The sequence below is a fragment of the Xanthomonas sp. MLO165 genome, from assembly GCF_018831305.1.
Classification (GTDB): domain Bacteria; phylum Pseudomonadota; class Gammaproteobacteria; order Xanthomonadales; family Xanthomonadaceae; genus Xanthomonas; species Xanthomonas arboricola.
The window spans coordinates 515072-745757 of record NZ_CP029263.1; the positions used below are offsets into that span (position 1 = coordinate 515072).

Annotated in this window: 192 protein-coding genes, 2 tRNA genes, 2 other RNA genes and 1 pseudogene (1 of these 197 only partly in view); 110 read left to right on the forward strand and 87 right to left on the reverse strand. The window is 66.1% G+C overall.

Features of this window, described 5'->3' with window-relative positions:
- The first annotated feature begins 146 nt into the window (after positions 1-146).
- Positions 147-1460, forward strand: coding sequence for a homogentisate 1,2-dioxygenase (gene hmgA, locus DGN21_RS02220; protein WP_126965272.1), 1314 nt, complete (start codon positions 147-149; stop codon positions 1458-1460).
- Between the two features lie 86 nt (positions 1461-1546).
- Here hmgA and DGN21_RS02225 read toward each other — a convergent pair whose 3' ends face one another.
- The gene (locus tag DGN21_RS02225; protein WP_126965271.1) at positions 1547-2095 is read right to left on the reverse strand and encodes a hypothetical protein; all 549 of its coding nucleotides are present in this window, start codon (positions 2093-2095) and stop codon (positions 1547-1549) included.
- 165 nt (positions 2096-2260) lie between these two features.
- Here DGN21_RS02225 and DGN21_RS02230 point away from each other — a divergent pair, with 165 nt between their 5' ends.
- Positions 2261-2878 carry a lectin gene (locus tag DGN21_RS02230; RefSeq protein WP_160954869.1) on the forward strand — a complete coding sequence of 206 codons (618 nt, stop codon included), beginning with the start codon at positions 2261-2263 and terminating at the stop codon, positions 2876-2878.
- A gap of 145 nt (positions 2879-3023) precedes the next feature.
- On the opposite strand, the gene DGN21_RS02235 is transcribed toward DGN21_RS02230, so the two are convergent.
- From DGN21_RS02235 to DGN21_RS02260, 6 genes are read right to left on the reverse strand one after another with little or no spacing between them, the layout of a single operon-like run.
- Positions 3024-3449: a Na+/H+ antiporter subunit G gene (locus DGN21_RS02235; protein ID WP_126965270.1), complete on the reverse strand. Its 426-nt coding sequence runs from the start codon at positions 3447-3449 to the stop codon at positions 3024-3026.
- The gene (locus DGN21_RS02240) at positions 3446-3730 is read right to left on the reverse strand and encodes a K+/H+ antiporter subunit F (RefSeq protein ID WP_046345450.1); all 285 of its coding nucleotides are present in this window, start codon (positions 3728-3730) and stop codon (positions 3446-3448) included. Before DGN21_RS02240 ends, DGN21_RS02235 begins: the two co-directional genes overlap by 4 nt.
- A complete protein-coding gene (locus DGN21_RS02245) occupies positions 3727-4233 on the reverse strand; it encodes a Na+/H+ antiporter subunit E (RefSeq protein WP_047127937.1) in 507 nt (168 codons plus the stop codon). Before DGN21_RS02245 ends, DGN21_RS02240 begins: the two co-directional genes overlap by 4 nt.
- Positions 4230-5774, reverse strand: a complete 1545-nt coding sequence (locus DGN21_RS02250) for a monovalent cation/H+ antiporter subunit D (protein ID WP_126965269.1) — start codon at positions 5772-5774, stop codon at positions 4230-4232. The genes DGN21_RS02245 and DGN21_RS02250 overlap by 4 nt, the downstream gene beginning before the upstream one ends.
- A complete protein-coding gene (locus DGN21_RS02255; RefSeq protein ID WP_016901335.1) occupies positions 5771-6145 on the reverse strand; it encodes a Na+/H+ antiporter subunit C in 375 nt (124 codons plus the stop codon). Before DGN21_RS02255 ends, DGN21_RS02250 begins: the two co-directional genes overlap by 4 nt.
- The gene (locus tag DGN21_RS02260; protein WP_215825105.1) at positions 6145-8973 is read right to left on the reverse strand and encodes a monovalent cation/H+ antiporter subunit A; all 2829 of its coding nucleotides are present in this window, start codon (positions 8971-8973) and stop codon (positions 6145-6147) included. Before DGN21_RS02260 ends, DGN21_RS02255 begins: the two co-directional genes overlap by 1 nt.
- A 166-nt stretch (positions 8974-9139) precedes the next feature.
- Here DGN21_RS02260 and DGN21_RS02265 point away from each other — a divergent pair, with 166 nt between their 5' ends.
- Positions 9140-10042, forward strand: coding sequence for an NAD-dependent epimerase/dehydratase family protein (locus tag DGN21_RS02265; RefSeq protein ID WP_024938210.1), 903 nt, complete (start codon positions 9140-9142; stop codon positions 10040-10042).
- A 171-nt stretch (positions 10043-10213) separates the two neighbouring features.
- Here the strand turns inward: DGN21_RS02265 and DGN21_RS02270 are convergent, their stop codons facing one another.
- From DGN21_RS02270 to DGN21_RS02295, 7 genes and pseudogenes are all read right to left on the reverse strand, one after another.
- Positions 10214-10699, reverse strand: coding sequence for an Mpo1-like protein (locus tag DGN21_RS02270; protein WP_024938209.1), 486 nt, complete (start codon positions 10697-10699; stop codon positions 10214-10216).
- Between the two features lie 99 nt (positions 10700-10798).
- Positions 10799-12394, reverse strand: coding sequence for a M4 family metallopeptidase (locus DGN21_RS02275; RefSeq protein WP_126965268.1), 1596 nt, complete (start codon positions 12392-12394; stop codon positions 10799-10801).
- Between the two features lie 427 nt (positions 12395-12821).
- Positions 12822-14573, reverse strand: a complete 1752-nt coding sequence (locus tag DGN21_RS02280; protein WP_104577300.1) for a peptidoglycan-binding protein — start codon at positions 14571-14573, stop codon at positions 12822-12824.
- 73 nt (positions 14574-14646) lie between these two features.
- Positions 14647-15183: a hypothetical protein gene (locus DGN21_RS02285; protein WP_104554499.1), complete on the reverse strand. Its 537-nt coding sequence runs from the start codon at positions 15181-15183 to the stop codon at positions 14647-14649.
- Between the two features lie 233 nt (positions 15184-15416).
- On the reverse strand, positions 15417-15923 hold the full coding sequence (locus tag DGN21_RS02290) for a hypothetical protein (RefSeq protein WP_126965282.1): 507 nt from the start codon (positions 15921-15923) through the stop codon (positions 15417-15419).
- A 290-nt stretch (positions 15924-16213) separates the two neighbouring features.
- Positions 16214-16435: pseudogene (locus tag DGN21_RS20135) on the reverse strand (hypothetical protein); the annotation flags it as partial.
- A 157-nt stretch (positions 16436-16592) separates the two neighbouring features.
- On the reverse strand, positions 16593-17519 hold the full coding sequence (locus DGN21_RS02295; protein ID WP_046345459.1) for a phosphoribosylaminoimidazolesuccinocarboxamide synthase: 927 nt from the start codon (positions 17517-17519) through the stop codon (positions 16593-16595).
- 208 nt (positions 17520-17727) lie between these two features.
- Here DGN21_RS02295 and DGN21_RS02300 point away from each other — a divergent pair, with 208 nt between their 5' ends.
- Positions 17728-18057, forward strand: a complete 330-nt coding sequence (locus tag DGN21_RS02300) for a DnaJ domain-containing protein (RefSeq protein WP_016901358.1) — start codon at positions 17728-17730, stop codon at positions 18055-18057.
- A gap of 115 nt (positions 18058-18172) precedes the next feature.
- Here DGN21_RS02300 and DGN21_RS02305 read toward each other — a convergent pair whose 3' ends face one another.
- Positions 18173-19012: an outer membrane beta-barrel protein gene (locus tag DGN21_RS02305; protein WP_039511280.1), complete on the reverse strand. Its 840-nt coding sequence runs from the start codon at positions 19010-19012 to the stop codon at positions 18173-18175.
- 123 nt (positions 19013-19135) lie between these two features.
- Between DGN21_RS02305 and rpe the strand changes: the two genes are divergently transcribed.
- From rpe to DGN21_RS02360, 11 genes are all read left to right on the forward strand, one after another.
- On the forward strand, positions 19136-19807 hold the full coding sequence (gene rpe / locus DGN21_RS02310; RefSeq protein WP_016901363.1) for a ribulose-phosphate 3-epimerase: 672 nt from the start codon (positions 19136-19138) through the stop codon (positions 19805-19807).
- Complete coding sequence (locus tag DGN21_RS02315) at positions 19804-20295, forward strand: GNAT family N-acetyltransferase (RefSeq protein ID WP_054592402.1); 492 nt, start codon at positions 19804-19806, stop codon at positions 20293-20295. Before rpe ends, DGN21_RS02315 begins: the two co-directional genes overlap by 4 nt.
- A 232-nt stretch (positions 20296-20527) precedes the next feature.
- Positions 20528-21457 carry a lipid kinase YegS gene (gene yegS, locus DGN21_RS02320; RefSeq protein WP_126965267.1) on the forward strand — a complete coding sequence of 310 codons (930 nt, stop codon included), beginning with the start codon at positions 20528-20530 and terminating at the stop codon, positions 21455-21457.
- A 255-nt stretch (positions 21458-21712) separates the two neighbouring features.
- Entirely contained in the window at positions 21713-23188 is a 1476-nt protein-coding gene (gene trpE, locus DGN21_RS02325; RefSeq protein WP_046345463.1) for an anthranilate synthase component I, read from the forward strand.
- Positions 23188-24249: an aminotransferase class I/II-fold pyridoxal phosphate-dependent enzyme gene (locus DGN21_RS02330; RefSeq protein ID WP_126965266.1), complete on the forward strand. Its 1062-nt coding sequence runs from the start codon at positions 23188-23190 to the stop codon at positions 24247-24249. Before trpE ends, DGN21_RS02330 begins: the two co-directional genes overlap by 1 nt.
- A 27-nt stretch (positions 24250-24276) precedes the next feature.
- Positions 24277-24438 (forward strand): hypothetical protein, encoded by a 162-nt coding sequence (locus tag DGN21_RS02335; protein WP_164738848.1) that lies wholly within the window; start codon positions 24277-24279, stop codon positions 24436-24438.
- A gap of 10 nt (positions 24439-24448) precedes the next feature.
- Positions 24449-25027 (forward strand): aminodeoxychorismate/anthranilate synthase component II, encoded by a 579-nt coding sequence (locus DGN21_RS02340; protein WP_024938197.1) that lies wholly within the window; start codon positions 24449-24451, stop codon positions 25025-25027.
- A 175-nt stretch (positions 25028-25202) separates the two neighbouring features.
- Positions 25203-25835, forward strand: coding sequence for a flavin reductase family protein (locus DGN21_RS02345; RefSeq protein ID WP_215825106.1), 633 nt, complete (start codon positions 25203-25205; stop codon positions 25833-25835).
- A 116-nt stretch (positions 25836-25951) separates the two neighbouring features.
- Positions 25952-26989 carry an anthranilate phosphoribosyltransferase gene (trpD, locus tag DGN21_RS02350; protein ID WP_046345540.1) on the forward strand — a complete coding sequence of 346 codons (1038 nt, stop codon included), beginning with the start codon at positions 25952-25954 and terminating at the stop codon, positions 26987-26989.
- Positions 26990-27118: 129 nt separating this feature from the next.
- Positions 27119-27916, forward strand: coding sequence for an indole-3-glycerol phosphate synthase TrpC (trpC, locus tag DGN21_RS02355; RefSeq protein ID WP_184551355.1), 798 nt, complete (start codon positions 27119-27121; stop codon positions 27914-27916).
- The gene (locus tag DGN21_RS02360; protein WP_016902427.1) at positions 27909-28625 is read left to right on the forward strand and encodes a haloacid dehalogenase-like hydrolase; all 717 of its coding nucleotides are present in this window, start codon (positions 27909-27911) and stop codon (positions 28623-28625) included. The genes trpC and DGN21_RS02360 overlap by 8 nt, the downstream gene beginning before the upstream one ends.
- A 280-nt stretch (positions 28626-28905) precedes the next feature.
- On the opposite strand, the gene crp is transcribed toward DGN21_RS02360, so the two are convergent.
- A complete protein-coding gene (gene crp, locus DGN21_RS02365) occupies positions 28906-29598 on the reverse strand; it encodes a cAMP-activated global transcriptional regulator CRP (RefSeq protein ID WP_024938194.1) in 693 nt (230 codons plus the stop codon).
- Between the two features lie 137 nt (positions 29599-29735).
- Between crp and speD the strand changes: the two genes are divergently transcribed.
- Positions 29736-30530, forward strand: coding sequence for an adenosylmethionine decarboxylase (gene speD / locus DGN21_RS02370; protein ID WP_005990692.1), 795 nt, complete (start codon positions 29736-29738; stop codon positions 30528-30530).
- Between the two features lie 164 nt (positions 30531-30694).
- Positions 30695-31009, forward strand: a complete 315-nt coding sequence (locus DGN21_RS02375) for a multidrug efflux SMR transporter (RefSeq protein ID WP_003483069.1) — start codon at positions 30695-30697, stop codon at positions 31007-31009.
- A 343-nt stretch (positions 31010-31352) separates the two neighbouring features.
- Here DGN21_RS02375 and coq7 read toward each other — a convergent pair whose 3' ends face one another.
- Positions 31353-32006, reverse strand: coding sequence for a 2-polyprenyl-3-methyl-6-methoxy-1,4-benzoquinone monooxygenase (coq7, locus tag DGN21_RS02380; protein WP_054592429.1), 654 nt, complete (start codon positions 32004-32006; stop codon positions 31353-31355).
- Between the two features lie 181 nt (positions 32007-32187).
- On the opposite strand from coq7, the gene rplM reads away from it, so the two are divergent.
- A complete protein-coding gene (gene rplM / locus DGN21_RS02385) occupies positions 32188-32616 on the forward strand; it encodes a 50S ribosomal protein L13 (protein WP_003483082.1) in 429 nt (142 codons plus the stop codon).
- Between the two features lie 2 nt (positions 32617-32618).
- Positions 32619-33011 carry a 30S ribosomal protein S9 gene (rpsI, locus tag DGN21_RS02390; protein WP_016902423.1) on the forward strand — a complete coding sequence of 131 codons (393 nt, stop codon included), beginning with the start codon at positions 32619-32621 and terminating at the stop codon, positions 33009-33011.
- Between the two features lie 414 nt (positions 33012-33425).
- Here the strand turns inward: rpsI and DGN21_RS02395 are convergent.
- A tRNA-Gln gene (locus tag DGN21_RS02395) sits at positions 33426-33500 on the reverse strand.
- A gap of 52 nt (positions 33501-33552) precedes the next feature.
- Positions 33553-33629, reverse strand: a tRNA-Met gene (locus tag DGN21_RS02400).
- Positions 33630-33747: 118 nt separating this feature from the next.
- On the opposite strand from DGN21_RS02400, the gene DGN21_RS02405 reads away from it, so the two are divergent.
- From DGN21_RS02405 to bfr, 3 genes are all read left to right on the forward strand, one after another.
- Entirely contained in the window at positions 33748-34365 is a 618-nt protein-coding gene (locus DGN21_RS02405) for an RNA pyrophosphohydrolase (protein WP_024938192.1), read from the forward strand.
- Positions 34366-34445: 80 nt separating this feature from the next.
- A complete protein-coding gene (locus DGN21_RS02410) occupies positions 34446-34655 on the forward strand; it encodes a (2Fe-2S)-binding protein (RefSeq protein WP_024938191.1) in 210 nt (69 codons plus the stop codon).
- 340 nt (positions 34656-34995) lie between these two features.
- A complete protein-coding gene (gene bfr, locus DGN21_RS02415; RefSeq protein WP_005990707.1) occupies positions 34996-35466 on the forward strand; it encodes a bacterioferritin in 471 nt (156 codons plus the stop codon).
- 323 nt (positions 35467-35789) lie between these two features.
- Here bfr and DGN21_RS02420 read toward each other — a convergent pair whose 3' ends face one another.
- The 3 genes from DGN21_RS02420 to DGN21_RS02430 are packed head-to-tail and all read right to left on the reverse strand — an operon-like array spanning position 35790 to position 40717.
- Entirely contained in the window at positions 35790-38054 is a 2265-nt protein-coding gene (locus DGN21_RS02420; RefSeq protein ID WP_184551485.1) for an ATP-binding protein, read from the reverse strand.
- Positions 38055-38093: 39 nt separating this feature from the next.
- Complete coding sequence (locus DGN21_RS02425) at positions 38094-40052, reverse strand: EAL domain-containing response regulator (RefSeq protein ID WP_184551356.1); 1959 nt, start codon at positions 40050-40052, stop codon at positions 38094-38096.
- 38 nt (positions 40053-40090) lie between these two features.
- Positions 40091-40717: a DUF4126 domain-containing protein gene (locus DGN21_RS02430; RefSeq protein ID WP_024938188.1), complete on the reverse strand. Its 627-nt coding sequence runs from the start codon at positions 40715-40717 to the stop codon at positions 40091-40093.
- 144 nt (positions 40718-40861) lie between these two features.
- Here DGN21_RS02430 and DGN21_RS02435 point away from each other — a divergent pair, with 144 nt between their 5' ends.
- The 6 genes from DGN21_RS02435 (at position 40862) to DGN21_RS02460 (ending at position 46608) form a co-directional block, all read left to right on the forward strand.
- Entirely contained in the window at positions 40862-41599 is a 738-nt protein-coding gene (locus DGN21_RS02435) for a DUF6776 family protein (RefSeq protein WP_102255545.1), read from the forward strand.
- Positions 41600-41602: 3 nt separating this feature from the next.
- The gene (locus DGN21_RS02440) at positions 41603-42052 is read left to right on the forward strand and encodes a polymer-forming cytoskeletal protein (protein ID WP_039513525.1); all 450 of its coding nucleotides are present in this window, start codon (positions 41603-41605) and stop codon (positions 42050-42052) included.
- Positions 42053-42134: 82 nt separating this feature from the next.
- Positions 42135-42521: an iron-sulfur cluster insertion protein ErpA gene (gene erpA, locus DGN21_RS02445; RefSeq protein ID WP_184457368.1), complete on the forward strand. Its 387-nt coding sequence runs from the start codon at positions 42135-42137 to the stop codon at positions 42519-42521.
- 646 nt (positions 42522-43167) lie between these two features.
- Positions 43168-44430, forward strand: coding sequence for a lipase family protein (locus DGN21_RS02450; RefSeq protein ID WP_024938185.1), 1263 nt, complete (start codon positions 43168-43170; stop codon positions 44428-44430).
- A 314-nt stretch (positions 44431-44744) separates the two neighbouring features.
- Positions 44745-45635 carry an NAD(+) diphosphatase gene (nudC, locus tag DGN21_RS02455; protein ID WP_039531650.1) on the forward strand — a complete coding sequence of 297 codons (891 nt, stop codon included), beginning with the start codon at positions 44745-44747 and terminating at the stop codon, positions 45633-45635.
- A gap of 79 nt (positions 45636-45714) precedes the next feature.
- Positions 45715-46608, forward strand: a complete 894-nt coding sequence (locus tag DGN21_RS02460; protein ID WP_184551359.1) for a hypothetical protein — start codon at positions 45715-45717, stop codon at positions 46606-46608.
- A 41-nt stretch (positions 46609-46649) separates the two neighbouring features.
- Here the strand turns inward: DGN21_RS02460 and DGN21_RS02465 are convergent, their stop codons facing one another.
- From DGN21_RS02465 to DGN21_RS02480, 4 genes are all read right to left on the reverse strand, one after another.
- The gene (locus DGN21_RS02465) at positions 46650-47060 is read right to left on the reverse strand and encodes a DUF2752 domain-containing protein (protein ID WP_104576671.1); all 411 of its coding nucleotides are present in this window, start codon (positions 47058-47060) and stop codon (positions 46650-46652) included.
- Positions 47060-47404, reverse strand: coding sequence for a CD225/dispanin family protein (locus tag DGN21_RS02470; protein ID WP_016902410.1), 345 nt, complete (start codon positions 47402-47404; stop codon positions 47060-47062). Before DGN21_RS02470 ends, DGN21_RS02465 begins: the two co-directional genes overlap by 1 nt.
- 242 nt (positions 47405-47646) lie before the next feature.
- Positions 47647-49569, reverse strand: a complete 1923-nt coding sequence (locus DGN21_RS02475; RefSeq protein WP_215825107.1) for an MFS transporter — start codon at positions 49567-49569, stop codon at positions 47647-47649.
- Between the two features lie 67 nt (positions 49570-49636).
- Entirely contained in the window at positions 49637-50539 is a 903-nt protein-coding gene (locus DGN21_RS02480) for a LysR family transcriptional regulator (RefSeq protein ID WP_215825108.1), read from the reverse strand.
- 97 nt (positions 50540-50636) lie between these two features.
- On the opposite strand from DGN21_RS02480, the gene DGN21_RS02485 reads away from it, so the two are divergent.
- Positions 50637-51827: an MFS transporter gene (locus tag DGN21_RS02485; RefSeq protein ID WP_215825109.1), complete on the forward strand. Its 1191-nt coding sequence runs from the start codon at positions 50637-50639 to the stop codon at positions 51825-51827.
- Between the two features lie 144 nt (positions 51828-51971).
- Here DGN21_RS02485 and yccS read toward each other — a convergent pair whose 3' ends face one another.
- From yccS to purH, 3 genes are all read right to left on the reverse strand, one after another.
- Positions 51972-54185, reverse strand: a complete 2214-nt coding sequence (gene yccS, locus DGN21_RS02490) for a YccS family putative transporter (RefSeq protein WP_039811554.1) — start codon at positions 54183-54185, stop codon at positions 51972-51974.
- A 116-nt stretch (positions 54186-54301) separates the two neighbouring features.
- Positions 54302-55597, reverse strand: coding sequence for a phosphoribosylamine--glycine ligase (gene purD, locus DGN21_RS02495; RefSeq protein ID WP_215825110.1), 1296 nt, complete (start codon positions 55595-55597; stop codon positions 54302-54304).
- A 120-nt stretch (positions 55598-55717) separates the two neighbouring features.
- Positions 55718-57301: a bifunctional phosphoribosylaminoimidazolecarboxamide formyltransferase/IMP cyclohydrolase gene (gene purH / locus DGN21_RS02500; RefSeq protein ID WP_215825111.1), complete on the reverse strand. Its 1584-nt coding sequence runs from the start codon at positions 57299-57301 to the stop codon at positions 55718-55720.
- Between the two features lie 74 nt (positions 57302-57375).
- On the opposite strand from purH, the gene DGN21_RS02505 reads away from it, so the two are divergent.
- The 3 genes from DGN21_RS02505 to DGN21_RS02515 all read left to right on the forward strand — a co-directional run bounded on the left by DGN21_RS02505 (position 57376) and on the right by DGN21_RS02515 (position 62381).
- On the forward strand, positions 57376-57627 hold the full coding sequence (locus DGN21_RS02505; protein WP_215825112.1) for a hypothetical protein: 252 nt from the start codon (positions 57376-57378) through the stop codon (positions 57625-57627).
- Positions 57624-57938, forward strand: coding sequence for a hypothetical protein (locus DGN21_RS02510; protein ID WP_215825113.1), 315 nt, complete (start codon positions 57624-57626; stop codon positions 57936-57938). The genes DGN21_RS02505 and DGN21_RS02510 overlap by 4 nt, the downstream gene beginning before the upstream one ends.
- A 144-nt stretch (positions 57939-58082) precedes the next feature.
- Entirely contained in the window at positions 58083-62381 is a 4299-nt protein-coding gene (locus tag DGN21_RS02515) for an Ice nucleation protein (protein ID WP_215825114.1), read from the forward strand.
- A 323-nt stretch (positions 62382-62704) separates the two neighbouring features.
- On the opposite strand, the gene fis is transcribed toward DGN21_RS02515, so the two are convergent.
- The 3 genes from fis to DGN21_RS02530 all read right to left on the reverse strand — a co-directional run bounded on the left by fis (position 62705) and on the right by DGN21_RS02530 (position 65012).
- On the reverse strand, positions 62705-62977 hold the full coding sequence (fis, locus tag DGN21_RS02520; RefSeq protein ID WP_002804983.1) for a DNA-binding transcriptional regulator Fis: 273 nt from the start codon (positions 62975-62977) through the stop codon (positions 62705-62707).
- A 116-nt stretch (positions 62978-63093) separates the two neighbouring features.
- Positions 63094-64239 (reverse strand): DUF3426 domain-containing protein, encoded by a 1146-nt coding sequence (locus DGN21_RS02525; protein WP_184551365.1) that lies wholly within the window; start codon positions 64237-64239, stop codon positions 63094-63096.
- A 395-nt stretch (positions 64240-64634) separates the two neighbouring features.
- A complete protein-coding gene (locus tag DGN21_RS02530; protein ID WP_039523154.1) occupies positions 64635-65012 on the reverse strand; it encodes a helix-turn-helix transcriptional regulator in 378 nt (125 codons plus the stop codon).
- Between the two features lie 147 nt (positions 65013-65159).
- Here DGN21_RS02530 and DGN21_RS02535 point away from each other — a divergent pair, with 147 nt between their 5' ends.
- Positions 65160-65663 (forward strand): hypothetical protein, encoded by a 504-nt coding sequence (locus DGN21_RS02535; protein WP_184551367.1) that lies wholly within the window; start codon positions 65160-65162, stop codon positions 65661-65663.
- Between the two features lie 12 nt (positions 65664-65675).
- On the opposite strand, the gene prmA is transcribed toward DGN21_RS02535, so the two are convergent.
- Positions 65676-66596 carry a 50S ribosomal protein L11 methyltransferase gene (gene prmA, locus DGN21_RS02540; RefSeq protein ID WP_039509979.1) on the reverse strand — a complete coding sequence of 307 codons (921 nt, stop codon included), beginning with the start codon at positions 66594-66596 and terminating at the stop codon, positions 65676-65678.
- Positions 66597-66963: 367 nt separating this feature from the next.
- On the opposite strand from prmA, the gene DGN21_RS02545 reads away from it, so the two are divergent.
- Together DGN21_RS02545 and DGN21_RS02550 are read left to right on the forward strand one after the other, a co-directional pair.
- The gene (locus DGN21_RS02545; protein WP_054591308.1) at positions 66964-67890 is read left to right on the forward strand and encodes a hypothetical protein; all 927 of its coding nucleotides are present in this window, start codon (positions 66964-66966) and stop codon (positions 67888-67890) included.
- On the forward strand, positions 67887-68252 hold the full coding sequence (locus tag DGN21_RS02550) for a hypothetical protein (protein WP_016903365.1): 366 nt from the start codon (positions 67887-67889) through the stop codon (positions 68250-68252). Before DGN21_RS02545 ends, DGN21_RS02550 begins: the two co-directional genes overlap by 4 nt.
- Positions 68253-68424: 172 nt before the next feature.
- On the opposite strand, the gene accC is transcribed toward DGN21_RS02550, so the two are convergent.
- The 7 genes from accC to DGN21_RS02585 all read right to left on the reverse strand — a co-directional run bounded on the left by accC (position 68425) and on the right by DGN21_RS02585 (position 76444).
- Entirely contained in the window at positions 68425-69792 is a 1368-nt protein-coding gene (gene accC, locus DGN21_RS02555; RefSeq protein WP_016903366.1) for an acetyl-CoA carboxylase biotin carboxylase subunit, read from the reverse strand.
- On the reverse strand, positions 69782-70237 hold the full coding sequence (locus DGN21_RS02560) for a four helix bundle protein (RefSeq protein WP_126965247.1): 456 nt from the start codon (positions 70235-70237) through the stop codon (positions 69782-69784). Before DGN21_RS02560 ends, accC begins: the two co-directional genes overlap by 11 nt.
- Positions 70238-70260: 23 nt before the next feature.
- Positions 70261-70746, reverse strand: coding sequence for an acetyl-CoA carboxylase biotin carboxyl carrier protein (gene accB / locus DGN21_RS02565; protein WP_016903367.1), 486 nt, complete (start codon positions 70744-70746; stop codon positions 70261-70263).
- A gap of 97 nt (positions 70747-70843) precedes the next feature.
- Positions 70844-71290, reverse strand: a complete 447-nt coding sequence (gene aroQ / locus DGN21_RS02570) for a type II 3-dehydroquinate dehydratase (RefSeq protein ID WP_039811529.1) — start codon at positions 71288-71290, stop codon at positions 70844-70846.
- A 449-nt stretch (positions 71291-71739) separates the two neighbouring features.
- Positions 71740-74064 (reverse strand): protein-disulfide reductase DsbD, encoded by a 2325-nt coding sequence (locus DGN21_RS02575; RefSeq protein ID WP_104593776.1) that lies wholly within the window; start codon positions 74062-74064, stop codon positions 71740-71742.
- Between the two features lie 5 nt (positions 74065-74069).
- Positions 74070-74402 (reverse strand): divalent-cation tolerance protein CutA, encoded by a 333-nt coding sequence (cutA, locus tag DGN21_RS02580; RefSeq protein WP_024940554.1) that lies wholly within the window; start codon positions 74400-74402, stop codon positions 74070-74072.
- Between the two features lie 230 nt (positions 74403-74632).
- Positions 74633-76444, reverse strand: coding sequence for an endonuclease (locus tag DGN21_RS02585; protein ID WP_126965246.1), 1812 nt, complete (start codon positions 76442-76444; stop codon positions 74633-74635).
- A gap of 442 nt (positions 76445-76886) precedes the next feature.
- On the opposite strand from DGN21_RS02585, the gene DGN21_RS02590 reads away from it, so the two are divergent.
- From DGN21_RS02590 to DGN21_RS02610, 5 genes are all read left to right on the forward strand, one after another.
- On the forward strand, positions 76887-77174 hold the full coding sequence (locus tag DGN21_RS02590) for a co-chaperone GroES (protein WP_003483210.1): 288 nt from the start codon (positions 76887-76889) through the stop codon (positions 77172-77174).
- A 136-nt stretch (positions 77175-77310) separates the two neighbouring features.
- Complete coding sequence (gene groL / locus DGN21_RS02595) at positions 77311-78951, forward strand: chaperonin GroEL (protein WP_011035771.1); 1641 nt, start codon at positions 77311-77313, stop codon at positions 78949-78951.
- 776 nt (positions 78952-79727) lie between these two features.
- Complete coding sequence (locus DGN21_RS02600) at positions 79728-82625, forward strand: TonB-dependent receptor (protein ID WP_126965245.1); 2898 nt, start codon at positions 79728-79730, stop codon at positions 82623-82625.
- A gap of 224 nt (positions 82626-82849) precedes the next feature.
- A complete protein-coding gene (locus DGN21_RS02605; RefSeq protein ID WP_126750501.1) occupies positions 82850-83059 on the forward strand; it encodes a hypothetical protein in 210 nt (69 codons plus the stop codon).
- Positions 83060-83086: 27 nt separating this feature from the next.
- Complete coding sequence (locus DGN21_RS02610; protein ID WP_126965244.1) at positions 83087-84160, forward strand: 3-deoxy-7-phosphoheptulonate synthase; 1074 nt, start codon at positions 83087-83089, stop codon at positions 84158-84160.
- 452 nt (positions 84161-84612) lie between these two features.
- Here the strand turns inward: DGN21_RS02610 and DGN21_RS02615 are convergent, their stop codons facing one another.
- Positions 84613-86127: an acetyl-CoA hydrolase/transferase family protein gene (locus DGN21_RS02615; RefSeq protein ID WP_039523179.1), complete on the reverse strand. Its 1515-nt coding sequence runs from the start codon at positions 86125-86127 to the stop codon at positions 84613-84615.
- Between the two features lie 385 nt (positions 86128-86512).
- On the opposite strand from DGN21_RS02615, the gene DGN21_RS02620 reads away from it, so the two are divergent.
- The 9 genes from DGN21_RS02620 to glnE all read left to right on the forward strand — a co-directional run bounded on the left by DGN21_RS02620 (position 86513) and on the right by glnE (position 102066).
- Positions 86513-88690 (forward strand): hypothetical protein, encoded by a 2178-nt coding sequence (locus DGN21_RS02620; protein WP_215825115.1) that lies wholly within the window; start codon positions 86513-86515, stop codon positions 88688-88690.
- A gap of 204 nt (positions 88691-88894) precedes the next feature.
- Complete coding sequence (locus DGN21_RS02625) at positions 88895-91309, forward strand: hypothetical protein (protein ID WP_126965242.1); 2415 nt, start codon at positions 88895-88897, stop codon at positions 91307-91309.
- A gap of 419 nt (positions 91310-91728) precedes the next feature.
- Positions 91729-92238, forward strand: coding sequence for a sigma-70 family RNA polymerase sigma factor (locus tag DGN21_RS02630; RefSeq protein ID WP_016902856.1), 510 nt, complete (start codon positions 91729-91731; stop codon positions 92236-92238).
- Between the two features lie 9 nt (positions 92239-92247).
- Entirely contained in the window at positions 92248-93297 is a 1050-nt protein-coding gene (locus DGN21_RS02635) for a FecR domain-containing protein (protein ID WP_126965241.1), read from the forward strand.
- A 116-nt stretch (positions 93298-93413) separates the two neighbouring features.
- Positions 93414-95945 (forward strand): TonB-dependent siderophore receptor, encoded by a 2532-nt coding sequence (locus DGN21_RS02640; protein ID WP_215825116.1) that lies wholly within the window; start codon positions 93414-93416, stop codon positions 95943-95945.
- 64 nt (positions 95946-96009) lie between these two features.
- Complete coding sequence (locus DGN21_RS02645; RefSeq protein WP_237474926.1) at positions 96010-97608, forward strand: PepSY-associated TM helix domain-containing protein; 1599 nt, start codon at positions 96010-96012, stop codon at positions 97606-97608.
- Positions 97605-97928: a hypothetical protein gene (locus DGN21_RS02650; protein WP_104646867.1), complete on the forward strand. Its 324-nt coding sequence runs from the start codon at positions 97605-97607 to the stop codon at positions 97926-97928. The genes DGN21_RS02645 and DGN21_RS02650 overlap by 4 nt, the downstream gene beginning before the upstream one ends.
- Positions 97916-98266 (forward strand): DUF3325 domain-containing protein, encoded by a 351-nt coding sequence (locus tag DGN21_RS02655; protein ID WP_126965239.1) that lies wholly within the window; start codon positions 97916-97918, stop codon positions 98264-98266. Before DGN21_RS02650 ends, DGN21_RS02655 begins: the two co-directional genes overlap by 13 nt.
- 968 nt (positions 98267-99234) lie before the next feature.
- Positions 99235-102066 (forward strand): bifunctional [glutamate--ammonia ligase]-adenylyl-L-tyrosine phosphorylase/[glutamate--ammonia-ligase] adenylyltransferase, encoded by a 2832-nt coding sequence (glnE, locus tag DGN21_RS02660; RefSeq protein ID WP_126965237.1) that lies wholly within the window; start codon positions 99235-99237, stop codon positions 102064-102066.
- 131 nt (positions 102067-102197) lie between these two features.
- Here the strand turns inward: glnE and DGN21_RS02665 are convergent, their stop codons facing one another.
- From DGN21_RS02665 to DGN21_RS02680, 4 genes are all read right to left on the reverse strand, one after another.
- Positions 102198-102755, reverse strand: coding sequence for a VUT family protein (locus DGN21_RS02665; protein WP_065032193.1), 558 nt, complete (start codon positions 102753-102755; stop codon positions 102198-102200).
- Between the two features lie 510 nt (positions 102756-103265).
- A complete protein-coding gene (locus DGN21_RS02670) occupies positions 103266-103769 on the reverse strand; it encodes a hypothetical protein (RefSeq protein WP_126965236.1) in 504 nt (167 codons plus the stop codon).
- Positions 103766-104629, reverse strand: a complete 864-nt coding sequence (locus DGN21_RS02675) for a DUF2145 domain-containing protein (protein WP_126965235.1) — start codon at positions 104627-104629, stop codon at positions 103766-103768. The genes DGN21_RS02670 and DGN21_RS02675 overlap by 4 nt, the downstream gene beginning before the upstream one ends.
- A 50-nt stretch (positions 104630-104679) precedes the next feature.
- Positions 104680-105627, reverse strand: coding sequence for an ELM1/GtrOC1 family putative glycosyltransferase (locus DGN21_RS02680; protein ID WP_126965234.1), 948 nt, complete (start codon positions 105625-105627; stop codon positions 104680-104682).
- A 136-nt stretch (positions 105628-105763) separates the two neighbouring features.
- Between DGN21_RS02680 and DGN21_RS02685 the strand changes: the two genes are divergently transcribed.
- The gene (locus DGN21_RS02685; RefSeq protein WP_104569158.1) at positions 105764-106354 is read left to right on the forward strand and encodes a malonic semialdehyde reductase; all 591 of its coding nucleotides are present in this window, start codon (positions 105764-105766) and stop codon (positions 106352-106354) included.
- A gap of 229 nt (positions 106355-106583) precedes the next feature.
- Positions 106584-107315 carry a YceI family protein gene (locus DGN21_RS02690; RefSeq protein ID WP_080716308.1) on the forward strand — a complete coding sequence of 244 codons (732 nt, stop codon included), beginning with the start codon at positions 106584-106586 and terminating at the stop codon, positions 107313-107315.
- A 169-nt stretch (positions 107316-107484) separates the two neighbouring features.
- Here the strand turns inward: DGN21_RS02690 and DGN21_RS02695 are convergent, their stop codons facing one another.
- Entirely contained in the window at positions 107485-108273 is a 789-nt protein-coding gene (locus DGN21_RS02695) for a siderophore-interacting protein (RefSeq protein WP_046345572.1), read from the reverse strand.
- A gap of 358 nt (positions 108274-108631) precedes the next feature.
- Positions 108632-109174, reverse strand: coding sequence for a PadR family transcriptional regulator (locus DGN21_RS02700; RefSeq protein WP_184578221.1), 543 nt, complete (start codon positions 109172-109174; stop codon positions 108632-108634).
- A gap of 193 nt (positions 109175-109367) precedes the next feature.
- Between DGN21_RS02700 and mdcA the strand changes: the two genes are divergently transcribed.
- The 9 genes from mdcA (at position 109368) to DGN21_RS02745 (ending at position 118211) form a co-directional block, all read left to right on the forward strand.
- A complete protein-coding gene (gene mdcA / locus DGN21_RS02705) occupies positions 109368-111014 on the forward strand; it encodes a malonate decarboxylase subunit alpha (protein ID WP_024937871.1) in 1647 nt (548 codons plus the stop codon).
- A 9-nt stretch (positions 111015-111023) separates the two neighbouring features.
- On the forward strand, positions 111024-111341 hold the full coding sequence (mdcC, locus tag DGN21_RS02710) for a malonate decarboxylase acyl carrier protein (protein ID WP_047126154.1): 318 nt from the start codon (positions 111024-111026) through the stop codon (positions 111339-111341).
- Between the two features lie 124 nt (positions 111342-111465).
- Positions 111466-112368, forward strand: a complete 903-nt coding sequence (locus DGN21_RS02715) for a biotin-independent malonate decarboxylase subunit beta (RefSeq protein WP_172454366.1) — start codon at positions 111466-111468, stop codon at positions 112366-112368.
- Entirely contained in the window at positions 112359-113063 is a 705-nt protein-coding gene (mdcE, locus tag DGN21_RS02720; RefSeq protein ID WP_215825117.1) for a biotin-independent malonate decarboxylase subunit gamma, read from the forward strand. Before DGN21_RS02715 ends, mdcE begins: the two co-directional genes overlap by 10 nt.
- Before the next feature lie 2 nt (positions 113064-113065).
- Entirely contained in the window at positions 113066-113707 is a 642-nt protein-coding gene (gene mdcG / locus DGN21_RS02725) for a malonate decarboxylase holo-[acyl-carrier-protein] synthase (protein ID WP_047128013.1), read from the forward strand.
- 350 nt (positions 113708-114057) lie between these two features.
- Positions 114058-114870 carry a triphosphoribosyl-dephospho-CoA synthase MdcB gene (gene mdcB / locus DGN21_RS02730; RefSeq protein ID WP_184578218.1) on the forward strand — a complete coding sequence of 271 codons (813 nt, stop codon included), beginning with the start codon at positions 114058-114060 and terminating at the stop codon, positions 114868-114870.
- A gap of 178 nt (positions 114871-115048) precedes the next feature.
- Entirely contained in the window at positions 115049-115969 is a 921-nt protein-coding gene (mdcH, locus tag DGN21_RS02735; RefSeq protein ID WP_160954860.1) for a malonate decarboxylase subunit epsilon, read from the forward strand.
- An 87-nt stretch (positions 115970-116056) separates the two neighbouring features.
- A complete protein-coding gene (locus DGN21_RS02740; RefSeq protein ID WP_024937865.1) occupies positions 116057-117412 on the forward strand; it encodes an SLC13 family permease in 1356 nt (451 codons plus the stop codon).
- A gap of 79 nt (positions 117413-117491) precedes the next feature.
- Positions 117492-118211, forward strand: a complete 720-nt coding sequence (locus DGN21_RS02745) for a GntR family transcriptional regulator (RefSeq protein ID WP_065032179.1) — start codon at positions 117492-117494, stop codon at positions 118209-118211.
- A 152-nt stretch (positions 118212-118363) separates the two neighbouring features.
- Here the strand turns inward: DGN21_RS02745 and DGN21_RS02750 are convergent, their stop codons facing one another.
- Positions 118364-118987 carry an HAD hydrolase-like protein gene (locus DGN21_RS02750; protein ID WP_160954859.1) on the reverse strand — a complete coding sequence of 208 codons (624 nt, stop codon included), beginning with the start codon at positions 118985-118987 and terminating at the stop codon, positions 118364-118366.
- A gap of 161 nt (positions 118988-119148) precedes the next feature.
- Here DGN21_RS02750 and DGN21_RS02755 point away from each other — a divergent pair.
- A non-coding RNA gene (locus DGN21_RS02755) (sX9 sRNA) lies at positions 119149-119223 on the forward strand.
- 4 nt (positions 119224-119227) lie between these two features.
- Here the strand turns inward: DGN21_RS02755 and DGN21_RS02760 are convergent.
- Genes DGN21_RS02760 through DGN21_RS02770 form a run of 3 tightly spaced genes read right to left on the reverse strand, consistent with a single transcriptional unit; the run spans position 119228 to position 122024 of the window.
- Positions 119228-119647, reverse strand: a complete 420-nt coding sequence (locus DGN21_RS02760; RefSeq protein WP_005923815.1) for an STAS domain-containing protein — start codon at positions 119645-119647, stop codon at positions 119228-119230.
- Complete coding sequence (locus DGN21_RS02765) at positions 119644-120075, reverse strand: ATP-binding protein (protein WP_039523217.1); 432 nt, start codon at positions 120073-120075, stop codon at positions 119644-119646. The genes DGN21_RS02760 and DGN21_RS02765 overlap by 4 nt, the downstream gene beginning before the upstream one ends.
- Complete coding sequence (locus tag DGN21_RS02770) at positions 120075-122024, reverse strand: SpoIIE family protein phosphatase (RefSeq protein WP_202397483.1); 1950 nt, start codon at positions 122022-122024, stop codon at positions 120075-120077. The genes DGN21_RS02765 and DGN21_RS02770 overlap by 1 nt, the downstream gene beginning before the upstream one ends.
- 296 nt (positions 122025-122320) lie before the next feature.
- Here DGN21_RS02770 and DGN21_RS02775 point away from each other — a divergent pair, with 296 nt between their 5' ends.
- The 5 genes from DGN21_RS02775 to aceE all read left to right on the forward strand — a co-directional run bounded on the left by DGN21_RS02775 (position 122321) and on the right by aceE (position 129260).
- The gene (locus DGN21_RS02775) at positions 122321-122920 is read left to right on the forward strand and encodes a hypothetical protein (RefSeq protein WP_047126145.1); all 600 of its coding nucleotides are present in this window, start codon (positions 122321-122323) and stop codon (positions 122918-122920) included.
- Positions 122917-124239: an XVIPCD domain-containing protein gene (locus tag DGN21_RS02780; protein WP_102250910.1), complete on the forward strand. Its 1323-nt coding sequence runs from the start codon at positions 122917-122919 to the stop codon at positions 124237-124239. Before DGN21_RS02775 ends, DGN21_RS02780 begins: the two co-directional genes overlap by 4 nt.
- Positions 124240-124325: 86 nt before the next feature.
- Positions 124326-124401: non-coding RNA, sX9 sRNA (locus DGN21_RS02785), on the forward strand.
- Between the two features lie 848 nt (positions 124402-125249).
- On the forward strand, positions 125250-126251 hold the full coding sequence (locus DGN21_RS02790; protein ID WP_126965227.1) for an arabinogalactan endo-1,4-beta-galactosidase: 1002 nt from the start codon (positions 125250-125252) through the stop codon (positions 126249-126251).
- 321 nt (positions 126252-126572) lie between these two features.
- The gene (gene aceE / locus DGN21_RS02795; protein WP_024937855.1) at positions 126573-129260 is read left to right on the forward strand and encodes a pyruvate dehydrogenase (acetyl-transferring), homodimeric type; all 2688 of its coding nucleotides are present in this window, start codon (positions 126573-126575) and stop codon (positions 129258-129260) included.
- Between the two features lie 112 nt (positions 129261-129372).
- Here the strand turns inward: aceE and DGN21_RS02800 are convergent, their stop codons facing one another.
- Positions 129373-130371 (reverse strand): DNA cytosine methyltransferase, encoded by a 999-nt coding sequence (locus tag DGN21_RS02800; protein WP_160954858.1) that lies wholly within the window; start codon positions 130369-130371, stop codon positions 129373-129375.
- A 74-nt stretch (positions 130372-130445) separates the two neighbouring features.
- Here DGN21_RS02800 and DGN21_RS02805 point away from each other — a divergent pair, with 74 nt between their 5' ends.
- Positions 130446-132626 (forward strand): sensor histidine kinase, encoded by a 2181-nt coding sequence (locus DGN21_RS02805; protein ID WP_160954857.1) that lies wholly within the window; start codon positions 130446-130448, stop codon positions 132624-132626.
- 10 nt (positions 132627-132636) lie between these two features.
- On the forward strand, positions 132637-133677 hold the full coding sequence (locus tag DGN21_RS02810; RefSeq protein ID WP_160954856.1) for a histidine kinase: 1041 nt from the start codon (positions 132637-132639) through the stop codon (positions 133675-133677).
- A gap of 35 nt (positions 133678-133712) precedes the next feature.
- Here the strand turns inward: DGN21_RS02810 and DGN21_RS02815 are convergent, their stop codons facing one another.
- Together DGN21_RS02815 and DGN21_RS02820 are read right to left on the reverse strand one after the other, a co-directional pair.
- Positions 133713-134180, reverse strand: a complete 468-nt coding sequence (locus tag DGN21_RS02815; protein WP_160954855.1) for a very short patch repair endonuclease — start codon at positions 134178-134180, stop codon at positions 133713-133715.
- 12 nt (positions 134181-134192) lie between these two features.
- Positions 134193-134507 (reverse strand): hypothetical protein, encoded by a 315-nt coding sequence (locus DGN21_RS02820; protein ID WP_160954854.1) that lies wholly within the window; start codon positions 134505-134507, stop codon positions 134193-134195.
- Between the two features lie 727 nt (positions 134508-135234).
- On the opposite strand from DGN21_RS02820, the gene DGN21_RS02825 reads away from it, so the two are divergent.
- From DGN21_RS02825 to DGN21_RS02845, 5 genes are all read left to right on the forward strand, one after another.
- A complete protein-coding gene (locus tag DGN21_RS02825; RefSeq protein WP_184428946.1) occupies positions 135235-135651 on the forward strand; it encodes a SymE family type I addiction module toxin in 417 nt (138 codons plus the stop codon).
- A 338-nt stretch (positions 135652-135989) separates the two neighbouring features.
- Positions 135990-136397: a hypothetical protein gene (locus tag DGN21_RS02830; RefSeq protein WP_049818005.1), complete on the forward strand. Its 408-nt coding sequence runs from the start codon at positions 135990-135992 to the stop codon at positions 136395-136397.
- A 34-nt stretch (positions 136398-136431) separates the two neighbouring features.
- Positions 136432-137586 (forward strand): XVIPCD domain-containing protein, encoded by a 1155-nt coding sequence (locus tag DGN21_RS02835; protein WP_237475033.1) that lies wholly within the window; start codon positions 136432-136434, stop codon positions 137584-137586.
- Positions 137587-137645: 59 nt separating this feature from the next.
- Positions 137646-138131, forward strand: coding sequence for a hypothetical protein (locus DGN21_RS02840; protein WP_241235221.1), 486 nt, complete (start codon positions 137646-137648; stop codon positions 138129-138131).
- Positions 138132-138348: 217 nt separating this feature from the next.
- The gene (locus tag DGN21_RS02845; protein ID WP_241235220.1) at positions 138349-138768 is read left to right on the forward strand and encodes a hypothetical protein; all 420 of its coding nucleotides are present in this window, start codon (positions 138349-138351) and stop codon (positions 138766-138768) included.
- A gap of 43 nt (positions 138769-138811) precedes the next feature.
- Here the strand turns inward: DGN21_RS02845 and DGN21_RS02850 are convergent, their stop codons facing one another.
- Together DGN21_RS02850 and DGN21_RS02855 are read right to left on the reverse strand one after the other, a co-directional pair.
- Positions 138812-139612, reverse strand: a complete 801-nt coding sequence (locus DGN21_RS02850) for a hypothetical protein (protein ID WP_237475035.1) — start codon at positions 139610-139612, stop codon at positions 138812-138814.
- A 63-nt stretch (positions 139613-139675) separates the two neighbouring features.
- A complete protein-coding gene (locus DGN21_RS02855; protein WP_126965219.1) occupies positions 139676-141805 on the reverse strand; it encodes an ankyrin repeat domain-containing protein in 2130 nt (709 codons plus the stop codon).
- Positions 141806-142089: 284 nt separating this feature from the next.
- On the opposite strand from DGN21_RS02855, the gene DGN21_RS02860 reads away from it, so the two are divergent.
- Positions 142090-143010, forward strand: a complete 921-nt coding sequence (locus DGN21_RS02860) for a hypothetical protein (RefSeq protein ID WP_126965218.1) — start codon at positions 142090-142092, stop codon at positions 143008-143010.
- A 175-nt stretch (positions 143011-143185) separates the two neighbouring features.
- On the opposite strand, the gene DGN21_RS02865 is transcribed toward DGN21_RS02860, so the two are convergent.
- The 4 genes from DGN21_RS02865 to DGN21_RS02880 all read right to left on the reverse strand — a co-directional run bounded on the left by DGN21_RS02865 (position 143186) and on the right by DGN21_RS02880 (position 146560).
- Complete coding sequence (locus DGN21_RS02865) at positions 143186-144682, reverse strand: hypothetical protein (RefSeq protein WP_126965217.1); 1497 nt, start codon at positions 144680-144682, stop codon at positions 143186-143188.
- Positions 144683-144848: 166 nt separating this feature from the next.
- Positions 144849-145259, reverse strand: a complete 411-nt coding sequence (locus tag DGN21_RS02870; RefSeq protein ID WP_237475037.1) for a transposase — start codon at positions 145257-145259, stop codon at positions 144849-144851.
- A gap of 102 nt (positions 145260-145361) precedes the next feature.
- Complete coding sequence (locus DGN21_RS02875) at positions 145362-145565, reverse strand: hypothetical protein (protein WP_126965216.1); 204 nt, start codon at positions 145563-145565, stop codon at positions 145362-145364.
- 62 nt (positions 145566-145627) lie between these two features.
- Entirely contained in the window at positions 145628-146560 is a 933-nt protein-coding gene (locus DGN21_RS02880) for an AraC family transcriptional regulator (protein ID WP_065032165.1), read from the reverse strand.
- A 90-nt stretch (positions 146561-146650) separates the two neighbouring features.
- Here DGN21_RS02880 and DGN21_RS02885 point away from each other — a divergent pair, with 90 nt between their 5' ends.
- From DGN21_RS02885 to DGN21_RS02910, 6 genes are all read left to right on the forward strand, one after another.
- On the forward strand, positions 146651-147484 hold the full coding sequence (locus DGN21_RS02885; protein WP_160955265.1) for an oxidoreductase: 834 nt from the start codon (positions 146651-146653) through the stop codon (positions 147482-147484).
- A gap of 137 nt (positions 147485-147621) precedes the next feature.
- Positions 147622-147852 (forward strand): hypothetical protein, encoded by a 231-nt coding sequence (locus DGN21_RS02890; RefSeq protein WP_126965214.1) that lies wholly within the window; start codon positions 147622-147624, stop codon positions 147850-147852.
- 322 nt (positions 147853-148174) lie between these two features.
- Entirely contained in the window at positions 148175-148747 is a 573-nt protein-coding gene (locus DGN21_RS02895; RefSeq protein WP_226426886.1) for an RNA polymerase sigma factor, read from the forward strand.
- A gap of 93 nt (positions 148748-148840) precedes the next feature.
- The gene (locus tag DGN21_RS02900; protein WP_160955266.1) at positions 148841-149164 is read left to right on the forward strand and encodes a DUF4880 domain-containing protein; all 324 of its coding nucleotides are present in this window, start codon (positions 148841-148843) and stop codon (positions 149162-149164) included.
- Between the two features lie 681 nt (positions 149165-149845).
- Entirely contained in the window at positions 149846-152293 is a 2448-nt protein-coding gene (locus tag DGN21_RS02905) for a TonB-dependent receptor (protein WP_184577123.1), read from the forward strand.
- Between the two features lie 69 nt (positions 152294-152362).
- The gene (locus tag DGN21_RS02910) at positions 152363-154438 is read left to right on the forward strand and encodes an Atxe2 family lasso peptide isopeptidase (protein WP_252374683.1); all 2076 of its coding nucleotides are present in this window, start codon (positions 152363-152365) and stop codon (positions 154436-154438) included.
- A 70-nt stretch (positions 154439-154508) separates the two neighbouring features.
- On the opposite strand, the gene DGN21_RS02915 is transcribed toward DGN21_RS02910, so the two are convergent.
- From DGN21_RS02915 to DGN21_RS02945, 7 genes are all read right to left on the reverse strand, one after another.
- A complete protein-coding gene (locus DGN21_RS02915; protein WP_126965211.1) occupies positions 154509-156242 on the reverse strand; it encodes a lasso peptide isopeptide bond-forming cyclase in 1734 nt (577 codons plus the stop codon).
- On the reverse strand, positions 156242-156916 hold the full coding sequence (locus tag DGN21_RS02920) for a lasso peptide biosynthesis B2 protein (protein WP_126965210.1): 675 nt from the start codon (positions 156914-156916) through the stop codon (positions 156242-156244). The genes DGN21_RS02915 and DGN21_RS02920 overlap by 1 nt, the downstream gene beginning before the upstream one ends.
- A gap of 112 nt (positions 156917-157028) precedes the next feature.
- Entirely contained in the window at positions 157029-157175 is a 147-nt protein-coding gene (locus DGN21_RS02925; RefSeq protein ID WP_016903880.1) for a benenodin family lasso peptide, read from the reverse strand.
- Positions 157176-157223: 48 nt separating this feature from the next.
- A complete protein-coding gene (locus DGN21_RS02930) occupies positions 157224-157364 on the reverse strand; it encodes a lasso peptide xanthomonin 1 (protein WP_104538648.1) in 141 nt (46 codons plus the stop codon).
- A gap of 243 nt (positions 157365-157607) precedes the next feature.
- On the reverse strand, positions 157608-158249 hold the full coding sequence (locus DGN21_RS02935; RefSeq protein WP_184428950.1) for a GntR family transcriptional regulator: 642 nt from the start codon (positions 158247-158249) through the stop codon (positions 157608-157610).
- Between the two features lie 286 nt (positions 158250-158535).
- Positions 158536-159561, reverse strand: a complete 1026-nt coding sequence (locus DGN21_RS02940; protein ID WP_126965209.1) for an alpha/beta hydrolase — start codon at positions 159559-159561, stop codon at positions 158536-158538.
- Between the two features lie 135 nt (positions 159562-159696).
- Positions 159697-161283, reverse strand: a complete 1587-nt coding sequence (locus DGN21_RS02945; protein WP_126965208.1) for an SDR family oxidoreductase — start codon at positions 161281-161283, stop codon at positions 159697-159699.
- Positions 161284-161702: 419 nt separating this feature from the next.
- On the opposite strand from DGN21_RS02945, the gene DGN21_RS02950 reads away from it, so the two are divergent.
- From DGN21_RS02950 to DGN21_RS02960, 3 genes are all read left to right on the forward strand, one after another.
- Positions 161703-162482 carry an SPFH domain-containing protein gene (locus tag DGN21_RS02950; RefSeq protein ID WP_046345603.1) on the forward strand — a complete coding sequence of 260 codons (780 nt, stop codon included), beginning with the start codon at positions 161703-161705 and terminating at the stop codon, positions 162480-162482.
- A gap of 173 nt (positions 162483-162655) precedes the next feature.
- Positions 162656-163630, forward strand: a complete 975-nt coding sequence (locus tag DGN21_RS02955) for a glutathione S-transferase family protein (protein ID WP_126965207.1) — start codon at positions 162656-162658, stop codon at positions 163628-163630.
- A gap of 79 nt (positions 163631-163709) precedes the next feature.
- A complete protein-coding gene (locus DGN21_RS02960; RefSeq protein WP_126965206.1) occupies positions 163710-164105 on the forward strand; it encodes a VOC family protein in 396 nt (131 codons plus the stop codon).
- Positions 164106-164245: 140 nt separating this feature from the next.
- Here DGN21_RS02960 and DGN21_RS02965 read toward each other — a convergent pair whose 3' ends face one another.
- The 3 genes from DGN21_RS02965 to DGN21_RS02975 all read right to left on the reverse strand — a co-directional run bounded on the left by DGN21_RS02965 (position 164246) and on the right by DGN21_RS02975 (position 166542).
- A complete protein-coding gene (locus DGN21_RS02965; RefSeq protein WP_024937826.1) occupies positions 164246-164707 on the reverse strand; it encodes a membrane protein in 462 nt (153 codons plus the stop codon).
- Positions 164708-164923: 216 nt separating this feature from the next.
- Positions 164924-165832 (reverse strand): alpha/beta hydrolase-fold protein, encoded by a 909-nt coding sequence (locus tag DGN21_RS02970; RefSeq protein ID WP_241235224.1) that lies wholly within the window; start codon positions 165830-165832, stop codon positions 164924-164926.
- Between the two features lie 86 nt (positions 165833-165918).
- Positions 165919-166542: a YiiX/YebB-like N1pC/P60 family cysteine hydrolase gene (locus DGN21_RS02975; protein ID WP_039531073.1), complete on the reverse strand. Its 624-nt coding sequence runs from the start codon at positions 166540-166542 to the stop codon at positions 165919-165921.
- A 149-nt stretch (positions 166543-166691) separates the two neighbouring features.
- On the opposite strand from DGN21_RS02975, the gene DGN21_RS02980 reads away from it, so the two are divergent.
- Both DGN21_RS02980 and DGN21_RS02985 read left to right on the forward strand, forming a co-directional pair.
- Complete coding sequence (locus tag DGN21_RS02980) at positions 166692-167027, forward strand: DUF3817 domain-containing protein (protein ID WP_024937823.1); 336 nt, start codon at positions 166692-166694, stop codon at positions 167025-167027.
- A 168-nt stretch (positions 167028-167195) separates the two neighbouring features.
- Positions 167196-169127, forward strand: coding sequence for a S9 family peptidase (locus DGN21_RS02985; protein ID WP_237475022.1), 1932 nt, complete (start codon positions 167196-167198; stop codon positions 169125-169127).
- Between the two features lie 136 nt (positions 169128-169263).
- Here DGN21_RS02985 and DGN21_RS02990 read toward each other — a convergent pair whose 3' ends face one another.
- Positions 169264-171588, reverse strand: a complete 2325-nt coding sequence (locus DGN21_RS02990; protein ID WP_160955225.1) for a S9 family peptidase — start codon at positions 171586-171588, stop codon at positions 169264-169266.
- 403 nt (positions 171589-171991) lie between these two features.
- On the opposite strand from DGN21_RS02990, the gene DGN21_RS02995 reads away from it, so the two are divergent.
- Complete coding sequence (locus DGN21_RS02995; protein ID WP_065032153.1) at positions 171992-173425, forward strand: GAD-like domain-containing protein; 1434 nt, start codon at positions 171992-171994, stop codon at positions 173423-173425.
- Positions 173426-173475: 50 nt separating this feature from the next.
- Here the strand turns inward: DGN21_RS02995 and DGN21_RS03000 are convergent, their stop codons facing one another.
- Entirely contained in the window at positions 173476-174567 is a 1092-nt protein-coding gene (locus DGN21_RS03000) for a DUF1615 domain-containing protein (protein ID WP_046345610.1), read from the reverse strand.
- A 440-nt stretch (positions 174568-175007) separates the two neighbouring features.
- On the opposite strand from DGN21_RS03000, the gene DGN21_RS03005 reads away from it, so the two are divergent.
- The 3 genes from DGN21_RS03005 (at position 175008) to DGN21_RS03015 (ending at position 178794) form a co-directional block, all read left to right on the forward strand.
- Entirely contained in the window at positions 175008-176882 is a 1875-nt protein-coding gene (locus tag DGN21_RS03005) for a GGDEF domain-containing protein (RefSeq protein ID WP_102255609.1), read from the forward strand.
- Positions 176883-177022: 140 nt separating this feature from the next.
- A complete protein-coding gene (locus DGN21_RS03010) occupies positions 177023-177463 on the forward strand; it encodes an Rrf2 family transcriptional regulator (protein WP_221202421.1) in 441 nt (146 codons plus the stop codon).
- Between the two features lie 431 nt (positions 177464-177894).
- A complete protein-coding gene (locus DGN21_RS03015) occupies positions 177895-178794 on the forward strand; it encodes an NAD(P)/FAD-dependent oxidoreductase (RefSeq protein ID WP_160955223.1) in 900 nt (299 codons plus the stop codon).
- 64 nt (positions 178795-178858) lie between these two features.
- Here the strand turns inward: DGN21_RS03015 and DGN21_RS03020 are convergent, their stop codons facing one another.
- Positions 178859-179404 carry a hypothetical protein gene (locus DGN21_RS03020; RefSeq protein WP_160955222.1) on the reverse strand — a complete coding sequence of 182 codons (546 nt, stop codon included), beginning with the start codon at positions 179402-179404 and terminating at the stop codon, positions 178859-178861.
- 419 nt (positions 179405-179823) lie between these two features.
- Between DGN21_RS03020 and DGN21_RS03025 the strand changes: the two genes are divergently transcribed.
- Complete coding sequence (locus DGN21_RS03025) at positions 179824-180036, forward strand: hypothetical protein (RefSeq protein ID WP_016902961.1); 213 nt, start codon at positions 179824-179826, stop codon at positions 180034-180036.
- A gap of 168 nt (positions 180037-180204) precedes the next feature.
- On the opposite strand, the gene DGN21_RS03030 is transcribed toward DGN21_RS03025, so the two are convergent.
- Complete coding sequence (locus DGN21_RS03030; RefSeq protein WP_237475020.1) at positions 180205-180759, reverse strand: hypothetical protein; 555 nt, start codon at positions 180757-180759, stop codon at positions 180205-180207.
- Between the two features lie 206 nt (positions 180760-180965).
- The gene (locus DGN21_RS03035; protein ID WP_160955221.1) at positions 180966-181817 is read right to left on the reverse strand and encodes an SAM-dependent methyltransferase; all 852 of its coding nucleotides are present in this window, start codon (positions 181815-181817) and stop codon (positions 180966-180968) included.
- A 302-nt stretch (positions 181818-182119) separates the two neighbouring features.
- On the opposite strand from DGN21_RS03035, the gene DGN21_RS03040 reads away from it, so the two are divergent.
- A complete protein-coding gene (locus tag DGN21_RS03040; RefSeq protein ID WP_046345616.1) occupies positions 182120-182995 on the forward strand; it encodes a DMT family transporter in 876 nt (291 codons plus the stop codon).
- 118 nt (positions 182996-183113) lie between these two features.
- Here DGN21_RS03040 and DGN21_RS03045 read toward each other — a convergent pair whose 3' ends face one another.
- Positions 183114-183914 carry a transporter substrate-binding domain-containing protein gene (locus tag DGN21_RS03045; RefSeq protein ID WP_160955220.1) on the reverse strand — a complete coding sequence of 267 codons (801 nt, stop codon included), beginning with the start codon at positions 183912-183914 and terminating at the stop codon, positions 183114-183116.
- A 155-nt stretch (positions 183915-184069) separates the two neighbouring features.
- On the opposite strand from DGN21_RS03045, the gene DGN21_RS03050 reads away from it, so the two are divergent.
- Positions 184070-184285: a hypothetical protein gene (locus DGN21_RS03050; RefSeq protein WP_024937810.1), complete on the forward strand. Its 216-nt coding sequence runs from the start codon at positions 184070-184072 to the stop codon at positions 184283-184285.
- A 124-nt stretch (positions 184286-184409) separates the two neighbouring features.
- Here DGN21_RS03050 and DGN21_RS03055 read toward each other — a convergent pair whose 3' ends face one another.
- Positions 184410-186182: an expansin EXLX1 family cellulose-binding protein gene (locus DGN21_RS03055; RefSeq protein ID WP_160955219.1), complete on the reverse strand. Its 1773-nt coding sequence runs from the start codon at positions 186180-186182 to the stop codon at positions 184410-184412.
- Positions 186183-186749: 567 nt separating this feature from the next.
- Between DGN21_RS03055 and cycA the strand changes: the two genes are divergently transcribed.
- Positions 186750-188126 carry a D-serine/D-alanine/glycine transporter gene (cycA, locus tag DGN21_RS03060; protein ID WP_039523314.1) on the forward strand — a complete coding sequence of 459 codons (1377 nt, stop codon included), beginning with the start codon at positions 186750-186752 and terminating at the stop codon, positions 188124-188126.
- A gap of 186 nt (positions 188127-188312) precedes the next feature.
- On the forward strand, positions 188313-189224 hold the full coding sequence (locus tag DGN21_RS03065) for a CorA family divalent cation transporter (protein ID WP_046345619.1): 912 nt from the start codon (positions 188313-188315) through the stop codon (positions 189222-189224).
- Between the two features lie 990 nt (positions 189225-190214).
- On the opposite strand, the gene DGN21_RS03070 is transcribed toward DGN21_RS03065, so the two are convergent.
- Positions 190215-190910, reverse strand: a complete 696-nt coding sequence (locus tag DGN21_RS03070) for an AIM24 family protein (protein ID WP_039523320.1) — start codon at positions 190908-190910, stop codon at positions 190215-190217.
- A 535-nt stretch (positions 190911-191445) separates the two neighbouring features.
- On the opposite strand from DGN21_RS03070, the gene DGN21_RS03075 reads away from it, so the two are divergent.
- Positions 191446-192405, forward strand: coding sequence for an arabinan endo-1,5-alpha-L-arabinosidase (locus DGN21_RS03075; protein WP_179464529.1), 960 nt, complete (start codon positions 191446-191448; stop codon positions 192403-192405).
- Between the two features lie 146 nt (positions 192406-192551).
- On the opposite strand, the gene treA is transcribed toward DGN21_RS03075, so the two are convergent.
- Positions 192552-194225 carry an alpha,alpha-trehalase TreA gene (gene treA / locus DGN21_RS03080; protein WP_102583366.1) on the reverse strand — a complete coding sequence of 558 codons (1674 nt, stop codon included), beginning with the start codon at positions 194223-194225 and terminating at the stop codon, positions 192552-192554.
- Positions 194226-194634: 409 nt separating this feature from the next.
- Complete coding sequence (locus DGN21_RS03085) at positions 194635-195417, reverse strand: DUF72 domain-containing protein (protein ID WP_160955216.1); 783 nt, start codon at positions 195415-195417, stop codon at positions 194635-194637.
- Positions 195418-195524: 107 nt separating this feature from the next.
- Here DGN21_RS03085 and DGN21_RS03090 point away from each other — a divergent pair, with 107 nt between their 5' ends.
- Positions 195525-196277 carry a DNA-formamidopyrimidine glycosylase family protein gene (locus DGN21_RS03090; RefSeq protein ID WP_104541886.1) on the forward strand — a complete coding sequence of 251 codons (753 nt, stop codon included), beginning with the start codon at positions 195525-195527 and terminating at the stop codon, positions 196275-196277.
- Positions 196278-196552: 275 nt separating this feature from the next.
- Positions 196553-197572, forward strand: a complete 1020-nt coding sequence (locus DGN21_RS03095) for a hypothetical protein (RefSeq protein WP_160955215.1) — start codon at positions 196553-196555, stop codon at positions 197570-197572.
- A gap of 617 nt (positions 197573-198189) precedes the next feature.
- Here the strand turns inward: DGN21_RS03095 and DGN21_RS03100 are convergent.
- Positions 198190-199125 (reverse strand): GAF domain-containing protein, encoded by a 936-nt coding sequence (locus tag DGN21_RS03100; RefSeq protein ID WP_160955214.1) that lies wholly within the window; start codon positions 199123-199125, stop codon positions 198190-198192.
- A gap of 309 nt (positions 199126-199434) precedes the next feature.
- On the reverse strand, positions 199435-202314 hold the full coding sequence (locus tag DGN21_RS03105) for a pitrilysin family protein (RefSeq protein WP_016902980.1): 2880 nt from the start codon (positions 202312-202314) through the stop codon (positions 199435-199437).
- Positions 202315-202497: 183 nt separating this feature from the next.
- Here DGN21_RS03105 and DGN21_RS03110 point away from each other — a divergent pair, with 183 nt between their 5' ends.
- Entirely contained in the window at positions 202498-205155 is a 2658-nt protein-coding gene (locus DGN21_RS03110; RefSeq protein WP_160955212.1) for a PAS domain S-box protein, read from the forward strand.
- A 647-nt stretch (positions 205156-205802) separates the two neighbouring features.
- Here the strand turns inward: DGN21_RS03110 and DGN21_RS03115 are convergent.
- Both DGN21_RS03115 and DGN21_RS03120 read right to left on the reverse strand, forming a co-directional pair.
- The gene (locus tag DGN21_RS03115; protein WP_184429019.1) at positions 205803-207935 is read right to left on the reverse strand and encodes a methyl-accepting chemotaxis protein; all 2133 of its coding nucleotides are present in this window, start codon (positions 207933-207935) and stop codon (positions 205803-205805) included.
- A 307-nt stretch (positions 207936-208242) separates the two neighbouring features.
- Positions 208243-209685: a glycoside hydrolase family 5 protein gene (locus DGN21_RS03120; protein ID WP_047126099.1), complete on the reverse strand. Its 1443-nt coding sequence runs from the start codon at positions 209683-209685 to the stop codon at positions 208243-208245.
- Positions 209686-209896: 211 nt separating this feature from the next.
- On the opposite strand from DGN21_RS03120, the gene DGN21_RS03125 reads away from it, so the two are divergent.
- The 8 genes from DGN21_RS03125 (at position 209897) to hemC (ending at position 221063) form a co-directional block, all read left to right on the forward strand.
- Entirely contained in the window at positions 209897-211384 is a 1488-nt protein-coding gene (locus tag DGN21_RS03125; protein WP_065032137.1) for a SulP family inorganic anion transporter, read from the forward strand.
- Between the two features lie 225 nt (positions 211385-211609).
- Positions 211610-212590, forward strand: coding sequence for a GGDEF domain-containing protein (locus DGN21_RS03130; protein WP_160955209.1), 981 nt, complete (start codon positions 211610-211612; stop codon positions 212588-212590).
- A gap of 148 nt (positions 212591-212738) precedes the next feature.
- Positions 212739-214367, forward strand: coding sequence for a M28 family metallopeptidase (locus DGN21_RS03135; RefSeq protein WP_154833129.1), 1629 nt, complete (start codon positions 212739-212741; stop codon positions 214365-214367).
- A gap of 1068 nt (positions 214368-215435) precedes the next feature.
- Positions 215436-217373 carry a glucans biosynthesis glucosyltransferase MdoH gene (gene mdoH / locus DGN21_RS03140; RefSeq protein WP_046345694.1) on the forward strand — a complete coding sequence of 646 codons (1938 nt, stop codon included), beginning with the start codon at positions 215436-215438 and terminating at the stop codon, positions 217371-217373.
- 176 nt (positions 217374-217549) lie between these two features.
- Positions 217550-218215, forward strand: coding sequence for an alpha/beta hydrolase (locus DGN21_RS03145; protein WP_126965505.1), 666 nt, complete (start codon positions 217550-217552; stop codon positions 218213-218215).
- A gap of 4 nt (positions 218216-218219) precedes the next feature.
- Positions 218220-219272 carry a sensor histidine kinase gene (locus DGN21_RS03150; protein WP_024937790.1) on the forward strand — a complete coding sequence of 351 codons (1053 nt, stop codon included), beginning with the start codon at positions 218220-218222 and terminating at the stop codon, positions 219270-219272.
- A gap of 32 nt (positions 219273-219304) precedes the next feature.
- A complete protein-coding gene (locus tag DGN21_RS03155; RefSeq protein ID WP_016903806.1) occupies positions 219305-220036 on the forward strand; it encodes a LytTR family DNA-binding domain-containing protein in 732 nt (243 codons plus the stop codon).
- Positions 220037-220148: 112 nt separating this feature from the next.
- Positions 220149-221063: a hydroxymethylbilane synthase gene (gene hemC, locus DGN21_RS03160; protein WP_065032133.1), complete on the forward strand. Its 915-nt coding sequence runs from the start codon at positions 220149-220151 to the stop codon at positions 221061-221063.
- Positions 221064-221838: 775 nt separating this feature from the next.
- Here hemC and DGN21_RS03165 read toward each other — a convergent pair.
- Positions 221839-222639 carry a DUF481 domain-containing protein gene (locus DGN21_RS03165; protein ID WP_024940220.1) on the reverse strand — a complete coding sequence of 267 codons (801 nt, stop codon included), beginning with the start codon at positions 222637-222639 and terminating at the stop codon, positions 221839-221841.
- A 284-nt stretch (positions 222640-222923) separates the two neighbouring features.
- On the opposite strand from DGN21_RS03165, the gene DGN21_RS03170 reads away from it, so the two are divergent.
- Positions 222924-223889 (forward strand): YafY family protein, encoded by a 966-nt coding sequence (locus DGN21_RS03170; RefSeq protein ID WP_102252855.1) that lies wholly within the window; start codon positions 222924-222926, stop codon positions 223887-223889.
- A 285-nt stretch (positions 223890-224174) separates the two neighbouring features.
- Here DGN21_RS03170 and DGN21_RS03175 read toward each other — a convergent pair whose 3' ends face one another.
- Complete coding sequence (locus DGN21_RS03175) at positions 224175-224744, reverse strand: lipocalin family protein (RefSeq protein WP_016903639.1); 570 nt, start codon at positions 224742-224744, stop codon at positions 224175-224177.
- A 288-nt stretch (positions 224745-225032) separates the two neighbouring features.
- Here DGN21_RS03175 and DGN21_RS03180 point away from each other — a divergent pair, with 288 nt between their 5' ends.
- Positions 225033-225344: a hypothetical protein gene (locus tag DGN21_RS03180; RefSeq protein ID WP_102254872.1), complete on the forward strand. Its 312-nt coding sequence runs from the start codon at positions 225033-225035 to the stop codon at positions 225342-225344.
- A 67-nt stretch (positions 225345-225411) separates the two neighbouring features.
- Positions 225412-227505: a prolyl oligopeptidase family serine peptidase gene (locus DGN21_RS03185; RefSeq protein WP_126965504.1), complete on the forward strand. Its 2094-nt coding sequence runs from the start codon at positions 225412-225414 to the stop codon at positions 227503-227505.
- 357 nt (positions 227506-227862) lie between these two features.
- Here DGN21_RS03185 and DGN21_RS03190 read toward each other — a convergent pair whose 3' ends face one another.
- Positions 227863-229047, reverse strand: coding sequence for a pyridoxal phosphate-dependent aminotransferase (locus tag DGN21_RS03190; RefSeq protein WP_126965503.1), 1185 nt, complete (start codon positions 229045-229047; stop codon positions 227863-227865).
- A 109-nt stretch (positions 229048-229156) separates the two neighbouring features.
- On the opposite strand from DGN21_RS03190, the gene DGN21_RS03195 reads away from it, so the two are divergent.
- On the forward strand, positions 229157-230686 hold the 5' portion of the coding sequence (locus tag DGN21_RS03195; protein WP_160955228.1) for a S9 family peptidase. The gene runs 585 nt beyond the window's last position; 1530 of the gene's 2115 nt are visible here — the first part of the coding sequence; the start codon lies at positions 229157-229159; its stop codon lies beyond the right edge, outside the window.

The following is a 230686-nucleotide window of genomic DNA, read 5'->3' on the forward strand; positions in this document are numbered from 1 at the left end:
ACGCACGTCGTTAAGGCCCCTCTCCCCGCGAGGAGAGGGGCTTAATCCGCCAGGCTTAGCTCTTCTACGGTAGGAAAGCGGCCTGATTCAACTCAATCCCAACCTTCTGCATCCGGGAAGGGAGGGCCAAGATCCGGACGCATGCCATGCATAACAACCAGCACTACATGACCGGTTTCGGCAACGCGTTTGCGACCGAGGCGGTGGCCGGTACCTTGCCGGTGGGGCAGAACTCGCCGCAGCGTGTGGCGCACGGGTTGTATGCCGAACAGTTGTCCGGCACCGCGTTCACCGCGCCACGCAGCGAGAACCGGCGCAGCTGGCTGTACCGCATCCGCCCGGCGGCCGTGCATGGCAGTTTTTCCCTGGTCGAACAGTCGCAGCTCCACAACGATTTCGGGCGCGGCCCGGTGCCGCCGGATCAACTGCGCTGGAGCCCATTGCCGCTGCCGTCCACGCCAACCGATTTCGTCGACGGTCTGTACACCATGGCCGGCAACGGCGGGCCGGAGGCGATGTCCGGTGTCGCCGTGCATCTGTATGCGGCCAACGCATCGATGCACGATCGCTTCTTTTACGATGCCGATGGCGAGCTGTTGCTGGTGCCGCAACTGGGCCGCCTGCGCATCCATAGCGAGCTCGGTGTGCTGGAGCTGGAGCCGCAGCAGATCGGGGTGATACCGCGCGGTGTGCGCTTCCGTGTCGAGCTGCCCGATGGCGAGGCGCGCGGCTATGTCTGCGAAAACTTCGGCGCAGTGCTGCGGCTGCCAGACCTGGGGCCGATCGGCTCCAACGGGCTGGCCAATGCGCGCGACTTCGAAACGCCGCATGCGGCCTATGAACAGCGCGAAGGTGCGTTCGAGCTGGTGGCCAAATTCCAGGGCCATTTATGGCGTGCGGACATCGGCCACTCGCCGCTGGACGTGGTGGCCTGGCATGGCAACTACGCGCCGTATCGCTACGATCTGCGCCGCTTCAACACCATCGGCTCGATCAGCTTCGATCATCCGGATCCGAGCATCTTCACCGTGCTGACCTCGCCCAGCGACACGCATGGCACGGCGAACATGGATTTTGCGATCTTCCCGCCGCGCTGGTTGGTGGCGCAGCACACCTTCCGCCCGCCGTGGTTCCATCGCAACGTGGCCAGCGAGTTCATGGGGCTGGTGCACGGCGTCTACGACGCCAAGGCCGACGGCTTCGCGCCGGGCGGTGCCTCGCTGCACAACTGCATGAGCGGGCATGGCCCGGATGCGGCGACCTTCGACAAGGCCTCGCATGCGGACCTGACGCGCCCGGATGTGATCGCCGACACCATGGCCTTCATGTTCGAAACGCGTGCGGTGCTGCGCCCCACCCAGCAGGCCTTGCAGGCCGCGCACCGGCAGGGCGACTATCAGCAGTGCTGGTCCGGATTGCGCGCGGCGTTTCAGGCGCCCAGCTCAGAGGGTGCGCAGTAACTCAGGCAGTTGGGCGAATGTGCTGATCAGGCGCTACGGCAGCCAGGGGGGGCGCAGGTGCCGGATCGAGGGTTCCAGTTGTCCGCTCAAGCCGCCTGCAGCGCATCCGGCAACAGCTCGCCAATCCGGGCACGTACGCGCTCGGCGTAGCTTGCCGAGGTGATCTGCGGCAACGCGCGCAGCGCGTCGGCAATGGCGGCGCCGATGGCGTCCTCGGCGCGTGCGGCCTGCAGCTGCCGATGCAGCGCGGCGGCCGCCGGGTCGCGTTGCAGTTGCAGGATGTCGAGCAGGTACAGCCGCGCGTTGGTGGCCGCGCGACGGCGCTGGCGCTGCAGGTCTTCTTCGCTCGGTGGTGCCGCTGGCGGCGTCACGTGGGTACCGGGCACGCCTGCCGGCGAGGAATCAGACGCCGTGTCAGTGCGTGTCGCACTCCCTGCCTGCGTGCCGAACTCCAGATAGCCCATCGCGCAGAGCGCATGTACCAGCGCGGCGCCGTCGCCGCCCAGCAGCACGGCCAGCGTTGCCAGATCGCGCTGGCCGTCGGCCAGGATCAGCGCGCGTCGCTGCAGCAAGGTGAGTGGACTGCGGTGCGATTGCAGCGCGGTAAGGGCGAGCTCGGTCTTGCGTGGGGTCATGGCGGCGGTCCTGCGAGGCACCCAGCTTGCCCGCCGCCAATGAAGCGCCGATGACATCGGCACGAGACAACGCCAGCGCGTTCTGCACATCGTCGCGATGTGGGCTGTGTACGCTGTGGCGGACCCATAAGGAATGCATGCATGACCACCAGATTGCTCGGTTTGATGGGCGCATTGCTGTTGCTGACCGGCTGCAACCGTGCCGAGGACGCCACCACGGCCGCGCCCGACGCGGCACCCGCACCGGTGGCAGCCGCCAACGACCAGCCAGCCGGGGAGGTTCCGCCGGCCACTGCGCCGGCCGGCACGTTTCCGCCGCAACTGCGCCAGCAGCCGGCTGCGCTCGCGCGCCTGGATGGGTACGGCGATCTGCGCCTGGGCATGGACGCAGCGCAGGCGCGCGCTGCCTGGGGCGGCGACCTGCGCGGCGAACCGGCGACCGACGGCGGCTGCTATCTGCTACGGCCGCAGTGGGCCGACGATGCGCGCCGCTTCGGTTTCATGTTCGAAGGCGATCGCCTTGTGCGTTATCAGACCAACGAACCCAAGGAGCTCGCCCCGGGCGGCGGCAGGGTCGGCATGACGCTGGCGCAGCTGCGCGCGCTGTATCCGGCAGGTCTGACCGAACAGCCGCACAAATACGTCCCCGGCGCGTTCACCCTGCGCATGGCCGATGCGGCCACCCGGTCCGCATTGGTGTTCGAGACCGATGCCGACGGCAAGGTCACCAGCTGGCGGGTCGGGCAGCCGCCGCAAGTGGATTATGTGGAAGGCTGCGGCTGATCCGTCACGGCCGCCACTGCGCCGCATCGGCGGCGCAAGCGGCTTCCGGCAGCGCAGCGTGCGCGCGCATAGTCGACTGGTAGCATGCGCGTAGAACAATGTGTCGAGACCATCCGGGCAGGGGGTCTCGAAGCAGCTGCGCAGCTCAGCGCGGATCCTTGTCCGGCTCGGCGTGCTGCTTGGCGGTTTCCGCGTTTTCGCCAATATCGCCTTGCGTCTGCGGCGTGGGCAGGCCTTCCTGCTTCATCTCGCCGTGGTTGGGCACTTCCGGGCGGTTTTCCATCATCAGCGACAGCGCGGCCTTGGCCATCAGATGGGCGCTGATCGGTGCGGTGATGAACAGGAACACGGTGATCAGCAACTCGCGCGGTTGCGGGTCCACACCCAGGAACAGGTGATAGCCGACCGATGCCAGCAGCACGCAGCCCACCCCCAGGGTGCTGGCCTTGGTCGGCGCATGCAGGCGCTTGAAAAAATCCGACAGCTTCACCAGGCCGAGCGCGCCGATCAGGATGAAGAAGGTGCCGACCAGCAGCAGCGCGCTGAGCAGATATTCGGTCAGCGCAATCATTCGACGATGTCCCGACGCAACACGAACTTGCTGAGCACCACGGTGCTGCCGAAGCCCAGCATCGCGATCACCAGCGCGGCCTCGAAGTAGATCGGCGAGTCCAGGTACATGCCCAGCAGCATCAGCTCGGCGATGGCGGTGATGGACAGGGTGTCCAGCGCCAGGATGCGATCGGGCACGCTCGGGCCGCGCAGCAGGCGCCACAGCGCCATCAGCATGGCCAGGCCCACCGTGTGCATGCAGATGACGATGGTCGATTCGATGAACATGTGGCCGGTCACGGAAAGATCTCCATCAGGGGCTTCTCGTAGCGGGTCTTGATCTCGGCGATCAAGGCGTCCGGGTCGTCCAGGTGCAGCACGTGTACCAGCAGATACTTGCGGTCGTCCGAAAGCGCCGCCGACACCGTGCCGGGAGTGAGCGTGATCATGCTGGTCAGCGCGGCGATGCCGTGGATGTTGGCGATATCCAGCGGCACCCAGATGAAACCGGGGTGGATGCGCGACTCCGGGCCGAGCACCTGGCCGGCCACCTTGATGTTGGAGCGCACGATATCGCCGGCGGCCACCAGCAACATGCGCGGCACCGAACGCAGCGAGCCGATGCGGGCGAACTCGCGGTCCAGGCGCGCCGCAAAGATCGGCACCACCCAGCCGAGCAACAAGCCCAGCACCCATTGCTGCGGCCCGAAGCTGTCGCTGAGCAACAGCCAGAAAATGAAGACCGTCACGCTCAGCGACGGCGAGGGCAGCAGCCGGCTGCGCAGCGGCAGGCGCGTGCTCATGGCTGCCTCCGTTGCGGCGTGGTGGCGCGGACCTGCTCGACGTAGGCGCCGGGGTCGCGCAGCTGCACGCCAGCCGCGTCGGTGTAGCGCATCAACGGGCCGGCACCGGCCGTCATCGCCACCACCCCGCCCAGCAATAGCAGCGTGGCGGCGGTTTCCACAGGGCGCATGCGTGCACGCCGTTGCGGCTGCAGCTCGGGAACGTCCTGCACCGCTTCGGGCACGCGCCAGAACAGGCGCACGCCGGCACGCGTCAGGCCGATCACCACCAGCAGGCTGCTGCCCAGGATGGCGAACCACACTGGCCCGACCAGGCCCTCGGGCACGTGCTGCAGCAACGCGGCCTTGGCCAGGAAGCCGGACAACGGCGGCAGCCCGGCGACCGCCACCGCGGCGACCATGAACATCGCGCCGGGGATCCCGCGCCGCGGCAGCGGCGCGACCACTTCCTTGCGGTCGCTGGCGCTGCCACGGCGACGCCGGATCAGGTCCGACACCATGAACAACGCCGCGGCCACGAAGCTGCTATGCGGCAGGTAGTACAGGCCTGCACCCAACGCGCCGGCATCGTCCAGCGAGAAGGCGATGAACAATGTCGCCGCCGAGAACACCACCAGATACGACACCATCACCCGTAGCCGCGATGCGGCCATCACCCCGAAGGCGGCCATCAGCAGCGTGGCGATGCCCAGCCACAGCAATGCGTGGCGGCCGAAGCCCTGCAGCGCGCCGGCACTGGTGCCGAACCACAGCGCCGACACCCGCAGGGTCGCGTACAGCCCGACCTTGGTCATGATCGCAAACAACGCCGCCACCGCCGCCGGCGCGCGCGAATAGGTCTCCGGCAGCCACAGGTACAGCGGCAGCAACGCGGCCTTGCTGCAGAACACCAGCAGCAACAGGCCCAGGCTGGCCTTGGCCAGCGGCAGGTCCTGCGCCGGCAACGCGGCGATGCGTTGCGACAGCTCGGCCATGTTCAAGGTGCCGAACACGCCGAACAACAGGCCCAGCGCGATCAGGAACAGGGTCGACGCGCACACGTTGAACACCACGTAATGCAGGCCCACACGCATCTGCAGCCCGCGCCCGCCGCTGAGCAGCAGACCGTAGGAGGCGATCAGCATCACTTCGAAGAACACGAACAGGTTGAAGATGTCGCCGGTCAGGAACGCACCGTTCAAGCCCATCAGCTGGAACTGGAACAGTGCATGGAAATGCGGCGCGCGCCGGTCCCAGCCGGCGCAGGCATGCAGCAGGCAGGCCGCGCCCAGGATCAGGGTGGTCAACAGCATCCACGCCGACAGGCGGTCGCCCATCAGCACGATGCCGATGCGCGCCGGCCAGTCGCCGAGCAGGTACACCAGCACCTGGCCTTCGGCGGCGCGCGCGAACAAGGCGATGACCGCTGCGGCCAGCAAGGCCATGCTCGCCCATGCCACCGTGCGCTGCACGCGCGGCCCATAGCGTCGGTGTTCGACGAACAGCGACGCCGACGCGCCCAGCATCGGGATCAGGATCGGCAGGATCAGCAGATGGTTCATCGCCGGGCCTCGCGCGTATCCACGCCGGTGGTGGCGTCTTCATGCGCATCCACATGATCGCTGCCGTTGTCGCTGCGGCTGCGGATCGCCAGCACCAGGCTCACCGCGGTCATCGCGAAGGCGATCACGATCGCGGTCAGCACCAGCGCCTGCGGCAACGGGTCGGTGTAGTGCATCAGGTCGGCCGGCACGCCCTCGCGCAGCACCGGCGCCTGGCCGCTGCGCAGCCGCCCACCGGCGAAGATCAGCAGGTTGGTCGCGTACGACAGGAAGGTCATCCCCAGGATCACGTCGAAGCTGCGTGCGCGCAGCAACAGGTAGATCGCCAATGCGGTGAGAACGCCGATCGCGCTTGCCACTGCCAGTTCCATCAATGCTGCTCCGCGGTGCGTGTCGAACGTTGGGTGGGGTCGATCTCGCCGCGCTGCGAGCTGCGCGTGCGCGAGGGTTTGATCGTGCCCATCATCGACAGCATCAGCATCGCCGCACCGAACACCACCAGATACACGCCGACATCGAAGCCCAGCGCGCTGGCCAGTTCCAGGTCGCCCAGCAGCGGCAACGGAATCTCCAGATGCCCGCTGCTCAGGAACGGCATGCCGAACACCAGCGCACCGGCGCCGCTGACCAGCGCGCACAGCAGGCCGATGCCGATCAGGCGGATGTAGTCGAAGCCGAAGCGCGATTCCACCGACGCGGCACCCTGGATCACGTACTGCATCAGCAACGGCACCGCCAGCACCAGCCCGGCGATGAAGCCGCCACCGGGCGCGTTATGGCCGCGCAGGAACAGGAACAAGGACACCGTCAGCGTCAGCGGGAACATGATCTGCGCCAGATCGGCCGGCACCGGCAACTTGATCGGCGGGCCGGGCATGCTGCGCTCCGGCGCCATCCGCGAGCGCCGCAGCAGCGCGTGCACTACCAGCCCGGCGATCGCGAACACGGTGATCTCGCCGAAGGTATCGAAGCCGCGGAAATCCACCAGGATCACGTTGACCACGTTGCGCCCGTAGGCTTCCGGCAGCGCACGCTGCAGCAGCTCGCCGGCAACCGTGTGGCTGGGCTGGGTCATCAAGGTATAGGCCAATGCGGCAAGCCCGGCACCACCGACGACGGCGATGCCGGCATCGCGGAGCTTGCGCAGGCGCGCGGGCTCGGGCAACGAGCGCTCGGGCAGGTAATTCATCGCCAGCAGCATCAGCACCAGCGTCACCATCTCCACCAGCAACTGGGTCAACGCAAGATCCGGTGCCGACAGGAACACGAAGGTCATGCTGACCGCCAGGCCGGTGCCACCCAGCACCAGCACCGCGAGCAGGCGCTGCTTGTACAGGAACAGGCTGCCCAGGGCGCAGGCGATCATCAGCAGCCAGATCGTCCAGCCCAGCAGCGGCAGCGGGGTGGGCGCCGGCCAGGCCGGCAATGCACCGCCCTGCAGGAACGGCACCAGCGCCACTACGACAGCGCTCAGCACCAGCAGCATCAGCATGCGTTGCAGGTTGCCGTTGGTGACCGCATCGGTCATGCGCACGGTGCCGGCGAACAGCGCGCGCAGGTTCCAGTTGAACAGCGCCTTGCCGGGTGAGCGGTTCTGGATCGCGTACATGTCCAGCGTGCGGCGCAGCGCCATGTACAACAGGGTGCCGCCCACCATGCCGGCGATGCTCATCGCCAGCGGCCAGTTCCAGCCATGCCACAGCGCCAGGCTGTAGTCGGGCAGGCGCGCGCCCAGGATGGCGCTGGCACCGGCGCGCAGCACCGGCGCGATGGTCCAGGCCGGCACGATGCCCACGGCCACGCAGATCAGCACCAGCACATCCACCGGAATCCGCATCCAGCGCGGCGGCTCGTGCGGAGTGGTGTCCAGATCGCGTGGGCCCTGGCCGAAGAAGGTGTCGTGCACGAAGCGCAGGCTGTAGGCCACGCCGAGCAGGCCGGCCAGCAGTGCGGCGATGCTGGCCAATACCCGCATCGTCTGCGGCGCATCGGTTTCCAGCGCCACGGCAAAGAACATTTCCTTGGACAAAAAGCCGTTGAGCAGCGGAACGCCGGCCATCGCCAGCGAGGCGGTGATCGCCAGCACGCTGGTGACCGGCATCAGGCGGCGCAGGTTGCCCAGCTTGCGCATGTCGCGCGTGCCGGTCTCGTGGTCGATGATGCCGGCGGCCATGAACAACGAGGCCTTGAACACCGCATGGTTGAGGATGTGGAACACGCCGGCCACCACCGCCATCGGCGTGGACAGGCCGAACAGCATGGTGATCAGGCCCAGATGCGAGATGGTCGAGTACGCCAGCACGCCCTTGAGATCGTGCTGGAAGATCGCGTGCCATGCGCCGAGCAACAGCGTGATCGCACCGATGCTGGTGACCGTGTAGAAGAACAGGTCGGTGCCGGCCAGGGCAGGATGCAGGCGCGCCAGCAGGAACACGCCGGCCTTCACCATCGTGGCCGAATGCAGGTACGCCGACACCGGTGTCGGCGCCGCCATCGCGTGCGGCAACCAGAAGTGGAACGGGAACTGCGCGCTCTTGGTGAAGATGCCCAGCAGCACCAACCCCAGTGCATACGGATACAACGGACTGGCGCGAATCAGATCGCCGGCCGCCAGCACCGCATCCAGCTGGAAACTGCCGACGATGCGGCCGATCATCAGGATGCCGCCGAGCAGGGCCAGGCCGCCACCGGCCGTCAGCACGAAGGCCATGCGCGCGCCTTCGCGCGCATCCTTGCGGTGCGACCAGAAGCCGATCAACAGGAACGAACTGATGCTGGTGAGTTCCCAGAACACCATCAGCAACAGCAGATTGCCCGACAGCACCATGCCGAGCATCGCGCCCATGAACAGCATGAGATAGGCGAAGAAACGCGATGCGCTGTCGCGTGCACTCAGGTAGTAATGCGCATACATCACCACCAGCGCACCGATGCCCAGCACCAGTAACGCGAACATCCACGCCAGGCCATCGAGCCGCAACGAGAACATCAGGCCGATCTGCGGCAACCATGGGTACTGGCTGCCGATCACCTCACCGCGCAATACGGCCGGTGTGAGCGTCGCCAGGATGACCAGCCCGCCCAACGGCGCGGCCGCAGCCAACCACGCAGTGATCGAACGGGAGGTGCGCCAGAGCAGCGCAGTGGCGGCCGCCATCACAAATGGCAGCGCAAGCAGGATTTCCAGCGAGAAAGGCATGCAGGGAACACAAGATTCGCGAGCAGGCCAGAGAGCTTAACAAATCGTTGACTGACGCCAGCGTCAACGCCGTGGCTGCGCGCCTGCGCAAATCGCGGCCGGATCGGCGTCGCGCCGCTGCCTGTCACTCGCTATGCTGGGATCACCCAGACTGCATCCGAGCCCTGTGACTGCTGCCGATCCCGCTCCGTCCACTGCCGTTTCTGCGCCGCGCGCCCTGGTGTTCGGCGGCAGCGGTCAGATCGGCGAACGCCTGCTGACGCGGCTGCTCGGCCGCGGTTGGCAGGTGACGGCCTGGTCGCGCCAGCCACGTGCCGCGCGTGCCGGGCTGATCTGGCGGCAGGGCGATCTGGCCATGCCGGCTGCCGCGGGCGAGGCATTCGAGGTGATCTTCAGCTGCGGTCCGCTGGACCATTTCGCGCGTTGGTATGTCGAAAATCCGGTGCGTGCTCCGCGCATCGTGGCGTTCGGTTCCACCAGCCTGGAGGTCAAGGAACACTCGATCGACGCGGCCGAGCGCGATGTCGCACAGCGCCTGGCAAATGCCGAACAGGCGCTGTTTTCCGCAGCCCAGGCGCGTGGCGCTGCGGCGACGGTACTGCGCCCGACCCTGGTCTACGGTGCCGGGCGCGACCGCACGCTCACCCAGATCGCCGGGCTGGCGCAGCGCACCGGCGCCTTCGTGCTGCCGGCCAACGCGACAGGGCTGCGCCAGCCGGTGCATGTGGACGATCTGGCCAGCGCCGCACTGGCGGTGGTCACCCAGCCGGCGACACAGCAGCGCAGCTATGCCGTCGGCGGCGGCGAAGTGCTGGCCTATACGCAGATGGTGGAGCGCGTGCTGGCAGCACTGCCACGACCGGCGCGGCTGTATCAGGTGCCGCCCGGACTGTTCGGCCTTGCCCTCACCGCTGCGCAGCGGCTGGGGCGCCTGCGTGGCATCAATGCGGCCGCATTGCAGCGCATGCGCGATGACCTGGTGTTTGACCTGGAACCGGCGCGTCGCGACTTCGGTTATGCGCCGCGCGCCTTTCGTCCCCTGCCCGAAGAACTCGGCATCGGCGAGTGAGGCTCGTCTGGGCGGATGTGCTTCGAAGACCTGCATGGCGCGCGGTCCGCTAGCTCTGCTGCGCAGGGCGATGCGGCATGACCGTTAGCCGCTGCAGCGCTTCGGCGTAATCCGCTGCTTTCAGGTCATGACCCCGCCGGCGACCGGCTATGTTCTGGCTGTCACTCGCGCTCAGTACCGCCAACCCAGCTGACGATAGAGCTTGGCCAGTACCCAGATCGGCCCGATCAGCAGATAGGTCAGGTCGGTCAGGAAGCTCGGCTTGCGGCCTTCGATCCGGTGGCCGACGAATTGCGCGACCCAGGCCAGCACGAACACCGTCAGCGCCGTGGCGAACAGCCCGGTGAGCCCGAGTCTGCCTTCGAGCAACCGGCACAGGCAGCCGAAGAAAAAGAAGATCCCCAGCATGCCCAGCCCGAGCGGACGCGATAGGCGGTTGTAGTACGACCAAGCCGCGAACATCGACAACGCCGCCCACACGCCGCTGCTGAACCAGGTGCCGCCAACCGGGATGCACCACAGCAGGGCCACCACGGACCACAGGATCGCCGGCACCGCCAGCACGTGGATCTGCTGATTGGTGGTGTTGCGGTGATCGTCGGCGTAGCTGGCGAAATAGCGGTCGATCGGTCGCGCGGTCTTGGTGCGTTCGGTCATGTTCCCTCCCAGGAATGACCCAAGCATACGCGCGCGGATGGCGCTGTGGCAGCCGTACTCTCTGCCACGCACAGTGCGCGTGGCAGGGGCCGGTGTGCATCAGTTGACCGACACGGCGCTCCACGCTGCAGCAACCGCGCGGTACTGCGTGGAGCTACTGCCATACAGATCGGTGGCCGCGCTCAACGTGGCCCTGCGTGCGGCCGCGTAGTTGGTCGAGGAGGTCATGTAGACCGTCAACGCGCGGTACCAGATGCGGCTGGCCGCCGCCCGGCCGATCGCCGTCAATGCCGTATTGCCGTTGCAGACCAGCCCGGCCGGCGTCACGTTCCAGCTGGTGCCCGACCCGAAGCCGCTCGGCACTACCGCGCCTTCGGCCAGCAGATAGTAGAAATGGTTGGCCACGCCCGAGCTGTAATGCACATTGAGCGAGCCCAGGCTGCTGCTGTAGCAATCGGGCGAATCGCCATCCAGGCTGGGCTTGAACATGTAGCGCAGGGCCAGCGTCCCGCTGCTGTTGCCCGGGATGATCTTCTCGCCGATCAGGTAATTGCCCGGCTGCGCGCTGTTGTTGGCGGAGTACTCCACCATCGCGCCCATGATGTCGGACGTGGCTTCGTTCAGGCCGCCCGACTCGCCCGAATACACCAGGCGCGCGGTGCGGCTAGTCACGCCGTGGGTCATCTCGTGGCCGGCCACATCCACCGACACCAGCGGCGTGAACGTGCTGCCGTCGCCATCGCCGAAGGTCATGCAGAAGCAGCTGTCCTGCCAGAACGCGTTGTTGTAGCGGCTACCGTAATGCACGCGGCTGCGCGCACCGATACCATCGTTGGCGATGCCGCTGCGCGCATGGGTGGTGCGGAAATAGTCCCAGGTCAACGCCACGCCGTAATGCGCATCCACTGCCGCGGTCACCGTATCGCTGTTGGCGCCGCTGCCCCAGGCGTTGTCGGCATCGGTGACCAGCGTGCCGTTGCCAGAGGTGCTGTTGCGCATGTTGTAGGTGGCGCCGCTGCCGCGGCTCAGATCGGTCAACTCGTAACCGCTGCTGCAACGCGTCGTTGCCAACGCCACGCTGCCTGCATACAGCGAACGCCCGGTGCCGGCCGCATTGGTGCCACCCGCGCAGGCGGTGTGCACCGTGTCCCAGGATTCGAGAATGCGTTGATTGATTGCGTCGACGATGTAATGCATTTCGGTCGGCGTCTGATCGGGCTTGATGCCGCTGTAGATCACTTCATAGACCAGCCGCGGTGCGCCCTGACGCGCATACAAGGCCAGGCTTGCGCGCGGCGCGGCATCGGGTGCCAGATCGAACTGCGCACCGGCCGCGCGCACTGCCGTGTCGGCATCGATGCCGGGCACGATGCTCGGGCGCACGCTGGTGTCCATGCTCTGGCTCAACTGACGCATCACTCCGCGCCGCGAATGCACCACCACATCGCCGCCGATCACCGGCAGGCCCTGATACGTACGATCGAAGCGCGCATGCTCGCTGCCGTCGGCATCGACAATGCTGTCGCGCGCGACAAACGCATCGGCCGTTGCACGATTGGCCAGCGCCGCAGCGTGATTGCCCAACAAGGATTGCGCGCGCGACACCGCGGCATCCGCGGAAAGATCCGCAGCAGTGGCGACAGCAGACAACGATAGCGCGCAGCAGATCGCTGCGCCCAGGACATGAACTCGCATGACGACTCTCTCCCCGAAAACGTGCAATGCAAAGATCGGCGGCGATACGCATCACGGCCGATCGCGACTGGCAACAGGTGCCGGCAGATAAATTTGCACAGTCCACGACAGCACAGTAGTAAAAGTTACAGCTGTGTTGCGTTCTGTGCGCCGCGCCACTTTGCGGTGTGGAGGGCATCGCAGAGCAGCAGGAGTGTCGCTGCGTGTGCAACATCACCAGCGCGGCAGGCACGCCGTATTGTCGCAATCTGGAGGGTGCACCAACCTCCAGCGACGCACAATCCGCTGGCAACAACAGGCAATCCGCGCAGGTGTGTGCAGTCAGACGCGGCCGCAGCGACGCTCTCGGCGCTACTGTCGAAAGCAGACAGGCACAAAAAAACCGGCCAGACATCTGGCCGGTTTTTCGTGCTGCGGCGTTGAACCGTCAGCGGCCGCCGATCGCGACCCGCTGCTGCTCATCCTGCGCACGCTGCTGCGAAGCCTGGCCAGCCAGCAATTGCGCATTGGTCTGTTCCAGCGGGGGAGCTGGCTGGTTCAGATCCACCGCCGCACGGAAGCCCGGCGTGGTGCCCATGACAAATGCCTTGCCATCCTGCACGGTGACGTTCTGCAGTTTGTCTGCCGAATCGATACCGTTCTGCTTGGCCTGCAGGGTGACGTGGGCCGCGGTCTCGTTGGAGATCATGCTGGGCAGCTTGCTGCGGATCGCGTTGTGCAAGGCATGGTCCGGATGCGAGGCATCGTCGAGCGACGGCCCCTTGGGCGCAGCAACCGGCGTCTGCGCTGCCTGTGCCTGGGCCGGTTGTGCGGACAACGCGGCCTGCGTGTTGCGCCCCACCACGCCATCGGGCTGCAGCCCGTGCTGCTTCTGGAACGCAATCACCGCCTCACGCGTGTTGTCGCCAAAGCGGCCATCCTCGGCAAGCCGGTTGCCCTGCGCATCGCGCACGCCGAGACGGTTGAGGTCCTGCTGCAGCTTGCCGACATCACTGCCTTGCTCGCCATGCCGCAGCGTGCCATTGCCACCCGCTGTCGCCGGCTGGGGGTGGCGCGCGCCGGACTCCTGCTGATGGCCCTGATTCCAGAATGTCTCCGGACTGGTCAGCTTGCCGTTGGCATCGCGCAGCTGGTAATGCACGTGCTGCGCGTACTGGCTGTTACCGTTCGGGCCGCGTCCACCCATTGTGCCGATGGCATCGCCTGCAGACAGCGTCTGACCTTCCTTCACCTTGAGCGCGTCCAGGTGCAGGATCTCGTGCGAGTTGCCCTGTGCATCGCGAATCTTGACGGTGCCGTAGTTGCCGCCCGCGAAGGTGACGGTTCCGGCGACCGGCGAATGCACCGTCGGGTGCTGCATGTTGCGGCCTGTCTGGCCACCCTGGTAGTTGAAGTCGGTACCGCCGTGATCACGGGCACTGCGATGCTCGCCGTAATGGCCGGTGATGTGCGGTGCCGTCCCGTTCTGCGGTGGGAGCATCCGTTCCATCGTCTGCTGAAACGAGCTGGATCCACCATGCTGTGGCTGCACAGGTGCTGGTGCAGTGTGCTGCACCGGCTGTCCGAGCTGGCCATGGGCCAGGTTGTTCATCAGTTCTGGAGTGATATCGCGCTGCCAGCGGGCAAACCGGTTCTCGCGGTCGGCCAATCCATTTGGCGGATCGCCGCCGTTGATCGCAACACCTGCCGCATGCGCGTCCTGCCTGGCGGCCTGCGGCACGTTGTTTTGCCAGTACCAAGTGGCGATGCGGGATGCGTTTTCAGGTTGTGCCGCCAGATCGGGGTGTGCCACCAGATCCAGGTTCAACGCTTCGCCCGCCGCACGATATTGGTCCTTGCCGGTGAGCTGCATATAACCGCGGCCACGGTACAAGTAGCCGTCGCCGGGCTCGTTATTGCCCATGCGTCCGCCATACATCAATTCGGCCAGTTTTTCCGGTTGCCCCCGCAGGGCATCCAGACGTGCCTGCTCCAGGGCTTCGGGGCCCTCACGCAGTGCGGAGCGCACCTTCGAACTCACCTGTGAGGATCCGTGCGTATAGCGGAACCCTTCTTCCAGGCGGTTGAGGCCCATCGATTCATGACCCACCTGGGCCATGAAGTTTGCCAGCTCCTTCGGCTGGGTAATGCCTGCAGCATAGGCTGATTGGAGCAGCCCTGTTTCACGATCGGTTGCCATGGTGTAACTCCTCATTTCTCAGCAACATGAAATAACGGACTCCTTCCTTGTCCGTGCAAACCATTACGTCCCTTTAATTCGCCTTCTCGGCTGCGGCGTCGTCCAATGCCGCAGCTTTCTTCAATGTGGATGGATCAAACTCCTGAAACGCCACCGTGCCGAAGTCTTTGGCGGTCAATTCCAGGGTGTTGTGCTGCTCGGTCTCGGTATCGGACAGGTCACGCACCACCTTGTCCAGCAACCAGGTCTGCTTGTCTGCCGAATACTTAAACGTGAAGTCGTCTGCCCAGCGCTCGCGCGATCCGCCGGAAATGGAAATGGTGAATTGCCCGGTCTGGATGCGCGAAAACGCGTAAGGGTCGCCTGCCAGACCGCCGCAACGGGCGCATGGCACGATCTTGCTATTTTCTGAGGCCTTCTGCATCGCACCGTCGGCGGTCTGCGTCAGCAGCAGAACCGTACGCGGTTGTCCCTCGCCAAGTTTTTCGGCGCCGGTGCTGGATGGGGAAATCACCACCAACGCATCGGAGCGGCCCGCGCCAGTCAGATCGCCACGGATGGTCTCCAGAGCCTTCGATCCCGCCGGAATGAAGGAGTCTATCGTGCCCATAGGTACAGTCCCTTGTGTCGGTGTTGCGGGGGTTGGTGCGGCAGGTGCGGACGGCTGCGTCGCCGCGGTACCGGCAGCGGCGTTCGACTGCTCGGCCGCACCACCAGCTTGAGGTCCGTTACAGGCCGCGAGTGCAACTGCCAATGCAGGGCCAATCAGTCGGAAAGGACGCAAGGTTATCTCCTGAAACGTTGGCGGATGCGCCATTACCAGTGTCGCCACTAGCGCGCTGATTAAAGGGACTGGTCGTCCACCTTAACCAGCATCCAGCAGGGGCGCTGGGCGAAGTGGTAGACCTGCTGATCGCCAGTGTCCGGCGTGCGGACCAGTACCTGGCGGCCATCGGCCTCTTCGGAAATCGTGACCTCGCGGCCGCCGTTGCGGGCTGCCTCCAGGTTGGGAATGACAGGCCATTCGACCTTGGCCAGCGGAACCGTGCGGGTGACCGGTGTGGGCTCGGGCTGCGCGTCCGGGTCGAGTTGGATCATCGTCAGCGGATCGGCGGTGGCCTTTTCCTGTACCGCAATGTCTGCACTGAAGCTTTTCAGAAATGCAGAGAAGTCGGCGCTGGGGCAGGTTGTCGCCTGCGCAGGCGTTGCCGGAGCGGTGGCAGGTGCCGGGGCTGCGGGTGCTGCATTCGCAGCAGGCGTCGCAGCGCCGGCGGGCTCAGCTTGCGGCTTGCAGGCGACCAACGCCAGGCTCAGTGCGAAAGCGTGCAGGGACGTTCGAAAAAGGGCCAAGGGATCCTCCTGATCATTGCGGGGCAACTGGAACGCGGGCGGGATGGTATACGCGCGCTGCTTGCCAATGTGTGAAGGCTGGCAGAGTCGTGGCTTGCGCAAACTGGCCGGCATGCGGCAGGCCAATACCCTCGCAGAACAAGCAGCCTGACGGTGGCCCCGGTGCTCGGGTGAGTCCACGGCCATTGATTGCGGTCAGCAACGCCGGGCTATCTCGATCGATCCTGCGCAAAAGTCATGATGATTTGATCATGGTTTGGCCGGGGATTTATCCGGTATGGCGCGGCTGACTATATCCCGTTTGAAAATACATCGGGTGCATCCGCACCCACCCATCCCTGCGCGCAGTCGCCGACATACTGGCCCGGCGCGGCAACATTTCAGCTCTCGCCAGTGGCGGTCTTCGAGCGTTGGATCGGCCTGTCGCCATATGTTCCGCATGCCGGGTTGTTCTTGCATCCGGCGACGCTGTCTGCAGGAATCGCAATGACGCGGTAATACGGAGGTTTCTGTCCGACGCGGCTGCGGAATGAAAAGTATGAGAGCGCCATTGCGACTTTTCTGGGCAACAGACCGCGTCAGGTGCGTCCTTCAGCGCTCAATAAAGAGCGCTGCCCGCCATTGTTGCTTTACTACAGCCTCAAAGCCCCGGACGCGGGGCCTTGGAGATCAATCGACCGAAATACCCGCCAACCGCTGCAATGCTTCGGCATATTTTGCGCGCGTGCGTTCGATCACTTCTGCCGGCAGGCTGGGGCCGGGTGCGGTCTTGCCCCAGTCCAGGGTTTCCAGATAATCGCGCACGAACTGCTTGTCGTAGCTGGGCGGGCTGGTGCCGAGTTCGTACTGGTCGGCCGGCCAGTAACGCGACGAGTCCGGGGTCAGCATCTCGTCCATGATGTACAGGCGGCCATCGGCATCGGTGCCGAATTCGAACTTGGTGTCGGCCAGCAGAATGCCGCGCTCGGCGGCAAAGTCGGCGGCGAAACGGTAGATGCGCAAGGTGGCATCGCGGACGCGTTCGGCAAGCTCGGCGCCGACGGTCATGACCATCGCATCGAAGTCGATGTTTTCGTCATGGTCGCCGACCGCGGCCTTGGTCGACGGGGTAAAGATCGGCTCGGGCAGTTTCTCGGCCTGGCGCAGGCCGTCGGGAAGTTCGATGCCGCTGATCTTGCCGGTACGCTGGTAATCCTTCCAGCCGCTGCCGATCAGATAGCCGCGTGCGATCGCTTCCACCGGCACCGGCTTGAGCTTGCGCGTGACCACGGCGCGCTTGGCATACAGCGCCGGGTCTACGCCCTCGGGCAAGACCTGCTCCACGGTGATGTCGACCAGATGGTTGGGCATCAGGTGTTCGGTCTTGTGGAACCAGAAGTTGGAGACCTGGCACAGCATCTCGCCCTTGCCGGGGATCGGGTCGGGCAGCACCACGTCGAACGCGGACAGGCGGTCGGTCGCCACCATCAACAGATAATCGCCCGGGGGCGCATCGGCGGGCAGGCGCTCGCGGGGAATGTCGAAGACATCGCGGACCTTGCCACGGTGACGCAACGGCAGGCCGGGCAGATCGGATTGCAACAGCGTGGTCGACACAGGCACTCCTAAGGACGTCGCAATGACGCTGTCCCCGGGACCCGGCGGGCCCGCGGGTGGGCAGCGGGCCGCGTAGTGTACGGCGCTTCGGCGCGCGCCGCTGGATTTATTGGGGCCGCCCCGGTGGGCGGCGTGCATGCCGCGTCAGCCAGGCCGGGCGGGCGTTCGGGTAAGATCGCCAGCCCGCCATCCCGCCCCCCGATCGCCCATGTCCTGGTACGGAAAACTGCTCGGCGCACTGGCCGGCGCCCTGCTGTTCCGCGGCGCGCCGGTACTCGGGCTGATGATCGGCCTGGCGATCGGGCATGCGGTGGACGCCGGCTGGTTCAAGCGCCGCGCCGACAACCCGTACGAAGCGCTGGGACTGGAGCCGGACGCCACCACCGCCGAGATCGACCTGGCCTACCGTCGGCTGATGTCGCGCTACCACCCCGACAAGGTGGCCAACGCCGAGCCGGAAGCACGCCGCCAGGCGGAGAAGAAGGCCAGCCAGATCAATGCGGCCTACGATCGGATCCAGCGCCTGCGCAAACGCTGATCCAGCCTACGCTGCAATATCGCTGCCAGGCACCCACACAGGGTCGGCATGGGCGCCAAAAATGAAAACGCCCGACCCATGACAGGTCAGGCGCGGTCACTCAGGCGCCGAACACTCAGAAGCGATAGGTCGCCGTCAGGCGCACCGCATTCGACGAAAAGTCGGTATCGCTGCGGCGCAGGTCGGTGCCGGCCGGATTGACGCGCAGGAACGGGTTGGTCGCCGGCGCAGTGCCCGGCCCGACCCGCACGCGGGTGTCTTCGTCCTGCAGGCGGGTGAACAGGTATTCCACACCGACCGAGACGTTGTCGCTCAGGCGGCGCTGCAGGCCCAGGCCGGCCTGGTAGCCGTCGGCGCTGTCGCCGCCGCTGCTGGTGAAGCTGTTGGCGGTGTTGCTGCTGGAGAAGCTGTGATCGAACTCGCCGCGTGCCACGCCAGCGGTGAAATAGGCCAGAAAGTCGCCCTGCGCGCCAAAGGCATAACCGATACGGCCGCGCAGTGCGGCGGTGCGGTTGAGCTGGCGGGTGAAGGTGTAGAACGCCGGGGTGGTGCTGAAGGCGCTGACGCTGTCGCGCAGGTCGTTGCGGGTGTACTCGGCAACGACGCCGTAGACCCAGTTGCCGGCCTGCCAGTCGTAACCCAGCCGCGCACCGTATTCGGCGCCGCCCTTGTCCTTGCTGCAGCCGCTGGCCGGGGTGCGCCCGGCCGCCGCGCCGCCGCAGAACCCGGGCGAGAAGGCATCGGCGCCGGTCGGGGTGCTGACCTGGTCGCCGTCGCGGCCATCCAGGTTGGTGTCAAAGCCGAAGCGGCCGCCGGAAACGCCACTGACGTCGGCACCGCCGACATTGGCGCCGATCGAGAAACCTGACCAGTCGGCCGGGCCGGTCTGGGCCCAGGCGGAGGGGGCGAGGGCCATCAAAACGAGCGCAGCGGAGGCGAGCGGGGTGGTCTTCATGCGGTGTCCTTGGCGAAAGGGCGCGGTGCGCCGGTTCAGGTGCATACGCAGCCTGGACCGCTGCGGATGCACTGGCTTTGCGCGCCTGCGACAATGTGTTTTCCGTTCCTTGACGAGCTGCCCATGCAACCGACGGCGATTGCCCCGTCCATCCTGTCCGCCGATTTCGCCCGTCTGGGCGAGGAAGTGAACAACGTCCTGAAGGCCGGCGCCGACTGGGTGCACTTCGACGTGATGGACAACCATTACGTGCCCAACCTCACCATCGGCCCGATGGTGTGCCAGGCGCTGCGCAAGCACGGCATCACCGCGCCGATCGACGTGCACCTGATGGTCGAGCCGGTGGACCGCATCGTGCCGGACTTCGCCGAGGCCGGCGCCACCACCATCAGCTTCCATCCCGAAGCCAGCCGCCATGTGCACCGCACGATCCAGCTGATCAAGTCGCACGGCTGCCAGGCCGGCCTGGTGCTCAACCCGGCCACCCCGGTGGACATTCTGGACTGGGTGCTGCCCGAGCTGGACCTGGTGCTGGTGATGTCGGTCAATCCCGGCTTCGGCGGGCAGGCCTTCATTCCCTCGGCGCTGGACAAGCTGCGTGCCATCCGCAGCAGGATCGACGCCCTGGGCAAGCCGATCCGGCTGGAGATCGATGGCGGGGTCAAGGCCGACAACATCGGCGCGATCGCTGCCGCCGGTGCCGACACCTTCGTTGCCGGCTCGGCGATCTTCAATGCGCCCGACTATGCACAGGTGATCGCGCAGATGCGCGCGGCGGTGGATGCGGTGCGATGAGCGCGCCCGCGCTGCAGATCCGCGCCGCCACGCCTGACGATGTGGCGCTGCTGCATGAGCTGATCACTGCACTGGCGGTGTACGAACGCGAGCCCGATGCGGTCAAGGCCAGCCCGCAGGACCTGCGCGCCAGCCTGTTCGGCGAGGGCGCCACCGCGCATGCGCTGATCTGCGAGCAGGACGGCCAGGCCCTGGGATTTGCGGTGTATTTCTTCAATTACTCGACCTGGCTCGGCCGCAACGGCCTGTATCTGGAAGACCTGTTCGTGCGCCCGCAGGCGCGCGGGCAGGGTGCCGGTCTGGCCTTGCTGCGGCACCTGGCCCGGTTGGCCGTGCAGCGTGGCTGCGGGCGTTTCGAATGGTCGGTGCTGGACTGGAACCAGCCGGCCATCGACTTCTATCAGGCGGCCGGTGCGCGCCCGATGGACGGCTGGACCGTCTACCGGCTCGACGGCGAGCGCCTGGCCGCGTTCGCCGCCGGCGCCTGAGCGCGCCCTGCGCGCCGCCGCGGCACGCAAAGAGAAGGCCGCTCCCCTTGGAGCGGCCTTCGAGAAAATTGGAGGCTGATCCTGCCTCCGCCCGTCGTCCCTGCTATGGCCTTCCACTCTCCGGGTTCTCGGTGACATGCCGATGACAGCCCGACGACATTGCGTATTCACGATGCGCGCAGCGGGCCGCTGCTAGCCTGCGTCCACCACCCCCACAGCATTGGCAGCGTGCATGGCCGCGTCCCACTGGCGTCTGATCCTCAACGGCAAGTCCACCGACAATCTGGACCTGCGTGAGGCGGTGGGAGCGCTGCGCAAGCGTGGCATCCAGCTCGAGGTGCGGGTCACCTGGGAAGACGGCGATGCCGAGCGCTATGTCGGCGAAGCGGTTGCCGACGGCGCCCACACCGTGATCGCGGCCGGCGGTGACGGCACCTTGAGCGAAGTGGCCGCGGCGCTGGCGCATCACACCGCCGATGCCGCCACGCTGCCATCGCTGGGCCTGGTGCCGCTGGGCACCGCCAACGACTTCGCCACCGCCGCCAACCTGCCGATCGAACCGCTCGCTGCGCTAACGCTGATTGCCGAGCGCCCTGCCGAGCCGATCGATCTGCTGCGCATCGATGCCGAGCACGGCCCGCACTGGTGCGCCAACGTCGCCAGTGGCGGGTTCGGCACCCAGGTCACCGTCGAAACCGACGAAGGCCTGAAGAAGATGCTCGGTGGCCTGGCGTATCTGATCACCGGCATGTCGCGGCTGGGCCGCATCGACCCGATCAGCGCCCGCTTCAGCGGCCCGGATTTCAACTGGGAAGGCGAGTTCATCGCGCTTGGCCTGGGCAACGGGCGCCAGGCCGGCGGCGGCCAGGCGCTGTGCCCGGAGGCCCTGATCGACGATGGCCTGCTCGACGTCACCATCGTGCCCGCGCTCAACGGCGAAGTGGCCGCCACCCTCGGCACCCTGGTCACCGGCGGCAAACAGGCCGCGCTGGAACGTGTGGCCGTGCGCGCGCGGCTGCCGTGGCTGGAGATCGTCGCCCATCAGCCGCTGACCTTGAACCTGGATGGCGAGCCGGAGACCTCGCTGCATTTCCGCATCGAATGCGTGCCGGCGCGGTTGCGGATGCATTTGCCTGTGGAGTGCCCGTTGCGGAGCGCTTGAGGGTGGGGAATCGGGAATCGGGATTGGGGAATCGGTAGAGCGGGGCTGGTTGTGCGGCGCCAGGCCGGTCTGCCCGGCTTCGCAATTTGCTTGGCTTTCGCCTCGGGCCTGCTGCCCTGGCGCGGCAGTTGCGCTACAGTAGGGACGTGTCCCGCTTGACGACTCCACGCTCCTTCTCTTCCGCTCGCCGCTGGTGGCGATGGTGGCCCGTTGCCGTCGTCCGCCCCGCCACAGAGTCCCGGAAGGAAAGTCGTCTTGATCACTGCAGAGCAGTTCCAGCGCCAGGCCGCTGAAGGTCACACCCGTATTCCCGTCGTCCGCGAAGTGCTGTCCGACCTGGACACGCCGCTGTCGGTCTATCTGAAGCTCGCCGACGGCCCCTACACCTATCTGTTCGAATCGGTCGAAGGTGGCGAACGCTTCGGGCGCTATTCCATCATCGGCCTGCCGGCGCGGCGCGTGTACAGCTTCCGCGGGCATACGCTGGAAATCAGCGAGCACGGCGAAGTGCTGGAAACCCGCGAGGTCGCCGACCCGCTGGCCGAAGTGGACGCCTTGCGCGCCGAGCATTCGGTGCCGCAGCTCGACGGCCTGCCCGGCTTCACTGGCGGCCTGGTCGGCTGGTTCGGCTTCGAGTGCATCCAGTACATCGAACCGCGCCTGGGCAGCGGCGACAAACCCGATGAGCTGGGCACGCCGGACATCTTGCTGATGCTGTCCGAAGAGCTGGCGGTGTTCGACAACCTCAAGGATCGGCTGTACCTGATCGTGCACGCCGACCCGCGCCAGCCGCAGGCCTATGTGCGCGCCAACCGGCGCCTGGACGAACTGGCGCACCGGCTGCGTCAGGGCGGTGCCGGGTATCCGCAGGCGCAGGTTTCCGATGCGATCGACGAGTCGGACTTCCACTCCTCGTTTACCCGCGAGGAATATCACGCGGTGGTGCGCAAGGCGCAGGAATACGTGCGCGCCGGCGACATCTTCCAGGTGGTGCCGTCGCAGCGCTTGCGCGTGCCGTTCCGTGCGCGTCCGGTGGATGTGTATCGCGCGCTGCGCGCGCTCAATCCCTCGCCGTACATGTATTTTCTCGATGTGGGCGGCACGCAGGTGGTGGGCTCCTCGCCGGAAATCCTGGCGCGCCTGCGCGATGGGGTGGTCACCGTGCGGCCGATCGCCGGCACCCGCCCGCGTGGTGCCACGCCCGAGCAGGACAAGGCGCTGGAAGTCGAATTGCTGGCCGACCCGAAAGAGCGCGCCGAGCACGTGATGCTGATCGATCTCGGTCGTAACGATGTCGGCCGCGTGGCCGAACCGGGCACGGTCAAGGTGGGCGAGCAGTTCGTGATCGAACGCTATAGCCACGTCATGCACATCGTCAGCGAGGTCACCGGCACGCTCAAGGCCGGCCTGAATTACAGCGACGTGCTGCGTGCGACCTTCCCGGCCGGCACCGTCAGCGGCGCGCCGAAGATCCGCGCGCTGGAGATCATCCGCGAACTGGAGCCGGTCAAGCGCAACGTCTATTCCGGCGCGGTCGGTTACATCGGCTGGCACGGCGATGCCGACACCGCCATCGCGATCCGCACGGCGGTGATCCAGGATGGGTATCTGTACGTGCAGGCCGGCGGCGGCGTGGTCTACGACTCCGACCCGGATCTGGAATGGCAGGAGACCATGAACAAGGGTCGCGCGCTGTTCCGTGCGGTCGCGCAGGCGGCCAAGGGGCTGTGATGGACGGGCAGGGCAACGCTGCGCGCATCAGCTTCCGCAACGATTACAGCGAGGGCGCGCACCCGCGCCTGCTGCAGGCCTTGGCGCAGGCCAGCGCCGAGCAGAACGCCGGCTACGGCACCGATCGGCATACCGCGCGTGCGGTTGCGTTGATCCGCAGCGCAGTCGCGCAGGCGCAGGCCGAGGTGCATTTGCTGGTCGGCGGTACCCAGACCAACCTGACCGCGATCGCGGCGTTCCTGCGCCCGCATCAGGCGGTGATCGCGGTGGAAGCGGGGCACATCGCCACGCACGAAACCGGCGCCATCGAAGCGACCGGCCACAAGGTGCTGACCGTACCCGCGTTGCACGACAAGCTGACCCCGGCGCTGATCCAGCCATTGCTGGATGTGCACGGCAACGAGCACATGGTGCAACCGCGCCTGGTCTACATCTCCAACAGCACCGAGAGTGGCACCATCTACAGCCGTGCCGAGCTCGAGGCGCTGTCGCGTTTCTGTCGCGCGCACGATCTGCTGCTGTATCTGGATGGCGCACGCCTGGGCGCCGCGCTGACCGCCGAGGGCAACGATCTGGATCTGCCCACGATCGCCGCGCTGACCGATGCGTTCTACATCGGCGGCACCAAGAACGGCGCATTGCTCGGCGAAGCGCTGGTCATCGTCACTCCTGCCTTGCAGGCCGACTTCCGCTACCTGATCAAGCAACGCGGCGCGCTGCTGGCCAAGGGCATGCTGCTGGGATCGCAGTTTGCCACTCTGTTCGAAGATGGCCTGTTCTTCGAGCTGGCCGCACACGCCAATGCGATGGCCCAGCGCCTGCGCGCGGGATTGCTGGCCGCTGGCGCGCAGTTCACCAGCGATTCGCCGACCAACCAGCAGTTCATCGCCGTCAGCGCGCAGCAGGCCGCGCAGCTGGCGCAAGGCTACGACTTCGAGCGCTGGGAAGTGCGCGCCGATGGCAGTCAGGTGATCCGCTTCGTGACCTCGTGGGCGACCACGGCCGCGTCGGTCGACCGGCTCTGCGCGGATGTTGCCGCGCTTCATCCCGGTGTGCCATGAGCATGCGCACCAGATGGAGCGAAACAGATGAAGCAACTCGAACGCCGAAATGTTGCCTGTCCCGGTTCGCTCGATGCTGGTCAGGTGCGTGGCAGTCATGACGCGCCATCGCCGATCGCAGAGTCACCTGACGCCGGCAGCCTGACCTTCACCCAAAATATCTATGCGGTCTTCCTGATCGCGCAATGAGTCCCCTGCCATGCTGCTGATGCTCGACAACTACGACAGCTTCACCTACAACCTCGTGCAGTACCTGCAGGCGTTGGGCGCCGAGGTCACGGTGGTGCGCAACGACGCGATGAGCGTGGATCAGATCGCCGCGCTCAGGCCCGAGCGCATCGTGATCTCGCCCGGCCCGTGCACCCCGAACGAGGCCGGTATCTCGCTGCAGCTGATCGAGCAACTGGGCCAGACCACGCCGATCCTGGGCGTGTGCCTGGGCCATCAAAGCATCGGGCAGGTCTACGGCGGCGATGTGATCCGCGCCGACACCATCATGCATGGCAAGACCTCGCCGATCCGCCACCAGGGCAAGGGCGTGTTCGCCGGCCTGCCGGACAGCTACGAGGCAACCCGTTACCACTCGCTGGTGGTGGACAAGACCACCTTGCCCGACGCGTTGGAAGTCACCGCCTGGACCGAGAATCCGGATGGCTCGATCGAGGAGATCATGGGCCTGCGTCATCGCCAGTTTCCGGTCGAAGGCGTGCAGTTCCACCCCGAGTCGATCCTGACCCAGCACGGTCATGCCTTGCTGAAAAACTTCCTGCAGCGCTGATCGAAATGCACAGCACGCACGTCGCAATGGCTGCCGCAACCTTTGTCGGTCTCGATGCAGTCTTCGGCGCCATCGATGCACCAGCGATCGATGCGCGCAATGCCTGCAATGACCTACGCGATAGCATGCGGCCGGCTTCCCACTTCGCTTCGTTCACACCTGCATCCGGATCACGATGAGCACCGCCAGCGACAGCTTCCACTTCTACGAACCAGGCCAGGGCCACGGGCTGCCGCACGATCCGTTCAATGCCATCGTCGGTCCGCGGCCGATCGGCTGGATCGGCTCGCGCAGCGCCGAGGGCATCGCCAATCTGGCCCCTTACAGCTTCTTCAATGCGTTCAACTACGTGCCGCCGATCGTCGGCTTCGCCAGCATCGGCCGCAAGGACAGCCTGCGCAATATCGAAGCCACCGGCGAGTTCAGCTGGAACCTGGCCACGCGCCCGTTGGCCGAGGCAATGAACGCCAGTGCGGCGATGGTGCCGGCGGAGGTCGACGAGTTCGTATTGGCCGAGCTGCAGGTGGCGCCATCGCGGCTGATCGGTGCCCCGCGCGTGGCAGCCAGTCCGGTCAGTTTCGAATGCCGGCTCAGCCAGCTATTGCCGCTGCAGAGCGCAGCCGGGCAGGCCATCGAAACCTGGCTGGTCCTGGGCGAAGTGGTCGGCGTGCATCTGGCGCACGCGGCGTTGCAGGACGGCATCTACGATCCCGCAGCTGTGCAGACGATTCTGCGCGCCGGCGGCGCCGCCGACTATTTCGAAGTGCAGGCGCAGGCACGCTTCCGCATGCGGCGCCCGGGCCAGTGAGCGCTGCGCGCCGCGTCGCTGCATGGCATTGCCGCCATGCACGACTGCAGCGCCAGCATTGATCGATCAAGCTCGCTGCCGCCTATCTTTCTCACGTTTTGCCACGGTCCTCGTCCATGCCCATCACCCCGCAAGAAGCCCTGCAACGCACCATCGAACACCGCGAAATCTTCCACGACGAAATGGTCGAGCTGATGCGCCAGATCATGCGCGGCGAGGTCTCGGACATGATGGTCGCGGCCATCCTCACCGGGCTGCGGGTCAAGAAGGAAACCATCGGCGAGATCGCCGGCGCAGCCACGGTGATGCGCGAGTTCTCGCGTCGCGTGGAAGTGAGTGATCGCCGGCATATGGTCGACATCGTCGGCACCGGCGGCGATGGCTCGCATACCTTCAACATCTCCACCTGCGCCATGTTCGTGGCCGCCGCCGGCGGTGCCAAGGTCGCCAAGCACGGCAACCGCAGCGTCTCGTCCAAGTCCGGCAGTGCCGACGCGCTGGAGGCGCTGGGCGCGGCGATCGAGCTGCAGCCCGAGCAGGTCGCCGCCTCGCTGGCGCAGACCGGTATCGGCTTCATGTATGCGCCGGTGCATCATCCGGCCATGAAGGTGGTGGCGCCGGTGCGCCGTGAAATGGGCGTGCGCACTATCTTCAACATCCTCGGCCCGCTGACCAACCCGGCCGGTTCGCCGAACATCCTGATGGGCGTGTTCCATCCGGACTTGGTCGGCATCCAGGCGCGCGTGCTGCAGGAACTCGGTGCCGAGCGCGCGCTGGTGGTGTGGGGCCGCGATGGCATGGACGAGCTTTCGCTGGGGGCTGGCACCCTGGTCGGCGAGCTGCGCGATGGCCAGGTGCGCGAATACGAAGTGCATCCGGAGGATTTCGGCATTGCGATGTCGGCCAGCCGCAACCTCAAGGTGGCCGATGCCGCGCAGTCGCGCACGATGCTGCTGCAGGTGCTGGACAATGTGCCCGGCCCGGCGCTGGACATCGTCGCGCTCAACGCCGGTGCGGCGCTGTACGTGGCAGGCGTGTCCGACAGCATCGCCGAGGGCGTCGTGCGTGCGCGTGCGGTCCTGGCCGATGGCTCGGCACGTGCAAGACTGGACGCCTATGTCGCCTTCACCCGGCAGATTGCCTCGCAGGCCTGACCCCTCCCACTGCACCGGCAGGCATGCGGCGGCATCCTGATCATGACCGCTGGCATGCTGGGGGCTGGCGCGTGGCGGCCGGTTGCGGCCGTCTTGACCGATAATGCCCGACCGCCAGGACCCGATACGATGAGCGATATCCTCAACACCATCCTTGCCCGCAAGGCCGAAGAAATCGCCGAGCGCAGTGCGCGCGTGCCGCTGGCCGAGCTGATCGCGCGCAGCGCCGACCTGCCGCTCACGCGCGGGTTTGCCGCCGCCATGCAGGCCAGCATCGCCGCCGGCGAGCCGGCGGTGATCGCCGAGGTGAAGAAGGCCAGCCCGTCCAAGGGCGTGATCCGGCCCGACTTCCACCCGGCCGACATTGCGGTCAGCTATGAATTCGGCGGCGCCAGCTGCCTGTCGGTGTTGACCGATGTGGACTTCTTCCAGGGCGCCGATGCCTATCTGCGCCAGGCGCGCGAGGCCTGCACGCTGCCGGTGCTGCGCAAGGACTTCACTGTCGACCCCTACCAGGTCTACGAGGCGCGCGTGCTCGGCGCCGATTGCATCCTGCTGATCGTCTCGGCACTGGACGATGGGCAACTGGCCGAGCTCTCCGGCCTGGCCATGCAACTGGGCCTGGACGTGCTGGTGGAAGTGCACGACATCGACGAGCTGGAGCGCGCGGTGCAGGTGCCGGTGCCGCTGGTGGGCATCAACAACCGCAATCTGCGCACCTTCGAGGTGACGCTGCAGACCACGCTGGACATGCGCGCCGCCGTGCCGCGCGACCGCATCCTGGTCACCGAAAGCGGCATCGTCACTCCGGCCGACGTGCAGGTGATGCGCAGCCACGGCGTGAACGCGTTTCTGGTCGGCGAGACCTTCATGCGCGCGGCCGAACCCGGCGAGTCGCTGCGTCAGCTATTCTTTGCGCATGACTGAGGCGTATCCCGTACCGCGCGACGACGCACCGCTGGTGGTCTTCGATTTCGACCACACGCTGTATGACGGCGACTCCGGCAGCCATCTGTTCGCCTGGCTGATCAAGCGCAACCCCTTGCGTCTGCTGGTGGCGCTGTTGGCCTCGCCAATCCTCGGCCCGATGGTGGCGATGCTGCCGACCCGCCGCCGCGGCGTGTCCGGGTATGTGTGGATCGCCACCTTTGGCCTGCACCGCACGCGCGAGTTCAACCGCTTCATCGATGCGTACGTGCTCAAGCATGAAGCGCAGATCCGGCAGCGCCTGTTGCCGCACGCCTTGAAGGTGTTCACCGACCACCGCGCTGCCGGCGACCGCGTGGTGGTGGCCACCGGCGCGCCGCCGGAACTGGCGCGCGCCATTCTCGGCTTTGTCGCCCATCAGGACGTGCCGGTGATCGGCAGCCTGGTCGGTCCGCGTCTGGGCGCGGTCACCGCGCGACGTCACTGCCACAACGAAGAGAAGATGCGCATGCTGCGCGAGCGCGGCTATGCCGACATCGCCATTGCCTATTCGGACAGCACCGCGGATCTGCCGCTGTTGAAGGCCGCGCGCGCGCCGGTGGTGGTCAATCCGAAGGCCAATCGCGAAGCGCTGTTCCGGCAGGTGCTGCCGGCCGGCACGCCGATCCTCAACTGGGGGTGTCGCGATCGTGGTGGCAAGGCGCTGTAGCGCCTGGCGCCGGTAGCGGCGCGCAGCCTGGCGGGCACGGCAGGTATTCGAACTCGGCAGCTACCGCACAGACGCACGGATTGATTCGCGCGCATCCAGTGGCTGTTCACCAAGATTTACTGGTCACGCCAAGCCCGCCGGAGCAGCAGGGAAGGGTAAGCAGCTAGTAATGCATAGCACGCGGCGGCGCCGCGCGCCGACTGCATCAGTCCGCATGCCGTGCGGCATGCGGTTCAAGTTGCGGCCGGTGCAGTGCTGCACCAGCCGCGACCACAACCGGTCAGCGGGTGCCGTAGAGCACGACGGTCTTGCCGCGTGCATGCAGCAGGCCGTCGGCCTGCAGCTTCTTGAGTACGCGCCCGGCCATCTCGCGCGAACAGCCCACCAGACGTGCCAGTTCCTGCCGCGATACGCGCAGCTGGGTGCCCTGCGGATGACTCATCGCTTCCGGCTCCTTGGACAGGTCGTGCAGGGTGCGCACGATGCGGTCGGTCACGTCCAGGAACGCCAGGCGGCTGGCTTTCCTTGTGGTATCGAGCAACCGCTTGGACAGCTGAACGCCAATCGCGTACAGGATGCGGGGTGCATCCGGCGACAGACTGGTCTGGAACAGCTGCTGCAGCCGCTCGTAGCTGATCTCGGCCAGCTCGCACTGGGTGCGGGTGCGCAAGATCACCTCGCGGGTATCGGATTCGATGAACAACCCCATCTCGCCGACGAACTCGCCGCTACCGAAGTAGCCCAGCACCAACTCACGATCGTCATCTTCCTCGGCAATGATGCTCACCGAGCCACTGATCACGTAATAGAGGGTGCCAGCCGGGTCTCCCGGCCGGAACACATCGGTCCGGGTCGGATAGCGCCTGCGATGGCTGTGCGCCAGGAAACGCTCGATCGTGCCCGCGTCCAGCGCCAGAGAAGGGGTAGCGTTACGTACCGTCGTAGTCACAACCGTCGTGTTTCCTGGGCTCATGGTAGTTCCGCGTGTAATTCCTGAAGCTTAACGGCATGAGTCATGCAAGGTAAACCATTCTTAACGTCGGCATTTCGTTGCTGGGATCTTTGGCTCATAATTGTTTCCTTTCCCGCCTTCCATAAGGACAGACCGACGTGGTCAAGCCGTTGCCTCGCCTGAGGCTACAGGGGTTCAACAACCTCACCAAGGCGTTGAGCTTCAACATCTACGACGTCTGTTACGCGCGTACCGAAGAGGAGCGTCAGCGCTACATCGAATATATCGATGAGCAGTACGACGCCGATCGTCTGACGCAGATCCTGACCGATGTTGCCGAGATCATTGGCGCCAACATCCTCAATATCGCACGACAGGACTACGATCCGCAGGGCGCATCGGTCACGATCCTGATCTCGGAAGAGCCCGTCATCGACAAGAAGCAGGCCGGCAAGGAGCTGATCTCCGATGCCGTGGTCGCTCATATGGACAAAAGCCATATCACTGTCCATACATACCCCGAGACGCATCCGCAGGAAGGCATTGCCACGTTCCGCGCCGATATCGACGTCGCCACCTGCGGCGTGATCTCGCCGTTGAAGGCGCTGAACTACCTGATCGAGAGTCTGGAGTCGGACATCGTGATCATGGATTACCGCGTCCGTGGCTTCACCCGCGATGTGAAGGGCAAGAAGCACTACATCGATCACAAGATCAACTCGATCCAGCACTTCCTCGCCAAGAACGTGAAGTCGCGCTACGAGATGTTCGATGTCAACGTCTATCAGGAAAACATCTTCCATACCAAGATGCACCTGAAGGACTTCGACCTGGACCAGTACCTGTTCGAGGAGCGCGCCAAGAATCTCTCGTTCAAGGAGCGCATGAAGATCGAAACGCTGCTCAAGCGCGAGATCGAAGAACTGTTCCACGGGCGCAACCTGAGCGAGTAAGCGCAGCGAGCGAGCTGTTGCGCGACCTGCCTGCAGGCGCGCGAAAGAACCAAGGCGGGACGGCCCGCCACGCGATGACCTCGCGTTCCACAGCCGACGGCGGCCCAGTGTGCAAACACTGGGCCGCTTTTTTTTTGTGCGTTTTTCAAGTGAGGAGTAATGCGATGCCCTGGATCTATCTGCTGCTGGCCGGCCTGTTCGAAATCGGTTTTGCCATGGGCCTGAAGTACAGCGACGGCTTCACCCGCCTGTGGCCGACCGTGCTGACGATCGGTCTGGCGGGCATCAGCCTGTGGTTCCTGACCCAGGCACTGAAGACCATTCCCGTCGGCACCGGTTACGCGATCTGGACTGGGATCGGCGCGCTGGGCGTGACCATCGCCGGCATCGCGTTGTTCGGCGACAGCGCGTCGTGGTCGCGTCTGGCCTGCATCGGCCTGATCGTGGCCGGGGTGATCGGGCTGAAGCTGGTGGGGTAGTCGTGGTCAGCCCTGCGTGGTCAGCCCCACTGCGTGGGCCTGACCCCCCAAGGTTTGCTGTGCAAACCTTGGGCCCCACGCGTAGTCAGTCCCACTGCGTGGGCCTGCCTCCCAAGATTTGCTGTGCAAACCTTGGGCCCCACTTCGTAGCAGCCTATCCCCCCGCCTTCGGCGCGCCCCCTTAACAAAGGGGGCTCTGCTCCAGTGGGGTGTTGCGAGGTGTGGGGCATGGTTTGCTGGGCGCCGTCAGCCGTCAGCCGTCAGCCGTCAGCCGTCAGCCGTCAGCCGCCAATCCCCAATCCCCAATCCCCAATCCCCAATCCCCAATCCCCAATCCCCCCGGCTACAGCCGGTACGCCACCGCTTTCATCAGCTTGGAGGCCAGGGCCATGGCGCTGGGGATCGGGGGTGGGAGAGTGCGCGCGCCGGCCTGCTCGGCCTGGTCGGCGTGGCGGGCCTCGTCGATCTTCATCACGCGCAGGATCGCGCGGCTGCGCTGGTCGCCCTCGGGGAGGGTTTCCAGGTGTTCGTCCAGATGGGCCTCGACCTGGCGCTCGGTTTCGACCACGAAGCCTAGGCTCCAGTCGTCGCCGCGCAATCCGGCCAGGGCGCCGAGCGCGTAGCTGCCGGCGTACCAGAGCGGGTTGAACAGGCTGGGGCGGCTGTCCAGCTCGTGCAGGCGGTCGGCGCACCAGGCCAGATGGTCGGTTTCTTCCTGCGCCGCCTCCAGCAGATGATGCTGGGTGTGGGCATCGCGGGCGACCGCGGCCTGGCCGAAATACAGGCCTTGCGCGCAGACTTCGCCGACGTGGTTGATCCGCATCAAGCCGGCGGCGTGGCGACGCTGGTCCGGTTCCAGTGCGACGTCGGGCGTGTCGGCGGCCGGGTTGGGCCGCTCGGCGGGCGGATTGCCGAATACCGTGTCCAGCGCGCGCTGGGCTTCGACCAGCAGCCGGTCGAGCGGGCCATGCAGTCGGAAAGAGGAGATCTGGGTCATGCGCCGATTCTGGCCCCGGACCGAGCCGCTGCCAACCGCCAGCGCTCCAGCCGGCCGGCGACTTGCGTGGCCTTGTATCGTCCCGTACAATCCCGCCTCTTCTGTTTCGCCTTCACAACGCGTGGCAAAGTTCCAGCGGTCATTGCCGCTGCAATCCGCCCGACCACTCAAGAGTTTTCTCATGACTACGTTCACCGCCAAGTCCGAGACCGTCCAGCGCGACTGGTATCTCGTTGACGCCGCCGGCAAGACGCTCGGCCGTCTGTCCACCGAACTGGCCCGCCGTCTGCGCGGCAAGCACAAGCCGGTTTATACCCCGCACGTCGATACCGGCGATTACCTCGTGGTGATCAATGCCGAAAAGATCGTGGTCACGGGCAACAAGCTGAAAGACAAGAAATATCACCGCTTCACCGGCTACATCGGTAACCTCAAGACCGAGAGCCTGGAGCAGGCGCTGCAGCGCCACCCGGAGCGCGTGATCGAAATCGCCGTCAAGGGCATGCTGCCGAAGGGCCCCCTGGGCCGCACCATGTACCGCAAGCTCAAGGTCTATTCGGGTGCCGAGCATCCGCACGCCGCCCAGCAGCCGCAAGTTCTGGATATCTAATCATGGCTATCACGCAAAACTACGGCACTGGCCGCCGCAAGTCCTCCACCGCTCGCGTGTTCCTGCGCAAGGGTACCGGCAACATCACCGTCAACGACCGTCCGCTGGACGAGTTCTTTGGCCGTGAGACTGCACGCATGATCGTGCGTCAGCCGCTGGAACTCACCAAGAACACCGAAAGCTTCGACATCCTGGTCACCGCCTCCGGCGGCGGCACCACCGGCCAGGCCGGTGCGATCCGCCTGGGCATCGCCCGTGCGCTGGTCGAGTACGACGAAACCCTGAAGTCCGAGCTGCGCAAGGCCGGCTTCATGACCCGTGACGCCCGTGAAGTCGAGCGTAAGAAGGTCGGTCTGCACAAGGCCCGTCGCGCGACCCAGTTCTCCAAGCGCTGATCCATTGCGTTTGTTGCGTCCCGGTTCGCCGGGGCGCCTGCTTCAAAAGCCCGGCCATGCCGGGCTTTTGTCGTTTTGGGGTCTGCGCAGTGGGCGCCTGCAGTCGGTGGCCTGCTATGTCGAGGCAGATTTTTCCTTGCCCAGGTCTGGTGACTTTCGCAAACGCTGGCTGGTCATCTCGTGTGTACCGGCCGCTGCGCCTGCGCACGGCGGCATGGGGTGATGCCGCGGTGGCCGGGCTCTGTGCCTGACTATTGGTGCCTGTCTGACCCGGGATCCATTTTCGACCAGGGTGGGTGTCGCCTTCGGTGATCGCTGTTCGGCCTTGGTGCGGGAATGCCTGCTGCACGAATGCCGGCAAGCAGTAATCGAGCAACAAAAAAGGCCCGATCGTCAGATCGGACCTTTCGTGTTTGGCTGCCCCGGATGGATTCGAACCACCGAATGCCTGAGTCAGAGTCAGGTGCCTTACCGCTTGGCGACGGGGCAATAAAACGTGTTGAACCAAGAGTATTGCATGCCCAGGTGGGCCTGAAAACCTTGGTGGCTATGGGTGGACTCGAACCACCGACCCCAGCATTATGAGTGCTGTGCTCTAACCGGCTGAGCTACATAGCCTAGGGAGCCGGCAATTCTTACCAAGCGCCCGCGTGTTGTCAAGCATTTCGTTTTCAGCTTGTGAGCCGGCCGTCGCCGTGGCAGAGTCGGTGACAGTAGATTTTCAGGAGTCCGCATCGTGATCGATCCGGACGGTTTCCGGCCAAACGTCGGCATCGTGCTGATGCGAGAGGATGGTCAGGTGTTCTGGGCACGACGTGTGCGCAGGGACGGCTGGCAGTTCCCGCAAGGTGGCATGAATACCGATGAGACACCCGTGGAAGCCATGTACCGCGAGTTGCGCGAAGAAACCGGGTTGTTGCCCGAGCATGTCGAATTGCTCGGTGCCACCCCCGGATGGCTGCGCTATCGCCTGCCGAGCCGGGCAGTGCGGCGCAATGAGCGTCAGGTCTGCATCGGCCAGAAGCAGGTCTGGTTCCTGCTGCAGTTCACCGGCCACGAATCCCATCTCAAGCTCGACCACACCGACACGCCGGAGTTCGACCACTGGCGCTGGGTGGATTTCTGGTATCCGGTCGAGCATGTGGTGATGTTCAAGCGTGGGGTCTATGCGCGCGCGCTGCGTCATCTGGCTCCGCTGGCGCAGACCATCGCGGGTTCTGCGGCGGTCGGGGTGATGCCCGAGCGCGCGCTGGAGGCCTGGTTGCCGGGCAGCAGCGCGGCCGGGCACGACAGCCCGCGCAAGCGTCCACGCAAGCGGGGCGGGCCTCGTGCGGTACGGATTAATAATGATTAACGTTTGGAATTGACACCTATTCTCGTTTGCGGTGCAATCAGCGCCGGTCCTCTCCGGATCGCCAGCACCCGACCGATACCGTGTACGTCTGCATCTGTAATGGGGTCACCGACCACCAGATCCGCGAAGCGGCCGAGAATGGCTGCGCCAGCCTGGCCGAGCTGACCATGCGCACCGGCTGTGGTTCGAACTGTGGGTCGTGCCTGGAAATGGCGGGCGACGTGCTGAGCCAGGCCCATGCGAGCCGTGCGCTGCCGTTACCCATGCTGGGGCTTGCCAGCGCTGCCTGAGCGCCTTCCGCTGTGCTTGCGCACTGTCGGTAACGGACTGCTGCGAGCAGGTTGCCGGTCTGGCTCGCTCTACAGTCATTCTGTCGCGCCGCCAAGGCGCGATCGATAGGTCGCCTTCCTGGCTGACCATCATGCGGTCAGGTCGTAACCCTGCGGTTACCGTTTGATCGACAGCGCGCGATCGTTCGGCGAATGATCGATGCGCACGTTGCGTGCAACAGGCCATCTGCCGGCCACCTGCGGGCGGGCAGGCGTCGCGCAACTGATCACGATTCGCGTTCCTTCATGCGCCTCAGCAACGCGCTACAGTGCGGCCGGCTCACTGTCTCGGAGACATCGCATGAAGGGCGATACCAAGGTCATCGAGTACCTCAACAAGGTGCTCTACAACGAACTCACTGCGATCAACCAGTACTTTCTGCACGCCAAGATGCTGAAGAACTGGGGCCTGAAAGAACTGGCCGAGCATGAGTACAAGGAATCCATCGACGAGATGAAGCATGCGGACAAGCTGTCCGACCGCATCCTGTTTCTCGAAGGACTTCCGAATTTCCAGGCGCTGGGCAAGCTGCGCATCGGCGAGAACCCCACCGAGATGTTCCGCTGCGATCTGGCGCTGGAGCGTGAGGCAGTTGCCGTGCTGCGCGAGGCCGTGGCCTATGCGGAGACCGTCAACGACTACGTGAGCCGCCAGCTGCTGGTGGACATCCTGGAATCGGAAGAAGAGCACATCGACTGGCTGGAAACGCAGCTGGATCTGGTGGCGCGCATCGGCGAGCCGAATTACCTGCTGACCAAGCTGGACGACTGAGGGCGCTCAGCGCGGTGCTGGTCGGCGTTGTGTCGGGATCAGCGCAAGAGGGTCTGAGTCAGTAAGCGCCTGCACTGCTGGGGAGCATGCGGGCGCTGCATGGGTGTCGCGCTGTCGCTGTGATTGGCCGCATGTGGCTTCGCGCGCTACCTAAGCCGCGCCGCGGCCCGCGTTTGCGGCGCTGGCGCTCCAGGGCACGCATGCCAGTGGCGCGCAAACCCTGCCTTCTCGCCGCGGCGCGAGAGGGGCGAGATTTTTCTTCGCAGGATGTCTGCGACTGCGTTGCTTGGCCGGTTCTGTCTTCGGCTGCAGGCTTGCGCGGTTCAGCCGGCTGTGCGGGCCTTGGCCTGCAGGCGAGCGACCTGGCCGAGCAGCGCCAGACGGGCGCGTGCGTATTCGGCGATGACCAGCGCCACCATCACCGAGGGGCGTTCGATGGTGCCAGTGCGCGCGGCCAGTTCGATCCGGCGCGCGGCATTGGCCAGCGCCTGGGCGCCGACATTGGCGCTGGAGGATTTGAGCGTATGCGCCAGATCGCGCAGCTGCATGCTGTCGCGGTTGGTGGCTGCGGTTTCCAGGCGCTCGATGATGCCCGGTGCGTCTTCCAGGAACAGCTGCAGGATGGTGATGGTGTCCGCGCCCGCCACCTCGTACAGCTCATCGATCGCGCTGTTGTCCAGGATCGGCAGGGCGCGCGCCTGCGTGGCGCTGACGCTTTCGTGATCGCCTGCTGCCTGGCTGCCGATGGCCGGGCCAGGCAGCAGCGGTTGGCGCGGCAGCCAGCGCTGCAGGCAGGCGTCGAGCTGCTCGCGGGCAACCGGTTTGGACAGATAGTCGTCCATGCCGGCGGCCAGGCAGCGTTCGCGATCGCCGGCCATGGCGTTGGCGGTCATCGCCACGATCGGGATCGGGCGGCCGCCGCTTTCGGTTTCCATCGCGCGCCAGCGGCGGGTGGCGGCATAGCCATCCAGCACCGGCATCTGGCAATCCATGAAGACCATGTCGTAGCGGGTGGACTCCATGCTGCTCAGCGCGGCTTCGCCATCGGTGGCGGTATCCGCGTCGAAGCCGAGCACGGCCAGCAGCTTCTGCGCGACCAGCAGGTTCACCGGGTTGTCTTCCACCAGCAGGATGCGTACATCGCGCGCGTTGGCCAGCGCCGGCGCCATCGGCTCGGGAATCATCGCCGCGGCCAGCGTGGCCGCGTGGGCCGGCCTCGGCTCGGGCGGCAGCACCAGCGAGCGCAGGGTCTCGTCCGGGCTCTGGCGCGGCACCAGGGTGGCATTGTCCTGCAGCTCGGACGGCACCGGCTCGTCGCCGTACAGCCAGATCAGGCGTGCGCCGCTGAGGTCGTCCGGGCGCGCGAGTGCGCGATGCACGGCGCGTGCGCTGTAGCGCAGCGTGTCGTGGTCGGCGATGACGCAGCGGAAGCCTTCGCTGTCGCTGTGGCGACGCACCCGCTCCAGCGCTTCCTGGGTGGTTTCCATCAGCACGTGCGATACGCCCCAGCTGTCCAGCAGGCGCTTGAGGCGCTGCAACAGGCGGGTGTCGGAGCTGATCACCATCACTCGCGCGGCATCGGCGCCGGCGTTCTGCTGCAGGTCGCCGATGACCTTGAGCAGCGGGATTTCGAACCAGAACGTGGCGCCGCGCCCGGGCTCGGATTCCACGCCGATGCGGCCGCCCATCAGGTCGATGATGCGCTTGCAGATCGCCAGTCCCAGGCCGGTGCCGCCGTACAGGCGCGTGGTGGAGGCGTCGGCCTGGGCGAAGGAGCGGAACAGGCGTGCCTGCTGATCCGGGGCGATGCCGATGCCGGTGTCGCGCACCTGGAAGCGCAGCAGATGCTGGGCGCGGGTCTCGCCCAGGCGACGCAGCTGGATGTCGACGCTGCCGCGCTCGGTGAACTTGATCGCATTGCCGATCAGGTTGCCCAGCACCTGGCGCAGGCGGATCGGGTCGCCGCGCACCAGCAGGCGCACCGACGGCTCGATATCCAGTCCCACGCGCAGCTGCTTGCCTTCGGCGGTGCGCTGCAGCAGCTGCACGACGCCGTCGAGCAGCTCGCGCAGGTTGAAGGTGGTGATCTCCAGTTCGAGCTTGTTGGCTTCGAGTTTGGAGTAGTCGAGGATGTCGTCGACGATGCGCAGCAGTTGCAGCGAGCTGCCGGTGGCGGTCTGCAGCATGTCGCGCTGGTCCAGGCTGAGCTGGCCGCTGGAGATCAGTTCCAGCATTGGAATGATGCCGTTGAGCGGGGTGCGGATTTCGTGGCTCATGGTGGCCAGGAATTCGCCCTTGGCCAGCGTGGCGGCCTCGGCGGCCTGCTTGGCGCGCAACAGTTCCTGTTCGAGCGCGCCGTGACGCTGCAGTTCCTGTTGCAGGCGCTCACGCGCAAGGTCGGCTTCTTCCAGGCGTTGCAACAGGGCGCGCTGCGCGCGCGCGCTGCGGTAGCCGGCAACGGCAGCGCCCAGACCGAATACCACCGCCAGGGCTGCAGAGAGCGCCGTCACTGCGCGCCATGGCCCGTCGATGGACGACCACTGCAGGCCCGCACCCAGCGCAGCGACCAGCGCGGTCAGCGTGGCCAGGCTGCTCCAGGCGCGGAGGCCTCCTGCCCGCGCTGTCACTCAGAGCACCGCGTTCGTGAAGTCGAAGTCCAGTTCCTTGCCGACCGTCTGCACCAGGTTGCCCTGGATGAAGTCCACGCCGCTCATCCACATCGCCGCGGCCGCCTGCGGATCTTCGATGCGTTGGCCAATGATCAGCAGGCCGCGCTGATGGGCGATATTGATCACGCTGCGCAGTTCGTCGCGGACTGCCGCGTTGCCGTGGGCATCGGCGAAGCGGTTGGCCATGCGCACGAAGCTCAGCGGCAACTGGTCCAGCAGCGCGTTGGCCTCGTCGCCGGGCTCGAACTGGCTCAGACAGAACTGCACGCCGGCCGGCATCAATTTGGCGCAGAACTGCTGCACGGTGACCGCGTGGATCAGGGCATCGTCCAGGCGCAGGTCGACGATCAACGATTGCCCGGCCACGCCGCGCTCGACCAGCGCCTTGAGCAGCCAGTCGGCAAAGGCATCGCGTGCCAGCGTGCGCGGCGACTGCGACACGAACAGCCGCAGCGGCGGGTGCGCGTGCTGGTACAGATGCAGCAGGCCGAGCGCGTGATCCATGACCTGCTGGTCGAGATCGGCGATGCGTCCGGCCGCTTCGGCTGCGGGAATCACCTGGCCGGCCGACAGCAGCGTGCCGTCGGCCTGGCGCAGCCGCAGCAGCACCTGGTACTGCGCGGTGTCGCCGCCGGCCACCGCCACGATCGGTTGATAGGCCAGTTCGAGCTGGCCTTCCACCAGGCGCAGTTGCTCCTGCTGTTCGGCCTGACTGGGTGCCAGATAGGCCTGCACGCCGTCGCTGCGCAGGCGTGCCTGCAGCGCGGTGCGCTCGACCGCTTCCAGCGCGCTGCCGGTGTCGTCGAAGCCCAGGCCCAGCGGTGCCACGCCGATGGCACAGCGCACGTGCACCGATTCCTCCTCGCGCACCGGGAAGGCATGCGCCGACAGCCGCTGGCGGATCTCCAGCGCGTGCTGTTCCAGGCTGGATTCGGGCATGTCCACGCCCAGCAGCAGGAAGCTGTTGTCGTTCAAGCGCGCCAGTGGATACGGGTGCGCGGCGCTGGCCAGGCGATGCCCGGCCTGGGTCATCAGGCGCTCGTAGGCGGCATAGCCGTAGCGCTCGCGCAGGCCGAGCGCGCTGGCGATTTCGATGAAGAACAGCCCGCCGGCCTGCTTGCGCGCCAGCGCATTGGCCAGCAGTTCCATCACATGGCCGCGCGTCGGCAGGCCGGTTTCCGGATTGCTGCGCACGCTGACCGGTTCGCCGGCCTGCTGCAACGCCTGCTGGCGGGCGCGGCGGATGCGGTTGGACACCGCGGCGATCAGGTGGCGTGGGCGGATCGGCTTGGTCAGGAAATCGTCGGCGCCGCTGTCGAGCACTTCGAACTGACGCTCCGGATCGGGGTCGCCGGTCAAGAACACGATCGGCAGTAACTGCTGGCCCGGCTGCTGGCGGATCAGGGTGGTCAGGCGGATGCCGTCCAGCTCGGGCATGTGCAGGTCCATCAGGATTAGATCCGGGTGGTAGTCCTGGATCGCCTGCGGCACGCTGGCGGCGGTCATTTCCACCTGCGCATGCATGCCGGCACCGTGCAGCACGCTCTGCGCAAACAGCGCCTGCGAGCGGTCGTCCTCGACGATCAGCACGCGGTACGGCGCGTCGGCGGCGGCGTTGTCATCGCCCTCGCGCGGGGTTGAGGCGGTCGTTGGCGTCGGCGCTGCGGCCGTCGCGTGCGCGCTGCTGCCTTGCGCAGCGGACTGCGCTGGCGCCATCGGCAGGATCATTGCGGGTGCGGCAGCGAGCGCCGGCGCCGGAATGATGGCCGCGCTCACCGGCTCGGCAACGGTGGACGCCGCCGCGGTCTCGTCGGCCCAGCGGCGCCAATAGTCGGCCGGCGGCGTTTCTGCGCGCAGTGGACGATTGCGCGTGGCGGTGTCGTCACGGGTGAAAGGAACCGGATCTCGGGCGGCCATCGATACTCCCTGCAGTCGCGATGATTATGCGATGAACTTCACGATAGCGGGGAGCGACGTGCAGCCGGCGTGGTGGTGGAACGCATCGGCGCGACCAGCCGGCGCATGCCCCGCCACAGCAGGCGCCACACCCACCACACCACCAGCGTGGCCAGCACGCTGGAACCCACGGCAACACTGAGTGCCAGCCACGGGTGCGCCAGTGCCAGCGCCAGCGCGGTGGTGGTGATGGTGTCTTCGGCCAGCGAGGCGACCCAGTTGCTGGCCGGTTCCGGCGAGGTGTTGAGCAGGGCGCGGGTGCCGGCCTTGAGGGTATGGCTGGTCAGCGCCACGCCGGCGCCGGCGGCCAGCACGCCGGTGCTCAGGTCACCGTCCGGCGACAGCGTGGCCGCGGCCAGGAAGGCGCCGGCCGGCACGCGTGCCAGGGTCTGCAGCAGATCCCAGCCCGAATCCACGCCGGGAATCTTGTCGGCGAAGAATTCGGCCACCGCCAGTGCACCGGAGGTGCCTAGCACCCACCACGATTGCGCCGGGTGCAGGGCGGGCGGCAGCTCGATCCAGCCGAGCAGGCCGGCCAGGCCGACACCGAACACGGTGAGATAGACACGGATGCCGGCCAGCCAGGCCAGCAGGATGCCGATCACGAACAGATGGGCTTCGCTCATGGCGTCGTCGATCCCTGCAAACAATTGCAGAACTATCGCAGAACTTTCGGATAACCGCCGGTCCAGCGCCAGCACGACGGTCAGTGGCGCTCTGGCACACTACGCCGCCCAATGACTGCGCCGGCCCGTCCGGACCCGATGCCCATGCGACCAGCCGCACGCGTTCAGATCGTCCAACGTGACTCCGGCGGTGGCCGTTCCCGCGGCCGCTGGTTGTGGCTGGTGATCGCACTGGTGTGGCTGGCGTCGCTGGGCGGGGCGTGGTGGATGGCCAGCCGCACTGCCGCGCCGCGTCTGGTCCAGGCCGAGGCGGCGCTGCAGCAGGCGCAGCGCAACCAGGCCCAGCAGCGTCGGCAGATCGCGCAGCTGCAGCAGCGCCAGGTCAACCTGGCGATGTCCGACAAGATCAGCCGCGCCGCCAATACCGAGGTGCAGGCCTCGCTGGCCGAGCGCGACGAGCAGATCGCCGCACTGCGCGCGGATGTGGCGTTCTACGAGCGCCTGGTGGGCTCCACCGCGCAGCGCAAAGGGCTGAACGCGCACTCGGTGCAATTCACCGCCGAGGCCGGCGGCACCTGGAACTACAGCGTGGTGCTGACCCAGAACCTCAACCGCGGCGCGATCAGCCAGGGCCAGCTGCGCTTTGCGGTGGAAGGCGTGCGCGCCGGCAAGCTGGTCACGGTGAGCTGGAACGAGCTGCACCAGAAGCCGGATGCGGCCGGGCAGCCGTACTCGTTCCGCTATTTCCAGCAATTGGACGGCAGCGTGATCCTGCCGAAGGATTTCACTCCGCAACGTGTCAAAATCTCCCTGAGCGGCGATGGGGCGCCGGTCAATCAGACATTCGACTGGAAAGTCGCCGGGAATGGCGCGGGGGAGTAGCTGATGTTCGGAAACAAATCCAACCGTGGTGCGCAGACCGTGGTCGACACCTTGATCGGGCCGCAGGTGGTCATCCGCGGCGACCTGATGTTCAGCGGCGGGCTGTATGTGGAAGGCCGCATTCTGGGCAAGGTGATTGCCGAAGACGGCGCCAGCGCCACCTTGACGGTGGCCGAGCAGGGCAGCATCGAGGGCGAGGTGCGCGCGCCGGTGGTGATCATCAATGGCCAGCTGACCGGCGACGTGCATGCCGCCGAGCGGGTCGAACTGGCCGCCAACGCGCGGGTGCAGGGCAATGTGCATTACCAGGTGGTGGAGATGAGCGCCGGCGCGCAGCTCACCGGCCGCCTGATCCATGCCGCCACCGCCGGCGCGACCGCCGCGTTGCCGGCGCCGGAGGCCGGCCGCGTCGAGCCGGTCAAGGCCTTGCAGGCCGAGACTGCCGACGCCTGAGGGTGTGGCCTGCAGCTGAAGCGGGCGCCGGATTTGGCAAGCAGCGCTTGAAGTGGGGCCGCCTGGCCCCCATGCTGACGCCATGAGCACGCTCGTTTCGCTACCCACCGCCGCCCCGGCCCCGGACTATCAGTCCATCGACCGGCCGCTGAACTTTTCCGTGGCCGCTGCCAGCAAGGTGCGCGAGCTGATCCAGGAAGAAGGCAACGCCGAGCTGGCGTTGCGTGTCTACATCCAGGGTGGCGGCTGTTCCGGCTTCCAGTACGGCTTCGAGTTCGACGAGAACCGCGCCGAGGACGACCTGGCCGTGGATACCGACGGGGTGACGCTGCTGGTGGACCCGCTGAGCCTGCAGTACCTGATGGGCGCCGAAGTGGACTACACCGAAAGCCTGACCGGGGCGCAGTTCGTGATCCGCAATCCGAACGCCAAGACCACCTGTGGGTGCGGTAGCAGCTTCAGCGTCTGAATCGACGCGGTTGCTGGTGCCTGGTTGTTCGTGTGTGATGTTGCGGTCGAGTCGCGGGCAACCTGCTGCCTGCGACGTTTTCAGGTCTGACATGGTGCAGTGATAACGGCAGTCGCGTGAGTGTGTCGATACGGCCTCACGCTGTGCGTCGCTTGCGCGCGCTGTATGACTTTTGGTGCGACGCGTGTTGCGGGTCAACGACACCGCAGCCGGGCGGATTTTCAAACGCCGATCTATGTGATCCATGCACTGCGCAGATGCTCGCCGATGCACTGGCGAAGCGCCACGCGCTATCGATGTACATGTCCAACGCGCTGTGAACATTCGCCTGCTGCGGGGTTCGCCATGCGCGCGCAAGCTTCGTGCGCGCGAGCTGGGCCGCGTGCGGCGATGGCGATACTGCACGCATGCCCAGCGCTGGTGCCAGCACATGCCGATTTTGATTCATGCATCGCGTCTTGCGTTGCGTGACGCGCGCGGGCGGTCGCCACTGCGCTGACCGAGCGTACCGCGCACCGCGCCGATTCCATCCCATGGCGCAGTCACCGCGCCGCCCAGCCCGCGGACGTTGATCGCGCAACGGATCTCGATCCTTCGACACGCCAGTCCCCTGCCCATTGCAGTCATCCACGAGAGAAGCCTCACCATGTTGCAGATCAGATCCCGTTCGACGCTGGGCCTGCTGGCCATGCTTGGTATCGCCAGCGCAGTGCTTGCACCCAGCGCGCAGGCATCGCCCGCACGCGGCAGCTTGCTCAGCAGCAACTTCCTGACCAGCTACACCCGTGATGCGATTGCCGCGTTGCTCACCTCCGAGCCGCAGGCCGAACAGCCCAGATGCAACGTGCGCGTGGCCGAGTTCACCTATGCCACCGTCGGTGTCGATGGCGAGCCGGCCACTGCGTCGGGCGTGGTGCTGATTCCAGGCGGCGAGCGTTGCAGCGGGCCGTATCCGTTGCTGGGCTGGGGGCGGTCGACAGCGACGATCCGCAATGAGGAACAGGCCAAGGACATCCGTGACGCCAAGGGCGACGACCCGCTGGTCACACGGCTGGCCAGTCAGGGCTATGTGGTGGTCAGCAGCGATTATCTGGGGCTCGGTCAATCCAGCTATGGCTTCCATCCCTACCTGCATAGCGCGACCGAGGCCAGTGCGACGATCGATGCCCTGCGCGCGGCACGCAGCGTGTTGCAGCGCTTGAAGACGCCGTTATCCGGCAAGGTCATGCTGTCGGGGTATTCGCAAGGCGGCCATGCCGCACTGGCAACCCAGCGGGAAATCGAAGCGCATCTGTCCAGCGAGTTTCATCTGGTTGCCAGCGCGCCGATCTCCGGGCCCTACGCGCTGGAGCAGACCTTCGTGGACAGCTGGAGCGGGAGCAACGCGGTTGGCGAAAGCAGCTTCGGCATCATCCTGGGCAGCTACGCGATCGTCGCGATGCAGCACACGTATCGCAATATCTATCTGGCGGCCGGACAGGTGTTTCAGGATCCGTGGGCGGCCCGAGTCGAGGCGCTGTTCCCCGGCAAGCTGGGCCTGACCGATCTGGTCCTGGGCGATACGCTGCCCGGGATCGACCAGCTCAAGGCGTACTTCCAGCCCGGGTTCTATCGCGATTTTGCCAATAATCCCGCCAATCCGTTCCGCAAGGATCTGGCACGCAACGACCTGCTGGACTGGGCGCCGCAGACGCCGACGCTGCTATGCGGTTCGTCCAACGACGCCACCATTCCGCTGAAGAATGCGGTGACCGCGATTGCCGCTTTCAAGCATCGCGGCAGCACCCAGGCAGCATTGGTCGATATCGGCAGTGGCGACCCCAACGACAACTCGGCGTTCGTGCATCTGACCACCAACGAACCGTGCATCGTCGCCGTGCGGCATCAGCTGCTGGACAAGCAGCGCTGAGGCCGGGAGGGCGTGTCGCTGACAGCGCTGGATGGTCGTCGCGTCCGGCATCTGCGCTGCACGCCTCACCCTGCGATGGAGCCTTGTCGCTGTCACCGGCGACAAGGCTGAAGATGCCGGGATTCGGACCCGGATGGCTGCAACACATGTCGATCGCACATAGCCTGCTCTGCGATGTGGCGCGCAATGTGACGCGCTCATGACCGCCCGGCGGGCGCCAGGTGGTGTCGACGTCTGAACGCGCGCCGCCGGGCGGGCCTGCATCTGTGGTGCGCTGCTTGCGGGCGATGCCGATTATCGGCAGGCTTGCGCCGATGTCAGAGTCTTCTTTTTCAACCTCCGGTTTTGCCTTCACCCATGCGCCGCTGGATCGTGGCGATCTGTTGCGTGACGATCCCGCTGCGCTGGCGCGTCTGTGGCCGCAAGGCCGCGTGCTGCTGCTCGATGCCAAGGGCACTGCGCTGGCCGATGCGGATGGCCAGCCGCTGCTGATGGACGGTGCCGCGCTTGGCGACGGGCCGGACGGGGCGATCTTTCTTGGGCTGCGCGATGACGTCGGTTGGTTCTGCCTGCCATCCGATGTGCTCGGTGTGGAAGCGCCGCAGCGCATCGACCTGCGCCAGGCCGCCGCCGACTGGCCGGCAGACATATCCACTGCTTTTGCCTATGCGCGCGCGATGCTGCACTGGCAGTCGCGCACGCGCTTCTGCGGCGTCTGCGGCGGGGCGATCGCGTTCCGCCGTGCCGGCTTCATCGCCCATTGCACGCAATGTCAGACCGAGCATTACCCACGCGTGGACCCGGCGATCATCGTGGCGGTCAGCGATGGCGCGCGCTTGCTGTTGGGGCGGCAGGCAAGCTGGGCGCCGGGGCGTTATTCGGTGATTGCCGGCTTTGTCGAACCCGGCGAGTCGCTGGAGCAGACCGTGGCGCGCGAGGTGTTCGAGGAAACCCGCGTGCAGGTGCAGGACTGCCGCTACCTGGGCGCGCAACCGTGGCCGTTCCCGGGTGCGCTGATGCTGGGCTTCACCGCGCGCGCTGCGGCAAGCGAGGTGCCGCAGGTCACCGGTGAACTGGAAGACGCGCGCTGGGTCAGCCATGCCGAGGTCACCGCGGCATTGGCCGGCGAAGGCCAGATCGGGCTGCCGCCCCGCATTTCCATCGCGCGGGCGCTGATCGAGCATTGGCATCGCGCGCATGGCTGAGCCGGGGCGGGCGCTGCAGCGCAGGCGGATCGGGTGCGCCTGCATCGGCTCGGCTAGACTCGGCTGAGGAGGCCCACCCATGTTCACCACCCTGGTTGCTGTCGTCGTCGCACTTGCGTTGGGCCACCTGGCGCCTGCCCAGGTAGCGCGGCTGCGGCGTTTCGAATGGTTCGGCCAGTGGCTGCGCCGGCTGGACAGCCATGCCGCCGGGCGCGGTGCGTGGCAGGGGCGCTATGGCGTGGTGCTGGCGCTGTTGCCGGCCTTGCTGGTGGTCGTGCTGCTGCAATGGCTGCTGGACGATGTCTGGCGCGGGTTCTGGGCCTTGCTGTTCGGCGTGGCGGTGCTGGCCTGGACCTGGGGGCCGCGCGATCTGGACCGCGATGTGGAAGCGGTGATCGATGCCGACGCGCCGGGCGCGCGCCGCGATGCGATCGCGCAGCTGCAGGCCGCCGGCGGCAGCGTGCACGAGGATGCGCCGTCGCTGGTGGAAGCGGTGGTGGTCAATGGATTGCGGCGCTGGTTCGCGGTGCTGTGGTGGTTTTTGCTGCTGGGGCCGTTCGGCGCGGTGCTGTATCGGCTGACGGCGCTGGCGGTGGAAAGCCCGCTCTCGGTGCTGCTGCCGCCGCGCAACCTGGCCGGCGCGCGCTGGCTGCTGGCCGCGCTGGAATGGCCGGTGGCGCAGTTGATCACCGTGTCGATGGCGCTGGTGGGCAATTTCGACACGGTGTTCCGTGCCTGGCGGCAGGCGCATGGCAACCGCTGGTCGCTGGAGCCGCATTTTCTCGGTGCGGTGGCGCGTGCCAGCGTCAGCGCCGAGCTGCGCGAGGAGGCGCACGACTACACCGATTCGGGGCTGGTGCCGGTCTGGCGCCGGCTGCCGGAGGTGCGCGATGCGATGAGCCTGGTCTGGCGCGTGCTGCTGCTGTGGATGGTGGTGCTGGCGTTGCTTGTGATTGCCGGCTGGGTGCGGTAGGCGCGCAGCCTGATTTCGATCGCGCGGCTGTTCGCGACCTGCTAACCCGGTGCCAGCAAGGTAAACGGGTACCAAGGCAAATTCCTGGCAACCCAATACGTCGGCAACGCCCATAACCAGAACTTCGGCTCGGACATCACTGCCACCACCGGTGCGAACCAGCGCGAGCGCCAGCCGGCTTTCCAGGCAATCAGGCCGGGCAGGGTGAACAGGCCGAGCACGGCGGCCGGGTTCATGGCGAAGGCGCCGGGGAGATCGAAGTGCACCAGCGCATACAGCGCGCGGGTCATGCCGCAACCGGGGCAGTAGCAGCCGGTCACGGCACGGAACACGCAGGGCGGGAACGGGCTGTTGCTCGCGTTCGGATCGAAGCGATACAGCAACGACACACCGAAAGCGGCCACGCTGGTGGCCGCCCCGAGTCCAAGCCAGTGGCGTGGACGCAGTTCCATTACTGCATGTGCTGCAACTGCTGCATGTAGTCCATGTAGCCCTGCATGCCGCCGGTGGCGACCATGCCGATGTTGATCAGCAGGCCGATGACGGCCAGCACGCTGGTCACGATGCACCAGGTCTTGGCGGTGTTGGAGGCACGCCGTGCGCCGTCGATGTCGCCCTGGTTGAGCAGGCCGTTGACCTTGCTGGAGAACACGATCGCCACGATGCCGGTGATCAGGGCCGGGCAGCACAGGCAGAAGCCGAGTACGGTGGAGACGATCGCCCAGATCAGGTGATTGGGAATCGGGCCCGGTGCGGCGCTGGGCGAGGGATGGATCGGCGGTGGGATGGCACTCATGGTGAAGCTCCTTGGGTGGTAAACAACAGCGAGATGTTGCAGCGCGTGGGGAAGGCAGCGATGGGCCGCGCAGGCAGCGTCCACCGATCACGGCGAACGCGTCTGACACGGTGATGTGGCGTACGACGACTTCCCCCCGGTCCTTCTTGTCGCGCCCGCTAGGCGAGCGCGGCGGCAATGCGTGCAATGGCGCACAGGCTACTCGCGGCACGCGGCGGACGCAAAGCCCGCGCTGGCCGCAGTCACGGTTGATCCTGGCGCAGTGCACGGACCTGCTGTTCGAGCAGCGCGGCGGTCGCCGCGTCGCCGGGAACCGCTAGGCCGGCGGCCACTTCGATATGCGCGCGGATCCGGCGCGGCACGCGCATGCGGCCCAGGCGGGTGTCGCGGCGGCTCCACATGCTCGACCACATGCCACGCAGTGCCATCGGAATCACCGGCACCGGGCGGCGTTGCAGGATCTTCTCCACGCCCGACTTGAACGGTGCAATCTCGCCATCCCGGGTCAATGCGCCTTCGGGGAAGATGCACACCAGCTCGCCGTCGGCCAGCGCCGCATCGATACGGTCGAAAGCCTGCTGCATCAGCGCGGGGTCTTCGCGTGCACCGGCGATCGGGATCGCCTTGGCGGTGCGGAAGATCCAGCGCATCACCGGGATGCGGAAGATCTTGTAGTACATGACAAAGCGCACCGGGCGCGGAATCACCGCCGACAGGATCAGCGCGTCCATGTAGCTGACGTGGTTGCAGACCAGCAACGCGGCGCCTTCGTCGGGCACATGGCGGTCGATGTCGCGCGTGCGCAGCCGGTACAGCACGCTCACCAGCACCCAGCTGAGAAAGCGCATCAGGAACTCGGGCACCAGGGTGAAGATCCACAGCGCCACCAGCGTATTGGCCAGCGCCAGGGCCAGGAACACCTGCGGAATGCTCAGGCCCGGCAGCGGGATGCGCACGCCGAACAGCACCAGCTGCGGCAGCTGCAGCGCAATGCCGATGATGGCGGCGGTGACGATGAACAACGAATTCTGGATGTTGAGCCCGGCGATCACGCGCGAGAGTTCGGCCTTGGGCGTGCGGCTCTGGATCAGCGCAAACAACGGCACCACGAACAGACCGGTGAACAGGCCGATGCCGACCAGGTCCACAATCAGGCGCACGCTGCCGGCCTGCTGCACGAACTGGCCGATCGACAGATCGGTGGCCGGTGCAGCACCGGGACGCGCGAAGTACAGGTCCAGCAAAAATGCGCTGATGCCGAACGCGCCCAGCGGCACCAGGCCGATTTCCACGGTGCGTCCGGACAGCCGCTCGCACAGCAGCGAGCCGACACCGGTGCCGATCGAAAACAGCGCCAGCGCGAACACGTACAGATCCTGCTGGCCGCCAAGATTGACCTGCGCGTAGGTGGGCAACTGCGCGGTCAGCACGGTGCCGACGAACCAGAACCACGACACCCCGAGCACGGCGTTGCGCACCGCCGGCGTACGCCGGGTCAGGCGCATGATGGCGCGCGATTCGGGGATGGGGTTCCAGTTGATCTTCAGCTCGGGCGCGCCGGCATCGACCTTGGGCACCAGCCGCGCGACCAGGTTGCCGGTGACGGCAATCGCGATCACCGCGGTAGCTGCGGCAATCGGCCCGTGGCTGCCGGCGATCTGGAAGATCAGCCCGCCGAAGATCATGCCGCACAGGATCGAGATCGAGGTGCCCATCTCGACCAGGCCGTTGCCGCCGGTGAGTTCCTCCGGTTTCAGCACCGAGGGCAGGATCGAATATTTCACCGGCCCGAACAGCGTGGACTGCAGACCGGTGCAGAACAGCGCGACCAGCAGGATCACCATGTTCTCGGTGACAAACCCCACCGCCGCCAGCGACATGATCGCAATCTCCATCGTGGTGGTGATCACGATGAGTTTCTGCTTCTCCAGCTTCTCGGCGATCTGCCCGGCCAGCGCGGAGAACAGGAAGTACGGCAGGATGAACAGTGCCGGCGCCAGATTGGTGTACAGCGTGCGCTGCGCCGCATCGATGCCCAGGTAGAACAACAGGCCGATGATGGCCTGCCGATAGACGTTGTCGTTGAACGCGCCCAACGCCTGCACGGCGAAGAACGGCAAGAAGCGGCGCTGCCTGAGCAGGGCGAACTGACTGTGACCGGACATGCAGTTTCCTTTGCGAACGCGCGCAGCCTAGCAGGCTTCCACGGCGCGCTGGTGCATGCCGATGCGCTCAGCGCGGCGCGCGTGCCGATGACGCACGTCGCGCGGCCTGGGCGCGCAGCAGCGCCATGAAGGCCCGTGCGGCCGGGGTGGGATCGGGCCGCCACACCGCATAGGTCAGAAAGCCGAAGCGCTCCTTCAGCGCAACCGTCACCACCCCGCGCATGGCCGTGGCCATGGTCTGCGGCACGATGCCCACGCCCAGGTCGGTGGCGACCAGTTCGCGCATCAGATCGGCATGGGTGACCTCGTACTGCTGGCGCTGCCGCAGGCCGGCCTGCGCGAAGGCCGCATCGACGATGCCGCGCACGCCGGCGCCGGCGATCAGCCCGGCCATCGGTTCGTCGTCCAGCTCGGCCAGCGCCACCCGCTTGCGCGTGGCGAAGCGATGGCTGGGCGCCACGATCAAGGCCAGGGCTTCCTCGTGCAGCAGCAGCCGCTGTTCCGGCACCGCGACCTGCGGGCCGACGCCGACCAGGGCCACATCCAGCCGGCCTTCGCCCAGGTCGTGCAGCAGGGCCTCGCTCATGGCGGTGCGCAGGTGCACGTCTACCCGCGCATGCGCGCTGCGAAAGGCGCGCAGCAGCGTCGGCAGCTGCACGGTGGTGAGCGAGGAGATCTGCCCCAGCGTGAGCCGGCCGCGCACCGTGCCCAGGGCCTGGGCCATTTCCTCGTGCAGGCGTTCGGCCGCGCGCAAGGTGGCGCGGGCGTTGTGCAGAAACACCTCGCCGGCTGCGGTGGGCCGCACCTGACGGGTGCCGCGCTCGAACAGGCGCGCACCGAGGGATTCCTCGATCTTGGCGACCTGGTGGCTGAGCGCCGATTGCACGGTGTTGCACCGGCGTGCGGCGGCGGTAAAGCCGCCTTCCTCGGCCACGGCCACGGCAAACTCCAGCTGGCGCAGGGTCAGCATGCGATCTCCAAACGCGATGGACACGGTGAAAACAATACATTGGAAAGATGCCGCATCGCTGCCCACACTGCGCCCATTCCTACAGCAGGCACCTGCCATGACCGTCGAACCGATTGCCCACCCGTCATTGCCGCGCCGACTGGTGCTGCTGATGGCCGCCGCCACCGGGCTGGCGGTGGCAAGCAACTACTACGCCCAGCCCTTGCTGGAGACGCTGGCGCAGGCGTTCGGGATCCAGGTGCGCAGTGCCGGGGCGGTGGTGACCGCCGCGCAGCTGGCCTACGCGGCGGGGCTGCTGTTGCTGGTGCCGCTGGGCGACCGGCTGGAGCGGCGCGGGCTGATCGTCGGCCTGTTCGTGCTCAGTGCGCTGGGGCTGCTGGTGAGCGCCGCCTCGCATAGCTTCGGCATGTTGCTGGCCGGCACGATCGTCACCGGTGCCAGCTCGGTGGCGGCGCAGATCCTGGTGCCGTTTGCCGCGACCCTGGCCGCCCCGCACGAGCGCGGGCGGGTGATCGGCACGGTGATGAGCGGCCTGTTGCTGGGCATCCTGCTGGCGCGCACCGCGGCCGGGGTGCTGGCCGGCGTTGGCGGCTGGCATACGGTGTACTGGATCGCCTCGGGCCTGTTGCTGGTCACCGCCTTGCTGCTGTGGCGCGGACTGCCGCGGCACCCGGGCAATGCGCAGCTGTCGTATCCGCAGCTGGTGGGTTCGGTGCTGACGCTGCTGCGCGACGATGCGGTGCTGCGCTCGCGTGCGGTGCTGGGCGGGCTGATCTTTGCCGGCTTCAGCATGTTCTGGACCACGCTGGCGTTCCTGTTGTCCGGGCCTGCGTATGGCTATGGCACGGCGGTGATCGGGCTGTTCGGCCTGATCGGTGCGGCCGGCGCGCTGGCGGCCAACCGTTCCGGTCACTGGTCCGATCACGGCCATGGCGACCGCGTCAGCTGGGGCGGGCTGGTGATGCTGCTGCTGTCGTGGGGATTGCTGGCGTTCGCGCCGCAGTCGATCGCGCTGTTGATCGTCGGCGTGCTGCTGCTGGATATCGCGGTGCAAGGCGTGCACATCGCCAACCAGAGCGTGATCTACCAGCGTAATCCGAACGCGCGCAATCGCATCACCTCGGCCTACATCACCTGCTACTTCATCGGCGGTGCGGTGGGTTCCACGCTGGGCACGGCGGCATATGCGCAGGCCGGCTGGAACGGTGTGGTGATCGGTGGGGCGGTGCTGGCGGTGGCGGCACTGGGCTGGGTGGGACTGAGCGTGGCGCGCAAGCACTGGAAGTAGGTGCGGCTGCCGGAACGGCGCCGCGGCCACCGGATCAAGTGGCCTGCGCGCGCATCGCGGTGCGTCGGCATCGCCGCCCACATCGATGCGGCAGTGGCTGCGCGGCGTGCATGCGCACCGTGCACGCGCACCGCCGACGACGCACTAGGCCTTGCTGGTTGCCAGGCGCGGTGCGCCCTCTGCCGGCGCGGTGGTGACCGCCACGGCAGCGGCACGCAGTTTGGGCAGCAGCCGCAGGGTCAGTGCCAGCTGGTCGCGCACCAGGCGCTGCTTGGGCGGCAGTTGCACGGCATGCTGCTCCAGCGCTTCGGCGGTGGCGATTTCCTGGCTTTCGTCGTGCGCCGGCAGCGGCTGGCGTTCGCGCAAGGCGGTGGCGATTTCGCCCAGCGCGCGCTGCAGGTAGTCGCCGGCCTGCGCGATGGCAGGATCGTGTTCGCCATCGAGCGCGGCGCGGTGCGCGCCGAGCGCAGACAGATAGCCGAGCAAGGTGTTGGACAGCGCCAGGAAGCGGAAACCGGCATCCAGGTTGCGCCGATAGCGGCCCGGTTCGCGCAGCATGTTGGACAGCGCCACCGACAACGCGGCATCGGCGTTGTGCATGTCGCGGCGCGCGATGCGGTAGGGCAGGTCGTCGCGCATGCCGCTGGCGTATTGCTCCAGCACCTGGGCCAGATAACGCGCGCAGCTGGCCAGCACCGTGGCCATCACCTGATTGAGGCGGCGGCCCTGCCAGTCCGGCAGGATCAGGAACGAGGCGGCCGCGGCGATCGCGCAACCGATCAGCGTGTCGATCAGGCGTGGCCAGATCAGCACGAAACCATCGCCAAGCAGGTTGAAGCAGAACAGCGCCATCACGGTGATGCCGGCGGTGGCCAGCATGTAGCGATCGGTGCGGGTGATGAAGAAGATCAGCGCGGCGGCCAGCGCCAGCAGCAGCTGCACTTCGGTGCCGGGGAACAGCTGCATCAGCGCCCAGGTAGCGACCAGGCCGATCAGGGTGCCGGCGATGCGCTGTACCAGCCGCAGGCGGGTGGCGCCGTAATTGGGCCGGCACACGAAAGCGGTGGTGAGCAGGATCCAGTAGCCGTTGTCGGCATGGATGGACTGCATGATGGCGTAGCCGACCACCAGCGCGATGGCCATGCGCAGGCCGTGGCGGAACAGCACCGAGCCGGGCGTGAGTTGCTGCATCAGACGCGCGGCCATTTCGCGCAGGGTGTGCGGCGAGGAGTCGCGCAGGCGGGTGTCGAGGTTGTCGCTGGTGGAATCGGATTGCGCCGCTTCCGACAGCTTGCGCTCGATGCTTTGCAGGTTGGTCACCAGCAATTCCAGCGCGCCGAGCAGGCGCGCCAGTGCGGGGTCGGCACGCGCGTGCAGGTAGTCCAGCGATTGCCGCAGGTCTTCGGTGGCCAGGCGGCTGTTGTCGCCGTAATCGAACGGATGGCGCAGGCGGATCGCCTCGCCCAACGCGGCGCAGGCCTTGCCCTGCAGCGCGAGCAGGCGCTGGCAGCGGTACAGCACGTCGCTGTGGAAGAACGCGTCGGTCAGCGCTTCGTAGGGATAGTGCGAGGAGCTGGCGCGCTCGTGGAATTCCTGCGCCATGTAGTACAGGCGGAAATACAGGCCCGATTGCACGCCCGGCCGCCCCGAGCGGCCGAAGCGGCTCATGATCGCGGTCTTGGCGGCGTTGAGCGCGCCGACCACCTTGGCGTTCTGTTCGGCGAGCGCGAGCCGGCGTGCGTGCAGGTCGCTCTGCCGCACCGGTTCGAACAGGTCGGCCTTGAGCTTGAGATAACGGCCCAGCTCGAAGAACAGCCGCGACAGCCGCTCGCGCACCGGGCGATTGGCGAACAGCAGGGTCCACAGGATCGACAGCACGCCGTACCAGGTGGCGCCGATCAGCAGCAGCATCGCGCCATGCCAGGCGATCGACGGATCGTGGCTGCCGTGCTGGTCCATGCCGATCATGGCGTAGATCGACAAGGCCACGGTGGCCTGCGCGATCGAGGCGTAGCGCTCGCCCAGCGCGCCGAGCAGGGTCAGCGAGAAGGTCGCCACCGCCATGCCGGTCACGAACGCCAGCGGATACGGAAACAGCAGCACCACCGACGCGGCGGCGGCGGCGAAACACAGCAGCGACAGCAGCACCGACTTGATGCGGCCCAGCCAGTTGTCATCGGTCTCGGCGATGGCGCTGGCGATCGCGCCCAGGAACAGCGCCGGCACCGCGGTGAGCTGCTGCCAGTGCCAGCACACGCCCATTGCCACCGCCAGCGCGATGAACACACGCAGGCCATAGCTGGCCTTTTCATGGGCCCACAGGCGGCTCAGGCGGGTTTCGAAGGAAGTGGTGGCCACAGTCTCTGCAAGGCAAGGTGCCCGGGCATTATTGCCGCAGGCACACGCCATCGGGGTGGAGGGCGGCTAGTTCTTTGTCAGTAGCCGCGTTGTCGCAAGTGCCGGGGGCAACACGCTCAGGCCTGTGCGCCCTGCTCGCGGGCGATCGCACGCCAGCCGATGTCGCTGCGCTGGAAGGCGCTGGCCCAGTGGATCGGCTGCAGACCGGCATAGGCATTGCGCTGCGCTTCCAGCACGCTATCGCCCAGCGCGGCCACGCACAGCACGCGGCCACCGGCACTGACCACCTCACCGTTTGCATTCAATGCGGTGCCGGCATGGAAGACCTTGGCGGTGGCCGGCACCGCGTCCAGGCCGCTGATGACCTCGCCGGTGATCGGGGCTTCGGGATACGGCTTGGCGGCAATGACCACGCCCAGCGATGGGCGCGGGTCCCACTGCGCCTGCGCGGTGTCGAGCTTGCCGTCGATGGCGGCGTCCAGCAGGTCCACCAGGTCCGACTGCAGGCGCAGCATCACCGGCTGGGTTTCCGGGTCGCCGAAGCGCACGTTGAACTCGATCACCTTGGGCGCGCCATGCGCATCGATCATCAGCCCGGCGTACAGGAAGCCGGTGAACGGCACGCCGTCGGCGATCATGCCTTGCACGGTCGGCTCGACCACCTCGCGCATCACCCGCGCGTGCACCTCGGGCGTGACCACCGGGGCAGGCGAGTACGCGCCCATGCCGCCGGTATTGGGGCCGGTGTCGCCATCGCCGACACGCTTGTGGTCCTGGCTGGTGGCCATCGGCAAGGCGTGGGTGCCGTCGACCATCGAGATGAAGCTGGCTTCTTCGCCATCGAGGAATTCCTCGATCACCACGCGCGCGCCGGCATCGCCGAACGCGTTGCCCGAGAGCATGTCGCGGACCGCGTCTTCGGCCTCGCTCAGCGTCATCGCCACGATCACGCCCTTGCCGGCGGCCAGGCCGTCGGCCTTGACCACGATCGGTGCGCCTTTCTCACGCACGTAGGCCAGCGCGGCGTCCACCTCGGTGTGCACCGCGTAATACGCGGTGGGGATGCCATGACGCGCGAGAAAATCCTTGGCGAAGGCCTTGCTGCCCTCCAGCTGCGCGGCCTTGGCGGTTGGCCCGAAGATGCGCAGGCCCAGCGCGTGGAAACGGTCGACCACGCCCAGCACCAGCGGCACTTCCGGGCCGACCACCGTGAGCGCCACGGCTTCGCGCTGCGCCAGCGCCAGCAGGCCATCCAGGTCGTCGACCTTGATCGCCACGTTGCGGCATTTGGCTTCGGTCGCGGTGCCGGCATTGCCGGGTGCCACCAGCACCTCGCTCACCTGCGCAGACTGCGCGATCTTCCAGGCCAGGGCATGTTCACGGCCGCCGGAGCCGATGACGAGGATTTTCATTTGAGTGCCGAGATTGGGGAGTCGTGATTGGGGATTGGTTGAAGCAAGGCAGAGACCGGAAACAGGAGAGACCAGAGCGACGTTGCCACTCCCGAATCCCCACTCCCGAATCCCGGCACGTCAGTGCCTGAAATGCCGCACACCGGTGAACACCATCGCGATGCCGTGTTCGTCGGCGGCGGCGATCACTTCGCCATCGCGCATCGAGCCGCCGGGCTGGATCACCGCCTTGATGCCGGCCGCAGCGGCGGCATCGATGCCGTCGCGGAACGGGAAGAACGCATCCGACGCCATCACCGAGCCGGCCACCGTGAGCTTGGCTTCCTCGGCCTTGAGCGCGGCGATCTTGGCGCTGACCACGCGGCTCATCTGCCCGGCGCCCACACCGATGGTGCGGTGGTCCTTGGCGTAGACAATCGCGTTGGATTTGACGTACTTGGCCACGCGCCAGGCGAACAGCAGGTCGCCCAGTTCGGCCTCGCTGGGCGCGCGCTGGGTGACCACGCTCAGTTCACCCAGCGACATGCCGCGGTTGTCGGACGACTGCATCAGCAGGCCCGAGCCGATCCGCTTGGTGTCGTAGTTGTTGAGGCCGTTGCCGTGCGGGATCTTGAGCACGCGCACGTTGGCTTTCTTGGTCGCGTAGTCGAGCGCGCCCGGCTCATAGTCCGGCGCGATCAGCACTTCGACGAACTGGCGATCCAGAATCGCTTTCGCAGTCGCCGCATCCAGGGTCTTGTTGAAGGCCAGGATGCCGCCGAAGGCGCTGGTCGGGTCGGTGGCGTAGGCCAGCTCGTAGGCATCGCCGCAGCCTACGCCCACCGCCACACCGCAGGGGTTGGCGTGCTTGACGATCACGCAGGCCGGCGCATCGAACTGGCGCACGCATTCCCACGCCGCGTCGGCATCGGCCAGGTTGTTGTAGCTCAGTTCCTTGCCCTGCAATTGCTGGAAGGTGGCCAGCGTGCCCGGCACCGGATACAGGTCGCGGTAGAACGCGCCAGCCTGGTGCGGGTTCTCGCCGTAGCGCAGGTCCATCACCTTGACGAAGTTGGAATTGATCTGTGCCGGGAACGGGCTGCGCGTGGGCACGTTTTCGGTGCTGTCGGCCACCGCCGACAGATAGTTGCTGATCGCCGCGTCGTACTGCGCCACGCGGTTGAACGCGGCCACCGACAGCGCAAAGCGCCTGGCCGCCGACAGCTGGCCGTCGTTGGCGTCGAGTTCGGCCAGCAGCTCGGCGTACTGCGCCGGGTCGGTGGCCACCGCCACGCGGGCGAAGTTCTTCGCCGCGCTGCGCAGCATCGCCGGGCCGCCGATATCGATGTTTTCCACCGCATCGGCCAGCGTGCAGTCGGCCTTGGCGGTCACCGATTCGAACGGATACAGGTTCAGCACCAGCAGGTCGATCGGCACGATGCCGTGTTCGGCCATCACCGCTTCGTCGATGCCGGCGCGGCCGAGCAGGCCGCCGTGCACCAGCGGGTGCAGGGTCTTGACGCGGCCGTCCATCATCTCCGGGAAACCGGTCAGCTCGGCGACGTCGGTGACCGGCAGGCCCGCCTCGCGGATCGCCTTGGCGGTGCCGCCGGTGGACAGCAGCGCGACGTTGCGCGCTGCCAGCGCGCGGGCCAGATCGATCAGGCCGGTCTTGTCGGAAACGGAGAGCAGGGCCCGGCGCACGGGCAGGAGATCAGAGGCCATCGGTGGGGGATATCAAAGCGGAGCAGCCCATATTGTAGGCCGCGCCGGCGCTTGAATGGACCCAAGCGCCCGCAATGGCGTCGATCCATGCGCCGAAAAGGCGTTGCCAGGCGCTGCTGCAGTCTATGGCGGGCGCGCTGTCGCGCGGCGGCATCAGCGCCGACCGGGCGTTCGCAGCAGCGGTGGCGTTGCTGGTGGCCGCCGCGGCATCCGCTGTGGCCGGGCATGAACGTGTGCCACCGCGACGGGATTCGATGATTGCGCAAAACTCTTCTTGGTTCCGGTCGTGCACTGACGAACACAATCCGGAGCCGGTCGCAGATTGATCAAAAAGACCTGTCTTCGGGCGTGGAATGCATGCCTGTTCTTTGGTAATGCGCACCTGTCTTCTGCTACGGCGACAGTTGCCAGCGCCGGGCTGACCGACGATCTATGCTCGCTGATCGATTCACTCAACCGGTTCACCAGCAACGACGCTTTCGGCGAGGCGTCCCGTCGCTACTTGCTGCAACGGCTGTCGCGCAGGAGCCAGCCTTGCCATCACTCCCCGCTGCGTCTTGCCGTCACGGCCGTCCATGACCCTGCGATTCAAGCAAGACACCGCAGCGCGCGTGCGCCTTGTGGCGTTCGTCGATGACCAACCGTCGCAGTGCCGGTACTGCCCTTGCCAATGGGCCGATCCGTCTCGCCCTCACGGCAGGACGCTCCGCACCCGTTCGTCGGCCAGGGCATGCATGCCGGTTTGCGCAGCTGCTCGGAACATTCCTATGAGATCACCCTTATGAATCGCGAAAAAGTCCTGGCATTACGCACCTGCACCAACAACATGTCCGATCACTGCGGGCTGATCTGGCCGCAGTCGGGCAGTGTCGAATGCCGGCATTGGCAACCCAGCATCAAGCAGGAAAACGGCCTGACCGGCCTGTTATGGGGACAGGGAACCAATGCGCATCTGAACATGCATGCCGATGCGCACTGGGTGGTCTGCATGGTCGATACCGCCGACATCATCTGGCTGGGCGAGGAGGGCATGATCAAGTTTCCCCGGGCCGAGGTGGTCTACGCCGGCAGCCGTGCCGGTGCCATGCAGTGCATTGCCGCGGGCATTGCGCAGCACGCGCCGCCCCAGCCGGAGCCGCCGGCAACGCCGGTCATTGCCGCGGATTTCATTCCCAAGGCAGCGCAGGCGCAATTCACCGCACCGCTCGTCGAAAGCGCTGCGCATTCCACCGCGCCAATGCCGGTTGCGACCCACGGCATCGATCCACAAACCGCACAGGCTACAGCTGCGATCCTGCGCACACGCGAAATCGCCACCTACGGCAGCACGCTCACCGGCGCCGATCAGAGCCAGCTGATCGCAGGCTATGGAAGTACCGAAACCGCAGGTAACGGCAGCGAGTTGATCGCCGGCTATGGCAGCACCGGCGTGGCCGGATCCGACAGCACCATCGTCGCCGGCTACGGCAGTTCCCAGACCGCAGGCGGGGGCAGCACACTGACGGCCGGCTATGGCAGCACCCAGACCGCGCGCCATGGCAGCGATCTGACCGCAGGTTACGGCAGCACGGAAACCGCGGGTGCAGACAGCTCGCTGATCGCCGGCTATGGCAGCACGCAAACTTCCGGCGGCGACAGCTCGTTGACTGCCGGTTACGGCAGCACCCAGACCGCACAGAACGGCAGCGACCTCACCGCAGGCTACGGCAGCACCAGCACCGCAGGCACCGACAGCTCGTTGATTGCCGGCTATGGCAGCACCCAGACTTCGGGCGGAGAAAGCTCGCTGACCGCCGGCTATGGCAGCACGCAGACCGCGCAGGACGGCAGTGACCTCACTGCCGGCTACGGCAGCACCGGCACCGCAGGTGCCGACAGCTCCCTGATTGCCGGTTATGGCAGCACGCAGACCTCGGGTAACGACAGCTCGCTGACTGCAGGCTACGGCAGCACGCAAACCGCCCGCACCGGCAGCGACCTCACCGCCGGTTACGGCAGTACCTCCACCGCCGGTGCGGACAGCACGCTGATCGCCGGTTATGGCAGTACCCAGACCTCCGGCGGCGACAGCTCGCTCACGGCCGGCTATGGCAGCACGCAGACCGCGCGCAAAGGCAGCGATCTGACCGCCGGCTACGGCAGCACCGCAACCGCCGGTGCGGACAGCACGCTGATCGCCGGTTATGGCAGTACCCAGACCTCCGGTGGCGACAGCTCGCTCACTGCCGGCTACGGCAGCACGCAGACCGCGCGCAAAGGCAGCGATCTGACCGCCGGCTACGGCAGCACCGCAACCGCCGGTGCAGACAGCACGCTGATCGCCGGCTATGGCAGTACGCAGACCTCTGGCGGCGAAAGCTCACTCACTGCCGGCTACGGCAGTACGCAGACCGCGCGCAAAGGCAGCGACCTGACCGCCGGCTATGGCAGCACCTCGACGGCCGGTGGCGACAGCACCTTGATTGCAGGGTACGGCAGCACGCAAACCTCTGGCGGTGACAGCTCACTCACCGCTGGCTATGGCAGTACGCAGACCGCGCGCAGCGGCAGCGACCTGACCACCGGTTACGGCAGTACCTCCACCGCCGGCGCCGACAGCACGCTGGTCGCGGGCTATGGCAGCACGCAGACTTCCGGTGGTGATAGCTCGCTCACCGCCGGTTACGGCAGCACGCAAACGGCGCGCAGCGGCAGCGACCTGACCACCGGCTACGGTAGTACCTCCACCGCTGGCGCCGATAGCACGCTGATCGCCGGTTACGGCAGCACCCAGACCTCCGGCGGTGACAGTTCGCTCACTGCGGGCTACGGCAGCACGCAAACGGCGCGCAAGGGCAGCGACCTGACCACCGGCTACGGCAGTACGTCCACGGCCGGTGGCGACAGCACCTTGATTGCAGGGTACGGCAGCACGCAAACCTCTGGCGGTGACAGCTCACTCACCGCTGGCTACGGCAGTACGCAGACCGCGCGCAGCGGTAGCGACCTGACCACCGGCTACGGCAGTACCTCCACCGCTGGCGCCGACAGCACCTTGATTGCAGGGTATGGCAGCACGCAAACCTCTGGCGGTGACAGTTCGCTCACCGCCGGCTATGGCAGCACGCAGACCGCGCGCAAGGGCAGCGACCTCACCACCGGTTACGGCAGCACGTCGACGGCTGGTGCCGACAGCACGCTGATTGCCGGTTATGGCAGTACGCAAACCTCCGGTGGCGACAGTTCCCTGACGGCGGGATACGGCAGCACGCAGACCGCGCGCAAAGGCAGCGATCTGACCGCCGGCTACGGCAGCACCTCCACCGCCGGTTCGGACAGTTCATTGATCGCCGGCTACGGCAGCACGCAGACGGCCGGCTTCAAGAGCATCCTGACCACCGGCTATGGCAGCACCCAGACCGCGCAAGAGGGCAGCATGCTCACTGCCGGCTATGGCAGTTCTTCCACCGCGGGCTCGGACAGCTCGTTGATCGCCGGCTACGGCAGCACCCAGACGGCCGGCTTCAAGAGCATCCTCACCGCCGGCTACGGCAGCACGCAAACCGCGCAGGAACGCAGCACGCTCACCACCGGTTACGGCAGCACCTCGACAGCAGGGCATGACAGTACGCTGATTGCCGGCTACGGCAGTACGCAGACGGCCGGCTACAAGAGCATTCTCACCACCGGCTATGGCAGTACCCAGACCGCGCAGGAAAGCAGCTCGCTGATCGCCGGCTACGGCAGTTCCTCCATGGCCGGCCCGGACAGCTCGCTGATCGCAGGGTATGGCAGTACCCAGACCGCCGGTTACGGCAGCACCCAGACCGCGCAGAGCAGCAGCTGGCTGATCACCGGTTATGGCAGTACCTCCACCGCCAGCTTCCAAAGCTCGTTGATTGCCGGCTATGGCAGCACGCAGACGGCCGGTTACGAAAGCACGCTGACCGCCGGATACGGCAGCACCCAGACCGCGCAGGAAATCAGCTGGCTCACCACCGGTTACGGCAGTACGCAAACCGCCGGCCATGGCAGCATCCTGACTGCCGGTTACGGCAGCAATTCCACCGCCGGCTACGAAAGTACCCTGATTTCCGGCTATGGCAGCACGCAGACCGCCGGTTACGAAAGCACCCTGACGGCCGGTTACGGCAGCACGCTGACCGCGCTGGAAAACAGCTCGCTCACCGCCGGCTACGGCAGTACCGAAATCGCCGGGTTTTCCAGCATCCTGATCGCCGGTTACGGCAGCAGCCAGACCGCCGGTGGCGACAGCACGCTGACTGCCGGCTATGGCAGCACCCTGACCGCGCAGGACAACAGCTCGTTGACCGCAGGCTACGGCAGCACCGAAATCGCCGGGCAGGACAGTTCGCTGATTGCCGGCTATGGCAGCAGCTTGACCAGTGGCGTGCGCAGCTATCTGACCGCCGGCTACGGCAGCAACCAGATCGCCAGCTATGGCAGCAACCAGATCGCCAGCTATGGCAGCTCGCTGATCGCAGGACACGAAAGTACCCAGATTGCCGGTCACCGCAGCATGCTGATTGCCGGCAAGCTGAGTTCGCAGACGGCCGGTTCGCGCAGCACGCTGATCGCCGGCATGGGCAGCGTGCAGACCGCGGGTGACCGCAGCAAGCTGATCGCTGGCGCCGACAGCACCCAGATCGCTGGCGATCGCAGCAAGTTGCTGGCCGGCAGCAACAGCTTCCTCACCGCCGGGGACCGCAGCAGGCTCACCGCCGGCGATGACTGCACGCTGATGGCGGGCGACCGCAGCAAGTTGACCGCCGGAAAGAACAGCATCCTGACGGCGGGCGCCAACAGCAGATTGATCGGCAGCCTGGGCTCCACCCTGACCGGTGGCGAAGACTCGGTGCTGATCTTCCGCTGCTGGGACGGCAAGCGCTACACCAACATCATCGCCAAGACCGGGGAAGAGGGCGTCGAGGCCGACACCGCCTATCAGATCGACGACGACAAGAACGTGGTGGAGAAGTTCGACGATCCGTTCGACACGCTCGCCACCATCGTGCCGGACCATGGCAGCGGCCCGGCCCCGGCAGCGGATCAAGCAGCGGTGACGCAATTGCCGAACTGAGCAGGCAACTCGCCCAGGCAATCGGCATCGCCGATCCAGCACTGCAGCCAACCGCCGGATCCCCGGCGGTTGGCCCGATCAGATGAAGAGCGCGCGAGAGCAGGGCACGCTGGGCGCGACAGAAGTATTGCGCCGACGCGTGGGATCAAGAGCGAACACTTTGGGCAGCCCGCCCCGACATCAACATGCTGCGCATTCCACAACACGCAACGAGATCGTCCATCGGCCGCGTCATCACCAAGCGTGCCAGCGCAGCGCATTACCAGCCCGCAGCACACCCCAACGCTCTAACGAATCCCCAATCCCGATTCCCGATTCCCGTCCTACGTCAGCCCGTACTCTTTCAGCTTCTTGCGCAGCGTGGCACGGTGAATGCCCAGCATCGCCGCCGCGCGGCTCTGGTTGCCTTCGCAGTGGTTGAGCACTTCCACGAACAACGGGATCTCCATCTCGCGCAGCACGATTTCGTACACGTCGTCGGCGTCGCTGCCGTCCAGGTCGCGCAGGTAACGGCGGACGGACTGGGCCACGTGTTCGCGCAGCGGCGACTTCGGGGCGCCACGACTGGTGTCAGGACGAGAGGGGGCTGCGTTCAAAGGAGGTTTCCCAGTGTCACGAAGCCGGGACGCGTGGCCGGCGAGGGGGAGTGAGTCTAGCGCGTGACCTCCCCGCTCGCCACGCCCGTGTGGCGGTGGGCGCAGGTCGGGTCCGCTCAGCGGAAGTCGAAACTGAAGGCCGCCGTGCTCGCGGCCGGTTCGCGCACGCGAAACGCAACCTGCACCGCCTGGCCCGGCGCGAGCGTGTCCTGCGCGGCCGGCGGCTGGCCCAGATACTCCTGCGGCGCCAGCACGCGCGTGCCGATCACCCGCCCGTCGGCGTCGGACAGCGACAGCTGCAGCCACGGCCAGGCCTGCGCCCAGCGTGCCTCGTTGCGGAAGCTGGCCTGGATCTGCAGCACGCCCGGCACCCCGGGCAGCGGGCGCACCTCGCGATTGAGCAAGGTCAGTGCGGCCGGCTCGCGCCAGGCCGGCAGGGTGCAGCGCGCCACCGTGCAGGCGGCGCTGACCAGCGGGCGCCAGCGTGCATCGGCGGCCAGCTGCGCACGGTCGGCGATGACGATCTGCAAGGCCAGCAGGCCGACCAGCCCGACCAGCAACGCCCATTGGCGGCCGCTGGCGCGCAGCCGTGGCCGGCTCAGCCCGCGGCGTGCGAATGCAGGCGCGGCCTGGGCCGGCAGCGGCTGGAACTGGGCGGGCGCTGCTGCGTCGGCAGCGCCCGCGTCGTTGCCGCCTGGCTCGGCGTCCGTGTCCGGAGCGGTGCCGGGTGCCGGCGGGGCGGCCAGGTCGGAGGCGGGAGCAGACGCGTTGCCGTGCTCACGCTGCCGGTCTGTGCCTGCCATGCCGCCTGCTGCCACGCCGCGCGGATGCGCGGTGGTCGGCTGTGCAGGGGCAGTGCCGGCGAGCGCGCTGGGGATGTCGCCGGGACCGGCCGCTGTGTCTTCGGCAGGATCGTCGGGCAGCTGGCGCGTGGTCGCCGTGGTCCACGCCAACCGGTCCGGCTCGGCGGCATCTGCCGCGGCCTGGCCGGCATCGCCGGGTGGCAGCGCGACGTCCACCGGAACCGAATCGCTGCGCGGCGCGGCCGCCGGTGGCGCAGACGGTGGCGGGACGAGCGGCGCCGCCGGGGCGGCCACCGGCTCCGCCGACGGCGCCGACACCAGTGCGCCGGCCGGCACCGGCGGCGCGTGCAGCGGCGCTTCGGCCGCAGGCACCACCGGGGTCGGGATCAGCGACGGGGCAGCCGGCGTCGCACGCAGGAACGTGGCCAGGGGGCGGCGCGGTGGCGGGGTCTCGGACATCGGCAGGCGTGCAGCGGGAAGAACCCTATTCAACCACGCGCACGCCAATGGGCGAACCCGGGCGCGTCATGCGTGCGGCACGCAGCCGCAAGCGCAGATGCCGCTTCCATCGACTGCGGGGTACGCATCCCGTTGACTGGCCAACCGTCGCGCCGCTGTGACCACCCCGCCGCAGCCCAAGGCCGCATTCCAGCGCAGACCGCACTTCAGCCAACGAGCAAACGCAACAACCGGCGCACGTCATCCACATCCGACTGAGCCAGCTACCAACACCGAGCTTGCCTCACAAACGAAGCCCCCAGCAGCCTGCCCCCGATTCCCGATTCCCGATTCCCGATTCCCGATTCCCGATTCCCGAATCCCGAATCCCGAATCCCGAATCCCGAATCCCCAACTCAACGCCGACGCCGCGTCTTGCCCTCGGCCAGCAACAGATCGAGCAGGCCGCTGCGCTGACGCGGCGCCAACGTGTCGAAGCGGTTCAGCAGCACGCGTTGCTGCTCGTCCAGATGGCGGTACTGCGCGGGTTCTTCGGCGATCGTCGGCACCGGTGGGCCGAAGGTGCGCTCACCGCGGCCGGTGGCCAGGTATTCGAACGCCATGCCGCTGCGCCTGGCCAGGCCGATCAGGTTGTCCACCGAAGGCGCGGTGCCTTCGGCCATCTCCCACTGCGCCACCGCGCTACGGGTTACGCCCAGCTCGCCGGCCAGGCCTTCCTGGGTCAGCTTGGTCAGGGCGCGGGCTTCGCGGACGCGTTCGTACAACTTGCTCACACGGCACCGTGAGTGGGGAACGGGCCGGGAGATATAGCCCTAGCAGCAATCAGGGATAGTTCGTATACCTTTCATATGCCGATATGTTTGCGATACTGTCCTGGCGTCAATGATGACGGGATCACAGCGAACTCAAGGAGGACATCCATGGTCGAGCCAGCCGCTCCCAAATCCGCCCGTTCCACCACGCCTTCAACGCGGCCCGCCGCGCCACCGCCCGCGGCATGGCCGGCACATTCGCCGCTGGATCCGGCGATCACCCGCTTTCGGGGCGCGCCGTGTTACCAGGTCTGGCAGCGCCAGGACGCGTGGACCGCGGTGGCCGACGGCACGCAGTGGTCGGCCGGGCTGGCGCCGCGGTGGTGGGCGCTGCGCCAGCGGCACTGGCGGCTGCTGGCGCTCAGTGTGGGTTTGCTGGCGCTGGCCGGCGGCCTGGCCAGCCTGGGCCCGCGCACGTGGTCGCTGCCGGCCTGGGCGGCCTTGCTGCTGGCCGAGCTGGGCCTGCGCGTGCAGCTGGCCCGGCAGGCCGGGCCGTGGCGCAACGCGGCGCTGCGGCGTGCCGGCTGGCAGGCGGTGACCCGCCTGCGCGCCATCAGTGTGGCCGATGCGGTGACCACCGCGCAGATCCGCGCCGGCCGGCCACACCGCTGACCCGAGGCGGCGTCAGTGGCGGCGCACGCCGTCGATGCGCATCCAGTCTTCGTCGCGTTCGCAACGCAGTTGCTCGAACCAGGGCGCGTAGCGCTGCAGCAGTTCCTCTTCCTGACCATGCAGGATGCCCGACAGCGCAATCCGCCCGCCCGGTGCCACGCGTGCGGACAAGGTGTCGGCCAGCGCATCCAGCGCCGAGGCCAGTATGTTCGCAACCACCACCGGATAGGTCTGCACCGGTTCGTCCTGCGGCAGGTACACCGCCAGCTGCGCCTGCAAGGCGTTGCGCTCGGCATTGTCGGCAGTGGCCAGCAGCGCCTGCGGGTCGTTGTCCACGCCCACCGCGCTGGCCGCGCCCAGCTTCAGCGCGGCGACGGCGAGAATGCCCGAGCCGCAGCCGAAATCCAGCACGCTGCGGCCCTGCAGCTCGCCACTGCCGGCCAGGCTGTCCAGCCAGCGCAGGCACAGCGCGGTGGTCTGGTGCGTGCCCGAGCCGAACGCCAGGCCCGGATCCAGACGGATCACTGCGGCGTCGGGCGCTTGCGCGGCCTCGGGCAGCGCGTGATTCCACGGCACGATGAAGGTGCGCGCGCCGAACTGCATCGGCTTGAACTGATCCATCCAGGCGCGTTCCCAGTCGCTGTCGTCAACCGTGCGGAACGCCACCTGGCTCCAGTCCAGCCCGGGGTCGAACGCTTCCAGCGCGGCGAGCAGCACCAGCGCATCGCTGTCGCCGTCGAACAGGGCGTTCAGCACCATGGTGTTCCACAGCGGCGTTTCGCCGACGCCGGGCTCGAGAATGGCGCGCTCGTTGCTGGTGTCGGCATTGGCGTCGAGCAGCGTCACCGCCAGCGCGCCGATGTCGTCCAGCGCATTCTGGTAACGGGGCTGGGTGGCGTCGGAGCAGGGCAGGGTCAGTTCAAGAAACGGCATCGTGGCGGTCGGGCAATTCGAAAGCGTGCATCGTAGACCATTCATGCAGGCGGACTCCTGCGCGACGGGCGCCGGATAGGCAGGCGCACCGCGTGCGTGATACCGCGGATGCCGTCGCCTGATCGGTGCAATCCGCACATGCGGCGCGGTGGCGCCGGCCGCTGCCGGCGCAGCACGCGGGCGCGCCGGCAACCAGACGCCCGCTGCGCGCCACGCACGCCACACCCGCGCAGATCACCGTCCTCATGCAATGCACCGTCCGCCGTTCGCTTCGGCAGCGTCCGCTTGCGCGCCAGCGTGCGCGGGCGCGGGTGCTAGACTCCGCGCCGTCGCTGCGGGGCTTTCCGCAGCAGGGTCGCCGCTGTCCATGCCGCTTGCTCGTGCCCGCCATCTCTGGCTGTTGCTGGCTCCCGTCGCGCTCGCGGCGGCGGCCTGGTGGCATGTGCGCGCGCAACCGGGCGATTCGCCCACCGCCGCGCTGCCGGCGGTTGCCAGCAATGCCCGTGCCGGCGCGCCGGCAGCGCGGGCGCACGCGCCCGCCGAACGCGGCACTGCCCTGCAACTGCCCTACCGCGATGCGGTGGACGCGCAGCCAGACCTGTACCGCTATGCGCAGCAATTGCAGCAGCAGGTGCGGGCCGGCAATGCGCAGGCGGGCTGGCGCCTGAGCCGCGTCTACGATTACTGCGCGCCGTATGCGTCCAGCCCGGCCGGTTACGCCGCCGACAGCGCCTGGATCGCCGCGCAACACACACCCGGCGTGGCGGCGATGCACGCGGCGCGCACGCGCGTGGCGCAACGCTGCGCCGGCTTTGCGCCCAGCGATGGCCTGGGCCCGCGGCTGGTGGCGCAGCAGCGGCAGGCAGCCGCGCATGCAGGCAACCTGGCTGCCGAGGCGGCGTTGCTGGCGCTGGGCGAGCCGCTGCAGCGCTCGCCCAGCTACAAGCGCGCGCTGGTGCAACGCGTGCTGACCTCGCGCGACCCGGAGGCCTACCTGGCGCTGGCGCCGGCGATGGGCGCGCGCGCCAGTGGCGATGACAGCCTCGACGGCTACGTGGCCGGCGATCAGTTCGCCGAGCTGGCCTGGCAGGTGGCTGCATGCCGGCTGGGACTGGATTGCAGCGCTGACAGCACCCTGGTCACCAGTTATTGCGCCAATGCGGGCATCTGCTCGCGCAACAGCGCACAGGATTTCGTGTCGTTCGTATTCGATGCCGCGGTGCCGCGGCAGGGAGCAGACAGAGTGGATGAGATGGTCGATAGCTTGGTCTCCGAGCCGGGAGCGCAGTCATGAATTACCGTCGCCTGGCGCATGGCGCCAAGTTCTGGTTCTGGGTCGCGTTGTTCGTGGCGTATTCGGCCGCGGCCGTGGGCATCGTGATGATCGACACCGCCGATCACCGCTACCAGCCGCTGTCGGTCAAGTCGACCACGGTCGCCGCTGACGAACAGCAGCGACGGCATGGCGCCAGCCAGGTGGCCGCGGTGTACCGCGCCAGCAGCGCGATGCCGTTTTCGACACTGCCGGCCGGCTCCACCTTCCAGGTGGTGTGGCCGGATGGCTCCACCGAAACCATGACCGTGGTCGACCCGGCCTCCTCCAGCGGCATCGTGCCGGTGCCGGGCAGCCAGCAGCCGGCGCCGCGGATCCGCTAGCACCCAGGATCCCGTAGGAGCGCACCTGGGCGCGACGAGGTTCCACCGATAAAGCGCGGTCGCGCCCGGGTGCGCTCCTACGCACAGGTCGGCTGGCCTGCGCAATGCACCGGGCAACAACGCAACAAGCCCGGTTTCCCGGGCTTGTTGCGCGGTGCACTGGCCGGTGCGATCAGACCAGCGCGATCGACTTGTTCTTGCGCTCGGCCAGGCGCTTTTCCAGATAGTGGATGTTCTGCCCACCGGCCTGGAAGCCCTTGTCGCGCATGATGCGCTGCTGCAGCGGGATGTTGGTCTTGATGCCGTCCACCACCATCTCGCTCAGCGCCACGCGCATGCGTGCGATCGCGGTCTCGCGATCGGGGCCATGCACGATCAGCTTGCCGATCATCGAGTCGTAGTTCGGCGGCACCTTGTAGCCGGCGTAGATGTGCGTATCCACACGCACGCCCGGGCCGCCGGGCGGATGGAACGCGGTGATCAGGCCAGGATTGGGCATGAAGGTTTCCGGGTCCTCGGCATTGATGCGGCACTCGATCGCATGGCCGCGCAGCACGATGTCGCTCTGCTTGATGGTCAGCTTGCGGCCGGCGGCGATGCGCAGCTGCTCGCAGACCAGGTCGATGCCGGTGATGCGCTCGGTGACCGGATGCTCCACCTGGATGCGCGTGTTCATTTCGATGAAGTAGAAACGCCCGTCTTCGAACAGGAACTCGAAGGTACCCGCGCCGCGATAGCCGATGCGGATGCAGGCATCCACGCAGACCTTGCCGATCTCGTTGCGCAGTTCTTCGGTGATGCCCGGGGCCGGCGCTTCTTCCACCACCTTCTGGTGGCGGCGCTGCATCGAGCAATCGCGTTCGCCCAGATGGATCGCACCGCCCTGGCCGTCGGCCAGCACCTGGATTTCCACGTGGCGCGGATTTTCCAGGAACTTCTCCATGTAGACCTGATCGTTGCTGAAGGCGGCCTTGGCTTCGGACTTGGTGGTTTCGATGGCGGCCTTCAACGCCGCCTCCGAATGCACCACGCGCATGCCGCGTCCGCCGCCGCCGCCGGCGGCCTTGATGATCACCGGGTAACCGATCTCGCGCGCCACCTTGGTGTTGGCGACGATGTCGTCGCCCAGCGGGCCGCCCGAACCGGGCACGCACGGCACGCCGGCGGCCTTCATCGCGCGGATCGCCTCCACCTTGTCGCCCATCAGGCGGATGGTGTCGGCCTTGGGGCCGATGAAGATGAAGCCGGATTCTTCCACGCGCTCGGCAAAGTCGGCGTTTTCCGACAGGAAGCCGTAGCCGGGATGGATGGCCTGCGCATCGGTCACCTCGGCCGCGGCGATCAACGCCGGGATGTTGAGGTAACTGTCGCTGGAGGCGGCCGGGCCGATACACACCGACTCGTCGGCCATGGCCACGTGCTTGAGGTTGCGGTCGACCGTGGAATGCACCGCGACCGTGCGGATGCCGAGCGTGTGGCACGCGCGCAGGATGCGCAGCGCGATTTCACCTCGGTTGGCGATGACGACTTTATCTAGCATGGGATTGGGGATTCGAGAGTGGTGATTCGTAGAGGGCGCCGGGCTCGCGCAGATGGCGCGATTCGTCCAGCGTGCGGATCAATGCATTGAGCCTGGCAAACGTGCGATTCAAAAGATCCAGGGTTGCCGTATCGGGCGAACCGAACTGCAGCCGTGCGGCAATCTGCAGTTGCGTATCCAGTTCCGCCAGCGAACCCCGCGCCATCGACAGATAACGCAGGTACTCGGCAGTGGAACGCCGCGCGGCGCCTTCGGCGATATTGGAAGGCACGCTGATCGCAGCGCGCCGCATCTGTGCCGTTAGTCCGAAACGTTCGGAATCAGGAAAGTCGTGGCTCAGGCGGTAGATCGCTTCGACAAGCGACATCGCATCGCGCCAGGCCATCAGGCGCTCATGCGGCCGCTCTTGCGAATCCCGGCTTTTCCACAGCCGTATGGCTGTCATCACGACTCTCCCATCCCCGCCGCTCAGCCAATCACAAACAACGGCTGATCGAATTCCACTGGCTGGCCGGTTTCGCCGAGGATGGCCACGATGGTGCCGGAGACGTCGGCTTCGATCGGGTTGAACATCTTCATCGCCTCGATGATCGCCAGCGTTTCGCCGGCCTTGACCTGCTGGCCGACGGTGACGAAGGCCGGCTTGTCCGGCGAGGGCGAGGTGTAGAAGGTGCCGACCATCGGCGCGCGCAGCACGTGGCCTTCCGGCAGGGCGGCAGCCTGCTTGGCGCCGCCGGTGGAGGCCTCGGTGGGCGACTGCATCGGCATGCTGGGGGCGGCCGGGGCCTGCGCGGGCGGGGCAGGTGCGTACTGCTGCACCGGCGCGCTCATCACGGTGGTGCCCTTGGGCACGCGTGCCAGGCGCACGCTTTCTTCGCCTTCCTTGATCTCGATTTCGGCGAGATTGGATTCTTCGAGCAGGTCGATCAGTTTCTTGATTTTGCGGAGATCCATACGGGCCTCATGAGGTGAATCGGTGGAGGTTGCCGGCGGCTGCCGGCGGAAGGGGGTCAGGCCGTCGGCGCGGGCGCCGGCGTGGGTGAGCGGGATGTCATGCGTCGCGTTCCAGCCGCGCGATCACCGCTTCCAGCGCCAGCCGGTAGCTGTCGGCGCCAAAGCCGCAGATCACGCCGTCGGCCTTGTCGCTGAGATAGCTGTGGTGACGGAACGGCTCGCGCGCATGCGGGTTGGACAGATGGATTTCCACGAACGGCAATCCCACTCCCAGCAGCGCGTCGCGCAGCGCCACCGAGGTGTGGGTGAAGGCGGCCGGGTTGATCAGGATGTAGGCGGTGCCGTCCTCGCGCGCGGCGTGGATGCGCTCCACCAGCACGTGCTCGGCATTGGACTGCAGGCAGGCCAGCGCATGCCCGGCGGCCTGCGCCCGGTCCACCAGGGCCGCATCGATCTGCGCCAGCGTGGTGCGCCCGTAGACATCCGGCTCGCGGGTGCCAAGCAGGTTGAGGTTGGGGCCGTGCAACAGCAGCAGGTGGGCCATGACATCCGGGAGAGCGGAAAGGCCGGAAGTCTGCGCGATGTCGCCGATGCTGTCCAGATAGGCGAAGTTAGGTCTGTTTTAAACGGTTGTTTTAATTTCGTGGTGGCACGCTGCTGCGTTGGTGTGCCAGGCCCTGTGGGGCTGCGGTTTCGCGGCAGGCGCCCAGCCTTGCCGGTCTGTCGATCGCATGCCGACCATCTGCTGAATCGCCATGGTGCGTAGTGCAGCGCGTCCATTCGCGGAAGCGGTGCGTTCGCTGCCGTGCGTCCCGGCCCCTGCTATCTGTCGTGCTGTCGAGCGGCGTGCTCGGCAACGCCGGCTGGTGTTCGCCGGCATCCAGCCACTTCAGCGCCGATCGGCGCTCGTTCCCTTCATCATCGACCCATGCCGTCCATGCATCGGGCCGCCGTTCGAGCCGGCGTGCCGGCCCGCGGGTCTGACCGACCGGCTCACCTAGCCGCGCGCAGCAACGCATCCTCGGTGATCGCGTTGGTCAGCACGGTCGGCAGCACCGCAGGCGGCGCGCCGGGGCCGTAGACCACGTACAGCGGCACGCCGACGGCCTGGTGCTGGTCGAGGAAGGCGCTGATCCTGGGGTCGACATTGGTCCAGTCGCCTTTCATGTAGACCGCGTCGACGCGGCGCAGTGCGTCGCGGAAGTCGGCGCTGCTCAGCACGTTCTTCTCGTTGGCCTTGCAGGTCACGCACCAGTCGGCGGTCATGTTGACGAACACCACGCGGTTGTCGGCGCGCAGGCGGTCCAGCAACTGCGGCGAGAACGCCACTACGCCTTCGGCGGCAGTGGCGGCCGGCAGGCGCAGGCGGGTGACCCCGACCACCGGCACGATCGCCAGCACCAGCATCACCGCGGCCAGGCCCATGCCGATGCGATGGCTCTTCCAGCGGCTGCGCTCGAAGCAGAACAGGCCCAGCGCCAGCAGCGTGGCGCCAACCAGCATCAGCGCCAGCGCGTCCACGCCGCGCTGCTTGCCCAGCACCCACAGCAGCCAGATCGCAGTGAGATACATCGGGAACGCCAGCACCTGCTTGAGCGTTTCCATCCACGCGCCGGGCGTGGGCAGGCGCCGCGCCAGCGAGGGAATGAAGCCGATCAGCAGGAACGGCAGCGCCAGGCCCAGGCCCAGCGCCAGGAACACCAGCATCGCCAGCAGCGCCGGGGCGGTGAAGGCATACGCCAGTGCGGTGCCCATGAACGGGGCGATGCAGGGGCTGGCCACCACGCAGGCCAGCACGCCGGTGAAGAAATCACCCAGCGGGCCATTGCGCGCTGCCAGCGACTGGCCGATGCCGCCCAGATTGCTGCCCAGCGTGAACACGCCCGACAGGCTCAGGCCCACCGCAAACATCAGATAGGCCAGCGCCGCGACGAACCACGGCTGCTGCAGCTGGAAGCCCCAGCCGGCCGCCTGCCCGGCCGCGCGCAGGCCGATCACCAGCGCGCCGATCGCCGCAAACGACACCAGCACGCCCAGCGAATACCAGATCGCGTGGCTGCGCGCGTGGCTGCGGCTCTCGCCGCTGTGGGCCAGGCCCAGCACCTTCAGCGACAGGATCGGCAGCACGCAGGGCATCAGGTTCAGCACCAGCCCGCCGAGCAGGGCCAGCACCAGCATGGCCAGCAAGCCCTTGTCGGCGTGCGGCGGCTGGGTGCGCTGCGGATTGTCGGCCGAGGCATCTGCGGCCGGCGCTGCAGTCGCTGCGGGCGTCGGTGCCGGCGCCGGTTCCGCAGGCAGCTGCCCGGCCGGCAGCGGCGAGATCATCAGCGGCGCTGCCTGCGCCTGGTTCTGCGGCGACACCGTGCCGGCAGGCAACTCCAGCGCTACCCGGCGGGTCATCGGCGGGTAGCAGATACCGTCGGTCTGGCAGCCCTGGAAGGTCGCCACCAGGGTCGCCTTGACCGGTTCGGCGTGCTCGCGCAGCAGCGGCAAGGTGACTTCGGCCTGGTCGAAATACACCACCACATCGCCGAAGTGCTCATCGCGGTGCGCCTTGCCCTGCGGCCAGCGCGGCAGCCCGGGACGCACGCCGCCGGCGCCTTCCAGCGCCAGCGAGGTGCGGTCGCGGTAGATGTAATAGCCGGGCGCGGGGGTGAAGCGCAGCAGCAGGCTGTTGCCGTCGCCGACGATGGCTTCGAAGGTGAAGGCCTGCTCGGCCGGCAGCGGCAGTGCGTCCACGCCGGCGGCCTGGCCGGTGCTGCCGAACAGCCGCGGGCCTGCCGGTGCGCGCGGCACCAGTGCGCCCAGGTTTTCGCGCGGGGTGGCGGGTGTCGCGGCGGGAGCCGAGGCATCGGGCAGGCGCACGCGCAGCTCGCGGCGTTGCGGCGGGTAGCACACGCCGGCGTCGGCGCAGCCCTGGTATTGCACCTGCAGCACGGCGGTCTGCAACCCGGCATCGGCCTTGCCGGCCAGCCTGGCCTGCAGCTGCTTGCGGTAGGTCTGCACCTGGCCGAAGAACTCGTCGTGCTTGCTCTCGCCTTCCGGCAGCGCCAGCTCGCCGGCGGCAAAGCCTTGCCCGGATTTGACGCTGATGCGGTGGCGATACAGGTAATAGCCCGGCGCGATCTTCCAGTGCAGCGCGATGCTGTCGCGGCTATCGGCGGTGGCGCTCAGGGTGAAGGCCTGATCCACCGGCAGCAGGTCGGCCTCGGTGACCGCAGCTTGCGCGGGCAGGGGCGCCACCAGCGCCAGCGGCGCGGCGAGCAAGGGTACGGCCAGCAATGCGCAGCGGGCGATCCAGCGGGACAGGGACTTCATGGACGTCAGGATTCCTTGCGGGTTTCGGCCCGGACCCAATCGAGATACGCCGGCAGCCCGGCGCTGGCTTGGACCGCGATCGCCTCCGGCAGTTCATACGGATGCAGCGCCTGCAGCCGCGCGATGGCGTCCGGCAGGCGGTCTTCCCAGGTCTTGATCAACAGCTGCACTTCCTGGCTGCGCTCGATCGCCCCGTTCCAGCGGTACAGCGACTGCACGCCGGGCAACTGGGTGACGCAGGCGGCCAGACGCTCGTCCAGCAGCACGCGCGCAATGCGCTCGGCGCTGTCGGCATCCGGGCAGGTGCTGAACAACAGATGGAGGGAAGAGGCGCTCATGTGACCGCGCAGTGTAATCCCCTGTTTGCGGGGGATCGACCGCAGATTCCGGAACAGGGCGTCAAGTTCGCTGGGCCTGGCGGCTGGCCGGCGATACCGGTCCTGCGCCTGCCCGCTGATGTTGAATGACGCAGGCCGACGGCTCGCGCGCCTGCTGCGCGGTCGGGCATGTGGATTGCCGCTGCAGGCCGTCTCCCGGCCCGGCGCCTGGGGCGCCGGGCCGGGCCGGATCAATTGGCCAGCTGGCAGCTGGCCGGCTTGGCCGAGGTGAACAGGCTCGAGGTCGCCCATTCGGGGTGATCCACGAACGGGTTGCGGTTGCCCTGGAAGCTGAAGATCACCTGGTTGCGCGCCCGCTCGGCATCGTCCGGCGGGTCGGCCTGGTGCCAGGCCAGCAGCGTGGACAACAGGCCCATGTAGGCCGGCGAAGCCGAGGTCTGCACGATCTTGCTGCGGTCGTCGGTGAGTTCCAGGTCCGGCTCGGACTGCCCGGTGGCCGCGTCGGTGCCGCCTTCATAGCGGATCGCCATGTACATCACCGCACGCGCCATGTCGCCCTTGCGCTTGCCCCACACCTCGAAGGTACCGCCGTTGCCATCCGGGGTGCGCACCCAGTTGGAATTGCCCGGATAGCGCCCGCTGCCGCCGCCACTGCCGTCATTGACCTCGGTGACCCGCTCGCCGCAGCTGCTGGTGCAGGCCGCGTACGGCTTGTTGCCGCGGTCGGCGTTGAAGGCGGTGTCGGTGAGATACAGCATGTGGGTGTCGGTGTAGGGCGCATACGGCAGCCCCTTGTCGCCGCTGGCGCTGCCGAAGCCCAGCGAGTTGGGCCAGGTGTGCTCGCGGTTGTAGGTCAGCCCGCTCCCGGTGCCGGCACGGTCGCTGCCCTTGGCGTAGCTGCGGTTGCGGTAGGCGTCCAGGATCCGGCCGCTGTTGTTGGGATCTTCGTCGGCCATCTCCAGGATGGTCCAGGTGCTGGTGCCCGAGCCGCTGTACGGATAGACCGTGTGGCCCTTGATCACGGTGTGCAGCGAACAGCGCAACTGGCTGGCATTGGCGGTGTTGACCCGCGAGTAGTAACCGGTGCCGCCGCCGCTGGCGGTGGCCACGGTGAAGGCGATCGACTGGTTGGCGGCCGGGCTCAGCCCGCTGGCATCGCGGATGGCGCTGGCGGTGATCGCCAGAGTGCAGCGCTCGCCACCGACCAAGGCGGTGTTGGTGGACAGGCTGAAGCGGGTGCCGCTGGTCGGGTAGCTCAGCGCCACCGTGCCGGAGCTGGCGCAGCTCAGTGCGAAGGCGCCGCTGCTCAGCGTCACCGCCTCGCTGAAGCCCACGCTCAGGTCGCCGGCGGCGGGAAAGCCGGTCGCGCCCTGGGTCGGGGTGGTGCTGGTGATCGTCGGTGCCGCGCCGGTCTCGCCGCCACCGCCGCTGCCGTTGAAGCTCTGGCCGCGGTTGCACGCGCCAAAGGTCTGCGCCGACGAGCCGGCCCAGCTGAAGTTGGCCGCGCTGCTGCCGGTGCCGGTCAGTTGCAGCGAGCTGCCGACCGCGCTGCTGTTGCTCTCGCTGACCGGCAGGTTCTGGCTGGTGATGCCGGCGGCAGGGCCGCCGCTGGCGGTGATGGCGCCTTCGTAACTGAGGAACTGCACCAGCTGCCCGTTGGGGTCGACCAGCGCCACCCCGTCGTTGGGCCCGTTCTGCACGCCATTGCTGGCGTAGCCGACCGTGGCCACGCGCACCTGGCTGCCGCAGCTGACCAGGCTGCCGGCCGGCACCGCCGTATTGGCGTAAACCGTGGCCGCGCCCGGTGTGCTGCCGTTGTACAGATAGATGCGGTAGCCGCTCAGCGATTCGCCGGCGGTGGCCACCACTTCCACGCCTTCGCCGCTGTCGCCGGAGGCGCCTGCGTCGTCGTAATGCAGTTCGTTGATGAACACCGCCGCGTGGGCGGTGGGGACGGCCAGTACGAGCGCACAGGCCAGGGGAAGCGTGCAGCTGGGGGACCAGCGCAAGGGGAAAGCACGGGCAGGGGAAGGCAACCTCATCGACAGCTCCTTGTGATCGGGGAATGCGTGGCCGACTGTAAAACGTGCGCATGACAATCGGTGGAACCTGGTTCCATTTTTAGAGCGGCTGCTCCGGCGACTGCTCGGTGCGCACCGTCCGGCGTGCCAGTGGCTCGGTAGCCGGTCTCAGGCGCAGCTGGCGATCGCGCAGCCCGGTTCCCACCACGGTTCCCACCCGGCTGACCGTCGCCAGCGGGCAATGCGCGCCAGGTCGTGTCGGCCGCTTCGCGGTCCTGGCACGGAACTGCCCGGCGAAAATTTTTTGCCCCCAGCCCTTGAAAGCTGGCCACACAGCACAATCTCTGGCCCGCACCCGCTCTGTCGGGTTTTTTCCGCGCGCTGTGCTGGCAGTCGTCACATACGAGTGCTAACATCGCCGATAATTTCCAGACCAATCAATCACTTAAGAGGGTCTTTCTCTATGAGCATCAAGCCGCTTCACGACCGCGTTGTAGTCAAGCCGATCGAAGCCGACGAAGTTTCCGCCGGCGGCATCGTGATCCCGGACTCCGCCAAGGAAAAGTCCACCAAGGGTGAAGTCGTCGCCATCGGCGCCGGCAAGCCCCTGGACAACGGCAGCCTGCGCGCGCCGGTGGTCAAGGTTGGCGACAAGGTCATCTACGGCCAGTACGCCGGCAGCAGCTACAAGTCCGAAGGCGTCGAGTACAAGGTGCTGCGCGAAGACGACATCCTGGCGGTCATCGGCTGATAGCCGTTGACGGCGGGATTCGGGAGTGGGGATTCGGGATTGGCCACTGCGCTTGGCGCAGCTGATCCCGCATCTCCCCCGAACCCCGCTTTAGCCAATCCCCAATCCCCAATCTCAAATTCCGGAGTTACAACAAATGGCTGCTAAAGACATTCGTTTCGGTGAAGACGCACGTACCCGTATGGTTCGTGGCGTCAACGTGCTTGCCAATGCCGTCAAGGCCACCCTGGGCCCGAAGGGCCGCAACGTCGTGCTCGAGAAGAGCTTCGGCGCGCCGACCATCACCAAGGACGGCGTTTCCGTCGCCAAGGAAATCGAACTGGCTGACAAGTTCGAGAACATGGGCGCGCAGATGGTCAAGGAAGTCGCTTCCAAGACCAACGACAACGCTGGCGACGGCACCACCACTGCCACCGTGCTGGCCCAGGCCCTGATCCGCGAAGGCGCCAAGGCTGTGGCCGCCGGCATGAACCCGATGGACCTCAAGCGCGGTATCGACCAGGCCGTCAAGGCCGCCGTCATCGAGCTGAAGAACATCTCCAAGCCCACCACCGACGACAAGGCAATTGCCCAGGTCGGCACCATCTCGGCCAACTCGGACGAATCGATCGGCAACATCATTGCCGAAGCGATGCAGAAGGTCGGCAAGGAAGGCGTGATCACCGTTGAAGAAGGCTCGGGCCTGGAAAACGAGCTGGACGTGGTCGAGGGCATGCAGTTCGATCGCGGCTACCTCTCCCCGTACTTCATCAACAACCAGCAGAGCCAGTCGGCCGACCTGGACGACCCGTTCATCCTGCTGCACGACAAGAAGATCTCCAACGTGCGCGACCTGCTGCCCGTGCTGGAAGGCGTGGCCAAGGCCGGCAAGCCGTTGCTGATCGTCGCTGAAGAAGTCGAAGGCGAAGCGCTGGCCACCCTGGTGGTCAACACCATCCGTGGCATCGTCAAGGTCGTGGCCGTCAAGGCACCGGGCTTCGGCGACCGTCGCAAGGCGATGCTGGAAGACATGGCCGTGCTGACCGGCGGCACCGTGATCTCCGAGGAAGTGGGTCTGGCGCTGGAGAAGGCCACGATCAAGGACCTGGGCCGCGCGAAGAAGGTGCAGGTCTCCAAGGAGAACACCACCATCATCGACGGCGCCGGCGACTCGGCCACGATCGAAGCCCGCGTTGGCCAGATCAAGACCCAGATCGAAGACACCTCGTCCGATTACGACCGCGAGAAGCTGCAGGAGCGCGTGGCCAAGCTGGCCGGTGGCGTTGCAGTGATCAAGGTCGGCGCGTCGACCGAAATCGAAATGAAGGAAAAGAAGGCCCGCGTCGAAGACGCCCTGCACGCCACCCGTGCAGCCGTCGAAGAAGGCGTGGTCCCGGGCGGCGGTGTGGCCCTGGTGCGTGCGCTGGTGGCCGTCGGTAACCTGACCGGTGCCAACGAAGACCAGACCCACGGCATCCAGATCGCCCTGCGCGCGATGGAAGCCCCGCTGCGCGAAATCGTGGCCAATGCCGGCGAAGAGCCGTCCGTGATCCTGAACAAGGTCAAGGAAGGCACCGGCAACTACGGCTACAACGCGGCCAACGGCGAGTTCGGCGACATGGTCGAGTTCGGCATCCTGGATCCGACCAAGGTCACCCGCTCGGCGCTGCAGAACGCAGCCTCGATCGCCGGCCTGATGATCACCACCGAAGCCATGGTGGCCGATGCACCGAAGAAGGACGAGCCGGCGATGCCGGCCGGCGGTGGCATGGGCGGCATGGGCGGCATGGATTTCTGATCCACGCCACTCGGCTGTTGCAGCACAAAGGACCCCGCCGAAAGGCGGGGTTTTTTTGTGGGCGATGAGATGGATGCCGCAAGAGGTCGTGCGTGGCCACGCAGACCCCATCATGACCCGTAGGAGCGCCCCTGGGCGCGAAGAGGCTTTATCGGGAACGCCCCAATCGCGCCCGGGTGCGCTCCTACGCGGCGCAGATGCCACCGGTTCGCGCAATCGGTTCGCGGCCCCAACCGTGTCGAACCCGGCGCTTGCATGGCCACGCAAACCCCATGACCCCGTAGGAGCGCCCCAGGGCGCGAAGGGGCTTCACCGGGAATGCCCCAGTCGCGCCCGGGTGCGCTCCTACGCAGGGGCGATGCCATTGGCTTGCGCAATCGGTTCGCGGCCTCGACCGTGTCGAACTCGGCGCTTGCATGGCCACGCAAACCCCATGACCCCGTAGGAGCGCCCCAGGGCGCGAAGGGGCTTCACCGGGAATGCCCCAATCGCGCCCGGGTGCGCTCCTACGCGGGGCCGATGCCATTGGCTTGCGCAATCGGTTCGCGGCCCCAACCGTGTCGACGTGCGTGCCATCGCGTGGATCGCGAACCCCATCACACTTGCATGACAGTGTGTTGACATCGATGTCAGCGCCAACCTAGCGTCGCTGGGCAGGCGCTTGCGCCGAACGGTCGGGGGGCCATCGGACAGGGGGCGGCGATGCGGTGCATCGCTCGCAGGCGTCGTTGCAGTGGAACGCCACGCCGGCCATGCCGGCCTCTCCCGGGGATCTTATGAACTGCCGCAGTCATCGCCTTGCCTTGTCGATTTCCTTGTCCCTCGCCCTGACCGCCGCCATCGCACCGTCGGCGGCGGCGGCGGCCCAGCAGGCCGAGCCGGAGCAACCGCGCGCCACCTCCACCCTGGACGCGGTCAGCGTCACCGGCTCGCGCATCAAGCGCGCGCAGGTCGAGGGCGCGCAACCGGTGGTCACCATCTCTGCGCAGCAGATCCAGCAGGAGGGATTCGCCACCGTCTACGACGTGCTCAACAGCATGAACCAGCAGGGCTCGGTTGAGGCCGACACGCAATGGGGCTCGCATACGCCCAACGCCTCGCCGATCAACCTGCGCGACCTGGGCCCGGGCCGCACCCTGCTGCTGGTCAACGGCCACCGCGTGGCCGACTACCCGCTGCCGTACGGCGGCGAGAGCAACTTTTCCAACTACAGCAACATCCCGTCTGCGGCGGTGGAGCGCATCGACATCCTGACCGGCGGCGCCTCGGCGATCTACGGCTCGGACGCGGTGGCCGGCGTGGTCAACGTGATCCTCAAGCGCGATTACCAGGGCGACCAGGTGCGGCTGCGCGGCGGCACTGCCACCGAAGGCGGCCGCGACAGCTTCGACGTGTCCTGGGCCGGCGGGCGCACCGGCGAGAACTGGAGCCTGACCTACGCGCTGCAGGCCACCCGGCGCGATCCGCTGAGCGGGCGCGATCGCCCCGAGATGGACGATTCCGACGACATGGCCTATTCCAACTGGACCGGGCAGAACCGCCGCTACGGCTTCAACCCGTTCACCGGCCTGAGCCTGGTCGATGCCAACACCAACGAACGCCTCGCACCGCCCGCCGGCACCTGCGCGCGCTTCGGCGGCGAGTTCATCAACGGGCAGCGGCTGAGCTACAACCAGAACACCGGGGTGGTCACCAACGCCGGCGACTACTGCGGCGTGGCGCGCGACTACGGCGACTGGGGGCTGGTCACCGGCAGCGAGGACTATTCGGCCTATCTCTACGGCACCTGGAAGTTCGGCGAGCACACCGAAGCCTGGGCCACGCTGTCGGCCAACCGCAGCATCGGCCGTTGGACCTACGACCCGCCGTACGTGTATCTGGGTCCGTTCCAGGACGCCGACACCGGCCGCTCGCTGTATGCGATCCGGCAGCTCACCCGGCGCGAGGCCGGCGGTTGGGACCGGCTGGCCAACTACAACAAGGAGCAGTCCTGGGACCTGAGCGCCGGCTTGCGTGGCGTGTGGGCCGACCGCTTCGACTGGGAGCTGAGCGTGGGCCGCTCGCGCTACACGGTGGACGAATACGTACGCACCGTGGACACCGCCCGCGCCACCGATTATTTCCTCGGCAGCCCCACCGGCAGCGCCGCCGACGGCACGCCGATCTATGCGATCAACCAGGCGCGCCTGTATGCACCGCTGTCCTCGAGCGAGTACGACGAGCTGGTCGCCAAATCGCATAACTCGGCGTATTCGTGGGTGAACCAGGCCAGCTTCAGCCTGAGCGGCGATCTGGTGCAGGGCTGGGCCGGGCCGATCCGCTTCGCCACCGTGGCCGAAGTCGCCAAGCAGGGCTACCAGCTGTCGCCCGACCCCTGCGCCAACGAGTGCTATCCGGTCGATGTGGTGGACAGTGGCGGCGGCGAGCGCATGCGCAGTTCGGCCGGGCTGGAATTGCAGATTCCGCTGCTGTCGACGCTGAGCGCCAATGTCGCCGGCCGCTACGATCGCTACGGCAGTTACCGTTCTTCGGCGGCGATTCCGACCGATGTCGGCACCCAAAGCGACACCACCTGGAGCGCGGGTCTGGAGTGGCGCCCGGTCGAGAGCCTGTTGGTGCGCAGCACGCTGGCCACCAGCTTCCGCGCGCCGGACATGCATTACGTGCTCGGCGAACCCAGCTCCACCAACCAGACCGTGATCGACCAGTACCGCTGCATCGCCACCGGCGCGTATCTCACCGGCGGCTGCAACGACGAGAACAGCAACATCTACTACACCGTGGACGTGAACCGTCGCGGCACGCCGGATCTGCGCTCGGAAACCGGCCGCTCGTTCACCGGCGGGGTGGTGTGGGACATCGTGCAGGGCCTGTCGCTGAGCGTGGATTACTACCGCATCGAGCTGGAGGAAATGATCAAGGATCTGGACCGCGACGAGATCCTGTCGGCCGAAGCCGGCTGCCGCACCGGCACCACCATCAGCGGCGGCGCCTGGAACAATCCCGGCGGCGCCGGCTATTGCGACACCATCACCTCGCGCGTGTTGCGCAATGCCGACGGCACCATTGCCAGCATCGAGCGCGGCCCGATCAACCTGGCGCAGATGGAAACCTCCGGCATCGATGCCTCGCTGAAATACCGGCTTGCCGCGGCGGGTTGGGGCAACTTCCAGTTGTCGCTGGACTACAACAATCTGCTGGCCTATCGCGAGCAGATCTACCGCACCGACAGCGACGAAAACCGCCGCGACGAACGCGTGCGCAGCCGTGTGCGGGGCAGCGTGCATTGGGACAACGGCGGCGCCTGGGACTGGACGGTGTACTTCCGCCGGCTCGGCTCCATGCGCGCGGTCAACTGGGGCACCTGCGAGCGCTTCGACGACGGCTACCAACCCAGTGCCTCGGACGCATGCGTGGTCACCGACACCGCCAACGTGCATCTGGGCGAGAGCAGCAAGCGCTACTTCGGCCGCGTCGGCCCGGCGATCTACTGGAATCTCAGCACCGGCTACAGGATCACCGACCACGCCAAGGTCAACTTCTACGTCAACAACGTGTTCAACGAAGTGGGCTACGAGAACAAGGAGCGCTTCTACGGTTACGGCTTCTACAACACCACCTTGTTCAACCCGATCGGCCGCGAAGTGGCGGCGGAATATGTGTTTACGTTCTGATTGAAGGTGCTGGCCGCATCGCACGCCGCGGCAGAGCGCCGTGGCGTGCGATGCATCGTCGATGCCATCTGCGCAGGCAAGCCGTGCTCGATCCCGGCCTGCCAACGCGCGCGTGGTAATGCCGCGCATCGGTTCGCCCAGCTTGTCGTGCGCCGCGGTGGTCGGCGCGACACATGCGGCTTGCAGGCACCCCGCGGGAGCACCGCTGCAACGTTCCGTTGCCGATGAAACAGTGGCAACGGCCAAACGTGCGTGGTATCAATGCACTCAATGAACGCACCCCGCAGCCAGTTTTACTTTTGGTACTACGGTTTTCCGATGCCGCTGGCGGAGGACGGATTGCGCTCACCCTGAAGAAATCTTCAGCAGCATTCCCGAAAAGCCGCCAGCGCACACTGGCGGCTTTTTTGTTGCCGCCGCGCCTGGCTCCCTGATGCAACACCGCCCACCGAGACACTGTTATGCCGCCTGTGACCGATGACCTGCGTATCCGCAAGATCGAAGCCCTTGCCCCGCCCTCGCAGCTGCTGTCGCTGCTGCCCTGCGACGAGCGAGCCTCCGAGACCGTGACCAATTCGCGTGCCGCGCTGCACGAGATCCTGCATGGCCGTGACGACCGCCTGGCGGTGGTGATCGGGCCCTGCTCGATCCACGATCCGGTCGCGGCGATGGACTACGCGCACCGCCTGCGCCCGCTGCGCGAGCAATTCGGCGACGCGCTGGAGATCGTGATGCGGGTGTACTTCGAAAAGCCGCGCACCACCATCGGCTGGAAGGGCCTGATCAACGATCCGGATCTGGATGGCAGCTTCCAGATCAACAAGGGCCTGCGGGTGGCGCGCGGTCTGCTGCGCGACATCAACAACCTCGGCCTGCCGGCCGGTGTGGAATTCCTCGACATCATCTCGCCGCAGTACATCGCTGACCTGGTGGCCTGGGGCGCGATTGGCGCGCGCACCACCGAAAGCCAGGTGCATCGCGAAATGGCCTCGGGCCTGTCGTGCCCGGTGGGCTTCAAGAACGGCACCGGCGGCGACGTCAAGATTGCGGTGGACGCGGTGGGTGCGGCCTCGCACCCGCATCATTTCTTGGCCGTGACCAAGGACGGCCACACTGCGGTGGCCGCGACCGCAGGCAACCCGGATTGCCACGTGATCCTGCGCGGCGGCAAGCAGCCCAACTTCGACGCGGCCAATGTGGAAGCGGCCAGCCAGGTGCTCACCACGTCCGGCTTGCCGGCGCGGCTGATGATCGACGCCAGCCACGCCAACAGCGGCAAGAATCCCGAGAACCAGCCCAAGGTCATCGACGATATCGCCACGCAACTGGAAGGCGGCGAGACCCGCATCGTCGGCGTCATGGTGGAAAGCCACCTGGTCGGCGGACGCCAGGAACTGGTGCCCGGCTGCGCACTGACCTACGGCCAGAGCATCACCGACGGCTGCCTGGGGTGGGACGCCTCGGTGCAGGTGCTCGAGCGCCTGGCGACGGCCGTGCGCGCACGTCGCGCAAGGCGGGTTGCCGAAGCTGCGTGATCGTTGATGCGGTGGGGCGAGAACACGAGGCTTCTCGCGTACCCTCATCCTGCGCTACGCGCCACCTTCTCCCGCCGGGAGAAGGGAGAAGGGAGAAGGGAGAAGCCCCTCTCGAGCAGCCTGGCAATGAACACAAGCGCACGCGTGCTGATGGCCGCTCCAGAACGAGAACGCCGGGCCGGCGCAGGGAGCCGGCCCGACGGATTGGACACCACCCAGTGGTGACCCGTCGCGCCCAGCGGCAGGAGGGGGAGAGAGCCATCCTGCCGCCGAATGCGAGCGGGCAGGAACGTTATCCGCCACATCCGTGACATCGCGATGTCGCAGCATGTCGATGCCAGCAATGAAGTTCGCGAAGCGTTAAACACTGGCACGACGACCGTGCTCCGATCTTTCTAGCAACACCGTCACGCTGCGCTACAAGCGCCGATTCCCGATTCCCGAATCCCGGCTCACCCCAACATATCCCCCGTCTCCAACCAGCGCTGATGCCACGACAAGGCCTCGGTCAGCAGATGCGGGGTGTGCTTGCCATAGCTGTCGCGATTGGCGCGCGCCACATAATCTTCCAGCGCATCGCGGTAGCGCGGGTGTACGCAGTGATCGAGCAACTGGCGTGCGCGTTGCTTGGGTGTGAGGCCGCGCAGATCGGCCAGGCCTTGTTCGGTGACGATCACCGAGACATCGTGTTCGGTGTGATCGACATGGCTGACCATCGGCACGATCGACGAGATGCTGCCAGCCTTGGCGATGCTGGGGCTCAGGAAGATCGACAGGAAGCCGTTGCGCGCAAAGTCGCCGGAACCGCCGATGCCGTTCATGATGCGGCTACCCATCACGTGGGTGGAATTGACGTTGCCGTACAGGTCGGCCTCGATCATGCCGTTCATGCCGATGCAGCCAAGCCGGCGCACCAGCTCCGGATGATTGGAAATCTCCTGCGTGCGCATGATGATGCGTTGCCGGTAGAAATCGATATTGCGCTTGAACTCCTCGTTGCCTTCCGGGCTGAGCGCAAAACCGGTGCACGAGGCATAGCGCAGCACGCCATCGCGCAGCAGCGCGAGCATGCCGTCCTGGATCACTTCGGTGAACGCTTCCAGGTCGCGGAAGCCGCTGCGTGCAAGCCCCGCCAGCACCGCATTGGGAATATTGCCCACGCCCGATTGCAGCGGCAGCAGGCTGGCCGGCAGCCGGCCCTTGTCCACTTCATGGCGCAGGAACGCGATCAGGTGCTCGGCGATGCGTTCGCTGCTGTCGTCGGCGGCAGCGAACGGGCTGTTGCGATCCGGGCCATGCGTGCGCACCACTGCCACGATCTTGTCCGGATCGCAGCGCAGGCTGGGCTCGCCGATGCGGTCGTCGCCGTGGATCAACGGGATCGGCTTGCGTTGCGGCGGCAGCGCAGTGCCGTAGTACACGTCGTGCATGCCATCCAGGCCGGCCGGCTGCCAGTCGTTGACCTCGATGATCACCTTGCTGGCCAGGTCCAGCCAGGTCTTGTTGTTGCCGATCGAGGTGGACGGCACCAGGCTGCCGTCGGCGCGGATCGCCGAGACTTCCACCACGGCGGTGTCGATCTGCCCGTAGAAGCCGAACCACACGTGCTGGGCGACGTGGCTGAGATGGATGTCGATATAGTCCAGCGTGCCGGCGTTGATGCGTTGGCGCGCGTCCGGGTCGGACTGGAACGGCATGCGCATGGCGATGCCGTCGGCCTTGGCCAGCGCGCCGTCCAGTTCCGGCGCGGTGGACGCGCCGGTCATCAGCTTGATCTGGAATGGCTGGCCCTGCAGATGCGCCGCTTCGATACGCTGTGCCAACGCCATCGGCACCGCCTTGGGGTAACCGGAGCCGGTGAAGCCGCTCATCGCCACGGTCTCGCCGGGCTGGATCAATGCGGCAGCGGCCTCGGCAGAAACCAGGCGCTCGCGCAGCGGCGCGTACAGGATGCGTTCGTCGGACATGGCGGCACAGCGGGACAGGGGACTGCCATTATCGCCGCTGCATGCGCTGGCGGCGCTGCGACCATGGTGCAATGCACCGGTGCAGATGGCCGCAACTGCGTGCGAAGCGGACTGTTGCGTGCCAGGTCGGTTGGGGCAACACATCGACGCTGCGTCCGCTTTCGTTGCCGCATCTGCAACCTGTCGTCGGCGTTGCCGCCGGCAGGCCTGTGGTCGCCTGGTGAGCGCAGGCCGGCAAGCCCTGTGCACTGCTGCGCTGTAGTACATCGTCAACGCATCCCCAGCTGCCGTGCAGCGGATGCGGTGATGCGCTACCGGCTATGTTCACGCCTCGCCGCCAGCGCAACCGCGATAGTGGCGGCAGACTCGACTTCTGCCTGCGCCCATGTCCTCTCTTCGCGACCGCTTCCAGCGCTGGCCCCGGCCAGGGCGCATCGCAGTGGTCGTGCTGGTGGCGCTGTATGCGCTGTATCTGCTGGCCGGCAACCTGTTTCTCAACACGCCGCTGTTCGATGCCGTCACCAACCGGCAGCCGCATAAATTCACCATGCAGACCGGCCCGGCACTGACCGTGTTTCCGGGGCAGGTGATGGCCTGGAACGTGCGCATGCGTGGGCAGGCCAACCGCACCGTGTACGTGTTTCACGCCGACCGCGCCAATGCGCGCGTGGCCTTGCTTGCACTGTTGCGGCGCGAGGTGCGCCTGCCCTGGCTGCATGCCACCGGCCTGGAAGCGGAAGTGGAAACCTCCGACACGCCCATTCCGCCACCGCCGCGCGGCGATCAGGGCTGGACGCTGCGCTTCGATGCGATCACCAGCAACAGCATCCGCAGTGCGCGCCTGGGCAAGCTGCTGATCGCCGGGCAGGGCCACGGCAGCGTCGGCTTCCTCAAGCAGCTCAAGGGCGGCCCGTCGGAGCTGTTTCCCTCCGAAGCGAGCTTTCGCGATGCGGTGGTCAGCTATGACGGGGTGCAGGTGTTTAATGGCGCGCAGCTGGATGCGCAATTCCAGTTTCCGCGCCATTACCGCGACCAGGCGCCGGGCCTGCGCAAGCTCGGCATTACCCATGCGCGCCTGCAGCTGAAGGCGGCGACCGTGGCGTTGAAGATCGACACCGGCGCGCCGCATGTGGACATCCGCAGCGGGCCGTCCGCGGCGCGGGTGGAGGCCGACATCACGCTGGATCGCGGCACCCTGCAGGAGGGCAGCCATGCGGTCTGGCGTCTGCCGTTGATGGCCGGCGTCGGCGCGACCGACCGCGGCATGCTGGCGCTGCAGCTGGACGTGGCGCGCGACATCCGTGTGCAGGCACGCCTGCCGCGCGACGAGAAGACGGGCAGCGAACTGCAGGCCGATCTGCGCATCGCCGGGCGCAGCATTCCCTTCCAGGATCCTGCGCAGGTGCTGCCGCGCCTGTCCGGGCAGGTGCGTGGGCGCTGGCAGTTCGAATCGCTGAACTGGATCGCCGAGCTGTTCGTGCGCAAGCCCTGGTTCCAGCTCGCAGGCGGCGGCCTGGTCGAGGCCGATCTGTGCTTGGCGCAAGGGCGGCTCGCCAGCGGCAGCAGCCTGGAGATTCCACGTGTGGAGGCGGTGGCGCAGGTGTTCGACACGCGGCTGGCCGGTATCGCCAAGGCGCATGGGCGCATCGACGATGCCGCCACGCCGCAGGCGCATCTGGAGGTGAGCATCCCCACCTTCAAGGCCGCACCGCGCGATGCGCCCAGGCAGGTCCTGCTGGACGGCCGCGATCTGCAGCTGGCCATGCATGGCGATGCCGAACTGGCGCGCCTACGCGACACGCTCAAGGCACAGCTGCGTTTCAGCGATGCGCGCGTTCCCGATCTCACCGTCTACAACCGTTACCTGCCCGGCAAGAACGTGCGCCTGCTCGGCGGCAGCGGCAGCCTGACCGGCGATGTGGCGCTCAATGCCGCCGGCGATGTGGGCAGCGGCCACGCCAACCTGCGCGGGCAGGGCGCGCACCTGGCGCTGGCCGGCGTGCAGATGCGTGGCGATGCCGAATTGCAGGCGCAGCTGCAGCGTGCCGATTTCAAGAACAAGTTCTTCGACCTCAGCGGCACGCGCGTGCGCCTGCGCAATATGCGTGTGGGCGACGACAGCAGCGACGCCAACTGGTGGGGGCAGATGCAGGTCGGTGCCGGCACCATCCAGGCCAGCGCACCGTTCCAGGTGGATGCCGATGCGGCGATCCGCATGCGCGATGTCGCGCCGCTGCTGTCGGTGTTTGCGCAACGTGCCGATTATCCGCGCTGGGTACTGGGCTTGCTGGATTCGGGCGAGCTCGACGCCACCGGCAGGGTACGTTGGCGCAAGCAGCAGTTGCTGATCGACGACCTGCATGCGGAGAATGCGCGGCTGTCGCTGCGTGCAAGGCTGGCCTTGAACGACGAGCAGCGGCGCGGCGATCTGTATCTGCGCTGGGGCGTGCTGGGCGCCGGGATCGAACTCGATGGCAAGCAGCGCCAGTGGCATCTGGCCGGCGCGCGCGAGTGGTACGACGCGCAGCCGGGGTTGTTGCCGGCGGTATCGAAGGCGAAGTAAGCGGCTCGTGGTTTGAGGCTTGCGTAATGCGGCCAGCTTTGCCGTCTTCGACGAGGCGTGCGCACACTGCCGGGCGTGTAGGACATCCACTGCACACAGGGCAGCCTGCCGGTGCCCAGCCGCAATCGCCGCTGCGCACCGCGCTCACGGTTTCCTTGGCACACTGCGCCACGCCGCGTGCGCGGTCTTCAGGAGCCTGCCGTCATGACGATGCCTGTTCGCGCCCGCTGGCAAAGGTTGCCCCGCCTGGTGCGTTGGCCGTTGCTGGCGTTACTGGTGGTGTACGCAAGCTATCTGCTGCTCGGCAACCTGTTGCTCAACACGCCACTCGGGCCGGCCGCGCTCAATCGCAAGCCGGACCGGTTCACCATGCACTGGGGCCCGGCAGTGACCTGGTGGCCGGGCCGGCTGACGCTGTGGAAGGTGGAGTTGCAAGGCCGCTCCACACGCACCCGCTGGAACGTCAGCGCGCAGCGCATGAGCGGGCAGGTGCGGCTATTGCCGTTGCTGCATCGGCAGTTGCTGGTGCCGGAGCTGCATGCGCACGGGGTGCGCGGCGGAATGCAGGCGGCTGTACCCACAGCCGGTACCGTGGCGACGCCAGCACCGGCGACAGCGCCGAACACGCAAGTCGCTGCCGCAGCGCCGGCTGACGCAGCCGGTACGCCGCAGCCAACGACCGCGCAGGACAAGCCACCCACACGCACCCCAGACCTCGCGGCGAGCACGCCGCCGCCCGCACGGACGACCGGCGCAGCCGCCCGCGTGCCGCCATCCTCTGGGGTCGCCAATACCGCTGGCGCACCCGCAGGTCCCGCATCGACCGCTCCGGCCTGGACCCTGCAGTTCGACCGCATCGTCGCCGATCAGGTGCAGGCAGTGACGCTGCGTCAGCTGCGGATCGAAGGCGATGGTCAGCTGCAGCTCGGTCTGTTCAAGCAGTTGCGTGGCGGGCCGATGGAAGTGTTTCCCTCGCGGGCGCGCTTCGACAACGCACGCATGCGCTGGGGTGACAGCGAAGTGCTGCGCAACGGCCAGCTGCGCATCGAAGCCAGCATCGCGCGGCATGCGCCGGAGCAGGCACGTGGGCTGGCCATGCTGCAGCTTGCCGATGCACAGGTGAGCGTGCATGGCGACACCGTGGCACTGGATGTCGTACGTAATGCGCAGGGGCGCCATACGCTCGCCACACGCGCCGGCACGGGGCGTGCGGATGGGCAGTTGCGCTGGATACGTGGCGCCTTGCAGCCCGGCAGCCAGCTGCAATGGCGCGCACCCCTGCACGACAGCACGCGCACGCCGGCCGCCCTGCTGGGCGAGCTTGCAGCGCAACTGCAGGTGGATCAGGACATGCGCCTGCAGGTGAGCATGCCCGAGCCGGCCGATGCCGGGCTGACCCTGGATGCGGATCTGCGCGTGCTGGGCCGGCAGCTGCCGCTGCAATCGATGCGCAGCCTGCTGCCGCGCACCTCCGGGCATGCGCGCCTGCATTGGCAGCTGTCTTCGCTGAGCTGGATTCCGGCGCTGTTCCCGGACGTGGACTGGCTGACGCTGGAAGGCGACGGACTGGTGGATGCGGATCTGCGCATCGATCACGGCCAGCTCGGTGCCGGCAGTCGCCTGCAGGTGCCGCACGTGCGTGCGCATGTCGGCGTGATGGGGCATGCGATCGATGGGCAGGCCAGTGCCGACCTGCGGGTGAGCGCCGATGCGAACGGACAGCTGCTGCCGGCACTTGCCTTGCAGATGCAGCAGTTCTCCATTGCGCACAGCGATGCGCCCACGCGCCCGTTCGTGCAGGGCCGCGACCTGCGTCTGGACCTGCAGACGCGCGCCGATGCACGCAACCTGGCCACGCTGCGCGACGCCACGCGCGCGCATCTGGTGTTCGCCAATGCGCGCGTGCCGGATCTGCGTGCCTACAACCGCTATCTGCCGCAGCAGCAACTGCGTTTCGATGGCGGCAACGGTGTGCTCAGTGGCGATCTGCAGATCGAACCCGGTGGGCGTATCGGCAAGGGTGGCTTGCGCATCGGTGCGCGTGCGGCGCGGCTGCAGTTTGCCGGCCTGGCACTGCGTGGCGATGTGGATGCGGATCTGCGCTTGCAACGCGGCGATCTGCGTGCGGAAAACTTTCGCCTCGACGCCAGCACCATCCAGCTGCGCAATATCGGATTCACCGGGCCGGATGGTCAGCGCCGCGATGGCTGGTGGGCGCGCATCGTGCTGGAGGACACCCGCATGCAATGGCACCAGCCGGTCGGCGTGGATGGTCGCGTGCGCATCCAGGTGCGCGATCTGGCGTTCCTGATGGCGCTGTACGCGCGCGACCGTTCGATTCCGAACTGGATGCTGCGGCTGGTGGATGCAGGCCAGGCGCAGGTGACCGGGCGCGTGCATTGGCAGGGCGACACCGTCATCGTCGATCGCTTGCAGGCGCGCAACCAACGCTTCCAGGTGGATGCGCGCCTGCGTTTGCAGGGCAGCCAACGCAGCGGCAGTCTGCTCGCGCGCTGGGGCATGTTGAGCGCGGCGGTGGGGTTGCGCGGCCAGACCCCGGAATGGCATCTGCTGCGTGCACCGGAGTGGTATCAGGCCCAGCCCGATCTGCTGCGCTGAGGTCGCCGCGCGCCAGTGCGGTGTGAAGGAAAAAGCGCCAGTTCTGTACTGCCTGGTGTTGTTTTGCAGTGCAGCGTGCAAGTGGCGTTCGGGGCGCGCACTATGATCCTGCATCCCGACGTGGGGGAGGGAGCAAAGCCCGCTGGCAGTTCGCTGCAAGCGGGCTTTTTTATTGCCTGAAGCTTGGCCAGTCAAGCCACTTGGCCTCCGCTCAGCGCGCGAAACGCCTAGTTGTTGAAGGCTTGCCCAGGCCACTGCCGGGTCACTTTGAGCATCAACCGCCTACATGTTCTCGATCCGCGTGATGGGGTGGCCAGCGGCCGCGCCTGCATACGTCGCCGGCTTCCGCTAGAATGAGATCAATTCTCATTTATCGCCGGGCGCCTTGCCGCCTGGGTCCAGCCGTCCAGGAGGTCATCGTGTCGGTCACGCAAGGCGCGCTTCATCAACAGGTGGAGCGCCTGTACACCGACCACCATGGCTGGCTGCAGGGCTGGCTGCGGCGCAAGCTGGGCGATGCGTTCGTGGCTGCCGACCTGGCGCAGGACACCTTCATCAGCGTGATCAGCGCGGGCGCCGCCGACGAGATCCGCGAGCCGCGCCCGTTCCTGGCCACCATCGCGCGCCGGCTGATGGCGCACCGGCAGCGGCGCAAGTTGCTGGAAACCAGCTACCTGGAACTGCTGGCTGCGCTGCCGGAGGAATTGGCGCCGTCGCCGGAGCTGCAACTGCTGGCGCTGGAAGCGGTGCAGCAGGTGGACCAGGCGCTGGATGGCCTGCCGCCCAAGGTGAAGGAAGCCTTTTTGCTGGCGCATCTGCAGGAGCTGAGTTACGCGCAGATCGCGCAGCGGCTGGGCGTGTCCAGCAGCTCGGTCAAGCAATACCTCACGCGTGCCAACCGGCACTGCCTGTTCGCCCTGTCGGCGTGAGCTGCACGGATGGCTGATGCCGCCTCACCTCGTGCGCGCACCGCTGCCGGCCAGCGCGCGCCGCTGGCCGGCGGGCAACCGATCAGCGCCGAGGTCGCCGACCAGGCCGCGCAATGGCTGACGGTGCTGATGTCCGGCACCGCGAGCGAGGCGCAGCTGCAGCGCTGGCAACAGTGGCGCGATGCGCATCCGGACCACGCGCGGGCGTGGACGCATATCGAAGCGGTGACCGGGCGGCTGAAGACGCTGACCCCGCAGGCGGCCTATCGCAGCCTGTCGCCGTATGCGGGTAGCAACGGCCAGGCATCGCCTGGCCGGCGCAAGGCGCTGAATCTGCTGCTGTGGGGCGGGGTGGCCGGGGCCACCGGCGTGCTGGCCTCGCGCACCGAACGCTGGCAGCGCGCCACCGCCGATTACGCCACCACGACCGGCCAGCGCCGCGAGGTGCAGTTGCAGGACGGCAGCCGCATCACCCTCAACACGCGCAGCGCCATCGACGTGCGGTTCGACGCGCAGCAGCGGCTGCTGGAGTTGCTGGCCGGCGAGATCATGGTGACCACCGCGCATGCGCTGGGCGCGGATCACGACGCGCGCCCGCTGCTGGTGCGCACCGCGCAGGGCGATATCCGTGCATTGGGCACGCGCTTTTGCGTGCGCCAGGACGAACACGACACCCGGCTGAGCGTGCTGGAAAGCGCGGTGGAGGTGCGGCCACATGCGGCCGCGCAGGCCGTCGGGCGCGTGCAGGCAGGGGAGCAGTGTCGGTTTACCGCCGAGGCGCTCGGCGCCATCGCGCCGGTCGATGCACAGGCCGCGGCCTGGGTACGCGGGCAGCTGGTCGCCGACGAGTGGCGCCTGGATGTCTTTCTCGCCGAACTCGACCGTTATCGCGCCGGGCTGCTGCGCTGCGACCCGCAGGTGGGCAGCCTGCGCGTCTCGGGCGTGTTCCCGCTGGACGACACCGACCGCATCCTGGCAATGCTGCCCAGCGTGCTGCCGGTGCGGGTGAGCCGGCGCAGCCGCTACTGGGTGACGGTGCAGGCGGCCGGGCAGGGCTGAGGCGCCGCCAGCCGGCCGTCGCCGAAAAAAGTTTGCATCCGGGCTGCCCGATCGCCGCAGTTGTGGCACCTCCCCAATGACGGTGTCAGTGCGACACCAACCTTTGTGGGAACAGCATGTCGATCACTGCCCGCCGCCGCGGCCAACTTTCCTCTTCGTCGTTGCAGCGCAACGCCCTGGTGCGGGCCGTGCAGCGGCCGCTCGGCACCGCCGTGGCGGTTGCGCTCTGCAGCCTGGGCGTGTGTGCGGGCATGCCCGATGCCATCGCCCAGACCGCGCCTGCCACGCAGGATGCACGCCAGGCTTATCGCATCCCCGCCGGCCCGTTGGCGCCGGCGCTGCGTGAACTGGCCGGTTCGGCCAATCTGTTGCTGAGCTTCACCGCCGCGCAGACCGACGGCAAGACCACCGCCGGGCTGGATGGCAGCTACACCGCACCGGCCGCCCTGGCTGCGCTGCTGGCAGGCAGCGGCTTGCAGGCCGTGCCGTTGCAGACCGGCGGCTACGTGTTGCGCGCCGCGCCGCAGCTGGGCGCGAGCAGCAGCCAGGTGGACGCGTGGCTGCTGCCCACCGTCAAGGTGACCGCGCAGGCCAACCGCAGTGCGACCACCAGCGGCACCGGCAGCTACACCGCGCGCGCGGTCAGCATCGGCCGCGGCGAGCAGGCGCTCAAGGACATCCCGCAGTCGATCAGCGTGGTCACCCGTCAGTTGATGGACGAGCAGAACATCACCTCGGTCTACGACGCGCTGGCCAGCACCACCGGCATCACCATCGTGCAGAGCCCGCAGGGCGGCAAGTACATCTATTCGCGCGGGTTCGACATCACCACCGTGCAGTACGACGGCGTGCCGCTCAATCGCGGCATGTACGGCCGCGCAAGCAACTACAGCGCCAACATGGGCATCTACGATCGCGCCGAAGTGCTGCGCGGTGCGGCCGGCCTGCTGCAGGGCGCGGGCAATCCCGGTGGCGCGGTGAACCTGGTGCGCAAGCGCCCGCTGGATGTGCCGGGCGTCAGCGTGATGGTGCAGGGCGGCAGCTGGGATCGCTACGGCGCCCTGATCGATGGCAGCGCCAACCTCAGCGCCGATGGCGCATTGCGCGCGCGCGGGGTGATCGATTACCAGGAGCAGCGCTCGTTCGTCGATGGGGTCACGCGCCGCACGCCCACCTATTACGGCACGCTCGACTACACGTTCTCGCCGCAGACCCAGCTCAGCCTGGGCGTGAGCTACGAACAGGTGGAAGGCCGGCCGTTCTTCGGCGGTCTGCCCAGTTTCAGCGATGGCCGCGATATCGGCCTGCCACGTCAGACCAATCTGGGTGCGGCATGGAACCGGCAGTCCTCGTCCAATCGCGGGCTGTATCTGGACCTGGACCATCGCTTCAATGCCGACTGGGTGTTCAAGCTCAGCGCGGTGCAGGTGCGCGAGCTGCACGATCTGAAATATGCCAGCTCCAGCCGCGCGATCAATCCGGCCAACGGCACCGGCGCGCTGCTGGCCGCGCGCACCATTTCCGATGCGGACGCCTTTGGCTTCGATGCCAATGTGATCGGGCAGTTCAATGCACTGGGGCGCAGGCACGAGTTGGTGATCGGCAGCAACTTCGCCGAGACCACCGTGGATACGGTCTACGGCAACAAGAACAACTTCCAGACCTTCAACGTGTTCAATCTGCAGCGCAATGTGCGGGCGATCAGCGATGCGGAAATCTTCGCCAATGCACGCGAGGCCCGGCATGGCACCTCGCGCGAATTCGGCCTGTACGGCGCACTGCGCTGGCAGCTGACGGATCCGTTGAGGGCCATCGTCGGCACCCGCGTGAGCTGGCACGACACCCTGTGGAACACCACCACCACCGGGCTGTCGCCGTCGCAATCGATCGAGCACACCCGCGAGACCGGGCAGGTCACACCGTATGCCGGCCTGTTGTACGCATTGAGCCCGACCTGGTCGGCCTACGCCAGTTATGCGGACATCTTCCAGCCGCAGAACGCGCAGACCGAAGCCGGCGAGATGCTCAAGCCGATGACCGGTGCCAACTACGAGCTGGGCATCAAGGGGGAGTGGCTGGACGGGCACATCAATAGCGCGTTTGCGCTGTTCCAGATCGAGCAGAAAAACCGTGCCCAGGCCGACCTGACCACCAGCCCCACCTGCCGCAACAACGATTTCTGCTACATCGACAGCGGCAAGGTGCGCAGCCGCGGATTCGATGCCGAAGTCAGCGGCGAGGTACTGCGCGACTGGAACGTGTTTGCCGGTTACACCTTCAACCGCACCACCTACCTGCAGGATGTCAGCAGCCAGGGCCAGACCTTCAACAGCTACACGCCCAAGCATTTGCTGCGGGTATGGACCACCTACCGTCTGCCGGGCGTGCTGCAGGACGTCACCGTTGGTGGCGGTGTCAGCGCGCAGAGCGCGGCGTATCGGCAGATCGGCACCGCCACCGCGCCGATCCAGGGGCGTGCGGTCTGGAATGCATTGGCGCGGTACCAGGTCAACCGGCAATGGTCGGTGGCGGTCAATCTCAACAACGTGTTCGACAAGCACTACTACAACACCTTGTCGAGCTTCGTTAACGGGCGCTATTACGGCGAGCCGCGCAATGTGATGGTGACCCTGCGCGGCGCGCTGTGATGCGGGCACAAGCGCTGCGGTGGCGCATGGCGCGTGCCGGATGAAAGAAGGTTTTCGCCAAAGCATGGCCTGGCTGCACACCTGGTGCGGCCTGAGCTGTGGCTGGTTGCTGTGCGCAATCTTCCTGACTGGCACGCTCAGCGTATTCCGCGATCCGATCACCAGCTGGATGCAGGGCACACCGGCCTTGCCGAGTGCGAGCACGCAGACGGTCCTGTCGGAAGCAGCGCTGGTGCCGCGTGCACTGGCGCAGTTGCATCAGCTTGCGCCACAGGCACGCCTGTGGCGGATCACCTTGCCCGCGCAGCTGGGTGAGGCGCTCACGCTGTCCTGGCGGACACCAGAGGGCCAGGATCAGGCAGCGCTGGACCCCGGGAGCGGCGAGCTGCTGCCGTCTCCGTGGGGCCGGCAGACCGAAGGCGGCCGGCATTTCATGAGCTTCCACTACACCTTGCATGGCGGCATTCCCGGCTATTGGCTGGTGGGCTGGGTGTCGCTGTGCGGGCTGATCGCGCTGGTATCCGGGGTGATCGTGCACAAGCGGATCTTTCTGGATTTCTTCACCTTCCGCCCGGGCAAGGGACAGCGCTCGTGGCTGGACGCGCACAACGCCACGGCGGTGCTGACGCTGCCCTTCCTGCTGATGATCGTCTACACCGGCCTGGCGTATTTCTACACCAGCTACATGCCCGCGCCATTGCACGCACTGTATGGCAGCGACGAGGACGCCTACACGCGTTACGCCGATGCTCTGTCGCCGGCAGTGCCTGCGGCCAGCACAGACGAAGCAGCAGTCAACAACGTGCCTGCCTATCTGCCGGAGCTGGTGCAGCGAGCAGACTCGCTCAACGCTGCGCCTGCGCAAACGCTGGTGATCGAGCGGCCCGATCAACCCGGCAGCAAGCTGCGCGTGATCGCGCGCGTGGCCGCGACCGGCAGCTCGCGGCGCCTGCTCAACCCAGCCAACAGCGTGGTATTCGACGCGAACAGTGGCGCGCTGCTGGAGCGGCACGCGGATGCCGCACGCACTGACCTGCACGCGCAGGATGTGGAAGAGGTCATCAAGACCCTGCACGTGGCCGGGTTCGGCGGCTGGACCAGTAAATGGCTGTATTTCATCTGCGGCCTGGCCGGCACCTTGATGATGGCCACCGGTACCTTGCTGTTTTCGATCAAGCGGCGTCGGCGTAGCGAGCAGGAGTTCGGCGCGGCCACCGCCGGCATCTATCGGGTAGTGGAAGCGCTCAATGCCGCCGCGCTTGCGGGAACCGCCTTGGCGAGCATTGCGTATTTCTACGCCAACCGCCTGGTGCCGATCGCGCAGGCCGGCCGCAGCCAGATCGAGATCCACGCATTCCTGTGGGTCTGGGCGGTCACGCTGCTGCATGCGCTGCTGCGCCCGCCCGCGCGCGCATGGGTGGAGCAACTGGCGATGACGGCGCTGCTATGTGTCGGCTTGCCGCTGCTCAATGCGGTCACCACCGGGCAACATCTGGGCGTGTACCTGGCTGCCGGCGACCTGCAGCGCGCCGGGGTCGAGCTGGTCTCGCTCGTCTTCGGCATTGCATTTGCTTACGCGGCATATCGGGCTCATCGCAGCGCAGTGCGACCGGTGCCGACACGCGCCAGGCGCGGCGCCACTGCCGGGATGGACGTGTTGTGAAGCCTGCTTCGAGCACCGCGTCGGTGACGCGCTACCGCTGGTCGGTTGCCGGTCGCGTGCTCGCTGCCAGCGTCGGCGGCTATGCGCTGACGTCCACCGGTTGCAGCGTGCTGGCGCAGCTGCTGTCGCGGTTTGCCGGCGTGTCACCTGCGGTCTCGGTGCTGAGCATGACATTGCTGAGTTTCGCCATCTACACCGTCGTCGTGCTGTGGATGTTTCGTGCGCGCAGTGCATTGCGCATGTGGGGCTGGCTGGGCGTGGGCATCGCCGTGCTGGGCGGTGCGAGCTGGTTGCTGGGACATCCGCCATGGATGGGCTGATCACCGCGCTGCTGGGCACCGCGCTCTGCCATGCCGCACTGATGGCCCTGGCCGTGGCGATGCATCGCCATTACGAGCAGCTCACCGGCCGCCGCACTGCGCCGGTCATGCAGCGATGGTTGCTGCGTGCGATGGCTGTCTGTCTGTTGATCGCCGCGCTGGTGCTGTGCGTGCTCGCTTGGGGCGGAGCGGTGGGCACCTTGTTGTGGCTGGGGTTTGCCAGCGTGGCCGCGCTGTGGGTGGCGCTGGGCCTGGCGTACGCGCCGCGCTGGAGTGCGTGGCTGGCAGTGCTGCTGGGCTGCGTCGCATGCGGGGTGGTGGGTTGGCGTGTGCTGTAGTTTGCTGTTGTTTGAAGGCCACACACACCGACCAGTTTGACTGGTCCTTGCCCGCCCACCGTCGCGTAAGCGCCTACATGGGCGTACTTGCGGCGTGTCCTGCGATGGTGGGCGGGCAAGGGCTCTGCACCAAGTCCATGGACCAATCGCTCCGCAACCGATCTATCCGCATTGCCAAGCGCGCAAGAAGCAACGCCTAAAGCAATCGAGATTTAGAACGGTGGCCTCTTTAACTGCGATCAAATGCCCGAGTCAAAAGCTCAGCTCGTCGAGTGCGCGGCGGCCTCACCGCTTGCGGGACACGCCGTGAACCCATCCCTGGGGGCTCGGTGGCGGCATCCATGCCGCCACACGGTCCCGCAACCGGCGAGGCCACCGCACCAGACAGTTGGTCGGCTGCTTTCCTGAAAGCGTATGACTCGGACTGCGTCGCAGACGTGACATTTGCAGGTTGCGTGTTGGAGGTTTGTCTGCCGCTCGGCTTGCGATGGAGAAATGATAAAAGTTGGGCGAACGCCGAGTGATCCAACCAGCGCACGTCGTGCACTGCATGCACCGTTTGCAACCATGCACACCGACCATCTCGCCAGGTCCTTGCCCGCTCACCGTCGCGGGACCTTACGCGGCATGGATGCCGCGTAAGAGCCTACACGGACGTACTTGCGGCGTGTCCTGCGATGGTGGGCGGGCAAGGACCCTGCAGCCAAGTCGCACATCAACCGCTCTGCAACTAATCTATCCACACTGCCGAGTCCCCTTCAGACACAACGCCCAAAAAATCGAGACGTCGAACAAGCCGCCAAGGAGCCCGCCACCAGTGAGGACATCACGCCCGCCGACATGACCGCATGCCGATGGGGCCACACGCAGTGCGGCAGTAAACCCGGTAGTTGCATTGCTGCCTCTAGACACCGCGGGATCAACCGTAGACACGTGCCGCCATCGCGCAGGGATGCCAGAATCGGCGCATGTCGCTGCCTAACTCATCCGTGTCTCCTGCGCTCACCGCCCTGATCGAGCGGGCTGTGGCGCGTGTCCGTCATGCCGTGCCGGCCGACCAGCCCTGGCCGGGCGATGACTTCGCTCGGCAGCTCGAACAGGTCGCGCTCGCCAGCGAGTTTGCGCTCGATACCTTGGCGCGTCAGCCGGCATTGCTGCAGCACCTGGCGCAGCCGGATCCACCGCCGTTGCCACTGCCGGTGCTCGACCCCGCGCAGCCACAGTCCTGGCCGACGCAGTTGCGACGTTACCGCAGTGGCGAATCCACGCGCCTGGTCTGGCGCGACGTGCTCGATCTGGACAGCGTCGATGCCACCCTGGCCGGTGCCACCCGCCTGGCCGAAACCTGCCTGCAATGTGGGCTGCAGGCGTTGGAGCAGCAATTCCGCGACCGCCACGGCCAGGTGATTGCCGAAGACGGCAGCGTGCAGCGGCTGGTGGTGTTCGGGCTGGGCAAGCTCGGTGGTGGCGAGCTGAATTTTTCCTCGGATGTGGATCTGGTTTATGCGTATCCGCAGGGCGGCCAGTCCGATGGTGCCCGCCCGTTGGCAGCGGAGGAATATTTTGCGCGGCTTGGCCAGCAGTTGGCCAAGCTGCTCGACGAAACCACCGCCGATGGATTCAGCCATCGCGTGGATCTGCGTCTGCGCCCGTTCGGTACCGCCGGGCGCGTGGCCTTGTCGTTCACCGGCATGGACCAGTACTTCCAGCGCGAAGGACGCGACTGGGAGCGCTATGCCTGGCTCAAGGCGCGCGCGGTGGCCGGCGATATCGATGCCGGCGAAGCCTGGCTGGAGACGCTGCGCCCCTTCGTCTACCGGCGCTATCTGGACTTCACCGCACTGGACGGCCTGCGCGAGATGAAGGCGGCGATCACTGCCGAAGTCGCCCGCCACGATCGTCTGGACGACATCAAGCGCGGGCCGGGCGGCATCCGCGAGATCGAGTTCCTGGCGCAATCGCTGCAGCTGATTCGCGGTGGGCGCGAGCCGAGCCTGCGCGAGCGTCGCCTGTTGCCTGCCTTGCAGGCGCTGGTGGAGGCCGGCCAGATCGATGCGGACAACGGGCATGCATTGACCGAGGCGTATCGCTTCTTGCGCCGGCTCGAAAATCGTCTGCAGATGTTGCGCGATGCACAGACCCATGCCTTGCCGCAGGCCCCGCTGGATCGCGAACGCATCGCGCTGGGCCTGGGTTATGCGGATTGGCCGGCACTGCTGCAGGCACTCACTCCGCAACGTGCGCGCGTTGCCGCCGAATTCGCCGAGCTGCTGGCACCGCGCGTGCGCGCCACCGCCCCCGACGCGCTTGCCGACTACTGGCGCGCACTGCCGGAAGGCGATGCCGCGCCGCTGGCCGGCATCGGATTGCACGATCCAGCCGGCGCACATCAGGTGCTGGCCGATTTTGCGCAGTCCTCCGGCGTGCGTGCGCTCTCCGATACCGCAAGCGCGCGGCTGGACCGCGTCATGCCGGCGCTGCTGCATGCGGCCACCCGCGCCAGCCAGCCGGATGCCGCCGTGCGCCGCGTGCTCGGCCTGCTGCAATCCACCTTGCGCCGCACCAGTTACCTGGCCTTGCTGGACGAACAACCCAGCGCGCTCGCACGCCTGGTCGATGTGCTCTCGCGCAGCGCCTTGCTGGCCGAGCGCCTGGCTGCGCATCCGCTGTTGCTGGACGAATTGCTCGACACCCGCATCAGCGGTCCGTTGCCCGACCGCGACGCGTTGCACGCTGCATGCCTGGACACCTTGCAGATCGAGGACACCGAAGCGGCGCTGCGCGAACTCAACGAACGCCGGCTCGCCTTGAGCTTCCGCATCGCACTGGCCACGCTCGATGGCCGCCAGCAGGCAGTGGACAGCACCCAGCAACTGGCCTGGTTGGCTGAAGCGGTGGTGCAGACGGTGCTGCAGCTGGCGCGCCGCGAACTGATCGCCGCGCACGGGCAGGTGCCGGGCGGGGCATTCGCCATCATCGGCTACGGCAGCCTGGGCGGCCTGGAACTGGGCTTCGGCTCGGACCTGGATCTGGTGTTCCTCTACGACCATCCACGCGAGGTGGAAGCCTCCGATGGCAAGCGAGCGCTGGAAGCCGGGCGCTGGTTTGCGCGGCTGGCGCAGAAGGTGATGACACTGCTGGCCGCCGAAACCGGCGCCGGCCGTCTCTACGAGATCGATGTGCGGCTGCGCCCGGATGGTGGCAAGGGCGCGTTGGTGTCATCGCTGGCCAGCTACCGCGACTACCAGCGCGAGCGCGCCTGGACCTGGGAGCATCAGGCGCTGGTGCGTGCACGTGCGGTGGCCGGCGATGCGGCGCTGTGCGCGGCCTTCGCGCAGGTGCGTGCCGACACGCTGACACGTGTGCGCGATACCGCCGTGCTGCACGAGGACGTGCGCAAGATGCGCGCGCGCATGCGCAGCGAACTGGATCGCAGCGATGCGGGGCGGCTGGATCTCAAGCAGGGCGCCGGCGGCCTGGTCGATCTGGAATTCGTGCTGCAGGCCGGCGTGCTCGGCCAGGCCGCACAGCATCCGGCGCTGCTGCTGGCCTGCGCCACGCCCGCCTTGATCGATGCGCTGTTAAAGGCGCAATGGCTGCCGGCCGAGCGTGCCGCACCGCTGCACCAGGCGCATGCCACCTTGGTGGAAGCGGGCCTGAGTTGCACCCTGGATCGCCGGCCGCGGCTGATCCCGCCAACGCCCGCGATCGAGCAGGCACGGCACAGCATCTTCACTACTGCGCACGCGCAAGGGCTGGAGTTTCCGCTTGGCAAGGACGTGGCAACGCTACCGCCTTGAGTGGCCGGTAGCTGGCGTTGCAAGGTGAGACGAGTGCAGCGCGCAGGGTCGGCAGAAACGCAGGTGCGTTGCAGTGGCATCCCTCCACCGCGCCTGGTGTTGGCCTGATTGCCGGTGCGCAGGCGAGCCGGTCAGCCCTGCGGGCGCGGCGTACTGCGCCACAGCAGTGCGCGGAACGGGCCGAGCAGGAACACGCCCATGCCCAGCTTCACCGCCAGGTCGCCGGCCGCCCAGCTGATCCATGGCAGGCCAGCGCCCGCAAAGGCGATGCTCCAGAAGATCGTCGTATCCAGCGTGGCGCTGCAGGTGGTGGCCACGATCGGCGCACGCCACCAATTGCCACTGCGCAGCCGGTCGAACACGCTGATATCCAGCAGCTGCGCAGCGATGAAGGCGGTGCACGAGGCCGCCGCGATGCGCGGGGTGGCCAGCCAGAGCGACAACACCACCGCCAGCGCAAACCCGCACCAGGCGACCTTGCGCGCCGCGCGCGGGCCAAAGCGGCGATTGATCAGGTTGCTCACCAGAAACGCCAGCGGATACGAGAACGCACCCCAGGTCAGCCAATCGTTGATCGGGTACTGCACCAGGATGTTGGACAACAGCACCACCGCGCCCATGGCCAGCACTGCCCACGCCAATGCGCGCGCGGTGAGTGGGGTGAACGGCGTCGGCGCGGTGCTGGACATGAGGGTGCGGTAGTGACAGAACAGAGCGGATTATCCGCGTGTTGGCGTATGTGGGCCAGTGCACCAACGCGTATGCACGACACGGCCGCGAGCTGCTGGTTCAACCAGTGTGCCGGTCAACGCATGGCCGCCAGCATTGGTGAGTGACGCGGTGCGGATCGCTCGTGCTCGCGTAATCGCGCGATGCGTGAGCGCCGCGCTGCCGTTCGAGCGCATGCCGGCGGGTCATCAGGCAATCTGCGTGTACAGCGTTGCCGATTACGGCGCGATCAGCACGCTGGCAATTACCTGCGTGCGTGCCACGCATCGGTGCGCCAAGGCTCTGCATCGGCACGTGGCAGTACGCGTCGGTGATCAACAAACCATCGCGCAGGCAGTTAGGCAGACAGTGGAAGATGCCTCTGCGCGCACCGCAGGTACTGCACGCACCGCACGTAGCGCCGTATCCGCAAACGGTGCGTCAGTGACGCGCCATCCTGGCCGACAGCGTCTGCACGCGGCTTTCCTGCATCACCAGGTGGTGCTGCTGTTCTGCGCGGCGGATTCTGCGGTCGGCACGAATGCCAGCGCCTGGCCTTGTGGCGATTGCACCGTCCAGCCGGCACCAGCCGGGCTCGGCTGGAAGGTCACCGTCTCGCCAACGCGAAAGCCCGCAGTCGGGTCGTCCTGGCGGGCCGGCCAGCGCAGCAAGGCGGTGTTCTCGGCGTTTGCCGGATCCTGCAACTGCACCTGGCAGCCGCCGTCAGTCTTTTTTTCCACCGACTTCACCCGCATTGGCGGCAACGGCCCGGCCGAGGCCTTGTGCGATGCGTCGCTCAAGGCTTCCGAGCCTGCGATCGCACTATGGCCCAGCGCCAACGACACAAAGTACGGCGCGGAGATCACCAGGATCGCCGACATCGCCGAGGCATCGCCACGGGTGATCGTGGTCAGGCCCGCACGGGCCTGCATCGGCTGGCCAAACGAGATGGCCAGCAGCAGCCCGAGGCCGGCAGATCGAAGAGGGATGTTCATGGAGATGCTCCGTGCGTGGCAACGCTGTGTGGAATGGCTTGGTCCTGCTGCAGCATGTGTTGCTGCTGCAGGAAATCGAACACCGACTCGACCGTGATCACCGAATAGTTGCCGGAGATGCGCTCGCCGGCGGGATGGTCGGTCACTGCGGCATTGGCGACGAAGAAACGTGCGCCGATGCGCTTGCTCAGATCCAGATGCAGGCGCGTAGGTTGGTAGCCATTGCGTTTGAGCCAGGCTTGCGCGCTGCGTCGATCGCTCACCGGTGCAGCTGTCGCCTCTGCTGCGTTGGTCGCCGCCAATGCCGCCGCCAGTACTTCGAGCACCCACTGGTTGGAATTCTGATAATCGGTGGAGAACGGGTAGGCGATCATGCTGTAGCGCGCCTCGTGCAGCGCATGTGCCAGCGTGGCCGGATCCTGCAGCAACGTGCGCAGTTGCTGCTGCAGCGCCGGTGCCGGCACGCCGACGCGCAGATCGGCAGTGAGGGCAGTTTCGCCGATGAAGTTGCTCAAACCTTCGTGATACAGCGCGGAGTTGTCCGACTTGCATTGATTGAGTAGGTGTTTCACCCGCCAGGTGCCGTCGTCCTCGCGCAGCGCGAAGGCCAGATGGCTGTGTTTCAAGCCATAGCGGCTCAGATCCTGGCCGCCGCGTGCCAGCAGCACGACCTGCGCACCGTCCACTGCATCCAGCGCCTGTTGGGTGGACCTGGCCATGTCGAACATCGCCGCTAGCGTGGCGGGCGTTGGATAATGCGGAGTGCACACCGGCGCGGCAAAGGCGGGGAGTGCGCACGTCAGGGAGACGAGCAACAGCGCCGTTGCAGGCCAGCCGCGCCGTTTGTGTGCAAGTTGCATGGGGGGTGCAGCGTCCTTGTGTCTGCCCCGTGGCATCGGCGGCGGCACCATCATACGTGCAGGCGCGCACGCACCAGTGCAGCGATGCGCTGGGTTTCGCGCAATGGGTGAAGTTGCGGCGGCGTTGCGAAAACATCGCCGGCATCGCATAGACGTCCACGTGCCTGCAGTGCCCGCACATACGTCGCCACCCGGCCCTGCGCCTGTTCGGCAAACGCCGCTGCCACCGGCACCCGCGTGGCGCAGGCTTCGGAGAGCAGGTTGACCGAGTCGGCACTGGCCACGATCGCATCGGCCCAGCCCAGCAGGCCGGCGTACGGATTGGGCCCGTCGCGCTCGTCGCACCACAGCAGGCCTGGCAGGCCTGCATGCAGTTTGCGCAGCGTTGCGATCGCCTCGGGCGGCGTGCGTCGTGAGGTGGTGACCAGCAGGCTGCCGCCGGCGGCGAGCACCTGCGCGCGCAGGTGCGTGCACAGCGCCGCAAGCGCTTCGGTGGTCCAGGGCAGCTGCGCGGTGGGGCCACCGATCAACAGCGCCACGCGCGGGCCGGGCAGCGCGCCGAGCGCGGCGAAGGCGGTGCGCCCGGCGGCCAGCCAGGCATCGTCCACCGGGTGCAGGCTGCCGAGCAGGGTGAGCACGTTGGCGCCACGCAGCGCATCGTGCTCGGGCACGACCAGCAGATCCCAGTGGCGCGGGTCCAGGCGCGGATCCAGCAGTTGCACCACCTGGCTGCCGCGTACGCGCAGCAGCCGGGTGGCCAGCGCGGCCTGGCGCCCGCAGCCGATCGCCAGCGCCGGCGGCTGCTGCAATTGCCGGGCAAAGCCGGATCCAAACGCCGCCTGCGCGCCCGGCAACAGGCGCGGTGCGGCCCAACGCCACGGCGCGCGGGCCTGCAGATGCAGCGCCGTGACCGGTGCGGAGTGCAGCGCCTGCGCCAAGGCCTCGGCCTGGCGTGCATTGCCGGCGCGGCCGTCGCTGACCGCCCAGGTCAGCGCCATCGTTTCAGATCCGACATAGATTTGTTTCAGATTGAGCGTGTGTTGCCGCAATCGCGTCACTCTACACTGCGGGTCTTCACGCTGGCGCCGGTGCTGCACCCTACTGTCGCCCATTCCCTTGCTTCCCGGAGTCTCCATGTCCGACTTGCTCGACGCTGCCGCGCTGGATCAGCTGTTTCGCACCGCCCGCACGCAAAACGCCTTTCTCGACAAGCCGGTGAGCGAGGCGCAGCTGCGCGAGCTCTACGATCTGCTGAAGTGGGGCCCGACCGCCGCCAACGGGTCGCCGGCGCGTTTCGTGTTCGTGACCACGCCGGAGGGCAAGCAGAAGCTCAAGCCGGCACTGTCCGAGGCCAATGCCACCAAGACGCTGGCCGCGCCGGTCACGGTAATCATCGGCTCCGATGAGCAATTCCACGAAAAACTGCCGTACCTGTTCCCGCATGCCGATGCCAAGAGCTGGTTCGAAGACTCGCGCGAGATGCGCGTATCCGGCGCGTTCCGTAACAGCTCGCTGCAGGGCGCCTACCTGATCCTGGCCGCGCGTGCGCTGGGTCTGGATGCCGGCCCGATGTCCGGCTTCGACAATGACAAGGTGGACGCGGCGTTCTTTGCCGGCACGCCGATCAAGTCCAACTTCCTGGTCAATCTGGGCTATGGCGATCCGGCCGGGCTGTTCCCGCGGCTACCGCGGCTGAGCTTCGACGAAGCCGCACGCATCGAGTAACAGCGGCTGGCACCGCGGCTGCGCGCACCGTCGGGCGGGCGCAGCCGGCGCTCCGGCAGGCAGGAGCCACGTACACTCCGGCTTCGGGGCGCGCCACCCGCACCACCTGACGACCGCGCCTTGTGCAACCCGCCCCGGGCGCCCGTTTCGATTTTCCTGCAGTCCTCGTCCGTCTGCGTCTGTTCCATCCGCGTTGATCCAATGCGGTCCCTCATCTCAAGGAGTTTCAATGAAGACCACCCACAAACTGTTGCTGCCGCTCGCCCTGACCCTGGCCATCGCCGCCTGCTCCAAGCCGGCCGACAACGCCGCCGCGCCGGCCGCTGAAACCCCGGCCGCCACCGCACCGGCCGATGCCGCTGCCACCACCCCGGCCCCGGCTGCTGCGCCGGCCGCCTCGACCGCGCCGGCCGTGGAAGTGGCCTCCGGCACCTACACGCTGGATCCGAGCCACACCGACGTGATCGCGCAGTGGAGCCACTTCGGCTTCTCCAACCCGAGCGCGCATTTCGGCAATGTCGACGGCACCCTGGTGTACGACGCGGCCGACGTGACCAAGTCCACCGTGCAGGTCACCCTGCCGCTGTCGGGCCTGAACAGCTTCACCGCCAAGTTCGACGAGCACCTGAAGAGCGGTGACTTCTTCGACGCGGCCAAGTTCCCGACCGCCACCTTCAAGAGCACCAAGGTCGAAGCGGCCGGCCCCAACAAGCTGACCGTCACCGGCGATCTGACCATCAAGGATCAGACCAAGCCGGTCGTGCTGGACGTCACCCTCAACGGTGCCGGCGAGCACCCGATGAAGAAGGTGCCGGCAGCCGGTTTCGACGCCACCACCACCATCAAGCGCACCGACTTCGGCGTGGGCCAGTACGCCCCGAACGTCAGCGACGAAGTGAAGATCCGCATCACCACCGAAGCCCTGCAGGCCAAGGCCGGTGACGCTGCTGCTGCCAAGTAAGTCGCAGCGCAGTCGATGCATCGGTGCGAGCGATCGCACCGATGTGCGGAACGCAAAAGCCCGCCAATCGGCGGGCTTTTGCTTGAGCGTAACCGCCCGGCTTTTGTAGGAGCGGCCCAGGCCGCGACAGCTCCACCCTCCGCCCCGCCACAAGGCGCACGCCAACGCCTCACTCTGCAGCAGGGTTCGCCTTCCAGTAGCCCTTCGCGCGCACCGAGTCCTTGTCCACGCCCATGTGCTCTTCCAGAAACTTGCGCATCGCACGCGCGCGCATGGATTCGGTACCGATCCAGTAGAACGTGTCGCCGTCGTGCGGCTCGTAATCGCGCAGGCTGTCTTCCAGCAACGTGCTGCTGGCGGCATCGAAGCCGTTGCGTTCCAGCCAATACACCTCCACCTCGGCGGCGCTGAGCAGCTCCTGGCGCTCGGCCGCATCGGCAATTTCGATAAAGACCTCTGCATGCATGTCGGCGGGCATCGCTTCCAGCCAGCGGCCGATCGCGGGCAGCGCGGTTTCATCGCCGATCAGTACGTAGTGGTCGTAGTCGTCGGCAACCAGGAACGAGCCGCGCGGGCCGCCGATCTTCAGCGTGTCGCCGGGCTGTGCCTGCGCCGCCCAGCTGGAGGCCACGCCGTCGCCGTGCAGCACGAAGTCGATGCTCAGCTCGCCGCTTTGCGGATCGAATGCACGCGGGGTGTAATCGCGGCCGGGCGAGGGCAGCGCGCCTTCGGCGTAGCGCGGGCCGTCCGGCGTCATCGTCGGCAGCACGAAGGCGCCATCGGCATTGGGGAAGAACAGCTTGACGTGATCGTCCGGTGCCTCGCTCTGAAAGCCGGCAAGCTCGCTGCCGCCAAACACGATGCGACGCATCTGCGGCGTCAGCGATTCGCAGCGCACCACCTGCACGGAGCGCAGGCGCGGATCGCGGCGGAGTTGGGTGTGGGTGTGGATGGCCATGTAGTGCGATTCCTGGATGTGACGCGCAGATGCGCGGCGGGGGAGTGACTGCAAACGGTGATGCGACGATCTGGCCAGCGAGCTGGCAAAGAACAGCGGGTGTTGCTCACCCTTCTCCCATCGGAAGAAGGTGCCCCGCAGCGGCGGATGCCGGTACGGGCGAAGCCGCGTGCATCTGCCAACCAAGCAAGGTCGATGCCGTGCAGCGATACGCTGATCAAATCGCAGAACAGCGCAGGGACAGCAATGCATGCATGCCACTGAGGCCGCGCAACGCAACCACCGCGATGACGCGTCACTGCCGCAAGTCGCATTCAAACCGGTATCGGTTGGCTTCGGATCACGGCGATAGACGTACTCAGCCGTCGTCGCGCTCCATGCCGTCAGCGGCGGCGTTGAGTAGCGCGGCAATGCGTGTGGTTTCTGCATCCGTCCATTGCCCGTGCCGCGCAAACAGGCCGTGCTTGATGCGGTGAATGGCCTCGCGAATCGGCGCCGGGGTCTGTGCCTTGATCAGCTCGCGCGCGCGGCGGTGGGTGCGGGCCAGTGCCGCATCCAGCGCGTCACGGTGCTGCGCCGCATACGTACGGCCAGAGGCGGTGACCTGATAGCGCTTGCGTCCTTCGTCCAGCGCGGCCTGCACCCAGCCATCGGCTTCGAGCTGCGCCAGTGCCGGATAGATGGCGCCCGCACTGGGCGTGTACAGGCCTTTGAACAGCGCAGTGATCTGCCGCATCAATTCGTAGCCATGGCGCGGCTGTTGCTCGATCAGCGCCAGCAGCAGCAAGCGCAGGTCGCCATGTTCCAGAGGCCGTGCGCGCCCGGCGCCACCGCGACGCGTCGCACTGGGCGCTGCGGATGGATCGAGCTCGCTCGGCAGGTCGTCGTGGTGGGAGCGCATCGTCATTCGATATATCGAAGTATGGCGAAAAGATATATCGAAGTGTACTGGTCCGCAAGCGCCTGCCTGTCGCCCGGCTGACCGGCCTGGCTATCCCTGCCGACCATGCTGCAACGCGGCTAGACACAGCCGGTCTCCATAATTACGATGTAATTACTTCGACATTACGGGCCCGGCCCGGTGAGGCAGACGCATGAGTCGACAGTGGGACACCCAGGCCGAAAGCCGGCGCCAGCGCCTGCAGCGCGCCGCAGCCCTGGCGCCGCAGGGGCGCGTGGTGGCCGCTGACGACGTGGTGGCGCTGCTGGAGGCGGTGATCGAACCCGGCGACCGCGTCTGCCTGGAAGGCAACAATCAGAAGCAGGCCGACTTCCTGGCGCGCTGCCTCACCGAGGTGGACCCGGCGCGCGTGCACGACCTGCACATGGTGCAATCGGTGTTGTCGCTGCCCGCGCATCTGGACGTGTTCGAGCGCGGCATCGCCAAGCGGCTGGACTTCTCGTTCTCCGGCCCGCAGGCCGCGCGCCTGGCCGGGCTGGTCGGCGAGGGCCGCATCGAGATCGGCGCCATCCACACCTACCTGGAATTGTTCGGCCGTTACTTCATCGACCTGACCCCGCGCATCGCGCTGGTCACCGCGCAGGCCGCCGACCGCCACGGCAATCTCTACACCGGCCCGAATACCGAAGACACCCCGGTGATCGTGGAGGCCACCGCGTTCAAGGGCGGCATCGTGATTGCGCAGGTCAACGAGATCGTCGACACGCTGCCGCGCGTGGACATCCCGGCCGACTGGGTGGACTTCGTCACCCAGGCGCCCAGGCCCAACTACATCGAACCGCTGTTCACCCGCGACCCGGCGCAGATCTCCGAGATCCAGGTGCTGATGGCGATGATGGCGATCAAGGGCATCTACGCCGAATACGGCGTGGACCGGCTCAACCACGGCATCGGCTTCGACACCGCCGCGATCGAATTGCTGCTGCCCACCTATGCCGAATCGCTGGGGCTGAAGGGCAAGATCTGCCGGCACTGGGCGCTCAATCCGCATCCGGCGCTGATCCCGGCGATCGAATCGGGCTTCGTGCACTCGGTGCATTCGTTCGGTTCGGAACTGGGCATGGAGGCCTACATCGCCGCGCGCCCGGACATCTTCTTTACCGGCGCCGACGGCAGCATGCGCTCCAATCGCGCGCTGTCGCAGACCGCCGGCTTGTATGCCTGCGACATGTTCATCGGCTCCACCCTGCAGATCGATCTGCAGGGCAACAGCTCCACCGCCACGCGCGACCGCATCGCCGGTTTCGGCGGCGCGCCCAATATGGGTTCGGACGCGCGCGGCCGCCGGCATGCCAGCGACGCCTGGCTCAAGGCCGGGCGCGAGGCGGCGCGCCCCGGCGAGATGCCGCGCGGACGCAAGCTGGTGGTGCAGATGGTGGAAACCTTCCGCGAACACATGGCGCCGGCCTTCGTCGACAGGCTCGATGCCTGGGAGCTGGCCGAGCGCGCCAACATGCCGCTGCCGCCGGTGATGATCTACGGCGACGACGTCAGCCACGTGCTGACCGAAGAAGGCATCGCCAACTTGTTGCTGTGCCGCAGCGCCGAAGAGCGCGAACAGGCCATCCGTGGCGTGTCCGGCTATACCGCCGTCGGCCTGGGCCGCGACAAGCGCGCGGTGGAAAACCTGCGCGATCGCGGCGTCATCAAGCGGCCGGAAGACTTGGGCATCCGGCCACGCGATGCCACGCGCGACCTGCTCGCCGCGCGCACGGTCAAGGACCTGGTGCGCTGGTCCGGTGGGTTGTACGACCCGCCGAAACGTTTTCGCAACTGGTAGGGGCACAGCATGGAAACCCTGCGGTATCGCTTCGATGGCCAGCATGGCGCACGCGCCGGGCTGGACCATGCGCTGGTCGGCGTGGTCGCCTCCGGCAACCTGGAAGTGCTGGTCGAGCGCGTGCCGCTGGACGGCGCGATGGAGATCGAGATCCTCACCGCCGCGCGCGGGTTCGGCACCATCTGGCAGGCGGTGCTGGACGATTTCGCCGCGCGCCATCCGCTGCGCGATGTGCGCATCAGCATCAACGATGTCGGCGCCACGCCGGCGGTGGTGAGCCTGCGCCTGGAGCAGGCGCTGGACGTCCTGCAGGGAGCCGCCACATGAGCCACCCCTCTCACCCCGTAGGAGCGCACCCGAGCGCGACGGGCGTTCCCGGTAACGCTGCAGTCGCGCCCGGGTGCGCTCCTACGCATGTCGTTGGGAGATACGTATGAGCACCACCATTCCCATGGCCGAGCGCAGCTATTACGAGGCCGATGCGCGCGAGCGCATCGATGGCGTGCTGGATGCCGGCAGCTTCCGCGAATTCGTCGGTCCGCGCCGTCGCCTGATCAGCCCGCACCTGGCCCAGCTGGACACGCCCGGCGCCTTCGATGACGGCATCGTCGTCGGTGAAGGCACGCTGCGTGGGCGCAACGTGCTGATCGCCGCGCAACAAGGCGCCTTCATGGGCGGCGGCGTCGGCGAGGTGCACGGTGCCAAGCTCACCGGCCTGCTCGAACGCGCCACCGCCACGCAGCCGGCGGCGGTGCTGTTGCTGCTCGACACCGGCGGCGTGCGCCTGCACGAAGCCAACGCCGGCCTGATCGCCATCTCCGAAATCATGCGCGCCACCTTGAACACGCGCGCCGCCGGCGTGCCGGTGCTGGCCTTGATCGGCAGCGGTAACGGCGCCTTCGGCGGCATGGGTATCGTGGCGCGCTGCTGCAGCGCGGTGATCATGTCCGAAGAAGGCCGCCTGTCGCTGTCCGGCCCGGACGTGATCGAAACCGTGCGCGGTGTGGAGGAGTTCGACGCGCGCGACCGTGCCCTGGTGTGGCGCGTCACCGGCGGCAAGCACCGCTATCTGCTGGGCGAGGCGCAGACGCTGGTGGCCGACCGCATCGCCGCATTCGCCGAGGCCGCCGTGCAGGCGCTGGACACGCTGACCGAGCCGGAAGGCGAGGCCGCATTGCAGGCGCTGGAACTTGCACAGCAGCAGTTGGCCACGCGCATCGCCGCCTACGGCGATTGCCGCGACGGCCTGGAGATCTGGCAGCGGCAGGGCATTGTCGATGCACAGCGCTTGCCGCTGCTGGACACCGACGCCTTCCTCGCCGCCACCGCCGACCGGAGCACGCCATGGAACTGAGCCAACTGCTGGACCAGCTGTTTCCGCTCGGCCACGCCATCGTCCGCACCGATGATGTGCTTACCGGCAGTGCCACCACGGCCGCGGGCGAGGTCACCGTGATCGGCACCGCCAACAAGCTGGAAGTCGGTGTGGACCACGCGCTTGCACTGGCGGCGACCGTGTTGGCGAGCACGCGCGCGCATCCGCAGCGGCCGATCGTGATGCTGGCCGATACCGCCGGGCAACGGCTGGCGCGCCGCGACGAACTACTCGGCATCAATGGCTATTTCGCGCATCTGGCACGCACGCTGGATCTGGCGCGCAAGCGCGGCGCGCGGCTGGTCACGCTGGTGTATGGCGAATCGGTCAGCGGCGGCTTTCTGTCGTTCGGTCTGATGGCCGACCATATCCACGCATTGCCGGATGCGCAGATCCGCGTGATGGATCTGCGCGCGATGGCGCGCGTCACCAAGCAGAGCGTGGACACCTTGCAGGCGCTGAGCAAGAGCTCGCCGGTGTTTGCGCCCGGCGTGGAGAACTATGTGCGCATGGGCGCGGTGGAGTCGCTCTGGGACGGCGATCTGGCGCAGGCGCTGGGCGATGCCCTGGCCGCGCCCAGCGATGGCGATCAACGCCGGGCACGTGGCGCGCAGCGTGGCGGGCGCACCCTGGCGCGCGATGTCGCTGCGGCAGTGGCCGCGGGCGAGGCCTGAGCATGCCCGGCCGCCACGCACTGGTGTGGTTGCATCCCGGCGCGCGCTGGCAAGCGCTGACGCCGGGTGCGCAGCCACGGCTGCAGCAGTGGTTTGCCGCGGGTCTGCCGGCAGTGGTGGCGCGTGGCGATGGCAGCGAGGCGCCTGGCAGCCTGCGGCTGGGCGTGCCGTTGCCGCCAGACGAAGGCAAGCAACGCCTGGCCTTGAGCGCCGGCCTGGACGAGGTTGCGCGCAGCACCGCGCCGTTGGCGCTGGACGCGGTGATCGCAGCCGCACCCGCCGCAACGCAGCCTGCACTGCAGGCCTTGCTGACCCAGTGCAATGCCAACGCCCTGCAGCCGCGCGTCTTCGGCAGCTTTGCATGGCAGGCCCTGACCGGGCTTGCGTATGTGCATGCGCAATCGGATCTGGACCTGCTGTGGTCCATCGCCACACCCGAGCAGGCGCAGGCCGTGGTGACAGTGCTGCAGCGCTGGGAACAGCGCCACGGGCTGCGCGCAGACGGCGAACTGCTGCTGCCCGACGACACCGCGGTGAACTGGCGCGAGTACGCCGGCAGCGCGCAACAGGTCTTGGTGAAGTCCACCAACGGCTGCCGCTTGCTGCCGCGCAGCGCGCTGTTTCCGGTATGGAGCGCGGCATGAGCACGCTGGTTGAACGCACTGCCGATGCCAGGCGCTCCGTGACGCCTGGCAACGCGGTGGAGCGGCAGCGGCCAGTGACAGGAGCCAAACAAACGGGCATCGCACCATCCCTGGTTGATGCGACCAGCCAGTCGACGCACCTGATTCGTGCCGATCACGAATCGACGCTCGCACCGACACCGGCAGCAGCGCACGACGTACCGCCGCAGCCGCTACTGCACCTTGCCCCCGCAGGCGCTGGTTCGAACCGCGTGCATGCGCCATCGCGCGTTGCATGCACGCATGGCGAGCTGCAAGACAGTGCAGCCCGGCAACACGCATCGCATCCTGAAGCCGGCACCGCCAGCGCGCTGGCGCATCGGCTGGGGCGGCTGGCGGTCGCCGCCCTGCATGCGGAACTCGGCTGCGCGCCCAAGCCCGGCCTGGTCACGCCGTTCGACAGCGGCAGCCATGCCGATATGGACGCGTCGACATTCCTGCGCAGCCTGTTCGCCCTGCGCGGCTACTTCGTCGCGATTGCACAGGCCGGTATCGACAACGCGCCGTTCGAGCAATTGCGCCAGCTCGGCATCGCGGCCGAAGCGGCGATGCTGCGCAGCACCGGCGGCATCAATACCCACCGCGGTGCAATTTTCAGCCTGGGCCTGCTCACTGCGCAGGCGGCGCGCTTGCGTGCCGTGCATGGGCATGCCCCTGCCGGCGAAGCAGTCTGCAGCGCGGTGCAGGTCTGGCGCGATGCATTGCGGGCCGCGCCGCTGGATCCACACAGCAATGGCCAGCGCGTGCGCGCGGCGTTTCGGATCAGTGGCGTGCGCGAACAGGCCGCGGCCGGGTATCCATTGCTGCGCGAGATTGCACTGCCGTCACTGCGCAGTGCATTGCGCAGCGACGCCACGCGCGAGGCCGCACTGGCGCAGACCCTGATGCGCCTGATTGCCGAGGTCGACGATCTCAACCTGCTGCATCGCGGCGGGCAAGACGGGCTGGCTTACGCAAAGGCGCAGGCGCATGCGTTTCTGGCCGATGGCGGCATCGCGCAGCCGCAGTGGCGCGCATGCCTGCACGCGATCGGCGCGCAATTTGTCGCGCGTCGCCTGAGCCCGGGCGGCAGCGCCGATCTGCTGGCCTGCGCCTGGTTCCTGCACTGTCAGGAGATGGCATGAGCCTGTGTCGACCACTGGCAGCTGCGAAGGCAACGTTCATGCAGGCGTGTGGCGGCGCGGCCCTTCGCACTGTCTCAGTGAACGGCGTGCTTGTCCTGGTCACGGAACAAAATGCCCGCAGCGCGAATGAGGGTCACGCTCGCACAAGGCACAGCATGTTCTGCAAGCAGGCCACCGCATGACCCTGGCCGTGCTCTGTCCCGGCCAGGGTGGGCAGCACGCCGCGATGTTCGCGCGGGTTGCCGATGCGCCTGTCGCGGCCGAGGTAATCGCTGCTGCGAGCAAGGTGCTTGGCGCCTCGGCGCAAACGCTGGCCGCAGACAACTCCCGCTACACCAATGCCATTGCACAGCCGCTGGTCTGCGCCGGCACCCTGGCGCACTGGCAGGTGCTGCGTGCGCAGCTGCCCACGCCGGTGTTGGTGCTGGGCTACAGCGTCGGCGAGCTGGCCGCGCATGCGGTTGCCGGCAGCATGGAGATCGCCACCTGCTTGCAGCTGGCTGCCACCCGCGCGCGCCTGATGGATGCGGCCAGCCCGGACCATGCCGGCTTGATGGCGGTGCTCGGCCTGCCGCTGCGCACGCTGGAGACGCTGTGCCAGACGCATGGCGCGGCCATCGCCATCGTCAACGGCGACGACCACGCCGTGCTCGGTGGCCCGCAGGCGGCGCTGCAGGCACTGGGCGATGCAGCGCAGGCGCAGGGCGCACGCGTCACGCCGTTGCCGGTGAGCGTGCCGGCACATACGCCATGGTTGCGTACGGCCGCCGACGCCTTCGCCATCGAATTGAACAGCGCGGCGGTGCACGCGCCCAGGCTGCGCGTGCTCGCCGGCATCGATGCACGTGCCGTCACCACGCAGGCCCTGGTGGTGGACACGCTGGCCGCACAGATCGCGCAGACCGTGCGCTGGTCCGAGGTGCTGGTGCAGGCCGCCGAGCGCGGCGCGCGGGTGTTTCTCGAACTGGGGCCCGGTGGCGCACTGGCGCGCATGGCGCGCGAGCGCGTGCCGGGCTGCGAAGCGCGATCGGTCGACGAATTTCAGAGTACCCACGGTGTGGTCGAGTGGGTCAACGCCGCATGCGAGCGCGCGGCATGACGATTGAGCAGGTGCTGCACACGGCGTGACCCTTGGGTGGCGGGTGGCCATCCGTGCTGTACGCGTATCAGGTGTCTGGGAGGGCGCATGACCCCGCAAATTGCAACGATTCTTGGCTTGGTGATCATGTTCATCGTCGCCACCGCATTGCCCATCAACATGGGCGCGGTGGCCTTCGCGCTGGCCTTCATCATCGGCGGCGTGTGGGTGGGTCTGGACGGCAAGGAGGTGCTGGCCGGCTTTCCGGGCGACCTGTTCCTGACCCTGGTCGGCATCACCTATCTGTTCGCCATCGCGCAGAAGAACGGCACCATCGATCTGCTGGTGCACTGGGCGGTGCGCGCGGTGCGCGGGCGCATCGTCGCCATTCCCTGGGTGATGTTCGTCATCACCGGCCTGCTCACCGCCTTCGGTGCGCTCGGGCCGGCGGCGGTGGCCATCATCGGCCCGGTGGCGCTGCGCTTTGCCAAGCAGTACCGCATCAATCCCTTGATGATGGGCCTGCTGGTGATCCATGGCGCGCAGGGCGGCGGCTTTTCGCCGATCAGCGTGTATGGCGGCATCACCAACAAGGTGGTGGAAAAGGCTGGGCTGGACGTCACCGAGATGGCGGTGTTCCTCACCAGCCTGGGCTTCAACCTGATGATGGCGATCATCTGCTTCTGCGCCTTCGGCGGGCTCAAGCTGATGCGCCGGCAGGAGGTCTCGCTGGCCGATGCGCAGTATGTGGCGGTGGCCGACGACCAGGCCTCCAAGCGCCCGTTCGCGATCGAAGGGCATGGCTCGCTGGTGGCTGCCGGTGGCGGCACCCTGTCGACCAATCCGCTGGCGCTGGAGGCGGTCGCCATCACGCGCGATCGGGTGATCACGCTGGTCGGCCTGCTCGGCCTGGGCATCGCCGCGCTGGTCTACAACCTCAACGTCGGCCTGGTCTCGATCACCGTGGCGGTGGCATTGGCGCTGATCTCGCCCAGCGCGCAGAAGGGCGCGGTGGACGGCATCAGCTGGTCCACGGTGCTGTTGATCAGCGGCGTGGTCACCTATGTGGCGGTGCTGGAAAAGGCCGGTGCGGTGGACTACATCGGCACCGGCGTGTCGCATATCGGCATGCCGTTGCTGGGGGCGCTGCTGGTCTGCTACGTCGGCGGCATCGTTTCCGCATTCGCCTCGTCGGCGGCGGTGCTGGGCGCCACCATTCCGCTGGCGGTGCCGTTCCTGATGCAGGGCCAGCTTGGTGCGGCCGGGGTGATCTGCGCGCTGGCGGTATCGTCCACCATCGTCGATGTCAGCCCGTTCTCCACCAACGGTGCGTTGGTGGTGGCCTCGGCCGCCAAGGAAGAACGCGACGCGCTGTTCCGCCGTTTCCTGGTCTACAGCGGGCTGGTGGTGTTGCTGGGGCCGCTGGTGGCCTGGCTGCTGTTCGTGGTGCCGGGCTGGCTGTGATGCGGCCCGTGTCCGGCAGGGTGTCGGGGCGCCCCGGTAGAATGGGCGCCCCCACGCCAGCATCGACGACCCGCCTGCCATGACCCTCGCCCCTGATTCGCGCAACGCCAAGAAGCGCGTACCGCTGTACGAGGAAGTGGCCGAGCGCCTGCGCCAGAAAATCTACGACTACGCGCTGCCGCCGGGCGAATGGATCGACGAGCCGGCGCTGGCCGAGGAACTCGGCATCAGCCGCACCCCGCTGCGCGAGAGCCTCAAGCTGCTCGCCGCCGAAGGCCTGGTGCAGCTGGACGCCGGCCGCGGCAGCCGGGTCACGCGGCTGACCCTGGAAGACCTCAATCAGTTGTTCCCGGTGATGGCGATGCTGGAAGGCCGCTGCGCGCACGATGCGGTCAAGCGCATCGACGTGGCCGGCGTGCAACGCCTGGAAGAGCTGCACGCGGCAATGGAAGCTGCCGCCACCGCTGGCGACCTGGCCGAGTACTACCGCAACAATTACCTGATCCACGAGACCGTGCAGCAGTACGCCGGCAATCCGTGGTTGATCCGCGTCACCCACGATCTGCACCGCATCCTCAAGATGCACCGCGGCCGGCAGCTGTTGACGCCCGGACGCATGGCGCAGTCGCTGGCCGAGCACCGCGAGCTGATGGCCTGCGTGCGCCGCGGCGACGCCGAAGGCGCAGAGCGCACGATGCACGGGCATCTGCTAAGCCAGGGCCAGGCCTTGGCGGCGTACGTGGCAGCGGGTGGCATGTTGAACGTGCCGGCGCCCTTGCCGAGGGTGGGTGGGGTCTAGCAGTCGGCGCTGTCCGGGCGCATCACCCCGCGCACCGAGATCGCACCTTCCTTCTCCCACCGGGAGAAGGTGCCCGAAGGGCGGATGAGGGCACGCACGCAGCACCGGAAAGCTTCTCGCTCCTGCGAATCTCCAATCCCCAATCCCGCCGCCTACTCCCCGCCCAACGCAAGCAAGTCATCCACGCGTTCGATCACCCGCGTCTCAGCCAAGCCGGCAAACACGTCCGGATGCGCATAGCCCCACGCAACTGCAGCAAACGATAAGCCCACCGCTTGCGCCGCCTCCCAGTCGGCGACCTGATCGCCCACGTACACCGCCTGCGCTGCGGTATGCCCGGTGCTGCGCAACACGCGACGCAAGGCGCGCTGTTTGCCCAGCAGATGCGCACCGCCGTCGATCACTGCGAACTTCGCGCTCAGCTCCTCGCCCAGCGCGCGCTGCACATTCTCCACCGAGTTGGACGACACCAGGGCCAGGCAGGTGCCGCGGGCGTGAAGGGCCTGCAGCACCCCGGCAATGCCGTCGAACAAGGCCATCGGTGGGGCGGCACGCATCAGGCGGATGAAGTCGGCAGCCACCAGCGGGATGCGCCAGCTGCTCAGGCCCGATTGCTTGAGCAACTGGCGGGTGCTCAGGCGGCGTGCGGCGTCCACTTCATGTGCTTGCGCGGCGCGGAAGCCGTGCCGCTCGGCCAGTACGCGCTGCGTGCTCAGAAAGAAACCGAACGAGTCGGCCAGGGTGCCGTCGAAATCGAAGATGATCAGCTTGGGCATCGCAACGCAGGGATCAGGGCGTCATAGCCTAACCACTGCCGCGCACGCGCCATACGCAGACAGGCTCACCGATGTGCGCGCAGGCGAGGCGACACCGCAAAGCGATCGGCACAACCACTGCAATCATCGCCAGACGGCGCGCGTCCGATGCCGGGGTCGGCATGCACCTCTCGTATCCTTCTGCCGCGCGCGCCGTCTACATCCAGCCGGCGCCTGTTCGCTATGCGGCGCTGGCCGCGCTCAGGCCTCGGCGAAATGCGGCACGATCGGCGTATCGCCTTGCGCATGCTGTTCGATGACCTTGCGCTGCATCGCCGCCAGGTAGGCATCCAGCTCTTCGGTGGAGGCGAAGACATCGCTCAGCGGCACTGCCTTGACCATGTCGAAGACCTTGCGGATCTGCGGCTGCGGGTTGGTCACCAGCACCTTGCCCTGGCGCGTGGCCAGGGCCTTGCGCGCCTTGAAGATGCAGCGGATGCCGGCGCTGGAGATGTATTCCAGCGCGGTCAGGTCCAGCACCAGCGTGGTGATCAGGGTGCCCAGCAGCGGCGACAGCGCCGCGTCCAGATCCTGGTAGGTGTGGGTGTCCAGGCGCCCGGTCAGGATGACGCGTTGACGGGTGTCCTGCGGCGGGTCGATCTGAATGGCGAGCGTGGTCATGACAGTGCCTCGGGGACGGGGGCGTACGGGTGGAGCAGGGTGACGCGCACCACGTTGTATGCACCATCGCGGCGGTAGTCGATGTGATCGGCGAACTGATGCACCAGGAACAGCCCCAGCCCACCGATCGCGCGCTCGTCGAGCTCGGCACTCAGGTCCGGCATCGCGGCGGTGCTGGGGTCGAAGGCGCTGCCGGGGTCGTGCATCTCCAGCACCAGCGCCTGCGGATCCAGCTGCAGTTGCAGGCGCAGCGGCTGCTCGGCGCACTGGCCGTGGGTGAGCGCATTGCAGCCGAGCTCTTCCACGATCAGCCGCACCTGGCCGATGCGCTCGGCGTGCAGTCCTTCCAGCGTGAGCGAGTGTTCCAGCGCGTCGTTGGCGCCGGCTAGCTGGGCCAGCGAGGGCGCGATGGCCAGGTCGAGCTTCATCAGGTCGTTGCCTTTCCGGGTGCGTCCCGGCCAGCGTCTGCGACCCGCCCAGCATGCTCCTGGCGCAGCCGGATCGCCAGCAGGGTGATGTCGTCGTACGGGTCGGCCTGGCCGGTGAAGTGGGCGATGTTGGCGATCACCGCCTTGCACTGCGCCGCCGCGCTGCGGCGTGGCCGCAAGGCGCCGAGCAGGCGCTCCAGCCCGTAGCTAGCGCCCTGCTCGTCCATCGCCTCGGTCACCCCGTCGGTATAGCCCAGCAGCGTCTGCCCCGCGCTCATGCGGCCTTGCAGCACCGGGTAGGCCACCTGCGGCTCGATTCCCAGCGGCGCGCCGGTGTCCAGCGGCAACGGCCGCGCGCTGCCGTCGATGTCGATCAGCACCGGCGGCTCGTGGCCGGCACTGGCCAGCCAGTAGTCGCCGCTCACCACGTTGATCACCCCGCATAGCACCGTGGCGAACATGCAGGTGTCGTTGTTTTCCGCCAGCCGCGTGGAGGCGGCGATCAGGATGCTGTCCGGGCGCGTATGCCGGCGCGCGGCGATTTCCAGCACGCTCACCGCGCGCGCCATGAACAGGGCGGCCGGCACGCCCTTGTCGGACACATCGCCCACCACAAACCACAGCAGCCCCGGCTCGGTCTCGACGAAGTGGTAGAAGTCGCCGCCCACCGCCTTGGCCGGCTCCAGCCAGGCGCAGGTTTCCAGATGCGAACTGGCGCGGTCGAAGGTGCGCCCGGAGGGCAGCATCGCCTGCTGGATCTCGCGCGCAATCTGCAGCTCGCTGTGCATGCGCTCGCGCGCGGCGGTCATCTCGCCGATCTGCGCGATGTGGTCGCGGATCGCATCGCGCGCGCTGTCGAACGCACGCGCCATCACGCCCACCTCGTCGCGGCGTTCGATGTGCTGCAGCGGGTATGCGAATTCGCCACGGCGAAAGTGCTCGGCGGTATCGGTCAATTCCTCGATCGGGCGCGTCAGCTTGCGCGTGATCCGCCCCATCAGCCACCACCACACCACCGCGCCCAGCAACGCCGCCAGCGCCACCCACGCGGCCAGCCAGTTCAGGCCCGCCAGCACATAGCCTTCCGAGGCGGACAGCACAAAGGTCCAGCCGCTGCGCCCCACCGCCGCGCTATGGGTCAAAAAGCGCTCGCCATCCGGCGCGGTGTGCGCAAACGAGATCGGCTGGCCCGCCGCCACCGCGCGCTGCAACGGCAGCAGGTCGGGCCGCGAATGCGCCACGTAACGCTCCAGCGTGTAACGCAGGTTGAGCGCCGGGTCGGGGCTGAACACCAGCATGCCTTCGGGCGACAGCAGCATCGGCTGGATGCCGATGTCGCGCGGCAGCTGGTCGATGATCTCGCGCAGGTGCTGCAGCGGCAGGTCCACGCTGACCATGCCCACCGGTGCGGCATCCACCGCATCGCCCGGGCGGCGCAACGGCAGGTTGTAGCTGGTGTACAGCGCGTTGCCGCCATTGGCGTTGAGATACGGCTCGGACCACCACGCGCGGCCTTCGCGCTGGGTGCGCAGATACCACGGCATCGCGCGGTAGTCGTAGCCCAGGTCCTGCACCGATTTCTCTAGCACGCGCGTGCCGTCGCGATGCACGTACCAGACAAACCCGGTGTCGCGCGCCTTCTGCGTGCGCGGCTCGATGATCAACCGCGCCGCACCGATATCCGGGTCGCCGCTGAGCGTGGCCAGCAGCAGCGCGCGCAGATTGAACGGCTGCAGCCCCACCGCGCTGCTGCTGGCCGCCAGCGTGCGGCCGCTCACCTGCACCGAGTCCAGCATCGCCGCCAGGCTGCGTGCGGTCTGCTCGGTCAGGCCATCCACCTCGGTGCGCGCCGCCTCCACCAGCTCGGCGCGTGCGCCCAGGTAGAACACCGTGCCCAGCAACGCCAGCAACACCACCAGCACCGCGGTGGCGGCCAGCAACACGCGCATGCGCAGGCTGTGCCGCCAGTGCACCCGCGGGGTGACGGCCACGCTGTCGGCTGGCGATGTGGGACCCGTGGCGATGGCGCGCTTCCGTGGCGGCGGATGGCCCGATCATGGCAGTTTTGCGGGCGCCGGCAACCGGCTCACGGCCGCCTCATCCTCAGCTGCCGTAAATTGACCCCGGCGGGTCAAGCAAACTAGATTGACTCCCCCTATCGCCATGGAGGCCGGCCTTGCGCCAGATTCTGACCCCGAGCCTGCTGGCCCTTTTGCTTACGGCCTGTAACGCCCCGGAGACCAGCATGACCCAGACCCAATCCCCCGCAACCGAGGCCGCCGCAGAAGCCGACGTCGAGGCCGGTGGCCGCGGCCTTGCCAAGTTGAATCCCAACCCGCGCAAGGCCTACGAGGTCACGCTGACCCTGGACAAGGCGCCCGGCGCCTTCGGCCTGGTGCAGGGCGCGGCGCAGTACGACGTCAGCAACGAAGCCGAATGCGGCAAGATCCAGCCCGAAACCGGCACCGCCGGGCGCATCACCAGCCAGGAAGACTTCGCACTCAAGAAGATCTCCGACACCGAGTACCGCGGCACCGTCTATCTGGACCTGATGCAGGACGAGGACTATTACGGTCGCGGCGTCTGCCATTGGGAATTCAGCGGTGCCAGCGTGCTGCTGAAGGCCACCGGTGCAGAGGAAGAGACCCGCTTCCTGTCGTTTATCGAAGGCAAGACGGTGACTGCGCAGCAGCCACAGACGAAGTACTACTGGAAGGAAGGGTATCCGCGCTCGGAGTCCAAGAGCTTTCCGGACACCGGTGAGCTGAGCCCGGACAAATTCAAGCCGGAAATCCGCGACAATCTCTTCACCATCACATTGGCTGCCAAGGAAGTTGCGCCATGAGCATCCCATCGCCGCACTATGCGGGCTTGTCGGAAGATGTCTACAAGGATCGCGCCGTCGGCCGGCGCGCGCCAGGTCAGGAAGAAATCGTCGTGGTCGAGGGGCAGCGTTATGCGGTTCTCGACCACGTCAACAACAAGGCCACCGGCTATCAAGGCACCATCTACCGGCGTGAAGGCAGCGGCGACATCGTGGTCGCCCATCGCGGCACCGAGGGCGCGGTCAAGGACATTCTCACCGATGCGACCATGGTCACCTCGCGGACCAATCCGCAGGCAGCCGACGCGCTCGCGCTGACCAAAAACGCGATGGACATTGCCAAGGACGTCGGCAAGCGAACCGGGCACCAACCCGAAGTCACCGTCACCGGCCACTCCCTGGGCGGTGCGCTTGCGCAGGTCTCCGCGCACCACTACGACCTCAAGGGCGAAACCTTCAACGCCTACGGTGCAGCCAGCCTGAGTTACCGCATTCCCGAAGGCGGCAACAGCGTGATCAACCACGTGATGGCATCGGACCCGGTCAGCGCAGCCTCGCCGCATTTCGGGCAGGTGCGCATCTACGCCAAGCCGGATGAAATCGCTACGTTGAGCGGCGCCGGCTACAGCAACAGCAAGGCCAATTTCCTGATTCCCGACTACCCGCTGGTGGCGGCCGGCGGTTCGCTGGGCGCGCACAAGCTGGGCAACTTCCTGGGCGAGCATTCGGCGCTTACAGATCCCAACGCGCGTCCGCTTGCCGAAAAGAACGCGCGCATGATCGACGAATACCGCAGCGATGTGGACGGGCTGCGCACCGGCACCACCATCTTGACGCGCAGCGCGCGCGGCCTCGGCCAGGACGCCATCGACGCCATCCGCGGCCCGCTCGCTCCGGGCGAGCCTGCCAAGCGCGACGCACGCGAGCACGGCAACGAGCACACCTCGCTGCGTATCGACCAACCGGGGCATGTGGGCAATGCCCTGTTCCAGGACGCGCAGCGTGGCGTGCACGCACAGGACGCACGTGCAGGGCGCGCGCCCGACCAGCAAAGCGCCCAGTTGTCCGGCTCGCTCGCCTCGGAAATGCACGCCGCCGGCGGCCAGCGCATCGACGCGGTGATGATGAGCCCCGATGCCGCACGCACCTTCGCCGTGCAGGGCCGCGTGGACGACCCCGCGCAGCTGCGTGTCAGCGTGGAGACCATGACCGCGATGAACACCCCGCTGGAGCAGAGCAGCCAGCGCGTGGCCGACAACGCCGCACGCCAAGCGGTGGCGCTGGAGCAGCAGCAAACCCAGACCCAGCAACAACAGCAGGGCGCACGCGCGCTGGGCTGAGTGCGCTCATGCATGCATGGGCGTGGAGCGGCCGACAAAACGGCTGCGCAGCCGTCAGGTGGGCGCGGCCGTTGCCCGGAATCGGCATGGACCAATGGTTCACTGCAATGCCGGGCGCGCCATCCGCACCATCTGACGGCCGCTCGCTACGCGCTGGGAGCCGCGCTTGATGCGGTGACTGCGCCCGACCCGCAGTGCTGACGCGGCGGCGCTTCGATCTGCCAACTGCCGCCATCGCGTGGTGCACAGAAAAAACGCCGGCTTGCCCGGCGTTTTTCGTTTCGGTCGCTGCCGAGCCATGGACGCGAGCGTGTCGAGTGCGCCGAGCGGGCAGGGTAGCTGGAAGCCGGGCGGTCTTCACCCGTCGGGCTGCTGCTGCTGTCGAGCTGGAATCGCACTTTGCCGCGCAGCGCCGGTGACGGTGATCGAGCCAGGGGTGTCCTTACAGAATCAGCTGTCAGCCACAGCCACAGCCACAGCCACAGCCGCAGCCGCAGCCGCAGCCGCAGCCGCAGTCACGCAGCCGCAGTCACAGCACGGCCGCTGCGCGCGGTGAGCGGTGAGCGGCGTACGTACGGCGAGGGTGTGCGCTTCCAGCAACGCGCCCCGGTGCCGGGAAGTCGGCAGCACGTCGCCGCATCGCATCGAGCCCAGGTCTGCTTGTGCTGCCCTAACAGTCGACCACGCCTGTCACCTCAGCGACCGATCGCCAGTAACAGACCCGCTGCGCACTATCGCGCCGGTTTTCTGTTGCACCCGCACAACAATGCGCTGGCGAAAATATCGCCAGTTCGCTGGCGCAAGGTGTTTGCCGCCGCGAGATATGCCGCAACCACGCAGCAGCTATAGCGAGCGCGACCGCATTACGCCGCCGTGCTGCAATCGCCACCGTTTCGCGGCGTGTCTGGCCGCTGCGGGCAGCGCCGTATCGCCACAGGCATGCGGCGAATTCAGGGGGATCAGGCAGGGCGCCATGCGGCGCGACATCCATCGATCAAGGGAGAGGGTTCATGCACGTTTTTCGCAAGGGGTACCACCGTTTGCTGCTGGTGCTGTTGCTGGGTGGCATTAGCGCCGGCGCCGGCGCGCAGGGCATCGCCAAGGGCGCCGATGTCAGCTGGCTCAACCAGCAGGCCGCGGCCAACCCGCCGCAGGTGTTTCGCGATGCGGCCGGCAACACCACCGACTTCATCAAGCTGTTCAAGAATGTGGGCGGCAACGCCATCCGTCTGCGCGTGTGGGTCAACCCGTCCGGCGGCTGGAACGATGGCCGCGACACCCTGGACAAGGCCAAGCGCGCCGCCGCGCAGGGCATGCGCATCATGATCGACTTCCACTACAGCGACAGCTGGGCCGACCCCGGCAAGCAGACCAAGCCGGCCGCCTGGGCGGGCCACTCCGTCGCCCAGCTCAATACCGATGTCTACAGCCACACCCAGGGCATCCTCAAATACCTCAAGGACAACGGCATTACCGTCAGCTGGGTGCAGGTGGGCAACGAGATCAACAGCGGCATGCTGTGGAACGAGGGCAAGACGCCCAACTTCGCCACGCTGGGCCAGTTCATCAACAGCGGCTACAACGCCACCAAGGCGGTGTATCCCAACGCCAAGGTCATCGTGCACCTGGCCAACGGCTACGACAACGCCAACTTCCGCTGGTTCTTCGACAACCTGCGCTCGGCCGGCGGCAAGTGGGATGTCATCGGCATGTCGCATTACCCGCCGGTCGGCAGCTGGCAGGACTACAACAACCGCCTGGACACCAACATGCGCGACATGATCTCCCGCTACGGCAGCGACGTGATCGTGGCCGAGGTCGGCATGGACTGGCAGCAGGCCGCCACCACCCGCGCCATGCTCACCAACCTGCTCAGCCGCAGCAGCGCCATCGGATCGCGCGTGCTCGGCATCTTCTACTGGGAGCCCAACGCCTACCCCGGCTGGCAGGGCTACACCATGGGCGCGGTCAACAACAACGGCCAGCTGACCGAAGCGCTACAAGCCTTCTGACCACCACCCCCACCGCCGTAGGAGCGCACCCGGGCGCGACGGGCTTTACCGGTAACGCCCCTCGCGCCCTGGTGCGCTCCTACGGGGTATGCGTGTCGGTCCATTCCGGCCAATGGCCCTTATCCTTTGGTCGTATACCGGCAGCGCCCGCTGCACCAGATCGTCGTCCCAAGCGGCATCGGTGCACCACCCACGCACAACACCGTCCCATTCCATACGCACCCGTAGCGAGGAATGGCAACAGGTGCGTGCGGTACACTTGGGGGTTCACGAATTCACGATGTCGACACACCCGCGGGGTGTGTCCCCCCGGGAGCGCTAATGAACTGGTTGAACGAAGTGCTGCACAACGATCCGAACCCGCTTGAGACGCAGGAGTGGCTCGAATCGATCAAGGCCGTCATCGACGTCGAAGGCCCGGAGCGCGCCCATCAGCTGCTGGAAGGCATGGTCGAACAGACCCGCCGCGCCGGCGCTTACCTGCCGTTCTCGCCCACCACCGAGTACGTCAACACCATCGCACCGGCCAACGAGGCCAAGAACCCCGGCGACTCCGCGCTGGAGTGGAAGATCCGCTCGATCATCCGCTGGAACGCCATGGCCACCGTCGTGCGGGCCAACCGCAAGCCGGGCGACCTGGGCGGCCACATCGCCTCGTTCGCCTCCAGCGCCACGCTGTACGACGTGGGCTTCAACCACTTCTGGCGCGCGCCCAGCGACCAGCACCCGGGCGATCTGCTGTTCATCCAGGGCCATAGCGCCCCGGGCGTCTACGCCCGCGCCTTCCTGGAAGGCCGCATCAGCGAAGCCCAGCTGGACAACTTCCGCATGGAAGTGGACGGCCAGGGCATCTCCTCCTACCCGCACCCGTGGCTGATGCCCGAGTTCTGGCAGACCCCCACCGTGTCGATGGGCCTGGGCCCGCTGGCCGCCATCTACCAGGCGCAGTTCATGCGCTACCTGGAAAACCGCGGCCTGATCGAGAAGTCCGACCGCAAGGTGTGGTGCTTCATCGGCGACGGCGAGAGCGACGAGCCGGAAACCCTCGGCGCCATCGCGCTGGCCGGACGCGAAGGCCTGGACAACCTGATCTTCGTGGTCAACTGCAACCTGCAGCGCCTGGACGGCCCGGTGCGCGGCAACGGCAAGATCATCCAGGAGCTGGAAGGCGTGTTCCGTGGCGGCGGCTGGAACGTCATCAAGCTGCTCTGGGGCGGCTACTGGGACGCGCTGCTGGCCAAGGACACCGACGGTGTGCTGCGCAAGCTGATGATGGAAACCGTCGACGGCGAATACCAGAACTGCAAGGCCTTCGGCGGCGCCTACACGCGCGCCAACTTCTTCGGCAAGTACCCGGAGACCGCGGCCATGGTCGCCGGCCTGTCCGACGACGACATCTGGCGCCTGAACCGTGGCGGCCACGACCCGCACAAGGTGTACGCCGCCTACCACCAGGCCGTGAACACCAAGGGCATGCCCACCGTGATCCTGGCCAAGACGGTCAAGGGCTACGGCATGGGCTCGGCCGGTGAGGCGCTCAACCCCACCCACCAGACCAAGAAGCTGGACGACGCGGCGGTCAAGCACTTCCGCGACCGCTTCAACATCCCGGTGACCGACGCCCAGCTGGAAGACGGCCAGGTGCCGTTCTACCACCCCGGCGAAGATTCCCCGGAAGTGCAGTACCTGAAGGAGCGCCGCAACGTGCTGGGCGGCTTCCTGCCCTCGCGCCGTCCCAAGGCCAGCAAGTCGTTCGTGGCGCCCACGCTCGACAAGTTCGAGCGCCTGCTCAAGGACAGCGGCGAGCGCAGCTATTCCACCACCATGTCCTTCGTGCAGAGCCTCAACATCGCCCTGCGCGACAAGGAACTGGGCCCGCGCATCGTGCCGATCGTGGCCGATGAGGCGCGCACCTTCGGCATGGAAGGCATGTTCCGCCAGATCGGCATCTATGCCCCGTTCGGCCAGAAGTACAAGCCGGTCGACGCCGACCAGCTGATGTACTACCGCGAAGACCAGACCGGCCAGGTGCTGCAGCAGGGCATCAGCGAGCCGGGCGCCATCGCCTCGTGGATGGCCGCCGGCACCAGCTACTCGGTCTCCGACGTGCCGATGCTGCCGTTCTACATCTACTACTCCATGTTCGGCTTCCAGCGCGTGGGCGACATCGCCTGGCAGGCAGCGGACATGCGCACGCGTGGCTTCCTGCTCGGCGGCACCGCCGGCCGCACCACGCTCAACGGCGAAGGCCTGCAGCACGAAGACGGCTTCAGCCAGGTCATCGCCGGCTCCATCCCGAACGTGCGTAGCTACGACCCGACCTTCGGCTTCGAAGTCACCGTCATCATGCAGCACGGCATGAAGGCGATGATGGAAGACCAGATCGACGAGTACTACTACATCACCCTGATGAACGAGAACTACGCCCACCCCGGCATGCCGGACGGCGCAGCCGAGGGCATCATCAAGGGCATGTACCTGTTGAAGGACGCCGGCAAGCCCAAGAAGGGCGAGCTGCGCGTGCAGCTGCTGGGCAGCGGCACCATCCTGCGCGAGGCCATTGCCGCCGCCGAGCTGCTGGACAAGGACTTCGGCGTCACCGCCGACATCTGGTCCTGCCCCAGCCTCAACGAAGTGCGCCGCGACGGCTACGCCGTGGAACGCTGGAACCGCCTGCACCCGGAGGCCGAACAGCGCAAGCCCTATGTCACCCAGCTGCTGGAAGGACGCCAGGGCCCGGCCATCGCTGCCACCGACTACGTGCGCGCCTTCGCCGACCAGATCCGCGCCTTCGTCCCGATGACCTACACCGTGCTCGGCACGGATGGGTTCGGTCGTTCGGATACGCGTGCCAACCTGCGCCGGTTCTTCGAAGTGGACCGCTACTACATCGCGCATGCGGCGATTGCCGCGCTGGCGAAGGATGGCAAGATGACGGGCAAGGACGTGGCCCGGGCGATCAAGCAGTACAAGATTGATCCTGAGAAGGCGAATCCGGTTGGGGTTTGAGGTTGTTAACTCACCGGGAAAATAAAAGGGCGGCCGAAAGGCCGCCTTTTTACTAAAAAATTTCGTTAATATTTTAGAGTCAATGTGTCGATTTTCGTTGGGCCCATAAAATCTAGAAATTTTCTTCCATTACTTTAGCTTTAGTGCAAATTGGATCCGATTCGCTAATCGCACTAAGTTGTTCAACTATTCGCTTCATTACCACTGCGCAAACACCATTTCCGCATACACGTACTTTTTCGCGGCGTGTGCCAATCATAAGGCGATGTTCCTCCGGAAGTGACATGGCCCTGGCTAGCTCTGAAGGCTGTAGCATTCTCATTTGCCAGCGATTACTTTGCTTCTTGACATACGCAAATCGGTCAATCGTGGTGATTGTTCGTAAAGGTGTGTCTAGTGATTGCCATGATTTGTCGCCACCTGAGCCATAATAAACTACCAAAAATTCGCTGTTTGGTCCTAATGTAGAAATGGCATCTTTTACCCGTTTTTTTGTGGCATCAGCCCGTCCCTCCACAAAAACAGGTTTCATCGTCCAAGTTCCGGGAGGGTCGAGTATGTCACGCACAGTTTTTCGCTGTACCCTATCGGGCGGAGAGATTTTTGGGGGCGTTTTTTCTAAGCCACCAACCAAAAATAGCCTGACTCTGCTTTGAGCAGCGCCATAATCGGCTGAGTTAATAAGATTCTCTGATATCTCATATCCAATATTTTTTAATTTTTGGAGGAGTTCGGAGTATCTGTGCCAGGATTTCATCTCCTTGACATTTTCTATGACGAACCAGCTTGGTTTTAGTGACTGGATCCAGTCAACCGTATGCATTGCAGTTTCTTTGCTGGATTCATCTCTCGGCGCAGAGCCCTTAGCTACAGAGTGATTGGTGCATTCCGGAGAGGCAATCAATAAGTCGAGAGATCTAGCATCGCAATAGTCAAGTGGATTAACTCGCTCTATTCGATCATTGATTACGATAGCGTCTGGAAAATTGTCACGGTACGTGCGGCAGGCTATGTCCCATAGGTCTACCGCCACAAGCGGCCTCAGCCCTGCTTGCACCGCCCCACGAGCTCCGAGGCCCCCGCCACAAAAAAGATCGACAAATGTATTCATAGAAGGAATGATAGCTTAAGATCTAATGCTGGAAGCTACTGTTTGTAATAAAAAGCCATGTAGGGGAGAGGGAAGTGGCAAAGCTAAGACCGCGAGCAAGGATTGTACGCACGATTGGTGACCAGCTAATAAGTGGTCCGGAAGCGGCACTAATTGAGCTGGTTAAGAATGCATTTGATGCGGATTCGCCTTGGGTAAAGATTAAAATCATACCTCGCTCCGATAGCTCCCTTGAGACGACTGGGATTATTTATGTTGCGGATGCAGGGCATGGAATGTCTGCGGATGATCTCATAAGTAAATGGCTAGAGCCTGCTACAACAGATAAAGTGGAGCGTAAAAGTAGTCCGGGAAATCGTCGTCTTCTTGGAGCGAAAGGGGTCGGGAGATTTGCGACCGCGCGTCTTGGGCGTTTCCTTAGCTTAACTTGCGCTAAGAAATCTTCTGATGCTCTTGAAGTGAGTGAGATAAATATTGATTGGAATGAATTCGAAGAAAACAAGTACCTTGATGAAATAAATATTGACGTTCAGACACGGGTCGGACAAGCGGGTGGAACGCCTGGGGTATGGTTGAAAATTTCTGGCCTCAGAGATGATTGGACAAAAGCCCAGCTTGAGTTACTTGTCCGCGAGCTACGAAGGCTGGCATCTCCCGACGAAGCACGTCATCGCGGATTCAAAATATTTCTAGATATATCCGAATTTTCAAAAGACGGGCATGGATTCGACGGGCCTTCCCTCCTTGGCGGTTTGTTTAAGACTGAAGATGAGTTCGATGCTGACGATATCTCAGAGATCAAGCCATTCTCCATAGGTGATGTTTACCATTATCGCCTTGAGGGCAGCTTTGATAAGTCTGGTGCTTTTGATGGGGCTTTTATAAATCAGCGCGCCGATGGGCAAAAAAGAAATATTTCGATTCCAGCTTCTGCTCTTGCTGAGGATGAAAGAACATGCGGGCCTGTGTCGATAGCGCTGAATATATATGATCGCGAGGGCGATGCGATCGTAGATTTACTCAAAAAGCTTGGGCTTGGCTCTGTAGGGCGAATGGACGCGAGAAAAATACTTGATGAGAATATCGGTGTTGGAATTTATAGGAATGGCTTCAGAATTAGGCCTTACGGAGATGCGGACTCGGATTGGCTAGAGCTCGAGAGAAAACGTGTTCAGAATCCCTCCCAGAAGCTAGGACTTAACCAACTTTGGGGTGTTATTAGCATCTGTGATGAGCAAATTTCAGGCCTCGTTGAAAGAAGTAGCCGTGAAGGGTTGGAGCATAATGGGTCTTTCCTTCGGCTTCGTAATTTGATAGCTGATGTCATGACTCGTGTGGAAGCATTTAGAGTTGAGTTTAGGGAGATGGTCGGGATCAGCCGGCGGCCTGATGGAGATACCGGCGGAATACGGACTCAAGCAACCCTCCAAGCGACTACTAAAGCGATCGCTTCACTCCCACCCCAGTACAGAGATCGTATCCAAAGAGCTCTTAAGCAAGAAAGTGCAGCACTTCGAAATTCACTTGAGGAGCTAGAGGCTTATCAGCATAAACTTGCTGCTCAATCAAGTCTCGGGCTAGTGGTCTCGCAGATGCTACATGATGGTCGTCGTTTTCTGGGGGACATAAATACACGTTCTAAATTACTTGCTGATGGAGCGCCGCGGCTGCTCGAAGAAAGTGCTTTCGGTATTACTTTCCGCGACTCATTTGGCAAAAATGCACGACTAATAAATGATTCTGCGGGTCATTTAACCAAGCTGTTCAAGGCCCTAGACCCGTTGGCGAGTCGCAAGAGAGGTAGGCCAAAGTCACTTAATCCAATGGATGTAGTCGATAGGTGTCTTGGCTTTTTCTCAGATTCGATGCTAGAGCATAAAATTGAAGTGAAAAAAGATCCGCGAAACGATCTGTTAGAAGCGACGGTCTATGAAGCTGACCTGATGGCAGCTATATTAAATATATTGGATAATGCGGTGCATTGGCTTAGTGTGAGCCCCGTTTCCCCTAGGCAAATAAAAATTCAAATTGGCTCCTCAAAAAAATTTATTAGAGTGGCTGTCTCAAACAATGGCCCGCCTATAGATTCAAACTTGGCGTTGAATTTGTTTAAGCCTGGATTTACCTTGAAGTCGGAGGGGTCTGGGCTGGGCCTTGCTATAGCTCGGGAGGCTATGTCCGCAAGCAAAGGCAAGGTTGAATACGATATGGATGCGGATTTAACAACTTTTGTTGTGCAAATTCAAAAAAGTTAAAATTGGGGGTATGAAGATGCCAGTTCTGCAAGTATTATTGGTTGAAGACCAAGACTCAAATATTGATTCTTGGATGGATAGGGCTGAATTTTATAACGCTGATGCGGATAAGCGTGGATTTAGTGTGGCTACATTGACCGCAAAATCTGTATTTGAAGCGAAGTCATGCTTGGCAAATAATAAAATTGATGCAGTTGTTGTTGATTTGAGGCTTCAGCCAAATGCACAAGATCAGCCTAATGATCATGGTAACTCTTTAGTGAGGTACGCCTATCAAACACATCCAGTTGCTATTGCCATTTATACAGGTCAGGGGCAGGAGGCAGAAACTGAACAATATCCGCAGGTGGAGGTATTTGATCGCGGTGACGGGGTAGATCAAGTATTTGAATGGCTAGACCGTCAACGACCTATGCTCATGAAGTTGCAATCGACTCGGGAAGCGATTGAGCGAGAAACCGCGCGCGTTTTTTTTAAGGCTATTTGGCCTCGCTGGACCCACTGGGCGGCGAATGATCCAGACATATTTTCACCAATGCTGGCTAGGCATGTAGTAGCTCATATTCATGATGCTCTTCTCGACGCCGATGGCGGATGTGCACATCCGGAAGAGACTTATTTTCTTCCTCCGATAAAAGATCGGCTGGATACCGGTGACCTGATTAAAAAGGCAGACGGGCTTTGGATTGTAGTGACCCCGCGCTGCGATCTTGCAAGCCCTAACAAAGTTACTTCTGTATTAGTTGCAAAGTGTCTCGATATCTCAGATCGTTGGAGAGCTGCAAAGCCAAAAGAGAAAAATAAAGTTGCTCAACATGATGGGTCTGCTAAATTGCATTTTCTGCCACAGTTGTTAGATGCCGCCGGACTTCCTCTAGGTCCATGGTTCGCTCAATTCAATGAGCTTAAAGCAATTCCAATTGCTGAAGTGCCAACTGAGCTTTCAAACCATAGGTGGGCTTCCCTCACTCCTCAATTTGTGCCCTCTTTAGTAGAGCGTTTTGGAGCATACTTCGGAAGAATTGGAACGCCAAATTTCTCTTCAGAATAGTGCCGTTAACAGAATTGGTTAGAGCGTAGGTATCTCTATTGGATTGAAATTTGGGGGGGCTGATTCCATCGAATGTCTTTTAGACACTCTTTTCCCTGCAGGAAATTAATGAGCTCGAGTAGTGCTTGAGGTGCTACTCTTCTTAGAGCACATTCCCAAATTATAGCGACTCGCCAGCCAAGATTTTGTAGGTCGCTTACTGCGACAACGTCGCGCTCTATGTTGGAAAGAATTTTCTTTGTCCAGAACTCAGTTCTAGTACCGGGAATTTTAAAATAGGGGCAGTTCTCGTGGGCATGCCAGAAGCAACCGTTCACAAATATGGCGGTGTTATATCTGGCAAGGACAATGTCTGGGCAACCGGGAAGATTCCTTCGATTTAGTCGATAGCGGTAACCGCGTTGATGGAGGAATTTCCTGACTAATATTTCTGGCTTGGTGTTCCTGCCTTTGATGCCGGACATCATTTTTGAGCGCTGAGCAGGTGTGACGATGTCGGTCATGTGAAGAATCCTTTATTGGTCGCTATGGCGGCTTGTTAGCCATAAATTTATAGCTTTCTCGGCATCCTGTCGGCTTGTAAATTTCTCAGTGTCATAAATGTAATACGCGTAACCGGCTTGTGGGTGATTGAGGTAGCCAGGTAGCAGGCTGCCTTCGAAGCCTTCTTGCTCAAGTGCGTCTTGAATGGCTGAGAAATGAACATTGATAGTTTCGCGATAAGGAGCGAAACTATGCTCATCCGTAACAAAGCCCGTTTCAGCTAATTCTCTAAGTGTTGCCGCGAGAAAATCGGCGGTTAGTACGGTATCAATAGGCTGATGGGCCACAATGTTTTCCAGTAATTAAAAATTGCTTTACGGCATTTGGTAGGAATTAATTTTCGTGATGCCCGCACGGACGGTATGTTTTTACGATGATGCGATTTTAATCTATTAAATAAGTAATTTATAGCGCTGCTCTTATTTTGGATCACAGGTCGACGCGATGTGCTTTCGGAGACTCTTCGCTCAATCATACTGTACAGAGGTTGACATTGCCGCGAATTCGCTGCAGCCTTCGGATTAAGGAGCGTCGAAACTCCGTACATAGCGGCACCCACCTCCGTCAAACCGGTGGGTTTTTTGTGCCTGCATCCTGTGCAGGTACAAGCCGACGCAATGCCTGCGTCGGGAGGGCGGCTAATACAACACCCGCAAGGGGAATATGCCCGCCGACTATGTACGGTTTCGAACCTCCCGACATCCCGTCGCCGTTGGCGGCGGTTCTTGGGTTGTTCCAGGAGGGCATTGCCATGTCTACCGCACCATCCATGCCGGCATCTGTACCGGTTGATCTGTTGCCAGCTTCCGCTCACCGCCTGCGTTGGGATGTGGGCGAGGTGCTGCGCCGGCGCGTCGCACGCGCAGCTGTTGAGCAGGCGAGCGCCCATTCCGCGCATCCGCCGGGTTGCCAGCTCGCTGTGTTACCGCACACCTCGCGCCACACGTTCGCACGCAGAGCCGTGGTGTTGCAGCAGTGCGTTGTCGCATCCACCAACCACCAGCCGGAGGCGCCATGACACGCCGCCGCCCACCTACGGCATCTGCCAGCGCACGGCCCATCCGCACGCATACGCGCCCCACGCCGCCCAAGCGGGTGCAGTGGGTTGTTGTGGAACCCGACCGCACCAAGCTGCCACCGATGCTGCCGCCCGACCCGGACGCCTCCCCGCAAGGCCCCGGCACGCTACGCGCACCCCGCCGCGCCCGCCGCCCGCGCCAATGCACCGTCAGCTACACCCATTACCCCGGCGCCCACGACCACGCCGGCGACCAGCACGTGCCCCACGTCCGCCTCAGCGGCCTATGGCTGGAGCAACTGGGCTTTGCCATCGGGACCAAGCTGCGCATCACCGCCAGCGAAGGGCAGCTGCTGATGGAGGTGTTGCCGCCGGTGGAGGTGCCTGCAAAGCAGCTTAGGGCGCGTCGGTGAGCGCCGCCCGCCGCATTGAGCTGAATCCGTCGGCCGCTAGCCGATCTTGCGAACGCAGAACCACGTGAAGTACTTGCTGCCGCCGCCTGATTTGAGGTCATTGACGTGTTAAATTTCAGCGACACTCTTAGCGCAGGATCAGAGAGATGGCTCCTCACCTTGGGAAATCCCATGGCCGGCAAGTTAACCAAGGACGTAATGCCTTCCCTCAGGTAACGTTGTTACCAATTGCACTGCTGGCACTATGCACCTTTCATGCGGGATGTGCCCCCAGCACTCCACGCGATCAATCGGCCGTAGCGGCTGCAAAGCCCTCCGTTGAAACCAGGAGCAAAGACGTGACGGAACGCCTCAAGCAAGATGTAGATCGTTTGATCGCAACTGACTTCCAAGACAGCGCTGCCATCAGTGCTCAACTTCACACTCAACTCGGACCACCCCAGTTGGACGGGGAAAGAGAGTTGCGTGTCAGCGAGAGTGGTGTACTGGCAGGTGAGAAATTGCAGCGCGTTGAATTCAGTAATGCAACAGATGATCCATCGCGTGGAAAGTTGTTGATCGATTTTTCTCCGCCTGGTCCAACCTTTGTGCATGCCCCCTGGGCAGATGCTATGCCCTATCCACCACGTCCGGATGCACCCGATTCGAGAGCATATTGGGTGATGACGGTTGACCGTACAAAAGTCACGTTTGGTCTGACTGAAGACCAGGCGCACCTAAGTTATATCTCGATCAATAAAATGTGACTAAAGGCTTAGTTGCTCAAGCAAAGGAAATGCGATGGAAGGCAATGAAGAATCAAAAATTCCGCAACCTAAGCAGGTGGGTGCATCATCTGCCGGCGCACCGCCCACCTCTCCGCTGAAAGACCCCGCACTTACTCCATTTCTTGCTCAGTCACCTACGCTACAAGCAGGCTTATCTCAGCTCAAGCGTGATGGCATAGGCGTTGTGTGGGGTAATGCAGGCGGGGGCACTTACATAGTGCCTGACAAGGAGATCGTGATTGACCAGAATGCGATCGGCAAGGGCGGGCGACTCGCCGCATCGCTCTCGCATGAGATTGGTCATCATCGGTTCGCCGAGCCTCCTGATTATTCGTCCAAACAAGCTTATGTGAGTAACATGCTCCGCGGCGAAGCTGCAGCAACGCTCAGTAACGCACTGGTTCGGCGTGAGATTTTGAATAATCAAGGGCCAGATATTGGTATCGCTGGTAGCGGAAATAGGCCGCAGCAGTACGAAGCAATTGCCGATCAACAAATGGCAGGCCGCATCACTCGCAATGCGGCGTTGAATCAGATCGCCCAGATATTCAAGACGGAACAACCTTCGGTTGGGCCAAGTAAGACATACGAGCAATATTATGGCGATTACTACGACAAACACATTGTCCCCTGGAAGGTTAAACAAGGGCGGCCGGAGCCCGGAGCCGTTAGTGATATCGCTTCTTCTGATGTGAAGCAGGGTGGACTTGGCCCTGAATCACCCTTGACACTACCGAAGACCCCGTTGTTGCCCTCACAGCCAGGCCATGCGGACCACACGCTGTACCAGCAGATCAAAAGTGGTGTGTTGCAGCTCGACGCCCAGCACGGCAAAGAGTGGGACGGGGCAAGCCAGCGTATGACCGCCAGCCTGCTTGCGTTGGCCAAAGAGGAAGGGTTGTCGCGGGTGGATCATGTAGTGCTCAACAACCCAACAGGTCAGCTGGCCGGCGGCGAGAAGGTCTTTGTCGTCCAGGGCGCCCTCAACGACCCGGCACACCAGCGCACACACATGCCGACGGTGGACGCCGTGCAGGCACCAGAGACCCAGTCGTTCGATCGCGTGCAGGCAATCAACCAGACTCAGGCCCAGGCACGTGAACAGCAGCAGGCGCTGGAGCAGTCGCAGCAAGCCGTTACCCAGACAGGACCATCAATAGCGCGCTGAGATATTCCATGTCGTCGGTACCGGCTGTCACTGAGTGCGACGAAGGCTGAGAGGTGCCTGTGAAAAATTCGCTGATCTACGTCGTGTTCTGTTTTCTCGTTACAACGGGTTGCACCTGGAGATTCGCTCAATATGGGATGGATAAGCCCTCCGGCCCCTCACTCTGTGCAGAGGTTCTGGATTGGGAGAGCACAAGCACACCTCAGGCGCTGCGAATGACGCCGCAGATCGTCGAGGACGAGAACGGCCGGTCTTATCATTTTGATCTCGGTGGACGAAAGGGGCTGCGCTATCTGGATGCGAGTTGTGGAATCGGTGTTTATGCTGAATGCAGCTTTGACGCAACTTATTCGAATGGGCATGTCCTTCGATTTTCTGAGCTGTCGACATTTAGCCTCTGGAAAAGTCGAGAGGAGTTCTATCTCGTCTATCATGTCGTTGCCCCTGAGGGGGAGTTGGAGAAGGGATTGCGAAGAGTCGTCAAGGTGGATGATCCGCCCTCAGAGATCTGCAATCAGATCGGTGACTACTCAAATTTAATGTAGTTGCCCGATCAGGATGTCAACGACTTGCTTAGTTGCCTGGGTCCGGAATTTATCAGGAGGGCAAATCGCTACTCCTGCCAAGATGCGCGTGCATTGCGCTTCTGGTTAAACATCGCTCTACCGCAGGAAGGGGCCGCGCCGTATGTCATTCGTTATCTTCCGTTCTTACGTTTCGGCATCGGTCGCAGTGGTCGTTGCCGCCTTGGCAGGATGTGCCATGACCGAGCCACCGATCTCAAAGAAACAGTTTTCCGAACATGTTGTGACGCTGCTGGCCGGCAAGGACTCGGCGGTGGTCGAAGCCGGCAAGCTGACCGATTTCCCTTGGAAGACGCTGTGCTTCGAGCGCGATGACAGTCTGTTGCTGAAGTTCGATCGCGACGGAGAGACATCCGTGCTGCCGTTGCCCTATGAAGAGTTCTTCGTGGATGAGGCACATGTGAGCAATTCCCTTGAGGACAGCTGTGTCACGCCATCCGATCGCATCCTGATCAAGAAGAAGTCTCCGGGCTATCAAGGGCCTGTCGAGTTTCAGCGGGTAGCGCGCGCAGTTGGGTTGAGCCGCGGTCGAATCTGGGGGTCTGTGCAAGCCAGGTATGCGGTTGCGCAGGAGTATGTGGGCATCGGGACAAGCTGAGCCGCGCACCACGTGTGGCTGGTCGAATTTGATAGTGAATGCTCTAGTTCTTTTGCCTGGCCAGCGCTTTCCTGCATAACGCAAGATTGGTTCGTGCTGCGCGTACGATTGCCAGATAGCGGTCCGCAAGGACCGGTGGCCAGTTCTCCATCACTGCGTCGTCGTCTGTCGCTGCATCTTCGGCATAGGCATTCAACGTTTCCAGACACTGCGCATAAAGCGCGTTCTTGTACTGGGTGATCGCCAGATCATTGCGGATCTCTCCCTCTTCTTCCCAGTCCAGTGTCGGCCCGCATTGCGCCAGGACCGGGGACAGGGTGGTCAATGCCGTCCTGTAGTCCTTGCGGTCGTAGTGCTGCTGAAATGCCGCGCGCGTGCGGGCAAGGGCGTTGCGGCTGCAACCATCCTTGGCCCGCAGGTAAGGTGCTTCGAAACCGCCGTTGTAGCCGCACAAGGATTTGCACTCGACCGGCGTGGTGGTGGTCACGTTGACACCTTCGGCGGTGTTCGCGAATTGCACTTGGCAATCCGTGAGGCCGGTCTCGCTTGTGGCAATGCCTTGTCTTCCATCAATCACGCCTTCCAGGAAGCACATGGCTTGGCCAGTGGTGCTTTCCAAAGAGAATCGTAGCGATTGCTTGTGCCTAGTCAGTAGTAGATGCCCCCATCCCTTTTCGGTGATGTATTCGCCGGGCACCAGGGCGACGCTTGCTGCGGGGTCGTCCAAGGTTGGTGCGAATTCGGGCGCGCCGGCAGGCGGCTGCGCGAGGCATGGCGTGGTGGCAAGTGCCATAGATGCCAGACAGGCCAGCGTCAGAAGGGGGATTTTTGTTTTCCTGTCCATGCGTCTGCTGTGGTGTCCCGGAGGTGATGGAGCGATGGACATCGACATCACCCTTGATGCACATCACCGCAATGCCGCCCGCACAGTCTGCAACGAGGCGGCAAACAGGTCGACGGCGCGCTTGCCATCGTTGTCCTTGATGGTTTTGTCGGCACCCCGGGCCAGGACGAGGGCGTAGTTGGGCGCGCTCTCATCGTTGCTTTCCTGTTCGGCGGCGTAGTGCAGCAGGGTGCGGCCCCTGGCGTCGCGCGCGTTGATGTCGATCCCCAGGCTCAGCAGAAAATCGAGAAAGGCCACTTCCTTCGGGAACGTGTGGCGCGGGAGCCAGTGACGGGCGGTGAGGTTATGCAGCAGGGTTTGCTGGCCCGGTTGCAGGGCCAGCGGGTCCAGCCCCTTGCTCATGATCAGGCGCACCAGGTCCGGCTGGAAGCAATAGGCCAGCGACGAACGGCCATCGGCGTCGGTGCGGGTGGCGTCCGCGCCCAGTTCCAGCAGCGCGGTGATGGGGCTGTCGCCATCGAGCGTGTGGGAGAGCAGCGCCGACTGCAGCGGTGTGTAGTGCTGCGAGTCGTCGGTGTTCTGTGCGATGGCCTGCGCGTTGATGTCGGCGCCGCCGGCGACCAGCACGCGCACCTTTTCGCCGGTGCTGGCGGTGTGCAGCGGCGTGGTGCCGTGGATGTCGCGTGCGTTGGGATCGGCGCCGTGTGCCAGCAGCACGCGTGCGGTGGCCACGCCGCCCCAGCCGAGCATGGTGGTGCCGTTGTCCCAGCGTGCGTCCGGGTCGGCGCCGGCGTCCAGCAGCGCTTCCAGCATGTCCAGATAGTCCTGCAGGCTGAGGTGGTTGTGCAGCTTGCTGTCGACGTCTTTCACCGCCTCCTCGCTGGCCTGCTGCAGGGCGCGCTTGGCGGCGCGATAGCGCGCGCGGGTCTGTGCGTCCTTGGCTTGGGCGATCATTCCATCCAGTGAGTCGAGGCTGCCGATGCTGATGCTGTCGATCAGGTGCTGGCGGTAGTGCGCGCGCGTCATTGCGGCGATCGGCCCGCGGGTGACCACCAGGTCGTGCAGCGGCCAGTACCGCTGATTGGCCCAGCCGTTGACGCGTGCGCCGTGCGCGATGAGCCAGCGCACGGTGGCTAGCGTGCCGTGTTTGACCGCGGTATTGAGCGGCAGCAGCCGTGTATTGAGCGTTGCGCCGGCCTTGAGCAGGCGCTCGATCATCGCCGTGTTGTCGTGCCGGGTGGCGTAATGGATGGCGGTGGAAAACTCCTGGTCGGATGTGGTGTGTTCCATCAGCCAATCGCTGTCCGGCGTGCAGTCGGGGACGGCGCCTGCCAGCAATGCGGCCTCGACGCCGACGAGTGAATTGGCGCGTGCGGCGTCCAGCAATGCGCGATCGGCAGCGCTGCGCTCCACGATCGGCAGCGGCGGCGTATCGGGGTCGGGTTGCGCCGGGTCGCGTTGCAGCCAGGCCAGCCACGCCTTTGAGCCCTGGTTGCCGGCATCCAGGTAGAAGGTGTCGTCTCTCTGGCCGTTGCCGAAGCGCATCCACGAGGCCCATTCGGTGCCGGCCATGCCTAGCGCCGACATCTGGGTGATGAAGCTGAAGAAGTCCGGCGCCAGCGCCAGGCCGTGCAGCATCTCCAGTTCGTGCGAGAAATAGCGTACCGGTTGCCTGGCCGGATCCGCATGCGTGGTGTCGATGGTCAGCCAGTCGCCGTTGATGAGGTTGTAGAAAGCGAACTGGTGTTCCCACAGTGCAGGACTGTTGGGTGCCTCGGACAGATCGCGCGTGGCCAGCTCCTGCTTCCAGTCCAGGAAGACGGGCAGGGCCATCGTATCGATGTGCGTCAGGCTCCACACCGTGTCGCGATTGCAGCTCATCGACGGCAGGTCTTGCTGTTCCATCGCGCGCAGATGCGAGGGCACGTACCAGCCGAAGCTCACCTCCGCCGACAGCTCGCGCAGGACGCGACGCAGTTGGGCGGGGATCGGCAGGCGGTGACGGCGTTCGAGCGATAGCAGCTGGCGTTCTGTCGCAGGCGGGGCGATCCGTAGCGGCGTCACCTGCCAACGGCGCTTGCGGGCGATGGCTTCCATCCAGCGCCATTTTGCCTGCCACTGGCTCCAGCGCGTGTGCAGGGCGCTGTCCTGCTTGGCGCAGGCACCGAGCAGCGTTGAGGTGGTCAGAGCCATGAGGCCGGCATCGAGAAACTGGCGGCGGGAGAGCGTGATCAGAAGCGGTTCCTTGCGTCTGGCGACGGGACGAGGCGTCTGCGGGCAAGCATGCACGTAGGAGCGCTAAACGCGCGACAAGGTCTTGCCGCATCAGCCGCCGACGCGGGTTGGGATGTCGGCCAGGCCGCTGACTGCAGGTGCTGCGTTGCGCTGAAATCCTAGGCGATCACTGGCCGCGTGTGGGGCAGGGGCGGCGCAGGTGTCGTACGGTTGCGTAGGATAGGGCGCACGGAGGCACTCGCATGGACCCGATATCCCATCGCCAGGAACCCCTGGTTTCAGCCACACGGCTGTATGTCCTGCTGGCGCGGGACGCACGCACCGGGGTGATCTTCCGGCGTGGGCCCAGCAAGCAGGTACAGCTGATCCGCTGGGACTTGCGCACGGATACGTTCGAGCACGGGCAGTGGTTCAAGGGCCGCATCTACGAGCGGCGTTGCGATCTGTCGCCGTCGGGGCGGCTGTTGGTGTATTTCGCGGCCAAGCACAAGGGCGATTTCGGAACCTGGACAGCGCTGTCGCGCCCACCGTTCTTCACCGCGCTGGCGCTCTGGCCCAAGGGGGATGCGTGGGGTGGCGGTGGTGCGTTTGAGGACGAGCAGACGCTGCTGTTGAATCATCAGCCGCAGGCAGGCCGCGAGCCGTTTCCGCTTCCGACCGGCTTCGGTCTGAAGCACGGGATGACGGTGCGGCCGTTCGGGCAATGGTCCGGCGGTGGCGAAGACGAGCCGATCGACAGCATGCTGCGGCAGCGCGCTGGCTGGCGAACGCTCGACGGCGGTGAGGGCGAACGCGGCGGTTTGCGAAGCGGCGTGCTCTACGGCTTCACGCGCCCACGCGTGTGGGAGAAGGACGGCAGTGGCGGGCGTCGGCTGCAATCGCTGTTGCGTGCCGTGGGGCGCCAGAACGATGCCTGGTATGCGCTGGATCATCGCGTGCTGGATCGCGACGGCGCCGTGCTGGTGGACCTGCCCGGCACCGACTGGGCCGATTGGGATGGCGGCGACCTGGTGTTCGCGCGCGGCGGCTGCCTGTATCGATTGTGCAAAAGCGATTTCCGGCGCTATTCCGAGCAGGGTGAGCAGGCGGCTCGGCTGCTGCATGACTTCAGCAAGGCGCGGTTTGAGCCGGTGGCACCCACAGCGGAGGCGCTACGCTATTGAGGGGCTGTGCGCGATGCCTGTGCGCTGCCGGCATTGCAAGCGGACAAGGCCTCGGAATGCGGCGCCGCGTTGCCTGCGCGGCGCCGCGGCTTGCGGCAGCAAGATGTCGACCTGCAAGGCCTCCGTACACACGCCTGAGTCGTGCCAGCCGCGTATCGGCGGCGTGGTGCGGCAATCAGGCGCCATCGTTTGCGCGCAGGTGATCGAGCAGCAGCGGGTGCAGCAGCGGTGGCATGGGCGCAGTGCCTGCCCCGTGCTCCCACTGCTGCAGGAATGGCGCCAGCCATTGGCGATGCCAGACAGTTGGACGAGCGCGTGCGGCCAGCCGCTGGCGCAACTGTTCGACATGTGCGTTGGCACGTGTCTGTTCGCCGCACTCCAGGTGGAAGAACACGAATACCAGCAGCACGCTGTCCGGGCTGGCGAATATCACCTCGGGCGGCACCACGCCGTTGTCGTCGCCGTGTTCCAGCAGCTGCAGCCAGGTGTCGGCGGAGCGTTGGAACCAGGGGCCGGCCAGCTGATCGGTGATGCGGCTGAAGAAGTGCACATCCAGTGCGGGCAGTGCCGTCGCCAGACGGGCCAGGGTAGCGCTCAGCACGGCGTCGCTGTGGGCTGGATTCAGTACCCAGCCGCCGTAGTGGCCCACGTCGGCGCTGTCCATGACCTGCCTGCCCAGGAAGGTGGCCGCATCAGCCACGCAATGCAGGTCATGCAGCTGCGTGGTCGCCGCGCGCTGCTGCCAGGCCAGCAGGCGGGCATGCTGCAGCCCCGCCTGGACCATCAGCTCGCCCAGGGTCGGGTCATAGCTGGCCCACAAACACTGACGGCTGCCGTCGTGGTCGCGGATCCATTGCCAACGATGGCTCGCTTCAACCGTGACAGCAGACCAGCCAGCAGCGCGCAGCGATGTGCCCAGGTGTTGCTCCACCAGTTGCGGGAGCAGCTCGCGCAGACGCACCCGCTGACGTGTGGCCTTGTCACGCGCAGTGCGTAACGCCGCAGGCGTGCGCTTGGGCTGCAGGAAAAACCGCAGACCCATCTCGCGCTCGATCTCACCGGAGGTGCCGCTGTCGGCCAGCCGCGGCACGGCCAGGTCCTCGGGTGCGCCACGGCGAGGCTTGAGCGCGCGGAGTGCGGCCAGCGCACGGATGGCGCGCAAGGTGTCGGAAGCGAGCAGGCCGTCCAGGGTGGGCGCGATACCGTCGGCAGCGTCGAAGGTATCGTCCAGCCAGCCGTTGACCAACAGGCCGTAGCAATCGGTGAACAACGCGCTGTCATCGGCCTGGTGGGCGAGGTTGAGAACGTCCCCGAATACTTCTGCCAGCGGTAGCGTGTGGCCGGTGTCTGGTTGGCGGTAGACCACGCGTGCCTGGTCTTGCCATTGCAGATAGACCTCGCCCTGTGCATCCTCCAGCCAACCCGGCGCTTCGGCGGCCAGGGCCTGCGCGCGCAGGGTCGCATCGTCGATCTCCTCGACCGCCGTACGCACCAGCACGCCATTGCGCAGTAGCTCGGTGTGCACGCGGAACCAGGTCAGGCCGGTGTCGTAACGCGCCTGCAGCCCAAGCAGGCTACGCATGAGCGCTGCCTTGTGCGTGCGACTCAAGCTGCCGCGATCGACCAGCTGGACGCAGCGTTCGATGAACTCCTCGATAGCGTGTTGTGACATCCGTGCCTCCTGTACGTCAGTGGTCAACGTGCGGGCATCATCATGCCAGTGGTCCGGGCGACCGCGTGAGCGGGAAAGGTCGCGGGCGGGAGCCGTGCCGCCCGGCGCGGATCCGCTGCCTGTTCGTGCGCTGCTGCGCGCTTTTCATCTCAAGCCAATAACGGAGTCAGGTTAACTTATCAGTCGGCGGTGTTCGGTCTGTGTGGGCGATGAGCGGGCCTGACGCCCGCAAAGCGGTGGGTCTTGGTTTCGACCATTGCGCGGAAGGCGTCGTGGCCCAGGGCTCGCTGCTGCTGCTGCTGCAAATGAAGACGAATGCTGCGACGTAGTTTCGTCCAAGCCGCTGGATCAGTTGCCCGATCCGTCCCGCATCAGGTGGCGTGACTAGCAAGTGCACATGGTTGTCCATCAAGACGTAAGCGTGCAACTGGCAGCCTGTCGCGTGCAGGGCCTCATGCATCAGGTGCAGATAGCGCAATCGATCGCCATCATCCAGAAAGCAGGGCAAGCGGTTGTTCCCGCGTTGCACGATGTGCTGCGGGATGCCGGGAAAGTCGATGCATGGAAGTCTGGCCATGGCACAAGACTCGCAGCCCGGCGTTGGTACTGATAACGAGGAAACCCTCACGAAAACTGAGGCCGTAGCCTGAAATTTGGCTAGGAAGTGAACCTGACCCCGTTAGCGCAGCGTTTCCAGGCATGGCGCGTACTGGGCAGTCTTGTCTTGGACGATTGCCACGTCGTTGCGCATATTTCCCTCCTCGTCCCATCCCGGCGTCTGCCCGCACTGCGTCAGGACGGGAGACAGTGTAGAGAACGCTGCTTGATAGTCCTTGCGGTCGTAGCGCTGCTGAAATACCGCGCGTGCGCAGGCCGGCAACATGCGGTCTCCGCGCTCCTCCAAGCGGAAAGAGCCATGCGGTTTAATTGCCTCGGTTCCCTTAGCTAGTGCGAAGAGACGTACACCGCATCCGCAAATGCCTCGGGAATTGCAAACGTCTCCCGCATCCTCCGCGCCTCGGCCGCCGGCGTGGCACCAAACAACCGCCGGAACTCACGACTGAACTGCGATGGGCTGGTGTACCCCACCGCATGACTCGCCGCTTCCGCCGTCAGCGATTGCCGCACCATCAACAACCGCGCCTGGTGCAGCCGCGTCGACTTCACGTACTGCATGGGCGAGACCTGCGTGATCGCCTTGAAGTGGCTCTGGAAGCTGGGCGCGCTCATGCCTGCTTCGCTCGCCAGTCGCGCCACGTCCAGGGGCTGCGGATATGAGGCGTGAATCAAACGTAGCGCCTGGCTGATGCGACCGAACTGGCCGCGCATGGCCAGTGCACTACGCATGGCGCTGCCCTGCGCGCCCGTCAATACGCGGAAATAGAGCTCGCGTAGCAGTCCCGGGCCGAGGACGGCGGCATCCAGTGGCTTCTGCATGGCCTCGAGGAAGCGCAGGACCGAATCGCGCATGGCGTCGTCCACGGGCGTGGACATCATGCTCTGCGGTGGCTGCAGAGTGTCGGCCTGGCCTTTGCGGTCGATCTGTTCCGCCACTTCCGCGGCGAGCGGGAAGTCGAGATGGAGGTAGAGGGCCAGCAGGGGGTGGGCCGGCGTGGCGTCCGTTTCCATCGTGAAAGGCACGGGCACCGAGACGGCGAGGTACTGGTCCGCGTCGTAAAGGTAGAGCTGGTCGCCGAAGTAGCCACGTTTGCGGCCCTGGCACACGATGACGATGCCAGGGTCGTAAAGCACGGGCGTGCGGGCAAGCGCCCGGTCGGAGCGGAGGATGCGGACGCTCGGCACCGCCGTGAGGTTATAGCCCTCGTCGGGTGCCAGTTCGCGCAGAAGTTTGAGCGTGCGAGCCTTCGGAGCATCCATAGGAATAGGCAAGAATAAAAGCCAATTGTGACTTATCGACCTGGCAATGGTGGCGGATTATGCATTCCAAGACCAACCAACGGAGCACCCATGGGCAACCCGAAGACCCTCCTCATCACCGGTGTCAGTAGCGGTTTGGGCCGTGCCCTGGCCCGGCAAGCCGTCGCCCAGGGCCACGTGGTCATCGGTACCGTTCGCAACGCGGCGGCGAAACGCGTCTTTGAAGACCTCGCTCCCGGGAAGGTTCATGGCCGCCTCCTCGACGTCACCGACTTCGCCGCCATCGACGGCGTCATCGCCGAAGTGGAGGAGAATGTCGGCCCGGTCGACGTCCTCGTAAACAACGCTGGCTACGGCCACGAAGGCATCATGGAGGAGTCGCCTCTCAAGGAGATGCGCCGCCAGTTCGATGTCAACGTATTCGGCGCCGTCGCCATGATGAAGGCCGTGTTGCCGTACATGCGCCAGCGCCGCCGCGGCCACATCCTCAACATCACCTCGATGGGCGGCCACATCACCATGCCCGGCATCGGATACTACTGCGGCAGCAAATTCGCGCTGGAAGGCATCTCCGAGACGCTGGGCAAGGAAGTTGGTCCGCTAGGCATCGCGGTGACAGCGGTGGCGCCGGGTTCGTTTCGCACCGATTGGGCGGGGCGTTCGATGCAGCGGGCGCCGCGATCCATCGCGGATTACGACGCCATCTTTGATCCCATCCGCCAGGCCCGCGCGGAAAAGAGTGGCAAGCAGCCAGGCGACCCGGTGAAGGCAGCACGCGCGATGCTGAAGGTGATTGCCGCGGAAAATCCGCCGGCGCATTTGCTTCTGGGGAGCGATGCGTTGACGCTGGTGCGAGCCAAGCTGGCTGCGTTCGCAGCGTCCATCGCCGATTGGGAAAAGGTGACCATTTCAACCGACGGCTGAAGATGCGTCTCTGGTGCAGCGCACTTGCTAGCGAGGAGGGGGAGCGCGATGAGTCTTATCGCGAGCACCGATCGGCGCCCCTACAACACGGGGTAGCGGGGGTGGCACCGGGCAGGTAGTTCAGTTCATGAAGGGCAATGAACACCGATTCCGCGCTTCTGGCCCGTTTGCCAAAGGATGGAGTGACGGCTTTGGTGTTGATGAAACCAGACTTGGCGGACGATGCGTCGTACGAGTGCCGAACGACGTCGGTAGCAATCGGCCTTGTTGCTTACAAACCTCACGTCTGGATCGTGTCCGCCACGTCGGATCTCGCACCAGCTGGAAGAACGGATGACCCGTATCTGGAAAGGGCAAGCATCTGGTGATTTCTGACGGCGAATCGGTCATGCAGTATCGCCGGTGCAAGTGACAGGGTTGAGGTGTGCAGCACGTGTGTGTTGATGTGGACGGAGGCTGACTGACGCGCAAAACGTAGGGGGTTAGCATCGCTTGCCGTCATAGAGGAAGAGGTGGGGCTGCGGTTCGGGGTGCGGCGCCCACCACCCACTCTCCATCTTTCGGCTGCACTGCTCATGTTCAGATCCACTTGCATGACCCTCGCGCGCGCGTTGCGCTGGTGCGTCGTGTCGCAGGATGCGTGGGGAAGTTGGTGGGCAGCGGCACTTGGCCGAAGGCGCGGCGATCACGATGAGCTCGCGTGACGGGCCGCCCATGGCGCGCGGGCAGCCGTCGCTCGCCGAGAGGGACCGTCTCCGCGCCGAGTTCGACCAGGCACTGGCCGCACTGCATGCCGAGCTGTTGGTGTACCTGCGCCGCCGTACGCGCGATGCCGAGACCGCGGCAGACCTGGCGCAGGAGACCTTCTCGCGGATGATGGTGTACCGCGATGCGCCCAACATCGGCGACCGCCGGCTGCTGATGTACCGCATCGCGCACAACCTGGTGATCGAGCAGCGGCGCTCGCGTCAGCGGCGGCTGGCGGCGCAGCACGTGTCGCTGGACCAGGTTGCGCCGATCAGCGCCGACGAGGCCGGCGTGGACGAGATTGCCGATGCGCGCCAGACACTCGATGTGCTGCTCAAGCGCACCTTGCTCGAGCTGCCGCCGAAGTGCCGGCTTGCGTTCAAGCTCAGCCGGTTCGACGGGCTCACCTATCCGCAGATCGCCGCGAAGATGGGGATCTCCACCAAGATGGTGGAGAAGCACATCAGCCGTGCGCTGCTGGCGTGCCGCGCGGCGGTGGGGGAATTGCCGCAGTAACCGGGCTGCAAGACGGCTGGCTGGCGCCGCCGGAAGATGCTGGTAGCATCGTGCGCGAGGGCGCAGCAGACGGCCCGTCGGGAGTCACCAGCCATGCGTGCAGAGTCCGGGCGCATCCACGCGCAGGCGGCCGCCTATCTCGTTCGACGCGGCAGCGAGACTGCTGCCGAGCGCGCTGCGCGCGAGGCGTGGCTGGCTGCCGATCCGCGCCATCGTGCGGCCTACCAGCAGTTGCTCGACGTGGACGAACACGCGTCGGCAGTGCTGGATGATCCCGAGTTGCAGGCCGCCACTGCACGCGATCTGGAACTGCTGACGCCGGCCTCCGGCCGGCGTCGTCGCTGGCCCTGGCTGTTGCTGGCAGCGATGCTGGTTGCCGCGATCGGCTACGCGGTGCATCACCTGCTGGTGCAGTAGCGCGCACTCAGCGCTCGGCACTCAGCAAACCGCACTGCGTGTTGCGGAAACCGTTGAATGTGCGCTCTGTTGCAGCGCTGCCTGCATATTGCACACGTTGCTGGTAGGGCATTGCGCTTGCGCAACATCACTTGTTGTCGGGGGACGCAATGGCGATGGTGCCGCGCCCAGGACGCGAAGGATGCACATGCAAGCACGACGGGCAGTATCGGGGAGCGGTGTCGGTTTTGATCATGCACGCAGCAGACTGGCCTTGGCGGTGGTCTCGCTGCTGTCGCTGCACAACCTTGCGGCGCAGGAACGCACTGCTGTGCAACGCGTGCAAACCCCAGCGGTGGAAGCGGATGCGCAGCGCGGTGATGCGCCTGTGCACGTAGCCACGGCCGGCGTGCTCTGGTGATGGCGATGCAGGCGTAGTGGACGCGTAGCAGGTAGTGGGGAAAGGGCAATTGCATACACAGCGATGACGTGTCGGGCCCGGATGGGTGCCGAGCCATTTTGCGTGCGCAATGATTGCTCGAAAATCAAACAGTTAGTGATACTGGTCGCTGCCCGCCGCGCTGCGGTGCCCGCGTTTCAGCAGTCGGGTGCAGGACCGATCTTGCTCAGCTGGCGATGCGCGCCGGGTCGACCCGGAGTGCGCCGTCGGCGGGCCAACCCAGGCAAGCCAAAGGACGCAGCATGAAGACACGCACGTTACGCAACGCCATTTCCATCGCCCTGCTAGCCGTGGCGAGCGGGGCGGCAGGTGCGGTGGGGGCACGGGCAGCGACAGCGCAGGGGGCGACGCAAGCTCCGGCAGCGGCGCAGAAAACGCCGGCAGCCGTGGCACCGAACGCAGGCGAGCCGCCCAGGCCCGGCTCGCCGGAGACTGCGATTGCGGCGACCGCGCCGGCGCAAACCGCCGCGACCGAGTTGGAGTCCATCGAAGTCACCGGCACGCGCATCAAGGGCGGTGCAGTTCCGTCGCCGGTGATTTCGATCAGCGCGGCGCACATCCAGGAAGAGGATTTCAGCGATCTGGGCGAGGTGATCCGCAGCGTGCCGCAGAACTTCTCCGGTGGGCAGAACCCGGGCGTGCTGAGCGGCAATCTGGCCGGGGCCGGCAATGCGAACCAGAACATGACCGGCGGCGCGAGCCTCAACCTGCGCGGGTTGGGCGCCGATGCCACGCTCACCCTGCTCAATGGGCGCCGGCTGGCCTATGGTGGATTCACCCAGGCGGTGGACCTCAGCGCGATCCCGGTGGAGGCAGTGGAGCGGCTGGAGATCGTGGCCGACGGTGCGTCGGCAATCTATGGGTCGGACGCGGTGGGTGGCGTCGGTAATGTGATCCTCAAGCGCGACTACGACGGGGTGAGCGTTGGCACGCGCTTCGGGCGGGCCACGCAAGGCGGGCTCACCTCGCGGCAATACAGCGTTACGGCCGGCACCACCTGGCGCAGTGGTGGAGTGATCGCGACCTATCAGGACGCGTCCGCAGACCCCATCTACAGCCGTCAGCGTAGTTACACCACTCAACTCACCGACCCGTCCACGCTGTATCCGGGCAGCGACCTGCGCAGCGGGCTGCTGAGTGCTTACCAGGCGCTGGGCGACAACGCCGAATTGCGCCTGGATGCGTTACGCACTGAACGCGACCAACTGCATTTTTACGCTGTCAGTGGCCGCAACAGCCGGGTCACTCCGACCACCACCAGCCTGCTGCTGTCACCGAGCCTTGTGGTGTGGTTGCCCAACGACTGGACGCTGACATTGGGCGCCACCGACGGCAACAGCAAGCACGATCAATACCGCCAGGAGACGGCGCTGGCTAGCGGTGCGGTGAGCGTGACCGACCTGTGCTATTGCAACGACAGCCGCAGTTACGAGCTGGGCGCCGAAGGGCCGCTGTTCGCGCTGCCGGCAGGCGATGCGCGCCTGGCCACCGGGGTGGGGTATCGCAGCAACACGTTCCGTAACGTCAACCACGTCAGTGGCGTGGAGACGATCGACGGCAGCGAAAGCGCGCGCTTTGCCTATGCGGAGCTGAATCTGCCGGTGGTGGGCCCGGCGCAGGGCGTGCCCGGTGTGCAGCGACTGACGCTGACAGCGGCGGTGCGCGGGGAGGACTACAGCAGCTTCGGCGGGGTGACGACGCCCAAGTTCGGTGTGCTGTATGCGCCTGGCAGCGATGTGACGCTCAAGGCCTCGTGGGGCAAGTCGTTCAAGGCGCCCACGCTGTTCGAGCGCAACTACGCGCAGGAGGCGTGGCTGTTCCAGCCGGGCGCGTTCGGCGGGGTAGGCTTTCCCGCCGGGACGACGGTGCTGGTGGCCGATGGCGGCAACCAGGATCTGCAGCCGGAGCGCGCCATCACCCGCTCGGTCTCGCTGGCCTGGCACCCCGAGGCGCTGGATGGCCTGGAGGCGGAGCTGACCTGGTTCGGGGTGGACTACAGCAACCGCGTGTTGCAGCCGATCGCCAATGCCAGCCAGGCGTTGCGCAATCCGATCTACGCGCCCTTCGTGGACCGCACGCCGACGCCGCAGGCGCAGGCCGATGTGATCGCACTCGCCAGCCGGTTCTCCAACTTTGCCGGCGTCGCCTACGACCCGAGCCGGGTGGCGGCAATCATCTACACGCAGTACGCCAACGTGGCGCAGCAGGACATCGAGGGTCTGGACCTGAGCGGTAGCTACCAGGTGGCGTTGGCGCGCGGCACGCTGACCTTGCGCGGCTCGGCGAGCTGGCTGGACAGCACGCAGCAGACGTTGCCCGCGCAACCGACGTTCGATCTGTCCGGCACGCTGTTCAACCCGCCCAAGCTGAGCAGCCGCGTGGGCGCGGTGTGGAAGCAGGGCGGGCTTACCGCCTCGCTGTTCGGCAACTACCGCGGCGGGGTGCGCAACCGCGCCGACGGGGTGGAGTCGGCATCGTTCACCACATTCGATATGGCGTTGCGCTACGCCACCGGCGCACGCGGCGATGCGTGGGCGGGGCTGGAGTTCGGTGCGTCGGTGGACAACGCCTTCGATCGCGATCCGCCGTTGTATCGGGTGACCTCGCCGCTGTACGTGGCGCCGTACGACTCCACCAACTATTCGGCGATTGGCCGCTTCGTGAGCGTGTCGGTGTCCAAGCACTGGTGATGCGTGGGCTGCCTGCTGCAGCCGATGTATTGGCGATGGTCCTTGAGCGTTGCTGAGAGGAGTGTGTGCGTGAGGAATCACAAACCATGGCGCCTGCTGCTTGCAGGCGTGCTGATGGCGGCAGGTGCATGCGTGGGACATGCGCAAACGGTATCGTCCCAGCGATTGCTGGAGGTGGTGGATATCGGCAGCCCCACGCTGTCGCCGGATGGCCGCAGCGTGGCCTTTCGCACCGAGCAGGCAGCGGTGCAGCGCAATACCTACGACAGCGTCTGGTACGTGCAGGGCCTGCAGGACGCTGCGCCCAGACGCATTGCCGATGGCGGCGTGCCCTTGCGCGATTCGGCAGGCGGGTCCTTGCCTGCAAAGGTGCTGTGGTCGCCGGATGGGCGCTGGCTGTACTACCGCGCGTTGATCGATGACGTGATTGCGGTGTGGCGCGCGGCGGCGGACGGTTCCGGCGCGCAAGCGGTGACCCACGATGCGGCCGACGTGCAGGAGTTTTCGCTGGACGCGGATGGGCGGGTGCTGCGTTACCGCGTCGGCGCCACGCGCGCGCAGGTCATGGCGGCCGAACAGGACGAGTATGCGCAAGGCATCCGGATCGACGAGACGGTACCGCTCGGGCAGGGCCTGTTCCGCTCGGGCAATGTGCAAGGACGCCTGGCGACGCAGCGCTTCGGCACGGTGTGGTTCGATCGTACCGGCTTGTCGGCGGATGTGCCGGAGCATTGGGTGGCGCTGGACCTGGCGACGGCAACCACGCGGCCACTCGCGGATGCGCCGGTGCCTGCGGAGGAATCGCCCATCAGTACGCACGGTGTCGACGGTGACGTGTGGCAGTCCGTGCCTGCGCCCGGTGGTGCGGTGGCGGTGTTGTCGCGTGTGGGTGATGGCAAGGGCCAGCTATTCCGTCCGCAGGTGGCGCTGTCAGTCCTGCCCGGTGCACACGCCCGCAAGGCCGTGCGCTGCACCGCGGCGGCCTGCGTGGACAAGGCAATCAGTGCAGTGCAGTGGCGCCCGGGGAATGCGGAGGTGCTCTTCACCATCACCGATCCTGCATTGGGCCTGGCGCAATCCATCCAGCGCTGGAATCCGGCCACCGGGCAGGTGCGGTTGGTGGTGCAGGGGCGCGGTTTGATCAATGGCGGGCGTGACCCGGCGGCACGCTGCGGTGCCTCGGCCGTTGCGCTGGTGTGCGTGACAGCCGAAGCCGATCGCCCGCCGCGTCTGGAACGTATCGGCCTGGACGATGGCACGCGGCAGGTGCTGTTCGATCCAAACGCGGAGCTTGCAGCGGACATGGCGCGTGCAACGCCTGCACGGCTGTTGCAGTGGAGCGATGCACGTGGGCGGCGATACAGCGGGCAGTTCTTCGCGGCACACGGTACCGGCGCGGGCAAGCCGCCGTTGTTCGTCACCTACTACAGCTGCCCTGGCTTCCTACGCGGTGGCGTGGGCGATGAGTGGCCGCTCGCCGCGTTGGCGCAGGTCGGCATCGCAGCGCTGTGCATCAATCAGCTGCCCGGCTACACCATGGATGCGGTGGAACGGCACGGCGAAGGGCTGGCGGCGGTGGAAAGCGCGGTGGCGTTGTTGTCGTCACAGGCCGGCATCGATCGCACGCGGGTGGGCATGGGCGGGCTGAGCTTCGGCGGTGCGGTGACCCTGTGGACGGCCACCGAGTCGAACCTGCTGGCCGCCGCTTCGGTGGCCAACCCGGTGGTGTCGCCGTCGTACTACCTGTTCGGCAGCATGAAGGGCGAGCCCTTCCTCAAGGGGCTGCGCGACATGTGGGGCCTGGGTGCACCGGAGCAGACACCCGAGCGGTGGAAGGTGTTGTCGCCGGCGTTCAAGCTGGAGCGGATTCGTGCGCCCATCCTGTTCCAGCATTCCGAGCAGGAGTATCTGTACGCGCTGGATTACCTGATTCCCCTGCTGCGTGCGCAACGCGCCGAGCTGTACGTGTTTGCGAACGAGCCGCACCAGAAGTTCCAGCCGCAGCACAAGTTGGCCGTGTATGCGCGCAACGTCGATTGGTTCCGCTTCTGGTTGCAGGACTACCAGGACCCTGCGCCGGAAAAGGCCGCGCAGTATGTGCGCTGGCGTGCAATCAAGGCGGCACTGCCGGCGCGTGGGGACTAGCGTGTGTGGCGCAGCTGACGCGTGGCACGTTGGCATGCGGGCGCCACGCACCTACACAGTGCAGGCAACCTCAGCGCTGATGACGGACCCAGTTCTCGACCGCACACAGGTCAAAGATGCGCATGACGCTGTGGTCGCCGTCGGCCACTGTGTGGTCGAAATGGTGGCGCAGGGCATCGGCGTCCAGCAGCCCCTGGCCTGCAAGCCGACCCTGCAGCAGATAATCGCGGATCTGCTGCCTGCCCCGACGATAGACCGCGCCGGAGTAGTTCATGAAGGTGCCTTTGCTGCGGCGATGCAGAATCTGCGCAGGCAGCACATCCGCAAACGCATCGCGTGCGACGGCGCGATTGCGGCCGCCAGCGATCCACATCCAGCTCGGCACTGTCAGGCAGGCCTCCACCACCGGTTGCGAGAGCAGCGGCATGCGCAGGTGCCAAGATGCACTGCGCGCCAGTCCATCACGGAACACCTGGGTGCCGGCCAGATCGACGATACGTTCGCGGTCGCCGGGCAGGCTGTCGGGTGGGGCATTGAACCAGGGATGCGATTGCAATGGAATCTCAGCCTGCGTGCCTGGCAGGAACGATCGCTCCGGCTTGCGTGGAGGTCCGGCCTTGGCGAGGAGTTTCTTGATCGTCAACCTGCCTGCTTTCCACAGCGTGCATTGGTGCAGTTCGGCAAGTGCATGGACTGCGCTGAAGCCGGCGCGCAGGCCGCCTGCACGGAAGGCGTCTGCGGCGGGCGCGGCGGTTCTGGTGTTGCAGAACACGGTGTCGCCACCGCCGCCGGAAAAGAAACTGGTGATGGCCAGCTGCGTGCCGATCGCTTCTTTCAGCGCATTGGAGGCATGCTGCAGAAACCAGGTGCTGGGCGCGACCGCATGTGCCGGCGGTGCGAAATCGACTGGTGCAGCGTCGAACCCCAGCGTGCGCACGATCAGCTCGGTGCCCAATAGATCGCTCATCTGCCGGGCATAGTGCCGCTCGTCGGCGCCAGGCACCGGCGTGACCAGATTGCAGCACGCCACGCGCGCGGTGGTGTCTTTCAGGCATGCGGCGAGGATGGAGGAGTCCAGGCCGCCAGAGAGTTCCAGCAGCACGGACGCATCGGTCCGCGCCCAACACGTGACGCTGGAGGCCACCGTCTGACGCAGCTGTGCCTGTGCGTCGAGTGGGTCGTGCCGGCGCCGAGAGGCTGCGACGAAATCCCAGGGGTTCCAGACTTGCTCGACACGGCTGTGGTTGGACTGTAGACACAGCTGGCTGCCCGGCAGCAATTCGCGTACGCCGACAAGCCCGGTGCGCTCGGTCTTGAGGTGCGGGTAGTGCAGATGATGGGCGATGGAGTCCCAGTCGATCTCACGCGTGTACACACCGGCATGCGTGGCGATCGAAATATCTGAAGTGATGAAGCCATGCTGTAGCGCGTAAACGCATGCCACGCCGCCGGAAGGCTCGCGCATCACGGTGATGGCGCTCGGGTCCGCGCGCGGTGCATGCAACAGCAGGTACTCGCCCCAGTGCGTCTCGATCACGTGCCGTGTCCGTTGTGCTGCGGACAACGCATGCAGCGATGCGCCGTCCAGCAAGGGGGCGTTGTCGCGCTGCGAAAAGACATGGCCGATCAGTGCGCCACCACCAGGCAGGTCGAGCACGGGCGTGTCGTCTGAGGCATACAGGTCGATGTGCCCAGCGCGTTGCCGTAGCTGTAACCCGATCTGGCGCAACGACGCATCGACGCCGGCGCGTTCGCCATCGCGGTGCACCTGCGCATGGTTGAACAAGGCGATGTAGCGGTACATCACACCACCCGGATGGGGGTATGCGCGTGGACGTTGCCGACCGTGTCGTTCAGGACCAGATCGCCTGTCTGTACCCAGCAATGGGCCGAAAACGGATCGAGTGCGACTCCGAAGACAAGCTGGGCGTCGAGCTGGCGCCTACGCAGGAATCTTGCCAATGCGACTGAATCGAGCAGGCAGCGCATCTCGACCGGCACCCACACGCGTGCTCGCTGGAAGGTGGACGCTGCATCGGTGAGCCGTTGCTCGAGTCCGGCGAGCGAGCGTTGCTGCATCCCCCGACGCTGTGCTCCAGCGGAGAGGCTGCCAAGTACCCTGCCAAGCGGGGTGCGCTTCAATGCCAGGCGTGTGGACAGCACAAGTGCCAGCACCTCGAGCTTTTCAAGCAGCTGTGGTCGTCGCGCCGGTACAGCCATTTCCATCGCGCTACGCAAAACAGGCATGACGGGAAGCTGCGGGCCGGCGGTCGCTTGCGACCGCTCCATCAGCAAGCCCCGTTCGACAAGGTCGTTGATCTCCAGGTCCGACACCGGGTCATGTGCCAGGTAGGCGAGCAGGGAGTGCTCCAGTGCCTCGGGCAGACGGAAATAGCGGTCGTTGCCGACATCCAGGAACACCAAGCGATCGCCAATGCGGCAGAACGCTAGGTCGTCGCGCAATGTGTAGCGGTGCATGGCGCTGTCCTTGAGAGGGAGAAGGGGCGCACCGTTGCAGTGCGCCCCGTGGCCTGGGAAGTTGCTCACCGGCATGTACAGCCGAGTGGCGACCGCCGCGCGTTGGCAGCGCCTAGTCCTGGCTGATGCCCAGCGTGGTGCTGCCACCCATTTCTTCGCCTGCCAGTGGCCCGCCCTGCGTGTCCAGGCTTGCGATCCCAAGCACGATGAGATCCTGACCAAACGTCGTGGTGTGCGCGTCGTTGTTGCTGGTATCCATGGTCTCTACTCCTGGTGGGAGAGGCGTGCACTCAGGCACGCCTCGGGTTCACTCTTCGGAAATGCCAGGCACGTTGAAGCCGCCGATTTCTTCGCCAGCGAGCGGGCCGCCTTTGGTGTCGGTGCTGGCAACGCCAAGCACCGTGATCTCGCTGGATGCATCGCTGTAGGTGGTGTCATTGATGTTCATCGCTGTCTCCTGGTTGTGTCATGGGGATCCATGACGCAGACACGTTAGGAAACAGGTGTATTGATTTTCAAATTATTAAGTCGTAACACCGTCATAATTAAATGCACTATGTGACCGTCGTCGAAGATGACCACAAACCTGGCCGGTGGCGTCGCATCGTACCTTCGCGCCGCATCAGGCACAGGTTGCCGGCAGCTCGCAAGCACAGCATGCAGATCCCGCGATGTGCTGCGCTGACGACACTCAGTCGCCGAAGCTGGAAGCCTGATTGATGCGCTCATTCATCGCCGCCACGATGCGAGGCACGGCCTGGATGCGGCGTACGTGATAGGCATGCAACGCTGTCTGCAACGCGGCAAGGTTGCGCTGCTGCCAGTGCAGCGTGAGCTCTGCCAGTTCTTCTTCGAGAGAGTCGAGCAGGCCATGTTTGGCACGTCGCACCGGTGCCAACCGGTCGTTGGTCTGCCTGACGGCATGATGCAGCGACCAATGCGCCGTGGCATGGGCGATGGCGTCGAAGAGCTTCCAGGTCTGCTTGACCACGTCCGCAGGCGCAGTGGTGGGCTCCAACTCGCCAGCGGCGTGCGGTGTCGGTGCAACGCCGATATCGCAGGCCATCCGCAGCAGGCGGTCCATCCAGTCGTAAAGATCCCGAAGTGCGACCTCGGTGAGCAGCGGCACCTGCAAGCCATAGCGTGCGTGATCGATGACCAGGCCTTCGCCGACCAGGCGATGCAACGCAAGGCGTACCGGCGTGGGGCTGACCTTGAACTCGGCAGCCAACGTTGTCGGATCGATGCGCTGACCGGGTCGATACCGGCCGGATTGCAGTGCGTGCCTGACCTGCGTATAGGCGATGGTAGTTTTGGAGTGGATCCCATGCATGGCGAACTCCTTGTCTGACCGCGACTCCTCCCCTGGCCGGATCGTACATGCAATGGCTGCGGCAGGAGTTGCTGCGGTAGTCCTTTTTAGTCCCAGGCCTGTCCCATCGTGCTGCCTACGAGGCAGGCTCGGAGCCAATGCCCTGTCCCGACAGTAATAGTTTTGATAACGCACAAACTAGGTATTTAAAAAAAGGCCGCCTGGTATGCCAGGGCGGCCCTCGTGTGGAAGTTATCTGTTCCTGCCATTGCGTGGCACTCCCGTCGTGCCAGACGCTGTGCCTTGGTTAGCGGAACGACTCGCGCAGCCGCTTGCCTGCGTACTCCTGTGCGGCCTTCGCCTTGGCAACGACTGCGGCGCAACCGAAGAACTCGTGCGTCACGCCGGTGTAGACCTCACGCTCGACCGGTACGTTGGCGTCCTTCAGCGCATCTTCCAGCTTGGCGCCATCGCTGCGCAGCGGGTCGATGGTGGCGTTGATGATCGTCACCGGTGCCAGGCCGCGCAGGTTGGCGTTGACCAGGTCCAGACGCGTATCCGACTTGTCGGCGTCGCCGCGGATCAGGTGCCCCACGAACCATTCGATCATGGCCTTGTTCAGGGGCTTGGCGATGGCGTTTTCGATGTAGGACTCGGTGTGCAGACTGCCGGTCTGCCCGACCGGGTAGACCGCCAGGATATGCGTCGGTGCCGGCAGCCCCTTGTCGCGCGCGGCTACTGCCGTGGCGATGGCGAGGTTGCCGCCGGCGCTCTCGCCTGCAAGGGCGACGCGCTGCGGGTTGCCGCCGATGCTTGCCGCGTTTGCCAGCACCCATTCGTAGGCGGCGAGCGCGTCGTCCCAGGCGGCGGGGAACTTGTGCTCGGGTGCCTGGCGATAGTCGACCGAAACCACGATGGCGCCGGTCTCCTTGGCGAGCCCGCGCGCGCCGCCGTCATAGACCTCGGCATTGGCGATCACCCAGCCACCGCCGTGGAAATAGACGATGACCGGCAGTGCGGTGCCCCCCTGTGGGGTGTAGACGAAGGCCGGGAGATTGCCGGCGGGCGTTTCCAGCGTGTGGGAGGTGCGCTTGACGCCGGGCACCAGCGCCTCCGGGTCGGCGGACCTGCCCTGGTCGTGCAGGAGCTTCTTGACCGCATCGGCAATGGTCGGCTGCTGCCGGGCTTCGGCCGGCGTCAGCTTCTCGATGGCCTTGGGTTCGAGCGCATCGTGGGCCTGGGCCAGGTCGTGCATGTCGTCATCGGCACGGATGGCGCCGATGACGTTGGAGAGGGTGTCGATGATCGGGTTGGGCTTGCCGTGCTCTGTCATGTGGGCGTCTCGGTTGGTTGACCGTGACGCTAGCGGCGGTGCAGTCAATGGGGCGACAAGGGAGCTCGGCCGTTATGCACATGGCGGCAACATTTGCAGCAGGCGCCGGTGCAGGCACCTGCCGATTGAGAGCTCTTACCAATCCGTCGGCGCATAGTCCTTGAGGAACTGCCCCCACACATGCTCGCCGGTGTTGGCGCCGTGGATGATGGGGTCGACGATGCGCGCGGCGCCGTCGACGATGTCCAGGGGCGGATGGAAGCGTTCCTGCTGGACCTTGAGCGCGGCGATGTCCGCCGGATCCTCGTCGGTGACCCAGCCGGTGTCGACGCTGTTCATGTGGATGCCGTCGTTCTGGTAATCGGCCGCCGAGGTGCGCGTCATCATGTTCAACGCGGCCTTGGCCATGTTGGTATGCGGATGCCGGGTGGTCTTGAAGTTGCGGTAGAACTGCCCTTCCATCGCCGAGACGTTGACGATGTGCTTGTCGCGCTCGGGCGTGCGCAGCATCAGCGGCTTCAGCCGCGCGTTGATGATGAAGGGCGCGATGGCGTTGACCAGCTGGGTTTCCAGCAGTTCCACCGAGGGCACTTCGTCCATCAGCAGGCGCCAGGAGTTGCGCCCGCGCAAATCCACCTGCTGCAGGTCCTGATCCAGGCGTCCATCCGGGAACAGGTGCTGCTGGCCGACCAGTTCGTCGTCCAGCAACGCCACCTGCGACAGCTCGGCGGCGCGGGTGAGACCGTCGGCGCCGTCCAGGCCGCGGCCATGCACCGCCGGCAGCGCCATTGCCGAGGCATCGCGCAGCAGTTCGGGCGTGCGCAGGCCTTCGTAATGGCCGACCAGGTTGCGTACGGTTTCCGGCAACTCGTGCAGCGCGGCGGTCTCGCCGGCCATCATGTGCGCGTAGAACTGCGGCGGGCGGCGCACCGTCTGGCAGGCGTTGTTGATGATGAAGTCCAGCCGGTCGCGGGTGGCCAGCAGCTGGCTGCAGAACGCTTCTACGCTGGGGGTGTGGCGCAGATCCAGGCCGAACACCTGCAGGCGATGGCCCCATTCGCTGAAGTCCGGCTCCTGCGCATAGCGCGCAGCCGAATCGCGCGGAAACCGCGTGGTGACGATCAGTTCCGCGCCGGCGCGCAGCAGCTTCAAACCGGCCTGATAGCCGATCTTGACCCGTCCGCCGGTCAGCAGCGCCACGCGTCCGCGCAGGTCGGCGGTTTCGGTGCGCTTGAAGTAGTTCAGCTCGGCGCAGGCCGGGCACATCTGGTCGTAGAAATGATGCAGCTGGGTGAACTTCTGCTTGCAGACGTAGCAGTGGCGCAGTTCCGGCGAATGCGTGGGCTCCGGTGCGGCAGTGGCGTTCTGGCCGTTGTGCGCGTCGTGCAGGCCGGCGGCATGCGGCGGGAAGAAGTTGGGCGTGCTGAACACCGGTTTGCGCCGCAGCGCGCGGATGCCGCGCTGCTCGAGCAGCGCTTCGGCCTTGCGCACCTTCTCCTGGTGCCGCTCGCGCTCGCGCTGCTTGAGCAGCTGCCGCCGCGCCTTGGGCTCGGGGTGATAGACCCTGGCCACCACCTGGTGCAGCCGCACGCGGTCGGCCTCGGGCAGCGTGTCGAGCACGCTGCGGTCGGCCTCGATGGCCTCCAGCAGGTCCAGCGCCGCGCGCAGGCGGTCGGTCAGGGGCAGGTCGTCGGCGGGCGGGGGTGGGACGTTGGTGTTCAAGATGGATCCGGAAAAGAGCGACAGAAGGCGGAGCGCATGCAGCGGGCGGCGCGGTGGACGCGATGGATGGCGGCCAGCGGCCACGCTGGCCTGGACCGCTGCCGCCGCAGGCCGGAGCGTCCGGACCGCAGCTATTTTCGCCGATCCTTGGGTGCGCGCGCCAATGACAGGGCTGGATGGGCTGCGGCAGTGCGGGCGTCGCTGCCGGGGATGCATCCAATCGCCGCGCAGGGCGTGCGCCAGGTTCAGCTCTCAGCACGCGGCTGGAAGGCCTGCGTGCACGCGCTTGCATGCAGCGACGTGTTGCCGCCCGTCATGCGGGAGGCCGGGGTGCGATCGCATCCCGGATTGGATAATCTTTCCCCATACCGGAGGGGCCTCACGCCCGTCCATTCAAGGGGACATTGATGAAGAATTCCATGCTGGCTTTCGGGCTGGCCGGCTTGCTCTGTGCGTGTACGGTGGTCTCGCCTGATCCGGGACAACAGGCCGTGCTGGTGGATAAACCGCTGTTCTTTGGCAAGGGGGGCATCCGCCTGGACGATGTGCGTGATCCCGGGCGCACGTACACCTGGTTGACCACCTCTGCGTCGTATGTGGATGTCACCCCGCAAACCGTGCAGGTGGCCTTCGACGATTTCTCCTCCAGCGACAATATCCTGTTGGACTTCTCGACCCAGATCCAGTACCGGATCACCGCCCCGGCCTTGCTGCTGTCCGGGTTTGGGCAGGACTGGTTCAAGAACAATGTCGCCAGCCAGTACGCGTCCATCGTGCGCGATCAGGTCAAGCGCTACGACATGACCAAGATGATGAGCGACCCGGATACCGCCAGGAAGATCGACGATTCGGTCACCCAGAACGTCAGTGCGCTGGTCAAGCAACAAGGCTTGCCGATCCAGATCCAGAACATCACGCTCGGACGCGCGCGCCCCAATCCGGACGTGTTGCAGCAGATGAACCTCACCGCTGCGCAGCAACAGCGTGTCAAGACGCTGGTCGAGGCGACGACCGCAGAGCGGCAACGCGAGCAGGAACAGGTCGCCAAGGCCGATGCCGACAATGCATACCGCAACCGCATGGGCCTGACGCCCGAGCAGTACCTGGCCAGCCAGATCGCCGAGCTCAATGCCGATGCCTGCAAGAAGGCGCAGGCCTGCTACATGGTGCCTTCCGGCACGTCGGTGATTGCCAGGTAGCGTGCGCTGCCGGCCGACGGCAACGCGGCGCTCCTGTTGCCTTGCAGCGGTGGGTCTTCGGTCTGCAAACGCTGCTGGCTGCTCGCGTCCGCTCACGCCACCACGGTCGCTCACGCACTCTCCAGACCGGCTGGGCTAGGGTTGCGGCCTATTGTGGTAGCGGAGAAGGCAGCATGGGCCTGTTGGTCGATGGCAAGTGGCAGGACAGTTGGTACGACACCGACAAGAGCGGTGGGCGTTTCGAGCGCTCGCAGTCGCAGTTCCGCAATTGGGTGACGCGCGATGGCAGCCCCGGCCCGCATGGGGACGGTGGCTTTCAGGCCGCTCCCGGGCGCTATCACCTGTACGTGTCGCTGGCCTGCCCGTGGGCGCATCGCACGCTGATCTTCCGGCGCCTGAAAGGTCTGGAGTCGATGGTCGACGTGTCGGTGGTGCACTGGCTGATGGGCAAGCAGGGCTGGACGTTTGCGCCAGGGCCGGGCGTGGTGGGCGATGCGCTCCACCAGGCGCAGCATCTGTACGAGGTCTATCTGAAGGCGGATCCGCAGTATTCCGGGCGCGTGACCGTGCCGGTGTTGTGGGATCGCGAGCGCAACACGGTGGTCAGCAACGAGTCGGCCGACATCATCCGCATGTTCAATAGCGCCTTCGACGCGGTCGGCGCTGCGCCCGGCGATTTCTATCCGGCGCCGCTGCGCGAGCAGATCGATGCGATCAATGCGCGTGTGTACGACACCGTCAACAATGGCGTGTACAAGGCAGGCTTTGCCACCACGCAGGCTGCGTACGAAGAGGCGGTGGTGCCGCTATTCGAGAGCCTGGATTGGCTCGATGCGCGCCTGGGCCAGCAGCGCTACCTGTGCGGCGACCGGCTCACCGAAGCGGACTGGCGCCTGTTCACCACGCTGGTGCGTTTCGACGCGGTGTATGTCGGCCATTTCAAATGCAACCTGCGGCGCATTGCCGATTATCCGCAGTTGTCCGGCTACCTGCGTGAGCTGTATCAGATGCCGGGTATCGCAGACACGGTGAATTTCCAGCACATCAAGCATCATTACTACCAGAGTCACGACATGATCAATCCCACCGGCATCGTGCCGCTGGGGCCGGTGCTGGATCTGCAGGCGCCGCACGGGCGTGGCGGCTGATGCAGCTGTTCGCCGAATGCTGCCGGATATCCACGTGCTGCCCTAAGCTGTGCGCCTTCGATACGAACAGGAGTGATGCGTGCTGAATCATGTGATGGTGGGATCGAACGATATCGCGCGATCCAGGCAGTTCTACGATGCGGTGCTCGGCGGCGTCCTGGGGGCCGCCGAACCGCTGGTCAATCCTGCCAACTCGGGCCATATGCGCCTGTTCTATCGCCACGCCGGCAGTACGTTCGTTGTCAGCGAGCCGATCAACGATGCGCCCGCGACCAGCGGCAACGGCACCACCGTGGGCTTCAGCTGCGGCTCGCCCGAGCAGGTGCAGGCCTTCCACGACGCTGCGGTGGCGGCAGGTGGCATGTCCATCGAAGATCCACCGGGCGTGCGTGAGAGCCGCATGGGGCCGGTCTGGCTGGCCTACGTGCGCGACCCGGACGGCAACAAGCTGTGCGCGGTCTACCGGCCTGCGTAGGCTGTGAGACTTGCGCTGCTGCAACTGCCGCAGCGCGAACGCGCACCGAGTCATCGGTTCGCTATGGCGACGGCCATTCCACCGTCGCCATAGCGCGCCCTGTGGTTGCAGCGCGCGACAGGCTTAGGTGAGTGACGTCGCTAGTGCTTGGCCGCGTCGCGCATGATCAACGTCGCTGCGCCCACCGTGATCGCGTCTTCGACCACGCCGGTGCTGGTCTGGCCGTAGCGGTCGATCGCACGCATGCGCAGGTTGAAGGTGAGATAGGCGGCCGCCACTGCGGTGGACGCGCCCAGCAGTGCGGCGACGCCGCGCTGGTGGCGCGGAGCCAGGGCCGCGCCGACGATCACGCCGGTGGCGATGCGCGCGATCATGCCGGGCAGCACGATGCGGTCGGGCGCGGTTTTCATCTTGTCGCCCGCCAGCTCGCCGCCGGCAAGCGCGAGCATGCCGGCCGACGCCAGCGGATTGGCTAGCAGCGGCGGTGCGCCGTTGTCGGCAGGAAGCTTGCCGGTACGCGCAGCATTGGTCACCGCTGCCAGCGGCGTCATCGAGCGCATGCCGGCGACGGCGCCCATCAGGATGGAATGAATCAAAGCCATGTACACCTCTGCGTGTGCTCAACAATCGCAGGCGGAATGCACTGCGTGCGGCACGCTGTATGGATGTGCACACACTAGGCCGGCGCATGTATGGGCGTTGGCAAGAGCTTGTGCATGCCGTGCATTGGCGGCGCCCGCACGGCACTGGATGCGCTTGCGATGCGCTGCCGGGAATGTATCGGCTTGCGCCGCGCAACCCGGCGCGCGGCATTGAACTCAGGGAGCCTTGGTGCTCAACAGGAACTTCAGCCCATGGGTGATGCCGCGCGGTGCGACACTCAGGTGATCTTCGTCGTTGAGCACCTCCAGCTCCAGCTGCAGCGACGGATACTGTCTCGCGCGCAGCGTCTGCACCAGGTTCCTGGCATCGATCACCATGTCGTACTGCTTGTTGTAGCGCACCTGCTCGTATTCGCCGACATACATGTAGACCCGTGCCGGCGCATCGGTGTGTACCGCAGCGAAGCGCTTTTCCTGCGCGGCCGTGGCGTGCTCGCCGTACCAATACGAGGGGCTGCCAAGCAGATAGCCGGAAAACATCTGCGGTGTGCTCAACAGGATCTGGGTGCCGAGCAGGCCACCGTAGGAATGCCCGAGAAACAGGCGCTTGCCTTCGTCGGTTCGGTAGCGGCCGGCAATGAAGGGCAGCACCTGCTGGCGCAGGTAGGACGCGTAGGCCGTACTGCCACCGTGGGTTGCATTGGGCGGTGCGGTGCCGCCATTTTCCAGTGTCGGGGTGTAATCGCGCCGCCGGCTGGGCATTGGCTCGTCGCCCACCGCGTAGGACAGCCCGACCAGGATGAAGTCCTCGATCGCCGGCCCGTCGCCGTTCAAGCGGCGCGCGATCTGCCGCACCACCGGGAACGCATAGTCGCTATCGGTGACGTAAAGAACCGGATAGCGACGCTCCGGGTGGTCGGCGTAGCCGGCCGGCAAGCCGACAACGACCTGATAGCGGCGGCCTGATGCCGGATCCGGGACATCCCAAACCTGGCTGTCGACAATCTCGTACGGCTGGCCTTCGCCGCGTTGCCCAGCTAGCGCGGTCGCCATGGCCGCTTTGGCAGGTGCCGGTGCTTGCTGCGGCACAGCCGCCTTTTCCTGCGGTGCGGGTGGTGCATTGATGCAGCCAACCAGTGACAAGGCGAGCAGCCCTGCCGGCAATGCCTTGTTCAACGTTCTCTCCTGACCACGCGCGGCATTCCCGCGCATCAATTCAAACGGCCGACATACGCCAGCACGGGAGCAGCCGCCATATCGTTCGGGTTGGTGCCGGGCAGGCCTTGCGGCACGTCCATGCCCTTGCTGCGGTAAAAGTCGGTCCAGTACTGCGAGATCTTGCCGGTCTGCAGGTTCTTGAAGTTCATCGGTTGCAGGACGAACACGTGTTGGGCGCGAAACGCGCGTTCGATGAAGTCCGAGCAGTAGTAGCTGTTGTCGTCCTGCACGTAGGTCTGGTTGTAAGGCTTGCCGAGCATGCGCCGTGCCTGTGCGATGGCGCCGGGGATCGCATTGCGCTGTTCTTCCGTCAGCCGGTACACATGGATCTGCCGATGCTTGGCGTTGGCTTCTTCGACGAATGCCTGCAGCGGCTGCTGCCGCGAGCCTTGTTCGTCTGCGTGCAGCAGCACCTGTCCGGTAGCGTCATGGGCGAGCAGTGCCACATGATCGAAGCTGGGGGCATCCTGCCTGGCGGTGGCATCGTCGATGGCACCGCTCAGGCCGGTGCGGGCGGCGGTGACGAACAGCAAGTCGCCGTCCTGCAGCTGTACGGCGATGGAGGTGGTGGGCAGCAGTGCCAGTGCAAGCACGGCGAGCAAGAAGAGGGTGCGCATGGGAGGCCGGCAGATGGTGCAAGGGCCACCATTATCGCCAGGAACGCGGGCCGGCTGCCGATGCGCGATGCGCTCTGTAGAATGCAACTGCCAGCGGGCGTCGCCGCCGCCATCGCGTCGCGGCAATCCCTGTCCGTCTGGAGTGTTGCATGCGTGCTTCTTCTGCGTTGTCGCCGATCGGCCGGCTGTTTGCGGTGGCCGCCTTTATCGAGGGGCTGACCTGGGCCGGGTTGTTGCTCGGCATGTTGCTCAAGTACGGCACGCACACCACCGAGCTTGTGGTGTGGCTGTTCGGGCGCCTGCATGGCGCGGCCTTCCTGTTCTATGTGGCGGTCAGCGTGCTTGCCGCGCTGCGCCTGCGCTGGCCGTGGTGGGCGTGGGCGCTGAGCCTGCTGGCCGCGTTGCCGCCGCTGGTGACGGTGCCGCTGGAAATGTGGTTCCGGCGTATCGGTCTGTTGGGCCCGCGCGCACGCGCCGGTACCTGAGCATGTCGGCGCAGGCCAGGCAGCATTGATGCCGCGTGCTTTGCATGGCACCGCGCCAGACGATGGACTCCACAAACCGCCTTTGCCACCATAGGCGGACCAAGGAAGAGGCGGAGTGTCGCAATGCATTATTGGATGAGGGTGGCGACTGCCGCGCTGGCAGTGGCAATGACCATCACAGTGCCGGCTCGCGCGCAGACGCCGTCGCAACCGCTGGATCTGACGCCCTATCTCAAAAGCGACCAGTTCGAGCGGATCAAGATCTCGCCGACGGGTGAGTATTTCGCGCTCACCATGCCGTTGGAAGATCGCACCGTACTGGGCATCGTACGGCGGCAGGACAAGGTGGCCACCGCGAAAGTCACCGGTGGCGCCAATAGCGTGGTGGACGATTTCTGGTGGGCCAGCGACGACCGCATCGTGGTGTCGATGGCGCAGCGGCTGGGGTCGCGCGACGAGCCGATGGCGATCGGCCAGCTGCATGCCATCGACGCCGATGGCAAGAATGGCCGCCTGTTGGCCAGCCCCTATGGCACCAATCCGGATATCAACGGCGTGCAGTTGAAGATGGACCTGGAGCCAGGCACGTTCATGCTCGATACCTTGCCGGGCGATCCGCGCAACATCCTGGTGTCGACGATCCCGTTCGTCGGCGACCCGAACATCCGCATCGACAAGCTGGACATCCAGACCGGCCGGCGCAGTACCGTGGCGACCTCGCCGGTGCGGCGCGCAAACTTCGTGACCGATCAGCAGGGACGCATCCGCTTCGCCAACGGCGCCGACGTGAGCAACGTCAGCAAGCTGTATTACCGCGACGACGATGCCGCACCGTGGCGGTTGGTCAATGATGCCGCCAGCAGCGGGCATCGCGAATTTCCGCTCGGTTTTGCGGCCGATGGCAGCCAGGCCTATCTGCAGGTGGAACAGGCGAGCGGCACCGATGTGCTGGTGGGATGGGACCCGGCCAGCGGCAAATCCACGCCGTTGTTGCACGACGACACCGTCGACCCCTACCGGATCCTGCGCGATCTGGACGGCACCACGCCGATCGGCGCGTCCTACATGAGCGACCGGGTGCGCAACCGCTTCTTCGACGAGAAGTCACCGACGGCCAGGCTCTATCGCAGCCTGGAAAAAGCCTTCGACGGCAACGCGGTCTACATCACCTCGGCCACCCGCGACCGTCGTCTGGTGCTGGTGTATGTGTGGAGCGATCGCAATAACGGCGACTATTACCTGTTCGATACGGTCAGCAAGCATGCCGACCGCGTGTTCAGCCGCCGCGAGTGGTTCCCGCCCGATGCCGTCCCGGCGAGCAGGCAGGTAAGTTTCCAGGCGCGCGATGGCCTGCAGTTGCACGGCTATCTGACCCAGCCGCTGCATGCCGAGGCTGGCACGCCGCTGCCGTTGATCGTGATGCCGCACGGCGGGCCGTTCGACGTCTTCGACAAATGGGAGTTCGATGACGAGGCGCAGCTGCTGGCCGCCGCGGGCTACGCGGTGCTGCGCGTCAATTACCGCGGTTCGGCCAATTACGGGCGTGCCTTCACCCAGGCCGGCGCCAGGGAGTGGGGCGGGCGCATGCAGGACGATCTCACCGACGCCACCCGCTGGGCGATCGCGCAAGGCGTGGCCGATGCCTCGCGCATCTGTCTCTACGGCGCCAGTTACGGTGGCTATGCTGCGCTGATGGGCGTTGCGAAGGAGCCGACCCTGTATCGCTGCGCCGCCGGCTATGTCGGCGTCTACGATCTGGACATGATGGCGCGCGACACCGCGCGCTACGCGCGCTGGGCCAAGAACTGGACCGGCGACTGGCTGGGCGCCCGCGACACCCTGGCGGCACGCTCGCCGGTGATGCTGGCCAGGCAGATCAAGGTGCCGGTGTTTCTGGCGGCAGGCGGCAAGGACGAGCGTGCGCCGATCGAACACACCAAGCGCATGGAGCGCGCACTGAAAGGCGCCGGCGTGCCGGTGGAGGCGCTGTATTTCCCCAATGAAGGCCACGGCTTCTACACCGAGCCGCATCGTCGCGAATACTACACCCGCTTGCTGGCGTTCCTGAGCACGCAGTTGGGTGGCAGTACGGCGAAGTAGGTGGGTGGTGGTTCCATCCGGCGTTGTCCGGATGGAACGTGCGGCCAAGCTGCGCAGCGATCGGTGAGTGTCGCGGCCGGGGCCGCTCCTACGTGGCAGGGGCCTTCAGGTCGCCGGCTGCCATGCGTGCGTGCGCTCAGTTCTTGGGCATCGGTTTCATCTGGTAGTCGGCCGGTGGCGTGGCACCGAGCAGGTGTTGCACGAAGTAGTCCCAGCGGCGGCGGCTGACATACGGGGTGAGCTCGCCATAGCCGTGCTTGGCATTGGGCAGCATCAGCATGTCGAAGGTCTTGTTGGCCTTGATCAGGGCATCGGCCACCAGCAGGGTGAGATACGGCGGCACGTTGTCGTCCAGGGTGCCGTGCACCAGCATCAGCTTGCCCTTGAGTTTGCTGGCGTGGGTGGCGTTGGCCTGGTCGTCGTAGTTGGAGCTGCCGTCCTTGTTGACGATGTGCTCGCCGTGATACTTCTCGGCCCAGTCGTCCTCGTAGCCGCGGTTGTCGTGGTTGCCGCTTTCCGACCAGGCCACTTTGAAGAAGTCCGGGTAGCGCAGCATCGCGGCGGTGGATGCATTGCCGCCGCCGGAGTGGCCCCAGATACCGACGCGGCCCAGGTCGATCCACGGATAGCGCTGGCCGAGTTCCTTCAGGCCGGCCACCTGGTCGGGCAGGGTGTTGTCGCCCATGTTGGCGTACCAGGTGTCGTGGAAGGTCTTGGAGCGCCACGGTGTGCCCATGCCGTCGATGGCGACCACGATGAAACCCAGCTCCGCCAGCGATTGATTGTCGCCATGGCCGGCAAGGAAACTGCGGCCGCGGACCGAACCGGTCTGCGGGCCAGGATAGACGTAATCGATGATCGGGTACTTGCGCGCCGGGTCGAAGTTGCTGGGCTTGAACATCAGGCCGTACAGCGTGGTCTTGCCATCGCGCGCCTTGACCGTGATCGGCTCCGGCGGCACCCAGCCGGCGGCCTTGAGGCGGCTGATGTCGGCAGTGGCGATCGTGCTGACCGTGCGTCCGTCGCCGGCATCGCGCAGCAGCGTGACCGGCGGCGTGACCGAGGTGGAGTAGGTATCGACAAAGCGGGCGCCATCGGGTGCCAGCGCAATGCTGTGATCGGCGACTTCTGGCGTGAGCAGCACCGGCTCACCACCGTCCAGGCTCACCTTCCACAGCTGCTGGTAATACGGGTCCACGCCCGGGCTGCGGCCGACGCCGACAAACCACGCGGTGCGCGTCACCGGGTCCACGCGCAGCAGTTCGGTGACGTTGCCCTCGCCGGTGGTGATCGCGCGCTTGGGCTTGCCGGTGGCCAGGTCGTAGAGATACAGCTGGCCCCAATCGCTGCGCTCGGAAAACCACACCGCCTCGTTGCTGCCGGGCAGGTACGCCCAGTTGGCGGCGACCTGGCCGCTTTCGTAATAGGTCTTGGCGGTTTCGTCGAAGGCGGTGCGCACGTCGCCGGTGGTGACATCGGCAATGCGCAACCAGGCCTGCTTGTGGAAGCGCGAAGTGGACACGAAGGCCAGCGTCTTGCCGTCCGGCGCCCACTTCACATCGTCCCACAGGCCCGGCGAGCAGCTGACGTCATCGCACAGGGTGGAGCGGTGCTGGTCGGGCGGCAGTTTCAGCCGCAGCACGCTGCGCGTGGGCACGTCGATGACCACGCGCTCGATCATGGTCACGTCCTTGTCGCCGGCCAGCGGGTATTTCCACGACTGCAGTTCCGGATGCCCGAGCTTGGTGCTGACCAGGTACATGTCGCCGGTCTTGCGCTGGTCCTGCTGGAAAGTGGCGATCTTGCGTGAGTCCGGCGACCACGCAACGATGGCGTTGTCGCTGTGCTGCCAGCCGGCGTTGTCGGTGGCATAGCCGAAGTTTTCCACACCGTCGCGGGTGAGCTGGGTCTCCTGGCCGCTGGCGAGATCGCGCACCCACAGGTTCCAGTTGCGGATGAAGGCTTCGCTGCGCTTGTCCGGCGACAGCACGCCCGGCTCGGCCTTGTCCTTTGCGTACAGCTTGCTGCAGCGCGCACGCGCATCGCAGACCACGGCAGTGTCGCGCACGTTGAGGCGGTAGCGGCCATCGGCGGTGCGCTTGACCGCTGGGGCGAAGGTGTCGGCCTTGAGCGGCTTGTCGCCGGTCTTGAGCAGCGTATTGAGCGAGGCGACCAACGCGGACTGCTTGAAGATCGGCGCGCTCTTGCCGGTGGCGGTGTCCAGCTGCAACAGTTGGTTGCCCTTGGCATCGTGATCGACATAGACCACGTGGGTGGCGTCCAGCCAGTCGATGCGGGTGGCCTGGTGATCGACCAGCGGTTGCGCCAGATAGCTGGTGAGACGCTCGGCGCGGGCGTAGTCGGCCTCGGTCACGGCAGGCGTCTGTGCGCTGGCGAGTGCCGGCAGGGTGACCAGGGCGATGGCGGCGAACAGCTGCCGCAACGGCAACGGGGTGGGCATGAAAGACTCTCCGGGACGAAAGGAGCGCGCAACGCGGTCGGCGCGACCGTCCGATGCTACCGGCCATGAGGGCCGGGTGCCTCTGCCAGAAGTCGTGCTCGCGCCATTGTCGACCGGGGCGGACCGCACGCGTTTCGGCGGCCGACGCGGGGCGGGCCTGTGGTGGAGCGGTTGCCGAGCGCATCGCCCGGTCCGGCACCGCCACAGCGTGACCGATGGGGTTGGTCGAGCGCGATGCCCATCGAGGGAGATCACACCCGTGGACCGCACGCACGCCGGTGATCGGCCAGCCACTGACTGCGGGAATGTCCCGGTATGAACTCCGCTTCTCGGCGTCCACACAGGGCCATGCGGCACGATTTGGGTTTACTGCACGCACGCAACGTTGACTGGAGGCCGTCTGATGTCATGGTTCCGCCGCTTGGCACTGTCCCCCTTTATCAAGGCACACCCGCCGCGCAAGACGCAGCCTGCCCCGGCGGACCTGATTGCCGCCTATGCGCCGGTGCTGCCTGCCAGCCTGCTTGAACTCTGGCGCCAAAAAGGACTGGGGCACTATGGCGACATGCAACTTGCGCTGATCGACCCCCGGCAATGGCAACCGGTGCTGGATCGCTGGATCGTCTCGCCACCCGATGCGGCGCGGCGTATTCCGATCGCGCTCACCCCCTTCGGCGCGCTGCTGTACTACCGCAAGCTGACCGCCACCGACGAAGACGTGGTCTACCTGGACCCGGTCTCCAAAGACGCCGCTGACCTGAGCTGGAGCCTGGACGACTTCTTCAACCAGTCCCTGTGCGAGGCGGAATTCTGCGACTCCCTGATCCCACCAGCCCTGCTTGCCGCCGCACGCAAAGAGTGCGGGCCGCTCGCGGCGGGCGAGGTCTACGAGATTGATCAGATGATGTTTTCGATGCAGATGTTGCGGGTCAACAAGGTCGATGCGTTGGCGCTGCACACCCGGCTTCGCGATGCTGTCGACGGCCCTGCAACCGTTGCCGATGCAGCGACGACCAATGGTGAGGCGCTACCCGCAGCGCAGCGCTCCATGTTCGAGGGCCTCTTCAACGCGCCACAGTCCGGCAACGACCTGCACGGCGTGTACCTTTCGTCGTATATCGATTGGCATCGCATGCTGGCGCTCGAGCCCAACGGCCAGTATCGCCTGCTGTTTTGGAAAATCGATCATCGCAGCCTTGCACGCACCGATGTGCGTGCGTATGCGGGCCGCTATGCGGTGACGCAGACCGAGATTGGCGACGAACAGGTGACGCTCGATATTCGGTTGCGCAGCGACTCCAGTGGTAGCGATGCCAACGATGCGCAGCTGGTGGTCATGCGCTCGGGTACCGACATGTTTCTGCTGCGCGCCGACGAGCTGGCAGACATGGCAACGGCCATGGATGGCTCGAAAACGCTGGGCCGCAGCGAGTACTACTTTCGCAAGGTGGGGTTGGGCGATGCATTTGTCGAGGAGCCCTCCGGTGGACGCGCTGCGCCCCCGCTTGCCGATCTTCCACGCGCGTTACAGCAACGGGTGACTGCCGAAGCGATCATCGCCACCATCACCCATGTGGACGACGTCGACCCGGATGCTGAAGACGACGGCGCCGGCACCGTCATGTGCACATTGGACCGAGGCCAGGACGATGGGCTGCGCATGAACATGCCGCTGCGCTCGCCGCCAGACACCGGGCGCGCCCTGTATGGCTGGGTCTGGGAGATGCACCCTGCCGCGTGTCGGGTCGGCATCAACTATCAACGCGGCAGCGATGGCAAGGTGGAACATGGCCCTGTTGTCGGCGATGTGTTGACCAGTCGCCTGAGCGGGGAATGAGATGGCGGTGCGCAGCGCAGGCAGTGCTCGCAGCGCGGCAAGCCAGTCGCTTACTTGCCCATGCAGCGCTTCCAGCGCTCGTTCACGCGTTGCGCGAACCAGGCGGTGGTGAGGGTGCGGGTGATCTTGGGGCTTTCCAGCGTGATGCCGGGCAGCACCGCGCGCGGCAGCGGCTTGCCGGCACTGCGCTCGGCCAGCGCGAAGACCTGGCGATACAGCGCGGTGTCTTCGAAATCGGCAGAGTTGCCGGCTTCCAGGGCGCGGCGTAGCTGCCGGTCGCTCATCGCCAGCTGGCTGCCCAGGGCGCGTGCGGCGCGTTCGGTGCCGCCGGGCGCATCCAGGCTGGCACCCGGTGTCAGCAGGTCGCCGTCCAGGGTCAGCGCGATGCCGCTGGCCCTGCTCAGCGCCGCCTGGAAGGCGGCATTGCGGCTGGCGTACCAGCCGGCATTGAAGTCGGCAAAGCGGTACAGCAGGGCGTCGTAACTGGCCGGGTACCCGAGCAGGTGCCTGGTGCCGAACCACAGCCCGCCGCGACGGCTGAACACCTCGTGGCGGATCGAGTCGCCGGGCGGATACGGGTAGCGCTCGGCATGCTGCTCGGCAAACGCGATGCTGACCTGCATCGGCCCGGCGGTATGCACCGGGTTGAGCCCGTCGAACAAACGCGCGCCCAGCGGCACGCTGCCGGTGAAGTCTTCGAAGATGCGGCTCAGCTCCTGCTCGGTGCGCGCGCTCGCGATGCGCGTGGCATAGCTGCGGCCGTCGGGCGAGTCGATGCGCAGGGCGGCATCGACCATGAAGCCGGGGATGTGATGCGCGCTGGCGCGGCGGTCGATCTCGGCACGCGAAATCTTGCCGAGATTGGGTACCACCGGGTTGGCCTGGTAGGTCGACTCCTGCTCGGTCACCGCCAGCACCGCGCAGATGTGCTCGGCGCTGGTGTCCAGCCCCTGCGAGGACAGCGCCACGTAGACATCGTCGGCCCAGCCGTTGCGATCGCCCAGCGTGGCCGGCAGGCGCCGCGCGATGTCGGCCTTGACCGCGTCCGGGGAGCGCTGTGGCGCACGCGGCGCCTGGGTGGCGCAGGCCGACAGCAAGGCGACGGCGAGCAGCGTGAGCAGGCGGGGCAGGCGGGATGTCACGGCGTCTCCAGGATCCAGGGGGCGGCGGCAGGTGCCGTGTCGCAGTTTACGTGGCTGTCGCGGGGTGGTTGCATGCGGCGATGTGCAGCAGCCGCGACGGCGCGGGTCGCCCGCCGGGGCGCAGCGCTTGCCAAGGAGCACGGCCGCAGGCCGCGGTCATGCGATCTGCAGGCCGATTCAAGCCCGCTGCATGCAGGCCGCTATCGATCTTGACGCATAGCGTGGCGATCACATGACCTGCCGTGTTCGCCGGTCATCATGACCGCGTGTTTTTGCATCGAAGTGGCGTCAGTCAGACGCCGACATCGCCCCGATTCCACTGCCAGCCAACCATGGGAGAGCTCGAGTGCCGCAGCAGCCAGCAAACCCGATGCGGGCCGGGCGGCGCTTGCTGTGCACGGCAGCCATGCGGTGTGGCTCATCGTCGCCGTGAGGTGTCGATGAGCAGTGCGACGCCACGCTGGCGGCGCATGGCCGTGGGGATGGCTGCAATGCTGTTCAGCGCGATGCTGTGGGCGCAGCCGCAGCCGTGGAAGAGCATCGAGACCGCCGCGATCGACGACCCCAGGGCCGCCCTGCAGGCCGCCCAGGCCGCGTTCGAGCGTGCCCGCAGCGATGGCGACGCCGATGCGCAGTTCTGGGCCTTGCTGGCGCAGGCGCGGGTGCTGATTTCGCTGGAAGAGACCGAGCGCCGCCAGACAGTCCTGGCCCAGGCGCATGCGATGCTGGAACGGGTGCGCGGCAACGCGGCGCAGGCGCAGCTGTGGCTGGCGATCGTGCAGGCGCTCAGCGATGTGCGCGAGAGCCCCAACCGCGGCATGCTGGCGCGGCTGGAAGCGCTGCGTCAGCAGGCGCGCGCGCTGGGGCGCAACGATCTGCTGTGCGAGATCGAAGCGGTCGACATGTGGAGCATGCTCGCCTCCGGCAGCAGCGACGAGGCCTGGAACGCGGCGCAGGCCAGTTACCAGTGCGCAGTGCGCGAACACAGCTTGAGCCTGGAGCTGGATGCCCTGACCCAGCTCGGCTCGCTGGCCAGCCGCGTGGGTGGTCGTTCGGCAGAAGACAACGACGCCGAAGACTATCTGCTGCGCGCCCTGGCGCGCCTGCGCGGCCAGCCGGCACGCTTCCAGCGCAGCCTGATCGAATACGAATACGGCACCTCGCTGGCAGCGCAGCAGCCGGACGCGTCGCTGCTGCATTTCAGGCGCGCGCTGGCGCTCAGCCGCGAGCTGGGCGATCAGGCCGGCGTGGCCGCGGCATTGACTAGCGCCAGCGAGGTGCTGATCGACGCCGGCGATGCCGCTGCAGCACTGGCAATGGCGCGCGAGGCGCTGCCGTTGATGCAACGCCAGGGCAATGTCGGCCGCGTGGCCGCCTGCCATGCGGTGTTGTTGCAGGCATTGACCGCGCTCAAGTCCGGCAGCCTCGGCATGGAGATCATCGCGGCCCGGGCAGCGGACGACCCCAATCTGCCGTTGGTGCGGCGCGCGCGACTGCTCGATGCCATTGCGCAGGCACTGGCAGCGGAGGGGCGGCATGCCGAGGCCTACCAGGAACTGCAGCGCGCCAACACGCTGCGCGCGCAGAGCCTGGATCGCCAGCGCGATACCGTGATGCTGCGCCTGCAGGCGCGTTACGAAGATGCACGCCGTGGCGCGGAAACCGCCGAGCTGCGCCGCCGCAGCGAGACCGCGCAACTGGCGTTGCAAGCCCGCGAAGCCGGGCAACGCGCCTTGTGGATTGCGCTATGCGCGGCCTGCCTGCTGTTGCTGGGCGCGCTGGTGGTGCTGGCCTTCGGTGCGCGCCATCGAAGGCAACTCTCGCGGTTGGCGATGCGCGACGAACTCACCGGCCTACCCAATCGCCGCGCCATTCGCGCCGAGGCGCAGCAGCAGGTCGAGCAGGCGGTGCGCTCGCAGGTCCCGTGCATGCTGGCATTGATCGATCTGGACCACTTCAAGCTGATCAACGACATGCATGGCCACGCCGCCGGCGATGCCGTGCTCAAGGCGCTTGCCAGCGCCTCCAGGTTGGCGCTGCGCACGCAGGATCGGCTGGGCCGGCTGGGTGGCGAGGAGTTCCTGCTGGTGCTGCCGGGCTGCAGCGCAGAGGAGATTCCGGCGGTGTTCGCACGGCTGCGCAACGCGGTTGCCGCGATCGAGATCGCCGGCCTGCCCGCCAACCAGCCGGTGCGCTTCTGCATGGGCGCGGTGAGCGTCACTGCGGGGAGCGGCCTGGATGTGCTGCTGGGGCAGGCCGATCTTGCGCTGTACGCCGCCAAGACCGCCGGGCGCGATCAATGGGCGGTGGTTTGACTGCCGCATGCGCGGCTGCGCGGCGCCGGCTGCGACATCTGCGCGGGGCTGCGGCACAATCGTGCGGTGGCGCTGCCACGTTGCCTTCCGTCGATTGAGCGAACCGAGACCGCGTGCGAACCGATAGCCGCCTTTCCCGCATGCTGCATGTGCTGTTGCACATGGCCAGAAGCCAGCAGCCGATGACCTCCGAGCAGATCGCCGGCATGCTGTCGACCAATGCGGTGGTGGTGCGTCGGACCATGGCCGGCTTGCGTGCTGCCGGCTACGTGCAGTCGAGCAAGGGCCACAACGGTGGCTGGCATATCGCGTGCGACCTGACCCAGGTGACATTGCTGGACGTGCACCGTGCAGTGGGCGGCCCGCATCTGTTTGCGATCGGCGCCGATCACCCCAACCCGCAGTGTGGCGTGGAGCGCGTGGTCAACGCAGCCATCGCCGACGCGCTGGCCGAGGCCCAAACCGTGTTGCTGCAGCGCCTGGGCACGGTGACGCTGGCAACGCTGGCGGACGAGTTCGATGCACTGTGCACGGCAGCCGCGCTGCCCGCCGGTTCACCGACAGGCAAACGCAGGCGCTGACGCACACCAGCTGTTGCATACGCTGTTGTACATGGCGTGCAGCCGGGATGGCAGGCGCGCGGTGTGCCTGCGCTTGCAGTCCCATGCGGCATACGCATGCGCTTTGCGGCAGCTGGTCGGCATCGATCGCAGACAGGGCGCACTTAGCCAGGCGCAATCGCCAGGACGCTGTCGTTCCCGACATAGCGTGTATGTGCGCATCCGCGCAGCACCGCCACGCCGCACTGGCAAACAATGCATTCCTGCAGGTGACGACGCGAACCGCCGCCGATCACGGCAAGCGTGACAGCAGGCAGCGCATCAACCCTCGTTAGCACACGCAACCCGTCAGCCATCAAGCAGGTAGCAACGTCAGTACAGCGCGGTTGAATCGCCGGTCTTTTCATGTAACATCGAAAAGTACATAAAGCGGATTTCAACCGGGAGCGGACATGCAGCACGACGTGATCATCATTGGCGGCAGCTATGCCGGACTGTCGGCCGGGCTGCAGCTGGCGCGTGCACGGCGCGCAGTTCTGGTGATCGATAGCGGCCAGCGCCGCAATCGCTCTGCCACCACCTCGCACGGGTTTCTCAGCCGCGACGGTGCGTCGCCTGCGCAGATTGCCGAGACCGGACGCGCGCAGCTGCTGGCCTATCCGAGCGTGCAATGGGCCGACGGCCAGGTGATACAGCTACGCGGCGAGGCGGAAGCCTTCGAGGTGACGCTGGCCGATGGCTCCACGCATACCGCGCGTCGCCTTGTCCTGGCGATGGGGGGGGTCGATCGTCTGCCGCCGCTGGCCGGCCTGGCGCAGCGCTGGGGCACGCAGGTGTTCGTCTGCCCGTACTGTCACGGCTATGAGCTGGGCCAAGGCCGCATCGGCGTGCTCGCCACCTCCGCCTTTGCGGTGCATCAGGCGGCCATGCTGCCGGACTGGGGCGCAACACAGCTGTTCTTGAACGACGCGGTGGTGCTGGACGAGGCGCAGCACGCGCACTTGCAGGCACGTGGCGTGCACGTGGTGGGCGGCACAGTGGCGGCGCTACAAGGCGACGGCGACGTGCTGGAGCTGGTGTTGCGCGATGGGCGGGTCTGCGCGCTGGATGGCCTGTTCATCACCACCCAGACCGAGCTCAGTGCCTTGGTCGCATCGCTGGGATGCAGCACCAGCGATGGGCCGCTGGGCCGTCACATCGCGGTGGATGCCATGCAGGCCACTTCGGTGCCGGGTATCGCTGCCTGCGGTGATGTGGCCAACCCGGCGGCATCGATCGCCTTTGCGGTTGCCAGCGGCGCAATGGCCGGCGTGGCAACGCACCGCTCGTTGATGTTCGGTCTGAGCAGCTGAGCGGCGTGTTGCGATCGCCCCTGCAGACCATGCCGGCCTGCAGGGTTGATCGCGGCTGCGCTGCTTATTGGCTGACTTCCTGCATCGCAATCTTGTGCTGCTTGGCGTACGCGCGCTGCGCGGTATTCAGCGCTTCCATATCGGTGTTGAGCTGGGTGGACGCGGTCTCCAGATCCTTGGCCAACGGCGCCAGCTCGGCGTTGCCGTAGCCGTTGGGCAGGGCCGCCACGCGTTCGAGCGCGGCCATCATCGCGTCGGCACGCTTGAGGTAGGCCGACAGCTTGCCGTCCAGGTCCTTGGCGTTGTCGGGCACGCCCGCGGCCATGGCGGTATTGGCCTGCGCGTTGGCGGCCAGTGCCTTGCGCTGGCTGCCCAGTGCGGTCTTGTAGCTGTCCAGTGGCTTGTGCGCGATGGCATCGGCCACCAGGCTCTGCCCGCGATCGCCCGACACCCATGGGTCGATGATGGTGACTGCGCCATTCCAGACCGAGATGTTGTGCAGCAGGTAGTCGCTGGAGGAGAGCTTGGAGGCGCCGGTGGTGGTGCCGCCACCGCAGGAAGCCAGCAGCAGACTGAGAGAGACAAGCAGGAAAGTGGTGAACGTCTTCAAAGCGAAAGATCCTTGGTACGAGGCCGTTGTCGCCACTGCATGGCGAAGACGGCAAAAAGCCCAAGGAAGCGCCCGGACAATCCATGTTGCACTGTTGCTGGCCATCTTCCCTGAGACGAATGCAGCGTGGAGCATTCCATTCACTCTGAGCGAGTGCGCTGCGCCGTCAGTATAGCGGCAGCGCTCAGGCGGCAGGTGCGTGGCATGCGCTCGCTGCGCGCCCACCAGGTGTTGCATGCGTGCGATGGATGGCCTCGGCCGGTTGCGCTGCGCGTACACTGCGCCGCCACCATCGAACCGATGCCTGCGTGAAAAAGAAGCGGCCCAAATCACCGCCACCTGCGCCAGCTCCCGCAGCGTCCCGGATCCACGAATGGATCATCGGCGGGGGAGCCGTTGTCGTGGCAATCGCCTGCTGCATGCGGCTGTGGCTGGTGCTGGAGGCGATCGTCACGGGGCGCTATATCAGCGTCATCCGCGGCCGGCCGACCAGGATCTTTTACGCGGATGCAGACCCGCAGCGGTTCTGGATCGCCGTCTGCTGGGATGCGTTGCTGACCAGTGTGCCGTTGGCGATCATCGCCTGGTTCACCTACGTTGCCTGGACCACGTACCGACGCGGCAGGCGGTGACCTGCGTGGTCGTTCCACAGCATGCGCAACTGCGGTGCCGCGCTGTCGACGACGCGGCTGCGCAGGCGTGCGGCAAGCCGCTGTTGAGTACACGGTGTTGGTCAGCGGTCGGGTCACAAGGCCGTGGCAACCGTTTGCACCGATCGATGCCTGCGCATCATGCGGCCATCAGGGCTGTGTCTGCTTTTGCCTTTGCCTGCGTGATGGCGGCTGCGTCTCGCGCTTGGGCCAGGTGTCATAGCTGTAGACGAACTGCTTCTGATCGGCTCCCATGGTCGGGTCGCAGTGCCAGGAAGTGGCGACGCTGCCGGGTTCCAGCACGCCATCGACTTCGCGCACGGCCTGCGCTTCGAACGCGCAGATCGCCCCGTACAGCTTGATATCCCAGTCCGGCGCAGAGGTGGGGTGGGCGTGTTGCACCAGCACGATGTCGCTGCCGTGGAAGTGGTGCACCTGGGCGCCGTATTCGCGATTGATGCTGAAGTAGCACGGTGCGCCGATGCCCAGCGGGAGCACTTCGTCATCGCGCAGGATCGCGCACTTGCCGGCGTGTTCGCCCAGGCGAATCGTACGCCCGGCAAGGACCGCGGTGGTTACCGGATGGCGGGTGGTGACTTCGGACATGGGCTGCGGCGGCGGCGACGTCTGCGGCGCGGTCTGCGCGTGTGCGCCGGTCATCACCAACAGCGCGGCGAGCAACCAGGTCGGAAAGCGGATGCGCATGCAACGTCCTTGTCGTGGGCGCTGCAGTATCGCAGATCCGTTTGCTGGTCAGGCGTGGCTGGCACACCGGCTGCACTCCAGTCAGACGGAGGCGGCCAGCGCCCGGGTCGGCATCTGTCTGCTGCATTGCGGCTTCGCGTGCAGCGCTGACCTGCAGCTGGCGGCGACCGATCTGCGCGTTTTCAGTTGCGGCAAACATCCTGCAATCAGCGCCGCGCCGGCAGCGTCGCCAGCACACCATCCAACGCCAGTTGCGTGCTGAAGCCGGCCTTGCTCAGGCGTTTGCTCACTTCGTTGGGCACATCGCGCCCGCTGGTGAGCCGGTTGGGCGCACCGGTGTAATGGAACAGGCGCCCGCCACGCCGCAACACCCGCGCCAGCTGGTCGTAGAACAGCTGCGAATACAGCTCGCCGGCAATGCCGAAGCGCGGCGGGTCGTGCAGGATGGCATCGACCGAATCGTCTGCCAGCGTGGCGATGTGCTGCGAGATATCGGCGTGGGTCAGCTGCAGGCGTCCGCCGTAGGCGGCATCGTCCGGGTCCGGCGACCAGGGATTGAGCGTGCGCAACCACAGCACGTCGGCATTCTTTTCGAACGAGTGCAGCTGCGCCACCCCGGCTTCCAGGCTGCAGGCGGCGAAGTAGCCCAGCCCACCGCAGGTATCCAGCACGATCTTGCCGCGCGGGTCGACCAGCGCCACCTTGCGGCGCGCATCGTCGAACGGCGACAGCTGCGCCGACGGTAGCATCTTGATGCCATCGATCTCGAAGGTGGGCGCACCCCATTCGGTGGGAACGAGCTTGATCAGCGCACCGCTGAAACGCGAGATCGGGGCGAAATCGTCACCGTCCCAGAAGTACAGCGTGCGCTCCTTGAACTTGCCCGGATACGGGTAGCCCCTGCCGCGCCACTGCCAGGTCTGCGCATCCAGCTGCGCGGTGCCGGTACTGCGGCCCAGATCCAGCGAGCCGGTCCATTGGGTCAGACCGCTGCCGCGCGCGGCAAGCAGCGCCTGGGCATCGGAGGAAATGAGTAGTGGGCCGGAGTAGTGGGGCACGAGTCGCTGGTCTGGTGGGCGCGCGTCACGCGCGCTGCGGGTGCGAGGGATGGACTGGCATCGTAACCGACCCCATCACGCATGCGCATCCAGCGCAGCGCCGGCATGATGGCGCGGTGGCGCAGCGGCGCTTATCTGCAGCGACACGAGCCGCCGGGTCGTCTGCGACGGTGACGGTGCGATACATGAGCCGTCGTACCCGGATGCGTGCGCCGATTCCTCTGACGCACGCCGCACCGCATACTGCGCACTTGCCCCCATCGACATGTTGTCCGATTGGCGCCAACTGTGGAGGATCGGCAATGCTGAAGGGTGTGTTGTTGGGGTTTGCCTGTTATGCGGCCTATTCGATCAGCGATGCGTTCGTGAAGCTGCTGGAAGGCACGCTGCCGGTCTACGAAGTGCTGTTTCTCGGTGCGCTGCTGATGCTGGTGGCTGTGCCATTTTTGAAGAAGCCGGACGACCGGTTGCGCGAACTGGTGATGGCCAAGCAACCCAGCCTGTGGCTGTTGCGTGCGCTCACCGGTGCCATCGGCAATCTGACCTCGGTGATTGCGTTCACCACCTTGCCGATGGCCGAGGCGTTTGCATTGATCTTCCTGATGCCGATCTTCGTCACCGTGCTGTCGGTGGTGTTCCTCAAGGAAGAAGTGCACTGGCGGCGCTGGTCGGCAGTAATCGTCGGCTTCATCGGTGTATTGATCGTGCTGCGCCCGGGCTTTCGCCATCTCACCCACGGGCATGTGGCTGCGATCGTGTGTGGCCTGGTCGGTGCGATCTCGGTCATCACGCTGCGCATGGCCGGGCATAGCGAAAAACGCCTGACCTTGTACGGCGCCGGGGTGATCGGCCCGTTGGTGATGGGCGGGATCATGATGTTGCCGACCTTTGTCTGGCCCACGCTGTCTCAGTGGGGGTTGTTGGCCGGCTACGGCCTGCTTGCCGGCCTGGCAGCGATCTGCCTGATGTACGCCACGCGCATGGCGCCGGTGAGCGTGGTTGCGCCCACCCAATACAGCCAGATGCTGTGGGCGATCGCCTTCGGCTACCTGCTGTTCCACGACCACCTGGACTGGCCGATGGCGGTCGGCATCGCACTGATTCTGGGCGCAGGCCTGTTCACGCTGATCCGTGAGGAGCAGGTGTCGCGGTGGTGGCGGCGGACGAAGATTGTTTGAGAGCGGGGATTGGGGAGTCGGGATTGGGGATTGGGGATTGGTAACGGCGTCAAAGCGTGTTGTCGCTGGTGTCACTTGCCGCTGCCAATCCCCAATCCCGACTCCCCAATCCCGGTTTTTACGGGGGCGCAGTGGATTCCTTGCGTGGCGCGCGCCAGGTTTCAACGATGCGCGCGTACTCGCCGCTGGCCTTGCTCAGGTGCAGCCACTGGTCGACGTACGCTTTCCAGGGCTGGTCGTTGCGCGGTAGCAGGAAGGCTTTTTCGCCGTATTGCAGCGGCTGCTCCGGTGCGATTGCGCACAGGCTGGGCAGGCGTGCCTGCTGGTGGAGCGCTTCGGAGGCGTCGGTGATCATCACGTCCGCGCGCTGCTGCAGCAGCTCCTGGAAGATGGTGGTGTTGTCGGCGAACAGGCGCAGGTGCGCGCGCGGCAATTGTTGGCGCGCGAAGGCCTCGTTGGTGCCGCCGGGCGGTTCGATCACGCGCACCTCGGGTCGGTTGAGTTGCGCCAGGCTGCGGTAACGCGCCTGGTCGGCGCAGCGCACCAGCGGAATCTTGCCGTCCACATCCAGCACCGCACTGAAATTGGCCTGGCGTTGCCGTTGCAAGGTGACCGAAATGCCGCCGACCGCGATATCGCAGCGATCGGCGAGCAGGTCGGGCATCAGTTGCGGCCAGCTGGTGCGGACGAACGCCACGCGCGCGCCCAGGCTGCCGGCCAGCGACTGCGCCAGGGCGATATCGCTGCCCTCGAACTGCCCGTCGGCACGCAGCAGCGAATAGGGGCGATAGTCGCCGGTGGTGCAGACCCGCAGCACGCCGGATTGCAGCACCGCATCCAGGCGTGAGGCAGGCTCGGGCGCGGCTGCGTGCGCAAGGCCGCAGCTGAGCAGGAACGCAAGGCAGATGCGATGGCGCATGGCGTGGCCTCGAAAAATTGCGGCCATGATAGTCGTGGCCGATGTGGCGTGGCCGACGTCAACGGCATGTCAGCACGATCCTGCCCGGGATCACGGTGCGGTAGCGCTGCGATGCGCACTGTCGGTGCTTCATTCGAACCGATCGGAGTCACCTCATGCAGCTCAATCCACGCACTGCGCGTCCGATGACCACCGCCATTGCCGGGCTGTCGGCACACGGCACGCCCGATCCGGATACCAATGAAGACGAAATCCCGCTGGAAGAACAGACTCCGCAGCAAGGCGGTTTGCGCGAGGAGGTGGGCGATCTGGAAGAAGACGACGATCAGGCGTTGCCCGGCCGCGTCGGTGGCGGGCTTGCGGGTGGTTGATGCGGGGGGTAAGAGCGGCTAACCAAGCACTTGAGTAGCCACCAGGCGTGTGCGGCCGACACTGAGATTCTTCAGCATCGTCTGGATGCTCCCAAGCCGGATGGTCGAGGGCGCGATGCCCCCGTCAAGGGAACTGCACATGCCCGGGTTCGAAGTACACCGGCTTGTTGCCGTCTTCGGGCAGCGCGGGGATCGTGTCCAAGATGGCCTTGCCGCGGATATCGGTGATCCGAATGGACAAGGGCTGGTTGCCGAGCTGCTCGCCGAGGAAGTGGTTGTAGTCCATCTTCTGCAGGCTCTTCCAGCTGCTGCCTTGTTTCACTTCGAACTTGACCACCGGGTAGGCGTGATTGCGCACCTGGATCGCCGCCCACCAGCGCGAGCTGCCTTCCTTGATGCGGTATTGCACGTTGCCGGTGGTGGGTGCGCGCACGATCTTCCAGCTGATCGGGATGCGCCCCTGCACGGTGTCGCCGATGGCCGCGAAGGCGTTGGGCGATAGATCCAGGCCGCCCGATGCGCCCTCCGGGTATAGGTCGGTGACGTAGACCACGGCCTTGCCCTTGGGCCCGGTCACTTCCAGATAGGCGCCGGCCAGTGCGGCCCTGACCCCGCCGAAGTTCATCTGGGTGGGGTTGAGCGCGGTGATGAAGGCATTGCTCGGAATGGGATCCAGCAGCACCGCGCCGCCGGAATAGCCGGAGCTGGTGTAGGTCGCGGTGCCGGTGAAGGTGCTGTTCCAGCCGGTGGCCTTGCTGGCATCCGCGGCAGCGGCCGTCTTCGCCGACGGCGTGGCGGCGCTGGCGCTCGTCAGTCCCCAGGCCTGATGCAGGACCTGCAGCTTGTCGGCACGCGGGTTGCCATCATTGGCGAGCAGGCCACCGTTGTTGGCATTGCCCACCTCCCAACTGCCGAGCACGGCACTGCGCATGCCGGTGTTGCGCAGATACCCGCTCAGTGCGTGTTGCCATGCCCGGTCGCGTGGATCGCCATCGCCCAGGCCTCCGCCCAGGCTCACCGGCAGCACCGCGTGATTGGCCGAGAATTGTCCGAAATCGCGCTGCCAGCTCGCCGGCAGGCTGCGCGGAAAGTCGGCCGCTGCAAACGCGTCCGCCGCGTCGCGATCCGGCCCGGCCAGCTTCGGCATCAGCAGCAGATGTGCGCGCGGAATGCGCAGCGGCACGCAGGCGAGCGGCTGCAGATTGCTGCCGGCGGCCTTGCGTGCGGAATCGCTGCAGAGCGCGTCGTTGCCCACGCCTTCCACACCGATCACCCAGGCCGGCGCCTGCTTCAGCACCGCGGCCGCTGCCCGCGTAGCGATGCGGTTCCAGTCGGTGTCTGCCGTATTGCCCGCCCAGTTGGCATTGCGGTAGCCGCTGCTGCCCAGGTCGATCCCGAGCATGCCCGCGGTGCTGCCGTAGCGGCGCGCGAGCAGGCCCAGGCCCTCCATCCAGGCGTTGTGCTGCGTGCCGAGCTGCGGCGCCGCGTCATCGCAAGCGCCATCGGCGAAAGCGAGCAGCACCTGCATGCCGCGTTGGGTGCTGGCGCGCACCACGGCGTCGAGCAACTGCAGGGAAGTGAGGCCAGCCAGCGCGGGGTCGCCGGCCACCTCGGCGGCGGCCACCGGCCTGGCTTGCAGGGTTGCCGCACAGATCGGCACGCGCACGGTATTGATGTCCGATGCCTGCATCTGATCCAGCAGTTGCTGCAGCGTATTGCTGCGCAGTCCGGTGGCCGCCAGCGCTGCGCGATCGAAGCCGGGCCAGGTCACGCCGCGTACCTGCAGCGCCTGGCCGCGCGCATCGGTGAGGTGTCCGCGTGTGTCGACCTGCACGGCCAGTGCGGTCACGGGAGTCAGCAAGGCCAGGCCAAGCAGTAGATGCGTATGCGCGCGCATGGGAGTGTCCTGAGGAATGGCCTGCGCAGGAGACCAGCGATCGTCATCTGCGGTCCGTGCGCCGGGTCAAGGAAGCGGGCAGGAGTGTGGGAGCCGCGGCAGGCGAGCGGCCGCAATGCAACGGGGGTCGCGGTTTGTGCGGGATGCTTGATGCGCCGCCGCTGTCGGCGGTATGTACTTGATGCATCGCCGACCAGCGGTGGCCATGTTGCGCTGCGCGGGTGACGGACGTAGCGGCAGGCATGCTGCGGACGTGGTCGACCGGCTATGCTCGTGCCCTGGTAGTGCATGTGCGTGCGCAGCGCGAGTGGACAGCATTGCAACGCGGCAGTGCCAGGCAGGGCGATGACTGCTCCGGCGATGCGGTGCGCGCATCCCCGGTGGCTGTGGTTCCTCAGTGAACGCAGCGGTGGACGCGAAGATATGCAGCGCACCACGATGGGGCAAGCCAACCACCCTTCGCCGGCGCACGCTGCGGCCTACCCGGCGCGGCAGCGCAAACCGCTGGTGCGCGCTGCCGCGATCTCGTATTTTTGACTGCTTGTTCACTTGCCGGTGCCGTGCCCCATGTCCGATCCGTCCGCGCCCGATCATCTGCAACGCAGTCTCTCCAATCGCCACCTGCAGCTGATCGCCATCGGTGGCGCGATCGGCACCGGGCTGTTCATGGGCTCGGGCAAGACCATCAGCCTGGCTGGCCCGTCGATCCTGTTCGTCTATCTGATCATCGGCGCGATGCTGTTCTTCGTGATGCGCGCGATGGGCGAGCTGCTGCTGTCCAACTTGGAGTACAAGTCCTTCATCGACTTTTCCACCGATCTGCTCGGGCCGTGGGCCGGGTTCTTCTGCGGGTGGACGTACTGGTTCTGCTGGATCATCACCGCCATCGCCGACGTCATCGCGATCGCCGCCTATGCGCAGTTCTGGTTTCCCGGATTGGCGCCGTGGATCCCGGCCATCCTGTGCGTGCTGTTGCTGCTGAGCCTGAACCTGGTGACGGTCAGGTTGTTCGGCGAGATGGAGTTCTGGTTCGCACTGATCAAGATCATCGCCATCTGCGCCTTGATCCTCACCGGCGCCGGGCTGGTGGCCTGGGGCTTCCGCTCGCCGTCGGGCAATGTGGCCTCGCTGTCGAACCTGTGGAACGACGGTGGCATGTTCCCGATGGGCATTGGCGGCTTCTTTGCCGGGTTCCAGATCGCGGTGTTCGCCTTCGTCGGCATCGAGCTGGTCGGCACCACCGCTGCGGAAACCGCAGACCCGCGCCGCAACCTGCCCAAGGCGATCAACTCGATCCCGGTGCGCATTTTGATTTTCTACGTGCTGGCGCTGATCGCGATCATGGCGGTGACGCCGTGGCGGCAGGTGGTGGCCGACAAGAGCCCGTTCGTGGAGCTGTTCGTGCTGGCCGGCGTGCCGGCGGCGGCGAGCCTGATCAACTTCGTGGTGCTGACCTCGGCCACCTCGTCGGCCAACAGCGGCATCTTCTCCACCAGCCGCATGCTCTACGGCCTGGCCGAGGAGCAGCACGCGCCCAAGGGTTTTGCCAAGCTCTCGCGTGCGGCGGTGCCGGCACGTGGCCTGCTGTTCTCCTGCCTGTGCCTGTTGCTGGGCGCGATGCTGGTGTACCTGATCCCCAACCTGGTCACTGCGTTCACGCTGGTCACCACCTTGTCGGCGGTGCTCTTCATGTTCGTGTGGTCGCTGATCCTGTGCGCCTACATCGCGTACCGGCGCAAGCGGCCCGAGCAGCACGCGGCCTCGGCGTTCAAGATGCCCGGTGGCGTGTTGATGTGCTACGTGTGCCTGGCGTTCTTCGCCTTCGTCATCGTGCTGCTGACCTTGCAGGCCGACACGCGCCAGGCCTTGCTGGCCAGCCCGGTGTGGTTCCTGATCCTGGCGATCGGTTATGCGGTGAAGCGGCAGCAGACGCGCAGCGGCTGAGCGCGCGTACCAGCCAAGACATCCACCGAAGACCTCATCAAGGCCCCGCACCGCGGGGCCTTGGCGTCTGTGGCTGCACGGCGCTGCGATAAAGGCCACTGGCAGCTAAGCGCGTTTTGCGCGCGACGTTGACGCGGATCGGGTGGAACGGGATGCTCGCCGCCATCCATCGCCACGGCCCATCGCATGATCACGACGCACCCGATTGCCGGAACACAGCACACGCAAGGTTGCTGGGTCGACCTGTGCCAGGCCAGCGCGCAGGAACTGGCGCAGGCCGCAGACAAGGTGGGCTTTGCGCTGCCGGATCGCGCGGCCATCGGCGAGATCGAATTCTCCAGCCGGGTGCGGCGCCAGGGCGAGGTGCTGTTTCTCAACGTGCCGCGCTTTCAGGACGACGATGGCCCGACTGCGCCGCTGGGCTTTGCGTTGTCGCCGACCATGCTGGTGACCCTGCGCGAGCAGCACATGGGCTCGCTGGATGCGGTGGCCGCGCGTCTTGCACATGAGCCCTGCCATAGCGCCGACGACCTGCTGTTGCGCATCTTCGACCAGTTGGTGGGGCGCCTGGCAGACCGGCTGGAATCGCTGGAAGCCGAGGTCACCGACACCACCCGGCAGGTGTTCGACAACCCGCACAAAACCAAGGACCTGGAGCGCATGCTGCATCAGGTCGGAGGCATGGGCCGGCGTCTGGGCGGGCTGCACAATGCGGGGCAAGGCCTGCTGCGCCTGGTCACCTATCTGGATGACGCCGCGCCGGACTGGTTCGGTGCCGATGCGGCCAAACGCATCGGCTTGCTGCACAAGGACCTGACCACCTTGAGCGAGTTCCAGCAGCACATGGACGACCGCATCGAGTTCCTGCTCGACAGCGTGCTGGGCATGATCAACATGGACCAGAACAACGTGATGAAGGTGATGGCGGTGGCCTCGGTGGTCGGCATTCCGCCCACCGTGCTGGTCGGCATCTGGGGTATGAACTTCGCCTACATGCCCGAGCTCAAGTGGCACGACGCGTATTACTGGGCGCTGGGCGTGATCGTGCTGAGCATGCTGGTGCCGCTGGCCTGGTTCCGCAAACGTGGCTGGGTGTGATGCATCAGAGCCGGAAACCGTAGGAGCGCACCAGGGCGCGATGCGGCTTTACCGGGACGACGCGGCGTTACCGGGAAGGCCCTCGCGCCCAGGGGCGCTCCTACGGGGTGCCGTCAACGCAATCATCTGTTGCCTACGGTTGCGTGACTACGCAATGCCAGGCTAGGGCAGCCCGGTAGCTGTGCAGCGCGCGGCAGACTGCAGGAAACCCGTAGGAGCGCACCTGGGCGCGACGCGGCGTTACCGAGACGACGCGACGTTGCAGGGAAAGCCCTCGCGCCCAGGGGCGCTCCTACGAGGAGCCGTCAACGCAATCATCCTTTGCCTACGGTGGCGTGACTACGCAATGCCAGGCTAGGGCAGCGCGGTAGCTGTGCAGCGCGCGGCAGACTGCAGGAAACCCCGTAGCAGCGCACCTGGGCGCGATGCGGCGTTACCGGGACGACGCGGCGTTACCGGGAAGGCCCTCGCGCCCAGGGGCGCTCCTACAGAGTGCCGTCAGCGCAATCATCCTTTGCCTACGGTGGCGTGACTACGCAATACCAGGCTAGGGCAGCGCGGTAGCTGCGCAGCGCGCGACAGACTGCAGGAAACCCGTAGGAGCGCACCAGGGCGCGATGCGGCGTTACCGGGACGACGCGGCGTTACCGGGAAAGCCCTCGCGCCCAGGGGCGCTCCTACGAGGAGCCGTCAACGCAATCATCCTTTGCCTACGGTGGCGTGACCACGCAATGCCAAGCTGGGTCAGCGCGGTAGCTGTGCAGCGCGCGGCAGACTGCAGGAAACCCGTAGGAGCGCACCTGGGCGCGATGCGGCGTTACCGGGACGACGCGGCGTTACCGGGAAGGCCCTCGCGCCCAGGGGCGCTCCTACAGGGTGGGCTGGGATGCGCAGCTGTCACTGCGCACTGCGCCGAGACCGGAAAACTGCCCAGCTGCGTAGCGTGCAACCAGGCGAGACGCATTGTTGATTGCTGCCGGGCGGCCTGGATCAGCCCTTGGCCTGGAAGCTGGCTTCCTCGTACGGCTGCACCACCACCCAGCCTTCGCCGGCAAAACGCATCTGCAGGCTTTCGCCCGAGCCACGGCCGAACAGCGTGCCGATCGACACGTCGGTGACCAGCTCCGGGGACAGCGTGCCCGACCAGGCCACGGTGGCATTGGGGTCGGTGAACACCGGGCCGCTGGCGGCGGTGACCGGCAGGGTCAGCGGCTCGTAGTGCGAAGTGATCGCCACGATGCCGTGGCCGCTCAGGCGCACGTTGAACAGGCCGCCGGACAGCATGCCGGCCACCTTGCGCATCATCGTGATCTTGTGCTCGACGCCGGATTCGAACGCCAGCACGTCGTTGCCGTTGACGAAGATCGCTTCGCCATTCAAACGCAACAAGGTCACCAGCTTGCCGAGGTCGGCCAGATACACCCGGCCCTGGCCTTCGGCCTTCATCAGCTGCATGCCTTCGCCGCTGACCGCCTTCTTCAGCAGGTTGCCCAGGCCCTGCTCCAGCAGCCCCTCGCGGGTGAACTTGACGTTGCCGGTGCGCGCGACCATGGCGCCGGCCTTGGACCACACCATGCCGTCGAGGCGCACCTCCAGCAGGTGCGGATTTTCCAGTTCGAACGGATCGGGGCTGACGTCCTTTTCCTTGGAATGGGCGAGAAATTCGTTGAGCGTGCGTACGGCCATGGGTCCGTCCTGGAGGGTGAAAGAGTGCGCATGATACGCGGCAGGCCTGTATCTTCGAAGCATACTGGTGTGCGCGTCGCTGTGCGTCTGCACAGATGGCGCGCCGATGTTGCGGCGCACATGGTGCTCAGTCAGCGCGTCGCGCGCGATGACTGCTACAACCAGGCGACCCTCCATCAGGATCTATGCGTGGTGGCGAAGTGGTACTGCAGCTTTTTGCAGCGTCATGGATGCGGGTTGGCATCGACGCACTGCACGGCGATGAAGAGATGACGCCGATACGCCACTGGTGCAGTGACTCTGTGCGCGCCACGTTACGACGTATGCAATCCCAGCTGCATTACACAGTTCGGCACGAAGGCACGTCGCAAATAAAACAACCGCTCGGTTTGCACAACGCTTCTGAGATCGGCGTCGGATTCGCGGCATTGCTAGCCGAGCTAGATTGCTCCTACAGAAAACGTCTTTACGTTATTCAAGGAGTGGGGCGATGCGCGTTGTGGGTGGCAGTCGAGTGGAAGGTGGCAGGTCTGGAATGTCGCTGCGTGGTGGCGCGATTGCGTCGCTGTTGGCCCTGGCCGCTGCTGCCACTGGCTTGCATGGCGCAGCCGCGCAAGCGGCAGTGGGGCCGGGTGTGGTGAGCGGCGACACCATCGTGCACGATCCGTCGATGCTCAAGCTGAGCGATGGGCGTTACTACATCTACGCCACCACCGGCGTGGTCACCAGTACCGACCGCACCAAGTTCAGCAATGCGGGCGCGATCTTCAGCAGCATGCCGAGCTGGGTACGCAGCTACAACCCGGACAACCAGTTGTGGGCGCCGGATGTGTCCTTCCACGGCGGCAAGTATCTGATGTATTACACCGCCTCCAAGTTCGCCACCAATACCTCGGCGATTGCGCTTGCCAGCAGCAGCACCGGCAAGCCTGGCTCGTGGAAGGATCAAGGTATCGTCTACACCTCCAAAAGCAGCGACGACTACAACGCCATCGACGGTAATCTGGTGGTGGATGGCAATGGCAAATGGTGGTTGGCGTTTGGCTCGTTCTGGTCGGGGATCAAGCTGATCCAGCTCGATCCCGGCACCGGCAAGCAGCTGTCCGGCAACACGACGCGCTACAGCCTGGCGAGCCGGCCGTCCCCGGGCGCGGTGGAGGCGCCTTTCATCCAGCAGGCCAATGGCTGGTACTACCTGTTCGTGTCGTTCGATGCGTGCTGCAAGGGCGCCAGCAGCACCTACAAGATTGCGGTGGGGCGTGCGCGCTCGGTGACCGGGCCGTACCTGGATCGCGCCGGGGTGGACATGCGCAACGGCGGCGGCACGGTGATCCAGTCCGGGTTGGGCAGCATGCATGGGCCGGGCGGGCAATCGGTGTTCCGCGATGGCGACGGCGACATCCTGGTCTACCACTACTACGACGACCGTGGCGACGCGCGCCTGGGCATCAACCGGCTGGGTTATGACGGCAGTGCATGGCCGGTGGTGCAGTAGCAGCAATCAATCGAACACGCTGCTGCGCGCTGCACTGGCGCAGCGATCAGGCGATGTTTGTTGCAGCGATCCGCTGGCGTTGCCGACTGCCAGAACCGCGAGGCTGCCAGCGCCACCGGGCATGCCCGGCAGTGGCTGGCGCACGCTCAGCGCGTGGCCGCTTCGGGCTTGCGCACGCGTTTGACCGGCGCCGGCTTGGTCGCGGTGTCCGGATACAGGTTCAACAGCATCAAGGTGACGCCGTTGGTCCAGCCGAAGCCGTCCTGCAGCGCGTATTCGCCACCGCCACCGCCGGCCGCGTCGGCTTCCAGGCCGTATTTTTCGACCAGCTTGTGCTCGCGCGCGAACAGCGCCTGCACCTGGGTGAGGAAGCGCTCGCCGATGGTGCGCGCCAGCGCGTCTTCGCCGTAACGGCGCAGGCCGTCCACCGCCACCCATTGCAGCGGTGCCCAGCCATTGGGCTCGTCCCACTGCTGGCCGGTCTTCACTGCAGTGGTGGCCAGGCCACCGGGGCGTAGCAGGCGCGCGCGCACGGTGCTGGCGGTGCGTTTGGCGTGCGCGTCGGTTGCCAGGCCGGTGAACAGCGGATACAGCGCCGCGGCGGTGACCTGGTCGCTGAGCTTGCGGGTCTGCCAGTCGTAGTCGGCGTAGTAACCGGCCGCGTTCCACAGGTGCGCATCGATGGCCTGCTTGCGGCGCAGTGCCAGCGCCGCATAGTCCTGCGTGCACTCGGCACCCGGCTGCGCACAGGCCTGGGCCAGGGTGCGCTCCAGGTGATACAGCAGGCTGTTCAGGTCGATCGGCACGATGGCGGTGGTGCGGATGGTGCGTAGGTTCTGCCCATCGGCCAGCCAGCGGCTGGTGTAGTCCCAGCCGCTCTCGGCACCGGCGCGCAGGTCGCGGTAGACCTCGGCGGCCGGGCGGTCGCCGGCCTCGGCGGCGGTGCGGGTGTCGTGCAGCCAGGCTTCCGGGCGCGGAGTGTCGCGCTCGTCCCAGTAGCGGTTGAGCAGGCTGCCATCGGCCAGACGCACCACATGGCGCGCGGCCTGGCCGGGCTGCAGGTCTTCGCTGCCCTGCATCCAGTAGGCGTATTCCTTCTGCAGCTGCGGCAGGTAGCGCTGGTAAACCGCTTCGCCTTCCACGCCGGCCTGCAGTTCCACCATGTAGGAGAAGAACGGCGGCTGCGAGCGGCTCAGGTAGTAGCTGCGATTGCCGTTGGGGATATGCCCGTAGGTGTCGATCAGGTAGGCGAAGTTGTCCAGCATCTGGCGGCTGAGCGTGGTCTCGCCGCTCTTCACCAGGCCCAGCATGGTGAAGTAGGAATCCCAGTAATATACCTCGCGGAAGCGCCCGCCCGGCACCACGTATGGATGCGGCAGCGCCAGCAGGCTGCTGTAGGGCGGCACGTGGGTCTGGCTGCGCACCAGCTTGGGCCACAGCTCGTCGATGTGTTCGCGCAGCGCGGTGTCCTGGCGGATCGCGTCGGTCTGCACCGGCGGCGACTCTTCGAAATTGGCGTCCACGAACTTGCGCAGGTCAAAGCCGGGGTGATCGTGCTGCGCCAGATAGTCGGCGTTGATCAGCGCCGGGTCGCGCAGCGGCAGGAAGTCGACGAAGTGCTTCTGGTCGTCGAACAGCTCGCCGCTCTGCACCGCCTGGAACAGTTCCGGGTAGGCCAGGTCGGGCGTGGGCGGCGTGGCCGCCGGTGCGTTGACGACCGGAGTGTCCATGGGCGCGGCGGTCAACGTGCAGGGCGCCACGAACATGCTCAGCGACAGGCCAAGCAGCGACGTGCAGCACGGGGGCGCGGCAGAACTCATGGCATCTCCAGAACGGGCAGTGACGTGCGGCATGGTAAACGACCGAAGTGGCGGGCGGGGCCGGACGACGGTGTCGGCAGGCCGACAGGCTTCGCACGGAGACGACTGGATTCAGCAAGGTGATCCGGCGCGGGGCTGCAGGTGGCTGCGCGGGTTGCGTTGCCGATTCAGGCCTATCGGCCCGGATCGAGGCAGCTTGAGCCACGTGCGGACCGCGTCGGATTGCCGACATCGCTGCAAGATGCGCGCCACAGCGCGCGGCGGGTGGGCGGCACTGCCAGTGCACGGCAGCCGGTGCGCGTGTGGACTGGCCGGTGGCAGCTCGGCCTTGCTCGCCTGACCGATTGCAGCGGCGTGGACGCACCGGTGGCACGCCGAACAAAGCCAGGCGGCTTGCTGTCCTTATGCGTCAGCCTTGGCGCGGCCGACCGGTCTGCAACAAACGCTGCAGCTGCAGCGCGTTGGGCACCGCCAGCCCGGCGGCGGTGTTGTCGAAGATCACCCAGCGTTCTGCCTGCGGATGCGTCGCGTCCTGCGCTGCGTTGCGCACCGCGTCGGCCAGTGTCTGCAGCGCACTGGCGTCGTAGCTGCTGTAGTAGATGCGCGCTGCGCCATGCCAGCGCCAGTACTGCGGGCCGGCTGTCGCACCCGGTGTGGCGGCGTCCGGCACCGGCGCCGGATCGGCGGCGCAGCGTGCGATGCGGTGGCGTGCCAGCAGCGCCTGTGCCTGCGGGAGAAACCAGCTGGCATGGCGCGGTTCGCAGACCACGCCGCCGTCCCAGCGCCGCCGCAGCATGGCGAAAGACCTGGCCGCCACCGGCGCATCGAACATAGCGCTGGGCGGCAGTTGCAGCAGCAGGCAGCCCAGTCGCGTGCCCAGCGCACCGGCCTGGGCGAGGAAGGCATCCAGCAATGCGCCGGTACCAAGCAGGCGTGCATCGTGGCTGATGCTGCGCGGCAGCTTGACCGAAAAGCGGAAATCCTCCGGCACGCTGTCGGCCCAGCGTGCGTAGGTACTGGCACGGTGCGGACGATGGAACGAGGAGTTGATTTCCACCGCATCAAAACGTGTGGCGTAGCGCTGCAAGACGCTGGCACCATCGCCGAATGCGGCGCGGTCGGCGGCCGGAATCGACCAGCCTGCGCAGCCACAGCGCACGCGCGGCAGGGCGATGGATGAACGAGCCTGCATGAGGTGTACGCAAGACGGGTGGGCAGCACTCTATGCATGCGCGCATGTCAGCGTTGCGTGTGCACTGCGCTCACGGCCGACTCACCGACGACTTCGATACTGGGCGCATGCCAGAAGGTCCTTCCCTTGTCATCCTGCGCGAACAGACCGAAGCGTTTGTTGGCCGCAAGATCCTGCGCGTGTCCGGTAACAGCAAGCAGGACATCGCGCGGCTGGAGCAGCAAAAGGTGCTGGCGTTACGCAGCTGGGGCAAGCACTTCCTGATCGAGTGTGCGCAGTTCAGCGTGCGCATCCACTTTCTGTTGTTCGGCAGTTATCGCATCGACGAGGACAAGCCGAATGCGGTGCCGCGTCTGCGCCTGGAGTTTTCCAAGGGCCAGCGATTGAACTTCTACGCCTGTTCGGTGCAGTTCATCGAGCGCCCGCTGGATGAGGTCTACGACTGGACGGCGGATGTCATGAACCCGCTCTGGGATGGCGCGCAGGCACGGCGCAAGTTACGCGCCGCACCCGGCATGTTGGCCGCCGATGCATTGCTGGACCAGACCATCTTTGCCGGCGTCGGCAACATCATCAAGAACGAAGTGCTGCACCGCATCCGCGTGCATCCGGAAAGCACGGTGGGCGCATTGCCAGCGCGCAAGCTCGGCGAGCTGGTCACCCAGGCGCGCGACTATAGCTTCGACTTCTACAGCTGGAAAAAGGCCTTCGTGCTGAAGAAGCATTATCAGGTGCATACCAAAACCAGCTGCCCGCGCGACGGCGCGCCGCTGCAGTATCGAAAGCACCTGGGCAAGGCCGGGCGGCGGGCGTTTTTCTGCGAGGTCTGCCAGCGGCTGTACCGCCCGGAGGATGGCTGAGGTACGTGCGCATACTGGCCAGCCGGCATCGACCGCCGTAGGGCGAACGACCGCCGGCACAGCCTGCAGGATCCATACTGCCGGGGCAGGGCAGTGCCTGTCGGCAAGCAGCGGGCGTCGGCCGCCACGCTCGCTAATGTGAATGGCGGCTGGCGCCTGCGGCCCAAACAACGAATTTCAAACGCGCGCAAACGCCACGCCCGCTAGATTTGCGCGTCCTGCACCGGGTTCACGGTGCGGCGTGCGCATCTCTCATCTCATCGGTCTCCCGCATTGTGATTACCCGCAGGAAGGAAACGCTTGTCCCGCATGTCGCCGCTGTCGCATGCACGGGCGCCATCCTGTTCTTTCTTGCCTGTCTGTTGCTGTATATGCCACCGCCACGCAACACGGTGCGACACGACGACAGTTTGCAGGTGTATTTCGTGCCGCGCCCGCAGTTGACGTTGCCGGCGCCGGCGCCGGCGACACCGCCGCAGCAACGCGACTCCACACCGCGCGCGGCCCCTGCCGCGGCCTCATCCGCGCGCAGTGCGCCACCGCCGACACGCACCCCACCGCCGCAGCGGCAGGTGGCGGCCGCCAACGCGCCCGCTGGCGAATCGATGGCGGCCCAGCTCTACACCCGCGAAGGCCGCTTGCGCATGCCGCGCGATGCGCAGGTCGACTCGATGGCGCAAGCCGGCGCCGCGGTGCCACCGGGCATGGCCGACGAACGCGCGCAGGCCAAGGCGCGCAACGTGATGGAACGGGTCAATCCGGTGCAATACCAGGACACGCGCTTTGCCAAGGACTGGAAGAGCGACGGCACGCTGGGCGATGTGGCGATGCAGGAAATGAATCGCGGCATGAAGAAGTTCAACGACATGCTCAACGGGCCGCAGACGCAGGTGGCCAAGGCGCGACCACCGCCGGATGTGCGCTTCAACCCCGCGCTGGCGGGCAATCAGGCCGAGATGGGCAGCGAGGCGACCGGCGATGCCTATAAGGCCGCGCCGATCGCGCACGAGACACCGCCCGATCTCAAGGGCGAAGCCAGCCGCCGCATCCGCGAGGCGCTGGCCGCGCTGGAGCAGCGCAGCGCGCGTTGCGATGCGTCCAAACGCAAATCCCTGTTGTCGCCGGTGCGCACGCACCTGGGCGATCTGGAGCGTGCCGAGCACGCCTTGAACAACGGCGCCGACCCGGTGATGGCCGCACAGATGCTGCCGCGCCAGGCCGACAGCGCCTACGATCTGGCCCGTCGCGCGCTGTGGTACGCGGACCGCCAGTTGAAGCAGTGTGCGATCGGGTGAGTGGGGCAGTGGCTGCGGTTGGGTGCAGCTGACCAGCAGTGGCGGGCAAAACCTCTCTAAGGCTGTACCGATGGCGGCAACGTATCGATCACACTCGCAGCGTTGACGTGTGACCGCGACTGAGTCGAGTGCGCAGTGCCCTCACCGCTCGCGGACACGCCGTGAGTCCGTCCATGGAGGCTCCTTGGCTGCATCCATGCCGCCAAGGGTCCCGCACCAGACAGTTGATTGGTTGCCTCGTTTAAAACCATGCACACCGACCATCTTGGCTGGTCCTTGCCTGCCCACCGTCGCGGGACCTTACGCGGCATGGATGCCGCGTAAGAGCCTACATGGACGTACTTGCGGCGTGTCCTGCGATGGTGGGCGGGCAAGGGCCCTGCAGCCGAACCTGGCGTTGGCAACTGATTGATTGAAGAAGTAAGGCAGTCTTCGTCAGGTATCGGGACTAGAGCCCCCTCCCGCCGGGGTAAGAAAGCACGGCTTTCGCGGCAAGCGCGCGTGTGTCTCGGAGCGCCCGCGACGCAAGCGCGGTTGGAGGCGCGCAGCGGGAGTTGTGAGGGCAGGTCCATGAAACGGCGGATCAGCCGGCAGCCGGACTGTCGCCCCGCGCTACATCAGGCGCTGAGGCCGTCCTGCGCCAGACTCTGGCGGTAACGGTCTTTCTCGACACTCAGCGCGACTTCCGCGCGCAGGAACACTTGCCCGATCGGCTCGTCGCCACGGGTTGCCTGCGCCTGGCCGATCAGCACCGTCAGCCCGTGCGCATGCTGCTGCTTGGCGATGTCGCGCAGGCGCTGCAGCTTCTGTTCGGCATTGGGATCGCGCAGTACGGCGATGAATTCGGCGCTGTCGGTCACGCGGTCCACACTGTCGCCGTTGACTTGCGCCTGCGCGGCCAGGGCCTGGTCGAGCTGTTGCAAGGCGCGACCCAGGAGCCGCTCGCTCTGTTTTTCAGCCAGCGCGGCCAGTTCCTGCACTTCCAGAATCACCAGGTAATAACCGGCATCGGCGGCCGCCGGTGCCACCGGCTGCAGGATCGCCTCGCGCTCGAGCTGCAGCTCGCGCTTGCGCTCGTCCAGCAGGCGCATGGTGACGCGCGCCAATGCCTGCAGCCCGGCGCGTTGAGTGTCGGTGAGCGTGCGCGGCTCGGTGTCGAGCACACAGACGGTGCCCAACGCCACGCCGTCGGAGGTGACCAGCGGCATGCCGGCATAGAAGCGCGCGCCGGTCTCGCCGGTGACGACCGAGACATCGGCAAAGCGGCTGTCCTGGGTGAGGTCGCGTACTTCCATCAATTGCTCGGGGCTGCGGATGGCGTGATCGCACACGGCCTGGCTGCGATCGGTCTGCTGCATGCCCAGACCGAGCTGGGCCTTGAACCATTGGCGGTCGCGATCGACCAGCGACATCAGTGCGATCGGCGTGTCGCACAGCGAGGCCGCCACCTGCACGACGTCCTGGTAAGTGTCCTCGGGCAGGCTGTCGACGATGCGATAGCCGTCCAGGACCTGTTGGCGGGAGGCTTCGTCAGCCGGGGGCATTTGCTTCATCGGGTAAGTCGGACAAGCGCGAGCGAGAAAGAGGCCACGATACCGGCACCATCGATAACGCCGCGTGGATTTGCCATGCGCCCGAGCACAGCCTGCAGGGCGGATTCAGATCCGCATCCGCCGCGCTGCGCAGGCTAGGGGACATGCAACCGGCGGACTGAAGCGCCGGCGCGAGATTTCAAACCCAAGTGTGATGCCTGCGCATTGCACGCAGGCACCGGCGACTCATACGCGCACGCACCGTTGCGTACGCGGATCTGGCAACGGCGCGGCTCGAAAGCCGCGCCGTCGGTGTGCGACTGACCAGCCTCAGCGCTTGACCGGCTTGCCGTCCACGTCCAGCACCTGCACCTCACCCAGCTTGAGCGCACGCACCGGGGCTTCGATCTTCTTCAGGTCGCCCACGATCACCCAGGTCATCGCGTTGGGCGCGATGATTTCCTTGATGGCCTTCTGCGCGGCCGGCTGGTCGATCGCTTCCAGGCGCGGCTTGAGCGTCTGCACGTAATCGTCGGGGCGGTCGAACTGCACGATGCCTTCGATCGCACCTAGCACCGCACCGGTGGTTTCGAAGCTGCCGGGCAGGGCGCGGATGCGCTGGTTCTTGATCTTCTCGATCTCGTCGGTGGTCAGCGGCTTGTCGCCGATGATCGCGGTGGCTTCCTTGAGGATCTCGTTGGCCGACTCGGCGGTCTTGTCGGTCTGCACTGGCGCGGAGAACATGTACGGCCGCTGGCCCTGCGCATCCAGCATGCGGGTACCGGCACCGTAGGCCCAGCGCTTGTTCTCGCGCAGGTTCATGTTCAGGCGCGAGGTGAAGGTGCCACCGAAGGCGCCGTTAGCCACGCCGATCGCCAGATTGTCCGGCGCCTTGGTGGACGGTGCGAGCAGGCCGGCGAGAATCACCGACTGCGGCGCATCCGGGCGGTTGATCAGGTACACGCGCGGCTTGGGCTGCGCGGCGACCTGGACCAGGTTCTTCTTCGGCAACGGCGTGGCAGGCGCCTTCCAGTCACCGAAGGCGGCATCCAGCTGCGGGATGATCTGCGCCAGCGTGGTATCGCCGGCCACCAGGATGCGCAGGTTGTCCGGACGCAGCCACTGGCGGTGGAAGGCCTGCAGGTCCTGGGCGTTGAGGCTCTTGATCGCCGCCTCGGTGCCGCTGCCGGTGAGCGGGATGCCGTAGGGGTGGTTCTGGCCGAACAGCAACGGCGGCAGCGCACGCAGCGCCAGGCTGTTGGGCTGGGTCTTTTCCTGCGCAATGCCGGCCAGCCACTGGCCACGGATGCGCTCGATGTCGGCAGCCTTGAAGGCCGGGTTGCGCACGATGTCGGAGAACAGCTGCAGCGACGGCTGCAACTGGTCGTTGAGCGCATCCAGCGAGGCGCTGCAGCTGTCCAGATCGCAGCCGACCGCCGTGATGGCGCCCAGGCGCTGGCGACGCTGCGCCACTTCCACCGAATCCAGCGCGGCGGTGCTCTCGTTCATCAGCGCGGCGCTGAAGCTGGCGGTACCGAGCTTGTTGCCCTGGTCGGCCGCATACCCGGCATCGAACAGCAGCTCCACCTGGGTGACCGGGATGGTGTGGCGCTCGGCCAGGATCACCTCGACGCCGTTCTTCAACTTGCCGCGCTGCAGCTGCGGGAAGCTCAGGTCGGGGAACTGGCTGGTCTGCGGCACGCCCTTGCTGCGGTCCAGCGTGGAGGCGGTGGTTTTGTATTTGCCAGCGGCCGGCAGCCTGGGCGCCGGCTTGCCGGGTTCTTCGCCACGCGCGACCACCGCCTTGTCTTCGGCGGCGGGGTCGAAGTCCTTGCCGGCCGGCAGCACGGTGAGCAGATAGTCGCCCTTGCCGAACCAGGTGGCCGCGGTCTGCTTGACGCTGTCCACGGTGGCGGCCTGGCCGCGCTGCAGATCCTGCTTGTAGGCGCCCGGGTCGCCGCGGTAGACCTGGCCCTCGGCCAGGATCACCGCCTTGCCACCGAAGCCGCCGACCTTTTCCAGCCCGCGCACGAAGCCGGCGCGGTAGGCCACCTGCGCGCGCTGCAGCTCGTCGGCGGTCGGGCCCTGGGCAATGAACTTCTTGAGCTCCTCGTCGATGATCGCCTCGACCTTGGCCGGGTCCACGCCGTCCTTCACGTCGGCCTGGATCTGCACCTGGCTGGACAGTGCGAACGGCTGGATCGCCGCCGACACGTCATCGACCAGATTGTCCTGGTAGACCAGGCGCTGATACAGCCGCGAGGTCTTGCCGCCGCCGAGCACGGTGGTGGCCAGGTCCAGCTGGATCGCCGCATCGCTGCCCAGCTGCGGTGCGGCCCAGGTGCGGTAGATGCGCGGCTGCGAGACGTGGTCGTGCTGCACGCCACGCTTCTGCGCGGCCAGCGGGGTCACCCACGGCTGCTGGCGCGCCACCGGCTTGCCGGACGGGATGTCGCCGAAATACTGCAGCGCCTTGGCACGCGCCTGCGCCACGGTGATGTCGCCGGCCAGCACCAGGGTGGTATTGGCCGCGCCGTAGTTGTCGTTGAACCACTGTTTGACGTCGGCCAGCGAAGCCGCGTCCAGATCTTCCATCGAGCCGATGGTGTCGTGCTGGTACGGGTGGTTGGCCGGGAACAGGTTGGACAGGATGTTCTGGTCCACGCGGCCGTAGGGGCGGTTCTCGCCCTGGCGCTTCTCGTTCTGTACCACGCCGCGCTGGGTGTCGAGTTCTTCCTGGCCGATCGCGCCGAGCAGGTGGCCCATGCGGTCCGATTCCAGCCACAGCGCGGTGTCCAGCGCGGTGGTCGGCACGGTCTCGAAATAGTTGGTGCGGTCGAACCAGGTGGTGCCGTTCATGTCGGTGGTGCCGACCTTTTCCAGCGGCGCGAAGAAGCTGCCCTTGTTGTTCTCCGAGCCGGAGAACATCAGGTGCTCGAACAGGTGCGCAAAGCCGGTCTTGCCGGCCGGTTCGTCGCCGGAACCGATGTGGTACCAGATGCTCACCGCCACCACCGGCGCCTTGTGGTCTTCGTGCACCACCACGGTCAGGCCGTTGGGCAGGGTGAAGCGGGTGTAGCCGATCTCGGGAATGGCACTGCTGGCCGCGGGCTTGGACAGGCTGGCCGGGGCGGCAGCGACGGCGGGAGCAACGGTACCGGCAGCGACGCCGAGCACACCGGCGATCAACAGGGACAGCGGACGCAGCATGTGACACTCCAGAGCAGGACAATCGGCCGAGGGTAGTGGCTGCCTGTCGGCGTCGCAAATGCTGTCCGGCAGGGGGGCAGGTGCGGCTGCCGGCAGGGCGGCGTGCGACGGGACGCCCGGGCCGGCGCGAGTGGGGGTGCGGCAACCACCGGCCCGCCAGCAGGCCCGGCGCACGCGCTCAAGTTGATCATCGCCTCGCCGTTACCTGGGGCGACCTACCTTGCCCAGACGTTGCCCGCCGATCACGCCATGACCGTCCTGTTGCCGCCCGTACCCATTCCCGCCGACGACGCCCTGCGCGTGGAGGCGGTGCGTCGGTTGGGGGTGCTGGATACCGAGCCGGAGGCCGAATTCGACGATATCGCCTGGCTGGCGGCCCACATCACCGGCGCCCCGATGGCGCTGGTGTCGCTGCTGGACGCCGACCGCCAGTGGTTCAAGGCGCGTTGTGGCACCGATCTGGAAGGTACCCCGCGCGCGATGTCGTTCTGTTCCTATACGGTGATGGGGACCGAGCTGCTGGAAGTGCCCGATGCGGTGGCCGATCCGCGCTTCGCGCGCAACCCGCTGGTCACTGCCGCGCCAGGGGTACGCTCGTATGCGGGCGTGCCGCTGGTCGGCCGTGAGGGCTATGCCTACGGCACCTTGTGCACGCTCAGCACCCAATCGCGGCTGCTCGACGAAAACCAGAAGCAAGGCCTGATCCGCCTGGCGCGGCAGGCCGTCGGTCAACTGGAGGCGCGTCGCGACCGGTTGGCTGCGCAGGCGCAGCGGCAGACCCTGAGCCGTTTGCTGGAAGCCATGCCCGACGGCGTGGTGTCCTGCGACAGCGACGGGCTGCTGCATGAGTTCAACCACGCCGCACGGCAATGGCACGGTACCGATCCGCGCCTGTTGCCGCCGACGCAATGGGCCCAGCACTTCGATCTCTATAACGCCGACGGCAGTGCGCTGCTGCCCACCGAGGCCATCCCGCTGGTGCGCGCCTGGGCCGGCGAGCACGTGCGTAATGCCGAGATGGTGATCCGTGCCACCGGCCAGCCGGCACGCAGCGTGCTGTGCAATGCCGACCCGGTGGTCAGCGACCAGGGCGCGGCATTGGGTGCGGTATGCGTGATGCACGACATCACCCAGTTGCGCGATGCCTCGGCTGCGCTGGCGGGCGAGCGCGCACGCCTGCAGTCGCTGGTGGACGCCTCGCAGGATGTGGCGATCATCGCGTTCGATCCGAACGGGCGCATCGAATTGTTCAACCCCGGCGCCGAGCGCCTGTTGGGCTACGCGGCCGACGAGGTGTTGGGCCGCTGCCCGGCGCAGTTCCACCTGCCGGCCGAGCTGGAGCGGCACATGGCCACGCTGGCGTTGTCGCCGCCGTCGTACATCAAGCTGGCCGCCGCCGCTGCAGGCGACTTGCTCGAAGAAGAAATCTGGACCCTGGTGCGCAAGGACGGCGGACTGCGGCGCGTCCGGCTGTGCTTCAACATCATCCACGACGCGCAGCAGGGACTGTCCGGCTATCTGGCAATGGCCATCGACGTCACCGCCGAGCTGCAGGCGCAGGCCGCCGCGCAGCTGGCGGCCGAGCACTTCCGCGGTGCGTTCGAAACCGCCCCGCAGGGCATGGCGATCGTCTCGCTGGATGGCGACTGGCGCGACGTCAACCCGTCGCTGTGCAGCATCCTGGGATATCCGCGCGAGCAGCTGTTGCGCACCACCTTCCAGACCATCACTCACCCCGACGATCTGGACATGGACCTGCGCCTGGTGCAGGAACTGATCGACGGCAAGCGCGACAATTACAGCCTGGCCAAGCGCTACATCAGCCAGCAGGGCGCGGTGATCTGGGCGCAGCTGTCGGTGTCGCTGGTGCGCGACAGCAGCGGCGCGCCGGTGCATTTCGTCTCGCAGATCCAGGACGTCACCGAACGCCATGTCGCCGCCGAGCGCCTGGCCGAAAGCGAAGCGCGGCTGCGTGCGATCAGCGATGCCACCCCCACCCTGGTGGGACATTACGATGCCGCGCAGCGCTGCCTGTTCGCCAACCAGGCGCATCGCGACTGGCTCGGCGTGGAGCCGGCCAGTCTGGTCGGCTGCGCGATCACCCAAGTACTGGGCGAGGAGCTCGGTGCGGAGGCGCGCACTGCGCTGGCGCAGGTGAGCGCCGGGCAGCGGGCCCACTTCGAACACGTTCTGCGTGGTGGCGCGACACCGCGCGATGTGGAAATCACCCTGGTGCCGGAAATGCAGGGCGCAGCGGCGCAGGCGCAGGGATTCTTCCTGATGGCGCAGGATGTCACGGCGCACAAGACCCTGCATCGGCTGATGCACGAGCGTGCGACCCGCGACGCCCTGACCGGCCTGCCCAATCGCCACGCCTGGTCCGAGGCGCTGCAGGTTGCGGTGACCCAGGCGCAACAGCGGCAGTGCGCGGTCGCGGTGATGTTCCTGGATCTGGACGGCTTCAAACGCATCAACGACGTCCACGGCCACCGCGCCGGCGACGCGGTACTGGTCGCCTTCGGCCGCTGCCTGCAGCAGGCGGCCGAAGGCCGCTATCTGGTGGCACGCCTGGCCGGCGACGAATTCGTGGTGCTGCTGGACAACCTGCAGGATCCGCAGACCGAATGCGCCGCCGTGGCAGACCGGATCCGCGCCGCATCGGCGGCGGGCGCCATGTTCGGTGAGCAACATCTGCCGATCCGGTCCAGCATCGGCGTCGCCTGGCAACACGGCCAGCAGGCCGACGCTGCCAGCCTGATGCACGCGGCAGACGAAGCGATGTACGCCGTCAAACGCGCCCGCCACGGCAGTGCCACCGCCGGACGCGACGCCGCGCGCTGACGCAGCGCATGCAGCAACACGCACTTCTCCCAACAGGAGAAGGCACCCGCAGGGCGAGCGAGGCTACGACTTGCCCATAAAACCGCATCAACCAGAGCACTCCCTTCTCCCTCCGGGAGAAGGTGCCCGCAGGGCGGATGAGGGTACGGCCTACCCAACACCCACTGAGCGTTTGAATTAGGCATCACGCCTCAACGCCGCCGCGAGTCGAAGTCTTGGTTGCTCTAGAGCATTGCACTTCGACCGACTTGCAATGCGGATAGCTCAGTTGCAGCGCGGAGGATCTGTGACGTCGCTGCAGGGCCCTTGCCCGCCTACCATCGCAGGACACGCCGCAAGTACGTCCTTGTAGGCTCTTACGCGGCATCCATGCCGCGTAAGGTCCCGCGACGGTAGGCGGGCAAGGACCCATCGGGATAGTCGGTATGCATGGTTGTGAGCCGTGCACGTTGTGCGGCTGTCTGCTGATCTGCGGTCTGGTCAGCTTTTTTGGATTCGATGACGCGCTTGTTCTGTGCATATGCGGCTTTCGGGCACGCTTGCCCGAATCCCCGCTCCGCGCCCCAGCCCGCGTTTGCGTCACGCGCGCCAGTGGCGCGCATGCCGTGCCTTCGCGCTCGCAGGGAGAGGCGCTCTACATCCCTCCATCAAGCCGCCTGCACCACCGAGCGCCGTTGCGTCAGTGCAGCCTGCTGCGGCACCAACCGGAACACTGCCACTGCGCGGGTCAGATCCGCCGCTTGGTCTTCCATGCTGCGTGCCGCAGCGGTGGCTTCTTCCACCAGTGCCGCGTTCTGCTGGGTCATTTCATCCAGCTGCATCACCGTGGTGCTGACCTGCTCGATGCCGGCGCTTTGCTCGGTGCTGGCGGCGGTGATCTCGGCCATGATGTCGGTCACCCGCTGTACCGAACTGACCACCTCGGTCATCGTGCTGCCGGCCTGTTGCACCAGGTCCGAGCCCTGCGCCACTTTTTCCACCGAATCGGAGATCAGCTGCTTGATCTCCTTGGCCGCGCCGGCCGAACGCTGCGCCAGCGCGCGCACTTCGGTGGCCACCACCGCAAATCCGCGACCCTGCTCGCCGGCGCGTGCCGCTTCCACCGCCGCGTTCAAGGCCAGGATATTGGTCTGGAACGCAATGCCGTCGATCACCCCGATGATGTCGGAGATCCGTGCCGACGATTGCGTGATCGCCTGCATGGTGCTGACCACTTCCTGCACCACGCGGCCGCCGCTTTCGGCCACTTCGCCGGTGCCCTTGACCAGCTGATTGGCCTGGCGCGCGTTGTCGGCGTTCTGGCGCACGGTGGAGGTGAGTTCTTCCATCGACGCGGCGGTTTCTTCCAGGTTCGCCGCCTGGTGCTCGGTGCGCGTGGACAGGTCGGCATTGCCGCTGGCGATCTCGCCGGCGGCGGTGTTGATCATCTCGGCCGAGTGCTGGATGCCCTGCACGATGGTGGTCAGCTGGATCGCCGTACGGTTGGCCGCATTGGCCAGGCGGCCGAATGCGCCCTCGTAATGCGATTCCACCCGCTGCGACAGATCGCCATCGGCAATCGCGGCCATGATGCGGCCGACATCGTCCAGGCCTGCATCGGCCTGCTGCATCAGGCGGTTCAATGCCTGCACCATTTCGGCGAATGCGAACTGGTAGCGCGCCTGCTCGCCGCGTGCGGAGAAATCGCCGCGCGCGGCCGCGTCGGCCAGGCGTGCGATGTCGCTGTTGATCGCCGACAGGTTGCTCTTCACAGTGTCCAGCGCTTCGTGCAGCGCCGCGCGCTGGCCGGGCAGGCGACGCATGTCACGGCGCAGATCGCCGCGGCCGTACTCGCCCATCAGGTCCATCGCCTCGTTGATGGCATCCAGATGCTCGAACACCACCGTGTTCACGCCGTGCGCCAGGGTGCCGTAATCGCCGGGGAAATCCTCCGGAATGCGGTGCGCAATGTTCTCGCCCTGCTGCAGGCGGATCATGGTCTGCATTTCGCCGTTGAAGCGCTGCAACTGGGTCTGCATCTGCTGCATGCTGTGCATCAGCTGGCCGGTTTCGTCGCGCGACTCGACCCGGATATCGTTGTCGAAGCGGCCCGAGGCGATCGCCTCTGCGGTACGCGATGCTGCCCGCAGCGGTGCCGCCATCGCCGAGGCGATCAACCAGCACAGGCCGATCACCATCGCCACCAAGGCGCCGCCGATCAGGGTCAGGGTGCGGGTGAAGCCCCAGGCCTGCACCTGGATGTCCTCGGCGTACACGCCCATCACCAATACCCAGTTCCAGGCCGGAAAAGTTTTGGCATAGCTGATCTTGGGCAGCTGTTCCTGCTTGCCCGGCTTGGGCGCGTCGTAGTAACTGAAGCCGTTGCCGCGCTCGATCGCCGTCTTGATGTCGCGATAGACGTACTGCCCGGCATCGCTCTTGTAGTCGCTCATGTCGGTGCCGACGGCGCGCTTGGGATGCATCAGGATGCGCATCTGCGGGTCGACGATGAAGAAGTAATCCACCCCGTCGTTGGTGCGCATGTCCGCCAGCGTGGTGCGTGCAGCTTCCTTGGCCTGTTCGACCGTCAGCTCGCCGGCCTTGGCCTTGTCTGCGTAGTGCTGCATCACGGTCAGGCCCATCTCCACCTCGGTCTTGACGCTGAGCTTGCGCGCCTCGATCAGGTCCAGGTATTGCAGGCGGGCCGCGGCCACTGCCAGCAGGATCACGCCCACCGTCAACAAGCTGCACAACAGCACGAACTTGCGGGTAAGCGGGAGATTGGCAACGTGACGACGCAACAGGGAGACAACAGGCATGGCAACGGCATCCAGAACGCGCGTAGGGCGCTATGTCATGAATAGCGGCTGATTCACATGCGGGTTGAATGCTAATTGCGGCAGCGTTCGCTTGCGGCAGCTGCAATGTAGGAGCGCCCCCGGGCGCGATGGGGCGTTACCGATAATGCTTCATCGCGCCCGGGGGCGCTCCTACAAGGTCATGGGCATCGATGCAGCGATCGGTGGGTGACGCGACATTGGTGATTTGCAGACTGTCGGCAGCTTGCAAGGTAATGGCGGACACGCACCGCGTGCCCGCCGTATTGCATCAGCCGGCCGCGCAGAAGCCGAATTCGGCCGTCGCACCGGCGGCCAGGGTGCGGTTGAAGTCCACCCCGCTGGCCTTGAGCGTGCTGCCGCTCTGCGACCAGGTGACGTTCCAGGCGTTGTTGACGGTGCCGGTGACCGGTAGCGAGATCGCCCAGGTGCCGCTGGCGGTGCCGGTGTTGGTGACCTGCACGCGGTTGCAGTAGCCACCGTTCCACTGGCTGTCCACGCTCACCTTGGTGCTGAAGCTGCCGCTGGGTGTCGGCGTCGGCGTCGGTGTTGGAGTTGGCGTGGGCGTCGGAGTGGGAGTCGGCGTCGGCGTGGTGCTGCTCACCGTGCCCCACAGCGTCCGCAGCAGCGCCATCTTGTCTTCGCGCACGCTGGTCCAGTCGTCGCGCAGGATGCCGCCAGTGTCGCCGCTGTTGGGATTCCACGACCAGTAGAAGCCCTCGTTGATGCCCTTGCTGCGCAGGTACTTCACCAGCGCGTCCTGCCAGACCTTGTCGCGTGCGTCGCCTTCGCCGTACTTGCCGCCAAATTCGCCCAGCAGCAGCGCATACGTGCCGGCGAACTGGCCGAAGTGGCGGTCCCAGATCGCCGGCATGTTGTTGGGAAAGTTGCTGTCGTTGAAGTACGCCTGCGCGTACACGTCCGGCCCATACACATGCGGTGCCAGCAGCAGCCGGTTGGCCGGAATGTTCAGCGGGGTGCAGGCCAGCGGCTGCAGGTTGCCGCCCCAGAAGATGCCGCCGTTGGTCGAGCAGACCGGATTGTCGGTGATCCCTTCCACCGCGATGATCCACTTCGGCGCCACCGCCAGCACCGCGGCCGAGCCGCGCTCGGCGGCCTTGTTCCAGTCGGTGGCCGCGTTACCGGTGCCCCAGGTGGCGGCACCGTGCGGTTCGTTCTTCAGGTCCAGGCCGATCACGCTGGGCACGTTCTTGTAGCGGTTGGCGACAAAGCGCAGATCGTCCAGCCACTGCGCTTCGGAATACGAGCCGGTGTACCAGAGCTCGGAGATGGCGGCGCAATCGGGGGTGTGGTGATCCAGCAGCACATACATGCCGCGCGCGTTGAATTCGTTGATCACCTTGTCCAGGATCTGCAGCGAGCTCAGGCCCTGCAGATCGGCATTGAGGCTGTAATCGATGCTGGTCGGCATCGTGCTGCTGCGCAGGGTGGCCGGGCAGAACGGCAGACGCACGGCGTTGAAGCCCAGGCCCTGCATCTGGTTGATCATGTCCTTCCAGTTGCGTGCCCACAGACCGTGCATGACATGGTTGCCGGTCTCGAAGCCGAACACGTTGACGCCCTTGAGCTGGACCACCTTGCCGCTGTCGTCGACAATCTTGTTGTTGCTGATGGAGTAGCTGAAGGCCGGTGCGGCGGCGAGCGCCAGCGCGGTGGCCAGTGCGAGCGTACTGGCAGTCCTGAAAATGGACATGGTGATCTCCCTAGCGAACCCGGCTCGACACCCGAACCCGGTGAGGGGGGCATCTTGGTCCGCGGCCGCATCGTTTGGCGTGATCCGGACCACAGAAAGGCGCATTGCCGCACCGGTCACACGCAGGCTGCGGGCCGGGTCGCTTTCGCGCACACTATCGCCGCTGTCGCCTGTCCGCAGGCTGTCCTTTCTGTCCCCGGAGTGTCTTCCAATGTCCTTTCTGCGTGCCGAACTGGCGCAATGGCGCGCCTCGCCTGCGCGCGAACTGATGGCCGGTGCGGTCGCTACCTTTGCGCTGATTCCCGAAGTGATCGCCTTTGCGTTCGTGGCTGGCGTCGACCCGCAAGTGGGGTTGTTCGCGTCGTTCGTGATCGGGATTGTCATCGCGTTCTTCGGCGGCCGCCCGGCGATGATTTCCGCTGCGGCCGGGTCGGTGGCCCTGGTGGCCGCACCGCTGGTGGCCGCGCACGGCTTGCCCTATCTGCTGGCGGCCGGGCTGCTGGCCGGTGCGGTGCAGATCCTGTTCGGTCTGTTGCGGCTGGGCGTGCTGATGCGCTTTGTCAGCAGTTCGGTGCGCACCGGCTTCGTCAATGCGCTGGCGGTGCTGATCTTCGCCGCGCAGCTGCCGCATCTGCAGCACGCCAACCTGGCCACCTGGGGCATGTTGGCGTTGGGCCTGCTCATCATCTACGGCCTGCCGCGGCTGCCGCTGCCGGGCGTGTCGGCGATTCCTTCGCCGCTGCTGTGCATCCTGGTGCTGACGGTGCTGGGATCAGCGTTGCACCTGCCACTGGAGACGGTGGCCGATCTGGGCAAGCTGCCTAACGCGCTGCCGGTCCTGCAATGGCCGGCGGTGCCGCTGACGCTGGAGACCTTGCGCATCATCGCCCTGCCGGCGCTGGCCATCGCGATGGTGGGGCTGCTCGAATCGCTGATGACCGCACGCGTGGTCGACGAACTCACCGACACCCCGAGCAACAAGAACCGCGAGTGCACCGGGCTGGGTCTGGCCAATACCGCGGCCAGCCTGTTCGGCGGCATTGCCGGCTGCGGCATGATCGGACAGACCGTGGGCAACGTGAAATACGGCGGGCGGGGCCGTCTCTCCACCCTGTTCGCCGGGGTGTTCCTGCTGATCCTGATGGTGCTGCTCAAGCCGTGGGTCTCGCAGGTGCCGGTGATCGCGTTGGTGGCGATCATGGTGATGGTCTCGGCCGAGACCTTCGACTGGCGTTCGCTGCGCACCGTGGTCACCCATCCGCGCACCTCCAGCGTGGTGATGCTGGCCACCGTGGCGGTGACCCTGGTCACCCGCAACCTGGCCGCCGGGGTGGCGGTGGGCGTGGTGTTGAGCGGGGTGTTCTTCACCTTCAAGGTGGCCGGGCTGCTGCAGATCACGCACAGCGACGGCGACGACGGTGTGCGTACCTACCACGTGCGCGGGCAGGTGTTCTTCGCCTCGGCCGACGTGTTCATCGACGCCTTCGACGCGCGCCAGGTGCCTGGCCGCGCAGTGGTGATCGACGTCGGCCGCGCGCATTTCTGGGACATCACCGCGGTGGCGGCGCTGGACAAGGTGGTGCAGCGGCTGCGTCATCATGGGCTGGACGTCCAGGTCAAAGGCCTGAATGCCGGCAGCCGGCGCCTGATGCAGGCGCACGCGCTGGGCGACGATGCGCTGGAGTCCGCACTGCCGTAAGCGCGCTGGTGCGCCGGCCGGTCGTGCGCCTGCACATCCGTGTACGCCGGCTGGCCGTGCGCTGCGCCGGCCGGCGGGCGGACTCAAGTTCGCGCGTTCAGCGCCGATGAACCGGCATCGAGACTGCCGGTAACCCGTCGTGATGCCAGTGCGTTCCAGCCCGAGAGGTGTGCCCGCGTGCCGTGACCGGCGCTGCGGGCCTGCGTCTGCCCGCGGGATGCGGCAATGACCACGGCACCGTTGCTGGAACGCATGGTGGACCTGACCGCCATCCGCGATGCCGATCTGCTCGACCTGAGTCTGCTGCGCACCATGCGCGAGGTCTGCGCGTCCGAGGAACTGTCGTTGCTGCGTATCGCACCGGACGGCCGTACCATGGCCGAAACGCGGCTGCGCGAGGATGGCCGGCTGTCGCTGACGGTGGCCGACATCCACGACGCGCAGCTGCGCGCGCAACTGGCTGACCTGCATGGGCCGGGCGATGTGGTGCAGTTGCAGCAGGACGGCCGCGCGCTGCTGGTGTACCCGATGATGGAGGCACGCGGCATCCGCACCTGCCTGCGCGTGGGCGGCTCGCGCGCACCCGGCGCCGCCGAACAGGTGATGCTGCAGGGCTTTGCGCGCTTTTTCCAGAATTACCGCAGCCTGCTCGACGATGCCCAGCGCGATGCGTTGACCGGCCTGCGCAACCGCAAGACCTTCGACGATGTGATCCTGCGCCTGTTCGCCGGTGGTGCGGATGCAGCGGCCAGCGAAGGCGTGTGGCTGGGGATCGTGGACATCGATCACTTCAAGCGCGTCAACGACAGCTTCGGCCACCTGTATGGCGACGAGGTGCTGTTGCTGGTTGCGCAGTTGATGCAGCGCTGCTTCCGCCAGGACGATCTGCTGTTCCGCTTCGGCGGCGAGGAGTTCGTGATCGTGTTGCGCGGCGTGGACCGCGACATCGCGGTGAGCCTGTTCGAGCGTTTCCGTATGGCGGTGGCCGAGCAGGTGTTTCCGCAGGTCGGCAAGGTCACGCTCAGTACCGGCATCGTCGAGCTCACCGACGGCCAGTTGATCAGCCAGCTGCTCGACGAGGCCGACAAGGCGCTGTACTGGGCAAAGCAGCACGGCCGCAATCGCACCGAGGTGTACGCCGAACTGGTGGCCAGCGGAAGGATGCAGCAGGTCGCCCAGCAGGTCGGCAGCGTCGACCTGTTCTGAGCGGCAGTGGCGCCGGTCGGCGGCGGCGGGCATCGCTCGCCGCCGTGCACACCCGATCGAACGTCGCAGTGGCTACACTCCAGGGCTGTTCGGACACTACCTGGGTGCTGCAGTGAAGCGAGTTGTTACCAAACGCGTTGCAATGGGAATGCTGGCGATGGCGGTCTCGACCGCACTGATGGCGACGACGCCGAGCTTCGATGGCGCGCGCATCTCGCGCGACGTCAAGGAGCTGGCCTCCGATGCCTATGAAGGCCGCGGCCCGGCCACCGCCGGCGAGGAAAAGACCATTGCCTACCTGAGCAAACAGTTCGCCGACGCCGGCCTGCAGCCGGGCGGCGATCTGACCGACGGCAAGCGCGCCTGGACCCAGGCGGTGCCGCTGCGCCGCGCCGATATCGTCGGCACGCCGACCATCGCCCTGCAGCACGCCGGCAAGCCGCAGGCGCTGACCCAGGGCAAGCAGATCGCCATCCGCGCCGCGCTGGACGGCTCGTCCAAGGTCGACATCGCCAACGCACCGCTGGTGTTCGTCGGCTACGGCGTCAAGGCGCCGGAGCGTGACTGGGACGACTTCAAGGGCGTGGACCTGAAGGGCAAGATCGCGGTGGTGCTGATCAACGACCCGGATTTCGAAACCGGCAAGGGCGCCTTCGACGGCGCCGGCATGACCTACTACGGCCGCTGGACCTACAAGTACGAAGAAGGCGCCCGCCAGGGCGCGCTCGGCGTGCTGGTGGTGCACGAAACCGCGCCCGCCTCCTATGGCTGGGACACCGTGGCCAGCTCCAACACCAACACCATGTTCGACGTGGTGCGCGACAACCCGCGCGCCGCGCATCCCACCCTGGAAGGCTGGATCCAGCGCGATCTGGCCGCCGACCTGTTCAAGCAGGCCGGGCTGGATTTCGACACCTTGAAGAAGCAGGCGCAGACGCGCGGCTTCAAGCCGGTGGAACTCAAGGGCCAGGGGCTGAGCGCCAGCTACCAGGTCAAATCCGACGTGATCACCTCGCACAACGTGGTTGCACGGCTGCCAGGCAGCACGCATCCGGATGAAACGCTGATCTACAGCGCGCATTGGGACCACATCGGCGTCGGCAAGCCGGACGCACGCGGTGACACCATCTTCAACGGCGCGCTGGACAATGCCAGCGGCACCGCCGCACTGCTGGAGCTGGCGCGCGGCTTTGCCGCCGGCCCCAAGCCGCAGCGCTCGGTGGTGTTCCTGGCGGTCACCGCCGAAGAAAAGGGCCTGCTGGGCTCGGAGTTCTACGCCTCCAAGCCGCTGTATCCGCTGGACACCACCGTGGCGGTGATCAACATGGACGGCATGAGCCCGTTCGTGCCATCGCGCGATTTCGGCATCTACGGCACCGCAAAACTCGAATTGCTCGATCAGCTCAAGACCGTCGCCGGCCAGTGGAAGCTGCGCTACACGCCCGATCCCAAGCCGCAGGCGGGGTACTTCTTCCGCTCGGACCATTTCTCCTTCGCCAAGCGTGGCGTGCCGGCGCTGTCGTATGCGGCCGGGCAGGACTGGGAAGTAGGCGGGGTGGCCGCAGGCAAGGCCGCCTCCGACGACTACACCGCCAAGCGCTATCACCAGCAGGGCGACGAGTGGAAGCCGGACTGGACCTTCGCCGGTGCGGCGCGCGATCTGGGCGTGCTGTACGCGCTGGGCCAGCAACTGGCCGATTCGCGCCAGTGGCCGAACTGGAGCAACGATTCGGAGTTCCGCGCCACCCGCGACGCCAGCGAGGCTGCGCGCAAGTAACACCGGCCGATACAGCGGCAGCGCTTCCATCAGGCGGCGCTGCTGCTGTTCGATGCGGCATGTGCGCATGCCGCCTCCTGCCTGCAGCCATGTGCCCGGTGCTTGCAGGTCTGGTCGGCTACCTCAAGGCCGAGGCCGCGGGCGTCTGCGCGCGCTCGGGTGCCACGCATGCGTCGCTCGCAGAGCGGCTGATAGGAGGGTTGGTCCCTTGGGCCAGTGCTCGCTCACGGGCGAGTGACAAAGGCGCAGAGCAGTTGATCTGCGGCCTGGCTGCAGACCCTTGCCCGCCCACCCTCGCGGGACACGCCGCAAGTACGTCCGTGTAGGCTCTTACGCGGCATCCATGCCGCGTAAGGTCCCGCGAGGGTGGGTGGACAAGGACCATCGGAGATGGCCGGTGGGCATGGTGCAAGCAAGGCACGATGCATTTAACGACGCGGCTCAACGTCCGATGTCCATCGCTCGACCAACAGCTTTTCACTTGGCCGCCGACCAACTCCCTGGTGCGGTGTCCTTGCCGGCGATTACAGGCGCAACGCAGCCTTCGTGCACTGCGCTGACGTGGGCAAAGCTCGACATCGCTTATTCCGATACACCATGACGCGCGGCAGAATGCCTCAGATTCGCTCAGTTCCATTGAGGTGATCGCGCGCGCCGGGAGGCTGGCGCTGCAACCGATTGCAGGTCCTGGCACATCACTTGCAGTTGTCTGACATGACAGTGCGGTTTGCCGCCCGTGACAGCACGCGTGCCAGGCTGCAATCTGTTGGGGTAGCGTTCGGTCGCTGCGGCGTAGTCTGCCGCGCGGTCCTCGTCGGGTGGGGCGAAGACTGCAGCGCGGCCTTCGTTTCCTTTAACGGTCGATTCTTTAAGATGAGCCGCGACGTCATCGTCGCAGCCAGGAGAGCTTGTGCATCGGAGTGGTCTTAGAGCTGCTAATTCTGCGACGTGGTCCCGCACTGCCGGGCTCGCCCGGACCGCGGTGCATGCGGCGACGTCGCCACGCGTAGCGGGTAGGGATCTCCCGCGTCAGCCCACACTGCCGCGATCGTGCGGCGGGCAGCCTTGATGGACGGCACTGTGACTCTTTCCCCCGCACCAACCGATCTTCCCCCCGTTTCCGCCCTCGACGCCGGCCAGCCCACGCTGCCACCGGAAGCGCCGCTGGCCATGCCCGAGCAATCCCTGCGCGAAGGCCGTCTGCAGGTGCCGCATCAGCGCACCGCGCCGGTCGGCATCGGCGTGCGGCGCTTCTATCTGATCGGCGGCACCTTCGCCACCACCGCCGTGGCGGTGTGGGTGATGCTCAGCGTGCTGTGGCCCGATGGCCTCAGCGTGCTGGAAGGCTGCCTGCTCGGCCTGTTCGTGCTGCTGTTTGCCTGGATCGCGATGTCCTTCGCCAGTGCGGTGGCCGGTTTCGTCACCGTGGTGGCGCGCGCCGGACGCAAGCTCGGCATCGACCCGGAAGCGCCGCTGCCGACCCTGCACACGCGCACCGCGTTGCTGATGCCCACCTATAACGAAGACCCGCGCCGGCTGCTGGCCGGCCTGCAGGCAATCTACGAATCGGTGGCCGAAACCGGCCAGCTGGAGCATTTCGACTTCTTCGTGCTCAGCGATACCACCCGCGAACACATCGGCCGTGCCGAAGAACTGGTGTACAACGAGCTGTGCGACCGCGTCGGCGGACACGGGCGCATCTTCTACCGCCGCCGCGCCGACAATGCCGCGCGCAAGGCCGGCAATGTCGCCGACTGGGTGCGCCGTTTCGGCGGCAACTACCCGCAGATGCTGATTCTGGACGCCGACAGCGTGATGACCGGCGACACCATCGTGCGGCTGGTCGCCGGCATGGAAAACAACCCGGACGTGGGCCTGATCCAGACCCTGCCGGCGGTGGTCAACGGGCAGACCCTGTTCGCCCGCATGCAGCAGTTCGGCGGGCGCGTGTACGGGCCGATCATCGCCTTTGGCGTGGCCTGGTGGCATGGCGCCGAGAGCAACTACTGGGGCCACAACGCCATCATTCGCACCCAGGCCTTCGCCGATCACGCCGGCCTGCCGTCGCTGCGCGGGCGCAAGCCGTTCGGCGGGCATGTGCTCAGCCACGACTTCGTCGAGGCGGCGCTGATGCGGCGTGGCGGCTGGGCCATGCACATGGTGCCCTACCTGCAGGGCAGCTATGAGGAAGGCCCGCCCACGCTGACCGACCTGCTGATCCGCGACCGCCGCTGGTGCCAGGGCAACCTGCAGCACGCCAAGGTGGTCGGCGCCAAGGGCCTGCACTGGATCAGCCGCATGCACATGCTGATCGGCATCGGGCATTACTTCACTGCGCCGATGTGGGGCCTGCTGATGCTGATCGGCATCGGCATTCCGCTGGCCGGTGGCGGGATCGATCTGGCCGGCGACCTGCCGTTCTCGCCCGCCCGTTACTGGCATGGCAGCAGCCAGGGCAACGCGATCTGGATCTTCGTCTGCACCATGTTCGTGCTGCTGGCGCCCAAGCTGCTGGGCTATATCGCGCTGCTGCTCAACCCGCGCGAGTTGCGCGCCTGCGGCGGCGCGATCCGCGCGCTGCTGAGCATCCTGCTGGAAACCGTGCTGGCGGCGCTGATGGCGCCGGTGGTGATGTACCTGCAGTCGCGCGGCGTGTTCGAGGTACTGGCCGGCAAGGATTCGGGCTGGGATGCGCAGGTGCGCGACGACGGCAAGCTGTCGTGGCCGGCGCTGTTGCGCAGCTACGGCGGGCTGACCGTGTTCGGCCTGTTCATGGGCGCGGTGGCCTATACGGTGTCGCCATCGCTGGCGGCCTGGATGGCGCCGGTGATCGTGGGCATGGCGGTGTCGATCCCGGTCGTGGCTGTGACCTCGTTGCGCCGCACCGGCCTGGCCCTGCGCCGCGCCGGCATCTTCTGCATTCCCGAAGAGCTCGACCCGCCCAAGGTACTGGTGCGTGCGGCCGAGCTGCGCCGTGCCGCCGCGCTGGAGCCGTCGCTGATCTGAGCGCGCAGGCGGCGCATGGCTGGATCGGTGCGCGTTGCGATCTGCGCGTCTGTCGCGCCGGGGCAGCGGCGCGCACCAAGCGGCGAGAGCGGTCGGGCTGTCCGGCTCGGCCGGCCCGTGATCGGTCTGGCCGATGGCGCAAGGCATAATGCTCGGCCCGCAAGCGGAGCTGCACAATGCTGGAAGTGATCGAACGCGAGACCGGAACGAACCCGCAATGGACCGTGCTGTGGCTGCACGGCCTGGGCGCCGATGGCAGCGACTTCGCCCCGATGGTGCCGGAACTGGTGCGCCCGGACTGGCCGGCGCTGCGCTTCGTGTTTCCGCATGCGCCGATCCGCCCGATCACCATCAACAACGGCGTGCGCATGCGCGGCTGGTACGACATCGTCGGCATGGATTTCGCCACACGCGCCGACAAGGCCGGCATCGCCGAATCGGTGGCCCAGGTCGAGGCATTGATCGCCCATGAGCAATCCCGCGGCATCGCCCTCGAGCGCATGTTGCTGGCCGGGTTCTCGCAAGGCGGCGCGGTGACCCTGGCGGTCGGACTGCAGCGCAGCGTACCGCTGGCCGGGTTGATCGCCCTGTCCACCTATCTGCCCGAGCCGGCGGCGGCCGCCAGCCAGCTGCAGCCGGTCGCTGCCCGCCAACCTGTGTTCATGGCACACGGCACCGCCGATCCGGTGGTGCCGTTCGGTGCCGGCCAGGCCAGCATGCAGACCCTGCGCACGCTCGGTTTCGAACTGGACTGGCACACCTACCCGATGGGCCACCAGGTCTGCCTGGAAGAGATCGAAGCCTTGCGCACCTGGATGCAGGCGCGCTTCACCGCCGCCTGAGGCCATGGCCCAGCACGCGCCCCAGACCGCCTGGATGCCGGACCTGTGCCGGCTGCCGCGGTTGGGCGCCATGCTGGGCCTGGCCGAACTGGTGGTGCTGGTGGTGACCCTGGTGCCCGACGCCGGTGCGGCGCGCAGTATCACCCTGTCGCGCTTTGTCTCTGCCAGCGGCCTGGCGCTATGGCTGGCGCTGGCGGTCAGCGTGCTGCTATGCGTCCTGCGGCCGGCGTTGTCGCGGCTGCCGCCACGGGTGGGCGGGCTGGCCGCGCTGTCGATCGCCGCGGTGGTGGCGATGCTCGGCGCCGGAATCGTGCACGCCCTGTACGCGGCGCTCGACCAGGCCCCGCTCGGTCCCCTGGTCGGCTTCTGGCGCTTCACCCTGGGCAGCGCGGCGACGGTGGTGCTGATCACCGCGCTGGCATTGCGCTACTTCTACGTCAGCGACCGCTGGGAAGCGCAGGTGCAGGCCAATGCGCGTGCCCAGGCCGATGCCTTGCAGGCACGCATCCGTCCGCATTTCCTGTTCAACAGCATGAATCTCATCGCCAGCCTGCTGCGCCGCGACCCGGTGGTAGCCGAGCAGGCGGTGCTGGACCTGTCGGATCTGTTCCGCGCCGCGCTCGGTGCCGGCGAAGGCATGTCCAGCCTGCGTGCCGAATGCGAACTGGCCGAACGCTACCTGGCGATCGAATCGCTGCGCCTGGGCGAGCGCCTGCAGGTGCGCTGGCACCGGCAGGAGCCGTTGCCGTGGGAGCTGCCGATGCCGCGCCTGGTGCTGCAGCCGCTGGTGGAAAACGCCGTGCTGCACGGCGTCTCGCGCATGCCCGAGGGCGGCACGCTGTACCTGTCGCTGCGCCAGCGCGGCAACCAGTTGCAGATCCGTATCGTCAATCCGGCCCCGCAGCCGGGCACCCAGTTGCCGCTGGTGGCCGGGGCCGGGCATGCCCAGGCCAGCATCTCGCACCGGCTGGCGTTCCAGTTCGGGGCCGGGGCACGGATGGCGGCCAGCTGGGCCGAGGGCTACTATGCCTGTGAGATCACATTGCCGCTGTCGTGACGGGGGAGTCGCTGCAGCGAAGGGGGATGTCCATGACGGCCACGCAAGTGCGGGTGCTGATCGCCGATGACGAGCCGCTGGCGCGCGAGCGCCTGCGCCTGCTGCTGGGCGAACATCCGCATGTCGAAGTGATCGGCGAGGCCGAAAACGGCCAGCAGGTGCTGCAGCAGTGCCATCACCTGCATCCGGACCTGGTGTTGCTGGACATCGCCATGCCCGGCGTCGACGGCCTGGAAACCGCGCGCCTGCTGCGCCAGAGCCAGCCGCAACCGGCGGTGGTGTTCTGCACCGCCTATGACCAGCACGCATTGTCGGCCTTCGATGCCGCCGCGCTGGACTACCTGATGAAACCGGTGCGCCCCGAACGCCTGGCTGCCGCACTGGAAAAGGTGGCCACCTTCCTGGCCGGGCGCGCCCCCAGCGCCACGCCGCCGCCGTTGCGCACGCATCTATGCGCACGCCTGCGCGGCAGCCTGCGGCTGATCGCCATCGGCGACATCCGCTACCTGCAGGCCGAGGAAAAGTACGTCATCGTCCACCACGCCCGCGGCGAGGACCTGATCGAAGAGTCGCTCAAATCGCTGGAAGACGAATTCGCCGACCGCCTGGTGCGCATCCACCGCAATTGCCTGGTCGCGCGCGCCGAGCTGGTGGAACTGCGCCGCAGCGGCGATGGCCAGGTGCACGCAGTGCTGCGCAACGTGCCGCACCCGCTGGAAGTGAGCCGCCGCTGCGTGGCCAGCCTGCGCGAGCAATTGCGTTAGTGCGTGACCTGTCACGTGTGCTGAGGTGCGTTGCTCGGTCGCGGCACTGTGCTGCGGGCGCCGGCGTGCGCTCCAGGTAGGAGTTACGCGCCCGGTCCGTGATAATGGCCCGATGACCACGCTCCGCATCGCTACCCGTAAGAGCCCGCTCGCCCTCTGGCAGAGCGAACACGTCGCCGCCGCGCTGCGCCAGCACCACCCCGGCCTGGAGGTCGCGCTGGTGCCGATGAGCACCCGCGGCGACGAGGTGCTGGACCGTTCGCTGGCCGCGATCGGCGGCAAGGGCCTGTTCCTGAAGGAGCTGGAGCTGGCGATGCTGCGCGGCGAGGCCGATTGCGCGGTGCATTCGCTCAAGGATGTGCCGATGGAGCTGGACGCGCCCTTCGTGCTGCCGGCGATCATGGAGCGCGGCGATGCCGCCGACGCATTGGTGTCCAATCTCTATGCCAACCTGCAGGCGCTGCCGCTGGGCGCACGCGTGGGTACCTCCTCCTTGCGACGTCAGGCGCAGCTGCGCGCGGCCCGCCCGGATCTGGAATTGATCGACCTGCGCGGCAACGTCAACACCCGCCTGGCTAGGCTCGATAACGGCGGTTACGACGCCATCGTACTGGCCTGCGCCGGCCTGCAGCGGCTGGGACTGGATGCGCGCATCACTGCGCGTCTGGACGTCCCTGACTGGCTGCCGGCACCGGCCCAGGGCGCGGTGGCGGTGGAATGCCGTGGCGACGATGCGCGTATCCATGGCCTGCTGGCAGTGCTGGACGCCGGCCGCACGCGCGCCTGCGTGGAAGCGGAGCGGGCGATGAATCGCGCGCTGCACGGCAGCTGCCATGTGCCGGTGGCGGCATTCGCGCGTTGGGAAGGGCAGGGCCTGTTCCTGCAGGGCATGGTGGGCAGCGCCAGCGATGGACGCCTGATCCACGCCGAGGCGCACGGCAGCGCTGACGACACCGAGGCCCTCGGCCGCCTGGTCGCGCAAGGCCTGTTCGACAAGGGCGCCGCGCAACTGCTGGCCGAGCTGTAACGCGCCGTCGCGTCAGCCGGTAACACGACCGGTATCGACGCCAGCGCCCAGGCGCAACCTCCAGACCTGGCCGCGACGCACGCAATGCCCGCCCGCACGCAACCCCCGCTCTTCGTAGGAGCGGCCCCGGCCGCGAGAGGCTTTATCGGGAACGCCCTCGCGGCCAGGTCCGCTCCTACCGCTCGCGGTTGCGTAGTCGAATGTCTGGGCCCATTGACCACCGCGTCGCGCAGGGGCCTCTTCGGCAAGCTGCGCTCTTCGTAGGAGCGGCCCCGGCCGCGAGAGGCTTTCCCGGGAAAGCCCTTCGCAGCCAGGGCCGCTCCTACAGATTGCGGTTGCGTAGTGGAGTGTCTGGGCCCATTGACCGCCGCGTCGCGCAGGGTCTGTCCGGCAAGCTGCGCTGTTCGTAGGAGCGGCCCCGGCCGCGAGAGGCTTTACCGGGAACGCCCTCGCGGCCAGGTCCGCTCCTACAGATTGCGGTTGCGTAGTCGAACGTCTGGGCCCATTGACTGCCGCGTCGCGCAGGGTCTGTCCGGCAAGCTGCGCTCTTCGTAGGAGCGGCCCCGGCCGCGAGAGGCTTTATCGGGAACGCCCTCGCGGCCAGGTCCGCTCCTACCGCTCGCGGTTGCGTAGTCGAATGTCTGGGCCCATTGACCGCCGCGTCGCGCAGGGTCTGTCCGGCAAGCTGCGCTCTTCGTAGGAGCGGCCCCGGCCGCGAGAGGCTTTACCGGGAAAGCCTGTCGCGGCCAGGTCCGCTCCTACCGCTCGCGGGTGTTTACTTGAACGTATAGACCAGGTTGACCGTGGTTAGGGTGTCGGTCTTCTTGTCGCCGTCGCTGACCTCGCTGTTGTGGCGCATCTGCCAGGCGGCCTTGAGCGCGAAGTGCGAGTTCATGCTGACCTGCACGCCGAAATCGTTCTGCGCGTAGGTGTTGTATTCGCCCGATTCCACCAGCAGCGTGTTGATCAGGTCGGTGTTGTCAGTGACGGTGTACTTGAGGTCGAACAGCCCGCGCCCGATCAGCCCGGTCTCGTTGCGGTCTTCGTCGCTGTTGTGCGCGCGCCGGATACCCGGGCCGATCTGCGCATCCAGGTAGAAGCGCTCGGCATCGATCAGGCGCGTGCCGTAACCGATACCGAAGGTGGCCAGGCGGTCGTAGGTTGCAAAGTCATCGTGTTCGTAACGGCCGGTGGCGGTGAGCTGGCGGTGCTCGCCCAACTGCAGCGCGCTGCCGGCGCTGCCGGTGTAACGCTCAGCAGTGGTCTGGCGCTCGCGCGAGGTGCTGCCGTCGTCGTTGGTGTTGGTGTATTCGGAACTGGAGCGCAGCGCGGTGGCATCCAGGCTGTGGATCCAGTCACCGTCGGTATAGCGCAGGCGGATCCGGCCATTGAGGCTGTCGGTGGTGCTGTTGCCGTGGGCGGCGGCATAGCCGAGCTCGCCACTGCTCCCGCCCCACGGCGACGGCATCACGGCTGCGGCAGGGTCCGCCGGGGCCGGTGCGACTGCCTGGGCCCAGACGGTGGGCGTGATCAACAACAGCGGCAGCAGGGCAGACAACGGGGCACGGCGGGACATGGGCGGCTCGCTTTGGAGGACAGGGGCGAAAGAGGGTGGAAGCGATTTCATGATAACGGACTGAGCGGCTGCGTCATGAGTAAGTGAACGCCGCGCTTCAGAAGGGGTTCGGGCGTCGGCTTGCGCAACGGCAGCGGCTGGCGCATCGCAACCAGGCCCGGCCTTCGCGCGCTGCAGGCCCGCGGCCCGCCCGCCCGCGCGCAGTGGCGGCGCCGATCCAGGCATGATTGCCGGTGTACAGCGACGCTCACCCTGCCACGCAAAGACTCGGACATAATCGACGCATGGACCGCTACGAACGCATCAACTCCCTGCATCGCTTGCTCAAATCGGCACGCTACCCGGTCACGGTGGCGCGGCTGCAGGATGAGCTCAGCTGTTCCCGCGCAACCGTGTACCGCGACCTGGCGTTTCTGCGCGATGCGCTGATGGCGCCGGTGGAAGGCGACGGCGAATCGGGGTTCCGCTATCTCTCCGGCGAAAGCGACCGCTTCGAACTGCCCGGCCTGTGGCTGAGTTCGGAAGAGCTGCATGCGCTGCTGGCCTCCCAGCAACTGCTGGCGCGCACCGGTGGCGGGGTGTTGTCCTCGATGCTGGCGCCGCTGCAGCAACGCATCGAAGGGCTGCTGGCCGCCCAGGCCGGCGTGTCGCAATGGCCGGTGGACCGGGTGCGGGTGATTCCGCACCGCGGCCGCAAGCTGGACGAAGCCAGCTTCCGCACCGTGGCCTCCGGCGTGCTGGAGCGCAAGCAGCTGAGCTTCGACTACCGCGCCCGTTCCACCGACGAATCGACCAAGCGCACGGTGTCTCCGCAGCGCATCACCCACTACCGCGACAACTGGTACCTGGACGCCTGGGACCACGGCCGCGATGGCGTGCGCAGCTTTGCGGTGGACCGCATCAATCACGCACGCCTGCTCGAGAGCGTGCCGCGCGATGTGCCCGACAGCGAGCTGGACGAGCAGCTGGCGGCCAGCTATGGCATTTTTTCCGGCGCGCCCAAGGGCTGGGCGACCATCGTGTTCAGTGCCAAGGCCGCGCGCTGGGTCGCCGACGAGCACTGGCATTCCAAGCAGCAGGGCCGCTTTCTGGCCGATGGCCGTTACGAGCTCAGGGTGCCGTACAGCAACTCGCGCGAACTGCTGATGGACGTGCTGCATTACGGCTCGGACGCGGAGATCGTCGAGCCGGTCTCGCTGCGCGAGCAGGCCAAGGCACTGCTGTCGTTGGCCTTGAGCAATTACGACTGAGCATGGCCAGGCCGTGGCGCGGGGTGCGAGTCGTCATGCGACAGGTGCCCGCGCGGTGAGGGTGCTGATTCGGCGCCCCCACGGCGTGCTGACATGGCCATCGCCGGTTGCGCGCGTCGGTGTTGTGCGCTGCGTCCGGAAACCGCGCCAGGAGGCTGGCACATCATGAAGTGGAGATCGGTGCCGGCCGCGACGCCGCACGCCTGGTTTGCCCGACCGGCGCATCCAGTCGGCTGACGCCTGGAACAATCGACGCCGGCCGGGTAACCGACCGGCCCGCCAATGTCAGCGCTTGTTGGGCACTTCAAAGCCCAGGCGGTCCACCTGCTCGCGCAGCTGCGGCACGCGCTTGAGCTTGTCGGTGTAGATGGAATAGTCATCGCGCATCTTGTCGACCAGCTTGCGGTACTGGTCGCGGCTCATGTCCGGCTTGCGCGCGAAGATCCAGGCCAGGTCGCGGCCGGGGTAGGAGATCAGCATCCACGAACCGTCCGGTGCGATTTCCAGGATGCGCTGCTTGGCCGGGATGACCTTGTAGAACCATACCCGCCAGTCGCGGTTGCCGCTCTCGGCATCCACCGAGGCGCGCGCGTTGACCTCTTTCTCCGGCTCGCCGAAGCCCTCGCGGTACACATAGCGCACCGCCACCTTGCCGTCTTCGACCAGGGTGTACTCGTCGCGGCTGGTGACGTGGCCGCGCTCGACCGGGTTGGGCATGCGTGCGATCACATACCAGGTGCCCATGATCTTGGACAGATCGACCGCCGGCTCGCTGGCAGGCGCGTCCTTGGCGGATGCCACGGGCAGGCCGAGGACGAACAGAAAAGCGAGGGCGATCGTAACGGTCAGGCGCATCGCAACATCACAAAGGGGCAGTTGGAGCAGCACACTACCGCATGCAGGGGGCAAGTTCGCGTCAACGGTCGGGTCTGGCGCACGCGGCCGCCTCGGACGCGGTAACCGGGCGCCCGGGTCCGGGTGCGGAAGCGGACCCGGTTGGTGGCCTGGCGGTGGTTGTCGAACTGCGCCGCCGGCACCCGGCAAGGCGGTCTCTCCGGTTTTCGCCGCCAGGTCGCAGTCGGTGAGATGGGCGCAGGCAATCCTGCCGGCCTGTCCTGATCCTTCCTGCCACGGAGTGCCGCCATGTCGATTCGTCCTTCCCGTCGTTCCGAACGTCCCGACCCGCGCGTGCTGCGCCCGGTCCGGCAGATCGCCCTGGCCGGCCTGGCCCTGGTGCTGGTGTGGCCAGCCGCGCGCGGCCACAGCGAGTGGATCGGCTGGCTGCCGCTGTGGCTGGTCGGCATGCCGATGCTGGCCTGGTGGAGCCTGCACCGGTTCGCATTGCCGGCCCTGGTGCGGCCAGGTGCGCGGCGCGGTGCGCCACGTCGGCGCGGGCCGCAGGCGCAACGCCGACGTGGCGCTTCGCGCGCGGCAACACAGGCGCGCGCGGCCTGACCTTCGGCAGGGTCGGGCGGCGGAGGGCTATGCTACGTTCCCGGCGTTCGTTCTCCCGGAAACATTCATGTCCAAACTCGCCTCGATCTGCCTGGTTGCCGGTCTGATCACCGCTGGCGCCGTCTCTGCAGAGGAAACCGCCGTGTCCAACGATCCCTACGCCTGGCTGGAAGATGTTTCCGGCGCCAAGTCGCTGGACTGGGTCAAGGCCCAGAACGCCAAGACCGAGGCGCGCCTGGCGGCCACGCCGGCCTTCAAGCAGATGGAGACCAGCATCCGCGAAGTGCTGGATTCGGACGCGAAGATTCCCGGCGTGCAGAAGATCGGCGAGTACTACTACAACTTCTGGAAGGACAAGCAGCACGAGCGCGGCCTGTGGCGGCGCACCACGCTGGACGAATACCGCAAGCCGGCGCCCAAGTGGGAAACGGTGCTGGACCTGGATGCGCTGAACAAGGCCGAAGGCGAGAACTGGGTCTGGCACGGCGCCGACTGCCTGCGCCCGGATTACCAGCGCTGCCTGATCGCGCTGTCGCGCGGCGGCGCCGATGCCGATGTCACCCGCGAGTTCGATCTGGCCGACAAGCAGTGGGTCAAGGACGGCTTCTTCCGTCCCGAATCCAAGGGCGGGCTGGGCTGGATCGACCAGGACACCGTCTACGTGTTCACCGATTTCGGTGCCGGCACGATGACCAGCTCCGGCTATCCGCGCATCGCCAAGCAGTGGAAGCGCGGCACTCCGCTCAGCGCCGCCACGGTGGTGTACGAGGGCAAGCCGACCGACATGTACATCGCCGCGATGCACGACGACACGCCCGGATTCGAGCGCGATTTCGTCAGCCGCACGCTGGCCTTCTACAACGAGGAGCTGTATCTCAAGGGCGCCGACGGCAAGCTGGTCAAGGTGGATGCGCCCAACTCGGCCAGCAAGTCGGTCAAGCGGCAATGGTTGACCCTGGAACTGCGCGAACCCTGGACCGTGGCCGGCAAGACCTACAAGGCCGGCTCGCTGCTGGCGACGCGCTTTGACGACTTCATGGCCGGCAAGCGCAGCTTCGATGTGCTGTTCGAGCCCACCGACAGCACCTCGCTGGCAGGTATCGCCTGGACGCGTTCGCACCTGGTGTTGAACGTGCTGGAAGACGTCAAGAACCGCCTGAGCGTGATCACGCCTGGGCAGGATGGTTGGAAGAAGAGCGCCTTCGTCGGTGCGCCGGCGTTCGGCACCGTCGACGTCAGCGCGGTGGACAGCGACGACAGCGACGCGCTGTGGTTGACCGTTACCGACTACCTGACCCCGACCACCTTGTCGTGGGTGGAGGTGGGCACCGCGCCGCAGCCGCTCAAGGCCATGCCGGCGTTCTTCGATGCCGGCAAGGACAGTATCGAGCAGCACTTTGCCACCAGCAAGGACGGTACCCGCGTGCCGTATTTCCTGGTGCGTCCCAAGGCGTTGAAGCTCGATGGCAGCGCGCCGACCCTGCTGTACGGCTACGGCGGTTTCGAGATTTCGATGACGCCCAATTATTCCGGCGGACTGGGCCGTGCCTGGCTGGAGAAGGGTGGCGTCTACGTGGTGGCCAACATCCGCGGCGGTGGCGAATACGGTCCGCGCTGGCACCAGGCCGCGCTCAAGCAGAACCGCCACAAGGCCTATGAAGACATGGCTGCGGTGGCCAAGGACCTGGTGGCGCGCAAGATCACCTCGACCAGGCATCTGGGCGTGCAGGGCGGCAGCAATGGCGGGCTGATGACCGGCAACATGCTGACCCAGTATCCGGAGCTGTTCGGCGCGGTGGTGGTGCAGGTGCCGCTGCTGGACATGAAGCGCTACAGCCATCTGCTGGCCGGTGCCTCGTGGATGGCCGAGTACGGCAACCCGGATACCGACGACTGGAAGTTCATCCAGACCTTCTCGCCGTATCACCTGTTCGACCCGAAGAAGACCTATCCGCCGGTGATCTTCCTGACCTCCACGCGCGACGACCGCGTACATCCGGGCCACGCGCGCAAGATGGCCGCCAAGATGATCGAGGCCGGCAAGGACGTGACCTATTACGAGAACATCGAAGGCGGCCACGGCGGCGCGGCCAACAACGCACAGGCCGCACACATGGCGGCGCTGGCCTACAGCTTCCTGTGGGAGCGGCTGGCGGATTGAGTTGTCGACTCAAGGCAACTCCGTAGTTCGAGTTGTCTTGATCAGGTGCTGCGTTGAAGAAAGCCCTGGGCCGAATGGTCCAGGGCTTTTTTATTGGTTCCGTCTCCCATCGGCAGAAGGTGCCCGAAGGGTGGATGAGGGTACGCGCGCACGCCACGGGCTACGCCCAGCAGGGTGCCCTTGCAGCCACGCGTGGCTGCGGCGCTTGGTTCGCTTCAGGGCGAGGCAAGCCCACAAACAGCAATGCAAAAGCCGCGGCAAACAGCAGTCACGGCTGTTTACATCGATGCAGTGAACCTGCGTCCACGTCCAGGCGCTGTTCGACGAGAGGCGCCGTGCGCACTGGCGCTGGTTCGATCAAAGACGTTGCAAACCACGCGCAATCCGCTCCACCGCCTGCTCGAGGCGCGGCAGGCTTTGCGTATAGGCGATGCGGACGTGCTGGTTGGCGCGGTGGTGGCCGAAGTCGATACCGGGGGTGAAGGCGACATGCTCGGTTTCCAGGAAATGCGCGCAGAAGGCCTGGGCATCGTCCGAAAATGCGCTGATATCGGCATACAGGTAGAACGCACCCTGCGGTTCGACGGCGATGTTCAAGCCCAGTGCACGCAGCGCGGGCAGCAGATAGTCGCGGCGTTGCTGGAACTCGGCGCGGCGGGCTTCGAAGATGGCGATGCTGTCGGGCGTGAAGCAGGCCAGCGCGGCGTGCTGGGCGATCGTGGAGGCGCTGATGTAAAGATTCTGCGCGAGTTTCTCCAGCTCCGGCACCGCTGCGGGCGGAGCGACCAGCCAACCCAGGCGCCAGCCGGTCATGCCGAAGTACTTGGAAAAACTGTTCAGCACGAAGGCGCTGTCGTCCACTTCCAGCACGCTGTGCGCATCCATGCCGTAGGTCAGACCGTGGTAGATCTCGTCCACCACCAGGTGGCCGCCGCGTGCATGCAGCGCCTGCGACAAGCCGGCCAGTTGCGCGCGCGACAGCACGCTGCCGGTGGGATTTGCCGGCGAGGCGACCAGTGCGCCGACACTGTCGGCGTCCCAGCAGGCGTCGATCAGGCCTGGCGTCAGCTGGTAATCGGTGTCTGCGCCGACCGGCACCAGTTGCGCGGCGCCTTCGACCAGGCGCAGGAAATGCCGGTTGCAGGGATAGCCGGGGTCGGCGAGCAGCCAGTGTTTGTCCGGGTCGACCAACAGGCTGCTGGCCAGCAGCAATGCGCCGGAGCCGCCAGGAGTGACCAGGATGCGTTCCGGATCGATAACGCAGCCGTACCGCTGCGCGTAAAACCCGGCGATGGCGGCGCGCAGCGCGGGCAGGCCGCGGGCGGCGGTGTAGCGGGTGTGTCCGGCCGCCAGTGCGGCCTGTCCGGCCGCGACGATCGGTGCGGCGGTGGTGAAATCCGGTTCGCCGATCTCCAGGTGGATCACATCGTGGCCGGCCTGTTCCAGCGCATTGGCGCGCGCCAATAGCGCCATCACATGAAACGGCGCGATGTCCTGGCTGCGGCGGCTGTAGCGGGGGGCATGCGAATGTAGGGAGTCCATACCGAAGAGGATAGAGCAGCATGACCTCGGGCACATGACGCTCCCGGCCGGGCTCTTCCACACTCGGGTGCTGGGATGGCATTGCGTTCATCCAACGGACCCCAATCTGATGAAGCCTGTCCTCGCCCTTCTGATCGCCAGCCTGATGACCACATCTGTTCCTTCCGCCTTCGCAGCTCTCCCGCCGCCACCGGACGTGGCCAAGCGTCCGCATGTGGTCAAGGCCCCGTTCGGCGCCACCCGCAGCGACGACTACTACTGGCTGCGCGACGACAAGCGCGAGGACAAGGCGATGCTGGCCTACCTCAACGCCGAGAACGCCTACACCGACACGGTGATGGCGCCGCTCAAGCCGCTGGAAGACACCCTGTATACCGAGATCGTCGGGCGCATCAAGCAGGACGACGCCAGCGTGCCGTATCGCGAGCGTGGCTACTGGTATTACACGCGCTTCGAGGTCGGCAAGGACTACCCGATCCAGGCGCGCCGCAAGGGCAGCATGGACGCGCCGGAACAGATCCTGCTCGACGTCAACCAGATGGCGCAGGGCAAGGGCTACTTCAGCGTCGGCGATGCGGAAGTCAGCCAGGACAATCGCGTCCTGGCCTGGGCCGACGATGCGGTGGGCCGTCGCCAGTACACGATCCGTTTCAAGAATCTGGACACCGGCGAGATCTACCCCGATACGGTGGAAGGCGTGTCGGCCAACGTGGTCTGGGCCGACGACAACAAGACCCTGTTCTATGTCGAAAACGATCCGGAAACGCTGCTCACCGTGCGGGTGAAGAAACACGTGCTGGGCACGCCCTCCAAGGACGACGTGCTGGTCTACGAGGAGAAGGACGACAGCTTTTACATGGGCATCGGCCGTACCCGCGACGACAAGTACATCACCATCGGCGTGGAAAGCACGGTGTCGTCGGAGACGCGTTATGCGCCGGCCGACAATCCCGAGCGGTTCACCCTGCTGGCCAAGCGCGAGCGCGATGTCGAATATCACCCCGAGCATTTCGATGGCCGTTGGGTGATCCGCACCAATGCCGATGGCGCCAAGAATTTCAAGCTGGTGACCGCACCCACCGATGCGACCACGCGCAAGCAGTGGACCGACTGGGTGGCGCACGATGACAAGGTCTATATCGAAAACTTCGAGCTGTTCGACGGGTTTACCGCGATCGAAGAGCGCTCCGGCGGGCTGGAACGCGTACGCCTGCTCAAGGGTGATGGCAGTCATGAGTACGTCAAGGCGGACGAGCCTGCGTATTCGATGGGCCTGGCGGTCAATTCCGAGCCGGACACCGAGTGGTTGCGCTACAGCTACACCTCGCTGACCACGCCGGCGACCACCTACGAACTCAATACGCGGACCGGCGAGCGCAAGCTGCTCAAGCAGCAGCCGGTGATCGGTTACGACGCCGGCAAGTACGTCACCGAGCGCGTCTGGGTAACTGCGCGCGATGGCGTCAAGGTGCCGGTGTCGCTGGTGTACAAGCGCGGCTTCAAGAAGGACGGCACTGCGGCGTTGTTCCAGTACGCCTACGGCAGCTACGGCATGTCGATGGACCCGGCCTTCAATCTGCCGGCGATCAGCCTGCTGGACCGTGGCGTGGTGTATGCCATCGCGCACATCCGCGGCGGC

Coding starts and splice junctions, on each gene's coding strand:
- hmgA (WP_126965272.1), top strand. CDS start 147: ATGCATAACAACCAGCACTACATGACCGGTTTCGGCAACGCGTTTGCG.
- DGN21_RS02225 (WP_126965271.1), bottom strand. CDS start 2,095: ATGACCCCACGCAAGACCGAGCTCGCCCTTACCGCGCTGCAATCGCAC.
- DGN21_RS02230 (WP_160954869.1), top strand. CDS start 2,261: ATGGGCGCATTGCTGTTGCTGACCGGCTGCAACCGTGCCGAGGACGCC.
- DGN21_RS02235 (WP_126965270.1), bottom strand. CDS start 3,449: ATGATTGCGCTGACCGAATATCTGCTCAGCGCGCTGCTGCTGGTCGGC.
- DGN21_RS02245 (WP_047127937.1), bottom strand. CDS start 4,233: ATGAGCACGCGCCTGCCGCTGCGCAGCCGGCTGCTGCCCTCGCCGTCG.
- DGN21_RS02250 (WP_126965269.1), bottom strand. CDS start 5,774: ATGAACCATCTGCTGATCCTGCCGATCCTGATCCCGATGCTGGGCGCG.
- DGN21_RS02255 (WP_016901335.1), bottom strand. CDS start 6,145: ATGGAACTGGCAGTGGCAAGCGCGATCGGCGTTCTCACCGCATTGGCG.
- DGN21_RS02260 (WP_215825105.1), bottom strand. CDS start 8,973: ATGCCTTTCTCGCTGGAAATCCTGCTTGCGCTGCCATTTGTGATGGCG.
- DGN21_RS02270 (WP_024938209.1), bottom strand. CDS start 10,699: ATGACCGAACGCACCAAGACCGCGCGACCGATCGACCGCTATTTCGCC.
- DGN21_RS02275 (WP_126965268.1), bottom strand. CDS start 12,394: ATGCGAGTTCATGTCCTGGGCGCAGCGATCTGCTGCGCGCTATCGTTG.
- DGN21_RS02280 (WP_104577300.1), bottom strand. CDS start 14,573: ATGGCAACCGATCGTGAAACAGGGCTGCTCCAATCAGCCTATGCTGCA.
- DGN21_RS02285 (WP_104554499.1), bottom strand. CDS start 15,183: ATGGGCACGATAGACTCCTTCATTCCGGCGGGATCGAAGGCTCTGGAG.
- DGN21_RS02300 (WP_016901358.1), top strand. CDS start 17,728: ATGTCCTGGTACGGAAAACTGCTCGGCGCACTGGCCGGCGCCCTGCTG.
- DGN21_RS02305 (WP_039511280.1), bottom strand. CDS start 19,012: ATGAAGACCACCCCGCTCGCCTCCGCTGCGCTCGTTTTGATGGCCCTC.
- rpe (WP_016901363.1), top strand. CDS start 19,136: ATGCAACCGACGGCGATTGCCCCGTCCATCCTGTCCGCCGATTTCGCC.
- DGN21_RS02315 (WP_054592402.1), top strand. CDS start 19,804: ATGAGCGCGCCCGCGCTGCAGATCCGCGCCGCCACGCCTGACGATGTG.
- yegS (WP_126965267.1), top strand. CDS start 20,528: ATGGCCGCGTCCCACTGGCGTCTGATCCTCAACGGCAAGTCCACCGAC.
- DGN21_RS02330 (WP_126965266.1), top strand. CDS start 23,188: ATGGACGGGCAGGGCAACGCTGCGCGCATCAGCTTCCGCAACGATTAC.
- DGN21_RS02335 (WP_164738848.1), top strand. CDS start 24,277: ATGAAGCAACTCGAACGCCGAAATGTTGCCTGTCCCGGTTCGCTCGAT.
- DGN21_RS02340 (WP_024938197.1), top strand. CDS start 24,449: ATGCTGCTGATGCTCGACAACTACGACAGCTTCACCTACAACCTCGTG.
- DGN21_RS02345 (WP_215825106.1), top strand. CDS start 25,203: ATGAGCACCGCCAGCGACAGCTTCCACTTCTACGAACCAGGCCAGGGC.
- trpD (WP_046345540.1), top strand. CDS start 25,952: ATGCCCATCACCCCGCAAGAAGCCCTGCAACGCACCATCGAACACCGC.
- trpC (WP_184551355.1), top strand. CDS start 27,119: ATGAGCGATATCCTCAACACCATCCTTGCCCGCAAGGCCGAAGAAATC.
- DGN21_RS02360 (WP_016902427.1), top strand. CDS start 27,909: ATGACTGAGGCGTATCCCGTACCGCGCGACGACGCACCGCTGGTGGTC.
- crp (WP_024938194.1), bottom strand. CDS start 29,598: ATGAGCCCAGGAAACACGACGGTTGTGACTACGACGGTACGTAACGCT.
- DGN21_RS02375 (WP_003483069.1), top strand. CDS start 30,695: ATGCCCTGGATCTATCTGCTGCTGGCCGGCCTGTTCGAAATCGGTTTT.
- coq7 (WP_054592429.1), bottom strand. CDS start 32,006: ATGACCCAGATCTCCTCTTTCCGACTGCATGGCCCGCTCGACCGGCTG.
- rplM (WP_003483082.1), top strand. CDS start 32,188: ATGACTACGTTCACCGCCAAGTCCGAGACCGTCCAGCGCGACTGGTAT.
- rpsI (WP_016902423.1), top strand. CDS start 32,619: ATGGCTATCACGCAAAACTACGGCACTGGCCGCCGCAAGTCCTCCACC.
- bfr (WP_005990707.1), top strand. CDS start 34,996: ATGAAGGGCGATACCAAGGTCATCGAGTACCTCAACAAGGTGCTCTAC.
- DGN21_RS02425 (WP_184551356.1), bottom strand. CDS start 40,052: ATGGCCGCCCGAGATCCGGTTCCTTTCACCCGTGACGACACCGCCACG.
- DGN21_RS02430 (WP_024938188.1), bottom strand. CDS start 40,717: ATGAGCGAAGCCCATCTGTTCGTGATCGGCATCCTGCTGGCCTGGCTG.
- DGN21_RS02435 (WP_102255545.1), top strand. CDS start 40,862: ATGCGACCAGCCGCACGCGTTCAGATCGTCCAACGTGACTCCGGCGGT.
- DGN21_RS02440 (WP_039513525.1), top strand. CDS start 41,603: ATGTTCGGAAACAAATCCAACCGTGGTGCGCAGACCGTGGTCGACACC.
- erpA (WP_184457368.1), top strand. CDS start 42,135: ATGAGCACGCTCGTTTCGCTACCCACCGCCGCCCCGGCCCCGGACTAT.
- DGN21_RS02450 (WP_024938185.1), top strand. CDS start 43,168: ATGTTGCAGATCAGATCCCGTTCGACGCTGGGCCTGCTGGCCATGCTT.
- nudC (WP_039531650.1), top strand. CDS start 44,745: ATGTCAGAGTCTTCTTTTTCAACCTCCGGTTTTGCCTTCACCCATGCG.
- DGN21_RS02460 (WP_184551359.1), top strand. CDS start 45,715: ATGTTCACCACCCTGGTTGCTGTCGTCGTCGCACTTGCGTTGGGCCAC.
- DGN21_RS02465 (WP_104576671.1), bottom strand. CDS start 47,060: ATGGAACTGCGTCCACGCCACTGGCTTGGACTCGGGGCGGCCACCAGC.
- DGN21_RS02470 (WP_016902410.1), bottom strand. CDS start 47,404: ATGAGTGCCATCCCACCGCCGATCCATCCCTCGCCCAGCGCCGCACCG.
- DGN21_RS02475 (WP_215825107.1), bottom strand. CDS start 49,569: ATGTCCGGTCACAGTCAGTTCGCCCTGCTCAGGCAGCGCCGCTTCTTG.
- DGN21_RS02480 (WP_215825108.1), bottom strand. CDS start 50,539: ATGCTGACCCTGCGCCAGCTGGAGTTTGCCGTGGCCGTGGCCGAGGAA.
- DGN21_RS02485 (WP_215825109.1), top strand. CDS start 50,637: ATGACCGTCGAACCGATTGCCCACCCGTCATTGCCGCGCCGACTGGTG.
- purD (WP_215825110.1), bottom strand. CDS start 55,597: ATGAAAATCCTCGTCATCGGCTCCGGCGGCCGTGAACATGCCCTGGCC.
- purH (WP_215825111.1), bottom strand. CDS start 57,301: ATGGCCTCTGATCTCCTGCCCGTGCGCCGGGCCCTGCTCTCCGTTTCC.
- DGN21_RS02505 (WP_215825112.1), top strand. CDS start 57,376: ATGGCGTCGATCCATGCGCCGAAAAGGCGTTGCCAGGCGCTGCTGCAG.
- DGN21_RS02515 (WP_215825114.1), top strand. CDS start 58,083: ATGAATCGCGAAAAAGTCCTGGCATTACGCACCTGCACCAACAACATG.
- DGN21_RS02525 (WP_184551365.1), bottom strand. CDS start 64,239: ATGTCCGAGACCCCGCCACCGCGCCGCCCCCTGGCCACGTTCCTGCGT.
- DGN21_RS02535 (WP_184551367.1), top strand. CDS start 65,160: ATGGTCGAGCCAGCCGCTCCCAAATCCGCCCGTTCCACCACGCCTTCA.
- prmA (WP_039509979.1), bottom strand. CDS start 66,596: ATGCCGTTTCTTGAACTGACCCTGCCCTGCTCCGACGCCACCCAGCCC.
- DGN21_RS02545 (WP_054591308.1), top strand. CDS start 66,964: ATGCCGCTTGCTCGTGCCCGCCATCTCTGGCTGTTGCTGGCTCCCGTC.
- DGN21_RS02550 (WP_016903365.1), top strand. CDS start 67,887: ATGAATTACCGTCGCCTGGCGCATGGCGCCAAGTTCTGGTTCTGGGTC.
- accC (WP_016903366.1), bottom strand. CDS start 69,792: ATGCTAGATAAAGTCGTCATCGCCAACCGAGGTGAAATCGCGCTGCGC.
- DGN21_RS02560 (WP_126965247.1), bottom strand. CDS start 70,237: ATGACAGCCATACGGCTGTGGAAAAGCCGGGATTCGCAAGAGCGGCCG.
- accB (WP_016903367.1), bottom strand. CDS start 70,746: ATGGATCTCCGCAAAATCAAGAAACTGATCGACCTGCTCGAAGAATCC.
- aroQ (WP_039811529.1), bottom strand. CDS start 71,290: ATGGCCCACCTGCTGCTGTTGCACGGCCCCAACCTCAACCTGCTTGGC.
- DGN21_RS02575 (WP_104593776.1), bottom strand. CDS start 74,064: ATGAAGTCCCTGTCCCGCTGGATCGCCCGCTGCGCATTGCTGGCCGTA.
- cutA (WP_024940554.1), bottom strand. CDS start 74,402: ATGAGCGCCTCTTCCCTCCATCTGTTGTTCAGCACCTGCCCGGATGCC.
- DGN21_RS02585 (WP_126965246.1), bottom strand. CDS start 76,444: ATGAGGTTGCCTTCCCCTGCCCGTGCTTTCCCCTTGCGCTGGTCCCCC.
- DGN21_RS02590 (WP_003483210.1), top strand. CDS start 76,887: ATGAGCATCAAGCCGCTTCACGACCGCGTTGTAGTCAAGCCGATCGAA.
- groL (WP_011035771.1), top strand. CDS start 77,311: ATGGCTGCTAAAGACATTCGTTTCGGTGAAGACGCACGTACCCGTATG.
- DGN21_RS02600 (WP_126965245.1), top strand. CDS start 79,728: ATGAACTGCCGCAGTCATCGCCTTGCCTTGTCGATTTCCTTGTCCCTC.
- DGN21_RS02605 (WP_126750501.1), top strand. CDS start 82,850: ATGAAACAGTGGCAACGGCCAAACGTGCGTGGTATCAATGCACTCAAT.
- DGN21_RS02610 (WP_126965244.1), top strand. CDS start 83,087: ATGCCGCCTGTGACCGATGACCTGCGTATCCGCAAGATCGAAGCCCTT.
- DGN21_RS02615 (WP_039523179.1), bottom strand. CDS start 86,127: ATGTCCGACGAACGCATCCTGTACGCGCCGCTGCGCGAGCGCCTGGTT.
- DGN21_RS02620 (WP_215825115.1), top strand. CDS start 86,513: ATGTCCTCTCTTCGCGACCGCTTCCAGCGCTGGCCCCGGCCAGGGCGC.
- DGN21_RS02625 (WP_126965242.1), top strand. CDS start 88,895: ATGACGATGCCTGTTCGCGCCCGCTGGCAAAGGTTGCCCCGCCTGGTG.
- DGN21_RS02635 (WP_126965241.1), top strand. CDS start 92,248: ATGGCTGATGCCGCCTCACCTCGTGCGCGCACCGCTGCCGGCCAGCGC.
- DGN21_RS02640 (WP_215825116.1), top strand. CDS start 93,414: ATGTCGATCACTGCCCGCCGCCGCGGCCAACTTTCCTCTTCGTCGTTG.
- DGN21_RS02645 (WP_237474926.1), top strand. CDS start 96,010: ATGGCCTGGCTGCACACCTGGTGCGGCCTGAGCTGTGGCTGGTTGCTG.
- DGN21_RS02655 (WP_126965239.1), top strand. CDS start 97,916: ATGGATGGGCTGATCACCGCGCTGCTGGGCACCGCGCTCTGCCATGCC.
- glnE (WP_126965237.1), top strand. CDS start 99,235: ATGTCGCTGCCTAACTCATCCGTGTCTCCTGCGCTCACCGCCCTGATC.
- DGN21_RS02665 (WP_065032193.1), bottom strand. CDS start 102,755: ATGTCCAGCACCGCGCCGACGCCGTTCACCCCACTCACCGCGCGCGCA.
- DGN21_RS02670 (WP_126965236.1), bottom strand. CDS start 103,769: ATGAACATCCCTCTTCGATCTGCCGGCCTCGGGCTGCTGCTGGCCATC.
- DGN21_RS02675 (WP_126965235.1), bottom strand. CDS start 104,629: ATGCAACTTGCACACAAACGGCGCGGCTGGCCTGCAACGGCGCTGTTG.
- DGN21_RS02680 (WP_126965234.1), bottom strand. CDS start 105,627: ATGGCGCTGACCTGGGCGGTCAGCGACGGCCGCGCCGGCAATGCACGC.
- DGN21_RS02685 (WP_104569158.1), top strand. CDS start 105,764: ATGTCCGACTTGCTCGACGCTGCCGCGCTGGATCAGCTGTTTCGCACC.
- DGN21_RS02690 (WP_080716308.1), top strand. CDS start 106,584: ATGAAGACCACCCACAAACTGTTGCTGCCGCTCGCCCTGACCCTGGCC.
- DGN21_RS02695 (WP_046345572.1), bottom strand. CDS start 108,273: ATGGCCATCCACACCCACACCCAACTCCGCCGCGATCCGCGCCTGCGC.
- DGN21_RS02700 (WP_184578221.1), bottom strand. CDS start 109,174: ATGCGCTCCCACCACGACGACCTGCCGAGCGAGCTCGATCCATCCGCA.
- mdcA (WP_024937871.1), top strand. CDS start 109,368: ATGAGTCGACAGTGGGACACCCAGGCCGAAAGCCGGCGCCAGCGCCTG.
- mdcC (WP_047126154.1), top strand. CDS start 111,024: ATGGAAACCCTGCGGTATCGCTTCGATGGCCAGCATGGCGCACGCGCC.
- DGN21_RS02715 (WP_172454366.1), top strand. CDS start 111,466: ATGGCCGAGCGCAGCTATTACGAGGCCGATGCGCGCGAGCGCATCGAT.
- mdcE (WP_215825117.1), top strand. CDS start 112,359: ATGGAACTGAGCCAACTGCTGGACCAGCTGTTTCCGCTCGGCCACGCC.
- mdcG (WP_047128013.1), top strand. CDS start 113,066: ATGCCCGGCCGCCACGCACTGGTGTGGTTGCATCCCGGCGCGCGCTGG.
- mdcH (WP_160954860.1), top strand. CDS start 115,049: ATGACCCTGGCCGTGCTCTGTCCCGGCCAGGGTGGGCAGCACGCCGCG.
- DGN21_RS02740 (WP_024937865.1), top strand. CDS start 116,057: ATGACCCCGCAAATTGCAACGATTCTTGGCTTGGTGATCATGTTCATC.
- DGN21_RS02745 (WP_065032179.1), top strand. CDS start 117,492: ATGACCCTCGCCCCTGATTCGCGCAACGCCAAGAAGCGCGTACCGCTG.
- DGN21_RS02750 (WP_160954859.1), bottom strand. CDS start 118,987: ATGCCCAAGCTGATCATCTTCGATTTCGACGGCACCCTGGCCGACTCG.
- DGN21_RS02760 (WP_005923815.1), bottom strand. CDS start 119,647: ATGACCACGCTCGCCATTCAGATCGACCCGCCGCAGGACACCCGTCAA.
- DGN21_RS02765 (WP_039523217.1), bottom strand. CDS start 120,075: ATGAAGCTCGACCTGGCCATCGCGCCCTCGCTGGCCCAGCTAGCCGGC.
- DGN21_RS02770 (WP_202397483.1), bottom strand. CDS start 122,024: ATGCGCGTGTTGCTGGCCGCCACCGCGGTGCTGGTGGTGTTGCTGGCG.
- DGN21_RS02775 (WP_047126145.1), top strand. CDS start 122,321: ATGACCCAGACCCAATCCCCCGCAACCGAGGCCGCCGCAGAAGCCGAC.
- DGN21_RS02780 (WP_102250910.1), top strand. CDS start 122,917: ATGAGCATCCCATCGCCGCACTATGCGGGCTTGTCGGAAGATGTCTAC.
- DGN21_RS02790 (WP_126965227.1), top strand. CDS start 125,250: ATGCACGTTTTTCGCAAGGGGTACCACCGTTTGCTGCTGGTGCTGTTG.
- aceE (WP_024937855.1), top strand. CDS start 126,573: ATGAACTGGTTGAACGAAGTGCTGCACAACGATCCGAACCCGCTTGAG.
- DGN21_RS02800 (WP_160954858.1), bottom strand. CDS start 130,371: ATGAATACATTTGTCGATCTTTTTTGTGGCGGGGGCCTCGGAGCTCGT.
- DGN21_RS02810 (WP_160954856.1), top strand. CDS start 132,637: ATGAAGATGCCAGTTCTGCAAGTATTATTGGTTGAAGACCAAGACTCA.
- DGN21_RS02815 (WP_160954855.1), bottom strand. CDS start 134,180: ATGACCGACATCGTCACACCTGCTCAGCGCTCAAAAATGATGTCCGGC.
- DGN21_RS02825 (WP_184428946.1), top strand. CDS start 135,235: ATGACACGCCGCCGCCCACCTACGGCATCTGCCAGCGCACGGCCCATC.
- DGN21_RS02835 (WP_237475033.1), top strand. CDS start 136,432: ATGGAAGGCAATGAAGAATCAAAAATTCCGCAACCTAAGCAGGTGGGT.
- DGN21_RS02845 (WP_241235220.1), top strand. CDS start 138,349: ATGACCGAGCCACCGATCTCAAAGAAACAGTTTTCCGAACATGTTGTG.
- DGN21_RS02850 (WP_237475035.1), bottom strand. CDS start 139,612: ATGGACAGGAAAACAAAAATCCCCCTTCTGACGCTGGCCTGTCTGGCA.
- DGN21_RS02855 (WP_126965219.1), bottom strand. CDS start 141,805: ATGGCTCTGACCACCTCAACGCTGCTCGGTGCCTGCGCCAAGCAGGAC.
- DGN21_RS02860 (WP_126965218.1), top strand. CDS start 142,090: ATGGACCCGATATCCCATCGCCAGGAACCCCTGGTTTCAGCCACACGG.
- DGN21_RS02865 (WP_126965217.1), bottom strand. CDS start 144,682: ATGTCACAACACGCTATCGAGGAGTTCATCGAACGCTGCGTCCAGCTG.
- DGN21_RS02870 (WP_237475037.1), bottom strand. CDS start 145,259: ATGGCCAGACTTCCATGCATCGACTTTCCCGGCATCCCGCAGCACATC.
- DGN21_RS02875 (WP_126965216.1), bottom strand. CDS start 145,565: ATGTTGCCGGCCTGCGCACGCGCGGTATTTCAGCAGCGCTACGACCGC.
- DGN21_RS02880 (WP_065032165.1), bottom strand. CDS start 146,560: ATGGATGCTCCGAAGGCTCGCACGCTCAAACTTCTGCGCGAACTGGCA.
- DGN21_RS02885 (WP_160955265.1), top strand. CDS start 146,651: ATGGGCAACCCGAAGACCCTCCTCATCACCGGTGTCAGTAGCGGTTTG.
- DGN21_RS02890 (WP_126965214.1), top strand. CDS start 147,622: ATGAACACCGATTCCGCGCTTCTGGCCCGTTTGCCAAAGGATGGAGTG.
- DGN21_RS02895 (WP_226426886.1), top strand. CDS start 148,175: ATGAGCTCGCGTGACGGGCCGCCCATGGCGCGCGGGCAGCCGTCGCTC.
- DGN21_RS02900 (WP_160955266.1), top strand. CDS start 148,841: ATGCGTGCAGAGTCCGGGCGCATCCACGCGCAGGCGGCCGCCTATCTC.
- DGN21_RS02905 (WP_184577123.1), top strand. CDS start 149,846: ATGAAGACACGCACGTTACGCAACGCCATTTCCATCGCCCTGCTAGCC.
- DGN21_RS02915 (WP_126965211.1), bottom strand. CDS start 156,242: ATGTACCGCTACATCGCCTTGTTCAACCATGCGCAGGTGCACCGCGAT.
- DGN21_RS02920 (WP_126965210.1), bottom strand. CDS start 156,916: ATGCACCGCTACACATTGCGCGACGACCTAGCGTTCTGCCGCATTGGC.
- DGN21_RS02925 (WP_016903880.1), bottom strand. CDS start 157,175: ATGGATACCAGCAACAACGACGCGCACACCACGACGTTTGGTCAGGAT.
- DGN21_RS02930 (WP_104538648.1), bottom strand. CDS start 157,364: ATGAACATCAATGACACCACCTACAGCGATGCATCCAGCGAGATCACG.
- DGN21_RS02935 (WP_184428950.1), bottom strand. CDS start 158,249: ATGCATGGGATCCACTCCAAAACTACCATCGCCTATACGCAGGTCAGG.
- DGN21_RS02940 (WP_126965209.1), bottom strand. CDS start 159,561: ATGACAGAGCACGGCAAGCCCAACCCGATCATCGACACCCTCTCCAAC.
- DGN21_RS02950 (WP_046345603.1), top strand. CDS start 161,703: ATGCTGGCTTTCGGGCTGGCCGGCTTGCTCTGTGCGTGTACGGTGGTC.
- DGN21_RS02955 (WP_126965207.1), top strand. CDS start 162,656: ATGGGCCTGTTGGTCGATGGCAAGTGGCAGGACAGTTGGTACGACACC.
- DGN21_RS02965 (WP_024937826.1), bottom strand. CDS start 164,707: ATGGCTTTGATTCATTCCATCCTGATGGGCGCCGTCGCCGGCATGCGC.
- DGN21_RS02975 (WP_039531073.1), bottom strand. CDS start 166,542: ATGCGCACCCTCTTCTTGCTCGCCGTGCTTGCACTGGCACTGCTGCCC.
- DGN21_RS02980 (WP_024937823.1), top strand. CDS start 166,692: ATGCGTGCTTCTTCTGCGTTGTCGCCGATCGGCCGGCTGTTTGCGGTG.
- DGN21_RS02985 (WP_237475022.1), top strand. CDS start 167,196: ATGACCATCACAGTGCCGGCTCGCGCGCAGACGCCGTCGCAACCGCTG.
- DGN21_RS02990 (WP_160955225.1), bottom strand. CDS start 171,588: ATGCCCACCCCGTTGCCGTTGCGGCAGCTGTTCGCCGCCATCGCCCTG.
- DGN21_RS02995 (WP_065032153.1), top strand. CDS start 171,992: ATGTCATGGTTCCGCCGCTTGGCACTGTCCCCCTTTATCAAGGCACAC.
- DGN21_RS03005 (WP_102255609.1), top strand. CDS start 175,008: ATGAGCAGTGCGACGCCACGCTGGCGGCGCATGGCCGTGGGGATGGCT.
- DGN21_RS03010 (WP_221202421.1), top strand. CDS start 177,023: ATGCTGCATGTGCTGTTGCACATGGCCAGAAGCCAGCAGCCGATGACC.
- DGN21_RS03015 (WP_160955223.1), top strand. CDS start 177,895: ATGCAGCACGACGTGATCATCATTGGCGGCAGCTATGCCGGACTGTCG.
- DGN21_RS03025 (WP_016902961.1), top strand. CDS start 179,824: ATGCGGCTGTGGCTGGTGCTGGAGGCGATCGTCACGGGGCGCTATATC.
- DGN21_RS03030 (WP_237475020.1), bottom strand. CDS start 180,759: ATGCGCATCCGCTTTCCGACCTGGTTGCTCGCCGCGCTGTTGGTGATG.
- DGN21_RS03040 (WP_046345616.1), top strand. CDS start 182,120: ATGCTGAAGGGTGTGTTGTTGGGGTTTGCCTGTTATGCGGCCTATTCG.
- DGN21_RS03045 (WP_160955220.1), bottom strand. CDS start 183,914: ATGCGCCATCGCATCTGCCTTGCGTTCCTGCTCAGCTGCGGCCTTGCG.
- DGN21_RS03050 (WP_024937810.1), top strand. CDS start 184,070: ATGCAGCTCAATCCACGCACTGCGCGTCCGATGACCACCGCCATTGCC.
- DGN21_RS03055 (WP_160955219.1), bottom strand. CDS start 186,182: ATGCGCGCGCATACGCATCTACTGCTTGGCCTGGCCTTGCTGACTCCC.
- cycA (WP_039523314.1), top strand. CDS start 186,750: ATGTCCGATCCGTCCGCGCCCGATCATCTGCAACGCAGTCTCTCCAAT.
- DGN21_RS03065 (WP_046345619.1), top strand. CDS start 188,313: ATGATCACGACGCACCCGATTGCCGGAACACAGCACACGCAAGGTTGC.
- DGN21_RS03070 (WP_039523320.1), bottom strand. CDS start 190,910: ATGGCCGTACGCACGCTCAACGAATTTCTCGCCCATTCCAAGGAAAAG.
- DGN21_RS03075 (WP_179464529.1), top strand. CDS start 191,446: ATGTCGCTGCGTGGTGGCGCGATTGCGTCGCTGTTGGCCCTGGCCGCT.
- treA (WP_102583366.1), bottom strand. CDS start 194,225: ATGAGTTCTGCCGCGCCCCCGTGCTGCACGTCGCTGCTTGGCCTGTCG.
- DGN21_RS03085 (WP_160955216.1), bottom strand. CDS start 195,417: ATGCAGGCTCGTTCATCCATCGCCCTGCCGCGCGTGCGCTGTGGCTGC.
- DGN21_RS03090 (WP_104541886.1), top strand. CDS start 195,525: ATGCCAGAAGGTCCTTCCCTTGTCATCCTGCGCGAACAGACCGAAGCG.
- DGN21_RS03100 (WP_160955214.1), bottom strand. CDS start 199,125: ATGAAGCAAATGCCCCCGGCTGACGAAGCCTCCCGCCAACAGGTCCTG.
- DGN21_RS03105 (WP_016902980.1), bottom strand. CDS start 202,314: ATGCTGCGTCCGCTGTCCCTGTTGATCGCCGGTGTGCTCGGCGTCGCT.
- DGN21_RS03120 (WP_047126099.1), bottom strand. CDS start 209,685: ATGTCCATTTTCAGGACTGCCAGTACGCTCGCACTGGCCACCGCGCTG.
- DGN21_RS03125 (WP_065032137.1), top strand. CDS start 209,897: ATGTCCTTTCTGCGTGCCGAACTGGCGCAATGGCGCGCCTCGCCTGCG.
- DGN21_RS03130 (WP_160955209.1), top strand. CDS start 211,610: ATGACCACGGCACCGTTGCTGGAACGCATGGTGGACCTGACCGCCATC.
- DGN21_RS03135 (WP_154833129.1), top strand. CDS start 212,739: ATGCTGGCGATGGCGGTCTCGACCGCACTGATGGCGACGACGCCGAGC.
- mdoH (WP_046345694.1), top strand. CDS start 215,436: ATGGACGGCACTGTGACTCTTTCCCCCGCACCAACCGATCTTCCCCCC.
- DGN21_RS03145 (WP_126965505.1), top strand. CDS start 217,550: ATGCTGGAAGTGATCGAACGCGAGACCGGAACGAACCCGCAATGGACC.
- DGN21_RS03150 (WP_024937790.1), top strand. CDS start 218,220: ATGGCCCAGCACGCGCCCCAGACCGCCTGGATGCCGGACCTGTGCCGG.
- DGN21_RS03155 (WP_016903806.1), top strand. CDS start 219,305: ATGACGGCCACGCAAGTGCGGGTGCTGATCGCCGATGACGAGCCGCTG.
- hemC (WP_065032133.1), top strand. CDS start 220,149: ATGACCACGCTCCGCATCGCTACCCGTAAGAGCCCGCTCGCCCTCTGG.
- DGN21_RS03165 (WP_024940220.1), bottom strand. CDS start 222,639: ATGTCCCGCCGTGCCCCGTTGTCTGCCCTGCTGCCGCTGTTGTTGATC.
- DGN21_RS03170 (WP_102252855.1), top strand. CDS start 222,924: ATGGACCGCTACGAACGCATCAACTCCCTGCATCGCTTGCTCAAATCG.
- DGN21_RS03175 (WP_016903639.1), bottom strand. CDS start 224,744: ATGCGCCTGACCGTTACGATCGCCCTCGCTTTTCTGTTCGTCCTCGGC.
- DGN21_RS03180 (WP_102254872.1), top strand. CDS start 225,033: ATGTCGATTCGTCCTTCCCGTCGTTCCGAACGTCCCGACCCGCGCGTG.
- DGN21_RS03185 (WP_126965504.1), top strand. CDS start 225,412: ATGTCCAAACTCGCCTCGATCTGCCTGGTTGCCGGTCTGATCACCGCT.
- DGN21_RS03190 (WP_126965503.1), bottom strand. CDS start 229,047: ATGGACTCCCTACATTCGCATGCCCCCCGCTACAGCCGCCGCAGCCAG.